Source organism: Pseudomonas sp. 910_21, from assembly GCF_052850735.1.
This window is the reverse complement of the sequence record NZ_VXCY01000007.1, coordinates 225,804-415,978: the sequence shown is the minus strand read 5'-3', so window position 1 is coordinate 415,978 and position 190,175 is coordinate 225,804. Positions and strand designations below refer to the sequence as shown.

Sequence of the window (190,175 nt, the reverse complement as noted above, 5' to 3'; positions counted from 1 at the left end):
GCCGGAGGGAGGGCACCCCGAGCCCCAGCGAGGGGCCCATGGAGGGGCAAGCGTTTTTGCTTACTTTTTTGGCGTTTGAAAAAAGTGAGTCGCCGTAAGGGCGAAACCCTAAGTGGCCGTTACCGCAGCAACGGATATGTACACCTTCAGCCTCGCCCTAAAAGCGAAACCGCCAGAGGCCATGACCGCAAAGGCCAGCGAAGGCGTCCGCCCAGGCGCTGCATGTCTCACGGGCCTCTTCGCCGGCAAGCCGGCTCCTACGGGGAGCTGCACGGTGTATCTGACTGCTGTAGGAGCTGGCTTGCCAGCGAAGGCGTCCGCCCAGGCGCTGCATGTCTTGCGGGCCCCTTCGCCGGCAAGCCGGCTCCTACACGGCAGCTGCAGGTTGCAGTTGGCGTTTGCGCTGCATCAGGTAGTAGGCGCCATAGCACAGGGCGATAAAGCCCGAGCCCCAGTACAGCGACGGCCGCTGGGTTTCGTCCAGGGCCAGGAACACAAACAACGAGCTGCACAGCACGATGCACAGCAGCGGTACCAGGGGGAACCAAGGGGCACGGTATTTGAGCTGGTGCAGCTGTCCACCCTCGCGCAGGAACTGGCGGCGGAAGCGGTACTGGGCCAGGGCAATCACGATCCAGGTCACGGTGCCGGCCATGCCGCTCACAGCCATCAGCACCATGAACAGGGTGTCGGCGGCAATGAAGCTGGTCATCAGCGAGATCAGGGCAAAGCACAGGGTGATGGCCAAAGCCCGCAGGGGCACGCCCTGTTTGCTCAGGGGCGACAGGGCCTTGGGCGCCATGCCGGATTTGGACATGGCCCAGAGGATGCGCGTGGAGGCATACAGCCCGGAGTTGCCCACCGAGAGGATCGCCGTGAGGATCACGAAGTTCATCAGGTCGGCGGCGTAGGGAATTCCCACCATGTCGAACACCTGGACGAAGGGGCTTTCCACCAGACCGGCTTGCTGCCAGGGAATGATCGCCGCCAGCACCATCACTGCCAGGACGTAGAAGATCAGCACGCGAAACACCACGTTGCGCACGGCACGCGGGATGCTTTTTTCCGGCTGGTCGGTTTCACCGGCGGCCACGCCCATGATCTCGCAGCCCTGGAAGGCATAGACCACAGTCATCATCACCGCGAACACCGCCGGCAGGCCGTTGGGGAACAGGGAGTCGCCCTTGAGGTTGTCGAACATCGGCGCCGGGGCGCCGCTGGGCAGGTCGATGACGCCGAAGATCACCAGCGCACCCACCACGATAAAGCTCAGGATCGCCAGCACCTTGATCCCGGCGAACCAGTACTCGGCCTCGCCAAAAGCCCGGGTGGCCAGGGCGTTGATGCCAAACAGCAAGGCCACGAACAGCGCCGACCAGTACCAGATCGGCACCCCGGGGAACCAGCGCTGCATGAGCATGCCGGCCGCGGTGAACTCCAGGCCCACGGTGGTGGCCCAGCTCATCCAGTAGACCCAGCCAATCATGAAGCCGGTGGCCGGGCCGATGTATTGGGTGGCGTGGGCCTGGAACGAACCGGACACCGGCATCTGCACCGACAGCTCGCCGAGGCAGACCATCACCAGGTACATCAGGAAGCCGGCCACCAGATAAGACAGGATCGCCCCCCAGGGGCCGCCCTGGTTGATGGTGACCCCGGAGCCCATGAACAGCCCGGTGCCGATCACCCCGCCCAGGGACAGCATGAAAATGTGCCGGCTCTTCAAGGAGCGGGTCAGGTGGATGCCTTTACGTTCAGTGGTGGTTGTCATGGCGCACCTCAGCAGTAGGTAAGGCGCGGGGCGCGGAGCGAAGGGGTGTGGCGGAAGGCGGAAGCAGCTTGCAGGCGTTTCATTATTATTATCTCCAATAAGCTTCGAAGACCGCGGCGGGCGCGGCTCAAGCGATTATTGGAAAGCCATGTAAGTTCGGATTGAACGCCAGGATCGAAGATGTAAAAAGTCGTAAGGATTTTGTACGTCAGGCCGCCAACAGGCGCTGCAGCAAGGCCCGGGACTGTTGCCAGGACCACGGCAGGCTCGCCGCCAGGGCGGCCAGCGCCGGGCGATCCGCCCGCTGCGCCGCCTCCTCCAACTCTCGCAGTTCCCGGGCCAGTGCGCAGAACCCCAGGGAATCGGCGCTGCCCGCCAGGCGATGGGCCAGGTGCAGGACTTCGGTGCAGTCTTCGGCGGCCAGGGCGTCGGCCAACAGTGGCTGTTGCTGATCCAGAGCGTCGGCCAGCACCTGGAGCAGGCCCTGCAACTTCTGCTCGCCCAGCAGGCTGCGGTGGGTGTCGAGCAAGCCCTGGTCGAGCAAGCCTTGCTGAGTGTCGGCCAGCGGCACCTGCGCTTCCCCGGCCAACACCTGACGCAGGCTCTCCAGTTGCAACGGCTTGCCGAGAATGCCCTGCATCCCGGCCTGCAGATAACCGCGCACCACAGACGGCTGGACGCTGGCGGTCAGGGCAAAGATCCGCACCTGCCGATTGGGCCCGGGGCGGTGGCGGATGTCCCGACACAGCTCGACCCCGCTGATGCCCGGCAAGTGCACATCCAGCAGCAACAGGTCGAAGGCTTGCTGCTGACACAGGGCCAAGGCCGTTTCGCCGTCTTCCGCCAGCCACACTTGATGGCCGTCACGCTGCAGCAGGCCGCTGGCCACTTCGCGGTTCAGGGCCACGTCTTCGACCACCAGGATCTTCAAAGCCTGCGCCGGCACCTGAAGCTGTGGCGACGGCAACGGCTCTTGACCCCCCCCAGCAGCAGCTCGAACCAGAAACAGCTGCCCTGCCCCAACTCGCTGTCGACGCCGATGCGCCCGTCCAATTGCTGCAGCAGGTGCTTGCAGATCGCCAATCCCAGGCCGGTGCCGCCATAGCGCCGGGTCACCTCGTCACTGGCCTGGACGAAACGCTCGAAGATCTTCTCGCGCATCGACGCAGCAATGCCGATGCCGTTGTCGCGCACGCAGCAGCGCAAGCGCTGGCCCTCGGCGGCGCTGTGCAGCACCTGCACTTCGACTCGCACCCAGCCGTCTTCGGTAAAACGAATGGCGTTGGCCAGCAGGTTGCTCAGTACCTGGCGCAGGTACTGCTCGGCGCCCTGCTGACGCGGCGCCAGTTGTTCGTCGATGTGCAATTCCAGGCGGGTGCGGTTGGCCTCGGCCCGGGGCTGCAACAAGGTGGTGACTTCTTCCAGCAACTGACGCAGGGAGAAGTCCCGCACTTCCGGGCGGCTTTCGCCCTCCTCCAACCGGGCAAAGGACAGCACTTCGTTGAGGATGCTCAGCAAGCCCTCCCCGGCTTGATGCAAGGCCTGCAAACGCTGACGATCCTGCTGGTCCAGGGGCGCCTGACGCAGCAGTTCGGCCATGCCGAGGATGCCGTTCAACGGGGTGCGCAGTTCATGGCTCATGGTCGCCAGAAAGCGCGACTTGGCGAGGTTGGCGGCTTCGGCCTCGTCCTTGGCGTGCATCAGGCTGGCGGTGCGCCGCTGGACCATTTTCTGCAGTTCGTCGCGCTTGTCCTGCAAGGCCAAACGGTCGGCTTCGCGGCGCTGCACATCATCGAGCACCGCCCGGCGCATGTCGTCCAGGGCCCGGGCCACGGTGTCGATTTCATCGCCGCCGGGGCGCTGGCGCTTGTCCAGGTGCAGGGGCTCGCGCAGCTCGCCGGCGGCCACGCGCCGGGCGAAATCGGCCATCACTTGCAGGTGCCGGGTCACCAGCCGGTAGAACAGCCCGGACAAGGCCACCGCCAGCCCGCAGAGAAACACGCTCATCCACAACAGGCTGGCCAGCCCGGTGGCGTACAGGCGCCGATACACCGCCCCCAGGTCGGTGCTGACCTGCAACTCGCCCAACTGGCGCAAGGGTCCGGATGGCGGTTGATAGCTCAAGGGAAAACGCTCGACCCGCAACGGCCCGATCAACTCGGCGCTGCCCTGCTGCAAGTCGAAATCGCTGCTGATCAAATGCACCCGGGCCACATCGGAAAAGTCCACCAACCCCTGCAACTGCACGGTCAGCTGTTCCTGGTTGAGGTCCCACAGGTTGCGTTCCAGGCTGCCCAGGTAACCGGCGCGGATCAGCTCCATGCGGCTGTCGATCTCGCGCATTTCCCGGCGGTATTCGAAGTACAGCTGCACGCTGCTGGCGAGCACGGTGAAGCACAGGCTGAACAGCAAAATAAACAGCAGCAGGCGGCGCAACAGGCCGCCGGAACGCAGCGGGATCATGGCGCTGTCTCCCGTTGCGCCTTGAGCATGGCGCGGTAGTCGTCCTGGCTTTGCCCAAGCCAGCGCTGCACCGCGCCGCTGTCCACCTGACGCTGCAACCGGGCGTCGATCTCGGCCATGCGCGGCGCCAGGGGCGAGTGGCGCGACACCGCCAGGCGCAGGTAGTCGACGCTCACCGCCTGGGGCAAGGCGACTATGTCTTCGGCCCCCGGCAGTTGCTCGATGAACAGCTGCCCGGTGCGACGTTCATGGGGGATGAAATCGATGCGCTGGCGGATCAGCTTGCCGAAGTTCTGCTGGCTGCTGGAGACCCATTCGATGTTGCCGTGCTGCACCACCTCGCGGTCGAAATCCTGGCCGTAGCTCTCGCCGAACAGCAGGCCGCCGCGATAGGCCCTCAGGTCCTGCAGGTGCGTGATGCGCGGCAAATGGCGGCGGTTGACGAACAGCGCGACTTCTTCGCGCAACACCGGCACCCGGGAAAACAGCAGGTCCTGCTGGCGCTGGCTGGTGCTGTAGGCCAGCACCACATCCACCCGGCCGACGGCGGCATCCAGCAGGCAGCGCTTCCAGTTGCCCAGCACCACCACCTGCACCTGATAACCCAGGTCCCCCAGCACCTGCCGCACCAGGGTCGGTGCCAGCCCGCGCACCTGCTGGCCGTCGCTCCAAGAAATCGGCGGGTACACCGGGTAGTCGCAATAGCGCAGCACGGGCTGGGGTTCAGCGAACGTCGGGCCGGCCAGCAGGATCAAGCACAGGCTCAGGCACAAACCCAGTGCGTGGCGCAGCAATTCAGGCGGCCACGCTGGCGGTGAACAGGTAACCGGCACCGTGGATGGTGATGATCAGCTCCGGCTCGGCCGGGTCGTCGTGCAGCTTGCGCCGCAAGCGGCCCACCAGCACGTCGATGGAACGGTCGCTGGGCACCCATTCGCGGTTGCGGATCTGGTCCATCAACTGGTCGCGGCTCAGGGTGTGGCCGCTGTTGCGCAGGAACACGCTGAGCAACTGGTACTCGCCGTGGGTCAGCAGGGTTTCAGCGCCCCCGGCATCGATCAGCCGACGGCGGTCGGTGTCCAGGGCCCAGTCGGCGAACTGCTTGACCGGGCTCGGGCTCGATACCTGGGGTTGCGGCTGGCGTGCATGGCGCACCCGACGCACCAGATTCTTGGCCCGGGACACCAGCTCCCGCGGATTGAGGGGTTTGATCACGTAGTCGTCGGCGCCGCACTCCAGGCCGACGATGCGGTCGATGTCGTCGTTGCGCCCAGTGATCAGGATGATCCCCACTTCCGAACGCACCCGCAGTTCCCGGGTCAGGGTCAGGCCATCCTTGCCCGGCAGGCGGATGTCCAGCATCAACAAGTCAACCGTGTGCTGGCCGAGAAAGCTCTCCGCCTGCTCCGCGGTGGCGGCGCAATGCACGTCGTAACCTTCCTGAGAGAGATAAGCCTGAAGCAGCTCGCGAATCAGCGGATCGTCGTCGACGATCAATACCCGAGGAGTCATCGCCTGTTTCCTGATTATTTTTATTGGAGATCAAGCCTTGCGCACGCTAACCATTACTGAACAACTGATCAATAGCCCTCTGTCCGAGCACTGAAACCACGCCCCTGGCTGGCCAGCAAGCCCTCGACCCAGGCTTCGCAGATCTGCACGCCCTGCTGCGGGCTGAAGGTCCCCGGGTTGAGCCCGGACTCCAGCCACAGGCCGTCGAGCAAGGCGCTGAGGCTGATGGCCGCCAGATCGGCGTCGAAGGGTTCCCAACCCTGCTCCCCGGCCAGTTGGCCCAGCAGGCTCGCCAGTTCGTTGCGGTACTCGGCGTAGGAATGTTCATGGGCCAGATTGATCGCCTCGGCGGTCTTCACCGCGCCCCAGAAAGCCAGCCAGGCATCCAGCAGCCGCGGGTCGAGCAATTCGGCGCAGAACGAAGCGCGAAAGAACGCCGACAAACGCTGCCGAGGCCCGGGAGCGGCCTGATCCATGGCTTCGCGCAGCAGGGTCATGACCCGCCCGGTGATGGAGCGATAGGCCTCGGCCACCAACTCGTCCTTGCCGGAATAGTGATGGCTGATCAGCCCCACCGAGACCCCGGCCTCGGCAGAAATCTTGCGGATCGACGCGCCCTGGAAGCCATGCAGCTTGAGGCAGGTCAGGGTTGCCTCGATCAGCTCGGCCTTGCGCAGGTCGGGTTCCAGACGGGAAAAGCGCGCTTCCTGGCTCATGGGGCGGGTTCCTTGGACGTTGGCCGGACGGCGAAAACTGAACGACTGTACAGCAAGCTTCCCGGCCTCATCCAGCCCCTGTTTCAGCGCCATGGGCGCTCAGTCGCGGTAGTCGGGGGCCACGCGTTGCAGCAAGCGCAACAGCGCCACCCAAGCCAGCTGCATGGCGTCCGGGTCGTTGAGTTCGCCTTCCTGCAGCGGCCGCCCCGGGTCGTTGAACTGGCGTTCGGTGTGGGCGCAGACCGCGTCCGGCGGCAGGACGATCTCTCCCGCGGCCTGGGCTGCCAGCTGGATCTCGCAGGCCTTCTCCAGGTAGTACATGCGCAGAAACGCCTGACTCACGGTCTCGCCCACGGTGAGCAAGCCATGGTTGCGCAGCATCAGCACGCTCTTGTCGCCGAGGTCGGCCACCAGCCGTTGCTGCTCGCCCAGGTCCAGGGCCACGCCTTCGTAGTCGTGGTAGGCCACACGGCCATAGAACTCCATGGAAATCTGGTTCACCGGCAGCAAGCCACACTTGAGCGCCGCCACCGCGCAACCGGCCTTGGTGTGGGTGTGCAGCACGCACTGAGCATCTTCCCGGGCGCCATGAATGGCGCTGTGAATCACGAAACCCGCCGGGTTCACCGGGTACGGCGACGGCTCCACGGCTTCGCCATTGAGGTCGATTTTCACCAGGTTGGAGGCGGTGATTTCATCGAACATCAAGCCGTAGGGGTTGATCAGAAAATGATGCTCGGGCCCGGGCAAGCGCACCGAGATATGGGTGAAGATCAGGTCGGTCATGCGAAAGTGCGCGATCAGGCGGTAGCAGGCCGCCAACTCTTCGCGCAGGCGCTGCTCGGTGCTGCTGCGCTCGGTCAGGGCGTGGGGGCTGGGAGCGATATTGTTCATTGTTGGAGTCCTCCAGGCAGGTGGGCGGGCAAACGGGGCCGCTAAAAAGAGCCCGCAAACAATAGGACCGGACGCCCGCAGGCGTCCAGCCCGTTGGAGCTACTTGCTGGCCCAGGCGTTGAAGCGCTCTTCCAGCTCTTCGCCATGGTCGACCCAGAACTCCACGTTCATCGCCAGGGCGTCCTTGAGGTTCTGTTCCGAGGTCGGCACCCACTGCGCCAGGGCCGGGTCGAGCTTGGCCGCGGCCAGGGTGTTGGTCGGGCCGTAGGGGATCTGCTTGACGTAGTTGACCTGGACCTCGGGAGTGTTGGCGAAGGCGATGAAACGCTTGGCCTGATCCACGTGTTTCGAGCCCTTGATGATCGCCCAATAGTCCATGCCGTACAGGCTACCGGGCCAGACCACCGCCAGCGGCGCGCCGGCCTGGGCGGCCACGGCGATGCGGCCGCTGTAGGTCGAGGTCATCACCACATCGCCGGCGGCCAGCCACTGCCCCGGTTGGGCGCCGGCTTCCCACCACTGGATGTACGGCTTGAGCTCGGTCAGCTTGGCGAAGGCCCGCTCCACCCCTTGCGGCGTGGCCAGTACCTTGTACACGTCCTCGACCTTGACCCCGTCCGCCATCAGGGCGAACTCCAGGTTGTACACCGCGCGCTTGCGCAGGCCGCGCTTGCCGGGGAACTGCTTGACGTCCCAGAAATCCGCCCAGGAGGTTGGAGCCTTGGCCAACTTGTTGCGGTCGTAGGCAATGGCCACGCTCCACACCAGCACCGCCGAGCCGCAGGGCTGGGCGGCATCTGGAATCAGTTGCTCGGCACGGCCCAGGGCCTTCCAGTCCAGGGGCTCGTACATGCCCTCCTCGCAGCCGCGCATCAGGTCCGGGCCTTCGATCTGCACCACGTCCCAATCGACGTTGCCAGTGTCGACCATGACCTTGATGCGGGCCATTTCGCCGTTGTATTCGCTCTGGATCAGCTTGCTGCCATCGGCCTTGCTGAAGGGTTGGAACAACGCCACGTCCTGGGCTTTTTGTCCGGCTCCGCCGTACGCCACGACCACCATGTCGGGGGCTGCCTGGGCCTTGTTCTGAATCAGCGGCTGGCCCAGGGTCAGACCCAGGGCGAGGCTCAGGGCCAGGAAAGAACAACCGTGCTTGCGGGTGAGCGCTTTCATCTGTGAATCCTCGTCGCGGTGCCACACCGGCAGGCGCCGGCACAGCCCTTTTTTATTGTTGTGAGGTTCGCGCCAAAAGCGGGCGCAGGCCAAAGCTACGGCAAGCCTTAGTAAAAAAACAAGTTGATTTTTTACTGGCGGTAAATTTTGATAGGCCCACAATAACAACGCCAAGGCTGCGCTCCCCTGCCCTTGGCCCGCCTGGAGTCACCGCAATGACCAGCGCCTTCCCGCACCTGTTCGCACCCTTGCAGATCCGTGGCAAACGCCTGAAGAACCGCATCATGTCCAGCGGCCACGACACCTCGATGCCCACCGACAACCTGGTCAACGAACAGCTGATTGCCTACCACCGCGCCCGGGCCGAAGGCGGCGTCGGTCTGATCGTGCTGCAGGTGGCCGGGGTCCACGACAGTGCGCGCTACACCAGCCACGTGCTGATGGCCACCGACGACGCCTGCATCGACGGCTACCGGCGCCTGGCCCAAACCTGCCACGCCCACGGCACGGTGGTGCTGTCGCAGATCTTCCACCCGGGGCGGGAAATCATGGAGTCCGCCGACGGCCTGCTGGCCGTGGCCTACGCCCCTTCGGCGGTGCCCAACGAACGCTTCCGGGTCATGCCCCGGGCCCTGGACCAGGACATGATCGACGAGATCATCCAGGGCTACGCCGACGCCGCCCGGCGCCTGCATCAGGCCGGGCTGGACGGCGTGGAACTGGTGGCCAGCCACGGCTACCTGCCGGCGCAGTTCATCAACCCGCGGGTCAACCGCCGCAGCGACGGCTACAACGGCGAACTGGAACAGCGCCTGCGCTTTATCCGGGAAATCCTCGGTGCCATGCGCGCCAGCACCGATGCCGAGTTCATCATCGGCCTGCGGATTTCCGCCGACGAACGCGACCCCGAAGGCCTCACCGAAGACGAATCCCTGGCCGCCGTGCAATTGCTGCAAGGGCAACTGGACTACGTGCACATCGTCGCCGGCACCTCCGCCTCCCTCGGCGGCGCGGTGCACATAGTCCCCCCCATGGCGGTGGAAGCGGCTTATCTGGCCCGGGAAGCCGGCACCTTCAAGGCCCAGCTGTCGATCCCGCTGTTCGTCACCGGACGCATCAACCAGCCCCAGGAAGCCGAAGCGATCATCGCCAAGGGCCAGGCCGATGTGTGCGGCATGACCCGCGCGCTGATCTGCGACCCGCAGATGCCCAACAAGAGCGACAGCGGCCGAGCCGAAGACGTGCGCGCTTGCATCGCCTGCAACCAGGCGTGCATCGGCCACTTCCACAAGGGCCTGCCGATCTCCTGCATCCAGCACCCGGAAACCGGCCGCGAACTGCTCTACGGCCAGCCCAAACCCAGCGCTCGCGGCAAACGCATCCTGGTGGTGGGCGGCGGCCCGGCCGGGATGAAAGCCGCCGCCGTCGCCGCGCAACGCGGCCACCAAGTCACCCTCTACGAAGCCAGCGCGCAACTGGGTGGCCAGATCCAACTGGCGCAACTGCTGCCCCGGCGCAGCGAATTCGGCGGCGCCAGCACCAACCTGCAACGGGAAATGCAACTGGCCGGGGTGGAAGTGGTGCGCAACACCCGAGTCGACCGCGCCCTGATCGAGCGGGAAAACCCCGACCACGTGATCATCGCCACTGGCGCCCAACCCTACTGGCCGAACTTCGAACGCGGCGGCGACCTGCAAGTGGTGGACGCCTGGCAAGTACTGCGGGACGAAGTGCAACTGGGCCGCAGCGTAGTGGTGGCCGACTGGCGCTGCGACTGGATCGGCCCCGGCATCGCCGAGCGCCTGGTACGTGCCGGGCACCAAGTGCAACTGGCGGTCAACGGCACCCACTGCGGCGAAAACCTGCCGCTGTACGTGCGCGACCAACTGGCCGGCGAACTGCACAAACTGGCGGTCCCGATCATCCCCTACGCCCGCCTCTATGGCTGCGACGACAGCACCGTCTACCTGCAACACACCGCCAGCGGCGAACCCATGCTCCTGGAAAACGTCGACAGCCTGGTCCTGTGCCAAGGCCACCAATCCGTGGACGACCTCGGCCAGCAGCTCAAAGGCCTGGTGCCCTTCCAACGCATCGGCGACTGCCTGGCACCGCGCACCGTGGAAGAAGCCATCCATGAAGGCTTGAAAGTCGCCTGGGCGCTTTGAGGCTGCTTTATACTCCAGGGCTTTTGCAGGACGGGTGCCCGGATGCGCCCGTTCACCTGGTCCGGAGCCCGCCATGAATCAAAGCAGCAAGACGCCGCCCGAGCCCGGCAGCGACAACCAAGCCCCTGGCGGCCCACAGTTTCTTGGCACTCGTATCCGCGGCCTGCGCAAACGCCGCGGCCTGACCCTGAGCGAACTGGCGCAACAGAGCGAACTCACCGCCGGCTACATCAGCCAACTGGAACGCAACCTCGCCTACCCCTCCATCCCCGCCCTGTTCAACATCGCCCGCAGCCTGGGCGTGACCATCCAATGGTTCTTCGCCAGCGAAACCCAGACCGCGCCCGAGGATCAAGGCTATGTAGTGCGCAAGAAACAGCGGCTACAGGTGAATTATGAGAACGGGATTATCGATCAACTGCTAACCCCGCAACCGACCCGGCAGCTGGAGTTTTTGCACTCGCGGTTTCCACCGGGGACCTACAGCAAGGAGAGTTATAGCCATGAGGGCGAGGAAGCCGGGTATGTGCTGTCGGGGAGTTTTGAGCTGTGGGTGGGGGAACGGTATTTCCAGTTGAGTGAGGGGGATAGCTTTAGCTTTTCCAGCCAGGAACCGCATAAGTATGGGAATCCTGGGGAGGAGGATGCGGTGGTGTTGTGGGTGATCACGCCGCCGACGTTTTGAGGGCCCCGTCTCGCGGTGCAACTGACTTTAATCAGAAACTATTTACTAGGCCAATAGGCCTCAGATACTGAATGGCTGAAATGGTAAGCGTCTGCCTTGATCAATCATAACCAATGTCGAACCAAGGCCGCGTCAGACGAAGGGCTGATGACCAGTAAAAGTACAAAAATAACTATTCAATCGTGATGAAATACATAGGCACCTTCGCCAACCCAAGAATTCGAGAATTCGTCCTCCAAACACTAGCAAGGCCCCTACGATATAAAGATCGACTACATCGGAAATCTCGTGAAACTGTATGCCTTCTCGTTTCAACATGCGTCTGTAGAATCGTTGAGAAAGTTGGCTTAATAATGGCCACCAATTATAGCGTGAGACATAATCCATGGAATACTTGTCTAGGATCTGCTTCAACTCTCAAGGATGGCGGCGTCCCACTGGCGAGGCGCGGATGCTTGAGCTTGCCAACCCACCCTCTTTCTCACGAAGGTTCGGTTATGGCCACGAAGAGTGGTTGTTCCGGTTTGATTGGCAAATTGATGGCTGGCAGTACGGCTTTTTGCAGGGTGTAAATGACAGTCGCTCAACTGTTGCCGGAATGGACGAAGCCGTCGACGTCACACTCTATACCTGTGAGCCGGAGTCTCAACGTCGATATGTCGCTAAAATTTTGGATCTTGAATGCCTCAGTTACTCACAATCAGAAGCCATCCAAGCTCAGTTTGTTGCTAACGGTTGGTTGGCCGAGATGCAGAACGATATTGTGAAGGTGGATGGAGATGTCTCTAAGTTAGGCGACCCGGATTGGGTCAATGGCATGATCAACGTACGTTTCCGTCAGGAGAATGTGCGTTGGTATCCAGCTGGCACCTATGCCGAAGAAGGCGAGTACGTCCGAAGCCTTCAACGCTACCAATTCAATCGGATTAAAAATGCTAGCCAAGCTCCGCTTGTTGATCGAGCTCACCTACTAGGCCGTAACGGTCGAGCGGATGCACCGAATCAAAATCCTTTTTTTCGAAGCGGCTCCGCTGGAAAAATGTGCTCACCGGAGCACTGTCTGATTCAAGCTAAATTGCTGGACGAACTGAAGTACGAATACCCGAATGCGGACATCAGTTGCGAAAAAGACTTTGTAGACATCACTGTCGAAACGCCCAATGAACGAATTCTTTTTGAGATTAAATCTGATCTTGTACCCCGCACCGTGCTTCGAATGGCGCTAGGGCAACTGCTGGAGTACGGTTTTTACTACATCTCGCGTGGATTACACTCCAATCGGACTACCCAATTGGTAGCTGTCGGACGCAAGCCTCTAACACCAGATGACCAAGCGTATCTGAAGTATTTGCAGCAGAAATTCAATCTACCGTTGGAGTACCGTGCCGTACCCATCTAATAATTGCCTTACTAAAAAATACCCACATAGCTTTTACTTATGTGGGCATTTCAGATCTAATCATTATTGTAGTAGCGCCTTAAACCAACCACCTCATGATACAACATCCAAAAATTCTCGAGACAACAGCCTCATTACTTTTACCTTACCACTTTCGGCCGAGACTGCAATAAAACTGCCATGAGTATGTTTGACAGTCAGAACCAGAAAGAAAACCGTATTCTACGCAGACATTACAACTCCAGACCAAGAAAACACCAACAGATTTCATATAGCAACACAAATTTGAAAGCGGCGTTTAGGTTATTACGTAGTTCGGGCCAGAAGAGACCAGCTAGACACTCTACAATACTGGGCGAATTCATTCAACATGAGGCTCAATGTATTACGTCGCTTTCTTTTCGCCCAATGTTTTTAAAATCAGCTCTACTGGGCTTGAAAATGGTATCTCGGCTACGGTTCCAGACTGGGTCGACCTAAATAAGCTCTCCAAAATCAACTTCCTATCTTCATCCGATTTCAACTTACCCTCATTTAGCAATGCCAAGTAGGTTTTTGTAAAAGTTATACGCTCTGCTGACTCCAAGGCTAGATGGGAGTGGTTATTGAACTGACGTAGGCAAATTCGGACAATAACGCTCAAAAGAGTGATTAGCAATATAGCTCCAGCTAAATCAGCGGCTGCTAATGACAACTCCGAGGTCGTACGCCCCACAAGTAAACTAGGCTGAGTTATTCCGCTGGGAAGAGATATAAGCATTTCTGGAGGGCGGAAAGCTTTCAAATAGTAAGAGAGGCCTACTGCCCCACCCATTCCGTAGTAGCCCAACATCGAAAAAAATGTAACAAGCATACTAACCAATATAGCCAAAAACCAAACAAACTTAAATTTTTCATGATTTTTCTTACGTGCAGTCCAATATTGAACTGAAGCATCTAAATCAACTTGATCATGATAAGCAGCCTTTGCAGATGCTAACGTATCAGTGGCCTCTTTAACTGCATTTTTAGCCGCAAGTCTCACACGCCCGGCATAACTAATATAATTTTTCTTACGTTTAAGATAAGACCTAGTTAGAGCCCTTGCAACATCCTCAACCATAACAGTAGAAGCTTGCATCTTTTCAGAAATTTCAGAGACATAACTATTTACAGCCTCAGTAGCCATATCAGCCTGAGAAATAAATCTTTCCAAAATATCTCTTACAGCCGTCGACCTTGCATCTGATATCAACGGAATGAAATTTTGAAAGGACAAGCCCACCTGTATTGCAATCGATTTTTCGAAAGACAAATTTGAATTAAGCACAAACGCTTTTATTTTTTCATCTCTAACTATAGCATTTCTTGTAGATTTATTGAGATAAATCAAGGATAGCGCAGCCGTTACATCCCCATACTCTTTTCGCACCTTTCCGATCAAATAACCTTCGTCACTATCGTATGTAACAAATGGCATTTTTTCACTACCCAACTCCAACCTACTTAAAACTCCATCTTCGAAATTAGAGCGAGCAAAGCCTATCTGGTCCAAAAAGAATATTTTAAAAATAGAATTCCCAACTTCTCGGTAAACCTGTGGAAGCTTTGTAAGCCACTTCCAGTTTTGCTCTTGAGAATAGAAAAATTCTTCTAGCGAAGCTCTGTTTTCAAAAACAATCTTTTCTTCATTCAGCCTTAACGTAATTACCTGATCTTCTTGCATTGCCACTCCCTGGTTTAATTGATTGAGATTAAGCAGCCATTTAAATAAAAAGTACCTTAAATAATCTAAAAACCACATCGATTAAAATAAAAAATCAAGACCCGCACGCCAATAATTTTTACCTATCGACTTTTCATGCGTTTGCAATCCTATTCGGAATAGCTATTACGTGAGAAACATTTCTATACGGAGAAAGTAACTCTTGCTCGTAATTTCTTTGAAAATGACTCATAGGATCAGTCCTTCACGCCCCAAAACAGTATTTTTCAGTGAAACTGATTCCATCGAAAGCTCGTGGAAATTTAGACGCCCGTGGCACCATCCTAGGATCTGTAAGATGGGACCTTTTACAGACATGAATCTTAGCAGTACCACTTTTTTGGCCGAACACCTACCTTTGATCGCGCTCCCACAAAACGGAATCTTTGCATTCAAGACATCTATGATGGCAATCTGAGTCTCCAAGGATTGCCGTCTCACCTGATGGAGAAATAGAACGTGGACGAACTGATCAAACCATGGATTCTAGAAAAAATTGCGCATGGTAAAGCAGTACTTTTTTTGGGTGCTGGTGCCTCTTTCGGCTCCAAAGGTGATAACGGAGAACTACCGATTTCAGGTTTTAGTTTAAGAGATGCTTTGGCAGACCAGTTTTTGGGAGGAGAAGAAAAGCACAAAACATTAGTGCAAGTAGCTGATTATGCGAAACATGAGGCCGGATTACTAGAAGTACAACAGTTCATAAAAAAGAAATTCTACCCATTAAGACCAGCTAGCTTTCACAAAATAATAGCCACATTCAGATGGCATTCCATCTTCACCACAAACTACGACTTAATCTTAGAGCGCGCATATTCAGACTGTAAAACGAGACAACAAGAACTAGCACCAATAATAAGAGACGGCGACAACTTCAGCAATGTAATGAGCGACGCAAACTTACTCCCCTACTTCAAGCTGCATGGATGCATCAATACTATAAATGACACCGAACTACCTCTAATTCTAGCAAGCGAGGAGTATGCGAAACATCGAAAAAACCGAATTAGATTATTTAGACACTTAGCAGATTTCGGCCTTGAACACCCTATAATATTTTGCGGCTACCAGCTAAGCGACCCTAACGTACAACAAATTTTATTTGATTTAAAAGATATGGGAGTCAATAGGCCAACATATATGCTAGTCGATCCCGGACTAGGAAGATATGATATAAAAATGTGGGCAAGCCAGCGCGTTGAGCCAATAAAAGCGACACTTGAAGAATTCCTAAATTTTCTTGATGAAAAGATAGACAAGCACAAGAGATTACTAGCAAAGCTTAGCTCACCAGTAAAAAGCCCTATATTCAAATTTCTAAAACTAGAAGCATCACTATCAAATCTTCTACAAACATATCTAGACACGGAAATGGAGCATATTTACCCGGGTTTTAATACTACAGGCGTTCAACCTATAGATTTTTATAGAGGACTAGATCTAGAGTGGGGCGGAATACAACAAGATCTAGACATAAAACGTAGAGTTAGCGACCAAATAATCATTGACGCAGTAATAGATAGCACACTTACGGGGGTAAATACATTCCTCGTAAAGGGCTATGCAGGAAGCGGAAAATCCACAGTTCTTAAAAGAGTAGCGTGGTATGCGGCACATGACCTTAACGCTACTGTTGTTCGCCTAAGAAATGGCGCGGTACTTAGACCAGCACTTATTAAAGAGCTTGCGATAAACTGTGAAACCAAGCTCATCTTGGTGTTGGATGATGCCATATCGGCTGCCGATGACTTATTAAAGCTTTACAGGGCCTTTGAATACGAACCAGCGAATATTTCAATTCTAACTTCCGCCAGAAACAATGAATGGAATCAGTACGGCGAAGACCTTGAACAATACGTCAGCGCAGAATATGAGCTTTCAACACTATCAGAAAAAGAAATAAATGAACTTATAGAAAAACTCCACAAACATAACTGCCTAGGGAATTTGAAAAGCAATAATGTTGACGAAATAAAAACACATTTCTCTTTAACCGCAGACAGGCAGTTATTAGTTGCTCTCCACGAGGCCACTTCTGGAAAACCATTCGAACAGATTGTCTTAGATGAGTACACTAGAGTGGTGCCAACTGAGGCTCAAGTTCTTTACATGGATGTATGCACTCTAAATCGACTGGATGTTCCCGTTCGAGTAGGGCTCATCTCGAGGGTCTCCGGCATAAGTATCGAAGACTTTAGAAATAGATTTTTTGCCCCACTTGAGCATCTAGTTAAAGTATATATGGATTACAGCTCGCGAGATTATGCGTTCACTGCAAGGCACTCTCTTATTGCAAAATTTGTATTTGAGCACGCTCTAAAAACACCAGAAGAAAAAGCATTCCAAATCATAAGAGTTCTGGAGCACCTCAACCTAGAATATACTGCAGACAGCGAGGCATTTTCCCACTTAATAAGAGGAAAACAGCTAGCAGAAATATTTGGCGATAAAGCCCTGGCAAATAAAATTTATGAAGCGGCTAATAAAACTGGCGCTAACGCTCATTACATACTCCATCAAAAATCAGTGTATGAATATAACCATGCAGGATGCGACACTAAAGCTGCTCTAAGTATTATTTTACAAGCCGAAAAATCACTATCTGATGGACGTGCTGACAAATCAATCTCCCATACAAAAGCGATGATTTATAAAAGACTTGCACGAGAATCAAAAACTTTTTTGGAAATTGAGAAATATAGAACAGAAGCACGAATTATTTTTGAAAAACTAGTTACTGGACAAAAAGATTCGCGAGCGGTCAATGGGCTTGCAGAACTGCAACTGGATGATTTAGATGCAAAAATCAAAGTCATTAGTGAAACAGAGTCTGATGATTTGACCAAAAGAGTTTTTCTCGAACAGGTTAAGAAAATTGAAGCAACCATCTACAGCGGCTTACAAAAATTCCCTGGCGATGAGTACTTACTCACAAGACAAGAGGATCTAGCAAAAAAACTTCTCGACAATGGAAGGGCCAAAAAAATTCTTGAAGAAGCATACAAAAGCAATAGCTCCAGTGAGTTCGTATCAATTCGAATTTCCAGGCAACGAATTTTATCAGAGCAACTTGAAGATGCCGAAAAAATTCTTCGTGACTGCCTTATACAAAACCCTAACAGCAAGCCCCTTCACCTTGAGCTGGCAAAATTATTAATATCCACAAACAATGAACAAAAAAACATAGAGATAGAGCATCACTTAAAACGTAGCTTTTCACCATTTGATACAAATTACGATGCACAGTTCTGGTATGCACGGCACCAATTTTTGCATGGTGACCGTGCGAAATCTAAAGAGATATTTTCCTTTTTAAAAAAAGCCAGAATGGCACCTCGCCAAAAAAACGCCTTAGAGGGAAACTCAGTTGATTCCGAGGGCGAAGAAATTCTGTATCGCGGACACATTACACAGGAACATGTAAGTTTTTGTTTTATTCGGTGCACTGAACTTAATGAAAGCATATTTGCTCACGCATATAGATTTGAAAACCTTCCAAGCGAAGGCATAAAACCGAATGTGGACGTCACATTTAAGCTCTCGTTCTCAATGAAAGGACCTACGGCATATGCTGTCAATATTGTTTTTTGATCTGGCAAGGCGGCTTACAAAGCTAACCAAACTAAAACTAGCAAATCGATCTTTCCTTAATCTGCTGAAACCATAGCCAATTTTGCAAAAAATCGGCTAAAAATAGCCCTCAAACTATAAAGACGCCGCTTATTATCAACCAATAAACGGCGTTTTTATCTACTCACTATGTTGTAACCCTAACTCAGAATCCCTTCCCTTCTTTCGCCCAGTCCCAACCCAACATCATCAATCACCGCCTTCCCCATCTCCGCCAAAAAATACGCAGCCCACGCATACCGCTCCCCCTGCTCTTCCATAGCCGCATCCAGCGCTAACTTCTTGGCGTAGTACAACAGCGTCGAAGCCTGCTCCAGCGCCTGCTGCAAAGGCACATCCGCATTGACGCGAAACAACGTTAGTTCAGGATCGGCACATTGGCCAAAGGTGACAAAGCCCTGGGTTTTGATGGAGTTTGAATGGCTCATCGTTCACCTCCCACCAGGGTCTGGCAGCAGAGGCTTTTGAGCGGAGGAAGGCGAAAGGAATGGCAGCAAATTACGGACAGATTACCGGCATACATAATTGAAACTCCCTGATCAAAAATGTGCCTGCATCTGATCGGGTTCTCAGGCCCGGTCGCTGATTTTGCAGCGACCGCAGCAGACTAGGCGGCTGTTCGCGTTGGGGCAATGGCTAAACCGTCGCCGGTTATGTCCAGGGCTTTTGCCCACAGGTATGCTCGGCACGTTATTGCAGATAAGGATATCCAGCTCCCCATGACCGCCCGCGAACAGCTCCATCGCAATGGCTATGCCGTGCTGCGCCAGGCCATCCCGCTCGACTGGCTGGCGGACCTGCGTGCCACCTTCGATGCCGGGGTAAAGCCGTCGGATCAATGGCCCGTGCCCCGTGGCCGGGACTGGCGCCATTCGCAGTTGGATACGGATGCGCAGGTGCAGGCCCTGTGCCGCTTGCCCCAGGTGCTGGCGGTGGTGGGCGAGTTGATCGGCGAGCGTTTCTTTCTGGCCCAGGTGGAGGGGCGTGAGCCCATGGCCGGGGGTGGTCATCAGGTGTTGCACCGTGACTTGTCGGTGCAACGGCCGGGGGATGTGGTCAATGCCATCGCCTATCTCGACGACTATGGGCCGCACAACGGGGCGACGCGTCTGGTTCCCGGCAGTCATCGCCCCGGTGCGCAGGAGCCGCCGTTCGACTTCGCCGATGAATCCCGCACGGTGCAGCTGTCCGGTGCTGCGGGGGACATTCTGCTGTTCGATGTCGATCTGGTGCACGGGGCCTGCCACAACCCCAGTGGCGCGCGCCGGCGTTCGCTGCTGATCAGTTATTTTGCCGAGTCGCTGTACGCCAGCCAGCAGCAAACCGCGAGCCTGCGCAATATTCAGATGGACACCCGCGAGCGCTTCGACCCCAAGGATTTTGCCCTCGTGGGCTGAGGGCCCGCCCCCTTTCTTATGAACTCTGGATGATCAGGGCCCCGGCCATCAGGTCTTCGTCATCAATGCCTCGCTTCAATAGCAAATAGCCGGTTCCGCCGACCAAAATGCCCTTGTGCCCTGGCGCTGCCCTATTCAACCGGGAGTTGTTGATCTGCAGCACATAGTTCAAGCCTGGGCGTGCCTCTTGACCCTGAATCCAGGCAGGTATTCCGGCGATCTTGGCCAGGCCGTTTTCGTCGCTGTCCTGCCCCGGATTTTCAACCACTTCGATTCGCCGCGCCGGGGTGATGGGCTGTCCGTAACCATCCACCTGTCGCGCCGCGGGTCTGTAGGCCAGCACCTTGCCGCCCTCTTGCATGGCCTGCTCGATGTAGGTATCGCTGACGATTGAGTAAGGCGTAAACAGCGAAACCACCAGTTCGTCATTCAATTGCATGCCTGCTAGGTATCGATTGATAAAGCTGGCCGGCAGACTGGCAAGGTGCAGCAAGGGGGCGCCCATCGAGTCGGAGGGCCAAGGGATGGACTCAGGCAGGTAGGGGTTGCCGCCGAGGTAGGCGGAGTCCTGGTCAGGGTCTTCGTGCAAAAACACTAGTTCGTTAAACAGGGTCTGTTCCTCTCAGGTGTGCCGTTGCCCAGGTGGTTGCGTGGGCGCACGGCGCCTTCGCTGCTCTCGACATAATCCGTTGTGCGCTCAGCCGGCATGTTCATTCACCTTGTGCGTAGGCGGTGGCCAGTTCCAGCAGGCGGGTGAAGTGGGCGATGGCGAAATACAGGTCATCGCGGGTGTCGCCGTCCCATTCTTCGACGGCTTCGCGGGCGGCTTTGAGTGAGGCGATGCGGGTTTTGATCTCGGCGATTTCCGCCGCGCCGCATTGTCTGGAGATGAGTTCCCAGCCGATCGGGGAGATGTTTTGCTGGATGCTAAGGCCTTCACGGGCTTGTTCAATCAGCGCTGTCAGTTTGCTCATGGGGGGTGTCCTTAAGAGGCTGGGGATTTGCTGGCTCCCTTGCCGGGCATGCGCATGCGTTGTGCCTTGGCGCCCAGGCGGCGGATGGTAACCCACTCGCGCCTCGCCCGGCGCGGGTTGTACACGATGGTTTTTTTATCCCGCCTGTTGCCTCGGGTGCTTGGCAGCGCCGCCCGGGTCGGCTTCAATATCCGCCCCTTTTTATGTTCAGGAGCTAGAAGGATGCAGCTTTATTACCGTTGGGCGGCGGCATGGGTCATGGCGTGGGTACTGGGAACCGGGCTGGCTCAGGCCGAGGAACGGCCACAGGTGGCGGACAAGATCCTGGCCTACACCGGGCCGCACGGGGTGAAGGTCTGGACCTTGCGCATCGGTGAGCGCAGCGCCCAGCAGGCGCTGGTGCAGGTGGAAGACGCCGACCACGACTGGAACATGCGCATTCAGAAAATGAGCGTGGAGCAAACAGACCGCGACACCCGTTACTTCACGCAGGTGGACGGGCAGAAGTTCGTGGTGCTGCTGCTTCAGGAAGGCTATGGCGAGCTGCATCTGCCGGGTGAGGCCAAGCCGCTGAAGGTGGGTTATGACAGCAACCTGTCCAGCTATGGCGATGCCCAGGCGTTTCTCAATGAGTACCTCAAGACCAAATAAAGTGTCGGGCGGGCGCTGCAGGTGCGACGCTCGTTGATCTGCAGCGCTCGTGCCGCGAGCGCTCTGCAACAACGCCTCCCTAGGGAGGCGTTGTGGTTTTACCCGGTTTGCAAACCTCTCAGCGCAAATCGAACCGATCCAGGTTCATCACCTTGTCCCAGGCCGCAACAAAGTCCTTCACGAACTGCTCGCCCGCATCCGCCGCTGCATACACCTCGGCCAGGGCCCGCAACTGGGAGTTGGAGCCCAACAGCAGATCAACCCGAGTACCGCTCCATTTGTATTGCCCGCTGGCGCGGTCGCTGCCTTCGAACTGTTCGCGAGCCTCGGACAGGGGTTTCCATTGGGTGCCCATGTCCAGCAGGTTGACGAAGAAGTCGTTGCTCAGGGTGCCCGGGCGCGAGGTGAACACGCCGTGGGGCGCTTGCCCGACGTTGGCCCCCAGCACTCGCAGGCCGCCCAGCAGCACGGTCAGTTGCGGGGCGGTCAGGGTCAGCAGTTGCGCTCTGTCCACCAGCAGGGCTTCGGCGGTGACGCCGCTGACCGGCTTGAGGTAGTTGCGAAAGCCATCGGCCACGGGTTCGAGCACGGCGAAGGATTCGACGTCGGTCTGTTCCTGGCTGGCGTCCATGCGCCCCGGGGCGAAGGGTACGCTGATGCTGTAGCCGGCATTTTTTGCCGCCAGTTCCACCGCCGCGCAACCTCCGAGGACGATCAGGTCCGCCAGGGATACGCGTTTGCCACCGGTCTGGGCGCTGTTGAAGGCGCTCTGGATGGCTTCCAGGCCTTGCAGCACCTGGGCCAGTTGCTGCGGTTGGTTGACCTCCCAGTCTTTTTGCGGGGCCAGGCGAATCCGTGCGCCGTTGGCGCCGCCGCGCTTGTCCGAGCCGCGGAAGGTCGAGGCCGAGGCCCAGGCGGTGGACACCAGTTGCGCCACGGACAGGCCCGAGTTGAGGATCTGGCCCTTGAGCTGCTGGATGTCCTGGGCGTCGATCAGTGGGTGGTTCACCGCCGGAATCGGGTCTTGCCAGATCAGTTCTTCGGCCGGCACTTCCGGGCCCAGGTAGCGGGCGCGCGGGCCCATGTCGCGGTGGGTGAGTTTGAACCAGGCCCGGGAGAAGGCGTCGGCCAGTTGCTCGGGGTGCTCATGGAAGCGCCGGGAGATCGCCTCGTAAGCCGGGTCGAAGCGCAGCGACAGGTCGGTGGTGAGCATCGACGGCGTGCGGCGTCGGCTCGGGTCGTGAGGGTCGGGCACGCTGTCGGCCCCGGCGCCACCCACGGGCCGCCATTGGTGGGCGCCGGCCGGGCTGGTGCTCAGCTCCCATTCGAAGCCGAACAGGTGGTCGAAGAAGTCGTTGCTCCAGCGAGTCGGGGTGGTGGTCCAGATCACTTCCAGGCCGCTGGTGATGGCATCACCACCGACGCCTGTGCCGAAGCTGCTGCGCCAGCCCAGGCCCTGTTCTTCCAGGCCGGCCGCTTCCGGTTCCAGCCCGACGTGGGTCGCGGGGCCGGCGCCGTGGGTCTTGCCGAAGGTGTGGCCACCGGCGATCAGGGCCACGGTTTCTTCGTCGTCCATGGCCATGCGGGCGAAGGTTTCACGGATGTCCCGGGCCGCCGCCAGCGGGTCGGGGTTGCCGTTGGGGCCTTCCGGGTTGACGTAAATCAGGCCCATCTGCACCGCCCCCAGGGGGTTTTCCAGCTCACGGTCGCCGCTGTAGCGCTGGTCGTCGAGCCAGGTGGTTTCGCTGCCCCAGTAGACGTTGTCTTCCGGCTCCCAGACGTCCTGGCGGCCACCGGCAAAGCCGAAGGTCTTCAAACCCATGGATTCCAGGGCGACGTTGCCGGTGAGCACGATCAGGTCGGCCCAGGAAATCTTGCGTCCGTATTTCTGCTTGATCGGCCAGATCAGCCGCCGCGCCTTGTCCAGGCTGACGTTGTCCGGCCAGCTGTTGAGCGGGGCGAAGCGCTGCTGCCCGCCCCCGGCGCCGCCACGGCCATCGGCGATGCGGTAGGTGCCGGCGCTGTGCCAGGCCATGCGCACGAACAGCGGGCCGTAGTGGCCGAAGTCCGCCGGCCACCAGGGTTGGGAGTCGGTCATCAACGCCAGCAGGTCGCGCTTCACCGCGGCCAGGTCCAGGCTGTTGAATTCGGCGGCGTAGTCGAAGTCCTCGGCCATCGGGTCGGACAGGTGCGAGTGCTGGTGGAGGATCTTCAGGTTCAGTTGGCCGGGCCACCAGTCGCGGTTGCGGGTGCCTTCGCCGGCGGTGTGTTTGAAAGGGCACTTGGATTCATTGGACATGGATCACTCCTTCGGTCATCGAAAACCTGCCGCTCGACGTTGGCCCCGGGTTGGACAACCGTGTGAAAAGCGTAGTGAAGGACAAGCGAAGGTAAAAATAGCTTCGCTTGATGACCCTGCCAGAAAAAAACCATGACCCGTGCCAGGCTCCCAGCGGGCACCCTGCCCCCTGCAGCCTGCTCATCCTCTGGCGAGCGACGCTCAGGCATGTTCAACGGCGCATAAGGCAAGCACGGCACATCGTGAACCACTGCTTAGCGCTGGGCGTCCAGGCAACGCTGGGTGTCGATGTCGATCTGCTGACGCAGGGCCTGGAACAACGGGCTGGCGTCGGTGTAGCGGCGACCGTAATCGAGGTTGAAGCGGTAGTCGAAGTCCGCCGGGTTCTGGCCCTGGGTGTGTTGCAGCAGGGTTTCCAGCTTGTCCAGGGCCTTGACCGTGCGCGCCTCGGCGCTGGCGGCGCCCTCGTATTCATCCCACAGGTCCAGCAGGCGTTGGCGGGCCGGGGCGTCCAGGGACCGGGCGAGAAATTGCAGATCGTCGCGTTCCTGCTGGCTCTTGTTCGGGTGCGCTGCCTGGGCCACCGCCGGGATGTCGCCGTGAATGGCTTCCCCCAGGTCATGGACGATGCACAGCTTCAGCACCCGCAGCAGGTCCAGTTCGCCCAGTTGGTCTTCGAACAGCAGCGCCATCAGGCACAGGCGCCAGCTGTGCTCGGCGGTGCTTTCCTGGCGGCCGCTGGAGGTGTGGGCGCTGCGCAGCACGTCCTTGAGTTTTTCCGCTTCACGGAGAAAGTCGAGACGGCCGCTGAGAAGTTCGGGGGTCATGGACAAGCCTGCTGCAAGTGAACGAGGCCCGCGCCGTGGGCAGCGGGCGATGGCTTGCCAGACTAGTCAGCAGGCAGATACCGGTCCACGGATAAAATATGCGTGGCGTGCCTCGACAAGCGCTTCAGAGGGTTTCCACTAGCCGCACGGCGTTGCCGTCGGACAGGTTGAGGCGAGTCCAGCGACACTGGCTGGGGGCGATGGGCACGATGGCCGAATCGTTGCGGCCGCTGAAGAACTCCAGGGACGGCGGCGCCAGTGCTGCGCGCCAGCCCAGGTCATCCAGGGCGGTCTCCTTGCGGATGATTTCCTCGGTGCAGAAGCCCCACAGGGATTGGCCCAGCAGCTCGCTCAAGGGCACGCCGAACTGCCCGGCGCGGGTCGGCGAACAGGCCAGCAGGCGGTGGGTCAGGTCGCACACCAGGTGCACGGCGCGCGGGCTGTCGTTCACCAGCCGCGCCAGGGCCTGATCGGCGGCGGCGCTGAGGTTGGCTGCCAGCAGTTGTTCCAGGCGCGCACGCTCTGCCGGTTCCATGGCCTGCTGGCCGTTTTCCCAGCGGGAAATGCTCGACTGCGCCACGCCGAACAGCTCGGCGGCGTGCTGCTGTTTGACCCGGTGCAACAGGCGCCAGCGCCTGAGGGCCAGGCCCAGATGGGGTGAGGTGAATAGGGCTGCGGACATGGCCTGGGCAATGCGAGTAAAGGGGCCGGCAGTTTCGCAGCCTCGGCGCTTGGCGGGCAACTTGCGCTGACCAACGCCATTCGCCCGCCCCGTCACAAGTAGCTGGACAGAGCGGCCAAAGCCCCGAAAAATCAGCACCTTTGCCCCGCCCTTTACGGGCCGGGCGTCTGTGCCAAGGAGTTCGGCCCAATGCTCAATGTCTTGTTTGTCTGCAGCCAGAACAAGCTGCGCAGCCCCACCGCCGAACAGGTGTTCGCCGACTGGCCGGGCATCCAGACCGCGTCGGCGGGGCTCAATCACGATGCCGAAGTGCCCCTGGGTCCGGAGCTGGTGCAATGGGCCGGGCTAATTCTGGTGATGGAAACCCGCCACCGGGAAAAACTGCGCAAGCGCTTCAAGGCGCAGTTGAACAACCAGCAGATTGTCTGCCTGAACATTCCCGATGATTACGACTTCATGGACCCGCAGCTGATCCAGTTGCTGCGGCAGAAGGTGCCGCAGTTTCTCCCTGCAAGCCAGGAGCTGCGCTGAACCGTCATTGCCCTTGGGGCAAGGCGGCGATCAGTTCCGCCGAGGCGTTGTACAGCGGCGTGCGGCCCTGCAACAGGATCTGCGCGCTGCGCCGGTAGGCAGCGCCGTCGATCAGTAGCTCCCCGGCCACCTGCCGGGCATTGATCAGGGTCTCCAGCACCCCGGCGGGGTTTTCAATCGCCAGCGGGTATTCGCCCGGCTCCTCGCCTATCACCGGTGCCCGCGCCAACAAGGCATGGGCCACGGTGCCCTCGGCCAGGCACGCCGCCGCCAGGCAGCAACCACCGGACACCGCCAGGGACGGGTGGGCGTTCTGTGGGGTGAAGTAGCGGGTGGCGATATCCCCTCCGTGGCGCGCCGGGCTGACGATGCAAATCTTCGGAATGGTTTCGCTGCGCCGCAGGTCGTCGGCGCTCATCAGGCTGCCATCGCGCTTACGCAGGCCCATGCGCAGGCCGCCTTGCACCATCAGTTCCAGCAGACGCGCCTTGAGCTGCGGGTCGGCGTCCAGTTCGGCCGGGGTTTCCTCGCCGGTCTGGCCCAGGTCCGCTGCGCGAAGGATGACCATGGGCACCGCCACATCGATGCAGGTGGCAGCAATGCCGTCCAGCAGGTCCACCCGTTTGCCGCTGGGGAACAGCGCGCCGGTCTTGGCCCCCACCGGCTTGTCGAGAAACAGGTCGACCCCGGGAAATACCCCGTTGACCCCGGGAATCCGCGTGTCGCTCAGCAGCCGGCCATTGGCGAACCCCAGGCGCGCATACATCGTGGTCTGGGTGTTGCTGTTGTAGATCTCGATCTGCCCGCCGCCCTCCCCGGGTTCCAGCCAGCCGCGCTGCAAGGCGTACAACGGCAGGGCCGCGGACATGTTGCCGCAGTTGACGCTCCAGTCGATGGCGCTCTTGCCCGCTGCCAGCTGCGCCAGGGTGCTGATCATCCGCGTCTCGCCGGGGCGGCGTTCGACGATGAACACCTTGTTGCTGGTGGGCCCGCCGCGCCCCAGGCCGGTGATCTGGGTATTGCCCGGCCACTCGCCATGCAGGGGCACGCCCATCAGGTGGCGCAGCAGTTCTTCCACCAGGGCTTCGTCCCGGGGCAGCGCTTCGCGGGCCAGGATCAGTCCGGTGGAGGTGCCGCCACGGGCGTGGCACACGGGGAATTCAGGGATGGCAGCAGGCTTGGGCAGATCGGACATGGCGGGCGCCTCCACGGTGGGCGAATAGAGCGGCCCCTTGTCGGGCAGGCAACGGGCAGCGGCGCAGCATGATAAACCGTCGCGGCCGATCCCGGGGCGCAGGCCTGACTGAAGACGCCGCAGCGAGCGCCTGACCCTGGCCCTGCACCGCTCGTCTTGCACTCGCTCTTTTTGAAGTGGGCCATTTGACTAACCGTCTTGAGGATCTAGATTCCACTCGCGACTTCATGGAAGTGCATCAAGCCCGATGCCCGATAGACCGGGACCCGAGTACCGATGCTCAGTGGCCGCGCCCGGAAACTCGATTGCCTGTTTGCCTGGGCACTCCAGGCATCTAACGCGACAGCAGGGAGCTGGACATGAACGACAACATCATCGACATCATGGTCACCATTGATGTGGACACCATTCTCAACAGCCAGGGCAAACAATTCGACAGCGGCCAAGTGTTCAACCTGCAAAAAAGCGACCCGACGCAGCCCAGCCACCTCTATAACTTCACCACCAGCGGGGTAAGGCTCTCCAGTCAGGCGATCTATATGGTGGCCAGACGCAACAACTCCCCAGCCGGCGAAGGTACGGATGAACTGTCGGTCAACCTCAAGGAGGGCGACCTGGTCCGCTGGCGCAGCACCAGCCTGTCCGAGGGGCTGTACTACTCGGTACTGCTGTATCAGTACACCCAGACGTCCCCGGTAGTGACGCAACAAAACCCCAATTATGTGCAAGACATCAATCCGGTGGTCTTGAACCACACGCCCATGCCGATCATCAATCAAGGCGATCCATCCGCGCAGCCCATCGCCCAGAGCGTCAAGAATTTCTATTGGGAAGGCAAAGCCGTGCGCCAAGGCAGCATCACCTACACCTGGGCGTTCATGATTGTCGACAGTGACAATCAAGTGGTGGGTTACTGCGACTGGGACCCCTACATCAATATCAACTGAGTGCCTTGTCCCTCTCCCTGTCGGTACGGGGAGAGGGACTTGCCGTGCCCCTGCCCGATCACTGTCGACGCCTCCTGCCCCTGCTCCCACCCCGTTCAACCTTGGCCAACCGCTGACCCACTGCGAACTGAACACTTGCCTCCTGCCCGACGCGGCCCGTATTTTATCGACCCCGCCTCAACAACGTCCGGGCCAGCTCCGCGGTCGCCGATGGCGTGGGTCCGTTCCCCTTGCGCTGTCCCGGAGACTGTATGGATCTCGCCACCCTGAGCCTGTTCATCCCCGCCTGTTTCGCCCTGAACATGGCCCCCGGCCCGAACAACCTGTTGTCCGTGAGCAACGCCACGCGTTACGGCTATCGCCAATCCTGCCTGGCGGGAAGCGGCCGGTTGCTGGCCTTCGCTGCCATGATCGCCCTGGCCGCCGCCGGCCTGGCAGTGGTCCTGCAGACCTCGGAACTGTTGTTCCATGCCATCAAGATTCTGGGCGCGGGGTATCTGCTGTACCTGGCCTGGCAACTGTGGCGTGCCAACCCCGGCAATGAACGGGACGCTGAACCGGTCCGCGTCGGTCTGTGGCCCCTGGCGCGCCAGGAATTCCTGGTGGCGGCGGGCAACCCCAAGGCAATCCTGATCTTCACCGCCTTCCTGCCGCAGTTCGTCGATCCGACGCAGCCGATGGGCCCGCAGTTCCTGATCCTGGGCGCGCTGTTCCTGGGGCTGGAGTGGATCGCCATCAGCGCCTACGCCTACATGGGCCTGCACATGCGTCGCTGGTTCGCCGAACCCCGGGGCAAGCGCCTGTTCAATCGCGGCTGCGCGGTGCTGCTGTCGGGGGCGGCGTCGGTGCTGCTGATGGCGCGGCGCGGCTAGTCCCTGCTGCCAGTTGGACGCGGTAGCCAAACACCTCCAGCCTCCTCCAGGCGCGCGATAAGGCGTTCGGCCACCTGATGCCGCTGGTAGCGCTATTGTCTTGGGGACCTTGCTGTAGGCAGCGACAAACCGCGAACAGAATCCAGGACCAAAGTAAACTAACATCCTTATATGAAGTTTTGCGATAACTTAACAAATCACCGCAACTAACAAAACAAACCAAGAAGAAAAATCATTAACAAGCACACCACTCAACCAACAAAACAAAAAACCAAAACACCTCAAACAAACAAAATAGCAAGCTAATAATCAATCAAGCCCCCACCCCTTTAAACAAAACAATTTCGCAAACACATCAACAACTTACACTCCAAAAAATCGCAATAACCCTCAGAACTTAATCGCCCCTCTCTCATTTGACAAACACCACTCCAGCGCTACTCTAAAAACCTATAAAGCGCGCTCAGCCACCTCATAAAAAACAAAGCCAACACCAAAACTGTTTAATACTTTTTAACTATCAGCATTAAAAACACAACAACCAGGCACTCACCAAAAAGTCTAAACACTAGACAGCAACACGGCAAACAACAGAAGCCTGTCACCAAGGAGCTCCATATCATGAACGATGAGACCATTCGCTCAGCAATAGCACTCGCCAACAAAATCGTCAGCAATCCGACTTTAATAGAGAGAGTCAAAGAAAACCCTCAAACCGAATTGCCAAAACTTGCTCAAGAAGTCGTTACGGAGATGTCCTCCCCACTCCAAACCGACCGCTGGATTTATCGCATTGTCGTCTTGTCGCTGGGCAGTACCGTGCTGATCGTAGTTGCCGGCGCTGTTCTCCTTTCCATTATCCATGGAGCACAAATAGATATACCGGAGATGATGACCGCCCTTGGCTCTGCAGCTGTCGGCGCACTGGCCGGCCTGCTTGCTCCCAGTCCGACGTCCCGCTGAGCTTCAACGTCTTCCGAGTTGAAGCCCCTGCAAATACGCTGAACAGCACTTGGGAATCAAGCCCTCCACAGGTCACGCAGGATAGCTCATCACTATGAGCAAGGAGCCACAATGAAACCTCGCCCTCTAGTTTGGATTCTTTTTATATGGTGTTTCCAACTCGGCGGATGCGCCTATCACTCACAGGCCATTACCGACTTTTCAGCAGCAACCCTGTCCTACAGCGACGCCGCAAAGAAACTTATTACAGATGCTTCGAACCAGTGTAGAACCTCTCACACTTTGGAATACCTAGGACAACTTGACCCCCAAAATGCTCCAGGCTACAACCCCAGCAGCTTGAAATCCGAAGTCGAAAGTATTTGTCAAGGGACAGATATAAGAGACTCAACGCTCAACGCGCTTGCCGACACTCTAACTGGCTATGCAGCGGCCTTAGGAAAAATGTCGAAGTTACAATCAGGCACCTTCGATGGCTCCCTGATCAAACTGACCGATGCTGCAGCAAAGCTTAATGAAAACAAACCAAGCGCCGAGGTCAAAGCCGGAGCACTGCTGGCGGAGTCCTCCATTGCTTTTATATTGCAGGCGAAAACAAAGCAGCAACTCAAAAACATGCTGTATGAGAATCATGCGCGAATAAGTCTTATCAGCAGCCGCTTGGAACAGTATGCAAACTATGTTTACCCCACTGACATGTACGCCTCCCATGGAATATACGACAACCTCGGCCAGTCGTTAAAAGTGGCCTCACAGGCTCATAGTTCCTCAGAAGCGGCAGCCAGAATGCCGGTTCGCAAACTGTATGCCGAAGTGTACGCCCTCAACGAAGCCAGCAGCCTAACTGCCACCTCTGAACGAGTAAAAAAATTCCAGGAAGCTACTGCGGCTTTTATCAAGGCGCACAGGGAACTCATGGTCAACATTGATCACCTGGACACACAGGAAGTCTTGGCTGAAATAAAGAATTTCTCTGATCGCGCCTCTTCGCTTCGCGAAGCATTTAATGCAACAAAAGAAGGAGAGCAATAATCATGGCCGAAGTTAACGAAAGTTTCATTGCAGAAAAAACAGCTTATGTTTTGAAGTTGATTGATACCAGAAACAAGATCAACGAACTGCTGAACAGCGACCCGCCTCCGGAAAACGCCGACGAACTCATCCACCAGAGAAAAGGGCTGGCCCGGGAAGCCCAGCGCATCACCAACAGCGTGGGAATTCTCATCGGTCAGAGCGCAGCTGAAGCGGTCGAGGGAATACAGGCCAGTATTCAGCAAGTCGATGATTTCATCAGCCGTGTACAAACAGCTGCTCAGCTACTCAAGGGCGCTACCGCAATACTTGGCTTGGCCAGTGCCATCGCGATTGGCAGTGCGGCCGGTATCGTCACTGCTGCCGTCGGCTGTGTCACGATACTCAAGGAAATGGACTGAGGCGGGCCTACGATTGATGAAGCAACATATCGCCACGAGTCAAAACCCTCGATGGAGATAGTGGGCAAGTATCGTGATCCGCAATGATATGGCCTTTACTCAATGGGCAAAGGCCATGTTGGCTGGCTATGATGGATCACCATGAACCCCAGCCCAGCTACCCGCCAACCCTGTCCGCCCGGCGCCTGCATCTGCGAGCGCGAGCAGTTGCTGGACACCCCCGGAGCCGACCTGCGCATCCTCAATCTGACGCGCCAGGAGGAAAAGCGTCTGCTCGAACGCCTGGAAAATCTCAAGGACCTGGCGGACCTGGAGCACATGCAGCGGCGGATCTACCAGCAACTGGGGGTCCGTGTGGAAATCACCCCCAGCGACAACGAAGTGCGCAGCATGCGCGGTATCACCATCGCCCTGGCCGAGCACCCCGGCCTGTGCCGCAAGACCCGGCAGTCGATTCCGGCCGCCATCCGCCGGGCCATGGAGAACCGCCCGGAAATCGCCTACCGCCTGCTCGATGCCCAGGACTTGCTGCGCGATACCTGAGCACCCTCCTCGAACCACGAGATGGGCCGGCCGAGCTTCGAGCTTGCGGCGTGCGGCGTGAAACAGGAAAATCGCCGCAGCTTTTTTCTCAGGATTCCGAACATGCCCAACTCGCCTCTCAACGCCGCCGACTTCGAAGTGATCGAAGACACTCTGCTCAAGTACGGCGACGACCACTCGGTGCTCAACCCTTGCGAGCTGGATGGCTACTTCACCGCGCTGGTCTCGGGCCCGGCCCAGGTCGACATCGCCGAATGGTTCCCGGGGATCTGGGGCGGCGAAAACCCAAGCTGGGAAACCCCGGAGGAATGCCGGCAGTTCATCGACCTCTGCGTACGCCACATCAACACCCTGGCCGCCCAGTTGAGCAGCGCCCCCGAAGGATTCAAGGCGCGCTTCGAACAGACCGAGCACCAGGGCCAGAACCTGCTGCTGGCCGAAGAATGGTGTTTCGGCTACCTGCGCGGGGTGGCCGTGGGCAACTGGCCGCAAATGCCGGCGCCACAGGTCCAGGCGCTGCAGTTGATCATCGACTGCGCCGAACAGGACAACTTCGAATTGCCCGCCGATCTGGACCTGGAGCAGCATCGCCAGCAGATCGCGGCCATCGAACCCGCCGCGCGGCAGTTGCATGCCTACTGGTCGGCGCAGCGCTGAGACAAACTGCGCCCCCATGAAAAACGCCGCTTGCCCTGAACAGAGCAAGCGGCGTTTTTATTTGCACCCGGCCAGCGGCGCGAGGCTTACAGCAGTTTGCGCTGCACCGCTTCATCCAGGGTGCTGCGAGCCAGCGCCTGGACCACGTCGCGGGTGTCCTGCTGGAAGGGGATGGCGACGATCAGCAGCAACTGCATCCAGGTGCGCACCGATTCGCTCTTGCGAATCCGCCCCAGCTCCTTGCCGTCCTTGTCCTTGAACACCGTCTCCAGGGTGAAGGTGTTCTTGGCCGTGGACGGAATCACGAAGAAGGTGGCGCCGGTGATGATGGCCGAAGCCATGCTGAACTGTTCGTTGTTGTACAGGGTGGCTTCGGCATACAGGTCCGACTCGACCTTGTCGGTGCTGACCCGGGCAAAGCGCCCGGACTGGCGGTAGGCATCGGCCACCACGGTCTCCCAGGCAGCCGCAGGAGTGCCGGCGGCGGCATTGGCCGGGCCGCCGTTGACCTGGTACATCGCCGTGGTGCGCACAAAGGCGCTGGGCTTTTGCTCAGCGACTTGCGCAGCGGGCGGCCAGGTGCTGACCGGCGTCAGTTCGTGTTGCGAGTAGGACACGCAACCGCCCAGCAATAAGGCTGCGAGCACCAGGGCGTGCTTGATGGAACCCAACATGTGACTCTCCTTGATCCTAGTGTTGCGCCAAGCGGGCGCTGGCGTTGTCGAGCAATTTGGCAACCAGTTCGTTGAGTTGCTTGGCGCCCTGGGTCGGGGCCCAGTACTCGCGCCCGTAGAGGCCGACGTTGCGCTCGAACTTGAGCTGCTCCTTGGCACTGGCCAGTTCCTTGCCGTCGCGGTCGACAATCGACAGATCGCCGGCCAGGTCGAAGGTATCGACGTAGATCGGACCGTTGACCCAGATCCACACGGTCAGGGTCAGCAAGGCGCCGGGCAGGTAGCCCGGATGGGGTGCACGATGGCCCTTGAGGGAGGTCATGTTGAACTTCAGCACTACGTCCCCCTCACCCAGGCGGGTGGGGTATTCGCTGAGCTGGCGAAAGTAGCCGGCGCTCTTGACGTAGGGGGTCAGCTGAGCCGTCAGCGAACGGCTGATGGCGGTGCGGGTGGCTTCGTCGATACCGGCAGCGGTGACCTGCACATCGGCGATTTGCGCGGTGCGCGGGCTGCTGACGGGAGCGGGATGCAACGGCGCGCCCAGCGGGCCGGTGACGTTGTAGGACACACAGCCGGTCAGCGCCAGGGTGGCGATGAGGGCGGCGGCCCCGAGGAGGGTTCTGAACACGAAATATCCTTATTGATGAACGGACAGCACCAACGTCTCGACCCCGGGGGCCAGAACTTTAGGAAAACCGCGTATTCAGTTGGGCGGCACAGGCCCGCTTCCGGGCGTTATTGATAGTCCTCTTCATAGGCCTGGAGCAGATTGAACAAGTGCTCCTGGGGCATCGCGCAGTCCTGCAACGGTTCGGGCGCAACCCCGTGCCATTGCTCATCGGGGTCGCTTTCGACAATCAACAGCGGCACTTGGGCATTGTTGAAGAAGGCGAGGATGTCGCGCAGTTCCTGCTCACGTTCCACATGGTCGTTGTGAAACAGCTTGGCGCTGTAGAAGAAACCCTCGGCGCCACGGCGCAGATGGCCCTGGGCAACGCTCAGGGCCAGGCCCAGGCGCTGATGGAGAAACTTCACCAGCGCCAGGCTGCTGGTGGGTGTCGCCACGGCGATGCTTATCCGGGACATGGCAGGCTCCTTGAAAAATCCCTGGGTATCAGCCGTGCGATTACTCGGGTTGCCACAGTTCGAGCCCCTCCATGTGGCGTTCGATGTCATCCATCTGATCGTCCCCCAGGGTGCAGTCGAACGGCTCGCTGAGAATCCTGCGCACCTGGGCCAGGCGCTGGGTAACCTGCTGGCCATCGATGAAATCGGTGGTGGCGCGCTGGTAGTCGGCCACGGGTTTGTCCATGTAATAGGCACCCATCTTGTGCAGCGAGATCAAGACGAACTCCAGTTCCGCCAGGGCTTGCAGTGCCTGCTCGCCTGAGAGGGTGATGGTGCGGTTGCTTTCCAGCATCGAATACTTCCTTGGCTCTCAACAATTGGACAGACCGTCGCTACCTGAGTAGCGTGCGGCGCACACTTCAATTCGACAGGCCCCCAAAACATGCTGATCAGGGACTATCAAAGCAGCGATCTGGAAGCGTTGCTGGCACTCTGGCTGGACGCTTCAATCCAGGCCCACCACTTTGTCGACCCCGACTTCTGGCGCTCCAAGGTCGAGGACATGCGCAGCCTCTACATTCCCAACGCCCAGACCCGAGTGATCGAACGCGACGGCCAACTCCTGGGTTTCTACTGCCTGCATGAGGATCAACTGGCAGCGATTTTCGTCAGCGTTCAGCACCAGGGCCTGGGCTTGGGTACGCAACTGCTGGCCGATGCCCGCCAGCGCCGCTCACGCCTGGAACTGGCGGTGTATGCCGCCAACCTGCCGAGCATCGGCTTTTACCGCCAGCAGGGTTTCCAGGTGATCGACAACGGCATCGACCCCGATACCGGACAGGCCGAGCTGATCATGGCCTGGCCGGGTTGAACAACGTCTCTGACTGCGCTCACCGACTCGGTGCCGGAGCCAGCTTGAGCCGGCTAGGATCGACCGCGCAGGCCATGTTGCGCAGCTCCCCGATCAACGACTGACGGGGGAATGCGGCCCATTGCGCAAGATCTTCCTTGCGCATGACCTCTACGCCCTGGGCGAACGGCTCGGAGAAGTACACCCGGCCGAACTGCGCCGACTCATCCTTCTCGCAGTTGATCACCCGGATCGCGCGGGAGCTGTAGATCGGCGGTTTGCCACCGCCCAGCTCGGCAGGCTTGGCGTAGTTGTTGACCAGATAGAACTGCCGCAGGTTCGGGTTGTTCTGGTAGAGGGCCAGCGAGTTGGCGGCAAAGTAAGTGCCTAGCTCCGGGGTCTCCAGCACCTTGAACATGCCCTCCGGACGCTGCGGCGCCGGGGCCTCCTTGGGGGTACCCGAATGCGCGCAACCGGCGAGCACCAGCGCCGCGCTCAAGCTCAACAGCTTGTTCATCGGCCCGCTCCCTGGGCCAGGTCCGGCCGCTCCTGCTCCAACAGCGGCTGATCGATGCTGCCCTGCAACGAGCAGAGCAGACGGGTCTTGCCGTCTTCATCGCTGAGCATGAGGATCTTTTCCGCAGAACCCGGCGCCGGGGCGATGCCCGAAGCGGCGCCCGGGTTGTCCTGCCAGGGCGCCGCAGCGTTGGCCTTGATCTGCGCTCGGGAGATGAAGTATTCGCCGGCCTCCTGCCAACCGGCCTGGGGCAGCGCGGCCATGACGGCCTCGCGGCTGGCATCGATTTCAAAGCCCCAGAAGTGGAAGGTGCCCTGCTCGCCCAGGTCGAACTGGCGGTCGTAGTAGGCGGTCAGGGGCAGGCCCTGATCCAGCAGCGGGCGGGAAAACGCCGTCAGCGCGGTGGCGCTGTCGCGGCGCTCCACCACCGGAATCCAGGCAATGCCCTGGCGCTGATTCTCCGCCAGCTTCACCACCTGCCCGAGCTCGGCGCGCTGCTGATACAGGGCCTTGAAGAACCCCGGCTGGCAGTCCAGCAGGCTTTGGCTGAGGCTGGCCGCCTGGGCGGTGCCGGCCCACAGGCCAAAGAGCAAGGCCAGCAGCGGTGTGCTGGAAAGGCAGGGCAAGGTGCGGGTCCGTTGCATGGTCTGGAGCATCCTGAGCAGGCGAAAAAACCGCGACTCTACTCCCGCCGGCACCGCCGAGACAAATCCGCCGGCAGGCGCCAGGTCTGCATGGCAAAGCGGCGCCGCAACCGCTTCAGAGGAAAATGCTGCCCTTGAGGTACAAGGCCCCGTAGCCGCTGATGATCACCCGCCCGTTGTCCAGCACCTGACACTCCAACTGGCCCTTGCGCGCCCCGCCCTGTTGCGCCCGCAACTGACGCTTGCCCAGGCGCGCGGCCCAGTAAGGCGCCAGGGAGGTATGGGCGGAACCGGTGACCGGGTCTTCATTGACCCCGACCCGCGGGCCGAACCAGCGCGAGACGAAATCGAATTCCTGGGACGGCGCCGTCACGGCAATGCCGCGTACATCAAAGGCCGCCAGTGCGGCGAAATCGGGCTTGAGCGCCTCCACCAGAGATTCGTCGTCCACCACCAGCAGATAATCGTCGGTGCGGTACAGGGCCTCGGCCGCCGGCAACCCCAGGGCTTGCAGCAGGGCCGGAGGAATCGCCACCGCCTCGGGCTGCTTGGCGGGAAAATCCATGGACAGCAGACCGCCCTCGCGGCTCACCCGCAACTCGCCGCTGCGGGTGGCAAAACGCAGCACGTCGCGGCGCTCGCCCAGCTGCTCGAACAGCACCCAGGCCGCCGCCAGGGTGGCGTGCCCGCACAGGTCGACTTCCACCGTGGGGGTGAACCAGCGCAGTTCGAACACTTCGCCCCGGGGCACGAAATAGGCGGTTTCCGACAGGTTGTTCTCCAGGGCGATGCGCTGCAGGACCGCGTCCGGCAACCAGGCATCCAGGGGGCAGATCGCCGCCGGGTTGCCACCGAAGACTTGGGAGGTAAAGGCATCCACTTGAAAGATATCGAGCTGCATCGCGGTCATTCCTCGGCGCCTTCGGCGCGGATCTGTTCCAGGTAGTTGTAGATGGTGTAGCGGGTCACCCCCAGGGCCGCGGCGGCCTTTTCGATCCCGCCCTTGACGATGAACACCCCGCGCTCCTGCATCTGGCGCACGGCGTCGAGCTTGTGCTGCTTGCTCATGCGCGCCCCGTTTCCCGGGCAGGCGCCCTGGATGATCTGGGCCAGCAACTGTTCCATGTCGCGGGTTTCGTCGCGGCGCGGCGCAGGCGCACTGCCCAGGCCCAGCAACTGCCCGAGGCAGGCATGAGCGGCGGCAATGCCGCTCAGGTCGCTGTTGCTGCACAGGCTGGCGAAAGGCTGCCCGCTGCGGTCGCGAAAGATCACCGTGGAACTGCGCAGCTCACGGCCGTCGGGGGCCAGGGTCGGGTAGTTCTCCAGCACCAGCGGGGTGGTCGCGGTGCGGTCTTGCAGGGCGCGTCGCACCGCGGCAAACCCCAGGTCCTGGCGCGGCCCGACCAGCACCGGATCGCCCACCTGGCGCCCGGTGACATGGCCGTTGGCGATGGCAACGATCGACGATTCCGGGCGGTCCAGGTCATGCAGGACGATTTCCACATGCTGGCCGACCACACTGGCAAGCATCTGCAAGGTGCTGCTGAGCACTTGCAAGACCAGCTGGCGCTCGGCAAGAAGAGCATCGGAAGGCAGGTTCATGGGCGGTTACCAAGGAAAGCGGCCAGGAAAAATATCAACACAATGTTGAATATTCAACTTTTAGTTGATTGCGACCTCAATCCCGTCAGCCCATCGTGGCAATTGCATAGCCAGGGGCATTGCTGCAATATTCGCAAATGTAAAACGTTCTCATTAAATATCCCCATTCAAGTGCTCTGCCCCATGACCCCCAACCTGCTCCTCGTGGAAGACGACGCCAGACTGCGCGACGATCTGGACCGGCATTTCCGCCAGCGCGGCTTTGCCGTCACCCCCTGCGCCGACGGTCGCCAGGGCTTGGCCGCGGTGCGCGCCGGTCACTTCGACCTGGTGCTGCTGGACATCATGCTGCCGGGCATGGACGGCCTGGCCTTGCTGGAAACCCTGCGCCACGAACAAGACACGCCAGTGATGCTGATGTCGGCCCTGGGGGCCGAGCAGGACCGGATCACTGGCTTCACCCGGGGCGCCGACGACTACCTGCCCAAACCCTTCAGCCTGGCCGAACTGGACGCCCGCGCCGACGCCCTGCTGCGGCGCATGGCCCGGGTGCAACAGCAGCAGGCCACACGCCAGGACCCGGACCTCGACTTCGACGACCAGGCTCAGGACGTGCTGCACCAGGGCCGCGCAGCGGGCCTGACCGGCTCGGAATACCGGTTGCTGGTGACCCTGCGCGAGCACCCCGGAGAAACCCTGAGCAAACCCTTTCTCTATCAGCAGGTACTGCACCGCATCTATACGCGCCTGGATCGTGGCCTGGATGTGCACGTGTGCAACCTGCGGCGCAAACTCACCGACCTGGGGGTGCAGCACCTGCAGATCCAGGCGGTGCGCGGCGCCGGCTACATCCTGGTGGAGGCGCAACGTCACTGATGCGCCGTCATCCCCTGCTGTGGAAACTGGCCGTGCTGCAGATCGGCTTCTGCCTGCTGCTGACCTGGATCATCTGGACCTGGGGCCTGTCGGCGGAACGCAGCACCTATTTTCTCGACCCCGCCGACCGCCAGTACCTGGCCAGCTACGCCCAGCAGGCCGAGAACGCCTGGCGCCAGGGCGGCGTGGCCGCGGTCGATGAGTTCCAGCGACAACTGGCGGCCCGGGAAGACACCTGGGTCGCGGTGATCGGCGATCGCCTGCAGAGCCTGGGCAGCACCCCGCTGACCGCCGAGGACGCCAGCCACCTGACCTTCATGCGCAAGCTCGACTGGCCCATGAGCCGGCGCCTGCAGGACGAGTTGCCCTACGTCAGCATCGAATTCCCCGAGCACCCGGAGCAAGGCCGTCTGGTGCTGCAACTGCCCGAGCGCCTGTTGCCCAGTGGCCTGACACCCTGGACCCACCTCCTCAGCCATGGCGTGGTGCCGACCCTGCTCGCCGCCCTGCTCGGCCTGTTGCTCTATCGTCATCTGGTGCTGCCGCTGAACCGCCTGCGCGACCGCGCCGATGCCTTGCGCGCCGACGACCTGGAAAGCCAGGGGCTGGGCACGCCCCTGGTGAACCGCCACGACGAGTTGGGGGAACTGGCCCTGGCCTTCGAGCACATGGCCGAGCGCCTGCGCCAGAGCCTGGCCCAGCAGCGCCTGCTGCTGCGGACCTTGTCCCATGAGCTGCGCACGCCCCTGGCGCGGTTGCGCATCGCCCATGACAGCCAGTTGCCGCCGGAGCAGTTGCGCCAGCGCCTGGACCGGGAAATCGCCGACATGCAGCGCCTGCTGGAAGACACCCTGGACCTGGCCTGGCTCGACACCGAACGTCCGCAACTGCCCACCGAAGCGGTGCAGGTGCTGTCGATCTGGGAGGCGCTGCGCGAGGATGCCTGCTTCGAAAGCGCCTGGGACGCCGAGCGCCTGCCCTGCCTGCTGGACGCCGACTGCCGGGTCCAGGTGCACCTGGACAGCATTGCCCAGGCCCTGGAAAACCTGCTGCGCAATGCCATTCGCTACTCCCCCGCCGACGGCCGGGTGAGCCTGCGCGGCTGGCGCGAAGGCGCCTGTTGGCACCTGTGCCTGGAAGACCAGGGACCGGGCGTCGCCGAGCAGGACCTGCAACGGATCTTCCAGCCCTACCAGCGCCTGGACTCGGCCCAGGGCGACGGTTTCGGCCTGGGCCTGGCCATCGCCCGGCGCGCCGTGGAGCTGCATCAGGGGCGGATCTGGGCCAGCAATGGCACCCCCGGGCTGTGCATGCACCTGCTACTGCCCGCCGCCTAGACCCATGACCTGGAAGTGTTTAGAAAGTTAATGCGCTTTACTCGCAAATAGCAGTCATTATCATTCGTGATCTTCTGTTTCTGCCTCTGTCCGGAGATCACCGATGTCCATGCGCTCGATGCGTCCTTTCGCCCCCTTCCTGCTGTCCGGCTGCTGCCTGCTCAGCCACGCGGTGCAGGCCGCCAATGCAGGCTCGACCCAGCCGGTCCTGGAGCTGGAACCCCAGAGCGTCATCGCCACCGCCAAGGAAGAAACCAAGCAGGCACCGGGGGTCTCGGTGATCACCGCCGAGGACATCCAGAAACGCCCGCCGGCCAACGACCTGTCGCAGATCATCCGCACCATGCCCGGGGTCAACCTCACCGGTAACTCCACCAGCGGCCAGCGCGGCAATAACCGGCAGATCGACATCCGCGGCATGGGCCCGGAAAACACCCTGATCCTGGTGGACGGCAAGCCGGTGGGCAGCCGCAACTCGGTGCGCTACGGCTGGCGCGGCGAGCGTGACAGCCGCGGCGACACCAACTGGGTGCCGGCCGATCAGGTCGAACGCATCGAAGTGATCCGCGGCCCGGCGGCGGCCCGCTACGGCAACGGCGCCGCTGGCGGGGTGATCAACATCATCACCAAGCAGGCCGGCAGCCAGACCCACGGCAACGCCACGCTCTACAGCTCGTTCCCGACCCACAAGGACGAAGGCGCCACCCAGCGTATGAGCTTCGGCCTTAATGGCCCGCTCACCGACACCTTGAGCTACCGGGTCTATGGCAACGTGGCCAAGACCGATTCCGACGACGCCGACATCAACGCCGGCCATGAATCCCTGCGCACCGGCAACCAGGTCGGCACCCTGCCCGCCGGCCGCGAAGGCGTGCGCAACAAGGACCTCAACGGCCTGTTGAGCTGGCGCATGACTCCAGACCAGAGCCTGGACTTCGAAGCCGGCTTCAGCCGCCAGGGCAACCTCTACACCGGCGATACCCAGAACACCAACAGCAACAAGAATGTGCAGAACCTGCTGGGCCACGAGACCAACCGCAGCTACCGCGAAACCTATGCCCTGACCCATCGCGGCGAATGGGACTTCGGCAGCTCCATGGCCTACCTGCAATACGAGAAGACCCGCAACACGCGGATCAACGAAGGCCTGGCCGGCGGCACCGAAGGCATCTTCAGCAACAGCGAGTTCTACACCGCGGTGCTGCGCGACCTGACCGCCCATGGCGAAGTCAACCTGCCACTGCACGCCGGTTTCGAGCAGACCCTGACCCTGGGCAGCGAATGGTCGCAGCAGAAGCTCGACGACCCCAGCGCCAACACCCAGAGCACCAGTGAAGGCGGCGCCGTGGGCGGCCTGAGCAGCAGCAACCGCAGCACCCAGTCCAGCGCGCAGATCTTCTCGCTGTTCGCTGAAGACAACATCGAACTGCAGCCGGGCACCATGCTCACCCCCGGCCTGCGTCTGGATCACCACAGCATCGTCGGCGACAACTGGAGCCCGTCCCTCAACCTGTCCCACGCCCTGAGCGACACCCTGACCCTCAAGGCCGGCATCGCCCGAGCCTACAAGGCGCCCAACCTGTACCAGCTCAACGCCGACTACCTGCTCTACAGCCGCGGCCAGGGCTGCTACGGCCAGAGCACCAGCTGCTACCTGCAGGGCAACGACAAGCTCAAGGCGGAAACCAGCGTCAACAAGGAACTGGGCCTGGAATACAAGGCCGACGGCTGGGTGGCCGGCCTGACCTACTTCCGCAACGACTACAAGAACAAGGTGGAATCCGGCGTGGCCCCGGTGAACCGGGCCAGCGGCGGCAGCGGCGCCTACCGCAACGCGGCGATCTACCAGTGGGAGAACGTGCCCAAGGCCCTGGTAGAAGGTCTGGAAGGCACCCTGACCATTCCTTTGGCCAGCCAGCTGACCTGGAACAACAACTTCACCTACATGCTGCAATCGAAGAACAAGCAAACCGGCGACTACCTCTCGGTGACCCCGCGCTACACCCTCAACTCGATGCTCGACTGGCAGGCCACCCAGGACCTGTCGCTGCAGGCGACCGTGGCCTGGTACGGCCAGCAGACGCCGAAGAAGTACGACTACCACGGCGACCGGGTCACTGGCAGCGCCACCCAGCAACTGGCGCCCTACGCCATTGCCGGGGTCAGCGGTACCTACGCCCTGACCCGCAATCTGAGCCTGACCGCCGGGGTCGACAACCTGTTCGACAAACGCCTGTTCCGTGAAGGCAACGCCCAGGGCGTGAACAACATCGCCGGGGCCGGCGCCGCCACCTACAACGAACCCGGGCGCACCCTGTACACCAGCCTGACCGCATCGTTCTGAGCCATCACCAAGAGCCATCACCAAGAGCCCGTCGAGAACGCCTGATGAGAACTTTTTTTCTGCCCCTGGTCCTGGCCTGGGGCCTTGCGGGAGCGGCCCTGGCCGCCCCCGCCCCGGACCAGCCCATGGACCGCAGCCTGCTGCAGCGCCAGGACCTGCCCTACCGTTTCAGCAGCCTGCAACTGGACTCCGCCGACGGCCAGCGGCACTACCAACTGTGGATCGGCCAGCCGCTGCAGGCGCCGCCGCCACAGGGTTATCCGGTGCTGTGGATGCTCGATGGCAATGCTGCCATCGGTGCTCTGGACCCCGAGCAGCTCAAGCGCCTGGACCGGGGCCCGGCGCCGCTGCTGGTGGCGCTGGGTTACCAGACCCCGCTGCGCATCGAACGCAACGCCCGCACCTATGACTACACCCCGCAGCAGCCGGGCCAGGCGCAGCAGCAAGACCCGCTGACCGGGCAACCCAGCGGTGGCGCCGAGGCCTTCCTGCAACTGCTGCGCGAACGCATGCGCCCGGCAGTGGCGGCGCAGGTGCCGATCGACGCCACGCAGCAAACCCTGTGGGGCCATTCCTACGGTGGCCTGCTGGTGCTGCAGGCGCTGTTCGCCCGGCCTCAGGAGTTTCGTCACTACGCCGCCGCGAGCCCTTCGCTGTGGTGGGGCGACGGCCTGATCCTGACTCAAGCCCAAGGCCTGGCCGGACGCCTGCAGGGCCATCGTGCGCAACTGTTGCTGATGCGCGGCGGCGCCGAACCGGGCAACCCCCGCCAGCCACCGGGGCCCGAGGCCGACCAGCGTGCCAGACAGTTGCAGGCGCAACTGGCCCAGGTGCCGGGATTGGCCCTGGACTACCACAGCTTCGAAAAGCTCAGCCATGGTCAAACCCTGGCCGCTTCCCTGCACTACGTGCTCGAGCGGCTCTACCTGCCGGCGACCAAGGACTGACGCCCCGGCGCCCGGGCGCAAGGCCCGGGCCGCGAGTTTCAGCGCAAGAGACAGAGTGCAAGCGTCGGGACCCCGGGCTAACCTGCCAGTCGCCCCGCCACTTGCCCTGGATACCCCATGTCTGCGTCCTCCACCGCTGCACTCTTTCTTGCCTCGCTGGACAGCGACTGGGCCCGGCTGATTGCCGCCATCGGACCCTGCCGGCACCAGCCGCGACCGGAACGCGAGCCCTACCAGGCCCTGGTACGAGCGGTGGCCTACCAGCAACTGCACGCCCGGGCCGGCGACGCGATCCTTGCCCGACTGCGCGGGCTGTTTCCCGGCCAGGACTTCCCCACGCCCGAGCAACTCAGCGTGACCTGTGTTGAGCGCCTGCGCGGCTGCGGTTTTTCCGCACGCAAGGTAGCGACCCTGCAGGGCATCGCCCAGGCCACCCTCGACGGTCGCGTACCCGATGCCGAAGGCGCCCGTGATCTGGATGACGAGCAACTGATCGAACGCCTGACCCAACTGCCCGGGATCGGCCGCTGGACCGTGGAGATGCTGCTGATCTACAGCCTTGAGCGGGAGGACGTATTGCCCGTGGACGACTTTGGCGTGCGCGAGGGCTATCGCCGCCTCAAGGGCCTGGAACAGCAGCCCAGTCCCCGACAGCTGCGCGAGCTCGGCAACGCCTGGCGCCCCTGGCGCACCACTGCCGCCTGGTACCTGTGGCGAGTACCGACAGCCTGAACACCGCGCACTTGACCCGGTGCGGGCTGGCCGCTGCGCGGTTCGCCGGCAAGCCGGCTCCTACAGATGCACGCGGCCTCGTCCGTAGGAGCTGGCTTGCCAGCGAAAGCGCCCACAAGATCGCCCCATTCCCCCGCCATCAACCGCGCCCTCGCTGGCAAGCCGGCGAACAGGCTCTCAAGCCTTACGCTGCCCTCGCCGATGACTTCGCTGGCAAGCCAGTTCCTACATTGGGGCTGTGCCTGCACAATCCCATCGCCGAGCTCCTGCATAGGGGCAATTGAACCGCGCGCGCGTAACCCCTAAAGTCACGCCTCCCGATATCAATCTGAGATCGCCGATGGCCGCTCTTCGCCTGACTACCCTGCACACCACTCAAGCGGTGCTGGACGCCTTTCGCGACAGCGATGTATCGCCCGAGGTGCTGCTCGAAGGCAGTGGCATCCAGCTGGCCGACCTGGATCTGCCCAACAGCCTGATCAACATCAGCCAGGAAATGCGCGTGTTCAGCAACGCCGTGGCCTTTCGCCAGGACCTGGGCCTGGTGCTGGGGCGCAACCTGCATATCAGTGCCTACGGCATGTTCGGCCTGACCCTGCTGACCAGCGCCACCCTGCGCGAAGGCTGGTCCCTGGCCCTGCGCTACCCCTTGCTCCTGGGCACCTTCTTTCGCCTCGACCTGGAGGTTCGCGACGGCCTGGCCTGGCTCACCGCCGACCAGTACAGCGAGACCGAGCTTGAGGTGTTCAACACCGACTTCTGCATGTCGTCCTACCGGGTCACCTGCCAGGACCTGCTGGGCTGCTCCCTGCCCCTGCGCCAGGTGCAACTGATGCACGGCCCGCAACCCTACCTGGACAGCTACGAGCAGGCCTTCAACTGCCCGGTGCAGTTCAACGCCGGGCGCAACGCCATCGGCTTCGACCTGGAATGGCTGGACCGGCGCCTGCCCCTGGCGGATCTGGTGACCCAGAACGACATGCTGCAACGCTGTATCCGCCTCAACGAGGAGCTCAGCGCCCGGCCGACCTGGATCGATCAGGTGCGGCGCATCCTCAATGAACAGCTGCACGCGGTGCCGGACTTCGACAGCCTGGCGCGCCAGGTGCACTGTTCCCCCAGCACCCTGCGCCGGCGTCTGCGGGCCCAGGACACCAGCTATCAGCAGTTGCTCGATGAGCTGCGCTATGCCCGGGCCCAGCAGTTGCTGGGCCAGCACAGCCTGCCCATCTACCGCATCGCCGAAGCCCTGGGTTTCAAGGAAACCGCGAGTTTCCGCCATGCCTTCCAACGCTGGAGCGGTGTCGCTCCCGGGCGCTTCCGGCAGTTGGCCGGCCAGCTCGGACCGCTCTCGGACTGCGCTGAAGATTGACGCTAAATATCCCCTATTGACCGTTCCCAACATTCTCTCAGGGACCTATCCGGCCAAGAATGACCGCATCGGAAGGTTCCGCTCATTTCAGACATGGAGTTGTCGCATGAAATCGCTGCATACCGCCCTCACCCGCCTGGCCCTGAGCTGCTCTCTGAGCGCCCTGGCCCTGACCGTCTCCTTCACTGCCCAGGCCGCCCCAGAGCGCACGGTGAACATCTTCAACTGGTCGGAGTACATCGCGCCCAACACCATCAAGGATTTCCAGGCCCAGAGCGCGATCAAGGTCAAGTACGACATCTTCGAAAGCAATGAAGTGCTGGAAGCCAAACTGCTGACCGGCAACAGCGGCTACGACGTGGTGGTGCCTTCCAGCGGTTTCGTCAGCAAGCAGATCAGCGCCGGCGCCTTCCAGCCCCTGGACCGTGGCCAACTGCCGAACTGGAAGAACCTCGACCCGGCGGTGATGAAGCTGCTGGAGCAGAGCGACCCGGGCAACCGCTACGTGATCCCCTACATGTGGGGCACCAACCTGATCGGCTACAACCGCGACAAGGTCCAGGAACTGCTGGGCACCGATGCCCCGGTCAATAGCTGGGACCTGGTGTTCAAGGAAGAGAACCTGAAGAAGCTCAGCCAGTGTGGCGTGACCTTCCTCGACTCGCCGACCGAGATGCTGCCCCTGGCCCTGCACTACCTGGGCCTGGACCCCAACAGCCAGAACCCCGAGGACTACCGCAAGGCCGAGGCCCTGCTGCTCAAGCTGCGTCCTTATGTGCGCTACTTCCACAGCGCCAAGTGGATGGGCGATATCGCCAACGGCAACATCTGTGTGGCCGTGGGTTACTCCGGCGGCTTCCTGCAGGCGGCCAACCGCGCCAACGAAGCCAAGAACGGCGTGCACATCGAAATGCGCATTCCCAAGGAAGGCACCCTGGTGTGGATCGACACCGTGGCCATCCCCGCCGGCGCCAAGCATGTGGACACCGCCCACACCTTTCTCAATTACCTGATGGAACCCAAAGTCATCGCCTCCATCAGCAACTACGTCGGCTACCCCAACGGCGTGACCGACTCCAAACCGTTCATCCAGCAGTCGCTGCTGGACAACCCGGACCTGTTCCCCAGCGCCGAGACCATGACCCGCCTGTACCCCCTGGCACCGCTGCCGGCCAAGGCCGAACGCACCCGGACCCGAACCTGGGTCAAGGTCACCAGTGGCCGCTGAGTTTCTCACCCCCAAGGGTTTGCGGACCGCCGTCAGCGGCGTATCCGCAACCCTTGCCCGCTGGCCCGCCCCCGGCGCCAAACGGCCTTGATAGAAGAGCTGCCCATGTCGTTATCCCCGTCCAGCCCACCGGCCCTGCACCTGCTGTCCATCGAGGCATTGCTGCACGGCTTTGCCGCCCGGCAGTTCACCCCGGTGGACCTGCTGCAGGCCGTATTGGCTCGGATCGAACGCCATGAGCCGCACCTCAACGCCCTCTGCGAGCGCCAGGACGCGGCCGCCCTCGCCGCCGCCCGGGCGGCCACCGCGCGCTGGGCCGCCGGGCAACCGCTGGGCCGGCTGGACGGCATCCCGATTCTGGTCAAGGACAACAGCGACATCCAGGGCTGGCACACCCGTAGCGGCTCCAGGGCGCTGGCCGACCGCCCGCCCATGACCCGCGACACCAGCCTGGTGGCGCGGTTGCGCGAGGCCGGGGCGATCTTCATTGGCAAGACCACCCTGCCGGAACTGGGCAGCACACCCCTGACCGACAGCCCGTTGACCGGCATCACCCGCAACCCCTGGAACCTGGCCCTGCATGCCGGTGGCAGCAGTGGCGGTAGCACCGCAGGGGTGGCCGCAGGTTATGCCCCGGCGGCCACCGGCAACGATGCCGCCGGATCGATCCGCACCCCGTCGAGCTTTTGCGGCGTGATCGGTTTCAAGCCCAGCCATGGCCTGGTGTCCGCCTGCCCGAGCATCGACCCGGGAGGCATGGCCGCCGAAGGCCCGATCGCCCGGCATGTACGGGATATCGCCCTGCTGATGGAGCTGATGAGCGCCCATGAGCCCGACGAACCTTTCGCCTGGCCCCATGCCCCCGGCCAGTTTCTATCCAGCATCGAGGACGGCATCAGCGGCCTGCGTATCGCCTTCAGCGCCGACCTGGGCCATGCCGCCCATGTCGATCCGCAGATTGCCGCCCGTTGCCTGGCCACTGCCCAGCTGCTGCAGCAGGCCGGGGCGAGCGTGGTCCAGGCGTCGCCGGACATCGGCCAGCCATCCGCGAATTACCTGCGAGCCTGGCCGGTGGAAGTGGCCAGCGCCGTGGCCGAAGAAATCCCGGTGGAGCGCCAGCACCTGGTCGGCGACTTCCTCCAGCAGGCCCAGGTTCGCGCACGCCAGCTCAATGCCCTGGATTACGCCTGCGCGGTGCAGGAGCGGCATCGGGTCGCGCAACAATTGCATGACTTTCTCGGCGACTACGACCTGCTGCTGACTCCCACCGCGGTGGTCGAGCCCTTCGCCGTGGAGCGTCAGATGCCGCCCGACTGGCCCGAGCAGATCAGCGCCATGTGGCAGCCCACCACCTTCCCGTTCAATTTCAGCCGCCAACCGGCGCTGAGCATGCCCTGCGGCCTGAGCGCCGCCGGCCTGCCCATAGGCCTGCAGATCGTCGCCCGCTTCGGCCGTGACGAACTGGTCCTGCGGGCCGCCCGGGCCTTGGAAAAACTGCTGCCTGCCGGGGTGTTCACGCACCCCGCAGGACTGCTGGACGCCCCCCGGGCGTGAACTGCACTGAACAACCCGCTGACGCAGCAAAACCGCGCCGCTTTACGGACAAGGAGGTGGACCATGGATTCTTCTAGCAGTTGGTATCAAGACACTCAATTCGACCACGACATCTACGTGATGATCATCCGTGAGCCGAGTTCGCCGAGCCTCTACGCACATCAATCCGGTGCCAGCTTCAGCTACGTCGGGCGCCTCACCGGCCATGGCCAGCACCCGTGCTTTTCCGTGCACTTTGCCTGCCCGCCCTATGGCAACGACTACGCCAGCACCGAAGCTGCCCTGCAAGCCGGCCTGGCCCATGGCCGCGCCCTGATCGAGCACTGGCGCACCCGGGGCAGCAAGCCGCCGGCGCGCAACGCCGAAGTCGCCCTTTCCAGCTACAGCAACTGAACGCCCCGGCGCCGCTGGCCCTGGGCTAGCGGCTCAAGGCAGACCCAGGCTGTCGAGGTACTCGATGGCCTGGCGGTACTTCTCCAGGCGCCGACGGTCATCGTCACTGGGCTCGGGAATGCGTGACAGGTCACTGTTCTCCGCCAGGTCCGCGCGCTTCACCCGACGCGCCAAAGGATTCTGTGCCGCGCGCCGGATAAACCCCGGATAGTCCTCGCCCTCGACCTTGGTCAACGCCGCCAGGGCCTGCAGCACCTCTTCACTGAAACCTTCGCCACGCAGTTGTTCCAGGGTCACCGGGCTGTCTTCAATGACGTCGTGGAGCACCGCGACCAGTTGTTCCCGGAGTTCGGACAGACGCAGCATGACCCGCAGGGGATGGAGGATGTAGGGCGCACCGCCCTTGTCGACTTGCCCGGCATGGGCCCGGGCAGCAATGGCGATGGCGCGTTCCAGGGTACTCATGGGCGGTGGCTCCGGATCTCGGCAAAAATGCTGCGGCCATACTAACCCGGCCGGTTCAGGCCTGGGCCAGCAGTAGCTGGGCTCGCTGCAGCACAGATGCATCGACCATCTGCCCGTCCACCTGATAGTCCCCGGATCGGGCCATGACCGGTGATCGCCAGCCAAGGCGCGACAGCAGCGGACATTGATGCCGGTCAAGCGCCCGGAGCACCGGCGGAGTAAAGCTTGTGGCAATCACTTGCCCTTTGCTTCCCCGGAGACTTGATCATGTCCAGCAGCGCTCTCGATATCCTCGCCCAACCGCCATTCCCGGCCCAGCAAGGCCAATACTGGATCGACGCCCTGAGCGACGGCAGCCACGTGCTGATCCGCCCGCTACGGCCCCAGGACCGGGAGCGGGAAAAGGCCTTTATCGAAAACCTTTCCCCCGTCACCCGGCACCAGCGCTTCCTCGGCGAGATCAGGGAAGTGGGCGACCAGTTGCTGGATCAGTTGATGGATGTCGGCACCCCGCAACGGGTGGCCTACGTGGCCCTGGTGCATGACAACGGCGAGTTGCGGGAAGTCGGCATCAGCCGCTACGCCCAGGTGGACGACCAGCCCTGGCGCTGCGAGTTTGCCGTGACCATCGCCGATGAATGGCAAGGCAAGGGCCTCGGTGCCCTGCTGATGCAGCACCTGATCGACGAAGCCCGTACCAATGGCTTCCAGCAGCTGTATTCGGTGGACAGCGCCGCCAACTACAGCATGCGCCGCCTGGCGAAGACCCTCGGCATGCGCAGCGCCATCGACCCCGACGACGCCACCCAGGTCATCCATAGCCTGGCGCTGTAACCCGCCCCAGCCGCGCCTCGGTCCGAGGCGCGGCCACCTTCGCTTAACACTCTTTGACAGTTTCCAGACAAAGCTGCCAAAGACTCCTCGAACGCCCTTCCCTAGCATCCGCTCATCGAATTTCCGGTCGGGTGCTGCATGTCCCCCAAACTTCTCGGCCTGCCATTGCTGGGCATCCTGCTGGGCAGCCTTGGCTGCAACGGCCAGCCGCCTGCGCCGCCGGTCATAGCGCCCGGCGACTACGCCAGCATCATCGGTTACTTGAAGCAGTACATCCCCCGGGAGATGGCCGAGCATCAGGTACCGGGGCTGTCCATCGCCCTGGTGGACGGCCAGGAGCTGATCTGGGCCCGGGGTTTTGGCTTTGCCGACAAGGCCCGGGGCCTGCAAGTGACCGAGAACACCGCGTTTCGCGCCGGCGCCCTGTCGCAGTTGCTGACCGCCACGGCGGTCATGCAACTGGTGGAACAGGGACGCTTGCAGTTGGATGCGCCCCTGCAGGACACCCTCAAGGAGTTCTACGTCCGCTCGCGCTTTCACCAGGATCAGAACGCTGCCGACCAAGCCGTGACCTTGCGCCGCCTGCTCAGCCATCAGGCCGGGATGCCCGCCGAATACTTGCGGGATTCGCGCACGCCCCACGCCCTCGACGAGCTGCCGAGAAAGGTCAGCGGGGTCTGGCTGAACAATGCCCCAGGCACCCAGACCGCCTACTCCAACCTGGGCTACGCCCTGCTGGGCGCTGCCGTGGAACGCAGCAGCGGCCTGGACTTCGAACAGCAATTGCAGAAAAGCCTGCTGCGCCCGCTGGGCATGAGCCAGTCGAGCTTCATCGGCGGCAGCCGTGCCCAGCCCTACCGCGCTCAAGGCTATGCAGACGGTGCCAGCAGCAACGATGCCCTGGTGCGCGACCTGTCCGCCGCAGGCCTGTGGAGCAGTCCACGGGACCTGAGCCACTACGTGCGGATGCTCTTCGCCCAAGGGAGCTACAAGCATCAAGCGTTACTTTCGCCGGCCTCGATCAAGGAGATGGTGCGCCCGCAGAACACCGGCAATCCGCTGGATTTCGATTGTCAGGTAGGCCTGGGCTGGTTTCTCTCGCCCTGTGGCGACGAGTGGGTCAGCCCGGGGATTCGCACCTGGCAGCACAGCGGCACCGGCGATGACTTCCACGCCCGGATCAGCGTGCTCCCGGAGCAGCAGCTGGCGGTGATCGTGATGAGCAATTCCGGCTCCGGCGAAGCCCTGGCCCAGCCGTTGGTGACTCAGGTTCTGCGCATGCTGCTGCAGGCCCATGGCGCCCCCGAAGGCCTGCGACCCGGGCCGGCGCAGCAGGACGTTCAGCAGGGCCTCGGCCAGGATGCCCTGGTCGAGAGTGGCACCGGCCAGAGTGCTCCTGACCGGAGAGACCCTGACCCGCCCACCCAGCGGCGCCGGGTGCCGGAAGCCGCCGACCGCCAGCATCTGGCGGGCTTCTATGCCACCGCCTGGGGCGTGCTGCGCATCAAGGACCAGGACCAGCGGCTGTTTGGCGAGCTGGCCGGCACGCGCTTCGAGTTGCTGCGCGATGAATACGGCTGGCTGCGGGCGCAGAAGAAAATCCTCGGCCTGTGGCAGCAAGACCTGGGCGACCTGGGACGGGTGCAACTGGACGTCATGAACGTTCAGGGCAACCGGGTGTTCACCGCCAAGAGCCACGGCCAGCTACTGGCCGTGGGAGAGCGGATCGACCCGGTGCCCCTGCCCGACAACTGGCTGGCCACGGTCGGCACCTATCACGCCCTCAACGATGACGAAGCCAATGCCCCCATGAGCGGCGTCAGCATCGCCCTGGAAGACGGTTTCCTGATGATCCGCAGCCTGCAACAGGGCCGCACCCTCACCGACTACATCCTTGCGCCGGTGGACAACGCCCACGCAGTGATTGCCGGCCATGGCCCCGGGCTGGGCGACACCGTGCGTCGCCAGGTCAATGGGGTCAACGTCCTCGGCTACTCGTTCAAACGTATCTACAACGCCAACTACCTGAGGTTCTAAAGCACTATGAAAAGCCTGAAACGCTGCACCACCGTCGCCCTTTGGGCGGGCACTCTCGGCCTGACCACGGGGTCTGCGGCGCTGCATGCCGAGGACTGGAAATATAGCGTGCGCGGCGGCGTGGCCAGCGTGCCGCGCTACAGCGGCAGTGACGAGCGCACCGTGGCCCCGATTTTCGGCGGCGAGATCATCAGCCCCTATGGCATTTTCCTCAACACCGACCAGGGCCTGGGCTGGGGCAATGAATGGGGCGACCTGTCGTTCAGCACCTGGGTCGGCCCCAGCGAAGAACGGCGCGACAAGAACCACCTGGGCCAAGGCTCCAAGCGGCTCAAGGGCATGGGCGAGATCAAGTCCCGCGCGCAGTTCGGCGCACACCTGGGTTACGACCTGGGCCCGTTCGAACTGGGAGCCACGGTGACCCACGCGGTGAAGAAGAATGACAATAAGGACACCGGTTCGGCTTACAGCCAGCTGGAGCTGAGTATTGGCACCAACCTGTACGAGGGGCGTTTGGGCAGCCTCGATGCCAGCCTCAACAGCCTGTTTGGCAATGCCGACTACATGCAGACCTGGTACGGCGTGAGCGGCACCCAGGCCGCCAACAGTCGTTTCAGCGCCTACCGCGCCAAGGGCGGGCTGGTGAGCAATGGCCTGGACCTGAACTGGACCCTGCCCCTCAACGAGCAGACCAAGCTTTCGACCCTGCTGTCCCTGCAGTACCTGGGCAAGGAAGCCGGCGACAGCCCGATCGTCGATCGGCGCATGCAGACGGTGCTCGGCACTCAGCTTGAATACAGCTTCTAAACCGGCCGCACAACCAACAAGCGGTCAAGCTCGAAGCTTGCCGCTTGCTTGCAGATTGAAACTTGAAGCTGCCGTCAGTCGATATGGGCCCAGGTCAGGCGAAACGAGGCACCGCCCCACTCCGAATCCACCACCTCGACCTTGCCGCCATGCCATTGGGAGACCCGCCGCACCAGGGCCAGGCCCAGGCCGAAACCACCGGTACGCCGGTCGCGGCTGGCGTCGAGGCGGGAAAAGGGTTCGAAGATTTTCTCCCGTCCGTCCACCGGCACGCCGGGGCCATCATCGTTGACCCGTACTTCGTAGCCATGTTCCAGGCGCACCAGGGACACCTCCACCCGCCGGTCGGCGTAGCGAATGGCGTTGCGCAGCAGATTGATCACCGCCCGGGCCATGAAGCGCGGTTCGATCCGCACGTACTCGACCTGGCAAGAGCGGATCAGCAACTGCACCCCCGCCGCTTCTGCCTCCAGGGCGACGCTGCCGACCACGCTGTCGAGCCAGCTCTGGGCCTGGATATCCTCGCGATTGATGGTGGCCGCGCCGTGCTCCAGGCTGGCGTAGGACAACAGCTCGGAGACCATCTCCTCCAGTTCGCCGAGGTCGGCGTACATGTCGGCGATCAGCTCCCGGTTTTCGTCCGGGTCCGGTTGCTGCTGCAACTGGTCCAGCTCGAATGACAGCCGCGCAATGGGCGTGCGCAACTCGTGGGACACCGCGTTGGTCAGCTCGCGCTGATTGGCAATCAGGCCCTCGATGCGCGCCGCCATGCGGTTGAAGTGCTGGGCCAGGTCGCGAATGTTGGAACGCTGGGACAGATGCAGACGGGTGCTGAGGTCATTGCCGCCAAAACGCTCGGCGGCCAGGCGCAAGCGCTCCAGATCGCGCCAGTGCGGGCGCACCCAGAAATACAGGACGATGGCCAGCAACGCGCCGAGCAAGGCATAGGCGGCGATGTTGTAGAGCAGCGTCAGGGGCGGATCTTCCGGCAACTTGATGCTCAGCAACTGGGCGCCGCCGTCGATGCTGGCAATGAACTCGGTAAACTCATCCCGGACCACCAGCTGGTTGGAATCCAGCAAGGCCTGCTCGCGCTGACTCAGGTCCAGGTCATCGGCCTTGACCAGCTTGAGCAGCAGCCCGTAATGAGGCTTGAGCATTTCCAACTGATGCTTGCGCCCGGCTTCATCGAAGGGGCGCAGTTGCTCGCTGAGGCTGTAGGCCGGCCCGCGCACCGCGTCGCGGTTGTAGGACTCGATCAGGTCCGCGGCCAGGTAATTGATGAAGATGTGTTGTACGGCGGTCATGGCCCCCGCAAAACCAAGGGCCAGGAACAGGTAGAGCCCCAGAAACAGCCGCAGCATTCAAATCTCCCAGGCGAACGGATTGAACAGGTAACCCTTGCCCCACACGGTCTTGATGCAGACCGGCTCGCGCGGGTTGTCCTTGAGCTTGCCCCGCAACTTGCTGATGTAGACGTCGACACTGCGATTGAGGCCGTCGAACTCGATGCCGCGCATGCGGTTCAGGATGTCATCCCGGGACAGGGTCTTGCCTGCCGCACTGGCCAGCAGCCAGAGCAACTCGAACTCCATGGTGGTGAGTTCGATCGGCTCGCCGGACAGACGCACCTCGCGACTGCTGCGGTCGATGCTCAGCACGCCGAACTCCAGGGCGCCGCGCGGGGTCACCGCTTCCGGCACCTGGCGCCGTTGCAGAGCCCGCAGACGCGCCAGCAGTACCGCTGGCTTGATGGGCTTGATCACATAGTCGTCGGCGCCGGACTCCAGGCCGAGGATATGGTCCAGGTCATCTTCCTTGGCGGTGAGGATAACGATGGGGGTATCGGCCACGGCGCGGATTTCCCGGCACACGTGCAGGCCGCTCTGACCCGGCAGCATCAGGTCGAGCACAACGAGTTTCGGTTTGAATTCGAGAAAGGCCGCCAGGGCCACATCGCCGCGGTGGACCGTCAGCACTTCAAAGCCATGCTGGGACAGGAAATTCGCGATCAGCCCGGCGAGCTTTTCGTCATCTTCCACCAACAGGACCTTGCCAAGACCCAGGTTTTCCATACTTACCCGTTCGCGAACGCACAATTTGAGTGCGCGCATTATAGAGGGCAAGAGGTTAAAGAAAGGCTAACGCACCCCACAAAAACCGGGCCCTGGCACGGTTTTTTGCGAAGTTTCATTCTTTTAAGAGTTTTTAACAATTTGCCCCTGCTTTTACACAAGGGCCGCGCCACAAGGGTTGTGCCTTACCAGGCCGGTACGCCGCTGTGGAAGCGGAATTCCTGGTCCGGGGACTCGATCAGTTCCTGCTCGGCGGCCCGCACCTTGTCGATCACCTGGGCAATGTCCTTGGCGTCGCCATACTGATAGGCCAGTTTCAGGTAGCCCTGGTAGTGCCGAGCCTCGCTTTTGAGCAAGCCGAAATAGAACTTGCCCAGTTCTTCGTCCAGGTGCGGCACCAGGGCTTCGAAACGTTCGCAACTGCGGGCTTCGATAAAGGCGCCGACCACCAGGGTGTCCACCAGCTTCACCGGCTCATGGCTGCGCACCACCTTGCGCAGGCCCGAGGCGTAGCGTCCGGCATGCAGCTGGCGCAGCTCGACCTTGCGCCTTTTCATCAGGCGCATGACCTGTTCGTGGTGCACCAGTTCTTCCCGGGCCAGGCGCGACATCATGTTGATCAGGTCGACATGGGAGTGGTACTTGGCGATCAGGCTCAGGGCGGTGCTGGCGGCCTTGAACTCGCAGTTCTTGTGGTCGATCAGCAGGGTTTCCTGGTCGGCCAGGGCCGCCTGGACCCAGGCGTCGGGCGTCCGACAGCCGAGGAAGTCATGAATTTCCGGGAAGTTCATCGGTGCATTTCCGAACAATCCGCCACAGCAAGGCGAGCAATGGCGGCACTATCAGTGATCGATAACATGAGGCTCACGAAACAAATAAGGCTTCACAGCGAAAGGCTGGCGATTATACCGGCCACGTCGCAGACCACCAGCGGCCGCGCTTGATATGCATCAACATCCGGCTCGGGCGCCAGCAACTATAGTTGTGCACGCTAGGGTCTGTTCCCGCTTGGTGACGAGCCGCGTTGCTGGGCCAAACGGGAACAGACCCTAGCCGTTCATCCCTCTCCTGGAGATCCCGATCATGCAAAGTATCCGCAGCATCCTGGTGGTCATCGATCCCACGCCTGGCGAAAGTCTCGCCCTCAAGCGCGCCAAGCTGATTGCCGGGGTCACCCAGGCCCACCTGCATCTGCTGGTCTGCGACAAGAAGCACGAACACTCGGCGCTGCTCAGCGTACTCAAAAGCAGCCTGACCGGCGAAGGCTACAGCGTCACCACCGAGCAGGCCTGGAACGAGAGCCTGCATGAAACCATCATCGACGTGCAGCAGGCCGAGGGCTGCGGCCTGGTGATCAAGCAGCATTCCCATGACAACCCACTGAAGAAAGTCCTGCTGACCCCGGCGGACTGGAAACTGCTGCGCTACTGCCCGACCCCGGTGCTGCTGGTCAAGACGGCTACCCCCTGGGGCGGTGGCGTGGTCATGGCGGCCATCGATGTCGGCAACATGGACGGCGAACACCGCACCCTGCATGCCAGCATCGTCGATCATGGTTTCGACATCGCCAGCCTGGCCAAGGCCCAACTGCACGTGATCAGTGCCCATCCGTCACCGATGCTCTCGGCATCCGACCCGGTGTTCCAGCTCAAGGAAACCATCGAGAAGCGCTATCGCGACGAGTGCAAGGCGTTCCAGGCCGAGTTCGATATCGACGATGGCCACCTGCATATCGAGGAAGGTCCGGCGGACGTGCTGATTCCCCATATGGCCCACAAGCTGGGGGCCGTGCTGACCATCATCGGCACCGTGGCCCGCACCGGGCTGTCGGGGGCCTTGATCGGCAACACCGCCGAAGTGGTGCTCGACTCTCTGGACAGCGACGTGCTGGTGCTCAAGCCGGCGGACATCATGGACCACCTGGAAGAACTCGCCGCCAAGGCTTGAACCTCTCCCCCCAACGCCATCGCGTCATCTGCGCCATCCATGACGACGCTTTCGCCGGCAAGCCAGCTCCTACAGAGCCCGATCAACCTCACCCCCGTAGGAGCCGGCTTGCCGGCGAAGAGGCCCTTGAGCCTTGCACCACCCTGACGGCCGTCTTCGCTGGCAAGCCAGCTCCTACAGTGGCATTTGCGTGGGAGTCATTCGCGTAGCGAAGCACTCAGCCCAGGGCATCCTTGAGGAAGCCCGGGGCGATGTAGCGCTGGTAGTGAGCTTCCGACAGCAGGAAGAATTCCCGATCAATGGCGTCACGCAACTCCGGCAGGCCCCAGTCGCGAAACTCCGGCAACAGCACCATGCCGTAGGCGTCGAGCTGGTTGATCACCCGCGCACCCCGGGCGATCAGCTGGTAGGCCCAGCAATACTCGGACTGGTGCGGCACGAAACGAATCTTGCGCTGCTCCAGTTGCTCGCGCAGGCGCGCCGGGTCGAAGACTTCCAGCTTGGCCGTCATCACTTGCACCAGCAGTTGTTCAAGACGCAGCCAGACCGCGCGCTTCTCTTCCTCGTTGTAACCGTTCCAGTTGATCACTTCGTGGTGGAAACGCTTGCAGCCGCGGCACACCAGGTCACCGTAGACAGTGGAACAGAGGCCGACGCAGGGGGTCTTGATGGTCTGATTGGGCATAGATAGACAGCACGCGGAAAAACAAAACAGGCCGGCATGTTAGCCCTTTGTCTAACATTGATCACCCCTCAAACTTTAATACGCCAACTTACGTTTAGATTTTTTTTGCCGTAGAATCAGCCAGCCTTTTTAGGCGCCAATGTCCGTTTGAAGCTGTTTTCAAAGCGTCACGAGCACAGTCGTTCCTTCAGAGCGGTGTTGGCGAGGGATTTTTCCAGCGGGGAAAAATCCAGCGCCAACCCTCATCAGCTCCCCGTTCTGCAGGCGTAAAACTTTGAAAGCAGCTTCTGTAAGGAATTGTCGGTAATTCTGGCTAAGTGGCCCACAACGCCACGCAGCGCATGAGTACGGCAATTTCGGGATGAGCGTCCCGGACACCCATTTGGGACCACTGATGAGGGTAATAACTGTGCTTGAAGCCTACCGCAAACATATCGAAGAGCGTGCAGCACTGGGTATCGTTCCCCAGCCGCTTAACGCCGAACAAACTGCAGGCCTGGTCGAGCTGCTGAAGAACCCCCCGGCTGGCGAAGAAGCTTTCCTCGTTGACCTGATCACCAACCGCGTTCCGCCAGGAGTCGACGAAGCCGCCTACGTCAAGGCCGGTTTCCTCTCCGCGCTGGCCAAAGGCGAAGCCTCCTCCCCTCTGATCGACAAGAAACGCGCCGTTGAACTGCTGGGCACCATGCAGGGCGGCTACAACATCGTGACCCTGGTGAACCTGCTGGACGACGCCGAGCTGGCACCTGTCGCCGCCGCTCAACTCAAGCACACCCTGTTGATGTTCGACGCCTTCCACGACGTCGCGGAAAAAGCCAAGAACGGCAACGTTCACGCCCAAGGCGTACTGCAATCCTGGGCCGACGGCGAGTGGTTCAAGAACCGCCCGGTACTGGCCGACAAGATCAGCCTGCGGGTGTTCAAGGTCACCGGCGAAACCAACACCGACGACCTCTCCCCTGCCCCTGACGCCTGGTCCCGTCCGGACATCCCGCTGCACGCCCTGGCCATGCTGAAAATGGCCCGTGACGGTATCGTTCCTGACGTACAAGGCTCCATCGGCCCGATGAAACAGATCGAGCAGATGCGCAACGACGGCTTCCCGATCGCCTACGTCGGCGACGTGGTCGGCACCGGTTCGTCCCGTAAGTCGGCCACCAACTCGGTGCTGTGGTTCTTCGGCGACGACGTGCCTTATGTTCCGAACAAGCGTGCCGGCGGCTTCTGCTTCGGCAGCAAGATCGCTCCAATCTTCTACAACACCATGGAAGACGCCGGTGCCCTGCCGATCGAATTCGATGTGTCGAAGATGAACATGGGCGACGTGATCGACCTGTACCCGCACGCTGGCAAAGTCTGCAAGCACGGTACCGACGAAGTCCTGGCCACCTTCGAAATGAAGACCCCGGTCCTGCTCGACGAAGTCCGTGCCGGCGGCCGTATCCCGCTGATCATCGGCCGTGGCCTGACCGAGAAGGCTCGCGCCGAACTGGGTCTGCCTGCGTTCGATCTGTTCAAGAAGCCCGAAGCCCCTGTTGAAAGCACCAAGGGTTTCACCCTGGCGCAGAAGATGGTCGGCAAGGCCTGCGGTCTGGCAGAAGGCAAAGGCGTTCGTCCTGGCACCTACTGCGAACCGAAGATGACCACCGTGGGTTCTCAGGACACCACCGGTCCAATGACCCGTGACGAACTCAAAGACCTGGCGTGCCTGGGCTTCTCGGCTGATCTGGTGATGCAGTCCTTCTGCCACACCGCGGCGTATCCAAAGCCGATCGACGTGACCACCCACCACACCCTGCCTGACTTCATCATGACCCGCGGCGGCGTTTCCCTGCGTCCGGGCGACGGCATCATCCACTCGTGGCTGAACCGCATGCTGCTGCCAGACACCGTCGGTACCGGTGGTGACTCCCACACCCGTTTCCCGATGGGCATCTCGTTCCCGGCCGGTTCCGGTCTGGTGGCGTTCGCCGCCGCCACTGGCGTCATGCCGCTGGACATGCCGGAATCGATCCTGGTGCGCTTCAAAGGCAAAATGAAACCTGGCATCACCCTGCGTGACCTGGTGCATGCCATTCCTTACTTCGCCATCCAGAAGGGTCTGCTGACCGTCGAGAAGAAAGGCAAGAAAAACGCCTTCTCCGGCCGCATCCTGGAAATCGAAGGCCTGGAAGGTCTGACCCTGGAACAGGCGTTCGAACTGTCCGACGCCTCGGCCGAACGTTCGGCTGCCGGTTGCACCATCAAGCTGTCGAAAGAGTCGATCACCGAGTACCTGCAGTCCAACATCACCCTGCTGCGCTGGATGATCGGCGAAGGCTACGGTGACGCACGTACCCTGGAACGTCGCGCTCAAGCGATGGAAGCCTGGATCGCCAACCCTGAGTTGATGGAAGCCGATGCCGACGCCGAATACGCCGAAGTCATCGAAATCGACCTGGCCGACATCAGCGAGCCTGTGCTCTGCGCGCCGAACGATCCGGACGACGCCCGTCTGCTGTCCAGCGTTGCTGGCGAGAAGATCGACGAAGTGTTCATCGGTTCGTGCATGACCAACATCGGTCACTTCCGCGCGGCCGGTAAGCTGCTGGATCAGGTCAAGGGTCAGCTGCCAACCCGTCTGTGGCTGTCGCCGCCGACCAAGATGGACGCTCACCAACTGACCGAAGAAGGCTACTACGGCATCTACGGCAAGGCTGGCGCGCGCATGGAAATGCCGGGCTGCTCGCTGTGCATGGGTAACCAGGCACGTGTTGAGCCGAACTCCACTGTGGTGTCGACGTCGACCCGTAACTTCCCGAACCGTCTGGGCGATGGCGCCAACGTCTACCTGGCTTCGGCCGAGCTGGCGTCGGTGGCTTCGATCCTGGGTCGCCTGCCGACCGTCGAGGAGTACATGGAATACGCTGGCAAGATCGACAGCATGGCGGCCGATATCTACCGCTACCTGTCCTTCGACCAGATCGCCGAGTTCCGTGAAGCGGCCGCCAACGCCAACATCCCGGTGGTGCAAGCCTAAGGCTGTAGCGTTGTAAAAAAGAACGCCGCGTATTCCACGATACGCGGCGTTTTTTTATGCCTGTCGCCCGGGCCGACTCCCCTGCCCGCTATTTCGCCGTGGGGCCCGGCGCCTGAGGCCAGGCGTGGTACACCCAAGTGCCAAGGCTCAATGCCAGAGCCCGGCCTGAGCCTGACCGCTCCAGCTCTGCAGGCTTTCCTGCAGCGTATCGTCGACGCTGGTACCGCTGAGCAACACTTGATAGCGGGTACTCGACGGCAAGGCCGCCAGGGCATCCTTGGCCCTGTGCTTGAGTCGGGCCAGGGCCAGGTGCTTGCCTTCCTGATTGACCTGGCGGAAGAACTCGTCCAGGGCCTCGATGCTGGTGCCGTCCAGGTTCGGCGACTCTTCCAGGCTGAGGATGACACTGTGAATCGGCGCCTGCACGTGCCGGATCAGGTGCAAGGCGCCGCCCAGGATGCGCTCGGCGTTGGCGAAGAACAGCGCCTCACCCGGACGCAGAATCAGCACCCCCGGCACCTGCCGCGCCTGGGGATGGCGGCTGAGGTCGACAAAATCATGACCGCTGCCCAGTTGACCGAGGATCTGGATATCCGCCGCCGACAGCTGGCGCAGCATCAACAGAATGCTCACCCCCACCGAGAGCAGCATGCCATCAAGTACCCCCAGTACCAGCACGGCGGTGACCGCACAGATCACCAGCAAACGATCCCTGCGCCAGATGAAATATCGCCCCAGCGGTTGCAGGCTCAGGCCATGGCCCAGGGCGTAGATGACGATCGCCGCCAGCACCGGCTCCGGGGTCAGGGCGATGTAGGGCAGCACCGTGAGGACGATGATCAGCATCACCGCAGCCGCGGTCAGCCCGGCAAGACGCGAGCGGGCCCCGGCCGCTTCGTTGGCGGACGTCGCCGAGTAACCGGCGCCGGCCGGCATGCCATGAAACAGACCGGAGAGCAGATTGGCAGCCCCCAGGGCCAGCAGGTCGCGGTTGGACGACACCCGGTCTCCATGCTTGAGCGCCAGGGAACTGATGGAGCCATAGGACTCGGCATACAGGATCATCACCAGGGCAAACGCCAGCTCCCCCAGACGCAGCCAGTCGGCAAAGGGCAGGTCCGGCAGGCTCGGCACCTGCAGCTTGAGTTCGATCACCCCGATCAGGGCCACGCCATGAGCCGGCAGGTCGAGCCATTGGCCGGCGCCAATGCCGATCACCACCGCCACCAGCCCACCGGGCACATAGGGAATCCGCGAGCAGATCGCCAGCACCAGCAAGGCCAATGCCGCCACCGCCGCACCGGCCCAGTTCCACTGCGGCCACTGCTCCAGCAACTGCGGCAGAAAGCGCACCAGGTTGCCGGTGCTCAAGTGCACCCCCACGACGGTGGCGAACTGCTTGAGGATGATGGTCACGGCCAGGCCGAAGGCGAAGCCCCGCAGCACCGGCTTGGCAATGAACGCGGTGACGCCGCCGAGGCGAAACAGCCCCGCCAGGAGGAAGAAGCCCCCGGTCAGCAGCACCAGGGCGAAAGCAAGGTTCAGGCGCAGTTGTACGTCGCCCTCAGCCAGGGACAGGGTGGCGGCGGCCAGCACCGCCGCCGACGAGGACGTGGCCGAGACAATGGCAAAGCGGCTGCTGCCCAGCAGGCCGTAGCACAGCAATCCGGCGAACAGGGCAATGACCCCGGCCTGGGGCGGCAAGGCGGCGATACCGGAATAGGCCACGGCCTCCGGCAGCAACAGGCCGGCGATGGACAATCCGGCCAGCAGATCGCGGGTGCGCTTCGGTGCAGCGGTGGGGATGGTCAGGGGTTCAGTGGCCAATCGGGTTCATCCGTGACAAGGCAAATCCAGATTCGAGGGGGTGTTGCCCAACGGCATCAACGCGTTTGGGCAGGCTTGCAGCCAGAGGGGCGGGAATGACCATGGGCAGGTTCCTGGCAGCAATAAGAGCACCAGCTTAGCCCTTTATTCAAGGCAGCAAACGATCCTGGTTAATGCCTTGAACGACAACGCCGCCGGTGCTGTGAGCACCGGCGGCGTTGTTTGTGTTGCCAGCGATTGCGTCAGGCTTGAAGGCCTGTTCGCCGGCAAGCAGGCTCCAGGCGGTGAGCGTCGCGTAGGAGCTGGCTTGCCAGCGAAGGCGCGCAAGCGCGCCGCATAACTCACGAGGCCAGGGAGTACACCAGCGCCGTAATGGCCACCAGCCCCACCAAAGTCACGAAGACGTTGGAGGCCTGACCGCGATAGCGGGCCATGGCCGGCACTTTGCGAATGGCGTACATCGGCATCAGGAACAGGATCGCCGCAATCACCGGGCCGCCCATGGTCTCGATCATCGTCAGGATGCTCGGGTTGAGGGTCGCCACGGCCCAGCAGATCACCAGCATGAAGGCGGCGGTGACCCGGTCCAGGGTTTTCGTCCCCGGACGCCGGCCACTCTTGCCGATCAGGCCCTTGAGGCCTTCGCTGGCACCGATGTAGTGACCCAGGAAGGACTTGGCGATGGCCACGAAGGCAATCAACGGCGCGGCGAAGGCGATGGTCGGATTCTGGAAGTGGTTGGCCAGGTAGGACAGGATCGACAGGTTCTGCGCCTTGGCTTCGGCCAGTTGCGCCGGGCTCAGGGTCAGTACGCAGCTGAAGACGAAGAACAGCACCATGCCCACCATCAGCAGATGGGCGCGCGAGAGGATCTGCGAGCTGCGCTCTTCGGCGTGCACGCCATAGCGGCGCTTCTGGTCCACGGCAAAGGCCGAGATGATCGGCGAATGGTTGAATGAGAAGACCATCACCGGAATCGCCAGCCACAGGGTATGCAGGAAGGCCGAAGGCGCCGGGACATCGCTGACGGTGGCGAGGATGCCGCCATTCCAGTGCGGGATCAGGAACACCGCGAGGAACAGCAGGGCCACGATGAACGGATAGACCATCAGGCTCATGGCCTTGACGATCACCTGCTCGCCGCAACGCACCACCACCAGCAGGCCGAAGATCAGCACCAGGGCCAGGATCGCCCGCGGTGGCGGCGCAATGTGCAGCTGGTTGGTCATGAAGCTGTCGACGGTGTTGGTCAGGGCCACGCTGTAGATCAGCAGGATCGGGAAGATCGCCAAAAAGTACAGCAAGGTAATCAGGGCACCGGCGGTGAGGCCGAAATGCTCCTCCACCACGTCAGTGATGTCCGCACCGTCACGACCGGAGAGCACGAAACGGGTCAGACCGCGGTGTGCATAGAAGGTCATGGGGAAGGCCAGCAGCGCCAGGATCAACAGCGGCCAGAAACCGCCGATACCGGCATTGATGGGCAGAAACAGGGTACCGGCACCGATGGCCGTGCCAAACAGGCCGAGCATCCAGGTGGTGTCTTGGCGGTTCCAGCTACTCAGGGTCGCTGGGGTCGCCGTTTCAAAGCGTTGATCAACGCTGTTGGCCTGATCATTCATCCGGTGGGATCTCCACATTCCGGTCGTTTGCCATTCGATCAGGGCGCGTCGGAATACCCGACAGACAGAGCCCCGACCGAAACAGAGGGGGCGCGATTGTCCGGGATTCCAAGGGCGCTGCATAGACTTAGCTGAGGAACGGTTTATACGGTGCAGATTTATTTTTCCGCCGTGGCGAGGCGTCTGGTCCGGCACTCTCCCGCTCAATCCGGGTTCCGTAGGAGCTGGCTTGCCAGCGAAGGCGCCCGCCTGAAGACGCCATTCGCCGGCAAGCCGGCGCCTACCGGGCTGCGTTGACAAGCTTCACGGGCAGACGGCATGATCGGACCCCATGAATATCTACGCGCTCAACCCTACCTCTACCACCACGACTGCCTACGGCGGGTCGTGTGGTGGCTGTGCGGGATGATGCAAGCACAGTAAAACCAAGGCCCCGCCAGCAATGGACGGGGCCTTTTGTTTCTCCGTCCACCTGGCACTACAAGGAGAGACAAGATGCCTTCATCCAATGCCAAGCGTGCCGCCCTGCTGGTTATCGACATGCAGGTCGGGTTGTTCAATGGACCGGACAAGCCCTACAAGCGCGAACAAGTCCTGGAAAACATCAACCAACTGATCCGCCGTGCTCGCCAGGCCGGGGCACCGATCTTCGCCGTGCGCCATACCGGCCCCGCCGAATCGCCGATTGCCGCCGGCAGCCCGTTCTGGCAACTGCTGCCGACCCTGGAAGTGGATGAAGAGCTGGACTGCGTGCTGGACAAGACCCGCCCCAGTTGTTTTGTCGGCACCGGGCTGGCGGAGCGCCTGCAGGCGGCCCAGGTCAATGAACTGGTGATCGTCGGCATGAAGACCCAGTACTGCGTCGATGCTACCTGCCGCGCCGCCGGCGACCTGGGCTTTGCCGCCGTGCTGGTGGAGGACGCCCATACCTGCATGGACACACCGCTGATCGGCGCAAGAACCATCATCGCCCACCATAACGCCACCCTGAACGGCCCCTTCGTGCGCTTGGCCACAACCGCCGATGTGACCTTCTGACCCCATCGCCCCCACACCGCCCCGGGCACGCCGAACATGGCGTGATTCCTCCCGGGAACGGTGCCGGCGAGCATTGCCAAAACCCCTCGCAACCCGCACCCTTGAGCCTTCGTCCCTGCCTGTATGGAATCCTCCATGAGCGCCACCACGATCGCCGGCTGCATCCTCTACAGTCTTGACCCGCCGTCACTCGCCCACTTCTATGCAGACCTGCTGGGCTGGCCCATCACCGAGCAACAAGCGGATTACCAGCAACTGGTCCATCAGGGCTTCGAGCTGACTCTGGTCCAGGTGCCTCCAGCGATTGCTGCGCGCATTGTCGTGCAAGAGCCGCCACTGCCTCGCAGCGATAGCGCATGCAAGCCGCTGTTCCAGGTCGACGATCTGGATCAGGCCAGGCAACGGGCCGCCAGCGCCGGGGGCCGGTTGTACGAAGCCGAGCGTGAATGGCAATTCAAGGGCGCGCGGGTCTGCGACGGCGTCGACCCGGAAGGCAACATCTTTCAATTGCGCCAGCCCCTGCCCCATTAACTGCTGAGGAACCGTCATGCGCGCCACCGTCCTGGTCCTGGTCGAGAACGTCAACGCCTACCTGCCCTTGCTCGAAGCGCTGGGCTTCAACCTGATCCTGGCCCCCACTCCCGCCGAACGGGCCCAGACCATCAAGACCCACGCCCCACAGATCGACGCCGTGCTGACCCGCGGCCCACTGGGGCTGACTGCGGCGGAAATCGACGCCCTGCCCCGACTGCAGATCATCTGCGTGATCGGTGCCGGTTATGAGCAGGTGGACCTGCAAGCAGCGAGCAACCGCGGGATTGCCGTGACCAATGGTGCTGGGGTCAACGCCTCGTCCGTGGCCGACCATGCCCTGGCCCTGCTGCTGTCGCTGGTCCGGGGCATCCCCCAGGCCGATGCCGCCGTGCGCCAGGGGCAATGGCCGAAAGTCCTGCGCCCTTCCGTGGCCGGCATGCGCCTGGGCATCCTCGGGCTGGGCGCCGTGGGCCAGGCCATCGCCCGGCGCTGTGCCCTGGGGTTCGATATGACCGTGAGTTACCACAGCCGCCAGCCCCGGCCGGACCAGCCCTACCGCTTTTGCCCGACCCTGGTGGAACTGGCCCGAGACTCGGACGCCCTGGTGATTGCCACCCCGGGCGGCGCCGACACCCGGCACCTGGTGGACCAGCCGGTGCTGGAGGCCCTTGGCGCCGAAGGCTTCCTGGTGAATATCGCCCGGGCCAGCGTGGTGGACACCCACGCCCTGCTGCAGGCCCTGAGACAGCGGCGGATTGCCGGCGCGGCCCTGGACGTGTTCGATGACGAACCGCAAGTGCCGGACGCTTTCAAGGCGCTGGACAATGTGGTGCTGACCCCTCATGTCGCCGGCCTTTCGCCCCAGGCCAGCCGCGACACCGTGGACATGGTCGGCAAGAACCTGCTGGCCCACTTCGAGGGCCGCCCCCTGCTGACCCCGCTAACGCTGCCGGCACCGAACTGACCCATCCCCGGGCAACGCCTATGCTCGTGGGGCGGACAACCTCTGTCGGCTTGTGTAGGAGCTGGCTTGCCAGCGAAAGCCGCCTCCCACCCTGCGCCTGTCATGACGCTCCCTTCGCCGGTAAGCCGGCGTCTACGGGGGCTTGATGCCACCGGGGCGTAGAAACACAGGGGCAAATTCAAACGCTTGTATCAAAAGCAATGATTGTCCAGCAACACGCGCACCTATAAAGGCCCGCCGCGATTGTGAGGGGCCGGTAGGCGCATTAGATTAGTCAATAATCTCTGGCCTCCAGAATAAGCAGAAGGGATAAGCATGGCGCTTACAGACCAATCCACCCGTACTCGCTCCGGCGAGGAGCTCGATGCCAACCTGATCGATCCGTACCTCAAGGCGCATATTCCCGGCCTCAGCGGCACGCCGCAGATCAGCCAGTTCCCGGGCGGAGCCTCGAACCTCACCTACTTGCTGGAATACCCCGACCAGGAATTCGTCCTGCGCCGCCCGCCATTTGGCCACAAGGCCAAGTCTGCCCATGACATGGGCCGCGAGTTCCGCATTCTCAACCAGCTCAAGGATGGTTTCCCCTACTGCCCCAAGGCCTATGTGCACTGCACCGACGAGTCGGTGATCGGCGCCGAGTTCTATGTCATGGAGCGGGTCAAGGGCATCATCCTGCGGTCCGACCTGCCGGCGGAACTGGGCCTAGATGCCGGCAAGACCCAAGCCCTGTGCAAGAGCTTCATCGACCGTTTCGTCGAACTGCATCGGGTCGACTACAACGCCTGCGGCCTGGGCGACCTGGGCAAGCCCGAAGGCTACGTGCAGCGTCAGATCAAGGGCTGGAGCGAGCGCTACGAGAAAGCCCTGACCCCTGACGCGCCGCACTGGGAAACCGTGAAGGCCTGGCTCAACGACAAGATGCCCGCCGACCACCCGACATCGAGCATCGTCCATAACGACTACCGGTTCGACAACGTGATCCTCGACCCCAACAACCCGATGCAGATCATCGGCGTGCTGGACTGGGAACTGACCACCCTGGGCGATCCGCTGATGGACCTGGGCAACACCCTGGCCTACTGGATCGAGGCCGCCGACCCGGCGCCGGTGCAACTGATGCGTCGCCAGCCAAGCAACGCGCCGGGCATGCTGACGCGCCAGGAGTTCGTCGATTACTACGCCGAACGCGCCGGCATCCAGATCGGCAATTTCGACTTCTACTACACCTACGGCCTGTTCCGCCTGGCCGGCATCGTGCAGCAGATCTACTACCGCTTCTACCACGGCCAGACCCAGGACAAACGCTTCGCGCAGTTCATTCACATGAACAAACTGCTGGAGCAGATGAGCCTGCAGGTCATCGACAAATCCAGCCTCTGACCGCGCCCCGGCGCTCGACAGCCCAGCAAGGAAAAACCATGTCCAAGACTCAGTTGTTCGACCTCGACGGCAAGATCGCCTTCGTCTCCGGCGCCAGCCGCGGCATCGGTGAGGCCATCGCCAAACTCCTGGCCCAGCAAGGGGCCCACGTGATCGTGTCGAGCCGCAAGCTCGAAGGCTGCCAGCACGTGGCCGACGCCATCATCGCCGCCGGTGGCAAGGCCACGGCGATTGCCTGCCACATCGGTGAAATGGAGCAGATCAGCCAGGTCTTCGCCGGGATTCGCGAGCAGTTCGGCCGCCTGGACATCCTGGTCAACAACGCCGCCACCAACCCGCAATTCTGCAACGTCCTGGACACTGACCTGGGGGCGTTCCAGAAGACCGTCGACGTCAATATCCGCGGCTATTTCTTCATGTCGGTGGAAGCCGGCAAGCTGATGCGCGACAACGGCGGCGGCAGCATCATCAACGTGGCCTCGATCAACGGCATCTCGCCGGGGATCTTCCAGGGTATCTACTCGGTGACCAAGGCCGCGGTGATCAACATGACCAAGGTCTTCGCCAAGGAATGCGCGCCGTTCGGCATCCGCTGCAACGCCTTGCTGCCGGGCCTGACCGACACCAAGTTCGCCTCGGCCCTGGTGAAGAACGACGCGATCCTCAAGACCGCCCTGGCGCAGATCCCCCTCAAGCGCGTGGCCGACCCGAGCGAAATGGCCGGCGCGGTGCTCTACCTGGCCAGCGACGCCTCCAGCTACACCACGGGCATTTCGCTGAACGTGGATGGGGGCTTCCTCTCCTGAGGTCCGCTTGCACCACCGAAAAGGCAGCCTCCGGGCTGCCTTTTTCATTTCTGTAGGAGCTGGCTTGCCAGCGAAGAGGGCCTTGAACCCTGCGCAACCCAAGCGCCCCCTTTCGCCGGCAAGCCGGCGCCTACAGCGTCCGTCAAAATTTTAATTCCACCAATTGCAATTAAAGAATATTTATTCCATAAATAACCTTCCTACAACAATAATTCTGCAGGTGCGGCTATGGATGAACTTGGCATTGGCTTGATCGGGACCGGCTTCATGGGCCGGGCCCACGCCCTGGCGTTTCGCAATGTCAGCGCGGTGTTCGAACTGCCGGTGCGCCTGCACCTGGCTGCGCTGGCCGATGCCGACGCTCAGCGTGCCGAACACTGCGCCGGGGCCTGGGGCTTTGCTCGCGCCCATAGTGACTGGCAGCATCTGATCGCCGATCCGCGAGTCAATCTGGTGGCCATCACCACCCCCAATCACCTGCACTTCCCCATGGCCATGGCGGCGCTGGCGGCAGGCAAGGCGGTGTACTGCGAAAAGCCCCTGGCCATCAGCGTCGAAGAAGCCCGGCAGATGCACCACGCCGCCCAGGCTGCCGGGGTGGTGACTCGGGTCGGCTACAACTATCAGCACAATCCAATGATCACCCTGGCCCGTGAGCTGATCGGCAAGGGCGAGCTGGGGCAACTGGTGAGTTTCCAGGGGGAGTTCAGCGAGGACTTCATGGCCGATCCGGACTCGCCCTGGTCCTGGCGTTGCGATCCGCAGCACGCCGGGGGCGCCCTGGCAGACCTGGGTAGCCACCTGCTGGCCATGGCGCGCTTTCTCATGGGGCCGCTGCAGGCGGTGTCCGCCGATGTGCAGACGGTGCATCAGCAACGACCGACCCACGCCGGCAGCCAGGAACGGCGCCACATTGGTGTGGATGATCAGGTCCACGCTTTGTTGCGTTTCGCCAATGGTGCCCGGGGTACGTTGAGCAGCAGCTGGATCAAGCATGGTTACAAAAATCACCTGAGCTTCGAGATCAGCGGCACCCTGGGCACCCTCGCCTTCGACCAGGAGCGTTTGAACGAGCTGCGCCTGTACCGGGTCGGCCAGAAGGGTTTCCAGCGCTTGCTGGCCGGGCCCGAGCTGCCGGGCTATGCGGCCTTCAGCCCGGCGCCGGGGCATCAGTTGGGCTACAACGAACTCAAGACCCTGGAGGTGCAGGAACTGATCATGGCCCTGAGTGGACAGGGGCGCGACGGCACGGACTTCCAGGAAGCCTGGGAAGTGGAGCGGCTGGCGGCGGCGATCCGCATTGCCGCCCAGGAACAGCGCTGGGTGACACTGTAGGAGCCGGCTTGCCGGCGAAGGCGATCTTGCGGGCCTCTTCGCTGGCAAGCCAGCGCCTACAGTTGGTGGCTGGCAAGGTGGGCGGCCAGGGCCTTGGCTTGCAGGGCGACGTCGGTGACCGCGGTGCTTTCCCACCACAGGCCACGCAACGGCGGTCCCATGGCGAACAGGCGCTCGGACGCTTGGCCACGGGCATTGTGCACGGCACCCTCTGCCGTGGCGCTGATGCCCAGGGCCAAGGGTCCGGGTGTAACCAGGCCACGGGCCAGCAGGTGCTGCGGCAAGGGCCGCGCGACCCGGCGCCAGTCATATTCAATGCCGCTGGAGTTGATCAGTGCGTCCCCCTCCAGGCGTTCGCTGTGCTCGGTGCCGCGATAACGCAGGCGGATCGTCAGGCGACCAGCAACCGAAGGTTCCAGTCCCTGGTAGGCCGCAGCATGAATCCGCAAGCGCCCCTCGGCGTGCAGACGCGCCACCAACTCGGCGCTCAAGGGCGGTGAGCGATGGTGATGGCTCTCCCACCACGGCCGCACGTGGCGCACGAACTGGCGTCGCTGGACATCCGTGGCCTGGCTCCACAATCGGCCGATATGCACCCGCACCGTGTCCAGCGGCGCTTGCCAGTCGATGCCCCGGGCCTGGGCCTCGCGGCACTGGCGCCGCACCTCCCGCAGCAGTTGTCGCGGGCTGCGCAGATTGAGGTCGGCGGCGAGGAAGTCCACCCAGGCCGGCGGCTGACGTCGCACATGAGGCAGCAGACCGTGCCGGGAAAACACTTCGATCGGCCCGCGATGCCCGGCCTGCTCCAGGGACACCACGGCGTCCACCATGGTCAGCCCGGAACCAATGATCAGCACCCGCGCGCCGGGGTCCAGGCGGGCCATGGCTGCCACGTCCCAAGGGTCCAGGGCCGCGGCGTTGAGGCCGCTGGATCGGGTCTGCGGTGTGCGCGCCGCCGGGAACATGCCCGTGGCCAATACCGCCACCCCTCCACGCAACTGACGGCCGTCCGCCAACGTCAGGCAGACACCGTGACTGTCGGTGTCCAGGTCCATCGCTTCGCCGCGCACGTGGCTCAGGCTGGAGCCCTGCTCCAGGCCCAACTGCAGCGCCTCGGCCAGGCGTTGCTGCACATAGACGCCAAACAGCCCCCGAGGTGGAAACAGTTCGCTGACCGGCACCGGCTGCAGGCGCGATTCCGGCCAGCCGCCGTCGGCAATGTACCGGGTCAGCCACTGGGTCAGGTCGTCGGCATTGTCCGGATCGACGCTCATCCGTGCCGCGTTACCGTTCAGGGTATGCCCCAGTTCGACAGCGCTGTAGGCCTCGCCCCGGCCCAGCTCGCTGCGGGGCTCGATCACCAGAATCCGCCGTCGCCCCGGCAGGCGCAGCAATTGCGCCGCCAGCAAGGCGCCACTGAGGCCGCCACCGACAATCAGAATTTCAGCATCAGGGGTGGCAGGGTTTGCCTGTCCGCTGTGGTTTTGGCTCATGGAATACTCACGCGCAGTGTTTGCCCAGTTAGAAGTTCTGCAGATCGCCCCGCGCCAGCAGTGGCTCGGCGGTGCCGGGCAGGGCCACCCGGCCGGTGTCCAGCAGGCAGGCATGGGAAACGTAGTTGAGCGCCAGATTACTGCTTTGCTCGGCGAGCAGAAAGCTCACTCCCGCCTCACGATCAAGCTGGGCAACGATCTGAAAAATCTCCTGGACGATGATAGGCGCCAAGCCCATGGAAGGTTCATCCAGCAGTACCAAAGTAGGATGGGCTCGGTTGGCGTCATGCGATGTTCCGTGTGAATTCGGCGACCCAGGCCGGGGTTGCAGGTTGAGCCGTGGCCTGGGGCGGCTGCCAGATGAACTGCAGGCGAGCAAAACCCAGCAGCCGGCGTATCCGTTGCTTGAGCAGCCGGGGCAGCGGCTGTTGCGGGTGGGCGATGGCCCATTCACACAGGCGCCGGCGCCAGCTGCCAGGCGGGGCCAGGCGACTCTCGATTTCATCCGCCAGGTGCTGCAGGCGCGAGGGCGAAAGCAGCAGGCCGCTGGGAGCCGCCTCGCGGCGGTCGCGAGCGCATGAGCCCCGTGTTTCGGGAAAGGCCAGGCTGTGGCCGCTGCTCAGCCACTGATCCAGCAACACTGTCAGGCCGTCCTGCCACTCCGTGCCCTCCTCGCTCCACAGTTGGGCAACCGTGGGTGGATGGCGCCAGTAAAACTGGCGCTGGGGTGTTTCGAGGGGCCCCAGCAGCTCACTGAACGACAGCACTGGCTGGTGCGAGCCTGGGGGCAATCGGGGCAGGGATTGCTGGGCGATCAGCCGTTGCGGAGCCAGGCTGCCTTGCCCCGCCGCGACCCAGCTCAGGACCTGCTGGCGCGACTGCACGAAAGCATGGCTCGGCTGCAGGCGCCACAGCGCCTGGCGCAAGGCTGGAGTGGGCAGATCAGCGGCGACACTCAGCACCTGGGCGCCGATGCTGTGGGCGGCCAGGGCCAGCAGGAGCAGGTCCGGCTCGAACAGCCCACTCAGGGCCAGCCTTGAGTGCCGGCTCAAGCCCTGCTGGCGCAGGCCGTCGGCCAGACGCTCGACATCGCGCAGGGCATCGATCCAGCGCCAGGCGTACCAGTGCCCATGGCGCTTGTGGCGCAGGGCGTTGTCCAGCGGACTGACCTGGGCCCAGTGGCGCAGTTGTTCCAGGGCGCCGGACAACTGCAGCCGGGCCGGGAACGGGGGGGCATCCGCAATCGGTGGGGGGTTGAGTTCATGCACGCTCATGGATGGACCTCTATGGCTTGGCAAAGCGTGCGGTGGACCGCTGGCTGGACATTGACGGGCTTTACGGGGCCCTTTCGCTGGCAAGCCAGCTCCTACATGCAGGTCGGCGGCATCTCTGTAGGAACCGGCTTGCCGGCGAAGGCGCTGGCAAATCGGGCGCGGGTCTTACGGGCCTCTTCGCTGGCCAGCCAGCTCCTACGGGAAGCGCCGGGGTCAGGCGCGGGCGCGCTGCGGCTGAAGCCGGGTACCGAGGTCGCGCCAGGCGCTGCCCGGGTGGTTCAGCGGCAGCCGAGGACCAGCGCCAAAGAGCTTCTCTCGCAGGGTGCCCGGGGCGTACTCGGTCTTGTAGACCCCGCGCTTCTGCAACTCGGGCACCAGCAGCTCCACGGCATCGATAAAGGTTTCGTGGGTCAGTGCGTAGGCCAGATTGAAGCCGTCGACATCGGTCTCCTCCACCCACTCCTGAAGCAGGTCGGCAACGGTTTCCGGACTGCCGACAAACAGCGGGCCAAAGCCGCCGATCCCCACCCAGTCGGCCAGTTCGTGAGGGGTCCAGACCTTGTTCGGGTCCGCGGTGGAGAAGGCCTCCACCGCCGATTGGATGGCGTTGGTGTGCACATGCTTGAGGGGTTCGTCCGGCTTGAAGCGGCTGAAGTCGATGCCGGTCCATCCGCAAATCAGCGCCATGGCGCCTTCATAGCTGACCCAGGATTTGTACTCTTCGAACTTGGCTTTGGCCTGGGCGTCGGTCTCGCCGAGGATCACCGTCTGCAGGTTGAAGATCAGAATCTTCGAGGGATCGCGCCCGGCCTCTGCCGCTCGGCGGCGGATGTCGGCCACGGTCTTCTTCAGCAGGACCTTGGACGGCGCGGCAACGAACACGCATTCGGCCTGTTCGGCGGCGAACTGCTTGCCCCGGCTCGACGCACCGGCCTGATACAGCACCGGGGTGCGTTGCGGCGAAGGCTCGCACAGGTGAATCCCCGGCACCTGGAAGTGTTTGCCCGCGTGGCGGATCTCGTGGATCTTGCTCGGGTCGCTGAAGATCCGCCGCTCCCTGTCCCGCAGGATCGCGCCGTCCTCCCAACTGCCTTCCCAGAGCTTGTAGCAGACCTCCAGGTATTCCTCGGCGTAGTCGTAGCGCGCATCGTGCTCGGTCTGGGTCTGCTGGCCGATGTTCTTCGCCCCGCTCTCCAGGTAGGAGGTGACGATGTTCCAGCCGGCGCGGCCACGGGTCAGGTGATCGAGGGTGGAAAGGCGCCGAGCGAAGGGATATGGATGCTCGAAGGACAGCGATGCGGTGAGGCCGAAGCCCAGGTGTTCGGTGACCAGGGCCATGGGCGGAATCAATTGCAGCGGATCGTTCACCGGCACCTGGGCCGCCTGGCGGATCGCCGCGTCGCCATTGCCGTTGTAGACGTCGTAGATGCCCAGTACGTCGGCGATGAACAGCCCGTCGAACTTGCCCTTTTCAAGGATCTTGGCCAGGTCGGTCCAGTACTCCAGGTCCTTGTACTGCCAGGAACGGTCCCGGGGATGGGCCCAGAGCCCCGGTGACTGGTGGCCGACACAGTTCATGTCGAAGGCATTGAGGCGAATTTCACGGGACATCACGCAGCACTCCTGAAACCTTGAGGTAGCACGCCATTGAGGCGGTAGTTGCCGATCAGTTGATACTTCCAGCGCAGCGGGTCCTGCAGGGCCTGTGGCTGCGGGGTGCGTTGGCCGGTGAGTTCAAATTCGGCGTTGCCGGCCGCCACCAGGGCCTCGGCGGCAGCGATCGCCGCCTCGGCCAGGGCGATGGCGATCTCCGCCGGGTCCTGATCCTCTTGCAGCCGGTGCTGGGCCCGCTCCTGCAGGGCAACCGCCACTTCGATGCGGATCTGCAGATCGCCAAAGCGGCTGATCACATACGGGTCGTCGCTGGCCCTGTCCAGGCCGCTGCCGGCCCAGGGCCGGGCCTGGTCGCGGACGAAGTCCAGGGTCGTCTGCAGCAGGCTGCGGGCCCGTTGCAGGTCATCGCTGCTGCGGGCCAGGTCGGCCTGGAAGCGGTGGGCGTGGGTCAATGCGTTCATATCCGATTCCTTTCAGTTCCAGGCGTGACGGGGCGGCTTGACGCCGTTGAGCAGGAAGTTGCCGATCAGGTGGTATTTCCAGCGGGCCGGGTCGTGCAGGGTGTGGGTCCGCGCGTTGCGCCAGTGGCGATCGAGGTTGTACTTGGCCGACACCGAGCGGGTGCCGGCCAGCTCGAACAGCTTGCTGGCGGCGAGCAAAGCGCTTTCTGCCGACAGCACCTTGGCCTGGGCCACTAGCAGCGAGGCGTGGGCGACGCTGTCTTCATCGGGCTTGAGCAAGGCCTGATCGATGGCCTGGGCGGCCTTGGTCAGGATGGCTTCGGTGCCATGGACCCGCCATTCCAGGTCGCCGATGGCGGCCTGGGTATAGGGGTCCTGCCAGCCGTGATCCAGGCCGCTGTCGATCCAGGGCCGAGACTGCCGGGCATGGTGCTTGGCGTCCTCCAGGGCGGCGACGGCGATGCCGGTGTCCACCGCGGCCTGGATAATCTGCGAGATCGGGCCGTCGGCGGTGGGCTGGTCGAAGGCCCGATGGGCCGGAATCACCGCGCTGCGCGGTACGTGCACGGCCTTGAGGCTGACCCCGCCGCTGGCGGTGGTGCGCTGGCCGAAGCCGTCCCAGCTGTCGATCACGCTCAGGCCGGGATTGTGGCGCTCGATAAAGGCAATGTGGGCCTGGTTGTGCTCATCCACCGCCACGGCCGGGACAATGTGGGCGAACAAGGCACCGGTGCAGTAGAACTTCTCGCCATCGATCCGCGCCTGGTCGCCGGTGAAGCGGATCTGGGTTTCAAAGGCGCCGACGTGCTTGCTGCCGGCCTCGGAAAACGCGTTACCAAAGCGGTAGCCCTGCAACACCTTGGCGAAGTAGTGCTGTTTCTGCTCTTGGCTGGCGGTTTGCAACAGGATGTCCACCACCCCGAGGTGGTTCTGTGGCAACTGGCCCAGGGATGGATCGGCGGCGGAGATGATCTTGATCACCTCGGCCAGGGTCACGTAGGACACCCCGGCGCCACCATAGGCCTGGGGAATGGTGATGCCCCACAGGCCGCTGGCAGAGAACTCGTCCAGCTCCGCCACCGGCAGGCGCCGTTCGCGGTCGCGCACCGCAGCCTCCACGGCAAAGCGCTGGGCCAGGGCCCGGGCAACGCTGATGGCCTCGGCATCGCTGCGGATGATGTGGGCACTGCAAGAGGGTTGGGCTGGGACTGTCATGGGCCGACTCCGTGTCCTGAAGATCAAGATGAACACCGTTCAGGTGCTCGCTATCAGGACAATTGCAGGAGTCGTGCCTAAATATAATTTCTTTAATTATCAATAAGTTAATGAGTTATTTAGAGAAAGCTCATCAACTGAAAAAAGGCAAAATGTTCAACCACTGTTGGTCAGCCAACAGTGGCCTGCACGCGAGGGCAATCAGAACACCACGTTGCGCACGAAGCGCGTGGCCTGGGCGCCGTCATTGCGATAGCCGTGGGGAACATGACTGGCGAACATAAAGAAATCGCCGCTTTCCAGGCGCCGTTCAGTGTCACCAAAGAACACCGTCAGGCAGCCCTCGAAGACGTAGATCTGCTCGCTCCAGCCTTTGGCATCGCATTCCGAGTGATAGACCTCGCCGGGCTCCAGCTGCCACTCCCACAGCTCCACCTCACGGCTGGCCTCGGCCTTGGCCAACAACACCGCCTTGCTGCCCGGGATGGCACCGGCCCAGGCCAGTTCATTGATGCGGCTCGGGTCCCGGGCATCCGGGGCCTGGATCAGGTCGCTGAAGGCCACGTTCAAGGCTTCTGCCACTCGGTCCAGGGTGCCGAGACTGACGTTCTTCTCCCCCGCCTCGATGGCCACCAGCATCCTCCGGCTGACATCGGACTTTTCCGCCAGAGCGCTCTGGCTCAAGCCTGCGGCATGACGCAGGCGTCGCACATTGAGGCTGACGTGTTGCAGGACCGAAGCCCGCTGAACATTATCTTTGTGCACTATATTGCTCACTCCCTGGTTCTGCGCAGTATACTGCCCAACATTCGGCGCATTGTGCGTCCCCCCCAGGTAGCACGCAAGGCCATGACCTCTACACCCTCCCGCGGATTGCAATTCAAACTGAGCAAGGCCGAAGTCGTCCTGGTGCTGATCACCATGATCTGGGGCGGCACCTTCCTGCTGGTACAGAAGGCCATGAGCGTCAGCGGGCCGATGTTCTTCGTCGGTCTGCGCTTTGCCGCGGCGGCCTGCATCGTCGCCTTGTTTTCACTGCGCCACCTGCGCGGGCTGACCCTGTTCGAACTGCGTGCCGGGACCTTTATCGGCACCGCTATCATGCTCGGCTACGGCTTGCAGACCGTGGGCCTGCAAAGCATTCCCAGCAGCCAGTCGGCGTTTATCACCGCCCTTTATGTCCCCTTCGTTCCCCTGCTGCAATGGCTGTTCATGGGCAAGCGCCCGGGGCTGCTGCCGAGCATCGGCATCATGCTGGCGTTTACCGGGCTGATGCTGCTGTCCGGGCCCAACGGCGCCTCGCTGGATTTCAGCCCCGGGGAGATCGCGACCCTGATCAGCACAGTGGCCATTGCTGCGGAAATCATCCTGATCAGCAGCTTTGCCGGGCGGGTGGATGTGCGCCGGGTCACGGTGGTGCAACTGGCGGTCACCTCGCTGCTGGCCTTTGCCATGGTGCTACCGACCGGGGAAGCCTTGCCGGGGTTTTCCTGGTTGTTGCTGGCCAGCGCCCTGGGCCTGGGGGCCGCCAGTGCGGCGATTCAGGTGGCAATGAACTGGGCACAGAAAAGCGTCTCGCCGACCCGCGCCACCCTGATTTATGCCGGTGAGCCGGTGTGGGCCGGGATTGTCGGGCGGATCGCCGGGGAACGCCTGCCCGCACTGGCGCTGCTGGGCGGGGCCTTGATCGTGCTGGCGGTGATCATCAGCGAATGGAAGCCCAAGGGCCGGGCCGCGGATGCCGATCAACCGGCATTGACCGACCAGGCAGCGGACAGCGTGTAGGAGCCGGCTTGCCGGCGAAGGCGGTCTTGCACCTAGAGCGCGGGGTCGCCGGGGGCGTAGAGCCAGGTGGGGACGGTCAACGAACCCTTGTGCTTGGGCTCCAACAGTACCCGGTCATTTTCGGGCTCGCCGTGGAAATAGAAATAGGCGTGGTAGAGCACGTGCCCCTCGGCAAAGGCACGATCGAAATAGAGCACCGTACCCGCTGGCAGCCGGTAGCTCCGATCATCCCCCATCGGGCCTTCGATGATCAGCGCCTGGCGGGTCTTGAGCATGTCGGGGCGGTCGAGATAATGCTCCACAGCTATCCCCAACCCGGCGCCGAAGGCAGTGAACAGCAAGGCGAAACCGCCCCGTCGAAACAGCCGGCCCATGGCCGATCCTTTTATCGTGTGCACCCTTGTCGATCCTTGTGGTGATTTGACCTGGGCAGGACATTGGCCCCACAGCGCCCGGTGAACGGGCGCATCAGGCATTTCTCTCCTACCTTTGAAAGCGTATGTAACATTTCTTAGGGGGGCCGGGCCGCGCATGGCGGTTGGTGATCGAGGGCCTGGCACGTATTATGCGTCATACTTTTCCGCAGATTAGAAGCCTATGTCCCTGATAGTTCTACTGCTTCTGCCATTCATAGGCAGCTGTCTGGCGGCCCTGTTGCCGCACAACGCACGTAACACCGAATCTCTGCTGGCTGGTCTGGTGGCACTCATTGGCACCATCCAGGTGTCTTTGCTGTACCCGCAGATCGCCGACGGCGGAATTATCCGCGAGGAATATACCTGGCTGCCGAGCCTGGGGCTGAACTTCGTGCTGCGCCTGGACGGCTTCGCCTGGTTGTTCTCGCTGCTGGTGCTGGGCATCGGCAGCCTGGTGGCGCTGTATGCGCGCTACTACATGTCGCCGCAAGATCCGGTGCCGCGCTTCTTCGCCTTCTTCCTGGCGTTCATGGGGGCCATGCTCGGCCTGGTGATCTCCGGCAACCTGATCCAGATGGTGTTCTTCTGGGAGCTCACCAGCCTCTTCTCCTTCCTGCTGATCGGCTATTGGCATCACCGCTCCGATGCCCGCCGCGGTGCCTACATGGCGCTGATGGTCACCGGCGCCGGGGGCTTGTGCCTGCTGGCGGGGGTCATGCTGCTGGGCCATGTGGTAGGCAGCTACGACCTGGATCAGGTGTTGGCTGCCGGAGACAAGATCCGGGCCCACGCCCTGTACCCGGTCCTGTTACCACTGATCCTGCTGGGCGCCCTGAGCAAGAGCGCCCAGTTCCCCTTCCACTTCTGGCTGCCCCACGCCATGGCCGCACCGACGCCGGTCTCGGCCTACCTGCACTCGGCGACCATGGTCAAGGCCGGGGTGTTTCTCCTGGCCCGCCTGTGGCCGTCGTTGTCCGGCACTGAAGAATGGTTCTACATCGTCAGCGGCGCCGGGGCCTGCACCCTGGTGCTGGGCGCCTACTGCGCGATGTTCCAGAACGACCTCAAGGGCCTGCTGGCCTACTCCACCATCAGTCACCTGGGCCTGATCACCCTGCTGCTGGGCCTCAACAGCCCCCTGGCGGCCGTGGCCGCGGTGTTCCATATCCTCAACCACGCCACCTTCAAGGCCTCGCTGTTCATGGCCGCCGGCATCATCGACCACGAGAGCGGCAGCCGCGATATCCGCAAGCTCAACGGTCTGATCAAGCTGATGCCCTTCACCGCGACCCTGGCCATGGTGGCCAGTGCCTCGATGGCCGGGGTGCCGCTGCTCAACGGTTTCCTGTCCAAGGAGATGTTCTTCGCCGAGACGGTGTTCATCAATTCCAGCGCCTGGGTGGAAATCGCCCTGCCGGTGATCGCCACCATCGCCGGGACCTTCAGCGTTGCCTACGCCCTGCGCTTTACCGTCGATGTGTTCTTCGGCGAACCGGCCACCGACCTGCCCCACACGCCCCACGAGCCGCCGCGCTGGATGCGCGCCCCGGTTGAACTGCTGGTGTTCACCTGCCTGCTGGTGGGGATCTTCCCGGCGCAGATCATCGGTCCGCTGCTGGCCGCTGCGGCGCTGCCGGTCGTGGGCGGGACCCTGCCCGAGTACAGCCTGGCCATCTGGCATGGCCTGAATGCGCCAATGATCATGAGCCTGATCGCCATGTCCTGCGGCATCGTCCTCTACCTGCTGCTGCACAAGCCGCTGGTGGCGGGCCGTTTCGCCTACCCGCCGGGCGTGGGTCGTCTCAACGGCAAGTTGTTGTTCGAACGCAGCCTGGTGGGCATGACCCGCCTGGCCCGGCGCCTGGAGCGGCGCCTGAGCACCAAGCGCCTGCAGACCCAGCTGTTCGTGCTGGTGCTGGCAGCGGTGATTGCCGGGTTGATCCCCATGCTCTACAGCCAGCTGACCTGGGGCGACCGGCCGAAGATCCCCGGCTCCATCGTCTTCGTGACCTTCTGGCTGCTGGCCATCGCCTGTGCCCTGGGCGCCGCCTGGCAGGCCAAGTACCACCGTCTGGCGGCCCTGACCATGGTTAGCGTCTGCGGATTGATGACCTGCGTGACCTTCGTCTGGTTCTCGGCGCCGGACCTGGCCCTGACCCAGTTGGTGGTGGAAGTGGTGACCACGGTGCTGATCCTCCTCGGCCTGCGCTGGCTGCCACGGCGGATCGAGGATGTCTCGCCCCTGCCCAGCAGCGTGCCCAAGGCACGCATCCGCCGCCTGCGCGACCTGAGCCTGTCGATCGCCGTGGGCCTGGGCATGGCAGTGCTGTCCTACGCCATGCTGACCCGCCCCACTCCCAACGACATTTCCTCGTTCTACCTCAGTCGGGCCTTGCCTGAAGGCGGCGGCACCAACGTGGTCAACGTCACCCTGGTGGACTTCCGCAGCTTCGACACCCTGGGCGAGATCACCGTACTGGCGGCCGTGGCCCTGACCGTGTTCGCCCTGCTGCGACGCTTCCGCCCGCCCAAGGAAAGCATGCAGTTGCCGGCGCAACAGCGTCTGCTGGCACCGGACGTGGTCACCGATCTGGTCAACCCACGCCAGGCCAGCGACACCGCCCTGGGCTTCATGATGGTGCCGGCGGTGCTGGTGCGCCTGCTGCTGCCGATTGCCCTGGTGGTGTCCTTCTACCTGTTCATGCGCGGGCACAACCTGCCGGGCGGCGGGTTTGTCGCCGGGCTGGTGATGTCGGTGGCCTTCATCCTCCAGTACATGGTGGCGGGCACCCAATGGGTCGAGGCCCAGATGAGCCTGCGGCCGTTGCGCTGGATGGGCACCGGTCTGCTGTTCGCCCTGGCCACCGGCCTGGGCGCCCTGGCCTGGGGCTATCCGTTCCTCACCACCCACACGGTGCATGTGGACCTGCCGCTGTTCGGCGATATCCACATCGCCAGCGCCCTGTTCTTCGACATTGGCGTTTACGCGGTGGTGTTGGGCGCGACCCTGCTGATCCTCACTGCCCTGGCGCACCAATCGGTGCGGGCCCACAAGCCGGCCAGCCAGTCCAAATCCCTGATCAAGAGCGGAGCCGCCTGATGGAAGAAGTCATCGCAATCGCCATTGGAGTCCTCGCCGCTTCCGGAGTCTGGCTGGTACTGCGCCCGCGGACCTTCCAGGTGGTGATGGGCCTGTGCCTGCTGTCCTACGCGGTCAACCTGTTCATCTTCAGCATGGGCAGCCTGTTCATCGGCAAGGAGCCCATCGTCAAGGACGGCGTGCCCCAGGACCTGCTGCACTACACCGATCCGCTGCCCCAGGCCCTGGTGCTCACCGCCATCGTCATCAGCTTCGCCATGACCGCGCTGTTTTTGGTGGTGCTCCTGGCTTCCCGGGGCCTGACCGGCACTGACCACGTCGACGGCCGGGAGCCCAAGGAATGAGTTCGTTGTCCCACCTGATCGTCGCCCCCATCCTCCTGCCGCTGCTGACGGCAGCCATCATGTTGCTGCTGGGGGAGAAACACCGCCCGCTCAAGGCGCGGATCAACCTGTTCTCCAGCCTGCTGGGCCTGGCCCTGGCGGCGTACCTGCTGTACTGGACCCAGGTCCAGGGCGCTACCGGCTCCTTCGGCGTGTACCTGCCGAGCAACTGGCAGGTACCCTTCGGCATCGTCCTGGTGGTGGATCGCCTGTCGGCACTGATGATGGTGCTCACCGGGATCATCGGGGTCAGCGCACTGCTGTTCGCCATGGCCCGCTGGGACAGCGCCGGTGCCAGCTTCCATGCGCTGTTCCAGATCCAGCTGATGGGCCTCTATGGGGCCTTCCTCACCGCTGACCTGTTCAACCTGTTCGTGTTCTTCGAGGTGCTGCTGGCGGCTTCCTACGGCCTGATGCTGCACGGTTCGGGACGGGCGCGGGTATCGTCGGGGCTGCACTACATCACCATCAACCTGCTGGCTTCGTCGCTGTTCCTGATCGGCACGGCAATGATCTACGGGGTCACCGGGACCCTGAACATGGCCGACCTGGCGATGAAGATCCCCCTGGTGCCGGAAGCCGATCGCGGCCTGCTGCATGCCGGCACGGCAATCCTGGCCATCGCCTTCCTGGCCAAGGCCGGGATGTGGCCGCTGAACTTCTGGCTGGTGCCGGCCTATTCCTCGGCCAGCGCTCCGGTGGCGGCACTGTTCGCCATCATGACCAAGGTCGGGATCTATACCGTACTGCGCCTGTGGACCCTGCTGTTCTCCGGGCAGGCCGGGGCCTCGGCCTACTTCGGCAACCAGTGGCTGATCTACGGCGGCATGGCGACGATCTTCTGCGCGGCCCTGGCGATTCTCCCGGCCCAGCGCCTGGAGCGCATGGCCAGCCTGAGCATCCTGGTATCGGCGGGCATCCTGATCTCGGTGATCGGCTTCGCCCAGCCGGCGCTCACCGGTGCGGCGCTATTCTACCTGTTCAGCTCGACCCTGGCGCTGTGCGCGCTGTTCCTCCTGGCCGAGCTGATCGAGCGTTCGCGCTCGGCCGTTGAAGTTCCCCTGGAAGACGAAGGCGAAGTCCTGCCGCGGCCCTTGGGGTCGCAACCGCCGCCCCGGGGCAGCAACCTCGACGACGAGCAACAAGTGGTGGTCGGCCAGGTGATCCCCTGGACCATGGCTTTCCTCGGCCTGAGCTTCATTGCCTGTGCCCTGCTGATCATCGGCATGCCGCCACTGTCGGGCTTTATCGGCAAGCTCAACCTGATCGCCGCCCTGCTCAATCCCCTGGGTCTGGGGGTCAGCGACGGTGCGCCGATCCCAGTGGCGGCCTGGTGCTTCCTGGCGCTGCTGATCCTCTCCGGCCTGGCCTCGCTGGTGGCCTTTGCGCGGCTGGGCATCCAGCGTTTCTGGAGTCCGGAGGAGCGGCCTTCGCCGGTCCTGCGGCGCCTGGAGTGCGTGCCGATCGTGGCCCTGCTCGGGCTCTGCGTGCTACTCAGTTTCAAGGCCGAGCCGCTGCTGCGCTTCACCCAGGCCACCGCCGACAGCCTCAACCACCCGGAGCACTATGTGATGGCCGTACTCGGCACCCGCACTGTGCTCAGCCCTGAAGCCAAGGCCACCCAGGCGGCGGAGGTGCAACCATGAAGCGTCTGTTTCCGGCGCCCTTCCTGTCCCTGGCGCTGTGGCTGCTGTGGCTGGTGCTGAACCTGTCCATCAGCCCCGGCAATCTGCTGCTGGGGGCGATTCTGGGCTTTCTCGCACCGCTGCTGATGCGCCCGTTGCGGCCGTTGCCGATCCGCATCCGCCGCCCCGGCACCATCCTGCGCCTGCTGCTGCGGGTGGGCTGCGATGTGGTGGTCTCCAACCTGATCGTGGCCTGGGGCGTGCTCAACAACGGGCGCCGACCGGTGCGCTCGGCCTTCGTCAAGATCCCCCTGGACCTGCGCGACGCCAACGGCCTGGCGGCGCTGTCCACCATCACCACGGTGGTGCCGGGCACGGTCTGGTCCGAGCTGTCCCTGGACCGCAGCATCCTCTTGCTGCACGTCTTCGATCTGCAGGACGAAGAGCAATTCATCCAGCACTTCAAGGCGACCTACGAGCGCCCGCTGATGGAGATTTTCGAATGAGCGTCCTCTTGAGCAATGCGATCCTGCTGAGCCTGTTCCTGTTTTCCCTGGCCATGGTCCTGACCCTGGTGCGCCTGTTCAAGGGTCCCTCGGCCCAGGACCGGGTCCTGGCCCTGGACTACCTGTACATCCTGGCGATGCTGATGATGCTGGTGCTGGGCATCCGCTACGCCAGTGACACCTACTTCGAGGCGGCGCTGCTGATCGCCCTGTTCGGCTTTGTCGGCTCCTTCGCCCTGGCCAAATTCCTTCTGCGCGGCGAGGTGATCGAATGAACAGCCTGGAGCAACTGCCACTCTGGGTGGAGATCCTGGTGGCTGTGCTGCTGGTGATCAGCAGCGTCTTCGCCCTGATCGGCGCCCTGGGCATCCTGCGCATGAAGAGCTACTTCCAGCGCATGCACCCGCCGGCCCTGGCCTCCACCATGGGCTCCTGGACAGTGGCCCTGGCCTCGATCCTGTATTTTTCAGCGCTCAAGTCCGGGCCGGTGCTGCACGCCTGGCTGATCCCGATCCTGCTGTCGATCACCGTGCCGGTCACCACCCTGCTGCTGGCCCGGGCGGCGCTGTTCCGCAAGCGCATGGCCGGTGACGATGTGCCGGCGGAAGTCAGCAGCAAACGCAGCGAAACCGGCAGCTGAGCACTGCCACCCTAGGTAGGAGCCGGCTTGCCGGCGAAGAGGCCGGTGAGCCTTGCAGCGACTTCGAAAACGCCTTCGCTGGCAAGCCAGCTCCTACACAAGCCAGCGCCTGCAGCGAGCTGGCGGCCCTTCAGGCCCAGGCCAGCACCAGCAGCCCGGCCCCCAGCACCACGCACAGCGGGGAATAGAACAGGGTGTCGAGACGGGCGAACTTCGAGTCGTGCACTTGCTTGAAGAAACCCACCAGCTCGGAGTCGCCAATGGCCCGGGCGAACATCAGCAAGGCAATGGCGCTGATCACCCATTGCAGGGACGGATGGGTCACGGTCGGCAGGTAGAGCCCGACCCGCAGGCACACCAGCATCGCCACCAGCAACAGCCCCACCGCCACCAGCAGCGTGGCCAGGGCCGGTGGCCGGAACGCCGGCTGGCTCTGCCCGGGAGCCGGCCCCGGGACTTCGGGGATCACCGCGTCGCTGCCGCGCTTGCCACCGGCGGCCCAGTACAGATGGATCAGGCTGATGAACAGAAAAGTGCCGGACATCCCCTGTGCAAGCAGAAGATTCATGTTCAGACATCCGTGTTGAAAATGTCGCTGAAGAATGGACCCGATTGCTCGTTTTTGTAAGTACGTTCGTCGCCTTCGATGATAAAGTGCCGCCCCATGAAATTGACCCGTTCCGATCGCTCACTCGTTGCCTGGATGCTCTATTGCTGCGTCCTGTTCAACGTGTTCGCCTGCAGCATCGGCCACGGACAGATGCTCGGCATGCAGCTCAACGGCATCGGCGGGCAGTTCTGCAGCATTGATCCCAACACCCAGGCACCGCTGCAACAACCTGCCGACCAGGACTCCCTGCCCACCCTGTCCAAGGCCTTCGGTTGCCCGTTGTGCTCCACCGGCGGCATGGGTCCGGCACTGAACTCCAGCGTCACCCTGGCGCTGTTGCCCCAACCCCAGGCACCGCCGCTGGCGCGCCAGTTCCTGCCCGAACTTCCCGCCCGTTTCACCTGGCCCGCCGCCCATCCTCGGGCCCCGCCCCACGCCTGATTCTTGCTCGTGCTCAACCCGCCCACTGCGCTGCTGCGCGGCGCGCTGTCGTGGGCCTTTTCCTAGTCAAGAATTCAGGATGCACCCATGAAACACCTTCCTTTACTGGCGAGCCTGCTGGCCTGCCTGTCCGTCAACGCCTGGGGCAAATCCGGCCTCGAGCTGGCCCCGGCCACCGTCAATGCCGAAGAGACGGACGCGGAGCCCGGCCTGTCCCTGGAGCAGTCGAGCGGCATGGCCTCGCGGCTGGGCCTGAGCCTGCGGGAGACCCCGGCCTCGGTGGCGATAGCCAGCCGCCAGGACATCGAGCGACGTGGCGCCCAGACCTTCCAGGACGCCGCCAATGCCCTGCCCGGGGTCAACGCCAGCGCACCGCCGGGATTCGGCGGTTTCATCTCCTACCGCGGCTTCACCAGCAGCCAGATCACCCAGATGTTCAACGGCATCAACGTCGCCACCGGCCTGGCGCGGCCGGTGGACGCCTGGATCTATGACCGGGTGGAACTGGTGGGCGGCCCCTCGTCGCTGATCAATGGCGCCGGCTCCGTCGGCGGCTCGCTGAACTACGTGACCAAACTGGCGGACCGCCGCGAACAGGCGGCCGAGGGCCTGCTCAGCTACGGCAGCTACGACACCACGCAAACCGCCTTCGGGGTCAATCACGCCCTGAGCCCGGCGGGGGCCGAGGTGCAGCATTACGCACGTTTGGATGTCAGCCACAACACCAGCAACGGCTACATCGACCGCCAGCAGCGCGATGCCTGGAGCCTGGCGTTCTCCCTGCTCAGCGACCTGACCCCGGACCTGTCCCACACCCTGGCCGTGGAGTATCAGGACGAGCACGAAGACAGCCCCTACTGGGGCACCCCGGTACTCAATCCCAAGGCCGGCGAGCTGAAGATCGACAAGCACAACCGCTTCAACAACTACAACGTCGCCGACGGCCTGTATGAGCAGCGCACGGTTTGGCTGCGCTCGATCATCGACTACCGGATCAACCCCAGCACCAGCCTGCGCAACACCCTCTATCACCTGGACAGCCAGCGCGACTACCGCAACCTGGAGACCTACCAGTACAACGCCGACAACAGCCGGGTGAACCGCTCCACCGCCTATCTGGTGCGGCACCAGGGCCAGCAGGACGGCAACCAGTTCGAGCTGCGTCATGACGATCAACTGTTCGGCCTCGACACCACCTGGTCCGGAGGGTTCGAATACAAGGTCAACAGCACTACCAGCTCACCGTGGAACGTGTCGGCCAACAACAGCGTGGACCCCGGCCATTTCCAGCCGGGGTACTTCTATGACCTGAAGGGCACCCGTCAGAGCTGGGTCAAGGACAAGACCAACCAGGTCACCACCCGTGCCTTGTTCATCGAAAATCGCCTGGCCCTGACCGACGAGCTGTCCCTGCTCAGCGGCTTGCGCTATGACGCTATTGACCTGGACGTGACCAACCACCGAGTGATCACCGTCAGCAACCCGCGGCATCTCAAGCGCAGCTGGGAGCCGGTCACCGGGCGCCTGGGGCTGACCTGGCAGTTCCTGCCCAGCGCCAACGTCTACGTGCAATACAGCACGGCCGCCGAACAGCCCAGCGGCACCCAGAACTTCGACGTGTCCACCGGCAAGCAATGGGAAGTGGGCAGCAAGTTCGACTACCTGGACGGGCGCGGCTCGGCGACCCTGGCGGCCTACCGCATCGAACGCAAGGACTTTGCCGTCACCGATCCCCAGGACCCGACCAACAGCATTCCCGTGGGCCAGCAGACCTCCAAGGGCATCGAACTGGCCAGTTCCCTGCGGGTCACCCCCAAGCTGCTGGCAGAGGCCAACTTCGCCTGGGTGGACGCCGAATATGACGAATTCAACGAAAAGATCGCCAGCGGCGCCGTGGTCTCGCGCAAGGGCAACACCCCGACCAACGTCCCCGAGCGGGTGGCCAACCTGTGGCTGACCTATGACCTGGCCCCAAGCTGGCAGACCGGCGTCGATGCCCGCTACGTGGCCTCGGTGTACGCCGACAACGCCAACACCCAGACCCTACCGGCCTACACCCTGTACGGCAGCTTTCTGCGCTACCAGGTCGACAGCCACACCACCCTCACCGGCCGGGTGCGCAACCTGACCAACGAGGTCTATGGCAGGTTCGCCCATGTCTCCCCGGCTTACTACCTGGGCACCCCACGCACCTTCGAACTGGCGGTGCAGACCCGTTTCTGACCGGCTTGCGGGCCTCTTCGCCGGCAAGCCGGCTCCTACGGGAATATCGTGCGGTGTCAGGGCGGCCGTAGGAGCTGGCTTGCCAGCGAAGGCGTCGCCATGGACGGTGCAAGGCTTGCGGGCCCTTTCGCCGGCAAGCCGGCTCCTACTACAGGGCGGCGGCGACTTTGGCGGCGATGTCCTGGGGCACCCAGTTGCGCCAGAGGTCAGGATGCTGCTTGAGGAAGGCCCGGGCCGCGTCACGGGGGGCGCTGTGGTTTTCGCTCATCTGCGCCAGGGCCTGGTTGAGGGGCTCGATGGGCAGGTCCACCTGGCTAAAGAAGTTCACCAACTGCGGGTACTGTTTGTGGAATGGCGCAGACACGCCGATGGACAGTTTCGAGGCCAGGGAACGGGTCGGACGCGGGTTGGGGTTGTCGGCGTCGGTCAGGGTCTTCCAGGCCTCGGCATCAAAGGGCGGCTCTTGCAACTGGACCAGTTTGAAGCGCCCCAGCAGCGGCGTCGGTGACCAGTAGTAGAACAGGATCGGCTTGCCCCGACGGATCGACGAACTGATCTCAGCATCCAGGGCTGCGCCGGAGCCACTGCGAAAGTTCACGTAGCTGTCCTTCAGGCCATAGGCCTTGAGCTTCTGCTGGTTGACGATCTCCGAGGTCCAGCCAATCGGACTGTTGAGAAAGCGCCCCTTGTTCGGACTCTCCGGGTCCTTGAACACATCTTTGTAGCGCACCAGGTCGGTGACGCTGCGCAACTCCGGCGCGAGGGCCACGATGCCCTTGGCGGGGTCGCCCTTGATCACATACTCCGGCACCCACCAACCTTCGGTGGCGCCCTTGACCGTGTCCCCCAGGGCCAGCACCTTGCCTTCGGCCTCGGCCTTGACCCACACCGGGCTGCGACCCGCCCATTCTTCGCCAATCACCTGGATATCGTTGTTGGCCAGGGCGGTTTCCAGGGTGATGGTGGTGCCGGGCAGCGTATCAGTGGGCAGGCCGTATCCCTTCTCGACCACGATCCGCAGGATCTCGGTAATCAGGCTGCCGCTTTCCCAATTCAGGTCGGCGAAGTGAATCGGCGCGGGGGCCGCTGCCAACGGTGGCGCGTTCAAGGCGGCAAGGGCCAACAGGCTGCTGGCCAGCAGCGCTCGAAATCCTTTCATGGGGTGCACCTCTCGGGTCGGAACCAGGGCAATAGGGACGCGCAGCGCAAAGACGCCAGGCCCCTGAAGCATTCAGTCAACTGACTGTAGTAGAGGTTCCGTTTTTTCAACCGAGGGCCAGGCCCGGATCGCCCCTCAAGGGTCCGCCGACTCCTGCAGCCGCTGCAACTCGCGGCGCACCATGCTGGCGTAAGCCGCCGGGCGCAGGTGATACAACTGGCCAGCGACCCAGTTCAGCCAGGCGCCCTGCAAGCGCGCCTTCTCGGCGAACAGGCGTTGAGCTTCGTCACACGCGGCCTGCTGGTGCTGCTGGTGAAACTCGGCGCGGCTCTGGCTCATCACTCGCTGGCCTTGAAGCTCACCAGTTCGCCCTTGCGGAATTTGGCAGCCTTGGCGCTGACCGCCTTGAGGGTCTTGCTCAAGCCTTCCTGCAATTGCTCGTTGGCGGCGAAGACCATCACCACCGAGTGACCTTCCCTGAACACTATCCCCTGCCCCTGGGGGCTGCTGACAAAGGCATAGTCGCCCAAGCCATAGACCGTCAGCTTGATCTCGCGAAAGCGGATCTCCAGCTTGCCGCCTTCACGGCTGGGCAGCACGGCGGCGCGAAAATGATCGCCCACCTTGAGTTCCAGCCGAGGCTTGTCGTCCACCACCAACGCGGACTCGGTATCGATCTCGGCGATGTAGATGCCTTCGGCGGACTGTTCGGTGATGTAGACAAAACGAGATTGGAACTGCTTGACCAGCTTTGCGCGCAAATCACCCAAAACGAACAACGCATGCATTTCAAGATTACTTACTGCCAAGGAACACTCCCCGATACTCAAAATGGTGCCGTCCGAGGAAAAACGGACAGCACAAAAAAATCGCCATGACGGCGTAGTCAACCCAATCAGTGACCCAAAAAACCCACAAGTGAACCCGGCACTCCTGGCCACGACGCTGACGCCGGCGCTGAGCAACGGGCATTTCGCCGATGCATCAGGCTCATGTCGAAGGCTGTAGGAGTTGGCTCTGACATCCCGCAAAGCGTGGCGGCGCGTTAACTGGAGTGGGTACTGAAACCGGCCTGCTGGCCGGATACACCCTGATCATGATTCCCCAGATCGGCAGCCACTTCGGGTCGCAGAGGTAATTCTAGAGCAACTTTGTGCATTTCGACTATTTAAAGCAACCGAGCACTAGTCGGGCGACTAGTCATACAAAGACCGCTGTTGGACATCAGCCGGTAATGTTGCCGGGAGTCTGTGCTCGACGGCCGGACATTCTAGCCAGTAATACTCTGATGCAGTGGGCTGAATTGCCGGAGTTCTGCATAAGGATTTGCGCATAGGAAGTTTCAGCTTAGAACCTCAGAATAATCTTTACCTAGAGCAAGGTGACATAACTCAGCCCGTCACCACCTAACAACTGCCATACTCCGCCACTGGTTGAATGACCGCAGCACGCGGTGTTCAAGCACTCACTCATCTCCAAGGGAAGGCTAGAAGTGACCGAACTAGATATTGGCGAGTTTTTCATTCGTGGCGAGTGCAGAGAAGTCGAAGGCGAATTCCAGGCCGTGATTGCCATGCGCGCCAAACCCCCACTGACCCAGATCACCTTCCACCAGGTAGAACGCGACCGCTGGTTCAAGACCTCAGAAGAAGCTGCAGCGGCGGCCAGGGAATCCGCCAAGGCCCTCAAGCTGGCCATCGACCAGGGCGCCCTGAACGCCTGATACCCGCCCCAGCGCGCCGCCCAGGGACCCAGCGGCGCCACCGTGACCCAGGCGAGATCCGTTTAAGAGCATCATGATGATTAACTTAAAACCACCGACTCGCCTTCGGGCCCTGCCTGCAACAACCTGAATCCCTACATCCGCCCCTGCCGTTCAAGACGCTACCCGCCACTCAGGCATCAAGCCGAATGCTGGAGCGCATGGCGCCCGGACCGGCACTGCGCCAATTGCGTCTGCCAGGCCTGCCGGCACTCCTCGGCCTCGACGCGGCTGGCAAAGGCAGTGCCACGTTGTTCGCCATTGACCAGCACCACCCAGCACGCCTTGCGTCCCAGATCCCGCAGCATGGGGGGAACACCGCTGCCGATCATCACTGCTACATCAACCTTGCTGTGCATGGAGAACCTCCAGAAATTAGTTAGCTCCCTAACAATGTAGGGAATACTAGTCAGTTCCCGGCGCCTGGAACAGTCAGATTCTGCACAGCAGTGTTACGCCCCTGGTAACAATGTTCTCTCAGCCCTTGCGCTGGGGCGGCGCCTGCTCGGGCTTGTAGCCCAGGCGCAGCCCACCCCAATGCCGCCCCTGGACCCAGATCGGCACCGACAAGTCATGCATCAGTTCGCCGGTATCCCGGGTATAGGTTTGCAGCAACAACGGTTGCTGGTGACTGCCACAACGAATGCCGGTGCGATCGGCGAACTTGCGCTTGCTGCGGTTATGCAGGTTGTCCACCACGGGATCGCCGGTCAGCGGTTGGGAGAAGGCCTGGTTGTGGGTCGGTACATAACCTTCCTGGGTACAGGCGATGGCGAACACCAGGCCGTCATGGCGCGGCAGCAGGGATTCCTGGATCGGCGGCAGTACCTGGTCGGTGTAGCGGTCGAAACGGGTCTGGTACCTGGCCGGATCGGTGTTGGCAATCAACTGGTAGTGGCGGTCGAACAGGTCGTCGAGGCTGATGCGGTTCTGCGCCAGATCGGTCTCGAACTGCTCGGCGATACGCCGGGCACCTTCACGGGCCAGGTCATAGATACGCTGGTGGTAGTCATCCAGTCCCACAGCCGCCAGACGTTCGCTGATGGTTTCCGCCTGCCCTTCCATCTGCACCGCGGCCTGGGCCAGGCTGCGGGTCTGCTGATCGCTGACCGCCAGATCGCTGCGCATCTGCTCCACGGCATGGAACAGGCTGTCCAACTGTTCGCGGTTGGTCTCGGCGCCCCGGGCAATCTCGCTGACCTGGCCTTCTACCCCCGCTGCCAGCCGGGCGATGTTGTCCAGGTGCCGGCCGGTGTGTTCCACCTGTTCCACCCCCAGGTTCAGGTCGTCGGACAGCTGGCGGATCTGCTCCACCACATCGCTGGTACGTTGCTGGATATCGGCCACCATCACCCCGACCTCATCGGTGGCCGTGGCCGTACGTCCGGCCAGCCCGCGCACTTCGTCGGCGACCACGGCAAACCCCCTTCCGTGCTCCCCGGCCCGGGCGGCCTCAATAGCCGCATTCAGGGCCAGCAGGTTGGTCTGGCTGGCGATGGACTGGATCACCAGGGTCACCCGCTGGATCTCTTCACTGCGCTGGCTCAAGGCCTCGATCAGCTCGCGGCTGCCACTGGCCCGTTCGCTCAGGGAGTGCATGCGACTGATGGACTCCCCCAGCACCGTGCGCCCTTCGGCGCTGCTGGCGTGGGCTTCACTGGCGGCCTCCAGGGCTTGCCGGCTGAGTTGCGAGGTGGCCTGTTCGGTCTTGATCATCACTTCGGCGTTGCCGACGATGCGCGCCGCGGCATCCAGCTGGGATTGCAGCTTGCCCGCCAGTTGCGTCACCGAATAGGCCACGCCAGCAGCGGACAGGGCGTTATGGGTGGTGCTGTAGGAGAGGTCGCGGGTCAGCGTCGACAGTTCACTGTCGGCCGTTGTTGCCGGCGCCAAGGGCACTTTGCGGCCTCTCAGCCGGGGCAGCCAGACCACCAGCACCGCCACGGGCAGGCACAGGTACAGCGGCCAGTCACCCAGTGCCTGGCCGCCCAGCAAGCCCATCAAGGCCGCGCTCTGCAAAGTCGGCGCCCACCAACGGGCAGCGGCGGGTGTTGTTGCCAGCGGTTGCGCGAGCGGCACCGCTAGAGATCCATCTCTTGACATGTTTAGCACCCCACATCGTTCTAATTATTTTCGGCATTAGACGCCACTAGAAGGCCATTATCCATGGTCCCTTAGTCGGGGGTTTGCAGTAGATCAAGGGAATGAGCGGGTATGGAGCCGTACCCGGAAAAACAAAGCCCCCGCTGTGGCGGGGGCTGGCGATCAGGCTTGACGCTGATGCTTGTCGATCTGCTCGTGGCGCTCTTGGGCTTCGATGCAGTACTTGGTGGTCGGGCTGATCAGCAGGCGCTTGAGGCCGATCGGCTCGCCGCTGTCGTCGCACCAGCCGAAGCTGTCGTCACTGATCCGGCCCAGGGCCTGCTCCAGTTGCGGCAGCATGCGCTGGTCGCGATCAATGGCGTTGACCAACCAGGTGCGCTCTTCTTCGACGGAAGCGGCGTCGGCCGGGTCAGCCGGGGTGTCCAGGCTTTCAATGGCGATCCGGTTCTGCTCGATGCGCTCGTGGGTTTCCACCTTCATGGCTTGCAACAGGTCGCTGAAAAAAGCGTGCTGCTCGGCATTCATGTAGTCATCCGCCGGCATGGCCAGCAACTTATCCTTGGTCATTGATTTCTCTATAAAAAATACGTGCATTAAGGCGAATTCAAACTGTTTCCGGTTGACCCGTCAGGTCATCAGAAAGGCGCCATACGTTCCAAGCGCCACCCGGCACTCAATTTACGAGGGGCGGCAGTCTAAGGCCGGTTTGAGGGCGCAGCAACTGAAATGACAGCGAATCTGTCCGACAAACCGCACAAAGCCCGCAATTGCGGGCTTTGGTGGCGCTTGTCAGAGTGCTTTTATAACAAAAAATTCCATACGAGCAGGTCTGTTAGAAGACAAACGGCAGTACCGGACGGCGGATTCGAGCCTTTTACCCCCATTTCTCACCCCCCGTAGAAGCCGGTTTGCCGGCGAATAACCATCTTGTGGACCCCTGCGCCGACAAGCCAGCGCCTGCAACAGCCAGGCGCATCAGCGTTTGAGCTTGCGCTTGTTGCGGTACTGGTCGATGACCACCGCCACCACAATGATCAGGCCCTTGATGATGTCCTGGATGTAGGCATCCACCCCGACAAAGGTGAAGCCGCTGGCCATGACACCAAGAATCAGCGCACCGATCACCGTGCCGGTGATGCGCCCCACGCCACCGGCCAGACTGGTGCCACCGATCACGGCTGCGGCAATCGCATCCAGTTCATAGGACATGCCCATCCCCGCCTGTCCGGTGGCGGCCCGCGCCGAGGCCACCACCCCGGCCAGCCCCGCCAGCAGTCCGGCGATGCTGTAGACGATCACCAGATGGCGCTTGACGTTGATCCCCGAGGTACGCGCCGCCTGCATGTTGCCGCCGATGGCGTAAGTGTATTTGCCGTACTTGGTGTAGCGCAGGGCGATGTGGAAGATCACCGCCACCACCAGGAAGATGATCACCGGCATCGCCCCGTGACCGATGGCGATGTAGGAATCCGAGAGCATGCTCACCGGCTGGCCTTCGGTGTAGTAGCGGGCCAGACCGCGGGCCGAAACCATCATGCCCAGGGTGGCGATAAAGGGCGGAATGCCAGTAATGGCGATGATGCTGCCGTTGATCGCCCCGGCCAGCAGGCCGACCCCCAGCCCGGCCACCACCGGTATCCACACCGGCAAATCGGTCAGGGACGGAAACACCGCCCGGGAAAAGTCCGAGGTCTGGGCCAGGCTGGCGGCAATCATCGCCGACAGTGCCAGCACCGAGCCCGAGGACAGGTCAATGCCCGTGGTGATGATCACCTGGGTCACGCCAATGGCCAGCAGGCCGATGATCGACACCTGCAGGATCATCAGCACCAGGCGTTGGGAGTTCATCAGGAAGCTCTGGTCACGCACGATCCAGCCGAACAGTTCGAAGACCAGACCGATGCCGATCAGGACCAGAAAAATACTCAGTTCAGTGGGAAAGCGCCGGCGCGTTCTAGCGGGCGCCGCGGCCGGTTTGTTTTCAGACATCACGTTCATAACCACTCACCTTAGTTAGTGCCTGGCCGCGGCGAATCAACGCGCCGCCGGCCGCCATCGATTGAAAAATCAGTGCACCAGCGACATCCCTGATGCCAATTGCATCACCCGTTCCTGGGTCGCCTCGCTGCGGTCGAGGGTGCCCATCAGCTCACCTTCGTGCATGACCATGACCCGGTCGCTCATGCCCAGCACCTCGGGCAGCTCCGAGGAAATCATGATCACCGCCATGCCTTCGCTGGCGAGGAAGGAGATCAAGCGGTAGATCTCGGCCTTGGCACCGACGTCGATGCCCCGGGTCGGCTCATCGAGAATCAGGATTCGCGGATTGGTCATCAGCCAGCGCGCCAACAGGGCCTTCTGCTGATTGCCCCCGGACAAGGTATCGATGCATTGCTCCAGGGACGGAGTCTTGACCCGCAGCTTCTTGCACATGTCCTCGCACAGGGCACGCAAAGCCTTCTGCTGGACAAAACCGCCGCCGGCGTAATGCGGCAGCACCGCCACTTCCATGTTTTCCAGGACCGACAGACACGGAAACAGCCCGCTGAGCTTGCGATCCTCGGTCAGCAGGGCAAAGCCCTTCTCGATCGCCTGATGCGGGTCGCTGATGCGCAGGGGCTGGCCGTCGAGGACCATCTCGCCACCGTCGCTGGGGGTGATGCCGAACAGGGCTTCGGCGACATTGGTCCGCCCCGAGCCCATCAGCCCGGCGATGCCGAGGATCTCCCCGGCATGCAGGTCGAACGACACTCTGTCGAAAACCCCGTCCAGGCGCAGGTCGCGGACCCTGAGCAGCAGGTCGCCGACCGGGTTCTCGCGCTGGGGAAACAGCTGGCTCAGCTCACGCCCCACCATCATCGAGATCAGGCTGTCGCCGTCCAGGCTGTCGGCCCGTTGCAGGCCGATGTAGGCACCGTCGCGGAACACCGCCACTTCATCGGCGATGGCGAACACTTCGTTCATTTTGTGGGTGATATAGATGATGCCCTTACCCTGGGCCTTGAGGTCGGCAATGATCGAGAACAGGTGCGCCACCTCCTTGTCGGTAATGGCCGAGGTCGGTTCGTCCATGATCAGTACGTCGGAGTCGTAGGACACCGCCTTGGCGATCTCCACCATCTGCCGCTCGGCGATGCTCAGGTTGCCCACCTGCTCCTCGGGATCGAGGTTGATGCGCAGGCGTTCCAGCAACTGCGCGGTGCAGCGGTGCATAGCGCGGTGATCGATCATGCGCAGGCCATTGAGTTGCTCACGGCCGATCCAGATGTTCTCGGCAATGCTCATGTGCGGCATCAGGTTGAGTTCCTGATGGATCATGGCGATGCCCGATTGCAGGGCCTGCAGGGGCGTTTCGAACACCACCGGCCGGCCCTTGAGGCGCAGCTCGCCGGCGTCCGGCTGGTAGATGCCGGCGATGATTTTCATCAGGGTCGACTTGCCGGCGCCGTTCTCGCCCATCAGCGCCAGCACCGTTCCCGGGCGTACCCGCAGTTGCACATCGGCCAAGGCGACCACACCGGGAAAGCCCTTGCTGACGTTGATGACTTCCAGCAGATAGGGCTCTTCAATCGATGGGGCGGCAGGCTGGATACCCGCCAGCGGGGTGCTCGAGGCAGTCGCGCGAGAGAACATGATCAGGTACTCCATTGGCAAGGCTGCCCGAGGCCACCTTGCCACTTATTATTGTTAGCGCCTGTTCACGATCTGCTGCGCTTAGCTCATGCGGCGTTAAACATGGCTTGCCTGAGCGGCGCTCGCTAGATCGAGAACAGGTTCTTCTGGAACTGCTCTGGAAGCTGAGCCGTTACTTGAACTGGTCGACGTTGTCCGGGGTGATCAGCCGATACGGAACCCACACCGCCGGCTCCACCGGCTCATGCTTGATCATCTTCACCGCGGTATCGATGGAACCGTCCGCCTGGCCCTTGGCATCCTGGAACACCGAGAGCGCCAACTCGCCCTTCTTCACCGCGCGCAAGCCATCCGGGGTGCCGTCGACACCGGCGATCAGCACACTGCCCTTCTCGACCCCGGCCTGCTTCAGCGCCATGGCGGCACCAATGGCCATTTCATCGTTGTTGGACACCACTGCGTCGAACTTGCGGCCCTGGGTCAGCCAGTCGTTGACCAGGGTCATGCCCTTGTCCCGCAGCCAGACCCCGGTCTGTTCCTGGTCGACCTTGATCCCCGGGTACTGGGCCAGCACCTCCTTGACCCCCTTGGTGCGGTTGGTGGTGGAGTTGTTCGCCAGGTCGCCCAGCAGGATCACGATGTCACCCTTGCCGCCCATCTTGTCGGCCAGGTACTGCATCTGCATTTTCCCGGCTTCCAGGTCATTGGAGGCCACGGTGACCACGCCCTTGGGCAGGTTCAGGTCATCCGGGCGGCGGTTGACGTACACCAGGGGAATACCGGCCTTCACCGCAGCCTCGGTAATTTTCTTGGTGGCGGCGGTGTCCACCGGATTGACCACGATCGCGTCGACTTTCTGGCTGATGAAGTTCTCGACCTGGCTCAATTGCTTGACCACATCGCTGCGGGCGTCTTCGAACTGCAGCTTGACGCCATCGGGCAGGGACTTGGCTTTCTGATCCATCGACTCGCGCAGATAGGTCAGCCAGGTGTCATCGAACTGCGACATGCTCACGCCGATCTTGATGTCGGCGAGCGCGGCGCCACTGGCCAGCAGCATCGACAGCGCAAGAGAGGCAAAACGGATCTTGGTGTTCATAACAGGTCTTTCTCCACATTCTTGTAGGTTTTATGGATAAAGCGCAGAAAAACTCAGAGCGGCAGATGCACGATCGGGGCACCGGGTACGCAGCACACCAGTGAACCGTTGCGCTCTTCGCACAGAAAGCCGAGGCAAGTCAGGAGGACGGCAGAACGGCTGGCCCGAGGCAGGACGGCGGCCGGCGCGTGAGGATGGCGAAACAATGAACGTACAGCCTGTACAACAGATTTGAAGGTTTTCATCGACGGTACCTGTTTGTTTTTGTTGGTCGGCCCGCACCGGTCTCAAGGCGTGCTTGAGGGGTTCGGAACCTAGCTAGTCGGCAACCTGGAAATGACTTTATTGGAAAATAATTTCTATATCAACTCATTTTAGAATTTTATTCTAAATCTGTTTTTCCCTCGGAAAACGTCGTCATCGATACCACCCGAGACTGCTGCGCACTCAAGCGCGCGGCGTCTAGCACCTGGGTGGTGGCCAGGGCGTCGGCGGCCGTGACAGGCAGTGCGCCCTGGCCTTCCAGGGCCTGTTGCAGCTGCTGATAGAACTGCTGCCAGGCACCTCGCTCCGAGGTTACGCGCTCGCGCTCATCCCCTTGTTCGAACCAGCCCCAGCGCCGATGCTCCTCCACGCCCCAGCGTTCGCCCTCGGTTTTCGGCGAGCGACCCGCCACCAACGCCTGCTCCTGGCCGTCGAGGCCGTCAACCGTGTAACAACCGGTGCTGCCACTGACCCGAAACCGCGGCCCCTGGCTGTTCTGCAGGCAACTGCCCCATAAATGTGCAACCACGCCGCTGACGTGGGTCAGGGAAACAAAAAAGCCGTGGTCGACCACGGCTTCTTCAGGGGTGTACTGCAGCTCGGCATAGACCCGGACCACCGGCCCGAATAACTGGAGGGCCTGGTCCACCAGATGGCTGCCCAGGTCCCGCAGGAACCCACCGCCACTGGCATTGCCCACGGCTTGCGGGGCATAACGCTCGACCCGCGACTCGTAGCGGGTGATCCGGCCCAGCGCGCCGCTGTCGAGGAGTTTGCGCAAGGTCAAAAAGTCCGAATCCCAACGCCGGTTCATATAGACGCTGAGCGGCACCTGGCGCGCGGCGGCGGCCTGGATCATCCCTTCGGCCTCGGCTGCATCGGCGGCGAAGGGTTTGTCGCTGACCACCGCGATGCCCCGTTCAATGGCCTCCAGCACCAAGGCCGGGCGCCCATCCAGGGGCGTGGAAATCACCAAGGCATCGACCCCGGCCTCCGCCAACTGGCCCATGCTGTCGAACGCCGCAACCCCCGGATGATCATCGGCCAGCAAGCGCCGGCGCTCTGCGGAGCGGGTCACCACCCCGACAAAACGCGCACCGGCCAGACTGGCAATCAGCGGCGCATGAAAATGACGACCGCCATGGCCGTAACCCACCAGACCTATACGCATACACCCTCCATCCATTCATTCCCCAGCATCGCCTCCCTCACGCCAGCCCTCGTAGGAGCTGGCTTGCCAGCGAAAGCGTCCTCAAGACATGCACAGCATCCACAGGCCCTTTCGCCGGCAAGCCGGCTCCTACAGGGTGGGGTTAGCCGTAGAAGCGCGGGCGCTCTGGCAGCTCGACCTTGACGATCTGCCCGCTGCCCTGCGCTTCGATGCAGGCATCGGCCGCCACGGCGGCGGCAAAGCCGTCCCGGGCTGACGGTCCGCCCACCTGGCCGGCGCGCACACCGTCGATAAAGGCCTGCAATTCCACGTCATAGGCGGCGATAAAGCGGTCCTTCCAATCCATCAGGATGGCGTTGGACAGCTTGGCTTCGCTGCGCAATTGCACCTGGGACGGCTCCGGCAGCTTGGCGATACCGCTCTCTCCCACCACTTCGCACTGGATGTCGTAGCCGTACTGGCAGTTGACGAACACCTCGACGTCAATGCGCGTGCCACGGGCGGTTTCCAGCAGCACGATCTGCGGGTCCCGCAAGTGAGCGTGGGCCTTGCTGGTCTTACGCGGGAACACCACTTGCACCGACACGTAGTCGTCAGCCAGCAACCAGCGCAGCAGGTCCAGTTCGTGGATCAGGGTGTCGGTGATGGCCATGTCGGTCTTGTAGTTCTCACCCACCCGCGGGTTGCGGTGGGCACAGTGCAGCATCAGCGGCTCGCCGATCTGCCCGCTGTCGATCACCGCCTTCAAGGCCTGGTAACCCGAATCGTAGGGGCGCATGAAACCCACCTGCACCAGGCGCTTGCCGTGGGCCACTTCGGCGTCGACGATGCGGCGGCAGCCGGCGGCGGTCACCGCCAGGGGTTTTTCACAGAACACCGGCTTGCCCGCAGCAATCGCCGCCAGCACGAACTCCTCGTGGCTCGGGCCCCAGGAGGTGACCAGCACCGCCTCGACGTCCGCCGCCTTGATCAGCGCGTGGCCGTCCGGGTAGACCTCGGCCGTGAGCTTGAGGTCGCTGACCACCTTGGCCGCCGACGCCAGGTTGATGTCGGTGACCGCCACCACCTGGCTGCCCAGCAGGGTCTGGCTGCAACGACGGATGTGATCCTGGCCGATGGCGCCGGTACCGATAACACCAAGTTTCAAAGACATGCAGATACTCCTGTTGTTGTGCGTTGCAGAGCAATCAGTACTGCCGGGCCTGGGCCAGGCGTTGATTAAGGATCTTGGCCGCCGCATCGGTGCGTTCGCTGGTGGACACCTGGGCCACGCCCACCCGCCACCAGGACAGGTAGCTGTGGATCATGGTCTTGGGCAGGACCTTGATGTCGATCAGGGTCGAGACCGTCTGGGTGCGGGCATCGGCCAGGGCCGCCAGCAGTTGTTCCTCAGTGCTGACCTTGTACGTCTTACAGCCGTAGGCCGCGGCGCTCATGGCGAAGTCCACCGGCACAAAGCCGCCGTCGAGCTTGCCGCTCGAAGGGTTGCGGTAGCGGAACTCGGTGCCGAAGCTGTCCATGCCGTGGCCCATCTGCAGGTTGTTGATGCAGCCGAAGGTCATGTTGTCCAGCAGCACCACGTTGATCTTGCGCCGCTCCTGGATCGAGGTGACCAGCTCCGAATGCAGCATCAGGTAGGAACCGTCGCCCACCAGGGCGTACACCTCGCGATCCGGCTCGGCGAGCTTGACCCCCAGGGCCGCGTTGACCTCGTAACCCATGCACGAATAGCCGTATTCCACGTGGTAGGTGTTGACCCCCTTGCTGCGCCAGCTGCGCTGCAGGTCGCCGGGCAGGCTGCCGGCGGCGGCGACGATAATGCCGTCCTCGGGCAAGGCCTGGTTGAGCACCCCGAGCACCCGGCTCTGGGTCAGGCAGGAGCCGGTCAGCTCGATGAATTCCCGCAGCACCGCCGGGTCCATGTGGTCGTTGATCTCCGGGACAAAACCCTGGTCCTGGTATTGCACTTGATAGACCCGGTCCACCTCGGCGTCCAACTGGGCCTTGGCGTCAGTGATCTGCCCGCCCCAAGCCGCCTGGTAGCCGCTGCGGCCGAGGGCTTCGTTCAGGGCCTGCAAGCCGACCTTGGCATCGGCCAGCAACTGCACGCCATCCAGCTTGAGGCCGTCGCAGGGGCTGATATTGAGGTTGAGGAACTCCACCTCGGGGTGCTGGAACAGCCATTTCGAGGACGTGGTGAAGTCGCTGTAGCGAGTGCCGATGCCAATGATCAGGTCGGCGTCCTTGGCCAGCAGGTTGGCCGCCAGGCAGCCGGTCTCGCCGATCCCGCCGACGTTCAACGGGTGCTCGGAGACCACCGCGCTCTTGCCCGCCTGGGTTTCGGCAAAGGGGATGCCGAAGCGTTCGGCAAAGGCCTGCAACGCCCGGTTGGCCCCGGAATACTTGACCCCGCCGCCACAGATAATCAGCGGTTTGCGCTTGCCCTTGAGCAGCGCCAGGGCATCGCCGAGCATGGCCTCGGTGGCCGGGCGGCGGTCGATGCGATGCACGCGCCTGGCGAGGAAGTAGTCCGGGTAATCGTAGGCTTCGCCCTGCACATCCTGGGGCAAGGCCAGGGTCACGGCGCCGGTTTCCGCCGGGTCGGTGAGCACGCGCATGGCGTGGATCGCCGCGCTCATCAGTTGCTCGGGGCGGTTGATGCGGTCCCAATATTTGCTCACCGCCTTGAAGGCATCGTTGGTGCTGATGCTCAGGTCATGGAACTGTTCGATCTGTTGCAGCACCGGGTCCGGCTGGCGGCTGGCGTAAACGTCCCCAGGCAGCAACAGCAAGGGAATCCGGTTGGCGGTGGCGGTGGCCGCCGCGGTCAGCATATTGGCCGCGCCGGGGCCCACCGAAGAGCTGCAGGCGTAGATCTTGCGCCGCAGGTGCTGCTTGGCGAAACCGATGGCGGCGTGGGCCATGCCCTGCTCGTTGCGGCCCTGGTGCACCACCAGGTCGCCACTGTCCTGTTCCAGGGCCTGGCCCAGGCCGAGCACGTTGCCGTGGCCGAAAATGGTGAAGACCCCGGCGATGAACTTGCTCTGGACCCCATCCACCTCGACGTATTGGTTATCGAGGAATTTCACCAGGGCCTGGGCCATGGTCAAGCGTGTCGTACTCATGGTTTGCACCTTAATTTTGATGTGTCGCCAACACTCCCGTAGGAGCTGGCTTGCCAGCGAAAGCACGCTCAATGTTTGCGCCCTCTGCAAGGGCCCCTTCGCCGGCAAGCCGGCTCCTGCACGCTGGCGGCGTCAAGTCAGGGATTGCTGCAGGTGGGCAATGCTCGCGCCAATCGCCTGCTGGATATCCGCCAGCCCGTGCACACTCTCGGCAAAGGGTTCGAACGACAGGTAGCCGCTGTAGCCACTGCTCAGCAACGTGTCGATCTGCGCTGCATTGCCGAGGATGTCCGCCTCGCCCACCAGCACCCGATGGCCGTCGCGAATGCTGTTGAGCGGCGCTTGGCGGTCCTCGACACCGGAGATGTGCACCAGCCCGGTCAGCTCGGGGAAGAACTCATGCTCGCTGGCCAAGTGGTGATGGAAGGTGTCGTGCACCAGACGGAACACGTCCAGGCCGCCGATGGCCCGGATCGCATCCACCGCCGTACGCTTGCGGCGCAGCGAGCATTCTTCGAAGCCCAGGGGCTCGATAAACCCCAGCAGGCCGTGATCCCGCAGGATCGGCGCCAGCTCGCTCAAAGCGCTGCGCAAACCGCTGATGCGCTGGGCCTCAGTGCGCGGGTCGGCCCGCTCATTGAGCGGGCACATCACCAGCCCCTCGGCCCCACAGGCACGGGCATAGGCGGCGAGTTTCAAGGTCTGCTGGCGACGCTCGTCGTTCCACACGTCGAAGGGGTACAGGGCGTTGATCGACAACACCTTGATACCCTGGGCCGCGCACAATTCACGGACCCGTTCCGGCGGCGTGCCGTCCTCGATTTCCACGCCCGCAAGGTCGTTGCGGATCTCAATGGCATCGGCCTTCAGCGTCACCGCCAGGTCAATAAACTCCGGCAGTGACAAACGCGGTGCAACCATACGATTCAGGGCGAAACGCAGGGGCTGGCTCATGCTGGCTGTTCTCCAAAATCCATCGCGTCGAGAAAGTTACTTGGCCGTCGGCATGCTGAATTCCGGGCCCTTGGCGATGCTGTCGGGCCAGCGCTGCATCACGCTCTTGTAGCGGCTGTAGAAGCGCACGCCTTCCTCGCCGTAGGCATGGTGGTCGCCGAACAGCGAACGCTTCCAGCCGCCGAAGGAGTGCCAGGCCATGGGCACCGGGATCGGTACGTTGATGCCGACCATGCCCACCTTGATGGTGCGGGCAAAGGCCCGGGCCACGCCGCCGTCGCGGGTGAAGCAGGACACGCCATTGCCGAATTCATGGGCGTTGATCAGCTCCACTGCGCTGGCAAAGTCGGGCACCCGCACAATGCCCAGCACCGGCCCGAAGATTTCCTGCTGGTAGATGCTCATCTGGGTGGTGACGTGATCGAACAGGGTGGCGCCGACAAAAAAACCCTGCTCCGCCCCCGGCACCTTGAAGCCGCGACCGTCCACCAGCAGCTGCGCACCCTGGGCCACGCCCTGGTCGATAAAACCTTCAACCCGGGCCTTGTGCTCGGCGGTCACCAGCGGCCCCATGTCGCTGTCGCCCTGCAAGCCGTTGCCAACCTTGAGTTGATCGATGCGCGGCAGCAGCTTGGCGATCAATTCGTCGGCCACGTCACCCACCGCCACGGCGATGGAGATCGCCATGCAGCGCTCGCCGGCCGAGCCGTAGGCCGCACCGATCAGTGCGTCGGCGGCCTGGTCCAGGTCGGCGTCGGGCATCACGATCATATGGTTCTTGGCCCCACCCAGGGCCTGCACACGCTTGCCTCGGGCGCTGGCCTGCTGGTGGATGTACTCGGCAATCGGCGTCGAACCGACAAAGGAAATCGCCTCGATGTCCGGGTGCTGGAGCAAGCCGTCCACGGCGCTCTTGTCGCCCTGGACCACGTTGAACACCCCTTCGGGCAACCCGGCTTCCGTCAGCAGGCGCGCCATCAGCAGGCTGGCGGACGGGTCGCGCTCGGACGGCTTGAGGATGAAGCAGTTGCCGGTAATCAGGGCAATGGGGATCATCCACAGCGGCACCATCACCGGGAAGTTGAACGGTGTGACCCCGGCACACACGCCCAGGGGCTGGCGCAGGTTCCAGTTATCGATGCCGCCACCGATGTTGTCGCTGAAATCGGTTTTCAAAAGGTTCGGCGCGCCACAGGCGTACTCGACGATCTCGATGCCACGGGTCACCTCGCCCATGGCGTCGGACAGCACCTTGCCGTGCTCACGGGTGATGATCTGCGCCAGTTCCTTGTGGTGCTGGTCCAGCAGTTCCTTGAACTTGAACATCACCCGCGCGCGGCGCAGGGAGGACTGTTCGGACCAGGCCGGGAAGGCCTTCAGCGCCGAGGCCACGGCCTCGTCCACGGTCTTCTGGCTGGCCAGGGCGACGCGGGCCTGGACCACACCCGTGGCCGGGTTGAACACCTGACTGAAACGCTCACCGGCATCCTGCACCTGGCCGCCGATGTAATGACCTATTACCGGGGTATCGCTCATTGTTCTTGTTCTCCGTAAAGGGTTGCCGTCTGAGTTCGGGGTTTCAGAGATCCAGCAGCCAGCTGTGCTGCGGGTCGTTATGGAACTGCCAGACCCGCTTCGGCCCGGCCATGACGTTCAGGTAATAAGACTCGTAGCCGTAAGGCACGCTGACCGGGTGATAGCCCTTGGGCACCACCACCAGGTCGCTGTTTTCCACGGCCATGGCCTGGTCGAGGCTGCGGTCGTCGGTGTAGACCCGCTGGAAGACAAAGCCCTGGGGCGGGTTGACCTGGTGGTAATAGGTCTCTTCCAGAAAGCTCTGGTGCGGCAAGTCATCGGTGTCGTGCTTGTGCGGCGGGTAGCTGGAGGAATGCCCGGACGGCGTGCGCACCTCCACCACCAGCAGGGAATGGGCCGGCTCGCTGTCGGGCAGGATGTCGCAGACATAGCGGGTATTGGCGCCCTTGCCGCGCACGCTGCGCTTGCACTGCTCCGGGCGGATCAGCCGTGGGCCGAGGCCAGCGGCGGCATCACCCGGGGCGGCACACACGGCGATCTGCACGTCGCTCAAGGCGGTGACCTGGGCCTGGCTGCCCGGCGGCAGGTAGGCGGCAAAGGGCGATTTGTCTTCGAACACCGATTGCCGGTCGCCCAGGTTGTCCCACTGGAAGGCGCCCTGGGGGGCTTCGCCCTGTACGTCGATGCGGCCGCTGAGCAGCACCAGGCACAACTCCTTGTCGCCGGCGCTGACCGGCAGGCTTTCCCCCAGGCTCAGGCGGTAGGCACTGAACCCCACATACTCCAGGGCGCCCTCTTGCAGCTGGACCATGGTCCGGCCCTTGGCGGCGCTTTTAACCAGCAGGCTCATTGGGCAGTCCTCCTGCGTTGCAGGCCGGCGTCCAGCAGGGCCCGCAGGGTGTCGTAACCTTTTTTTGCGTAGACGTAGCTCGGCGCCACGGCCGGGTCCTGCTCGGCTTCCACCACCAGCCAGCCGTGGTAGTCGGCGGCCAGCAGCACATCGAGCAAGGCGGCAAAGTCGATGTCGCCATCGCCGGGCACGGTGAAGGTGCCGTTGACGATGCAATCCGGGAAGCTCCACAGGTTGTTGCGCGCCAGTTGCACCACCGGCTTGCGCACATCCTTGAAGTGCACGTGGCAGACGCGCTGGATATGCTTGCGCAGCACCTCCAGGGGTTCGCCGCCGCCCATGTAGCAATGGCCCGAATCGAACAACAGGCCGACTTCCTCGCCGGTCAGGCTCATCAGCTTGTCGATGTCCGCCGGGGACTCGACGTAGGCGCCCATATGGTGGTGATACGCCAGGCGCACGCCCTGGGACAGGGTGAAGCGCGCCAACTCCGTGAGTTTGTCGGCGTAATCCTGCCAGGCCTGTTCACTGTGGAAGCGCGGGCGCTCGATCAAGCGCACCGGTGAGCCCTGGATCGAGTCGGCCACTTCGCCGTAAACCAGCACCGAGGCGCCGTTGCGTTTCAGCAGTTCGACGTGGCTGGCAATGGCGTCGATTTCCTCCGCCACCGAGCGCCGGGCCAGGCGGCTGGAGTACCAGCCCGAGACCAGTGCCAGGTCATAAGGGCGCAACACATCGCCCACGCCTTTGGCGTCCTTGGGGAACTTGCCGTTGAGTTCAAAGCCTTCGTAGCCGATGTCCTTACCTTCGCTCAGGGCGGTGCTCAGGGGCGTTTCACCGCCCAGGGCCGGCAGGTCGTCGTTGCTCCAGGAGATCGGGTTGATGCCAATTCGGATGGCGGGCATGGCTGCACCTTTTGTTGTTATTCATGAAAGCGTGGAGAACGGCCTTGTACTTGTAGGAGCTGGCTTGCCAGCGAGGGCGCCGGCGAGCCTGGCACCAGGCTCAAGACCCTCTTCGCCGGCCAGCCGGCTCCTACAGGGGGCGAGCGCTGCGCCAGGCGTTGATCAGTTGTTCGAAGGTGCCCTGGACTTGCCGGATCAGGGTTTCGTCGTCGATCTCCCCCGCCAGCCACCCACGGCTCGGCTCCTGGAAAATCGTCCGGCCCACGGCAAAACCACGGCAGGTCTGGCTATGGCTCGCTTGCCGGAAGCCCTCGGCCAGGCACTCGGCCGACGCATTCAGGCCCAACAGCACCACGCCACGGCAATACGGGTCGCGCTCCTGGATCAGCTCGTCGAGCTTTTTCCACTCCTCGGCCGACTGTGCCTCGATCTTCCACCACGCCGGATAAATGCCCAGGTTGTACAGGCGCTTGAGGCTGCGGTAGAGCACCTCGGGATGCGCGCCGGGCAGGTCCTTGGGCGGGATGATTTCCAGCAGCAGTTCATGGCCGCTGACCTGGGATGCCTGGTACAGGCCCATGATCTGCGCCTCCTGTTCCAGGCGCAGCAAGGGTTCGTCGTCCGGGTGATATTGCACCAGGCACTTGATGATCTGTTCCTGGGGCCAGGCAATCAGGTTGCTGCCCACCGAGCGCCCATGTTCGAAGGCCAGTGGCCGCGAGCCCTGGACCTCCACTGGCCGCGCCACCCACCAGCCGCGACCGGTGGCGGCATTCAGTGCGTCCTGGCCAAAGCGCTGGTCGGCCAGCAGACCGACATCGGCCTCCACGCCCTGCTCGCCCAGCTGGTGCTCGACCCGCTCCACCGCCTGGATAAACAGCTGCTTGAGGGCGCTGATACGCGCCGGGTCCTGCCCCCCCTGTTGCGCCAGTTCCACCAGTTGCCCGCGATGGTCGAAGGCAAAGACGAACAGTTGCTTCCAGGCTTTGCGCGGCACGCTGACCCGGTGCAGGCGTTGCAGGATCGGATCCTGGTCGGGACGGGTAATGGGCACCGGGCTGCTGAACAGATAATCCAGTTCGGCACGGGTCGGCATCGCCGGAGCACAGGCATGGCGCGACACCACCAGACCGCCGCAGGCGTTGGCCAACTGGCAGCAGCGCTCATCGCTGGCGTCTTCCAGCCAGCCACTGAGGAAGCCGGACATAAAGGCATCGCCGGCGCCCAGCACGTTGAGCACCTCCACCCGCACACCGGGGTAGATCGCCCCGTCTTCCAGGCGCTGCGGAATCTCGCCGTGGATCACCGTGCACCCTTGCGGGCCGAGCTTGACCACCAGGGTTGCGCGGCTCAGGGAACGCACGGTACGCAGAGCCGTCAGCAGGTCTTCGCTGCCGCCGGCAATCAGGAATTCTTCTTCGGTGCCGACGATCAGGTCGAAGCGCGCCAGGATGCTCTGCACATGCTGGCTGACCTGGTGATCGGCGACAAACCGGGTCTCACCGTCAGCCTTGCCCGCCAGGCCCCAGAGCACCGGCCGGTAGTCGATGTCCAGGACCCGCTTGACCCCGTGTTTTTGCGCATAGTCAAGGGCCTGGAGACTGGCCTGATAGACGCCATCGGTGGAGAAATGGGTGCCGGTGATCAACAAGGCCTTGCTGGAGGCAATAAAGGCTTCGTTGATGTCTTCGGCGCGCAGCGCCATGTCCGCGCAGTTCTCGCGGTAGAACACCAGGGGGAAGGTTTCGCGGTCCTTGAGGCCCAGCAGGACCATGGCGGTGAGGCGCTGCGGGTCGACCTTGATGGCGCTGACGTCACAGCCTTCACGCACCAGGGACTCCACCAGGAAGCGCCCCATGTGATCGTCGCCAACCCGGCTCAACATCGCCGACTTGAGGCCCAGGCGCGCGGTGCCGAAGGCAATGTTCGCCGACGAGCCGCCGAGGTACTTGGCAAAGCTGCTGACGTCCTCCAGCCGCGCACCAACCTGCTGTGCATAGAGATCGACGCCCAGGCGTCCGAGGCAAATCAGATCCAATTGACGCCCACTGGCAAAACGAGTCTGGCCCATGCTGGCTCCTGTTATTTTTATCAGCCTGTGCTCGCCGCCGCTGGAGGGCGCCGAGCACTCTTGGTGGATGCAGACTAAAACGTCTCTCGGCGCCAATCAATATTTTTTCTATAAGTTTTTTACGTGGAATATTTTTTCCATTAAACTTTTTCAAGCCTGAGCCAGAGGTCGTGCATCGTTTCAGCAAGGCGCCGCCCGGCATCAGCCCGAAGATTTTATGGGCCCCTAGCCTGTAGACTGCCGACTGCCCACCTATTGTCAGGGGACGGAGCCACAGGCCGTTCCCATAAGCACAAGCCAGAAGGATTTTCTATGTCCCGCACCGATCAGCCGGCCTTGTCCGAGAGCACGCCCGAGAGCGACCTCGTCAGCCCCCCGATCAATGCCGAACGCCTGCTGCAACTGATCACCGAGGAATACGAGAGCCTGCCACGCCAGCTCAAGCGCATTGCCAGCTACATGAGCCAGCAGAGCGACCGGATCATGGTCGACCGCATCAGCGACATCGCCCGGGAATGCGAAGTGCATCCCTCGGCCATCGTGCGCTTCTCCCAGCGTTTCGGCTTCAGCGGCTTCAGTGAAATGCAGGCGCTGTTTCGCGAGGCCTACACCCACAAGGCCACGCCGGTACAGAACTACCAGCAGCGCATCCGCAGCATGATTGCCAACAAGTCGCAGAAAGCCAGCGGTGGCGACCTGGCTCGCGAATGCGTGAACGCCACCCTCTCGGGCATCGAACGCCTGGGCCTGGAACTGGACGACGTGGCTTTCGACAAGGCCGTGGACCTGGTAGTCAATGCCGACAACATCTACGTGGTCGGGGTGCGCCGTTCCTTCGCCGTGGCCGACTACCTGGTGTACAACCTGCAGCACACCAACAAGCGCATTCATCTGGTGTCGGGCCTGGGCGGCAGCTACCGCGAGCAGATGCGCAGCATCCGCCCCAACGACTTGGTGATCGCCATCAGCTTCACCCCCTATGGCAAAGAGACCCAGCACTGCCTGCGCATTGCCCAGCACAACCAGGCCAAGACCCTGATCATCACCGACAGCACCCTGTCGCCCCTGGCCAAGCGCGCCAACAGCGTGCTGTTGGTCAATGAAGGCAGCTCCTTCGCCTTCCGCTCACTGAGCGCCACCCTGTGCCTGTGCCAGGCGCTGTTTATCGCCGTGGCGTACCGCCTGGAATTGAAAGTGGACGAGATTCATGAGCAAGGCGGCTTCGACGACTAGCCCGCTCGAGCGGTGCTACTCGTAGATCTTGCCGCAGTACAGGAACACCGCGAAACGCTGCCAGGGCGAGGCCTCCACCAGCCCCTGGGTGGCACCGACGCCGGTGGCCTCGGCCCAGGCGTGGGCGCCGTCGAGAAAGTCTTCGATGGAATGGTTGTGCCAACTGTCGGCCGCGCCGGCCTCGGTGCTGCGCTGCGCCTCGCGGCGGTCGGCAATCAGCGCCTGGACGAAGTCGAGGAAGCTCTGCTCGTCATGCACCTGCTGCAAGCGTTGTTCAAGGTCCATGGGGTTCTCCGGATTCAGGACGGGGCCTGGAGCGCCAGGCCCTTGCGCAGCAGTTCCTTGCGCAGGATCGGCCGGGCCAGGCAATGCACGCGGTCCAGGGCGCTGCACTCTAGCAGCCGCTCCAGCTTGTGGGCACTGCCCGGGCTGCCGGTCAGCAGGTAGCTTTTGCCCTCACTGAGGCTGATCAGGTTCAGCAGCCAGTCATCGCCCCACTGCCCCAGCACCTGCTCGATCAGGCTGCGCTGGCGCGCCAGCAGGCCCTGGCCCTGCCACAGGGTCAGTTGGGCAAAGCGCCGCGGCAGGTTGCTGGAAGGTTCGAGCAGCTTCAGGTCCTTGAGCAGGGCCTCGGGCAGTTGCGCTTCGATCTGCTGCTGGCACTGCTTGAAATACTCTTCAGGCCACTCGGGGCCCAGGTCGGCAAGCGCGGCCAGAGCCGCGTAGGCCTGGCGGTCCGCCGCAGTACAACCCTGGTCGCTGAAGTTCAGGGTATTGTCGAGAATCCCCGCCGCCAGCAGTTGCGCGCTGTCGCGGCTGATCTTCGGCAGCAGCCCGGAATCGCGCCAGCGCTCATAGACCTGGGTGCAGGCGGCGCCGATCGGGCGGATATCCGCGTATTTGCCCAGGCGCTCGTCCCAGAAGGCCTCGAACCCGGGGTGATGGTCGATGACCTCCACCACCCGGGCGAGGTCCACCAGCGGGTCCAGGTGCAGGTGATTGGAAATGTCCACCAGCACGAACTGATCGGCGCCCTCCGGGACGTGGCTGTCCAGGCCCTTGAGGCGCTGGCGGAAGTCGGCCGGGATGCTCTCGTTGAGCGGGGCGCTGCTCAGGGCCCGAGCCGGGCGGCCGCTGAGGTTGAGCCACTCGGCGTAGGCGATGCAACCGGCGTAGGCGTCGATATCCAGATAGGCCGCACCGGCGGTGACAATGATCATGACGTCCGTGTAATCCACAAAGGCCGAAGGCCGGGGCGCCGAGGGTGCCTGAGCGAGATGACAGCCAGATGACAGTCGGTGTTCATGTTTCTGGCTCTTGCCCCGCTTCGGCCACCAGCAGGGCCGCCAGCCGCGCGCCGCTGAAACGGATCTGCGCCAGGCTCAGGGCCGCGTAGCCGACGATCACCGCCGCCGGCCGGCGCACCTGCTGGCAGTGCTCGATCACCCCCTGCAGCAGCAGACCTTGCTGCGCGGCTCGCTGACGGAACCCCGCCTCATCGCTGCCCGGCGGCAATTCCAGCAGCAGGTGCAGCCCGGCTTGCTGGCCGCTGACCCGGTAGCAGCCCGCCGCCTCCCGGGCGAGGATCGCCAGCAGCAGGTCGCGGCGCTCCTGATAGGCCTGGCGCGCCGCCCGCAGGTTGCGCAGAAAGGCGCCACTGGCGATGTAGTCGGCCAGGGCCAGCTGTTCGATCACCCCCACCGAACGCCCGGTGTTCTGCAAGGTGGCCAGCAGCCGGGCACGCAGCGCCTCGGGCACCAGCATGAAACCCACGCGCAAACCGGCGAACAGGGTCTTGTTGAAACTGCCGCAGTAGATCACCCGGTCATCAGGGTCCAGGGACTTGAGGGCTGCCAGGGGCGCGCTCTGGTAGTTGAATTCGCTGTCGTAATCGTCTTCCACCACCCAGGTGTCGCTGTGCCGGGCCCACTCCAGCAGCGCCAGGCGCCGGGACACCGGCATGGTCATGCCCAGGGGCGCCTGATGGGCCGGGGTCACGTAGACCATGCGTGCATCGCCGTGGCCTTGCAGTTGCGTCACGTCGATACCCTCTTCCTGCACCGGGATCGGCACCAACCGGGCCCCGGCCAGGGCAAACAGGCTCTGGGCCGAGAGGTAGCCGGGGTCTTCGATACAGACTTTGTCCCCTGTATTGAGCAGGCTGCGGGCCAGCAGGTCGAGGCCGTGGCGGATGCCAGTGGTGATCATCACTTGCCCGGCATGGCAGGCGATGCCCCGGTGCTGCCCCAGGTACTCGGCGATCTGCTGGCGCAGCGCCGGCAGGCCGGCGGGGTCGGCATCGCATAGCGATTGCGCCGAGGCACTGCCCAGCGCCCGGGTCAGCGAGCGGGTCCAGCGTTGCAGGGGAAACAGCGCCGGATCGGCCAGCCGGGCAACGAAGGGCTGGCCGGCACGCACGCCGAGCGGCGGATACGAGGGCTGGTTGTCACTGGCGGCGCAGGGTGCCACCCGTGCCGGGGCGCTCAGATACAGGTCCGGCACCACCGCGCAGACCCGGGTCCCGGAACCGCTGGCCCGGCTCACATAGCCTTCGCTGCGCAAGCGGTCGAAGACCACTTCCAGGGTGCCCCGGGACATGCCCCAGCGCTGGGCCAGGGTGCGGGTCGAGGGCAAGCGGCAGCCGGCCGGCAGGCGTTTTTCCAGGATTGCCTGGCGCAACGCGCCGTAGGCGCTGTCCTGCTTGCCCAGGGCTTCATCCATGCGCTGTGGCAGGGGCAGGTCGAGGGGCACGGGGTGTTTTCCACGGCTCATAGTGGTCCAGTCAAAAGCACTCTAAACGGTGCTCGGCATTAAACCATAAACACCTTAATTTCAGCGCCGTGCCCCCTTGCCCCGAGCCTGCCATGCCACCCGTTAGCCCCTCCACGACCCGCTCCATTGCTGTTGAACCCACCCTCGCCCCCTGGCTCTGGACCTTGTTGCTGCTGGTGGTGGTCTGCCTGCCAAGGATCAGCATCGACCTGTACCTGCCGGCGCTGCCGGCCATGGCCGACGAGCTGATGGCCAGCGACGCCCAGCTGCAACTGACCCTGAGCCTGTACATGCTCGGCTATGCCCTGTCGATGCTGCTGGGCGGGCCGTTGTGCGACCGTTATGGACGGCGCCCGGTGCTGCTGGCGGGCACGGCGCTGTTCCTGCTGGCCAGCCTGGCCTGCATGCTCGCCGCCAGCGTCGAGGTGCTGATGGTCGCCCGTCTGCTGCAAGCGTTGGGCGGTTGCTGCGGCACCCTGATCGGCCGGGTCATGGTCCGCGACCGCTGCGCGCCCGAGGAGCAGCCGCGACTGCTCGGGCTGTTGTCCATGGGCATTGCCCTGTCGCCCATGCTGGCGCCGCCGCTGGGCAGCCTGATCGACCAGCTGCTGGGCTGGCGCGGCTTGTTTCTGTGCCTGAGCCTGGTGGCCGCAGCGGCCTGGCTGCTGATGTACAAGCGCCTTGCCGAAACCCGCCCGCCGCAGCTCTCCCCCGTGGCCGCCAAACGCTTGCCGCGCCTGTACCTGCGCCTGCTGGGCGAGGCCTACTTCATGCGTTACTCCCTGGTCATCGGCTGCCTGTACTGCACCTATTTCCCTTTTATCCTGCAATCGCCGGCACTGTTGCAGCGCCAACTGGGGCTGTCCTCCAGCACTTACGCCCTGGTGTTCGCCGCCACCGTGGCCGGCTACCTGCTCGGCTCCCGACTGTTCCAGCGCCTGGGGGTACGCCACCGCGCCGACCGCCTGATTGCCGGGGCCTGCCTGCTGAACCTGACTGGCGCCGGCCTGCTGCTGATCTCCCGCAGCCTGTGGCCCGACAGCCTGTGGGCAATCGTCTTGCCGATGCTGCCGCTGATGCTCTCGGTGGGCCTGGCGATTCCCGCCTGCCAGTTGGCGATCCTGCAACCCTATGCGGCGGTGGCGGGCATCGCCTCGGGGCTGTTCTTCTTTATCCAGATGGCCATGACCGCCGGCTGCGGGCTGCTTGCCAGCTTGTTGGCAGACAGCCCGGCCGGATCGCTGCAAGCCCTGACCGGCCTGTTCAGCGTCGCCCTGGGCCTGGTCTGGTGGTACCTGCGGCCTCGGAAGCGCTAGGCGCTGGAGCCGGCTGAGGCAGAATGGCGCCTGCACCGGTGACTGGTGCGCAAGTAGCAAAGTGGCCCTGTTCAACACGAAACCAATGCCGCTACATTAGCCGCGCCTTTCCCATCCGTTGTGCCGTTCAAGACAAGGAAATACGTGATGAAACTCATAGGAATGCTCGATTCGCCCTTCGTACGCCGCGTCGCCATCAGCCTCAAATGCCTGGACCTGCCCTTCGAACACCACTCGGTCTCGGTGTTCAGCACCTTCGAGCAGTTCAAGGCCATCAACCCGGTGGTCAAGGCGCCGACCCTGGTCTGCGACGGGGGTGAAGTGCTGATGGATTCGAGCCTGATCCTCGACTACCTGGAAACCCTGGCCGGCCCGCACAGGAGCCTGATGCCCTCGGCCCTGCCGGAACGTTTGCATGAGTTGCGGCTGATTGGCCTGGCCCTGGCGGCCTGTGAGAAGTCGGTGCAAATCGTCTACGAAAGAAACCTGCGCCCGGCCGAGAAACAGCATGGACCCTGGCTGGAACGGGTGGGCGGCCAGTTGCAGGCCGCTTATACCGAGCTGGAACAGGAACTGCAGAAACGCCCCTTGCCCCGGGACGGCTCCCTGAGCCAGGCCGGAATCAGCCTGGCGGTGGCCTGGAGTTTCAGCCAGATGATGGTGGCGGACCAGTTCGGTCCCGAGCAATTCCCGGCGGTACGCAGCTATACCGAATACGCCGAACACCTGCCGGTGTTCCTCGCCACCCCCGCCACCTGACCTCCACACCGCCCTCACCGTAGGAGCCGGCTTGCCGGCGAATAGGCCCGTGAGCCGTACAGCGTTCTTGAGACCGCATTCGCTGGCAAGCCAGCTCCTACGACAGCCCCCACAGATCTGCGTAGGAGCCGGCTTGCCGGCGAAGAGGCCCGTGAGCCGTGCAGCGCTCTTGAGACCGTATTCGCTGGCAAGCCAGCTCCTACGACAGTCCGGCAGTTCCCCGTGGGGATCTGTCAGGCCGGTTCGGGCAGTTTTTTCGCCGTGGCCGTGGCCGTGGCAAAGCGCCGGGCCAGGAACGGAGTGATGTCCAGCGGCAGGGCTTCGTCGTTCACCAGTTTGTCCAGCAGGACACCGGTGATCGCCGAGGTCAGGATGCCGGTACGGAAGTGTCCGCAAGCGTTGAGGTAACCCTCGACCCCGTCCATCGGCCCAAGAATCGGCAGCTCATCCGGCGAGCCCGGGCGCAGGCCCGCCCAGCAGCGCTTGAGGTTGACCTGGGCCAGCTCAGGGATGCAGCGCACCGCGCCCTGTACCAGGCCATTGATTTCCGGGTAGGTGGTGCTGACGTCGAAACCCTTGTCCTCGGTGGTACTGCCAATCAGGATCTCGCCGTTGTCCTTCTGCGCCATGTAGCAGTCGCTGGTGGTCAGGCAGCCATTGAGCAGCTTGGGCATGCGTTCGGTGAGGAGGATCTGGCCCTTCACCGGCTTCACCGGAATCTCCACCCCAGTGGCCTGCAGGCTCAGCTCGGCGGCCCAGGCACCGGCGGCATTGATCAGGGTCGAGCAATGGAACAGCCCGGCTTCGGCGGTCTGCACCCCACTGACCCGACTGCCCTGGTGCAAAACTCCGGTGACGTTGGTGTTGAAGTACACATCCACGCCGTTCTGCCGGGCGCCTTCGGTGTAGGCATCGGTCAGGCGGAAGGGGTTGACCTGGTGATCGCAGAGGAATTCCAGGGCGCCCTGGGCTTCGTGGCTGACCTTCGGCTCGGCGGCGCGCAGGGCCGCCTGGTCGAGCCAGCGCACCTGATCGGACAGGTGCGGGATGCAACCGACAATGTGCTCGGCGTACAGGCGGTCCTCGTCGTCATAGATGACGAACTTGAGCCCGGTCTGTTCGAACTTGAAGTCCATGCCGTGCAAGCCGATCAGTTCACGGTGCAGACGCGGGTACAGTTCGTTGGACTGCAGGGCGAAGTCAAAGAACGACTGCGGCAGGATATGCGGAGTGCTGGAGTCCACCACCACCGCCGAACCCTGGGCCTCGCGCTTGCGGTTGGCCGACATCATGCGAAAGAAGATCACCCCGCAACCCAGGCCCACCGACTCGCCAATGGCCCACAGGCCACCGGCCGAGGCCCGGCTGGCATTGCCTGGACGCTTGGCATCGATCAGCGCCACTTTGAGGTCTTTGCGCTTGGACAGCTGATAGGCGCAGGACGCCCCGATCACGCCGCCACCGGCGATCACCACGTCGTAATACTTACTCATGTCCGGGGACCTCCTGGTCAGGTGCGGCAAAGGCGGAAAACGGAATCGGGTCCAACGGGAAGCGCGGGCGAATCCAGCCCACATCCTTGCGTCCGGTGGCCTGGCGCAGGCGGTCGCTGCAATAGCCGACGCACATCCGTCCCTGGCAGTCGCCCATGCTCACCCGGGTGCGCATCTTCAGACTGGCCATGTCCTGCACGCCCTGGGACAGGGCGCGCTCGATATCGTTGCGGGTGGTGTGTTCACAACGGCAGATCACGGTGTCGCCCTTGGGCAGGTCTATCTGCCCGGTGCCACGTGCGGTATAGCGGTCCACCGCGCCGCGAAAGCGCAGGATCGAGGCCAGCTTGCGCTGGTAGCCCTGGCGCCGTTGCAAGGCCGCCTCGTTGGTCAGTACATCGCGCTGCATGAGGATCGACAGCGCCGCGATGCGGCCGGTAAGCATCGCTGCTTCACCGCCCCGAATCCCGCCCATGTCGCCGGCCAGGTGGATGTGCGGCTCGCTGCTCTGCTGCCAGGCGTTGGCGCTAGCCCGCAGATAGCCGTCGTCGCTGAAGCCGTGATCCAGGCCCATTTGCTGGCTCAGTTGGGTCCGGGGAATGAAGCCATAACCCACCGCCAGGGTCTGGGCAGCAATGCGCTGGGCCTGAGCCATGTCCGGCTGCCAGTCGGCGGAATAAGGGGCGACCGTGACCACGCTCAAGGCATCCTGGCCCTGGGCTTCCACCACGCCCCAGCCATAGCGCAGGGGGATGCCGTGGAGCTTGAGGTAGGCCAGCATGCTCAGACCGTCGAGAAACAGCTGGGGCTTGTTCAGCAGGGCCAGGCTCTGCTTGGCGATCTTGCTCAGGGCACTGGCCTCGTAGACCCCGGCCACCCGCACGCCCGAGGCGTGCAACTGGCACGCCACCAATGGCAACAAGGGCCCGGTGCCCGCGATCACCACCGGACCTTGCGGCTTGACCACGCCGCTCTTGATCTGCAGTTGCAGGCCACCGAGCAACTTGACCCCCGGCAGCGTCCAGCCGGGAAACGGCACGCTGCGCTCATGGCAGCCGGCCGCCAGCAACAATTGCCCATAGGTCACCTGCTGCACCTGCTCGTCGGCATCCAGCAGCATCAGGCTGTCGAAGCCCTCGGCGCCGATCACCCGACTGTTGAGGCGCACCTCGATCATCTGTTCGTGATCGCCGAAATCCCCGTGCAGCTTGGCCAGCATGTCGCAGTAGCGCGGTCCCAGGTAATCCAGTTGCACGCCATCGCGCAGCGGGCCGCGAAAGACCACGCCGCCCAGGCGCGAGGCTTCTTCGATCAGGGTGCTGCGCACGCCGTGCTCGGCCAGCTCGATGGCCGCCGCCATGCCCGCCGGCCCACCGCCGACAATTACCGGGTTCAGGCTCATACCGTGGGCTCCGTCTCGCTGATGCGGTTGCTCAGGGTCTGCACCTGCATCCCCGGCTTGACCAGGGTCTGGCAGGCGCGGCGCTTGTGGCGGCCGTCGATCTGCACCAGGCAGCAATGGCACACGCCCATGCCGCAGTAGGCACCCACCAGTTGCCCGTGGTCGTTGCGCGCCACCTGGCGCAGGCCGGTGGCCTGGATCACGCTGAGAACTGTTTCACCCAGGGCGGCAGTGACCGGCTGGCCGTTGAGACTGATGGTCATGTCCGCATGCTGCAGTGGCTGAATATCAAAATTGCGGTCTATCTGACGCATTGCGGTTCATCCGTGAGAAGTGAGTGGGGTACCGGCATCCTGCCGCCCGCAATCCTGGGGCGAGGACGTGGTAACACCGCGGTTCCGAAGACTCTGTCAGAACCGAGCGCGGGCCAATCTAGTACTTTTGTCCGACAGGAATATTGATCTGGGCCAAGCAAAAGGCCGGTGCGCCCCCAAGCACCGCCCCCCCTCTCTCAGACTTGCGACACAGGCCACAAAAAAGCCGCTACCGGCAGAAGCCGGCAGCGGCGCATGGACAACGGGCAGCCCGCGTCGAAGACGATGCTTAGTGCACGAAAATGGCGATCAGGATAATCACCGGGATCGGCACACCGAGGAACCACAACAGTAATGAGCGCATGGGAGTTCTCCTGGGTCAGTGAACGGGAGTCGGGGCCACGGTGCGCGGCTGGACGTCGGTTTCAAACCAGACCACGGCATCCCGGCGACGGCCGCCGAAGGTCGCCGCCAGACTGGCGAAGAAGGCCCCGCAGAGCAGTGCGATGAACATCCACAACGACGACCAGGCAGCCACCTTGGCGGCACTGTCGGCGGCCTCTCGGGCGGCTTGTTTGGCTTCATGCACCGCTTGCTGGGTCTTGGCGTACACCTCGTCCACCCGACGCTCGGCTTCGGCCTGGCTGAGGTTGGTGCGCTGGGCCACCAGTTGCGCCAGGTAGCTGCGGTCCTCAGGCGAGAGCTGACCGTCGTTGCTCAAGGTGCGCACGAAGATCCGCGACACCGTGCCCCGCGCCGCATCGTCGCTGACCGCCACCGGGCGATCATCGCGGAACAGGCTGTCGACGAAATAGCCGTAATCGTCCTGGGAGCCCTGGGCCGCCGCATGACCGGCCACTTGGGTCGCGGCGCTGGCGGCCCCGGAAGCAACCTGGGCACCGGCCTGCACGCCGCCGCTGATGACGCTCGTCACCGAGCCCACCACCAGAGTCGCGGTCACCAGGGTGGCCACGGCCCAGGCCAGGAAGCCGTGGGCCGTGTCACGGAAATACACTTCATCGCCGTGCAGATTGGCCCACTTCACCCGCAGGCGCCCGGCGAGGTAGCCGCCCAACCCGGCGGCCAGAATCTGCGTCAGGGCCAACCAGACAATGCTGGAGATACCCAGCCCCTTGGCACTGATGCCACTGCCGGCCCAGGGCGAAACCGCGGAAAAGCCCAGGCCGAAGCCCAGCAGTAAAAGGATCAGGGACAAGGCTGCAGCCGCCGCGGCGCCGGCGAAGATCGCCGCCCAGGACACCCCCGAGTAATGACTCGAGGCGTCCGCAGTGGCGAGCAGGTGTTCAGAGGGTCTGTTCATTGTTGTTCTGCTCCAGGCATGAAAGAGGGTGTTACACGTCTCGAAGGGATAAGTGCAGTCACCGTGCCAGTTGCACGAACTTTATAAACCGATGTATTTCAATGGCTTGCGATTAATTGCCACACCTGGATCGTGCATTTTACCGGCCAGGGGGTTTTGTGGCGGGCGTTCTGCACGGCGGCGCCCTCAGGCGCGCTTGCTCAGGTAAAGCTCCCGGCCCCGGGTATAGCACCAGTGCCCCAGCAGGCCCAGGACCCACAGCGCCAGCAGCAGGTTGCCCGCCAGCGTCAATTGCGCGATGCCCTGCCCCCACAAGGTAAAGAGCGGCAATGCCAGCCAGGCGGACCGGCGAAAATCCAGCAGCCGCATGATGCCCGGCACTATCGCCGCCATCAGGGCAATGACCAAGACGTCCAGGGCGCGATACCCCAGCATCCACCGCGCATAGCGGGGATCGGCGGCATAGGCCTGCAGATAGCCCGGCAGGCGCAGCGCCAGATCCACGGCGAGACTCAACAGCAGGCTAGCCACCACCAGCCACAACAGCCCCTTGAAACGTGATGCGTATTTCATTGCATGACACCTTGATACAGAGAAGCTCAATCGGGGCTTCAACGCCGCTTGTAGCTTTTATTGCCACTGGGGGTCAGGCAGTAGACCCCGCCCCGCGGTCCGGTACAGAAACTGCCGCTGCCACAGGTACAACCCTGAGCATCGCGCAGCAGCGGTTCGGCGCGGGGGGTGGAGGAGCGCTGGCCGAACATCAGCGCGCAGTTCTTCTTCGAGGCACTGATGGAGCCGTCGTTGCACAGGAACAGCTCGCCGTCACAACGGGCGATGCCGCCTTTGTTTCCGGAACAGGGTTGATTGGCCGCCTGGGCCGCCGCGCTGCACAGCAGCATCAGGCATACAACGACAAAGGGCTTCCAGCCGACCCGAGTCAGGGCACTCATGGTGACGCCTCCTGGCAAAAAAGTGGCCGGATGATATCAAGCTTCAACACCCCTGACTCGGGCTGCGCGGACCAGACGCCAAGCCAGATGAAAGTTTATTTAGAATCCCGGCCACAGTTTCTTGGCAAAATGCCCGCCTGTGTCACGAACCGCTAAGCAGGTAACGCCTATGACCCGCATTCTGACCATCGAAGACGACGCCGTAACGGCCCGGGAGATCGTCGCCGAACTGAGCAGCCACGGCCTTGACGTGGACTGGGTGGACAACGGCCGCGAAGGCCTGGTGCGCGCCGTGAGCGGCGACTACGACCTGATCACCCTGGACCGCATGCTGCCGGAGCTGGACGGCCTGGCCATTGTCACCACCCTGCGCACCATCGGTGTGTCGACGCCGATCCTGATGATCAGCGCCCTCTCCGATGTCGATGAGCGGGTGCGCGGCCTGCGGGCCGGCGGCGACGATTACCTGACCAAGCCCTTCGCCTCCGACGAAATGGCCGCCCGGGTCGAGGTGCTGCTGCGGCGCAAGAACACGGTCAAGGACTTCGACACCTGCCTGCGGGTGGCCGATCTGGAGCTGAACCTGATCAGCCGCGAAGCGACCCGCGCCGACCAGTTGCTGAGCCTGTTGCCCACCGAGTACAAACTGCTGGAATTTCTCATGCGCAACACCGGGCAGATCCTCTCGCGCATGATGATCTTCGAGGAGGTCTGGGGTTATCACTTCGACCCGGGGACCAACCTGATCGACGTGCACATCGGCCGCCTGCGCAAGAAGATCGACCCGCCCGGCATGACCCCGTTGATCCGCACCGTGCGAGGCTCGGGCTATGTCATTGCTGAACCCCTCTAAGGGCTGGCGCTCTTCCAGCAGCCGCCTGCTGGCGCTCTACAGCACGCTGTTCGTGGCCTGGAGCTGTATCCTCATGGGGGTGCTGTACTACGAAGTCTCCACCTACCTGGACAGCCTGGCCAAGCACTCGCTGATGCAGCGCCAGCACCTGTTCGCCCGCTTCGAAGGCGACCAGTTGGTGGAGGCCCTGACCACCAGCATGACCTTCGACATGCGCGCCATCGACGCCTACGGCCTGTTCGACGAACAGCGCCGGCCCTTGAGCGGACCGATCCGCCAGATCCCCGACGACCTGCCCCTGGACGGCAAGATCCATGAGCTGAAGAACTGCATCGACTCCGACGACCCGAGCCTGCCCCGGGACAGCTGCGACGCCGTGGCCACCCACACCCGGGACGGCCGCTGGCTGGTGCTGGTGCGCGACAACGGCTCGCTGTTCGCGGTGACCCGGATCATTCTCCACGCGCTGCTGTGGGGGATTTCCCTGACCATCATTCCCGGGGTCGCCGGCTGGCACCTGCTGCGCCGCCGGCCCTTGCGGCGCATCCGTCAGATCCAAGCCAGCGCCGAGGCCATCGTCGCCGGCGACCTGACCCGGCGCCTGCCACTGTCGGATCGGCGTGACGAACTGGACATGCTGGCGGCCATCGTCAACGCCATGCTCGAACGCATCGAGCGGCTGATGCACGAGGTCAAGGGCGTGTGCGACAACATCGCCCACGACCTGCGCACCCCGCTGACCCGCCTGCGGGCCCAGCTCTATCGCCTGCAGCAACAGGCCGAGGAAGGTTCGCCCCAGGCCCTGCAAATGGACCAGTTGCTGGCCGAGGCCGACACCCTGATGGCGCGCTTTCGCGGATTGCTGCGCATCTCCGAACTGGAAGACCAGCAACGGCGATCGGGCTTCCTCGAACTCGATCCCCTGCCCCTGCTCCAGGAACTGCACGACTTCTACCTGCCCCTGGCCGAAGAAGGTCGCCTGACCCTGGTGCTGGATGTACCGCCGAGCCTGCCCCGGCTCACCGGTGACCGCGCCTTGCTGTTCGAGGCCCTGGCCAACCTGCTGAGCAACTCGATCAAGTTCACCCCGCCGGGGGGTGAAGTGATACTGCGCGGCCTCGACGATGGCGGCAGCCCGCGCCTGGAAGTCCTGGACACAGGCCCGGGCATTCCCCCGGCGGAACGGGCGGCGGTGTTCCGACGCTTCTACCGGGTGGACGAAAGCAACGCCCAGGGCGGCTTCGGCCTGGGCCTGTCGATTGTTGCCGCCATCGTCAGCCTGCACGGCTTCAAGCTCGAAGTGGGCAGCAGCGAACGGGGCGGCGCGCGCCTGAGCCTGGATTGCCGGCCGAGCCTGATCAGCGAAGGCTGAAGGCCGGACCGGACTCAGGACGAAAGATCGAGTTGCTTGAGGGAGTTGCTGTCCAGCTCGTAGAGCAACTCGTCGATGATCCTCTCGATGTCGGCCTCGCTGTGCAGGGACTTGCTGCTCAGTCCGGTCACCACCAGGTCGACCCGGCCACTGTCGGGCTCGAACACCCGCAGGGTCAGAGTGCCGTCGCCGGCATCGCTGAAGCTGCAGGCCAAGGGCGCCAGCCGCTGTTCGATACAGGCACGTAACCGGGCCTGGGTGATCACGGCCGGCACCTCAGCGACACCCCAGCAGTAGACGCGCCAGCCCGCCGGGGCCGGCGACCGCGCCAACGCTGCCCTTGATTTGTCGATTGCCCATGCTGGCTGTCCTTTTGCTGTGGTTCGCAGTGCCAAGGCCCGTAGCGGGACTTGCTCAGAATCACAGCGTAGAAAAGCCGCGTCGCCCGCAGAAGGCGCATTTGCACTGGTCGCACTGGTGCATTTGCACCGGCTCAGCGCCCCCGGCCCGCAGCCGTGCCGACAAACAGTCCGCGCTCCCGGGCCCAGACCACGGCTTCGCCACGGCTGTGCACGCCCAGCTTGGAATACAGGGTGGCAACATGGTTGCGCACGGTGTTGGGCGCCAGCTTCAACTGGGCGGCAATCTCCTTGTCCGCCAGCCCCTGGTAGATCAGCCCCAGCACCTCCCGCTCGCGGGCCGTCAGGTCGGCAGAGGAAACCCCGGGGGTGTCCTGGGTCTTCGGGCTTCTGACGTTGGCCAGTTTTTCGATCAGGGTCTGGCTGAACCAGGAAGCGTCGCGCATCACCTCCTCGATGGCCCCCACCAACTCCAGTTCGGAACGCTTGCGCTCACTGATGTCCATCAGCACCAGCAGGTAACAGGGGCTGTCCTGGATGAGCACGGTGTCGGCGTAGGCCACACAATCGATCAGCTCGGCGCTCTTCTGGCGCACCTTGAGGTCCAGGCCATCGACATTGCCGGCCTTCTCCAGTTGATTGAACAGTTGCGTGGCCGCCGCGGCTTCAGCGATGAACCCGGTGGCGGCAATGGTCTTGCCCAGCAACTCCTCGCTGCTGTAGCCGCAGGTGTTGAGAAAGGCCTCGTTGACGTCGACGATCTGCTGCTCGGCGCTGCACACCAGGGTCGGCACCGGGGTCAGGCGGAACGACTTGGCAAAGCGCTCCTCGCTCTGGCGCAAGGCAATCTCGACCTTGCGCCGCGGCTCCAGGTCCATGAAGGAAAACAGCATGCAGTCTTCATCGTTGATGTCCAGGGGCTGGCCGGCGACGATCACCAGCTTGCTGCCGCCGTCCGGCAGGCGCAGCTCGGCCTGCATCTGCGGAATGGTCGCGCCCTGGCCCAGGCGCTCGATGGCCAGGTCCTTGTGCTCGGCGTCCTCCAGCACATCCAGCTCGTACACCGAACGGCCGATCACCTGATCCCGGGCATAGCCGGTCATTTCCACAAAGCCCTGGTTGACCTTGATGTAACGCAGGTCACTGAGGCGGCAGATCACCGCCGGCGCCGGGTTGGCGTTGAAGGTCTTTTCGAAGCGCTGTTCGGCGCTGGCCCAGTCGGTGGCATCGCTGAGGATCAGCACCAGGGACTCGGGCGCGCCACTGCGATCGGTGAGGATCATGCTGCGCACCCGGTGCACCCAGTGCCGCGGTTCGCCGTCGATCTCGGCCTGCACCTCCACCACCACGTCGCTGAAGGTTTCACCGGCGGCCACCCGGTTGATGGGATAGGCCTCCAGGGCCAGGGGGTGATTGTTGCGGTAGCGCAAGGCATAGCGCCGGGCGTATTCACGGACATTGGCCCCCAGCTCGCCGACCTCGCCGACCCCGTGCATGGCCAGCGCCGCTTCATTGGCCCAGAGCAGGCTGCGAGCCTTGTCGATCTCAATCAGGATCACCCCGTCGGACAGACCGGCGATGATCTGCTGCAACTGGCGGCGATTGGTTTCAGTGGCAAGTACGGCCTGGCTCATGGCATCTCCAATAGGACCCGGCGCCACAGCGGACAGGCCGCGCGCCGGAAAAAAGGGGCTGAACACTACGACCACGGCCGCTCGCCATCGTGCCCTGCACCGTAACCCTGCGCACTGGAGCCACCCAGCGCGAAGGGTTAAGCTGCTGCGCCCGGTCCGACCGCCCTCAAGGAGTGAAGCATGATCACCATCCGTGAAGCCGACAGCCGCGATATCGATGCACTGCAGGCCATAGGCTGCGCCACCTACCGCGAACACTTTGCGGCGATCTGGACGAGTGACGGCATGCAGCAGTTTCTCGACCAGGACTTCTCCCCCGCCAACCTCGAAGCATCCCTGGCGGCCCGGGACCAGCACCTGTGGCTGCTGGCCCTGGACGCGCAGCACCAGCCCATCGGCTTCGCCAAACTCAACTGGGCGCGCCCGACGCCGGGCAGCGGCCGGCCCGGGGCCGAACTGCAGAAGATCTACCTGCTCAAGTCCCAGGCCGGCCAGGGCCATGGCCGGCGCCTGCTCGAGCATGTGTTGCAACGGGCCAGCGCCGCCGGGGAATCCTGCCTGTGGCTGGACGTACTCAAGAGCAACAGCGGCGCCCGGCGCTTTTATGAAAGCGCCGGCCTGCGGCAGGTCGACGAGGTGCCGTTCAGCACCGACCTGGAGCAGATCGGCATGTGGGTGATGGCCTGCGACTTGCCCCGCAAGGAGCACTCCGCCCAGGGCTGAGGCGGCCTTCCCGCCCCTGCCCGCCACTACAAGCCCAGGGCCTTGAGCCGCCGGTACAGGGTCCGCTCGCTCAGCCCCAGGGCCTTGGCCAACTCGCTGCGCGAGCCGTCGAAGACTTCCAGGGCATGGGCCAGTTGTTCCAGGTCCTTGCCGGCGCGACGGCGAATCACAGGGGCCGGTGCCTGTGGGCTGCGCAGTTCTGCCGGTAGGTCCTGCAGGCGGATCACCCCGTCATCACTGAACAACCGCGCCCGTTCGAGGATGTTGCGCAGCTCGCGGATATTCCCCGGATAGGTGTACAGGCGCAATTGCTCCAGGGCCTGGGGGTCGACCCGTGGCACTACTCCGGGATCGAGGCGGCGCAACAGGCTGTCGATCAGCAACGGCAGGTCGTCGCTGCGTTCGCGCAGGGCCGGCAGGCGGATCGGGAAGGCGCTGATGCGGTAGTACAGGTCCTGGCGGAAGGTGCCGGCAGCGACCATTTCCTTGAGCGGCTTGTGGGTCGCCGCCACCAGGCGGAAATCCGAGTGCACGGTGCGCAGGCTGCCCACCGGCCGGAAGCTGCCGGACTCGATCAGGCGCAGCAGCTTGACCTGCATGGCCAGGGGCACCTCGCCGATCTCGTCGAGAAACAGGGTGCCGCCATGGGCCGCTTCCGCCAGGCCGATCTTGCGTTGCAGAGCCCCGGTGAAGGCGCCCTTTTCATAGCCGAACAACTCGCTTTCCAGCAGGCTTTCGGTAAGCCCGGTGCAGTCCACCACCACCAGCGGTCCACTGGCCCGGGGGCTGCCATCGTGCAGTGCACGGGCGAACAATTCCTTGCCGGTGCCGGACTCGCCCTGCAGCAGCACCGGAATCGGGGCCGGGGCCGCCCGCTGCAGGGCGCTCAAGGCCTCGTTGAAGGCCGGCGAGCGTCCCACCAGGCCCTTCTGCTGGGGCTGCACCGAAGCCACCGCCACTGAACTCAGGCGCTCGACGTAAGCCACCACGGTGCCGGCCTCGCCAATGATCGGCCGCAGTTCCACGTCCACGTGCTCCGGGCCGCGAGGTGTGTGATGGATGTGCAGCATGCGCTCCGGCACCCGACTGTCATGAGCCTTGCGCATCGGGCAATGCTCCCCGGCCTGGTCGCAGGGCACGGCGAACTGGTGGGACACGCGGTAGCACTTGGCGCCCACATGAGGCTTGCCGGCCACGCCGAACTGACGCTGGTAGGCGGTGTTGGCGGCGATGATGTTGTAGTCGGTGTCGAGGACGATGGTCGGTTGCGGATCGTGTTCGAGGTAGGACACCAGGGCAGCCATGGACGGCTGGGCAAGGTCGGTGGCGATCAGGGACATGGGCAACTCCGGGGCAATGGCGGCAGCTTAAAGCACGGCGCGGCTTTCTGCCATGCTCTGCCACCAACTGCCATATCACTGCCAAATACCGCTGGCAGTCGCGTCGAAAAACGCCTGATGGCAGCCTCTGCAGCCTTCTACTTCAATGAACAGGTAGCCAATCCGGGCGTCACGGGTTGGCACGTTTATTGACAGTCCAAGGGACGAGCGACAGCGCAGACTGCCCTCACCTTCATTGCCTGGAGTGCCCCATGATCATCAGCGACACGCTGCGTGTAGAAGCCTTTTTCGACCCTCACACCTGGACCATCAGCTACCTGGTGATGGACCAGGCCAGCCGCCGCTGTGCGCTGATCGACAGCGTGCTGGACTACGACCCGAAATCCGGCCGCACCCGCACCGAATCCGCCGACCGCCTGATCAACCGGGTACGCGAGCTGGACGCCCGGGTCGACTGGGTCCTGGAAACCCATGTGCACGCCGACCACCTGTCCGCCGCGGCTTACCTCAAGCAGCAACTGGGGGCTCAGGTGGCCATCGGCAATCAGATCACCCGGGTGCAGAAAGTCTTCGGTGCGCTGTTCAACGAAGCGCCGGCCTTTGCCCGGGACGGCAGCCAGTTCGACGTGCTGCTCGAAGACGGCGCCGAGTTCGCCATCGGCGGCCTCAGCGCCCGGGCACTGCACACCCCGGGACATACCCCGGCCTGCATGACCTACCTGGTGCAGGTGGGCGACGAGTGCGTGGCCTTTGTCGGCGACACCCTGTTCATGCCCGACTACGGCACGGCCCGCTGCGACTTCCCCGGGGCCGATGCTCGGACCCTGTACCGCTCCATCGGCAAGATCCTCGCCCTGCCCCCGCAAACCCGGCTGTTCATGTGCCACGACTACCTGCCCAACGGCCGCGAGCTGCAGTACATGACCACCGTCGCCGAGCAGCGCGCCAACAACATCCACATCCATCAGGGCGTCGACGAAGACAGCTTCGTGAAGATGCGCGAAGCCCGCGACGCCACCCTGGACATGCCGGTGCTGATCCTGCCCTCGGTGCAGGTCAACATGCGCAGCGGGCACTTTCCCGAGCCCGAAGACAACGGCATCAGCTACCTGAAGATCCCCCTCAATACCCTATAACGACTACTCCACACGGAAACCTTGCCATGCGTCCCATCAACCCAGCCCTGCGCGCCGTCGACGGCAGCCACCAGGTGCTGATCGTCGGCGGCGGTGCCGCCGGCATTGCCGTCGCCGCCAGCCTCATGTCCCGCGACCCACACCTGGACGTGGCGATCATCGACCCCGCCGGCAGCCACTACTACCAGCCCGGCTGGACCCTGGTGGGCGCCGGGGTGTTCAGCGCCCAGTCCACCGAACGCAGCATGGCCGCGCTGATGCCCAAGGGCGTCAAGTGGCTGCAGCACGCTGTCAGCCTGTTCGAACCGGACAACAATGCCCTGGTGCTGGATGACGGCCGCGTGCTGGCCTATGACCAACTGGTGGTCTGCCCCGGGCTCAAGCTCGACTGGGCGGCCATCGACGGCCTGCCCGAGGCCCTGGGCAACCACGGCGTGACCTCCAACTACCGCTACGACCTGGCGCCCTACACCTGGCAACTGGTGCAGCAGCTGCAACAGGGCGAGGCGCTGTTCAGCCAGCCACCGATGCCGATCAAATGCGCCGGGGCGCCCCAGAAGGCCATGTACCTGTCCTGCGACCACTGGCGGCGCAACGGCCGCCTGGGACAGATCAAGCCGCGCTTCCTGAATGCCGGCGGCGTACTGTTCGGCGTGGCGGACTACGTGCCGGCGCTGATGGAATACGTGAAGAAGTACGGCATCGAGCTGGATTTCGGCCACAACCTGGTGGCGGTGAACGGCCCGGCCAAGCGCGCGACCTTCGTCCGCACCCTGGCCGACGGCCGTCAGGAAACCCTGGAGCGCGCCTTCGACCTGCTGCACGTGGTGCCGCCGCAATGCGCCCCAGACTTTATCCGCGCAAGCCCCCTGGCCGACGCTGCCGGTTGGGTCGATGTCGATCCCCACAGCCTGCGCCACAAGCGTTTCGTCAATATCCACGGCCTGGGAGACGCCACCAACACCAGCAATGCCAAGACCGCCGCGGCGGCACGCAAGCAAGCGCCGGTGGTGGCCAACAACGTGCTGGTGGCCCTCAAGCGCCTGACCCGGCTGGCCCAGTACGACGGCTACGGCTCCTGCCCGCTGACCGTGGAACGGGGCAAGATCGTCCTCGCCGAATTCACCTACGGCGGCAAGCTGGCGCCGAGCTTCCCGCGCTGGCTGCTGGACGGCCGCCAGGCGACCCGTCGCGCTTGGTGGCTGAAGGAACGGATTCTGCCGCCGCTGTACTGGCGCGGCATGCTCAAGGGCCATGAATGGCTGGCACAACCGACCCTGGCCACGGACACCCCGAAGACATGAATGAACACAGTCTCTTGGGCGCTGGGCTGGGGGCGGTCATTGGCGCGATCCTGGCGCTGACTGGCGCCGGCGGCGGCATCCTCGCGGTGCCGCTGCTGGTGTTCGGCCTGGGCCTGAGCATGGTCGAGGCCGCTCCCATCGGCCTGCTGGCGGTGGGTCTGGCCGCCAGCGTCGGCGCAGTGCTGGGCTTGCGCCAGGGCATCGTGCGCTACCGCGCGGCGGGGTTTGTCGCCAGCATTGGCATCCTCATGGCGCCGCTGGGGCTGTGGCTGGCCCACCGCCTGCCCAACCTGCCCCTGGCCCTGCTGTTTTCCCTGGTGCTGCTTTATGCCTGCGGGCACATCCTGCGCAAGGCCAGCCTGGAGTTGAAACAGGGCCAGGTCGCGCCACGCCCGGCGTTCCTGCCTTGTGTGCTCAACCCGGTCCAGGGTCGTTTGCGCTGGACCCTGCCCTGCGCCCGGGCCCTGACCTTCACCGGCATGCTCTCGGGACTGCTTTCGGGGTTGCTCGGCGTCGGCGGCGGCTTCGTGATCATCCCGGCCCTGAGCCGCTACACCAACCTGGACAGCAAGAGCATCGTCGCCACCTCGCTGGCGGTGATTGCCCTGGTGTCCCTGGGCAGCGTGGTCACCGCCAGCCTCAGCGGCGTGATGCACTGGGCCGTGGGTGCGCCCTTTGCCCTGGGCGCGGTGGTGGGCCTGGTGCTGGGCCGCCAAGTGGCCAGCCACCTGGCGGGTCCGCGCCTGCAACAACTGTTCGCCCTCACCGGCATATTGGCCGGGCTGCTGCTGGCGGCTGGCGCCTTGGGCTGGCTATCCCGTTGACCCCCTTCGCCGGCAAGCCGGCTCCTGCACCAACATACGCACCGCCACCCGTAGGAGCTGGCTTGCCAGCGAAGGCGTCCTCACCGACGCTGGCGTTGCAAGGGAAAAATAGCGGCGCCACGAGCGGCCTCTTCGCCGGCAAGCCGGCTCCTACGTGGAGAACCACCGGGGAAATATTGGCCTCTGCCGTTCAGAGGCGTAGGTGACGACTATGGCCTGGACTTGCATCCCCCCAGGAGCGCGCCATGTCGACAGCCCAATCCCTTGAACAGTGCCTCTGGCGCAAGATCGGCCGCTACGCCTCGCGCATCGGCCGGACCCTGATCCAAAAAGCCCTGTGGCTCTACTATGCCGCGCAACGCCCGCAAACCCCGATCTGGGCCAAGGCCACCATCTACGCGGCACTGGGTTACTTCATACTGCCAGTGGACATCATCCCGGACCTGATCCCCGGGGCTGGGTACGTGGATGACCTTGGGCTGCTGGCCAGTTCAGTGCTGGCCGTGGCTGCCCACATCAACGCCGAGGTCAAGCAGCAAGCCAGCGCACGCCTGGCGGACTGGTTCGGCAGTGAACCAGACTGAGCAAGGGGCAGACGCAACGGCTGGGGGGCGGTCCTTGGTGTTCACCCGATTCACCAAAGCACTTAAACACGCCCGCACAAACTTGCCGCCAGCTTCATCGCGCCTCCGTGTCCAGGGCATAAAACTCCTGCAGCTTGGCCTGCAGCAGTTTCTTGTCCGGCAGCTGGGTCCGGTACTCGGCGATCAACGCCGGCGACAGTGAACGGTTGAGGGCATATTCCACCACCTCGTCATCCTTGCTGGCACAGAGCAGAACGCCCAGAGCCGGGTTTTCGTGGGGTTTGCGCACCTGGCGGTCCAGGGCCTCCAGGTAGAAGTCCAGCTTGCCCAGGTACTCCGGTTCGAAGCGCCCGACCTTGAGTTCAACGGCCACCAGGCAATTCAATCCACGATGGAACAGCAGCAGATCCAGGACGAAATCCCGCCCGCCAACCTGCAGGGGATAGCCAGACGCGACAAAGCAGAAATCTCGGCCCATCTCGATCAGAAAGTCCTTGAGCTGGCGCACCAGCCCCTGATGCAGATCGGCTTCGTCATGCCCCTGGGCCAGGCCGAGAAACTCCACCATGTAGGCATCCTTGAAGACCTTCAGGGCCTCGGGGCTGGCCTGTTTCAAGGTGGCCGAGGCATTGGCCGGGCGAGTCAGCGTGCGTTCGAACAGCGCGGATTTGATCTGCCGTTCCAGCTCTCGGGTCGACCACTGCTCCTGAATGGCCATGCGCAGATAAAACTCGCGCTCTTGCGCGCATTTACCTTGCGCAAGAATGATCAGATTCTGGGTCCAGGGTAATTGTGTCAGCACTGCTGACACTTTCTCCTCCCCTCGATAGGCCTCATAGAATTGACGCATGCGGAACAGGTTACGCCGGGTAAACCCCCGCAGCCCCGGCTGCTGCCGCGCCAGGTAATCCGCCAATTGCTGGACCACGCCATCGCCCCATTCCGCCGCCTCGATCTTGCGGCTGATATAGGCCCCGACCTGCCAATACAACTCCACCAGTTCAGTATTCACCGCCCGCACCGCCCGCTGCCGTGCGGCGGTGATCATTAGCGCCACTTCGTTGAATGCCACCTCGGTGGAGGTGACGGCCGCTTCAGCCTCTTGCTTCATGACGAACGCCCGGTTGCCTGGATAAAGGCCTCCATCATCACCCGGCTCACCGTGCCGCTATAGTCGGCCCCGTCTCTTTAGCTTGAGCGAAACGTCCTTGTTTCAGTGACGCAAAAAGCCCCGTCAGCCAGGCATGCACGCAAAGCCATGGGTGCTGGCGACCTGCTTGCCCTTGGCGTCATACAAGCGAACCGACACCTCGGTCCCCAGGCTCGACTCCACCAGTTTGTAATGCTCACCGGCCTTGAAGCCGCTGTAGCTGATATGGCCATTGCAGTCTTGCTGATTGGAGTCGCCGACGCTCTCTTCAAACAAGGTCACGTCCAGGCGATGAGCGCCGGGCTTGACCTCAAAATAACGCCCATCGTCGACCTTCTTCCCGTCCACCCGTTCGGCCATCAGGTCGTTGGGCGCCTCTTCCTCCAGGCCAATCCAGGCCTCACTGGGATCGGGCTGAGGCATCGGCCCGGCGCAGGCGCTGAGCAAGCAGGCAAGACCCAGGGCGGGAATCAGCAACAGCGGTTTGAGTCTCATGAAAACGTACCTCGCCAATAACAGAAATGAGTGCGACGCAAGCCCAGGACAATCGGCTGCGTCGATGCCCATCAAGCGTGTCGAGGCCCCGAAGCAAGAACAAATGAATCCACATGAAAGGAAATACAGGCCTTACCTAAAACTTCCTTCACCTGGCTGAAAGCCGCGTGTTAGGTGGGTCGCTGCAGGCTGCCGAGGTTTGCAACCCCACTCCCTCGGAGGTTTTCGGCATGCTCGGGCTGGTCAAGACCGCACTGCTCAAGCCCTACACGTTCATCGTGCTGGCGATATTCATCTGCATCATCGGGCCCCTGGCGGCCCTGCGTACCCCCACCGACGTGTTCCCCGATATCGGCATCCCGGTGGTGGCGGTGGTCTGGCAATACAACGGCCTGTCGCCGGACGCCATGGCCGGGCGGGTGATCTACACCTACGAGCGCTCCCTGAGCACCACGGTCAATGACATCCAGCACATCGAGTCGCAGTCATTGCCGGGCATGGGCATCGTCAAGATCTTCTTCCAGCCCGGGGTCGATATCCGCACCGCCAACGCCCAGGTTACGGCGGTGTCACAAACCGTGCTCAAGCAAATGCCGCCGGGCATCACCCCGCCGCTGATTCTCAACTACAGCGCCTCGACGGTGCCGATCCTGCAAATGGCCTTCTCCAGCCCGACCCTGTCGGAGGCGAAGATCCGCGACCTGGTGCAGAACAATATCCGCCTGCCTTTGAGCGCCCTGCCCGGTCTGGCCATGCCCACGCCCATGGGCGGCAAGCAGCGCCAGATCACCCTCGACCTGGACCCGCAAGCCCTGGCCGCCAAAGGCCTGTCGGCGCAAGACGTGGGCAATGCCCTGGCGGCGCAGAACCAGATCATCCCGGTGGGCACCGCCAAGCTCGGCAGCAATGAATACACGGTGCTGCTGAACAACAGCCCGAAGGCCATCGACGAACTCAACGACCTGCCGATCAAGACCGTGGACGGCGCGCTGATCAACATCGGCCAGGTGGCCCACGTGCGCGACGGTTCACCGCCGCAGACCAATATCGTGCGGGTCGACGGACGCCGGGCGGTGCTGATGCCGGCGCTGAAGAACGGCAATATCTCCACCCTGTCCATCGTCGACGGCATTCGCGCGATGCTGCCGCGGATCAATGAAACCCTGCCGCCGTCCTTGAAGACCTCGCTGCTGGGCGATGCCTCGGTGTTCGTCAAACAGTCGGTGGGCAGCGTGGCCCAGGAAGGCATCATCGCCGCCCTGCTGACCAGCGCGATGATCCTGCTGTTCCTCGGTAGCTGGCGCTCCACACTGATCATCGCCGCCTCGATTCCTCTGGCGGTGCTCTCGGCCATAGCCCTGCTGGCGCTCAGCGGCCAGACCCTGAATGTGATGACCCTGGGCGGCCTGGCCCTGGCGGTGGGGATCCTGGTGGACGACGCCACCGTGACCATCGAGAACATCAACTGGCACCTGGAACAGGGCAAGGCGGTGAAGGCGGCCATCCTTGACGGCGCCAAGCAGATCGTCGGCCCGGCCTTCGTCTCGCTGCTGTGCATCTGCATCGTCTTCGTGCCGATGTTCCTGTTGCAGGGCATCGCCGGCTACCTGTTCCGGCCCATGGCCCTGGCGGTGATCTTCGCCATGGCCAGCTCGTTCATCCTCTCCCGGACCCTGGTGCCGACCCTGGCGATGTACCTGCTCAAGCCCCATACGCCGGAGGCAGGCCCCGGGCATCACCCGGAAGATGCCTTCATCAACCATCACGAGGGCGAGCAGCACGCCAAGCCGCGCAATGCCCTAGTGCGCGGGCTATTGGCCTTTCAGCAGGGTTTTGAGGCGCGTTTCTCCACTGTGCGCGACACCTACCACGGCCTGCTGCACCTGGCCTTGGGCCGACGCAAGACCTTCATCCTCGGCTTCTTGGCCTGCGTGCTGGCCTCCTTCGCCCTGCTGCCGAGCCTGGGCCAGGACTTCTTCCCCGCCACCGACGCCGGCGCCCTGGCCCTGCATGTGCGCCTGCCCTTGGGCACGCGGATCGAGGAAAGCGCGGCGGCCTTCGACCGTATCGAAGGGCGGATTCGCGAGGTGATCCCGGCCGAGCAACTGGACAGCATCATCGACAACATCGGCATCCCCCTGAGCGGCATCGACATGGCCTACAGCAACAGCGGCACCATCGGGCCCCAGGACGGCGACATCCAGATCACCCTCAAGCCCGGCCACGCCCCCAGCGCCGACCTGGAGAAACAGCTGCGCGAAGCCCTGCCGGAAAGCTTCCCCGGCAGCCAGTTCGCCTTCCTGCCGGCGGACATCAGCAGCCAGATCCTCAACTTCGGCGCCCCGGCCCCGCTGGACGTGAAAATCTCCGGGCCCGATGACGCGGCCAACCGCGCCTTCGCCCTGGAACTGCAACGGCGCCTGCAACATGTGCCGGGCATTGCCGACCTGCGGATCCAGCAGTCCACCGGCTACCCGTCACTGCAGGTCAAGGTCGACCGCCTGCGGGCCAACGGCCTGGGGATCACCGAGCGTGACGTGACCAACAGCATGGTGGCGTCCTTGGCCGGCAGCTCCCAGGTGGCGCCGACCTTCTGGCTCAACCCGAAGAACGGCGTGTCCTATTCCATCGTCGCCGCCACCCCGCAATACCGCCTGGACAGCCTGCCGGCCCTGGAAGCGCTGCCGGTGACAGGCAGCAACGGCCAGTCGCAGATCCTCGGTGGCCTGGCGGACATCTCCCGGGTCGAGAGCCCGGCGGTGGTCAGCCACTACAACATCCAGCCCACCCTGGACCTGTACGCCAACGTGCAAGGCCGCGACCTCGGCGCCGTGGCCCACGACATGCAAAAGGTCTTGGACGACGCCGCAGCCCTGCGGCCCAAGGGCGCCACGGTCAGCCTGCACGGGCAGATCGACGCCCTGCACGAAGCCTTCAGCGGCCTGAGCCTGGGCCTGCTGGGGGCGGTGGTGCTGATCTACCTGCTGATCGTGGTCAACTTCCAATCCTGGGTCGATCCGTTCGTGATCATCACCGCGCTGCCAGCGGCCCTGGCCGGGATCGTCTGGATGCTGTTCTTGAGTGGCACCTCGCTGTCAGTGCCGGCGCTGACCGGGGCCATCCTGTGCATGGGGGTGGCCACCGCCAACTCGATCCTGGTGGTGAGTTTTTGCCGCGAGCGCCTGGCAGAACACGGCGATGCCCTCAAGGCCGCTCTGGAAGCCGGCTACACGCGCTTTCGCCCGGTGTGCATGACCGCCCTGGCGATGATCATCGGCATGCTGCCCCTGGCCCTATCCGAAGAACAGAACGCGCCCCTGGGCCGTGCGGTGATCGGTGGGCTGCTCCTCGCCACCGTGGCCACCCTGATCTTTGTTCCCGTGGTCTTCAGCCTGGTCCACGGTCGCCCTCCCCAATCCGCTGTTGCTGGAGAAAACACCCATGTCGCCTGATCACACCCCTTCGCGCAAACGCCTGATGCTGCTGGGCATCGGTGGCTTGAGCCTGGCTGCCCTACTGGTGGCCAGCGGCCTGGCGGCGCGTACCCGGCATGAACAGGCCGTCGCCGCCTGGACCGAAACCGCCGCCGTGCCCCAAGTGCTGGTGTTCCAGCCGCAGCCCAACGTACTGGGCGACACCCTGCGTCTGCCGGCGCACCTGGAAGCCTGGAGCAAGGCGCCGATCCATGCCCGGGTCAGCGGCTACCTCAAGGACTGGACCCAGGACATAGGCGCCAAGGTCGCCGCCGGGCAAGTGCTGGCCCATATCGACAGCCCCGACCTGGACCAGCAAGTGGCCCAGGCCCGGGCACGGGTGGTCCAGCAACAGGCCAATGCACGGCTGGCCCAGACCACCGCCGAACGCTGGCAGCACCTCTTGGCCAGCCATTCGGTATCGCGCCAGGAAGCCGATGAAAAAAGCTCCAACGCCGCTGCTGCCAAGGCCAATGCCGAGGCGGCCGCCGCCGACTATGCACGGCTCTCGGCGCTGGAAGACTACAAGACCATTCGCGCGCCGTTTGCCGGCACCCTCACCGCGCGCCACACCGATATCGGCCAGTTGATCAAGGCCGACAACGACAGCGACCCGGAGCTGTTCGACCTGGCGGACACCCACAAACTGCGGCTCTACGTGCCGATTCCGCAGAACTACGCCAGCGTGATCCGCCCCGGCCTGCAAGCGCGGCTGACCGTGCCCGAGCACCCTGGCCAGCACTTCAGCGCGCAACTGGTGGGCGACTCCACCGCCATCGACCCACGCTCCGGCACCCTGCTGGCACAGTTCGTCGCCGCCAACCCCGACGGCGCGCTGATGCCCGGCGACTATGCCGAAGCCACACTGGCGATTCCCGCCGACACCCACGGTGTGAGCATCCCCGCCAGCGCCCTGATCTTCCGTGCCCAGGGCACCCAGGTGGCGGTGATCGACCGTGCAAAACGCGTGCATCTGCGCAGCATCCATATTGGCCTGGACCTGGGCGAACGGCTGGTGATCGACCAGGGCCTGCAAGCCAGCGATCACGTCATCGACAACCCGCCGGACGCCCTGCGCGAAGGTGACCTGGTGCAACTGGCCGACGCCGGAGGTGAGCATGCGCCCAAGGCTTAAGCCCCTCGCCGCCCTGCTGGTGCTAGCCCTGCACGGCTGCTCCCTGGCGCCCCATTACCAGGTGCCGGCCATCGACCTGCCGGCGCAGTATCGCGAACAGAGCAGCGATGGCCCCTGGCACCCGGCCGCCACGCCCCAGATGATCGCCGAGCAATGGTGGCTGCTGTACCAGGACCCGCGTCTCAACGACCTGCAACAGCGCCTGCTCCAGGCCAACCCGGACCTCGCGGCGGCCCTGGCCCACTACGACGGCGCCCAGGCTTACGCCAGCCAGTTGCATGCCGGGCTGTTCCCGCAGATCAGTGCCAGCGCCCAGCCGTTGCGCCAGCGTCAGTCGGACAGCCGCCCCCTGCGGGGCAGCACGCAACCGTCGATCTACAACAGCAACACCGCCGGTTTTGCCCTGGGCTTGGACCTCGACCTCTGGGGGCGGATCCGCAATCAGGCGGCGGCCGGTGATGCCCAGGCCCAGGCTTCCGGCGACGACCTGGCGGCGGCGCGCCTGAGCCTGCAAAAGCAACTGGCGAGCCTGTATGTGCAACTCAATGGCCTGGACGCCCAGCGCCGAATCTTGAGCCGCTCCCTGGAGGATTACGGCCAAGCGCTGCAACTGACCCGCGACCGTTATCAAGGGCAGATCGCCTCGCAACTGGACCTGACCCGGGCCCAAAGCCAACTGGCCAGCGCCGAAGCGGAACTGGACGAAGTGCGCGCCCAACGCACCCTCACCGAACACGCCATTGGCGAACTGGTGGGGGCGCCGGCCAGCCAGTTCAGCCTGGCGCCCTCGACGCAACTGCTGAGCCTGCCGGGCATTCCCCAGCAACTGCCCAGCACCCTGCTGCAGCGCCGGCCGGACATTGCCGCCGCCGAACGCCGGGTGTACGCCGCCAATGCCGGCATCGGCATCGCCCGCGCGGCCTGGTATCCGGATTTCAGCCTGACCGGGATGCTCGGTGGGCAGACCCAGGGCGTGGGCAATCTGCTGGCGGCGGGTAATCGCTATTGGGCCTTGGGGCCGTTGGTGAACCTGCCGATTTTTGATGGCGGGCGGCTGAGCGCCAATGAGCGCCAGGCCCATGCCGAGTTCGAAGAAGCTGCCGCCCATTACCGTGGGCAGGTGCTGAGGGCGGTGCGGGAGGTGGAAGACAACCTGGGGCAACTGCGGGATTTGCGCCAGGAGGCGCTGGATCAGCAGGCGGCGGTGAATGCGGCGCTACATACCCAGACCTTGGCCATGAACAGCTATCAGGCGGGGGCGGTGAGTTATCTGGATGTGGTGACGGCGCAGACCGCGGCCTTGCAGGCGCAACGAGGGTTGCAGGCGGTGCAGACCAGGGAGTTGCAGGCGAGTGTGGGGTTGGTGGTGGCGTTGGGTGGAGGAGAGTCAGCGTCAAGTTTGTAGCGGCAAGCGGCAAGCTAAAAGCGTGAGGTTTGCCGCCTCGCCCTATGCGTCGCCAACCGTTGCTGATAGTGTTGAGCGCCAAAAAGTAGTTATCATACCCACCACCACGACAGGGAGTTGAAAGTGATGTGAACAGCCGGCAACTCATCGCCCAGATCGAAGCAGATGGTTGGTATCTGGTCAGGGTCAAGGGCAGTCACCACCACTTCAAACACCCAACCAAGCCAGGCCTGGTCACCATCCCCCATCCCAAAAAAGATCTACTGGCCAAAACGGTAAGCAGCATATTGAAACAAGCCCGGCTCTAACCACCCAGGCTCGACGCTCCCAGGTCCGAAGGAGGATCAGTCCATGCTCTATCCCATTGCCATTCTCCCCGGTGACGACCAACACGCCTGGGGTGTGGAAGTACCCGATATTCCTGGCTGCTTCTCCGCCGGTGACGACCTCGACGACGCCATGGCCATGGCCCGCGAAGCCATCGAAGGCCACCTGGAATTACTGGCCGAAGAAGGAGCAGCCATTCCCACCGCGCGCACAGTGACCCTCCACGCCGCCAATCCCCAGTATCAAGGCTGCACTTGGGCCGTGATTGATATCGACATCACTCGCTACATGGGCAAGGCGGAAAAACTCAACATCACGCTGCCGGGCTATTTGCTGAATCGAATTGATGAATATGTGAAACATCATCCGGAACAGAAAAGCCGATCGGGCTTTTTGGCTCAGGCTGCGTTGAGGGTCTTGCAGGGCGTTTGAGGGTTTTGATTGAAAGGGTGAGGGTTCAGGCTTTGGCTTTGCTCTCCCGTCAGGAGACCGGAGCGAGGCGCCGGATGCTGGGGCAGGAGCCTTTTGGTTATTCTGGGCTGGACCGGCATTCCGGCTTTGCCAAAGTGATTCGCTCTTACCGCGAGTTCTGGGTACATATCCTTTGCTGCGGTTACGGCCGCTTAGGGTTTCGCCCTTACGGCGACTCACTTTGGAAAAGCCCCAAAGTAAGCAAAGGGCTCCTGCCCCTCCACTCGGTGCCTCGCCTAGGCTCGGCATGCCCTCACTCCGGCATTGATCCGTGGGCCGCCGCACTGGGCCATCCCTGGCCCAGTGCGGCTAACCCGGCGTCCTGCCGGGTTACCCACGGATCAATGCCTGCGTTCGGCCATCGTGTCTAAAGGGGCAGGAAGATCAAAAGCAAGATCAAAAGCAAAGGCAAAATCTGACGGCGGCCTGCCGGCCGGCCTGGAGATTGATCGGTGTGCACCGCCCCCCTGTAGGAGCTGGCTTGCCAGCGAAGGCGTCCGCCAGGGCGACGCATGTCTTGCGGGCCTCTTCGCCGGCAAGCCGGCTCCTACGGAAGCGCGTACAACGCGCTTGGGCTTTTGATCTTGCTTTTGATCTTGCTTTTGCTTTTGCTTTTGATCTTCCTGCCCCTTCAGGAGGCCGAGCGTAGGCATTGCGCAGGGGGCAGCTCGGCATGGATGCCGAGCTAGCCGCCATCAGGCCATGGATGGCCTGTGGCGGCGTGCCCCCGGAGCAATGCCGGAGCGAGGGAACGCCGAGCCTAGGCGAGGCGCCGGATGCGGGGGCAGGAGCCCTTTGGTTACTTTGGGGCTTTTCCAAAGTGACTCGCCGTAAGGGCGAAACCGCCAGCCGCAACACCCGCAGCAATGGATATGTACTCCATCAAAACCAGCCACCAACAGTCGACACAACCACTCAAACATCACCTTCAATGCCCAATTGCACCGCTCTGGCATCCCCCCTATAGTTCGCCCACGCGGCAAAATCCGCGAGCGACCTTGGCCGGTCGAATATAGGAACGCATCCACTTTCAAACATCCTCGCAGTCGCTTTTGTCCCTGCGATCAAAGGTTATGACGGTGGTGCGCGGGACACCTCAAGGTGTGCTGTTGCCCTATCCCCGGCCAGCCTGCTCGCGCATCACTGCCCCAATCCTCACGGTCGGCAAAAAGACGATTGCTCTATAAGCAGGAGCCGTACCTATGACTGACCATCACCTCCCCCGCTTCACCCCCATCGACACCCACGACACCGAACACCCGGTGTTCTACCTCGATACCGACGCCCCCTTGAGCGACCTGGCCAGCAGCGCCGCCCACCGTTTCACCGTGGTTCGCGACCTGATGGACAGCCTGTCCACCCTGAAACTGAAAGACATCAGCGATTGCGACCTGACCCGCATCACCCGTGGCGTGCATCTGCTGACACGAGAAGGCTGCGCGGTGCTGGAAGTGATTCAGTGGAGGGTTGTGTAGGAGCCGGCTTGCCGGCGAAGGCGGTCTTGCGGGCCTCTTCGCTGGCAAGCCAGCTCCTACAGAAGTCTGCGTATCTGCAAACGATCAGATATGACAGCTGCTCAGGCCGTTCTTCTCCAGGTAACGCTGGTGTTCTTCATCCGCCAGGTCAAAGCGGCCCAGGGGCAGGATCACGGTGGCCACGGGTTTGTTGAGACGCGCGGACGCTTGCAGGGCAACCTTGGCCGCCCTCGCCTGTTCAGCCTGCACGGCGTTGGTGTGGAAAATCGCCGAGCGATATTTCACCCCACCATGTTCGCCCTGGCGGTCCACCGACGTCGGATCGTGCAGGCCCCAGAAGTGTTCGATCAGGGTCGAATACGCCAGCACCTGCGGGTCGAAATCCACCTGCACCACTTCAATCTGCAACGCCTCGTCACCCGCTTCCACGGCGTAGCCCACACGGGAATCCACTACCCCCGGCAGCGCCCGGAACGCGGCTTCCGCGCCCCAGAAGCAGCCAGCGCCGAAGGTCGCCTGTTCGAGGCTATTCACCAGCGCCCCGCTCATTGCGCCACTCCCACTTTCTCACCGCTGGCACCCAGCCAGCCATCAACGATCTGCGGATGCGCCGCGACCCATTCCTTGGCCGCCTGCGCCGCCGGTTGCTGTTCCTTTTCGATCTTGAGGATCAGGTCATTCAAGGCCTGGGGTTCGATGCTGAAGTTCTCCAGGAACGCGGCGATCCGTGGTGCGCGTTTTTGCAGGGCGCTGGAGGCCAGGACATAGACCCGTGCATCCGGGTAGGCGCAGGTGATCTTGCTCTTGCTCAGCCAGTCGGCATCCACCGTCGGACTGATGAATTTCCAGCAGCCGTCGGCCTTGTACAGCGGGTCGCCCTTCTTGTTGTCCTGGGCATAGCCGTCGAACGCCGGTTCATCCAGGCGGCGCAGGTCGAAGGCGGAGAAGATCCAGTCCGGGGTGTAGGCGTAGAACACCACGCCGCGCTGGGCCTTGTAGGCCGCGGCGAGTTTGGCGTAGGTCACCGAGGCTTCGGTGGAGACCGATTCGAATTTGTCGGCAAAGCCAAAATCCTTGGCCTTGATCTCGCCGATGTAGGTCGACTCCCAGCCCGCCGGACCCACCAGCAGTTGCGCCTTGCCGCCGCCCAGGGGTTCGAAGAGTTTCGCCACTTCAGGCTTTTGCAGGTCGTAGACCGATTTCACCCCGTATTTGTCTTGCAGGTAGCCGGGAATGTAGAAGCCCTGCACCCCCAGGTACGGCTGCTTGTTGGGCACCAGGGAACGGGTACCGCCGGTGACGTATTTGGCCCAGGCGGCGGACTGGTTGGGCAGCCAGATGTCGGTCAGTACGTCCACCGAACCGTCGCCCTTGGCAGCGGCGGCGAACAGCACCGGCACGTCACCGGCCAGGTAGGAAACGTCGCCGTCGAGGCGGCTTTTGATCACTTCGCCGAGGATGTTCTGGATGGCGATGGCGCCGGTCCAGTTCTGTTCGCCAATGACGATCTTGTCCTTGGCCAGCACCGGCAGGGACAGACCCAACAGCAGCGCGGCGGCGCCAAGGGTACGGGTAAACGACTTGTTCAAGGGACACCTCATGATTGATGCAAAGTACGATCCCGCTGGCGCAGGGTCGCTTGAATGATTCGATCGGGAATCAGCGCGCAGAACACGATCGCGGCGCCGGCCAACATGCCCTCGCCGCCCTTGATGTTGCGCAGCGCGGTCATCACGTCGTAGCCCAGGCCACCGGCGCCGATCAGCGCCGCCACCACCACCATCGACAGGCTCATCACCAGGGTCTGGTTGATCCCCAGCAGCAGTGAGCCGGCGGCCAGGGGCAGTTCGACCTTGGTCAGGATCTGCCACGGCGTGGCGCCGTGGGCCAGGGCTGCTTCAACAGCGGTCTTGGGCACTTCCTGAATCCCCAGGGCAGTGAGGCGGATCATCGGCGCCAGGGCGAAGATCACCGTGGCGATCACCGCCGGGGTCTTGCCCACCGAGAAGAACGCCACTGCCGGAATCAGGTACACGAAGGTCGGCAGGGTCTGCATCACGTCCAGCAGCGGGGTGATCAGGCGCCGGGCCAGGGCGCGCTTGGCCAGGAGGATGCCGGCGGGCACGCCGATCAGCAGCGAGATCAGCACCGAGGAGCCCACCAGAGCCAGGGTGGCGATGGTCCGCTCCCAGAAGCCGAACAGCCCGATGTAGAGCAAGGCGGCGGCGCTGGTCAGGGCCAGGGCGGCGCCGGCGCTGCGCCAGGCCAGCAGGACCAGGGCCAGGGCCGGCACTGGCCAGGGCAGCCAGCCCAGCAGGTTTTCGATGCTTTCGATCACCGTGCGCACGGCGACTATCACGCCGACGAAGGTGCTTTCAAAGGTGACCTGGGACCAGCCGATCAACTGGTCGATGGCCGCCGCGGTGCCCAGCAGCACTTGGCGGTCGGCGGGAAATTGCAGCCAGGGGCCAGAGGCATCGGCGGCCAGTACCCGCCACAACACCAGGGCCTGGGACAGCAGCAACACCAACCACGGCAAGCGCCAGTCGGAACGGCCCAGGCGGCTGGGACGGCGGGCCAGGGTCAGGCTCAACAGACGGCTGAACAGCAAGCCGATGATCGCCAAGGCGGCCCAGGCGAAACTGGCCGTGGCCAGCCCCTGACCCAAGGCTGCAGCAGCGCCCAGTTCCAGGGCAAAGCCCAGCCAGTACAGGCTACCGCGACCGCTGGCGGCCAGGGCCGCCGGCCCCAACAGCAGGGCCTGGGCAAAGGACAATCCGGGGCTGACCGGAGCCGGTGCAGCCACAGCTTTGCTCGGCGCAATCGCGGCCACCACGGGCGTGCCGCTGCGGGCGCCGTGCTCCTGGAAGAAATCCGCGACTTCGGCATCCGCTGGCTGTTCCAGCAGTTCCTCGGGCGTGCCCAGTTGAATCAGCTGGCCGTGGCGCAATACGGCAATGCGGTCCGCCAGGCGCAGGGCTTCGGCCGGGTCGTGGGTCACCAGCAAGGTGGTGATGCCGCGCTCGCGCACCACCCGCAGAAAGTGGCTTTGCAGGTCGCGGCGAATAGTCGGGTCCAGGGCGCTGAAGGGTTCGTCCATCAGCAGAATGTCCGGCTCGCTGACCAGGGCCCGGGCCAGCCCGACCCGCTGCTGCATGCCGCCGGACAGTTCATGGGGATAGTGATCGCCCCAGCCGTCCAGGCCCATGGCGTGTAACTGCAGATCCGCCGCGGCATGGCGCAGGGCCTCGGGTTCGCCGCGCAGTTCCAGGGGCAAGGCGACGTTGTCGCGCACGCTGCGATGGGGCAACAGACCGAAGTGCTGAAAGACCATGCCGATGCGCCGGGAACGCAGGGTGCGCAGCTCCTGAGCCGAGAGTCGGCTGATAGCTTGGCCGTCGATCAGCACCTCGCCGCTGCTGGGCTCGATCAACCGGTTGATATGCCGCAGCAAGGTGGACTTGCCGCTGCCGGAGGTACCCATCAGGCACAGCACCTCGCCACGGCGTACCTGGAGGCTGACCTGCTGTACCGCAGGCGGAGCGGACGGGCCACGGCGGCGGCCGTAAGTCTTGGTCAAGTGACGCAGCTCCAGCACCACGTCGGCGTGGTTCGCTGGAGTGGCGGCCGGGGCCGGGACGGCGAAGGCCTGTTGGGGGTGAACGGCAGACACGGGAACTCCTGACGCCGGACGCGGGATGGCGTAGCCGGCGGTGAACAAGAAAAAAGGGGGGGACCTGTTCGCCGGCAAGCCGGCTCCTACAGGCGAAAGCGATCTAACGGTCACTTACAACGATTTGGGGCTCCACAACTGCACGGCCCGGGCATCCACCGGTTTGGGCAACAGCTTTTCCTGGTAGAAGGCATCGGCGATTTTCTGCTGCTCGCCCAAGGCTTCCGGCTTCACCACTTCCACCTGGTAGGTGCGGCGGCTGTTGGCCAGTTCCACGGTCGGCACGTCCAGGTTGCCCCACAGCGGGCCCAGCAGTTTTGCCGCCTCGGCCGGGTGCGCCTTGACCCAGGCGCCGGTCTTCTGCAACTCGGCGAACACTTGCTGCAGCACCTCGGGATGGGCCTTGGCGTAATCGTTGGAAGCCAGGTAGTAACGGCGATAACTGGCCAGCCCCTGGCCGTCATGCAACACCCGCGCGCCCTGCTGGCGTTCGGCGCTGGCAACGAAGGGTTCCCAGGTGACCCAGGCATCGACCTTGGCGGTTTCCAGAGCCGCGCGACCGTCGGCCGGGGTCAGGTACACCGGCTGGATATCGGCAAAGCTCAGCCCGGCTTGGCGCAAGGCGGCGATCAGCAGGTAATGGCTGCCGGCGGCCTTGGTCACGGCAACGCGCTTGCCCTTGAGGTCAGCCAGGGATTTGAGCGGCGAATCCTTGGGGATGACGATGGACTGGGCCGCAGGCGATGGGGTTTCCGTGGCGAAATAGGTCAGCTTGGCCCCGGCCGCCTGGGCGAAGACCGGCACCGTGTCGGCGACATCGGCGCTGATGTCGACGTTGCCCACGTTCAGCGATTCCGCCAGCGGCAGGCCACTGGTGAATTCGTGCCAGGTGATGTTGACGCCCTGCCCCGCCAGTTGTTTTTCCAGGGTGCCCTGAGCCTTGAGCAGCGCCAGCAGGGTCGAGGATTTCTGGTAGCCGATACGCAGGTTCGTGTCGGCCTGGGCATTGAGGGCCATGCCCAGCGCCAGACCGGCCAGGGCGGTGATCGACAAGCTACGACGCAAAGCAAAGGGCAGGCGCATGGGGGCGGACCTTCTCGGAGACAGGAAAGTCGCTAAAAGCTAATCGATCTAACAAATCGAAAATAAATACTTTTTAGGAATTAGCTTAGGTTCGTGCATCTACGCGCTGCTAACGGCCGCAGGGCGCGGAACCGCCGAACTGGGTTTGCCGCAGGCAGAAGTAGCCGTTTTTCTTCAGGGTCAGCGGAGCCACCGTGCAAGGCAGCACAGCCTGATTGACCTCGATTGACACCCGTTCGCCCTGCAACTGGCGAGCGTCAAGCCTTATCTGGCAGGAGCCCACCTGGTTACGGGACAGGTACTCGACATTGTCGATCACCTGGTTATCCAGCTTCAGCACCAGGGGATTCTGAGCAGACGAAGAACACGCCGTCAGGCTTGGGTGGCTGGCCTTGATGTCCAGGTGGTTGTCATCGCCGGTGGCCGCGGGGACCAGAGGAATGAACAGCAGCGACATCAGGTGGTGGGACGGCGCGGAGGTCACCGTTACATAGAGCGGTTCGGGCCCGCAGGCCAGCTTGAACGAGGTGCCCTGGTCATACTGGCCGGTGCTGGCGTCCTGCCAACCGCCGAGGCGGTCAGCCTTCCAATCGTGACCCCATTTGTAATCGATACAGCCACCCAGGCTCAGAGCCAGGGCCAGACAAAGCGCCATCCTGTGCATATTCGGCATCCCGTGCGAAAAGTTCGCCAGTGTACGCCAGCCAAGCGCCTGACGATGCCCCATGCAGGAGCTGGCTTGCCAGCGAAGGCGTCGGCACTGGCGATGCATGTCTTGCGGGCCTCTTCGCCGGCAAGCCGGCTCCTACGGGAATGGCGGTGTGGGCGGATTCGTAAAACACCATAAGCCCCGTGTAGGAGCTGGCTTGCCAGCGAAAGCGTCGGCAGCATCGCTGCAAATCTTACGGGCTCTTTCGCCGGCAAGCCGGCTCCTACGGTTGGCGGTGGGCGATGGATTGGGAGGCGGCGAGCATGGCGCGCAGCAGCACGGCGCAGCCGGCGGCCAGGTCGTCGGGGTCGGCGTTTTCAATTTCGTTGTGGCTGATGCCACCTTCGCAGGGTACGAAGATCATCCCCGCCGGGCCCAGCTCGGCGACGAAGATCGCGTCGTGCCCCGCACCGCTGACGATGTCCATATGGGACAGGCCCAGCCCCTGGGCGGCACCGCGCACGGCGTCGACACAGACGGGGTCGAAATACAGCGGCGGGAAGTCCGCGGTGGGGGTCAGTTCGAAGCTCAGGCCGTGCTCTTGGCAGGTGTTGTCGATCACCTGGCGCACTTCGGCAATCATCGAATCCAGGCGCGCCGGCTCCAGGTGGCGGAAGTCCAGGGTCATGCGCACCTCTCCCGGAATCACGTTGCGCGAACCCGGGTAGGCTTGCAGGCAGCCGACGGTGCCGCAGGCGTGAGGCTGGTGACCGAGTGCGGCGCGGTTGACCGCCGCCACCACGGCCGCAGCGCCCACCAGGGCGTCCTTGCGCAGGTGCATGGGGGTCGGGCCGGCATGGGCTTCGACACCCCGCAGCTTGAGGTCGAACCATTTCTGCCCCAGAGCGCCGAGGACAATGCCGATGGTCTTGCGCTCGTCTTCAAGAATCGGCCCCTGCTCGATATGCGCCTCGAAGTAGGCACCCACGGGATGCCCGCTGACCGGGCGCGTGCCGGCGTAGCCGATGGCGTTCAGGGCCTCGCCGACGCTGATGCCATCGACGTCGGTCTTGGCCAGGGTGTCTTGCAGGGTGAACTTCTCGGCGAACACCCCGGAGCCCATCATGCACGGCGGGAAGCGCGAACCTTCTTCGTTGGTCCACACCACCACTTCCAGGGGCGCTTCGGTTTCCAGCTTGAGGTCGTTGAGGGTGCGCAGCACTTCCACCCCGGCCAGCACGCCAAAGCAGCCGTCGAACTTGCCGCCAGTGGGCTGGGTGTCGATATGGCTGCCGGTCATCACCGGTGGCAACTGCGGATTGCGCCCGGGGCGGCGGGCGAAGATGTTGCCGATGCCGTCCACGGTGACGGTGCAACCGGCCTCCTCGCACCACTTCACGAACAGATCCCGGGCCTGGCGGTCGAGGTCGGTCAGGGCCAGACGGCAGACCCCGCCCTTGACCGTGGCGCCGAGCTTGGCCAGTTCCATGAGCGACTGCCACAGGCGATCGCGGTTGATGTGCTGATGGCTGGATTGCAGAACCTCGACGGCAGCGTTCATGGTGATCTCCTCAGGCGTTTCTTTTGATTTTGTCGGGGGATGCATGACGCAATCTCCCGGGATAACGGCCTGGCAACAATAGGTAGGAGCAGGCCGGATGGTGTTCCGCTTGCCGGCGAAGGGGCCCGCAAGATGTGCGTCGCCCGTGCCGACGCCTTCGCTGGCAAGCCAGCTCCTACAAACAACCGCGCGTATGTGGTGAGCACGTGAGCGCTGGCTGGGTGTTCATGTTGGGGTCTTGGCGGTCGCCACCTGGGGGCTGCGCCAAGTGCACAGGCCGTAGTAGATCAGCCCGCCCAGGGCCGAACCGGTGAACCAGCCGTAGCTGTAGAACCAGTTGAAGGCGCTGCTGCCCAGGGACATCAGGGTCAGCGCCACCGGCACGCCGAAGGCGATGAAGCCGTGCCAGTTCCACGCCGGATAAACGTCGTCGCGGTACAGGCCGGCCAGGTCCAGGCGCTGTTGCCTGATGATGAAGTAGTCCACCACCATGATCCCGGCAATCGGCCCCAGCAGGCTGGAGTAGCCCAGCAGCCAGTTGGAATACACGGTCTCCAGGCTGACGTCGGAAATCAGCAGGCCGAGCTTTTTCAGCAACTCGTGGCCCATCAGCACCAGCCCCACCAGGCCGGTAAGGATCACCGCCGTGGTACGGCCGATCAGCTTAGGCGCCAGGTTCTGGAAGTCGTTGGTGGGCGAGACGATGTTGGCTGCGGTGTTGGTGGACAAGGTGGCGATGATGATCAGCGCCATGGCCAGGGCCACCCAGCCCGGGCTCTGGATATGGCCGATCAGGCTCACCGGGTCGGAGACGGTGACCCCCACCAGTTTCACCGAGGCGGCGGTCATCACCACTCCCAGGGCGGCGAACAGGAACATGGTCAGCGGCAAGCCGAAGATCTGCCCGAGGATCTGGTCCTTCTGGCTTTTCGCGTAGCGGCTGAAGTCGGGAATGTTCAGCGACAAGGTGGCCCAGAAGCCCACCATCGCCGTCAGCCCGGCCATGAAGTAACCGGTGACGCTGGCGCCCTCGGGACGCTTGGGCGGGATCGCCAGCAACTCGCTCAGGGACACGCTGGGCAAGGCCCACACCAGCAGCCCGATGCCCACCGCCACCAGCAGCGGCGCGGACAATGTTTCCAGCCACTTGATCGACTCGGCGCCGCGCAGCACTACCCACAGGTTGAGGGTCCAGAAGATCATGAAGCCGATCACCTCACCGGTGCCGCCCAGGGCCTTCCAGCCCTCGAAGATCGAGCCCAGGAACAGGTGGATCGCCAGCCCGCCGAACATCGTCTGGATGCCGAACCAGCCGCAGGCCACCAGGGCGCGGACCAGGCAGGGCACATTGGAGCCGATGATGCCGAACGACGAGCGCAACAGCACCGGGAACGGAATGCCGTACTTGGTACCGGCAAAGGCGTTGAGGGTCAGGGGAATCAGCACCACGATATTGGCCAGCAGGATCGCCAGCAGCGCCTCGCCGACGCTGAGGCCGAAGTAGGCGGTGAGCACCCCGCCCAGGGTGTAGGTGGGCACACAGATCGACATGCCGATCCACAGTGCGGTGATGTGCCATTTGTTCCAGGTGCGTTCCTGGACCTTGGTCGGTGCAATGTCGTGGTTGTAACGGGGGCTGTCGAGCACGTCGCTGCCGGCGTCCAGCTCGTACAAGCCTTCGCGCTCGGTCACCTGGGATCTGATCTGTTGCATGGCCGCTCCACTGTTGTTCTGATTATTTTGCTCATCAGGCCGGCGCACCCAGGAACAGCGCGCCGGACGATGGCCGGAGAACTTACGACTTCCGCCCTCCTGGCCAGCGATCTGCGGCGGCACTCAATAAAGATGCCAACAACTGCCGAACTCGCTACTGCACAGTGTGCGAAATCCATGTAAACAACTGATGCCACTCAGTTTTATTCAATTAACTTTGAAGTCCTCGGTTAGTTGCCAATTCACTCAGGCCGGGTGTTTGGCAAGTTGTCCATTCGGTCAGGACCCAAAGCAGTGCACGGTTATTTTCCTGGTTATCTATTGGTCTTCGCAGCGCCTCCTCAAGCAGCTGATTTGACATAGGAAATCTCGACTATTTTTCGATCCTGTCAAGTGCGTCAAAATGGTGAGGCGCTGCACCATATTGCGAATTTCTATTTTTAATCGTTATATTTCAATAAGTTATCTTTGGTATAAGCTTATAAAAAATATTCTTGCTGTTTCTTTGAAGTGCGACTAGCTTCTAATCCTGTCACCGCTGACAGGATTGTTTAAGTTGTCAGCGCGTTCAATAAAAAAGTTAGAACCGGCACAAGTCGGTCATGCCTGCGAGGAACTCGGAATGTCTCTGTTGATCCGTGGCGCCACCGTTATTACCCATGATGAAAGTTATAAGGCCGATGTACTCTGCGCAGCGGGTGTGATTCGCGCCATCGGCAACAATCTGGATATTCCCGCGGGCTGCGAAGTGCTCGATGGCAGCGGCCAATACTTGATGCCCGGCGGCATCGACCCCCATACCCACATGCAACTGCCCTTCATGGGCACCGTGGCCAGCGAAGACTTTTTCAGCGGCACGGCGGCGGGTCTGGCGGGGGGTACCACCTCAATCATCGACTTCGTCATTCCCAACCCCCAGCAGTCGTTGCTGGAAGCCTTCCACCAGTGGCGCGGCTGGGCGGAAAAATCCGCCAGCGACTACGGTTTCCACGTCGCCATCACCTGGTGGAGCGAGCAGGTACGCGAGGAAATGGCCGAGCTGGTGCAGCACCACGGCATCAACAGCTTCAAGCACTTCATGGCCTACAAGAACGCCATCATGGCCGCCGACGACACCCTGGTGGCGAGCTTTGAGCGCTGCCTGGAACTGGGGGCGGTGCCCACGGTGCATGCGGAAAACGGCGAGCTGGTGTATCACCTGCAACGCAAGCTGTTGGCCCAGGGCATCACCGGCCCCGAAGCCCACCCGCTGTCGCGGCCTTCGCAAGTGGAAGGCGAAGCCGCCAGCCGGGCGATCCGCATCGCCGAAACCCTGGGCACACCGCTGTACCTGGTGCACGTGTCGACCCAGGAAGCCCTGGACGAAATCAGCTACGCCCGGGGCAAGGGCCAACCGGTGTATGGCGAGGTCCTGGCCGGGCACCTGCTGCTGGACGACAGCGTGTACCGCGACCCGGACTGGCAGACCGCCGCCGGCTACGTGATGAGCCCGCCCTTCCGCCCTCGCGGCCATCAGGAAGCACTGTGGCGTGGCCTGCAATCGGGCAACCTGCACACCACCGCCACCGACCACTGCTGCTTCTGCGCCGAACAGAAAGCCGCCGGCCGCGACGACTTCAGCAAGATCCCCAACGGCACCGCCGGTATCGAAGACCGCATGGCGGTGCTCTGGGATGAAGGGGTCAATAGCGGACGCCTGTCGATGCAGGCGTTCGTCGCCCTGACCTCCACCAACACCGCGAAGATCTTCAACCTCTACCCGCGCAAGGGCGCGATCCGCGTCGGCGCCGATGCCGACCTGGTGCTCTGGGACCCACAAGGCAGCCGCACCATCTCCGCCAAGACCCACCACCAGCAGGTGGACTTCAACATCTTCGAAGGCAAGACCGTGCGCGGCGTGCCCAGCCACACCATCAGCCAGGGCAAGCTGGTATGGGCCGACGGCGACCTGCGGGCCGAACGCGGCGCCGGGCGCTACATCGAACGCCCGGCCTACCCGGCGGTGTTCGACCTCTTGAGCAAGCGCGCCGAGCGGAACAAGCCGAGCGCCGTCAAACGCTGACCCCACTCCTCCCCCATCGCAGGAGCTGGCTTGTGTAGGAGCTGGCTTGCCAGCGAAGGCGTCCTCAAGGGCACCACCAGGCCCAAGGCCCTCTTCGCCGGCAAGCCGGCTCCTACGTGGAGTTGGAAAACATGCCCGTCAGAGGCAGCCGCTAAAAAAACCGTGAGGCCAATACCGTGATCAAGACCTTGAACCACTTGCCCCACCCGACCCTGGACGGCGCCACCCTGGCCGGCCATTTCAGCGATCTGGCGCCACCGCTCAACGCCCGCCAGGCCCATCTTGAAGCTTCGCGCTGCCTGTACTGCTACGACGCGCCCTGCGTCAACGCCTGCCCCAGCGAGATCGACATTCCTTCGTTCATCCGCAATATCCACACCGACAACGTCCAGGGCGCGGCGCAGAAGATTCTCTCGGCCAACATCCTCGGCGGCAGTTGCGCCCGGGTCTGCCCCACCGAGATCCTCTGCCAGCAGGCCTGCGTGCGCAACAACGCCCAGGAGTGCGCGCCAGTGCTGATCGGCCTGCTGCAACGCTATGCCCTGGACAATGCCCATTTCACTGAACACCCGTTCCAGCGTGCCGCACCCACCGGCAAGCGCATTGCCGTGGTCGGCGCCGGCCCGGCCGGTTTGTCCTGCGCCCACCGCAGCGCCCTGCACGGCCATGAGGTGGTGATTTTCGAAGCCCGGGAAAAGGCCGGTGGCCTCAACGAATACGGAATCGCCAAGTACAAGCTGGTGGATGACTTCGCTCAGCGGGAGCTGGAGTTCCTGCTGGCCATTGGTGGCATCGAGATCCGCCACGGGCACAAGCTCGGCGACAACCTGAGCCTGACCCAACTGCATCAGGAGTTCGACGCGCTGTTCCTCGGCCTCGGGCTGGCCGCCAGCAAGCAGCTGGGGCTGGAGCATGAAGAGGCCCCCGGAATGCTGGCCGCCACCGACTACATCCGCGAACTGCGCCAGGCCGACGACCTCAGCCAATTGCCCCTGGCGGACCGCTGCATCGTTCTCGGGGCCGGCAACACCGCCATCGACATGGCGGTGCAAATGGCCCGCCTCGGCGCCCGCGACGTCAATCTGGTGTACCGCCGGGGCGTCGAGGACATGGGTGCCACCGGGCACGAGCAGGACATCGCCAAGGCCAATCAGGTGCGCCTGCTGACCTGGGCCGCACCGCAAGAAGTGCTGCTGGATGACCGGGGCCGGGTACGCGGTATGCGCTTCGCTCGCACCCGAATGCTGGAGGGACGTTTGCAGAACACCGGCGAAACCTTCGAGCTGGCCGCCGATGCCATCTTCAAGGCCATCGGCCAGTCGTTCGACGGCGGCGCCCTGGCCGATCCACTGGCTCGGGAACTGCAGCGCTGCGGGGAACGTATCCAGGTCGACGAACAACTGCGCACCAGCATCCCCGGGGTCTACGCCGGTGGCGACTGCGTCAGCCTCGGCCAGGACCTGACCGTGCAGGCGGTGCAACACGGCAAGCTGGCCGCAGAAGCCATACATGCCCAACTCATGCTCAATGTGGAGGCTGCATAAATGGCCGATCTGTCGATTGTCTTCGCCGGTATCAAAGCCCCCAACCCGTTCTGGCTGGCCTCCGCGCCGCCCACTGACAAGGCCTACAACGTGGTCCGGGCGTTCGAGGCCGGCTGGGGTGGCGTGGTCTGGAAAACCCTCGGCGAGGACCCGGCGGCGGTCAACGTCTCGTCGCGCTACTCGGCGCACTTCGGGCCCAACCGCGAGGTCATGGGCATCAACAACATCGAGCTGATCACCGATCGCTCCCTGGAGATCAACCTCAGGGAAATCACCCAGGTGAAGAAGGACTGGCCGGATCGGGCGCTGATCGTCTCGCTGATGGTGCCCTGCGTCGAGGAATCCTGGAAAGCCATCCTGCCCCTGGTGGAAGCCACCGGCTGCGACGGCATCGAACTGAACTTCGGCTGCCCCCACGGCATGCCGGAACGGGGCATGGGCGCGGCGGTGGGCCAGGTGCCGGAGTACGTGGAGCAGGTGACTCGCTGGTGCAAGACCTATTGCTCGCTGCCGGTGATCGTCAAGCTGACGCCGAACATCACCGACATCCGCATGGCCGCCCGCGCTGCCCATCGTGGCGGGGCGGACGCGGTGTCGCTGATCAACACCATCAACTCCATCACTAGCGTCGACCTGGAGCGCATGGTGGCTCACCCGATGGTGGGCAGCCAGAGCACCCACGGCGGTTACTGCGGCTCGGCGGTCAAGCCGATCGCCCTGAACATGGTGGCCGAGATTGCTCGTGACCCGCAGACCCGCGGCCTGCCGATCTGCGGCATTGGCGGCATCGGCAACTGGCGCGATGCCGCGGAGTTCGTCGCCCTGGGCTGCGGCGCGGTGCAAGTGTGTACGGCGGCGATGCTGCATGGCTTTCGCATCGTCGACGAGATGAAAGACGGCCTGTCGCGGTGGATGGACAGCCAGGGCTACCACAGCCTGCAAGACTTCTCCGGGCGCGCGGTGGGCAACACCACCGACTGGAAGTACCTGGACATCAACTATCAGGTGATCGCCAAGATCGACCAGGAGGCGTGCATCGGTTGTGGCCGCTGCCATATCGCCTGCGAAGACACCTCGCACCAGGCGATTGCCAGCCTCCGGCAAGCCGACGGCACCCATGTATATGAAGTGATCGACGACGAATGCGTGGGCTGCAACCTGTGCCAGATCACCTGCCCGGTGCAGGACTGCATCGAGATGGTGCCCCAGGAAACCGGCAAGCCGTTCCTCGACTGGCTGCACGACCCGCGCAATCCCTACCGCGAAGCTGTTTGAGAGAGGCCTGCTCTTGCCGGCGAAGGTGGTCTTGCGGGCCCCTTCGCTGGCAAGCCAGCTCCTACGGCTGGCAGAGAGATCGCGGGAGGTTCTGTAGGAGCCGGCTTGCCGGCGAAGGCGATCTTGCGGGCCTCTTCGCTGGCAAGCCAGCTCCTACGGGAAGCGGCGATGCAGGTTCAGGGTTCAAGGCCGATGCCCCGCAGGATGACGCGGGTGACGGTCTGGACTGCGCGTTCGAATTGCAAATCCGACAACGGTTGATGGTCGTTGAGGATCATCACCTGATGGTCGAAGTCGGCGTAATGCTGGGTCGAGGCCCAGATCATGTACAGCAGGCTCGACGGTTCCACCGGCAAGATCCGTCCAGCCTCGACCCATTGGCGGATCTTCGCTTCCTTCATCTTCGCCCAGTCGTACAGGCTGGCATCCAGGGTCTCGCCCAGGGTCGGCGCGCCATGGATGATCTCGTTGGCCCAGACCTTGGAGCCATAAGGCCGGCTGCGTGAATGCTGCATCTTGGCGCGGATGTAGCTGCTGAGCACCACGCGCGGGTCGTCGAACATCTCGAAGCACAGGGCGTCCTGTTTCCACACGTCCAGCAGGTCCAGGAGCACGGCGCTGTACAGCTCGTTCTTGGTGCTGAAGTAGTAATGCAGGTTGGAACGCGGCAGTTGCACTTCTTCGGCGATGTCGGCCATGGCGGTCCCGGCATAACCTTTTTCGGCGAAGACTTTCTCGGCAGCCAGGAGGATCTTTTCAACGTTGCTGCGACGAATCTCGATCTTGTGATTGCCCATGAGGGCTCCTACGAAAACAGTCTGCGCCAAGACTAGCATCCGCCCGCGCACCGCGGGGAGCTGTCAGGCCTGCGACATTGCCGGCCGGCATGGGTCTTTCGCCACCCGGCGGTATTGGGTAGGATCGGCCTCCCGCTCATTTGCAGCAGTCACTGCGGTGCTCCGTCCAGGCGTTAATTCGCGAAACGGGCATACAGGTCTCTGCCCGAATGCCGGCCCTGCCCCATCGCCGGCCATCTGTCCTGATACTGATGGAATACCCCCATGAAGATTCGCCCTCGCGTCGCTGCGGACGACGCCCTGCTGACCGCGCTCTGGGAGCGTTCGGTCCGCGCCACCCATGACTTTATCGCTGAAGACGATATCCAGCGCCTGTACCCGCTGGTACGCGACAGCTACCTGCCGGCCCTTGAGGCCTGGGTCTGGGAGAACCCCGACGCCAGCCCCGGCGGTTTTATCGCCACCAGCGACAACACGGTACAAATGCTGTTCATCGAACCGGCCCAACGGGGCCAGGGCATCGGTCGAAAGCTTCTGGATCACGTACGCCGTCCCGGCCTCAAGGTCGACGTCAACGAACAGAACCCTCAGGCCCACGGCTTCTATCGTCACTACGGCTTCGTCGACTGCGGTCGCTCGGAAACCGACGGCGAAGGACGACCGTTTCCGATCATCCACATGCAGCTGAAAAACACCTGACCGACCCTTGCCGGGGGAGTAGCCCTCCCCCGGCAACCGCACAAATAAGCCCCAGCATTCGCACAAATAACGACAAGTGTCCGGCGAGCGGAATTCTTAGAATCACGACTCCTCTTGTCGCGGATAACAACAATGAATACGCCAACCGCCAGGATCTGTGCGAGCTACGTGGTCCTGGGTGCCAAGGAGAAGATCGGCTACGGGCTGGGCGATCTGGCCAGCAACCTGTCCTTCGGTTTCGTCTCGCTGTTCCTGCTGTATTTCTATACCGATATCTATGGCTTGTCCGCCGCCGAGGCGAGCCTGGTGTTCGTCATCGCCCGAGTGATCGACGCGCTGTTCAACCTCCTCATCGGCTACGGGGTGGACCGCACCCGCAGCCGCCACGGCAAGCTGCGTCCCTACTTGCTGTACGGCGCCCTGCCCCTGGCAGGCCTGAGCATCCTGTGTTTCAGCGCTTGGGACATCGAGCTTAAATTCACCTACGCGCTGGTCAGCTACACCCTCTATTGCCTGGCCTATACCACGGTCAACACGCCCTACTCGGCGCTGACCAACCGCATGACCCAGCACGAAGGCTCGCGGGCCTCGCTGTCGGTGTATCGCTTTGTCCTGGCGGTGATCGGCTACCTGATCGTGGCCACCAGTGCCGAGCGTCTGGTGGCGCTGTTCACCGATCCCAGGGACGGCTACGTCTTCGCGGTGAGCCTGTTCGCCCTGCTGGCCACCTTCTGCTTCATCGCCTGCTTCGGCATGACCCGCGAACGCGTCGACCCGCGCCAGGACAGCCCGACGCCGTCGATCCGCGAGATGCTGCGGGCGGTATTCGACAACCCACCGCTGTTTCACTTGTCACTGTTCACCCTGTTTTTCTACATCGCCAACACCCTGTGGATGGCCATTGCCGTGTACTTCATCAAGTACGTGATCGGCGATGAGGGGTTCAGCCCGATGTTCTTCGCCCTGCAGACCGCCGCCTACATCCTCGGCACCGTGCTTTCGGAAAAACTCATCGCCGTGCTGGGGAAGAAGAAAATGACCCTCGGGGTATTGCTGCTGGGGATCGGCGGGCTGCTGACGCAATACGGCTTCGCCGCCGGCAATCTGCCGCTGACCCTGTTCTGCATCGCTCTGTACAGCATCACCCTGGGCGCCGGGTTCGTCGCCATGTGGTCAATGATCGCCGACACCGTGGAGTACGCCGAGTGGAAGAACGGCCGCCGGGCCGAGGGCGCCATTTATGGCTTCTTCAACTTCGTGACCAAGATCGCCATGGCCCTGGGCGGCGGCCTGGCCGGCCTGCTGCTGCAGCTTTCGGGCTACTCGGCGGCCCAGGTGGATGCCCAGGCGATCAACGCCATTACCCTGATGATGACCCTGGTGCCGGCACTGATGTTCGCCCTGGGTTTGGTCTTCGTGCTGTTCTACCCCCTGGACGAACAGACCTACCGCAACCTGCTGCAGCGTATTGAACAACGCAAGCAAACAGCCCTAGCCCGCTGACCTCAAGGAGCCTGTCCCATGCCCGATTCTCACTCCCAGTTGCTGGCCCGGATGAGCGCCGCCGACAAGGTCAGGCTGCTCAGCGGCCAGGGCCTGTGGCGTAGCGCGCGCCTGGAACACCTGGGCATCGATGACTTCATCATGACCGACGGTACCTACGGCGTGCGCTACAGCACCCGGCAGATCGAGGACGGCGCCAGCTGGAGTTTCGAGGACTTTATCCAGGTGGTGAACCAGAACTGCGGCGAAATGCCCGCGCAGCCGTCACCGGCCAGCGGTTCCGAAGCGCTGTTCAGCCCGTCGAAACCCGCCACCTGCTTTCCCAACGGCTCCAGCCTGGCCTGCTCCTGGGACCTGCACCTGCTGTATCGCATGGGCCAGGCCCTCGGGGTGGAGTGCCAGCACTTCGGCGTCGGCCTGCTGCTGGGGCCGGGAATCAATATCCGCCGCACGCCCCTGGCCGGGCGCGGCTATGAATACTATTCCGAGGACCCGATCCTCAGCGGCGAACTGGCCGGGGCCCTGATCAACGGCCTGCAGGATCAGGGCGTGGGCGCCAGCCTCAAGCATTTCGCCTGCAACAACTCGGAGTACCGGCGCACGGAAATGGACTCGGTGGTGGACGAACGCGCGCTGCGGGAGATCTACCTGGCCGGCTACAAGCGTGCCATCGACCGGGCCCAGCCCTGGACCCTGATGTCGTCCTATAACCGCCTCAACGGTGTGCAGACTTCTCAGCATCAATGGCTGCTGACCCAGGTGCTGCGCCATGAGTGGCAGTACCCGGGGCTGGTGATGTCCGACTGGTACGGCATCAAGGACCGTCCGGCAGCGCTGCTGGCCGGTAACGACCTGGCCATGCCCGAGAGCCGCCGCGACCAGCGCGAGCTGCTGCACGCCATCGAACAGGGGCAGATCCCCAGCGATGTCCTCGACCGTTCCTGTCGGCGCATGCTGGACCTGATCGACAAGGTTCACCGCGGCCGCAAGCCCGAGACCCGGGCCGACTTCAACGCCCATCACCAACTGGCCCAGACCCTGGCGGCCGAATCCCTGGTGCTGCTGAAGAACCAGGACCGGTTGCTGCCCCTGTGCCCGCGGAAAACCCCGCGTATCGCGGTGCTGGGCAAGCCGGCCCAGGAGCCGGTGATCCAGGGCTCGGGGTGTGCCACCACTCGCCCCTACCTGCTGGACCGGCCCCTGGACGAAATCTTCGAGCTGGGGGCCGAGGCCTTCGAGATCCGCTACGCGGTGGGTGCGGCGCACGACCAGCAACTGGACCCCGCCGCCCTGGCCCAGGCCCTGGATACCGCCCGCGCCGCCGATGTGGCGATCCTGTTCGTCAGTACCGCGGTGGGCGAAGACGGAGAAAACGGCGACCGCCAGCACCTGGGCATTCTCCCCAGTCACGAGCGGCTGATCGGCGAAGTGGCCAAGGTCCAGGCCAACATTGTCGTGGTCCTGGCCAACAGCGACGCCGTGGTCATGCCCTGGCTGGGTCAGGCCAAGGCCGTACTGGAAACCTTTTTTGCCGGCCAGGGCATGGGGCGCGCCGTGGCCCAGGCACTGTTCGGGGTGATCAACCCCAGCGGCAAGCTCACCGTCAGCGTGCCCAATAGCCTGGAAGAAACCCCGGCGTTTCTCACCTACCCTGGCGAGAACCTAAAGCAGCGCTACAGCGAAGGCCTGTTCGTCGGTTACCGCTACTACGACAAGCGCCGCCTGGAGCCGCTGTTCCCGTTCGGCTTCGGCCTCAGCTACACCTGTTTCGAGTACCGGGCAATCCGCCTTTCCAGCAGCAGCCTGACACCCGGGCAGCAGCTGACGGTCAGCGTGGAGATCGCCAACCAGGGCGAGCGCTTCGGCAAGGAAGTGGTGCAGCTGTACCTGGCCCCGCCGACCTGTCGCCTGCCCCGGGAAGTCCAGGCCCTCAAGGCATTTGCCAAGGTGGCCCTGGAGCCGGGTCAGAGCGCCTGGGTCGAACTGCATCTGGACTGGGACGATTTCGCCTACTACGACCCGGCCCTGGCCCGCTGGGTGGTGGACAGCGGCGAATACCAGCTGCGGGTTGGCGGGTCCTCGCGGCACATCGAGCTGTTGGCCGAGGTCCAGGTGCAGGCGCCAACCCTGTATCCGCCGCTCAACATTCACAGCTCCCTGGTGCAACTGCTGGACAACCCGGTGCTGTTCCAGCAGGTGGCGCGGCTGGTGGCGCACAAGAGCGGACTGGCGGAGCAACAGGTACAGGAAAAGCTGCGCAAGATCGCCCCGGAGCTGTTCTGCGGCTTGCTGATCACCCTGACGGAAATGCTCGAACTGGACATCTCCCGTGAAGAACTGGCGGCGGCCCTGGAAGTGCACGCCCCGGCATGACCCGGCGCCGGTTCGGATACAGTCCGCAAACCGACGCTGCTGATTCGAGGATGCCCGATGCTGCCATTTTCCATGACCCGTCCTGCCCCGAGTGCCGGCCCCGGGCATGAGCTGGTGGAGTTCGACCGGCAGCAGATCAACCTGTTTGCCGCCCAGGTGCAACGCTGCGAGGCCCACTGGCATGCCGCCGCCGAACTGATCTGCGTGCTCAAGGGCCGCTTTCTGATCAGCGTCGACCCGCACAGCCAGCACCTGGGCCCCGGCGGCATGCTCTACATCAACCCCGAACGCAGCCATGAACTGCAGGCCCTGGAAGCCGACAGCCAGTTGCTCACGGTGCAATTCTCACCGCACCTGTTCGAGCAACTGCAGCCCGGCCTGCACATCGACTATCAAGTGCCGGATGCCAGCCAGTACCGCCCGCGCGACCGCCAGATCAAGGCGGCCCTCAGGCAACTGGTGGCGCATGACCTGGACGGCGCCGAGGGTGATGCCTTGCGCCGTACCGCGTTGATCTACCTGCTGCTGTCCAGCCTGCACCAGGCCAATGCCGCGCCCCGGCAACCGGCACAGCTGAACCTGCGCAGCAAGGACCAGCAGTTGATCAGGCACTGCATCGACTACATCAACCGCCATTACCAACGGGAACTACCCCTGGCGGAAGTCGCCGCCCAGGCCAACCTCAGCTACCACCACTTCTCCAAGCTGTTCAAGAAGGTCAACGGCTGCAACTTCAAGGACTACCTGGCGCAGGTGCGGGTCAACCGCGCGCGCTTCCTGCTGAAAAACACCCAGTTGCCGATCACCGAAATCTGCTACAGCTGCGGCTTCAGCGAGCACAAGCAGTTGATCGCGGCATTTCGCAACCACTGCGCCCTGACGCCCAGCGAGTACCGCAAGCAGTACCTGTCGCAATTGCAACGGGATTACCGGGATGCCGGCCGGGACTTTCGCTGCCTGGAGTGGGACAGCCAGATCCTCGGCTTGCTCGACGCCGATCCGCCACGAGCTTCCTGATCCGCGGCGGCTTCGATGTACACTGGCGCCGCCCAAGGATTGGGCCGGGGCCGAAAGTCCGCCCCGGGCCTTTTTAGTCGCCGCCAGTCGTGGCTTATCGCCCTCCAATGTTCATCAGGTACCTGACCATGTCACTGAAAAATCTGCTCAATGCCACCGCCCTGCTCGCCTCGATGCTCGCCGCCTCCTCGGTATGGGCCCACGCCCACCTGAAAGGCTCGACCCCGGCGGCCGACAGCAGCGTGGTTGCGCCCAACGAACTGCGCCTGGTGTTCACCGAAGGCGTGGAAGCGGCCTTCACCCAAGTGAAGATCAGCAAGGACGGCGCCCCTCTCGAGGTGAAAGGCCTGGCCACCGAAGGTGCGGACAAGAAGACCCTGATCGTCACCCCGGCCGCCACGCCACTGCGCGCCGGCGAATACAAGGTGGAATGGCACGCGGTGTCGGTGGACACCCACAAGAGCGAAGGCAGCTACAGCTTCAAGGTGAGCCCGTAATCCATGGCGTCATGGCTGGTGCTGTGCCGCTTCGTGCACTTTGCGGTGGTGCTGATCCTGGTCGGGGCCTGGGTATTTCGCCCGCTGTTGCTGGGCCGTGATTCAGCACAGAACGGCCAGGGCGCCGTGCATCGACAGCTCGATCGGCTCAGCCGCTGGTTGACGCTGATCGGCCTGGGCAGCGGCCTGTGCTGGCTACTGCTGATCACCGCCAGCATGGCCGGCTCCTGGTCGGCGGCGCTGGACCCGGCGACCGTGCAATTGGTGCTGGGCAAGACCTTCTTCGGCCAGGTCTGGACCTGGCACCTGCTGCTCAATCTGCTGTTGCTGGGGCTGCTGACCCCGCTGGGCCGGCGCCTGCCGCTGCAACTGGGGTTGGGCGCCCTGCTCCTGGCAACCCTGGCTCCGGTGGGTCACGGCGCCATGCTCGATGGGGTGCAGGGGCAGATGCTGATCCTCAATCAGATCGTGCATTTAAGCTGTGTCGCCATCTGGTTGGGGGGCTTGCTGGTGTTGTTGCTGGTGTTGCGCCAACCCACGGGGCTGTCTGTCGAGCCCTTGTTAAAGCGCTTCAGCGGCGTGGGTTATGGCCTGGTAACCGGCTTGCTGCTAACCGGCCTGATCAACGTGCGGGTGCTCACCGGGCAATGGTGGCCGACTCCATTGTTCAGTGGTTTTGCCCTGATCCTGCTGATCAAGGTGCTGCTGGTGGCCGGCATGCTCGGGCTGGCGCTGTTCAACCGCCTGCGAATCCGCGGCTGCGACCAGCGCCTGTCGAGCCTGCGCAACAGCGTGCAAATGGAGTGGCTGCTGGGGGTGGCCGCAGTGGCTGCGGTCTCGCTGCTGGGCACCTTGCCACCGATGCAGGCGGCGTAAACCTCAGCCTGTAGGAGCTGGCTTGCCAGCGAAAGCGTCGGCAGCATCGCTGCAAATCTTACGGGCCTCTTCGCCGGCAAGCCGGCTCCTACGAAAAGCATCGGACGCGGGTAAAACACAGACCCGTTGTAGGAGCTGACTTGCCAGCGAAGGCGTTGCAGCATCGGTGCAAATCTTGCCGGCCTCTGCGCCGGCAAGCCGGCTCCTACGAAAAGCATCGGACGCGGATAAAACACAGACCCGTTGTAGGAGCTGGCTTGCCAGCGAAGGCGTTTGCAGCATCGGTGCAAATCTTGCCGGCCTCTGCGCCGGCAAGCCGGCTCCTACGTGAGGTGGTGTGTCGGCTATTGGCGGGTATCGATGCTGACCACCACCGACAATCCGGGACGCAGGCGTTCAAGCTCCGGCTGATCCGGGTCGACGGTGATCCGCACCGGTACCCGCTGGGCAATCTTGACGAAGTTGCCGGTGGCGTTGTCGGCCTGCAACAAGGCGAACTCGGAACCGGTGGCCGGGGAAATCCGTTGCACCTTGCCGCTGAATTTGCGGTGGCTCAGGGCATCCACGCTAAAGCTCACCGGCTGCCCGACCCGCACATTGTCCATCTGGGTTTCCTTCAGGTTGGCAATCACCCACAGCTGGTTCGGCACCAGCGCCATCAACTGTGCGCCAGAGTTGACGTAGGCCCCCAGGCGCACACCGATCTGCCCCAGCTGACCATCCCGGGGGGCGAGGATGCGGGTGTTGGACAGGTCGATCCGCGCCAGTTCCACCGCTGCTTGGGCATTGGCCACCGCAGCCTCCAGGGAGCCGCGATTGACGATCACGGTCTGCAGGTCCTGGCGGGCTATTTCCAGTTGCGCCTGGGCCTGGGCCACCGCGGCCACGGTCTGGGCATTGGCCGCACGGGTCACGTCCAGCTCGCGCTTGGACACCGAGCCATCGGCAATCAACGCTTCGTTGCGCTGCAAATCGGCCGCGCTCTTGCGGGCCTGGGCCTGGCTGTCGGCCAGGGCGGCCTGGCGCAGTTTGATCGTGGCTTCAGCGCTGTTGCGCTGTTGCAGGGCATTGGCCAAGGCGGCCTTCTGCACTGCCAACTGAGCCTGGGACTGGTCCAGACGCTGCTGGTAGATGCGGTCGTCGAGGCGCACCAGCAGGTCGCCGGCCTTGACCTGCTGGAAATCCTGCACCGGCACCTCGAACACATAGCCGCTGAGTTGCGGGCCGATGATGGTCACCTGCCCGCGTACCAGGGCGTTCTCGGTGCTTTCGATGGCGCTGGAAAACGGCGGCAGTTGCCAGGCGTAGAGCACGATCAGCACGCCGACAATGGCGATGGCGGCAAAGCCCAGGGACGAGATGATGCGCACCGCCAACGGCCGTGGCTCGGTAGCGGGAATACTCGGCGGGCCGTTGGGCTCGGGAGTCGAGGCAATGGCGTTGGTGGTGGGGTTGACGGTTTCGCTCATGAACTTGGGGCACCACTGGGTTGAACGGGAGCCGCGGGCGCGACTGCTTGGGTCGTGCTCATCAGCCACAGGCTGCGAATGAATATCCAGATCATGGTGAGTACGGCAATCACTGCAATCAGCATGAATACATCGTTATAGGCCAGCACGTTGGCCTCGCGGGTGGCCGCGCTGGCCAGGCTGCGAATGCCTTGCAGGGTGCGCAGATCGGGGTCGGCAATCACCTTGCCGTAGGCCGCCCCGCCACTCTGCACCCGGGCCAGGACCTGAGGATCGAGCAGGGTCAGTTGCTCGACGATATGGCTGGAGTGGTATTTCTCGCGCACGATCTGGAAGGTCCCGAGCAAGGCCGAGCCGATCAGCCCGCCGAGGTTCTGGCAGATGCCGAACAGCACCGAGAAGCTCACCAGATTGCGCGGATTGGTCAGCACATTGCGGGTGCCCAGGACCATGGTCGGGCCGAGGAAAAAGGTGCCGCCAAAGGCCAGGAGGAACTGGCTGAGGTACATGTTGGCCGGGCGCGTGAGGTTGCTGGAGAAACTGTCCATCACCGAGCCCACGGCCATCAGCGCCAGGGAAATGATCAGCGGCATCAACAGGTGCGCCGGGTTGATGGTCAGGGCGCTGGTGGCCAAGCCGGCGATGCTGCCCAGTAGCATCACCCCGTAGAGCAGGCGCATCTGCTGGCTGCTCATGTTCAGCGCCTGGAGAAAACCCACGGCGCCGGTGGACTGCTCGGACAGCACCATACGGATCAGGATCACCGCCAGGGCCAGGCGGATCATCGCCCCGCTGCCCAGCCAGCGGGTCATCAGCATCGGGTTGCGGCGGTTATGTTCGATGCACAGCCCGGCCAGGATCAGCACGATGGAGCCGGCGCTGGCGTAGCCGATCCACGGCGCCTCCAGCCACCAGTCAATGCGCCCCAGGGACAGCACCGCGCACAGCAGGGCAACGCCTGTGGCCAGCAGGGCGAAGGTCAGGAAGTCGAGTTTCTCGAAGGTGCGAAAACGGTCCCCCGGCGGCAGCTTGAGCATGAACACGCAGCCCAGGGAGGTCAGCGCCAGGCCCAGTTCGAACAGGTACAGGCCACGCCACTCGGCAATCTGCAGCAGGTCTTCGGAAAACAGCCGGGCCAGGGGCAAGGCCAACTGCGAGGTACCCAGCCCCAGCACCAGGGCCTTGAGCCGCCATTTCGCCGGGAAGGCCTGGACCATGTAGTACAGCCCCAGGGAACTGAGCGCCGCGCCGACCATGCCGTGGGCCGCCCGCACGGCAATGGCCGAGCTCAGGTCGTTGACGAACAGGTGGCCGAAGGTCACCAGGGCATAGAGCACCAGAAACACTTCGGTGAAGGCCCGCAGGCCGAACTGCTGGCGAAACTTCACCAGCAGCAGGTTCATCGACACGTTGGTCATCACGTAGGCGGCCGGCAGCCAGGCCATTTCCGCCGTGGTTGCCCCCAGTGCCCCTTGCAGGTACGGCAGATTGGCGATCACCAGCGAGTTGCCCAGGCCGCCGGTGATCGCCACCAGCAAGCCCACCAGCGCATAGGCCAGGCGCTTGTGAGTGGGGTGCAGCGGTGTCGAGGGGGAACCGGGCAAGCTGGGCTTTTCGTGGGGCTGCCAGTTGCGCGGGGCGTAATGATCCATGCCGTGACCTTGTGCTGTGCCGGCCGCTGTTGCAGCGGTTGGCGATGTTCCCGGTGGTCCGGCAGTGTGCCGGAAAATCCCGCCGTCCAGGCAATGCCCGGGCTGGCAGGATGAATTTTATTTTAAGGCGCTGGCGCCGGTGGCTTTTTTTCGCAATCCTGCGTTCGCTGGTGGTCGTTGCACCGGCTGCCTGCCCTCGCCTGTCGGAGCCCGAATGCCGCTGAACTTTGTGAAGATGCACGCCAATGGCGACGATTTCGTGCTGATCGATGCCCGTGGTCGCGCCAACCCGATCACCGCTGAGCGGGCCAGGGCCCTGGGAGATCGCCAGCGCGGCATCGGCTTCAATCAGTTGGTGGTGCTCGGCGATTGCCACGAGAGTGCGGCGCAACTGACCTTCTTCAACGCCGATGGTTCCAGCCTGGATACCTGCGGCAGCGCCACCCGCGGCGCCGCCGACCTGCTGATGCAGGAAAGCGGCGCCACCGAGGTGCAGGTGAAAACCGCTCGCGGCCTGCAGCAATGCCTGCGCCTTGAGGATCAGTCGCTGTCCGTGGAAATGGGCCTGCCGTCGTTCGACTGGCAGGCCATCCCCCTGGCTCAAGCGTTGGACAGCCTGCACCTGCCGCTGCCGGGAACACCGGCGGCGTGCAGCATGGGCAACCCCCATTGCAGCTTTTTCGTCGACGATCTGGAACAGCTGGACATTGCCGCGCTGGGCCCAAAGATCGAGAGCGACCCGCTGTTTCCGCACAAGACCAACGTGCACTTCATCCAGGTGCTGGACCGCCAGACCATCCGCCTGCGCATCTGGGAGCGCAATGGCGCGATCCCCCTGGGCTCCGGTTCCTGCTCCTGCGGGGCGGCGGTCAACGGCATCCGTCGTGGCTTGCTGGACAGCCCGGTGCGGGTGCTGTGCGACGGTGGCCCGGTGACGGTGAGCTGGGACGGCCAGGGCAAGGTGCGCCTGGCCGGCAGCGTGACCCGGGTGTTCAGCGGGTCAGTGTGAAGGGGTGGGTTTTCGCTACATCCAGCCCAGCCATTTCCACCAGGTCATGGCGAACACCAGCATCAGCAGGTAGCCGATCAACGTCACCAGCAGCCCGACCTTGGCGAACTGCCGGGCATTGAAGGTTTCGGTACCCAGGCAGACCATGTTCTGCGGCGCGTTGATCGGCAGGATAAAGCCGTAGCTGACGACAAAGCCCAGGAGCATGGTCATGCCCAGCCGGCTGAACTCCCCAGGCAAGGTCTGCAACACCGCGATCAGGATCGGCAGCAAGGCCGAAGTCAGGGCCGTGGCGCTGGCGAACCCGAGGTGGATGAGAATCAGGAACGCCGCAAGAATGGCGAACACCGCCAAAGGCCCGACCTGATCCAGGCCGGTATGGGCCACCACCTGCCCTCCCAGCCACTGCCCGGCCTGGGTGCTGAGCAGCGCCGAACCCAGGCTGATGCCGACCCCGAAGACAATCACCGTGCCCCAGGGAATGCGCGACTGCACATCCTTCCAGGTCATGATGCCGATCCGTGGCAGCAACAGGATCACCAGCCCGGCGTAGGTGGTGGTCGTGGTGTCGAAGGGGTGCAGTTTGCCTTCGGTGGACCAGGCCAGGAGCAGCAGCACCGACACCGCCAGCAGGCGCTTCTGCGGCCCGGTCATGGGGCCGATGTCCACCAGGGACTGGGCCACCGCTTCCTTGCCGCCGGGGATGCTGTCGGTTTCCGGGGGCAGCAGTTTCAGCACCAGCCACAGCAGCACCAGGGACATGATCACCGCCCAGGGCGCGCCGGCGATCAGCCAGTCGAGCCAGGCCACACGCTGGCCGAGCATCTTGTCCATGAAGCCCACGGTCAGCAGGTTCTGCGCCGCGGCGGTCTGGATGCCGACGTTCCAGATGCTGGTGCCCTGGGCGACCACGATCATCAGCCCAGCGGCGATATTGGAGCGCTTGTCGACGCCGAACGCGGCGATCACGCCCATCATGATCGGCACCACGCAGGCACTGCGGGCCGTGGCGCTGGGTACCAGCAGGCTGAGCAGGATGGTCACGGCAATGGCGCCGATGAGGATGCGCCGGGTACTGGTGCCGACCCGGGTCAGGGTCACCAGGGCGATGCGCCGGTCGAGGCCGGTGTGGGTCATGGCGGCGGCGATGAACAAGGCACCGGCCACCAGGGCCAGGGCCGAGTTGGAGAACCCGGTCAGGGCCAGGCTGATGGCTGCCGAGCTGCCATAGACCTGGGTCGGGTCCTGCAGGGTTGGCGCGGTGCCAATCAAGAACGCCATCAGCGCTGTGATCATGATCGCGCTGGCCTCGTAAGACACCGCTTCACTGATCCACACCACCACGGCAAACGCCAGGATCGCCAGCATCCGGTGGCCGGCCACCGGCAGGTCGGCGGGCAGTGGCAGAAGCAGCACCCCGACCATGGCCAGTACGGCGATCAGCAATCCAATCGGTAATACAGCCTTGGCCGCGGGCGCCGTTGTCAGAGGCGTAGTCATGGGCCTTTTCCTTTTCAATTGGAGAGCGCCCAGCTTGCTACAAAACCGCCAAAAGCGCGTTGATAAAGGTCAAGCCTGCGCAGTTGCCCGCCGTTGATCTGGCTCTGGGTTGAAGCCACACACACGCAAAGAAATATTTTTTTACATCTCTACAGATTTTTCATCTCTTTGGAGTCACAGTGCTATCAAGGCGACAAGGAGTCGAAAAGAAATTGGCGGTATCACTCCAACCTGCAAGGTGCCTTTATGGTGACAAGAAACTTGAAACTGACTTCCAGGGCGCTCCTGAGTTTTGGCGCTATCTGTGTACTACTGATTGGTCTGGGGGGACTGGCGCTGTGGAAAATGGGACAGATTCACGACGCTGCACTGGACCTGCAAACCAATTGGCTGCCCAGCGTCAGGCAAGCCACGAAAATCGAATCTTCCACCTTGCGTGTGCGCCTGGAGGCCCTGCACTACGCCACTGAAAGCGAAGCCCAGAAAGGCGCATCCCTGGACAAGCTGGCTAGCCTGAAAACCATCCTGGCCCAGGCCATCAAGGACTACGAGCCGCTGGTCTCCAGCGCCGAGGAAAAAACCACCTTTGAACAGGTCAAGCGCGGCGCCCAGGACTACCTGGACAAGCTGGCGGTGCTGATCGATGCGAGCAAGACCAACACCGCGCAACAGAGCAGCGACTACATCAATCAGGTCACCGTGCCCCTGGCCAATACCCTGCAAAGCGCCATCGAGGCCCTGATCAAGATCAACGAGAGCGGTGCCGCACACTCGGCGACCGTGGCCGGCGAGCAATTCGACAGCGGCCTGACCCTGACCTCGCTGATCATCGTCCTGGCGATTGTCCTGACCATGCTCATCGCCACCCTGTTCACCCGCAGCATCACCCGCCCGGTGCAATCGCTGCTGGCCACCACGCAGAAAATCGCCGAGGGCGACCTGCGCGCCCAAGTGGAAGTCAGCGGCCAGGACGAACTCACCGACCTGCAGAAATCCACCCAGTCCATGCTCGACAGCCTGAAGTCGACCATCCGCCACATTGCCGACTCCTCCACCCAACTGGCCTCCGCCGCCGAGGAAATGAGCGCCATCACCCGCGAATCCAACGCCGGCATCCAGCAACAGAGCATGGAGACCGACCAGGCCGCCACCGCGGTCAACGAAATGACCGCCGCGGTGGAGGAAGTGGCACGCAACGCGGTGTCCGCTTCGCAGTCGACCCAGGCCTCGGAGCGTTCCGCCGGGCTGGGCAAGGAGCGGGTCGAGCAGACCATCCACTCCATCGAAAAACTCACCGGGACCGTGGAGAACACCCGGGTGGAAATGGCCGGCCTGGCCCAACAGGCCCAGGACATCACCAAGGTCCTGGACGTGATCCGCGCCATTGCCGAGCAGACCAACCTGCTGGCGCTCAACGCCGCCATCGAGGCTGCCCGGGCCGGCGAGCAAGGCCGCGGGTTTGCCGTGGTAGCCGATGAAGTGCGGGCCCTGGCCCACCGTACCCAGCTCTCGACCCAGGAAATCGAGCAGATGATCCAGGGCATCCAGAACGGTTCGAGCAAGGCCATGCTGTCGATGCAGCAAAGCAGCGAGGATGCCAGCCAGACCCTGGCCATCGCCCACGAGGCCGGCGCCGCCATCGGCCATATCGCCCAGGCCATCAGCGAGATCAACGAACGCAACCTGATGATCGCCACCGCCTCGGAGGAACAGGCCCAGGTGGCGCGCTCGGTGGACCAGAACCTGATGAGCATCCGCGACCTGTCGCTGCAAAGCTCGTCCGCCGCCAGCCAGACTTCCATCGCCAGCAGTGAACTGTCGTCCCTGGCGGTGAGTCTGAACAAGCTGGTGGCACGCTTCTCCCTGTGAGACGGGCCGAGGCCCGGTAAGACGTCAGGTAGAAAAAGCGGTGGCGCTGTTCGCCGGCCAGCCGGCTCCTACACGGGTCTGTAGGAGCCGGCTGACCGGCGATGGCCGACTGCCCTGAAAGGGAGTGCTGTTGATGCTCAAACTGATTTCGATCCATCAGCTGCAGATGGGCATGTACATCCATCAATTCTGTGGTTCCTGGCTGGACCACTCCTTCTGGAAGGCAGGCTTTGTGCTCAAGAGCACAAGCGATTTGCAACGCTTGCGTCAATCCAATATCGATAGCCTGTGGATCGACTCGGACAAGGGCCGCGATCTGCCGGAGGAGCATCCGCCCGCTACGGCCGTTGCCGAGCCGCTGTTTCGCAGCGATGCACCGCTGCGGGTCGAACGAGCCGACGAAATCCAGCGCGCACTCAAGCTCTGCGCCCACTCGAAACAGGCCGTCATGAGCATGTTCCAGGAGGTGCGCATGGGCAGGGCCATCGAGCTGGTGCAGGTGGACGATCTGGTGCACGACATCTCCACCTCCCTGCTGCGCCATCCCGATGTATTGATCAGCCTGGCCCGGCTCAAGACTGCCGACGATTACACCTACATGCACTCGGTGGCGGTATGCGCGCTGATGGTGGCGGTGGCCCGGCAACTGGAGTTGCCGGTGACCCAGGTGCATCAGGCCGGGGTCGCCGGGCTGCTGCACGACATCGGCAAGCTGACGGTTCCCGACAGCATCCTCAACAAGCCGGGCAAACTCTCCGCCGAGGAATTCGAACGGGTCAAGCAGCACCCCACCGCCGGGGGCGCGATCCTGCGCCAGCACCCGCAGCTGGATGCGCTGGTGCTGGACGTGTGCCTGCATCATCACGAAAAGATCGACGGCAGCGGTTATCCCCACCGTCTGGCAGGCGAACAGATCAGCCTGTTCGCGCAGATGGGCGCGGTCTGCGATGTGTATGACGCGGTGACCTCGACTCGCCCCTACAACCGTGGCTGGGACCCGGCCGAAGCGCTGCAGCGCATGTCCGGCTGGACCGGGCATTTCGCGCCCCGGGTGTTCCAGGCCCTGGTGAAAAGCGTCGGCATCTATCCCGTGGGTTCCCTGGTGCGCCTGCACAGCGGGAAACTGGCAGTGGTCCTGGAGCAGCACCCGGACTCGCTGCTGGCGCCCAAGGTCAAGGTGTTCTTCTCCACCCGCTCGAAAATGCCCCTGCCACAACGGGTCCTGGATCTGTCTCGGCTCCAGGGTCAGGAGCGCATCGTCGGCCGTGAAGCCCCGGAAGACTGGGACTTCAAGCAGCTCGATCAATTGTGGAGCGAAATCCCCGCCTGAGCCTCAGGTCCCCAGGGTCAGGCCGTTGGCCGGCAGCGGCAGCGCGGTCTTGTAGCGCACCTGCTTGAGGGCGAAGCTGGAGCGGATATTGGCCACCCCCGGCACCTTGGTCAAAAAGTCCATCATGAAGCGCTCCAGGGCCTGGATAGTGGGCACCAGCACCCGGATCAGGTAGTCCGGATCACCGGCCATCAGGTAGCACTCCATGACCTCCGGGCGATCGGCAATGGCCTCCTCGAAGTGCTGCAAGGCCTCTTCCACCTGCTTCTCCAGGCTGACGTGAATGAACACGTTGACGTGCAGCCCCAGGAGGTCGGCGTCCAGCAGGGTCACCTGCTCGCGGATCAGCCCCAGCTCCTCCATGGCCTTGACCCGGTTGAAGCAGGGTGTGGGAGAAAGGTTCACCGAACGGGCGAGGTCGGCGTTGGTGATGCGGGCATTCTCCTGAAGACTGTTGAGAATGCCGATGTCGGTACGGTCCAGTTTGCGCATGAGACAAAACAACCTGTTTTTTATGTTTATGCAGATTTTTTATCTGCAAATAACTTCCAGCGCAATGAAACAGAGATAAATATTCTCCTACGCCCGGCCTATGATGTTTGTAGGACAAGATTTCTTTTATCCAAAGAATGACTGTCAGCTAGCGCGCCCAATTACAAGAAATCCACAAGATCGAGCGTAGAAAGCCATGACCACAGCGTATGCACCGCTACGCCTGCACGTTCCCGAACCCTCGGGCCGTCCCGGCTGCAAGACCGACTTCACCTACCTGCGTCTGAACGACGCCGGCCTGGCCCGCAAACCCCCTATCGATATCGAACCTGCCGACTGCGCCGACCTGGCCCGCGGCCTGATCCGTGTGCTCGACGATCAGGGCAACGCCCTGGGCGAATGGGCCGACGAGGTGCCGCTGGAGATCCTCCGCCAGGGCATGCGCGCCATGCTCAAGACGCGGATCTTCGACAACCGCATGGTGGTCGCCCAGCGCCAGAAGAAGATGTCCTTCTACATGCAGAGCCTGGGGGAAGAAGCCATCGGCAGCGCCCAGGCCCTGGCCCTGAACATCGACGACATGTGCTTCCCCACCTACCGCCAGCAAAGCATCCTGATGGCCCGGGAAGTGCCCCTGGTGGAAATGATCTGCCAGCTGCTGTCCAACGAGCGCGATCCGCTCAAGGGGCGCCAGTTGCCGATCATGTACTCGGTGAAGGAATCCGGGTTCTTCACCATCTCCGGCAACCTGGCGACCCAGTTCGTCCAGGGTGTGGGCTGGGGCATGGCCTCGGCCATCAAGGGCGATACCAAGATCGCCTCGGCCTGGATCGGCGACGGCGCCACCGCCGAATCGGACTTCCATACCGCCCTGACCTTCGCCCACGTGTACCGGGCGCCGGTGATCCTCAACGTGGTCAACAACCAGTGGGCAATCTCCACCTTCCAGGCCATTGCCGGGGGTGAAGCCACCACCTTCGCCGGACGCGGCGTGGGCTGCGGCATCGCTTCCCTGCGGGTCGACGGCAACGATTTCATCGCGGTCTACGCCGCCTCGCGCTGGGCCGCCGAACGCGCCCGTCGCAACCTCGGCCCGACCCTGATCGAGTGGGTCACCTACCGCGCCGGCCCCCACTCCACCTCCGACGACCCGTCGAAATACCGACCGGCCGACGACTGGAGCCACTTCCCCCTGGGCGATCCGATTGCCCGCCTCAAGCAGCACATGATCAAGATCGGCCAGTGGTCCGAAGAGGAACACGCCGCGGTCAGTGCCGAGCTCGAAGCCCAGGTCATCGCCGCACAGAAGGAAGCCGAGCAGTTCGGCACCCTCGCCGGCGGCCAGATCCCCAGCGCCGCGACCATGTTCGAGGATGTCTACAAGGACATGCCCGAGCACCTGAAACGCCAACGCCAGGAACTGGGGATCTGAGATGAACGATCACAACAACAATATCCAGCTGGAAACCGCCATGACCACCACCACCATGACCATGATCCAGGCCCTGCGCTCGGCCATGGATGTGATGCTCGAGCGTGACGACAACGTCGTGGTGTTCGGCCAGGACGTGGGCTACTTCGGCGGCGTGTTCCGCTGCACCGAAGGCCTGCAGGCCAAGTACGGCACCTCGCGGGTCTTCGATGCACCGATCTCGGAAAGCGGCATCGTCGGCGCGGCCATCGGCATGGGCGCCTACGGCCTGCGCCCGGTGGCGGAAATCCAGTTCGCCGACTACGTCTACCCCGCCTCGGACCAGATCATTTCCGAAGCCGCGCGCCTGCGCTATCGCTCCGCCGGCCAGTTCACCGCGCCCATGACCCTGCGCATGCCCTGCGGCGGCGGCATCTACGGCGGCCAGACCCACAGCCAGAGCATCGAGGCGATGTTCACCCAGGTCTGCGGCCTGCGCACCGTGATGCCGTCCAACCCCTACGACGCCAAGGGCCTGCTGATCGCCTCCATCGAAAACGACGACCCGGTGATTTTTCTCGAACCCAAGCGCCTGTACAACGGCCCGTTCGACGGCCACCACGACCGCCCGGTAACCCCCTGGTCGAAACACCCGGCGGCCCAGGTGCCGGACGGCTACTACAAGGTGCCGCTGGATGTGGCCGCCATCACCCGTCCGGGCAAGGACGTCACCGTCCTCACCTACGGCACCACCGTCTATGTGTCGCAAGTGGCGGCCGAAGAAACCGGCATCGACGCCGAGGTCATCGACCTGCGCAGCCTGTGGCCCCTGGACCTGGACACTATCGTCAAGTCGGTGAAGAAGACCGGCCGTTGCGTGGTGGTGCATGAAGCCACCCGTACCTGCGGGTTCGGCGCCGAGCTGGTATCGCTGGTGCAGGAACACTGCTTCCACCACCTGGAAGCCCCGATCGAGCGCGTCACGGGTTGGGATACGCCGTATCCCCACGCGCAGGAGTGGGCATATTTCCCAGGGCCGTCCCGAGTGGGCGCGGCGCTGCAACGGGTCATGGAGGTCTGAATGGGCACGCACGTTATCAAGATGCCGGACATCGGCGAAGGCATCGCGGAAGTAGAACTGGCGCAGTGGCACGTAAAAGTCGGCGACCAGGTAGTGGAAGATCAGGTCCTGGCGGACGTGATGACCGACAAGGCGATGGTGGACATCCCTTCCCCGGTGCACGGCACGGTCATTTCCCTGGGCGGTGAGCCCGGTGAAGTGATGGCGGTGGGCAGCATCCTCATCAGCATCGAAGTCGAAGGCGCGGGTAACCTCAAGGAATCCGCCCAGGCAGCCGCACCGGCGGCAAAAGAGCCGGCAGCTATTAATAAGCCAGCGGCTGCCGCGCCAGTGGTCGAAGCGCCGAAGGTGGAAAAAGCCGTCGTCAGCCAAAGCGCCTGTCGCGCAGCGCCCCAGGCACCGGTGGCCCGGGAAGCCGACGAGCGTCCGCTGGCCTCGCCGGCGGTGCGCAAGCACGCCCTGGACCTGGGCATCCAGCTGCGCCTGGTGCAAGGCAGCGGCCCGGCCGGGCGCATCCTGCACGAAGACCTGGACGCCTACCTGGCCCAGGACAGCCAGCCGCTCAAGGGTTACTCGGCGCCGGGCGCCGGTTATGCCGAACGCCACGACGAAGAGCAGATCCAGGTGATCGGCATGCGCCGCAAGATCGCCCAGCGCATGCAGGAATCCAAGCATCGCGCCGCGCACTTCAGCTACGTCGAGGAAGTGGACGTCACCGCCCTGGAAGAGCTGCGCATCCACCTCAATGAAAAACACGGCGCCACCCGCGGCAAGCTGACCCTGCTGCCGTTCCTGGTGCGAGCCATGGTCGTCGCCCTGCGCGACTTCCCGCAGATCAACGCCCGCTATGACGACGAGGCCCAGGTCATCACCCGCCTCGGCGCGGTGCACGTCGGGGTCGCCACCCAGAGCGACGTCGGCCTGATGGTGCCGGTGGTGCGTCACGCCGAAGCCCGCAGCCTGTGGGGCAATGCCGAGGAAATTTCGCGCCTGGCCAAGGCCGCCCGCAGCGGCAAGGCAGCCCGGGATGAACTGTCCGGTTCCACCATCACCCTCACCAGCCTCGGCGCTCTGGGCGGGATTGTCAGCACGCCGGTGCTGAACCTGCCGGAAGTGGCGATTGTCGGGGTCAACCGCATCGTCGAACGGCCGATGGTGATCAAGGGCCAGATCGTGATCCGCAAGATGATGAACCTTTCCAGCTCCTTCGATCACCGGGTGGTCGACGGCATGGACGCTGCGCAATTCATTCAGGCCATTCGCGGTCTGCTCGAACAACCCGCCACGCTGTTTGTGGACTGATCATCAGAGGAGCAGGCATGCAACAGACTCTCAATATCCAACTGCTGATCATCGGCGGCGGCCCTGGCGGTTACGTGGCGGCGATCCGCGCCGGCCAGCTGGGCATTTCCACCATTCTGGTGGAAGGCCAGTCCCTGGGCGGTACCTGCCTGAACATCGGCTGCATCCCGTCCAAGGCGCTGATCCACGTCGCCGAGCAGTTTCACCAGACTCGCCATCACAGCCAGGGCTCAGCCCTGGGCATCGAAGTGGCAGCGCCGACCCTGAACATCGGCAAGAGCGTGGAATGGAAAGACGGCATCGTCGACCGCCTGACCACCGGAGTCGCCGCACTGCTGAAGAAACACAAGGTCCAGGTGATCCATGGCTGGGCCAAGGTGATCGACGGCAAGACCGTGGAGATCGAAGGCTCGGACACGCGCATCCAGTGCGAGCACCTGCTGCTGGCCACCGGCTCGAAAAGCGTCAACCTGCCGATGCTGCCCCTCGGCGGGCCGATCATCTCCTCCACCGAAGCCCTGGCGCCCAAGACCCTGCCCAAGCGCCTGACCGTGGTCGGCGGCGGCTATATCGGCCTGGAGCTGGGCATCGCCTATCGCAAGCTCGGGGTCGAAGTCAGCGTGGTGGAAGCCCAGGAACGCATTCTCCCGGCCTACGACGCCGAGCTGACCCAGCCGGTGCTCGAATCGGTGAAGCAGTTGGGGATCAAGCTCTACCTCAAGCACAGCGTGCTGGGCTTCGATGCCGCCAGCAGCAGCCTGCAGGTGCGCGAGCCCAACGGTGACACCCTGAACCTGGCCACCGAGCAGGTGCTGGTGGCCGTGGGTCGCAAGCCCAACACCCAGGGCTGGAACCTGGAAAGCCTGAACCTGGACATGAACGGCGCGGCGATCAGGATCGACAACCGTTGCCAGACCAGCATGCGCAATGTCTGGGCCATCGGCGACCTGAGCGGCGAGCCGATGCTGGCCCACCGGGCCATGGCCCAGGGCGAGATGGTGGCCGAGTTGATCGCCGGCAAGCAGCGCGAATTCAACCCGGCGGCGATTCCCGCGGTGTGCTTCACCGACCCGGAACTGGTGGTGGTGGGCAAGACCCCGGACGAGGCCCGCGCTGCCGGCCTGGATTGCATCGTCAGCAGCTTCCCGTTCGCGGCCAATGGCCGGGCCATGACCCTGGAATCGAAAAGCGGTTTCGTGCGGGTGGTGGCCCGAAGTGACAATCACCTGATTGTCGGCTGGCAGGCCGTGGGGGTCGGGGTGTCCGAATTGTCCACGGCGTTCGGCCAATCCCTGGAAATGGGCGCGCGCCTGGAAGACATCGGCGGCACCATCCACGCCCACCCGACCCTGGGCGAGGCGGTCCAGGAAGCGGCGCTGCGGGCATTGGGCCACGCCTTGCATCTGTAACCATTCAAGGGGCACACAGGACAGTGCCCAGGTAGGAGCGCGGCTGGCCCGAAAGGGCCGGCAGGGATCGCCAAGCGTTCGCGCCGTGGCCTTCGCGAGCAAGCTCGCTCCTACCGGGGGTGTTACGGGTGGCTGTTGCAGGGAGGAACGCTTCATGAGCAGGCCAAGTTTTTTGCGCACCCTCCCATCGTCCGGGATGCGGTACGCCCCCGGAATGCAGTATTGTTGTGCCCATCCAAAAAAACGTCAGAAGCCTTGAGCCGTTGCGACGGTTGTTAAGCGATAGAGGGTGTCATGGGTAACGAAAGCATCAATTGGGACAAGCTGGGTTTTGACTACATCAAGACAGACAAGCGCTATCTGTCGCACTGGCGTAACGGCGAGTGGGACGCAGGCACCCTGACTGAAGACAACGTGCTGCACATCAGCGAGGGCTCCACTGCCCTGCACTATGGCCAGCAATGCTTCGAAGGCCTGAAGGCCTACCGCTGCAAGGACGGCTCGATCAACCTGTTCCGTCCCGACCAGAACGCCGCGCGCATGCAACGCAGCTGCGCCCGCCTGCTGATGCCACAGGTGTCCACCGAGCAGTTCATCGAGGCCTGCAAGGAAGTGGTCCGTGCCAACGAGCGCTTCATTCCGCCATACGGCACCGGCGGCGCGCTGTACTTGCGTCCGTTCGTGATCGGCGTGGGTGACAACATCGGCGTGCGCACCGCTCCCGAGTTCATCTTCTCGATCTTCTGCATCCCGGTCGGTGCCTACTTCAAGGGCGGCCTGACTCCGCACAATTTCCTGATCTCCAGCTACGACCGCGCCGCGCCACAAGGCACCGGCGCCGCCAAGGTCGGCGGCAACTACGCCGCCAGCCTGATGCCCGGCTCCCAGGCCAAGAAGGCCAGCTTCGCCGACTGCATCTACCTGGACCCGCTGACCCACAGCAAGATCGAAGAAGTGGGCTCGGCCAACTTCTTCGGCATCACTCACGACGACAAATTCGTCACCCCGAACTCGCCGTCGGTACTGCCGGGGATCACCCGCCTGTCGCTGATCGAGCTGGCCAAGACCCGTCTGGGCCTGGAAGTGGTGGAAGGCGACGTGTTCATCGACAAGCTGGCGGACTTCAAGGAAGCCGGCGCCTGCGGTACCGCGGCCGTGATCACCCCGATCGGCGGCATCCAGTACCAGGACAAGCTGCACGTGTTCTACAGTGAAAAGGACGTCGGCCCTGTCACCCAGAAGCTCTATAAAGAGCTGACCGGCGTGCAGACCGGCGACGTGGAAGCGCCAGCGGGCTGGATCGTCAAGGTCTGATTCGCCCCGGCTGCAACCCAGCCCGCCCCTGCTTGCCAGGGGCGGGTTTTTTCATGCCGGCGATTTGCTTCGTCGACTTATTCCCTCCTCCGTTGAGACTTTTCTTGCCGAGGCCGAGCAGCGATCTATATGATAAGCGTTATCATTTGCAACCTCTCTGCCACGGTAATGTCTCGCCATGTCTTTACCCGTTCAAGCCAGTGCCTGCGATCTGACCCAGCTGTATAGCCAGCAGCACCAGTGGCTGAAAAACTGGCTGCGCCTGCGCCTGAACTGCTCCCACAGCGCCGCCGACCTGGCCCAGGACACCTTCCTGCGCCTGCTGGCAAAACCCGAGCCGGTACAGATCCAGGCACCGCGCAGCTTCCTGGCCAAGGTGGCGCAGAGCGTATTGAGCAATCACTACCGGCGTCAGAAGCTGGAGCGGGCCTACCTGGAAGCCTTGCAGCACGTCCCCGCGCACGTGGTGCCGGATCTGGAAACCCAGGCCATCCTCCTGGAAACCCTGATGCAGCTGGACGCGGTGCTCGAACGCCTGGAGCGGCCGGTGCGCCAGGCGTTTCTCTGGTGGCAACTGGATGGCCTGGGCCATGAGCAGATCGCCGAACGGCTGCAAGTCTCGGTCACCACGGTCAAGCGCTACATCGTCAAGGCCGGTGCCCAGTGCATCCTCCTCGACGACCGCCAGGACCTTTCATGAACTCGTCTCAGAACAGCATCGGCGGCACCACTGGAAACAGCCATGCCCTGAGCATCGACCTGGAGATGGCCGAACAGGCCATGCAATGGCAGCTCGACCTGCAAGAGCCTGACGTCAGCCCCGCTACCCTGGCCGCCTGGCAACGCTGGCGCCAGGCCCATCCGCTGCATGAAAAGGCCTGGCAACGGGCCGAGGCCCTGACCCAGCGCCTGCAACAGGTACGCAGCCAGGGCCACAGCGAACTGGCCCGCGCCACCCTGGCACCGAACCTTGCACGCCGCCGCGCCCTCAAGCACCTGGGCCTGCTGCTGGTGGCCGGCGCCGGCGCCTGGGCCGCACGAGACACCGCTCTGGTGCAGGACTGGAGCGCCGACTACAGCACTCGGGTCGGGCAACAGCGTCGTTTCACCCTGGCGGACCAGACCCAGGTGCAACTCAATACCGACTCCGCGATTGCCGTGCGCTTCGACCAGCAGCAACGACGCCTGACCCTGCTGCGCGGTGAAATGCTCCTGACCCTGGCTCGGCAATCCTCGCTCCAGCCGTTGCAGGTGGAAACCGCCGAGGGCTGGATCGAGGCCACGGCAGCTCGCTTCAGCGTGCGCCAGCAGGCCGGCCGTACCGAGCTGGCGGTCTACCAAGGCAGCCTGACCCTGCGCCCCCGTGATGGCGGGCAGCAGACGCTGTCCCTGACGGCCGGCGAACAGGCGCGTTTCAACCGCCACGGCCTGCTGCTGCGCCAGGCGCAAAACGCCCTGCAACCGGCCTGGAGCCAAGGCATGCTGGTGGCCCAGGGCCAACCCCTGGGGGAATTTCTCGAAGAGCTGGGACGCTATCGCCACGGTCATCTGGCCTGCGATCCGCGTCTGGCGCACCTGCCGGTATCCGGCACCTTTCCCCTGGCCGATACCGACCGCGTGCTGGCCGCCGTGGCCGACACCCTGCACCTGGAAGTGCGCCAGTTCACCCGCTATTGGGTGACCCTCAAACCCCGCGCCACGCTGGGATAAAAAATATCTCATGCAGGTGGTCTGTTTTTCGCGCTCGCGAGACTTAACCCCCAGAACATTCATTTGTATGGGGAGCAACACATGTCATTCGCCGTAAAGCTGCGCCGCCACAAAGCCTTTTCACTCAAGCAGAACCTGGCGGGCGCCATCGCCCAGGGCCTGGTCTGCCTGACCGGCGGCACTGGCGCTGCACTGCTGCCGGCCTGGGCCCAGGCGGCGCAACAGACCCAGGTGGAGTTCGACATCGCCCCGGGCAACCTGGCCGGCGCCCTCGCCCGCTTCGGCCAGACCGCGCACATCCTCCTGTCCTACCCGGCGAGCCTGACCGAGGGCCGCAGCAGCCCCGGCCTCAAGGGCCGGCATGATGTCGACAGCGGCCTGACACTGCTGCTCGGCGGCACCGGCCTGCAAGCGGTGCGCGGCGCCAATGGCAACTATTCCCTGGAAGCCCGCAGCAGCGGCACCAGCCTGGAGTTGAGCCCGGTCTCGATCTCCGGCAAGGCCCCCGGTTCCACCACCGAGGGCACCGGCGAATACACCACCTACTCCTCCAGCAGCTCGACCCGGCTCAACCTGACGCCTCGGGAAACCCCGCAGTCCATCACGGTGATGACCCGCCAGCGCATCGACGACCAGAACCTCAGTACCTTGACTGACACCCTGGAAGCCACCCCGGGGATCATCGTCACCCGCGACGGCCTGGGGGCGGAAACCGACAGCTACTGGTCCCGGGGCTTCGCCATCCAGAACTACGAGATCGACGGCGTCCCCACCAACACCCGCCTGGACAACTACTCCCAGAGCATGGCCATGTACGACCGGGTGGAAGTGGTGCGTGGCGCCACGGGCCTGATCAGTGGCATGGGCAACCCGGCCGCCACCATCAACCTGATCCGCAAGCGCCCCACCAGCGAAGCCCAGGCCAGCATCACCGGCCAGGCCGGAACCTGGGACCGCTACGGCGGTGGAGTCGACGTTTCCGGCCCGCTCACCGACAGCGGCAATGTCCGCGGGCGCCTGGTGGCCGACTACAAGACCGAAAGCGCCTGGGTCGACCGCTTCAAGCAGCAGACCCAGCTGATGTACGGCATCACCGAGTTCGACCTCAGCGAAGACACCCTGCTGACCCTGGGTTTCAGTTACCAACGCACCGACGTCGATTCACCGCTGCGTACCGGCCTGCCCACACGCTTCAGCAGTGGCGAGCGCACTCACTTCAAGCGCTCCACCAACACCGCGCCGGACTGGTCCTACAACGATCACCAACAGACCAGCTACTTCGCCTCCATCGAGCAACAACTGGGCAACGGCTGGAGCGGCAAGATCGAGTACACCCACGCCGAAAACCAGTTCGACGAGGTGTTCAACTTCGCCATGGGCCAGGTGCACAAGGACGGCAGCGGCACCACTCAGTTGCCAGTACGCTTCTCCGGCACACCGCGCCAGGACAACCTCGACCTGTACCTCACCGGCCCCTTCAACCTGTTGGGCCGCGAGCACGAACTGATCGGCGGCATGACCCTGTCCCAGTACAAGGAACGCACCCCCGGCTGGGGCAGCTGGCGCTACGACTACGCCGCGTCCCCGGCCGGGGTCATCGACGACCTGGACGGCTGGGACGGCCATTCGCCGAAACCGGACTTCAACGTCAGCGGCAAATCGTCGATCGATGAAAACCAGTACGCGGCCTACCTGACCTCGCGCCTGAGCCTGACCGACGATCTGTCCCTGATCCTCGGCAGCCGGGTCATCAACTGGAAACGCGACACCCACGAGCGCCCCTACGGCGGTGCCGAAAGCGAGGTCAATCGCGCTGAAAACGGCGTGTTCATTCCCTACGCCGGGGTGGTCTACGACCTGGACGAGATCTGGTCGGTGTATGCCAGCTACACCAGCATCTTCAACCCCCAGGCCTCCTGGGTGCGCAGCGAAGACAACAAGCCCCTGGACCCGATGGAGGGCAAGGGCTACGAAGTCGGGATCAAGGGCAGCCACTTCGACGGCCGCCTGAATTCCAGCCTGGCCCTGTACAAGCTGCAGCAGGACAACCTGGCAATCTGGAAGCACGACAACGTCTACAGCGCCGAACAGGACACCACGTCCAAGGGCGTGGAACTGGAGTTCAACGGCGAACTGGCCGAAGGCTGGCAGGCGTCCGCCGGCTACACCTACTCGGTCACCACCAACGCCGACAACCAGCGGATCAACACCGGCCTGCCGCGCAACAGCTTCAAGACCTTCAGCAGCTACCGCCTGCACGGCCCGCTGGACAAGCTGACCGTCGGTGGCGGGATCAACTGGCAGAGCAAGGTCGGCAACGACCTGCACACCTTCACCCAGGGCAGTTACGCGGTGACCAACCTGATGGCCCGCTACGACATCAGCCGCAACCTCAGCGCCTCGCTCAATCTGAACAACCTGTTCGACCGCGAGTACTACAGCAACGCCGGCCTGTACGGTAACTACGGCGCACCGCGCAACCTGATGACCAGTTTCAAGTACAGCTTCTGAGGGGGGCCCGGCCCCAGGCACGTTGAGTGGTCATACTGCAGTCCCGCCTTCGCCCCGGCGAAGGCGGGACTGCCAGGCTAGAGCCGGCTATCCAGCAGCTCCAGCACCTGTTGCCAGCCATTGACGACCAGAAGCGCCGTCTGCGCAGCCATGAAGGTATAGAGACAACTGACCACCAGCACCGAGAGCTCGAACCAGACGAACATCGGCCAGTTGCTGGCACGCAAGGGCCGCCCGCACATCAGCTCTTGCACCTTGTTGCGTGGAAGGTGATAGACGATCTGGAAAATCTTCGTCTCGCGAAAGTTGCTGACCACGCTGTACACCAGGGCCACCACGGTCACCCCGGCCATCCACCAGAACATCATGAACTGCACGGTATTGTGCTGACCCTGGTTGAGGCTGAGGCTCTGCTGAAAAAAATGCAGACCAATCCCCGAAACCAGTGGCAGCACGATGCCGAAGTAGATCAGCAGCCCCAGGCAGGCCATGGCGATGCCACTGCTGAAGACACAGGCGCGGATCACCCGGGCGAGAAAGCCTGGAGAAAACTTCGAGTAAGCCCGCTGCGTTTCAATCACCAGCAAGGGTGATCAGCATAGTCAGTACCCCGACCGCAATATCCACCCCCTTGAAGCCCGTCCTGGGCAACAGTAACGCCGCCAGGAACGTCATCCCGCGACTCCCTAATCGCCATAGCATCTTGGCGTCGTCAGTCACCCCCTTCGACCAGAACTCCTCGGTAATCCCCTTGCCGTCATCCATGCCTTCATCCATTGAGCATCTGCCTCGTGGTGCAAAGCCGTGCATTGTCATCTAGCGCAACGGTCACTGCCCAGTGCCCGGGCTGCGAGCCTCGCCAATGCGCTTGCCACGCCGCGCCGCCACCGGGCTGGCCTGGCCATCGCGCTGCTTGCCATGGCGAGCCTCGCTGATCAGCGCCGGAATCAGCGGCCCTTCCGGCAGGTGTTTCCAGAAGCGGGCCGGCAGGTGCCCCTGCATGACCTTGGGATTGAGTCGCGCCGGGTTGAAGATGTGACTGTAGTAGGCCAGCCACAGGTCGCCTCCGGGGTCTTCGACAGGCTGTGCCAGTTGCTGCCAGGCAATGGGGCACTGACGTTGATAGAGCAGGTCCCGGCCATCGAAATACACCCCGTCCCGGGGCGTGGCGATCATCCAGCGGTGGCGCCCCATGCGCCCGATAAAGTGCTGGCTGGCGCTGGCCAGGATGTCGTGGGCCGGCTCGTGCCAGGCGACGAACTCCGGCTGTTGCGCCAGGCTCGAACGCCCTTCGGCCAGGCGCACGAATCGTACGAAGGCATGCAGGTGATGAGCCTCGCGGTCCACCTGCTTGATCCGCCGCTGCAACTCGCTGCCCAGTTGATCGCCGCTGAGCATGGCGGTGCGGTCGCCGTGGCTGACCCGCCACAGCACCTCGTACAACAGGTTCCAGCGCTGCTCGCCGCGATAGGCCGCCGCCCGCTCCAGCTGTTGCAGCAGCGCCAGGGGAATCCGCGCCTGGAACGGCCCGGCTTCCAGAGGCAGCTCCTCATCACTGGCAAACAGATCGGTTACCCGGGGGCCGGACCAGTTGACCCGGCTCGGATCGACGGAATGACTGAGCAGCCAGCGAGCCTGCTGGCGCCAGGTGTCGAACCAGTCGTCGCAGTCCAGGCTGATCATCCCCAGAGCCCCATCTGCTGCGGTTGGGGACGGTCCCGCAGTTGCTGGTAGAGCAAGGCGCTGCTGCTTTCGGCCTGCTGGGGGTGGTAGTCGCTGGTGATGAAGAACGGCTTGGCCTTGCTCAGCACACAGCGCATGCGCGCCAGGTCCTCATAGCGGATGCGGCGCTCGCGACGCAGCTCCACCAAGCGCTGGGTGGTACGCAGGCCGATCCCCGGAATGCGCGCGATCAAGGTGGGCTCGGCGCGGTTCAGGTCCAGGGGAAACACGCTGCGGTTAGCCAGGGCCCAGGCCAGCTTGGGGTCGATGTCCAGGGCCAGGTGCCCGGGGCCCTGAAACAGTTCATTGGCACTGAAGCCATAGCCCCGCAGCAGGAAGTCCGCCTGGTACAGACGGTGCTCGCGCATCAGCGGCGGCGCGGCCAGGGGTACGCTTTTCGGGCTGTTGGGAATGGGACTGAACGCCGAGTAATAGACCCGCCGCAGGCGAAAGTCGCCATACAGGGCCTCGGCACTATGGAGGATGGTGCTGTCATCGGTGTCGTCGGCGCCGATGATCATCTGCGTGCTCTGCCCCGCCGGGGCGAAGCGCGGGGCCCGAGGCTCGTTGCGCACCGTCTGCTCGCCGGTATAGATGGTGCCCATGGCCCGTTTGATCGAGCCCAGCTGTTTTTCCGGGGCCAGGGTCTTCAGACCCTCATCCGTAGGCAGTTCGACATTGACGCTGAGACGATCGGCATAACGCCCGGCGGCCTCGATCAGCAGCGGGTCGGCGTCGGGAATGGTCTTGAGGTGGATGTAGCCGCGGAACTCGTGCTCTTCACGCAATAGCCTCGCCACCTGCACCAACTGCTCCATGGTGTAGTCCGCCGAGCGGATGATCCCGGAGCTGAGGAACAGCCCGCTGACACAATTGCGCCGATAGAAATCCAGGGTCAGGCGCACCACTTCCTCGGGGCTGAAGCGCGCCCGGGGCACATCGCTGGAACGGCGATTGACGCAGTACTGGCAGTCGTAGAGGCAGAAGTTGGTCAACAGCACCTTGAGCAGCGAAACGCAGCGTCCGTCCGGGGTATAGCTGTGGCAGATGCCCATGCCGTTGCTCGAGCCCAATCCGCCCTTGCCTTCCGAGCTGCGCTTGGGCGCGCCGCTGCTGGCGCAGGAAGCGTCGTACTTGGCGGCGTCGGCGAGGATGCTCAGCTTGTCGATCAATTGCATGGCGAGGCTCGAATACTGTTTTTATATACAGTACAGAGTAAAAGCCCGGGACCACAAGAGAGTGGCCGGAGGCAAAATGAAAAAAACCTCTCGCCACCCCATCGGCAGCCTGGAGCTATTGGTGAAAATCCTTAAGATACGCACGCGCCCATGACCTCTGGAAAGGACTCTGCCCCATGCCTCGTCTCTACCGTTTCTGCCTGTTCGGCATGGCCCTGCTGTCGAGCCTTGCCGCCAATGCCGCGCCCACCGACCAGGAACTGATCGACGCCCTGTACGCCAAAGTCCAGGCCCGGCAGGACTGGCAAGCCCAGGCCAGGCAATGCCCCAGCGACAACATGCCGGCCAGGACCGCGACACGGGCCACGCAGGCCAACCGCTGCGAAACCCCGGAGCAGCTGGGGGCCTGCCTGCAGCGCTGCGAAACCGGCGACGGCAACGATTGCTACTGGCTGGCAACCACCCTGCAACAGGCCAAAGGGCCCGCCGCAGGCTATGAACCGCTGTACCAGCGCGCTTGCAGCCTGGGCCTGGTCTCCGGCTGCACCAACCGCGCCGCCGGTATGCTCACCGCCGACGCCGACAACCAGGCCTCCCGGCACTGTGCGGTGCAGACCTTCAACAAGGCCTGTGAACTGAATGATCCCTGGGCCTGCACCATGTACGGCTTCCACCTGAGCCGGGGCATAGGCGTAGCGCCCGACGCCGATCTGGCGCTGAAGGTGCTGGATAAATCCTGCAAGTACGGCCCCGCCGACCCGGCCTGCAGCGGGGCTCGACAGTTGCAGGAAGAGATCCGCGAGGCCATTCGGGCGGCGCGGCCCTGACCGCGATCGGGGGATGCTTGCGCCGGCCAGCCAGCTCCTGCGGGAGACGTGCCGGCGAACGATCCCTTAGAAATACTTCAGCCAGGCCAGGTCCCGGCGCCGAGCCTTGAGTCGGGCGAAGGCCCGCACCGGTGGGTACAGTGCCACGGCCAAGAGCAGCGTGATCAGCCACAGCCACCCCAGCGAATCGAAGCCAAAATAGGCCCCGTGGTTACGTCCCAGCAGCGCCACTGCCAGCAGATACAGGCCCTTGAGCACATACAAGTGCAACAGGTAGAAGAACATCGGCGCTGCGCCAAACACCCCGAGCACCCGGATCAAACGGCTGTCCTGAGGCCGCTCCAGGGCCCGCAGCACAAGCAGCCCGGCGCCCAGGGTCAGGGCAATGAACAGCAGCGACGGCGGGTATTTGGTGATGTTGAAAAAGCTCATCAGGGTTTGCACCCAGGTATCGCCACTGACCCAGGGCCGCTCGCCATAACCGTTGAACAGCCGCAGCCCGATGAACCCCACCAGCGCCGCCAGCCCCCACAGCAACAGACGCCGCTGCCGCTGAGCAGCCTCGGCTTCGCGGGCGAACCAGGGGCCCAGGGCATAACCCAGGCCGATCACGCCGATCCATGGCAGCAGTGGATAGGAGGTCCGCAGGCGCAGCCCCTCGCCCCATTCGATCCAGCCGCGATCATGGAGGATCGCCCAAGGCACGTGCAGCGCCTCGCCCGGGGCGAAGTGCAGCCCATCCAGCAGGTTGTGCCCGCCAATCAGCAGCAGGCTCAGGCCCAACAACAGCGCCCGGGGCAGCCACAACAATGCCGACAGCGCCAGCATGCTCAGGCCGATGACCCAGATCACCTGCAGGTAGATCAGCGTCGGCGGAATCTGCCCGGTCCAGGCGAAGTTCACCAGGGTCAGTTCCAGCACCACCAGGAACAACCCACGCTTGAACAGGAAGGCGCTGGCATCTGCCCGATGAGCGTGCTTCTGGGCAAACAGATAAGCCGAGAGCCCGGTGAGCAGGACAAACACCGGAGCGCACAGGTGTGCCAGGGTGCGGCTGACAAATAACCCGGGCTCGGTAGTGGCCACGTCCATGGGATCGCTCACCTGCCGGTGCAGGAAGAAGGTTTCCCGAACATGGTCCAGAAGCATGAACAGCATCACCAGGCCACGCAGGGCATCGATGCTCAGCAGCCGGGTGCCGAGGCTCGCGGGAGGGTTGGATAAAGAGCTCATAAGGAGGGATCGCAGTGTCAGGTTCGAAGGGTCGGTACCGGTCTCGCGACCGGCAAATTTACCGTTACTTTATAACATCTGCCTACCTATCCGAAACTCCTCAGCTGTGGCCGCGGCCCCAGGCAACCATCGGCCTGTAGCGCCGCGCCCCGGCCGGTGCATGGGCCGCGACGCTGCTCGGAACTACTGATGCTGGACCTGCACCATGGAGCTGACCTGGACCCGGGCCTGCATCTGTTCGGCCCCTCCCCCGCGACGCATGCCACGCACCGGGCAGGCATCCAGGTAGTCCAGGCCCACCGCCAGTTTCAGGTGGCGTTCGGGTCGCGCCAGGCGGTTGGTCACATCGAAGCTGTACCAGCCGTCGTCGAGCCAGGCTTCGGCCCAGGCATGGCTGGCCAGGTGACTTTGGTCTTCGGTGCACAGGTAGCCGGAGACGTAGCGTGCAGGAATCCCCAGGCTGCGGGCGCAAGCCAAGAAAGCATGGGTATGGTCCTGACAGACCCCGGCCGCGCCGGCAAAGGCCTCGGCTGCGGTACTGCCGACCCCGGTGGCGCCCGGGCTATAGGGCATGTGCTCGGCCAGGGCCTGCATCAGCTCGATCAGCGCGGCGCGATCACGGCGCTCGCCGCAATGGCGCCGGGCAAAGTCGCAGAGGGCCAAGTCCGCCTTGCTCAGGTGGCTGCAACGCAGGAACGGCAACGGCGACTGGCTGTCGCCCTCCACTTCCCGCGAGCCATCGATCTGCACTTCACCAAAGGCCGTGAGGACAATGGCGCCGTGGGGCTCGTCGAGGGTCATGACATGCAGGATGTTGCCATAGGGATCGCGCTGGGCGCGCACCTGCCGTGGCAGCTCCAGGTGCCATTGGAGGATCTGCTGGCGCTGGCTGTTCTGGGGCGTCAACCGCAGGAACTGGATGCTGGTGCAGACTTCATCGGCGTAGCTGTAGGTCGTGTCGTGACGAATGGACAGTTTCATACCACCTCCAGATAGGACTCATGCACGGTCTGCCCCAGGTGGCGGATCTGGCCGATGCAATCGGTCAGCCACTGGTGCAGGCCGGAATCGAGAATCTCGTTGATCCCGGTGTAGCGCAGGCGCGCGTTCAGTTCGGCGGCCAGGCGCTGGGCCGGGCGTCCGTTGTCCCCCGGCAAGGTGGCCAGGAGCTGGTCCAGCTCCTCGACACAGGCATGCAGGGAGCGCGGCACATCGGCGCGCAGCAGCAGCATCTCGGACACCTGCTCGGCCCCCGGGGCGTTGCGGTAGATCTCGTTGAACGCCTCGAAGGACGACAAGGCTCGGAGCAAGGCGCTCCACTGGTAATAGCCCCGGGCCGAGTTGTCGCTGACTTCCTCGGACTCCTCGCCGAACATTTCATAGCGCGCGTCCAGCAGGCGCAGGGTGTTGTCGGCGCGCTCGAGAAAGGTCCCCAGGCGGATAAAGCGATAGGCATCGTTGCGCATGATGGTGCCGGCGGTGGCGCCGCGGAACAGGTGCGAACGCTCCTTGACCCACTCGCAGAACTGGCTGATGCCGTAGCGCCCCAGGCCGTTGCGGGCGATGTTGCGCATCTCCAGCCAAGTGGCGTTGATGTTCTCCCACATGTCCGCGGTGATCCGCCCGCGCACCGCGTGGGCATTGCTGCGGGCCGCCCGCAGGCAGCAGTAGATGCTCCCCGGGTTGGTCTCGTCGAGGGCGAAGAAATGCAGCATGCGCTCGGTGTTGAGCTCACCGTAGCGCTGGTTGTAGTCATCCAGGGTGCCGGCCGCCAGCAACGACATGGCCAGTTCGGCATGGCCGTCACTGCGCCCGGCCTGGGGCATCAGCGACAGCGAATAACTGACCTCGAGCATGCGTGCCAGGTTCTCGGCGCGCTCCAGGTAGCGGGACATCCAGTACAGGTCCGCAGCGGTTCTTGAAAGCATGTGTCAGTCCTCCACTACCCAGGTGTCTTTGGTGCCGCCGCCCTGGGACGAGTTCACCACCAGCGAGCCTTCGCGCAGGGCCACGCGGGTCAGGCCGCCAGGCACCAGGCGGGTTTCACTGCCTGAGAGTACGAATGGGCGCAGGTCGATGTGCCGCGGGGCAATGCCGCTTTCGACAAAGGTCGGGCACGTGGACAGCGACAGGGTCGGCTGGGCGATGTAGGCCTCGGGGCGGGCCTTGAGCCGGGCGCGGAAATCCTCGATCTCCGCCGCCGTGGCCGCCGGGCCCACGAGCATGCCGTAGCCGCCGGAGCCCTGGGTTTCCTTGACCACCAGCTCTGGCAGGTTGGCCAGCACATGGGACAGTTCGGCAGGTTTGCGGCACTGCCAGGTGGGCACGTTCTTGAGGATCGGCTCTTCGCTGAGGTAGAAGCGGATCATTTCGTCCACATAGGGATAGATCGACTTGTCGTCCGCGACCCCGGTGCCCACGGCGTTGGCCAACACCACATTGCCCGAGCGATAGGCGGCGATCAGCCCGGGCACCCCGAGCATGGAGTCCGGATTGAACGACAGCGGGTCGAGGTAGGCATCGTCCAGCCGACGGTAGATCACGTCCACCGCCTGGGCGCCGGCCGTGGTGCGCATGAACACCCGATCGTCACGGACGAACAGGTCGGCGCCCTCCACCAGTTCCACGCCCATTTCCCGGGCGAGGAAGGCGTGCTCGAAATAGGCGCTGTTGAAGCGCCCCGGGGTCAGCACCACCACCGTCGGGTTGTCCAGGGGGCTGGAGCTCTTCAGGGTGTCCAGCAACAGGTTGGGATAATGGTCGATGGGGGCAATGCGCTGAGCGGCAAACAGCTCGGGAAACAGGCGCATCATCATCTTGCGGTCTTCGAGCATGTAGCTCACGCCACTGGGGGTGCGCAGGTTGTCTTCCAGTACGTAATAGCTGCCATCGCCGTCGCGCACCAGGTCCACCCCGGCGATATGGGCGTAGGTGCCCCGGTGCAGGTCCAGGCCCTGCATGGCCACCTGATAGCCTTCGTTGGCCAGCACCTGCTCGGCGGGAATGATGCCTTCCTTGATGATCCGCTGGCCGTGATAGATATCCGCCAGGAACAGGTTCAGCGCCTGAACCCGCTGCACGCAACCGCGCTCCACCGTGCGCCACTCGCTGGCCTTGATGCTGCGGGGAATGATGTCGAAGGGAATCAGGCGTTCAGTGCCCTGTTCGTCGCCGTACAGGGTGAAGGTGATCCCGGCGCGATGGAACAGCAGGTCGGCCTCGCGCCGCCGCTGGTCCAACAGCTCAATGGGGGTGTCCGCCAGCCAACGGGCGAACGCTTGGTAATGGGGTCGACAGGTGCCGCTGGCAGCGTACATTTCATCGAAAAAAGCGCGGGACATAGCCAACTCCTTGCCGTGATGCGAACGGCTTTTTATTTGAACCCTGTGTGTGCGTGACCCGGCTTTGACCTTGAAGGGATGATCGTTCCCCTGTGTGCGAGCACCTCCTGGGCTCATGATCGGACGGCCCCTGCCGCCCGTCTCACAGAGTGGTAGCAAACGCTATGCCGCAAATGCCCAAACAACCGTCACGGCGGCATACGGTCTGAAAAACCAGCAAAAAGCGACAAATACATTCAAAAAAGAGACGCACCTCCCCAACAGGAACCTGTCTTGGGGACGCCCATGGGGACTCAGCTTGAATCACGGCCAACCGACACGGGCTGAATCGGTGCATAAAGCCCCGGAGAGGATTTTTTTGCCCCGTTATCGGGAGTTTTCCGGGCAGTACGGCGTGCACTGGCCGGCAGCGGCCCCTGAGCACTGACCGCCCACGCACCATCGAGGTTCAAGGCATTGACTGGCCGCGACAGGGATTGGCCGGTTTGCCGTCAGTTGCGCACCGGCAACCGAGCCAGGATCAACGCCACCGCCTGCTCCGGCGACAGGCTCGCACTGTCCAGGCGCAAGGGCGCCGACGTCCAGACCTCGTAGTCGTGATCAAGCACCGACTGCCAACTGGGCGCTTGCAGGCCCGGCACATCCAATTGCCGGGTCTCGACCCGCCGTCGATGTTCGCGGGGGTCGCAACAGATCACCTCGACATCCAGCAGCGGCACATCCAGTCGCTGCGCCAGATCGCTCCAGGCCTGACGGCTTTCGGCCACGGGATTGACGCAATCGGCCAGCACCGGGTTGCCCAGGGCCAGA

The 190,175-nt window shown here is 63.3% G+C and carries 172 protein-coding genes and 2 pseudogenes (1 of these 174 only partly in view); 83 read left to right on the top strand and 91 right to left on the bottom strand.

What is annotated here, in order from left to right; all coding sequences use genetic code 11:
• Window positions 1-367 precede the first annotated feature (367 nt).
• The 7 genes and pseudogenes from FW796_RS23400 to FW796_RS23370 all read right to left on the bottom strand — a co-directional run bounded on the left by FW796_RS23400 (window position 368) and on the right by FW796_RS23370 (window position 8,529).
• The gene (locus FW796_RS23400; protein WP_346632714.1) at window positions 368-1,771 is read right to left on the bottom strand and encodes an amino acid permease; all 1,404 of its coding nucleotides are present in this window, start codon (window positions 1,769-1,771) and stop codon (window positions 368-370) included.
• A gap of 208 nt (window positions 1,772-1,979) precedes the next feature.
• Window positions 1,980-4,234 (bottom strand): annotated as a pseudogene (locus tag FW796_RS23395) (ATP-binding protein).
• Window positions 4,231-5,028: a substrate-binding periplasmic protein gene (locus FW796_RS23390; RefSeq protein ID WP_446440133.1), complete on the bottom strand. Its 798-nt coding sequence runs from the start codon at window positions 5,026-5,028 to the stop codon at window positions 4,231-4,233. Before FW796_RS23390 ends, FW796_RS23395 begins: the two are co-directional and overlap by 4 nt.
• A gap of 1 nt (window position 5,029) precedes the next feature.
• The gene (locus FW796_RS23385; RefSeq protein ID WP_346632711.1) at window positions 5,030-5,746 is read right to left on the bottom strand and encodes a response regulator; all 717 of its coding nucleotides are present in this window, start codon (window positions 5,744-5,746) and stop codon (window positions 5,030-5,032) included.
• A gap of 68 nt (window positions 5,747-5,814) precedes the next feature.
• Window positions 5,815-6,462 carry a TetR family transcriptional regulator C-terminal domain-containing protein gene (locus FW796_RS23380; RefSeq protein WP_346632710.1) on the bottom strand — a complete coding sequence of 216 codons (648 nt, stop codon included), beginning with the start codon at window positions 6,460-6,462 and terminating at the stop codon, window positions 5,815-5,817.
• 99 nt (window positions 6,463-6,561) lie between these two features.
• Entirely contained in the window at window positions 6,562-7,356 is a 795-nt protein-coding gene (locus tag FW796_RS23375; RefSeq protein ID WP_446440132.1) for a class II aldolase/adducin family protein, read from the bottom strand.
• A 99-nt stretch (window positions 7,357-7,455) separates the two neighbouring features.
• Complete coding sequence (locus FW796_RS23370; RefSeq protein WP_446440131.1) at window positions 7,456-8,529, bottom strand: ABC transporter substrate-binding protein; 1,074 nt, start codon at window positions 8,527-8,529, stop codon at window positions 7,456-7,458.
• Between the two features lie 215 nt (window positions 8,530-8,744).
• Here FW796_RS23370 and FW796_RS23365 point away from each other — a divergent pair, with 215 nt between their 5' ends.
• The 3 genes from FW796_RS23365 to FW796_RS23355 all read left to right on the top strand — a co-directional run bounded on the left by FW796_RS23365 (window position 8,745) and on the right by FW796_RS23355 (window position 12,781).
• On the top strand, window positions 8,745-10,697 hold the full coding sequence (locus FW796_RS23365; RefSeq protein ID WP_446440130.1) for an oxidoreductase: 1,953 nt from the start codon (window positions 8,745-8,747) through the stop codon (window positions 10,695-10,697).
• Window positions 10,698-10,770: 73 nt separating this feature from the next.
• A complete protein-coding gene (locus FW796_RS23360; protein WP_060838987.1) occupies window positions 10,771-11,382 on the top strand; it encodes a cupin domain-containing protein in 612 nt (203 codons plus the stop codon).
• Window positions 11,383-11,833: 451 nt separating this feature from the next.
• On the top strand, window positions 11,834-12,781 hold the full coding sequence (locus tag FW796_RS23355; protein ID WP_446440129.1) for a hypothetical protein: 948 nt from the start codon (window positions 11,834-11,836) through the stop codon (window positions 12,779-12,781).
• 385 nt (window positions 12,782-13,166) lie between these two features.
• On the opposite strand, the gene FW796_RS23350 is transcribed toward FW796_RS23355, so the two are convergent.
• On the bottom strand, window positions 13,167-14,486 hold the full coding sequence (locus FW796_RS23350) for a DUF6161 domain-containing protein (protein ID WP_446440128.1): 1,320 nt from the start codon (window positions 14,484-14,486) through the stop codon (window positions 13,167-13,169).
• Between the two features lie 498 nt (window positions 14,487-14,984).
• Between FW796_RS23350 and FW796_RS23345 the strand changes: the two genes are divergently transcribed.
• Window positions 14,985-18,116, top strand: a complete 3,132-nt coding sequence (locus FW796_RS23345; protein ID WP_446440127.1) for a P-loop NTPase — start codon at window positions 14,985-14,987, stop codon at window positions 18,114-18,116.
• Between the two features lie 179 nt (window positions 18,117-18,295).
• Here the strand turns inward: FW796_RS23345 and FW796_RS23340 are convergent, their stop codons facing one another.
• Window positions 18,296-18,583: a DUF3077 domain-containing protein gene (locus tag FW796_RS23340; RefSeq protein ID WP_446440126.1), complete on the bottom strand. Its 288-nt coding sequence runs from the start codon at window positions 18,581-18,583 to the stop codon at window positions 18,296-18,298.
• A gap of 291 nt (window positions 18,584-18,874) precedes the next feature.
• Here FW796_RS23340 and FW796_RS23335 point away from each other — a divergent pair, with 291 nt between their 5' ends.
• Window positions 18,875-19,552, top strand: a complete 678-nt coding sequence (locus FW796_RS23335; protein ID WP_446440125.1) for a phytanoyl-CoA dioxygenase family protein — start codon at window positions 18,875-18,877, stop codon at window positions 19,550-19,552.
• 16 nt (window positions 19,553-19,568) lie between these two features.
• Here the strand turns inward: FW796_RS23335 and FW796_RS23330 are convergent, their stop codons facing one another.
• Window positions 19,569-20,045 (bottom strand): hypothetical protein, encoded by a 477-nt coding sequence (locus FW796_RS23330; protein WP_446440124.1) that lies wholly within the window; start codon window positions 20,043-20,045, stop codon window positions 19,569-19,571.
• A 217-nt stretch (window positions 20,046-20,262) separates the two neighbouring features.
• Window positions 20,263-20,526, bottom strand: coding sequence for a hypothetical protein (locus FW796_RS23325; protein WP_446440123.1), 264 nt, complete (start codon window positions 20,524-20,526; stop codon window positions 20,263-20,265).
• A 222-nt stretch (window positions 20,527-20,748) separates the two neighbouring features.
• Between FW796_RS23325 and FW796_RS23320 the strand changes: the two genes are divergently transcribed.
• Window positions 20,749-21,177, top strand: coding sequence for a hypothetical protein (locus tag FW796_RS23320; protein ID WP_446440122.1), 429 nt, complete (start codon window positions 20,749-20,751; stop codon window positions 21,175-21,177).
• 118 nt (window positions 21,178-21,295) lie between these two features.
• Here the strand turns inward: FW796_RS23320 and katG are convergent, their stop codons facing one another.
• From katG to FW796_RS23305, 3 genes are all read right to left on the bottom strand, one after another.
• Entirely contained in the window at window positions 21,296-23,476 is a 2,181-nt protein-coding gene (katG, locus tag FW796_RS23315; protein ID WP_446440121.1) for a catalase/peroxidase HPI, read from the bottom strand.
• Window positions 23,477-23,730: 254 nt separating this feature from the next.
• On the bottom strand, window positions 23,731-24,303 hold the full coding sequence (locus tag FW796_RS23310; RefSeq protein WP_404939619.1) for an HD domain-containing protein: 573 nt from the start codon (window positions 24,301-24,303) through the stop codon (window positions 23,731-23,733).
• A 124-nt stretch (window positions 24,304-24,427) separates the two neighbouring features.
• Window positions 24,428-24,985, bottom strand: a complete 558-nt coding sequence (locus tag FW796_RS23305; protein ID WP_446440120.1) for a helix-turn-helix domain-containing protein — start codon at window positions 24,983-24,985, stop codon at window positions 24,428-24,430.
• A 189-nt stretch (window positions 24,986-25,174) separates the two neighbouring features.
• On the opposite strand from FW796_RS23305, the gene FW796_RS23300 reads away from it, so the two are divergent.
• A complete protein-coding gene (locus FW796_RS23300; RefSeq protein ID WP_236186584.1) occupies window positions 25,175-25,516 on the top strand; it encodes a low molecular weight protein tyrosine phosphatase family protein in 342 nt (113 codons plus the stop codon).
• A 4-nt stretch (window positions 25,517-25,520) separates the two neighbouring features.
• Here the strand turns inward: FW796_RS23300 and FW796_RS23295 are convergent, their stop codons facing one another.
• Window positions 25,521-26,711, bottom strand: a complete 1,191-nt coding sequence (locus FW796_RS23295) for a PrpF domain-containing protein (protein ID WP_446440119.1) — start codon at window positions 26,709-26,711, stop codon at window positions 25,521-25,523.
• A gap of 359 nt (window positions 26,712-27,070) precedes the next feature.
• Between FW796_RS23295 and FW796_RS23290 the strand changes: the two genes are divergently transcribed.
• From FW796_RS23290 to FW796_RS23260, 7 genes are all read left to right on the top strand, one after another.
• Window positions 27,071-27,658, top strand: coding sequence for an AidA/PixA family protein (locus FW796_RS23290; protein ID WP_346632697.1), 588 nt, complete (start codon window positions 27,071-27,073; stop codon window positions 27,656-27,658).
• Window positions 27,659-27,909: 251 nt separating this feature from the next.
• Window positions 27,910-28,530: a LysE family translocator gene (locus FW796_RS23285; RefSeq protein WP_446440118.1), complete on the top strand. Its 621-nt coding sequence runs from the start codon at window positions 27,910-27,912 to the stop codon at window positions 28,528-28,530.
• Window positions 28,531-29,151: 621 nt separating this feature from the next.
• Window positions 29,152-29,493: a hypothetical protein gene (locus tag FW796_RS23280; RefSeq protein ID WP_404939611.1), complete on the top strand. Its 342-nt coding sequence runs from the start codon at window positions 29,152-29,154 to the stop codon at window positions 29,491-29,493.
• Window positions 29,494-29,604: 111 nt separating this feature from the next.
• On the top strand, window positions 29,605-30,525 hold the full coding sequence (locus FW796_RS23275) for a hypothetical protein (RefSeq protein WP_404939609.1): 921 nt from the start codon (window positions 29,605-29,607) through the stop codon (window positions 30,523-30,525).
• Window positions 30,526-30,527: 2 nt separating this feature from the next.
• Window positions 30,528-30,926, top strand: coding sequence for a hypothetical protein (locus tag FW796_RS23270; RefSeq protein WP_404939607.1), 399 nt, complete (start codon window positions 30,528-30,530; stop codon window positions 30,924-30,926).
• Between the two features lie 141 nt (window positions 30,927-31,067).
• Window positions 31,068-31,469, top strand: coding sequence for a hypothetical protein (locus FW796_RS23265; protein ID WP_346632690.1), 402 nt, complete (start codon window positions 31,068-31,070; stop codon window positions 31,467-31,469).
• A 102-nt stretch (window positions 31,470-31,571) separates the two neighbouring features.
• The gene (locus FW796_RS23260; protein ID WP_446440117.1) at window positions 31,572-32,126 is read left to right on the top strand and encodes a UPF0149 family protein; all 555 of its coding nucleotides are present in this window, start codon (window positions 31,572-31,574) and stop codon (window positions 32,124-32,126) included.
• Window positions 32,127-32,212: 86 nt separating this feature from the next.
• Here FW796_RS23260 and FW796_RS23255 read toward each other — a convergent pair whose 3' ends face one another.
• The 4 genes from FW796_RS23255 to FW796_RS23240 all read right to left on the bottom strand — a co-directional run bounded on the left by FW796_RS23255 (window position 32,213) and on the right by FW796_RS23240 (window position 34,220).
• Window positions 32,213-32,800 (bottom strand): hypothetical protein, encoded by a 588-nt coding sequence (locus FW796_RS23255; protein WP_346632688.1) that lies wholly within the window; start codon window positions 32,798-32,800, stop codon window positions 32,213-32,215.
• 16 nt (window positions 32,801-32,816) lie between these two features.
• On the bottom strand, window positions 32,817-33,428 hold the full coding sequence (locus tag FW796_RS23250) for a hypothetical protein (protein WP_346632687.1): 612 nt from the start codon (window positions 33,426-33,428) through the stop codon (window positions 32,817-32,819).
• Window positions 33,429-33,535: 107 nt separating this feature from the next.
• Window positions 33,536-33,886 (bottom strand): hypothetical protein, encoded by a 351-nt coding sequence (locus tag FW796_RS23245; RefSeq protein ID WP_346632686.1) that lies wholly within the window; start codon window positions 33,884-33,886, stop codon window positions 33,536-33,538.
• A 40-nt stretch (window positions 33,887-33,926) separates the two neighbouring features.
• On the bottom strand, window positions 33,927-34,220 hold the full coding sequence (locus FW796_RS23240; protein WP_346632685.1) for a hypothetical protein: 294 nt from the start codon (window positions 34,218-34,220) through the stop codon (window positions 33,927-33,929).
• 90 nt (window positions 34,221-34,310) lie between these two features.
• Here FW796_RS23240 and FW796_RS23235 point away from each other — a divergent pair, with 90 nt between their 5' ends.
• Window positions 34,311-34,739, top strand: a complete 429-nt coding sequence (locus tag FW796_RS23235; RefSeq protein ID WP_446440116.1) for an N-acetyltransferase — start codon at window positions 34,311-34,313, stop codon at window positions 34,737-34,739.
• A gap of 19 nt (window positions 34,740-34,758) precedes the next feature.
• On the opposite strand, the gene FW796_RS23230 is transcribed toward FW796_RS23235, so the two are convergent.
• The 4 genes from FW796_RS23230 to FW796_RS23215 all read right to left on the bottom strand — a co-directional run bounded on the left by FW796_RS23230 (window position 34,759) and on the right by FW796_RS23215 (window position 37,481).
• Window positions 34,759-35,235 carry a surface-adhesin E family protein gene (locus FW796_RS23230; RefSeq protein WP_346632683.1) on the bottom strand — a complete coding sequence of 159 codons (477 nt, stop codon included), beginning with the start codon at window positions 35,233-35,235 and terminating at the stop codon, window positions 34,759-34,761.
• Complete coding sequence (locus tag FW796_RS23225) at window positions 35,232-35,879, bottom strand: hypothetical protein (protein ID WP_404939599.1); 648 nt, start codon at window positions 35,877-35,879, stop codon at window positions 35,232-35,234. Before FW796_RS23225 ends, FW796_RS23230 begins: the two co-directional genes overlap by 4 nt.
• A gap of 115 nt (window positions 35,880-35,994) precedes the next feature.
• The gene (locus FW796_RS23220; RefSeq protein WP_446440140.1) at window positions 35,995-36,780 is read right to left on the bottom strand and encodes a PhzF family phenazine biosynthesis protein; all 786 of its coding nucleotides are present in this window, start codon (window positions 36,778-36,780) and stop codon (window positions 35,995-35,997) included.
• A 5-nt stretch (window positions 36,781-36,785) separates the two neighbouring features.
• Window positions 36,786-37,481 (bottom strand): helix-turn-helix transcriptional regulator, encoded by a 696-nt coding sequence (locus FW796_RS23215; RefSeq protein ID WP_446440115.1) that lies wholly within the window; start codon window positions 37,479-37,481, stop codon window positions 36,786-36,788.
• Between the two features lie 183 nt (window positions 37,482-37,664).
• On the opposite strand from FW796_RS23215, the gene FW796_RS23210 reads away from it, so the two are divergent.
• From FW796_RS23210 to FW796_RS23170, 9 genes are all read left to right on the top strand, one after another.
• Complete coding sequence (locus FW796_RS23210; RefSeq protein ID WP_346632680.1) at window positions 37,665-38,357, top strand: response regulator transcription factor; 693 nt, start codon at window positions 37,665-37,667, stop codon at window positions 38,355-38,357.
• A complete protein-coding gene (locus FW796_RS23205; RefSeq protein ID WP_446440114.1) occupies window positions 38,357-39,694 on the top strand; it encodes a HAMP domain-containing sensor histidine kinase in 1,338 nt (445 codons plus the stop codon). Before FW796_RS23210 ends, FW796_RS23205 begins: the two co-directional genes overlap by 1 nt.
• Before the next feature lie 109 nt (window positions 39,695-39,803).
• Complete coding sequence (locus FW796_RS23200) at window positions 39,804-42,038, top strand: TonB-dependent siderophore receptor (RefSeq protein WP_446440139.1); 2,235 nt, start codon at window positions 39,804-39,806, stop codon at window positions 42,036-42,038.
• 44 nt (window positions 42,039-42,082) lie between these two features.
• Window positions 42,083-42,985 (top strand): alpha/beta hydrolase, encoded by a 903-nt coding sequence (locus FW796_RS23195; protein ID WP_346632677.1) that lies wholly within the window; start codon window positions 42,083-42,085, stop codon window positions 42,983-42,985.
• A 117-nt stretch (window positions 42,986-43,102) separates the two neighbouring features.
• Window positions 43,103-43,717 carry a DNA-3-methyladenine glycosylase family protein gene (locus tag FW796_RS23190; RefSeq protein WP_446440113.1) on the top strand — a complete coding sequence of 205 codons (615 nt, stop codon included), beginning with the start codon at window positions 43,103-43,105 and terminating at the stop codon, window positions 43,715-43,717.
• Window positions 43,718-44,057: 340 nt separating this feature from the next.
• Window positions 44,058-45,089 carry an AraC family transcriptional regulator gene (locus tag FW796_RS23185; protein WP_346632675.1) on the top strand — a complete coding sequence of 344 codons (1,032 nt, stop codon included), beginning with the start codon at window positions 44,058-44,060 and terminating at the stop codon, window positions 45,087-45,089.
• A gap of 106 nt (window positions 45,090-45,195) precedes the next feature.
• The gene (locus FW796_RS23180) at window positions 45,196-46,317 is read left to right on the top strand and encodes a polyamine ABC transporter substrate-binding protein (RefSeq protein ID WP_443693499.1); all 1,122 of its coding nucleotides are present in this window, start codon (window positions 45,196-45,198) and stop codon (window positions 46,315-46,317) included.
• A 105-nt stretch (window positions 46,318-46,422) separates the two neighbouring features.
• A complete protein-coding gene (locus FW796_RS23175; protein WP_446440112.1) occupies window positions 46,423-47,871 on the top strand; it encodes an amidase in 1,449 nt (482 codons plus the stop codon).
• A 63-nt stretch (window positions 47,872-47,934) separates the two neighbouring features.
• Window positions 47,935-48,264, top strand: coding sequence for a hypothetical protein (locus tag FW796_RS23170; RefSeq protein ID WP_402895538.1), 330 nt, complete (start codon window positions 47,935-47,937; stop codon window positions 48,262-48,264).
• Window positions 48,265-48,297: 33 nt separating this feature from the next.
• Here FW796_RS23170 and FW796_RS23165 read toward each other — a convergent pair whose 3' ends face one another.
• Window positions 48,298-48,729 carry an HD domain-containing protein gene (locus FW796_RS23165; RefSeq protein WP_446440111.1) on the bottom strand — a complete coding sequence of 144 codons (432 nt, stop codon included), beginning with the start codon at window positions 48,727-48,729 and terminating at the stop codon, window positions 48,298-48,300.
• Window positions 48,730-48,996: 267 nt separating this feature from the next.
• On the opposite strand from FW796_RS23165, the gene FW796_RS23160 reads away from it, so the two are divergent.
• The 3 genes from FW796_RS23160 (at window position 48,997) to FW796_RS23150 (ending at window position 52,407) form a co-directional block, all read left to right on the top strand.
• Entirely contained in the window at window positions 48,997-49,563 is a 567-nt protein-coding gene (locus tag FW796_RS23160) for a GNAT family N-acetyltransferase (RefSeq protein ID WP_346632671.1), read from the top strand.
• Window positions 49,564-49,701: 138 nt separating this feature from the next.
• Window positions 49,702-51,600 (top strand): serine hydrolase domain-containing protein, encoded by a 1,899-nt coding sequence (locus FW796_RS23155; protein WP_446440110.1) that lies wholly within the window; start codon window positions 49,702-49,704, stop codon window positions 51,598-51,600.
• Between the two features lie 6 nt (window positions 51,601-51,606).
• Window positions 51,607-52,407, top strand: coding sequence for a MipA/OmpV family protein (locus tag FW796_RS23150; RefSeq protein WP_446440109.1), 801 nt, complete (start codon window positions 51,607-51,609; stop codon window positions 52,405-52,407).
• Between the two features lie 74 nt (window positions 52,408-52,481).
• Here the strand turns inward: FW796_RS23150 and FW796_RS23145 are convergent, their stop codons facing one another.
• From FW796_RS23145 to miaE, 3 genes are all read right to left on the bottom strand, one after another.
• Window positions 52,482-53,771 (bottom strand): ATP-binding protein, encoded by a 1,290-nt coding sequence (locus tag FW796_RS23145; protein WP_346632668.1) that lies wholly within the window; start codon window positions 53,769-53,771, stop codon window positions 52,482-52,484.
• Window positions 53,772-54,482, bottom strand: coding sequence for a winged helix-turn-helix domain-containing protein (locus FW796_RS23140; RefSeq protein ID WP_346632667.1), 711 nt, complete (start codon window positions 54,480-54,482; stop codon window positions 53,772-53,774).
• Between the two features lie 185 nt (window positions 54,483-54,667).
• On the bottom strand, window positions 54,668-55,273 hold the full coding sequence (gene miaE, locus FW796_RS23135) for a tRNA-(ms[2]io[6]A)-hydroxylase (protein WP_317072973.1): 606 nt from the start codon (window positions 55,271-55,273) through the stop codon (window positions 54,668-54,670).
• Between the two features lie 292 nt (window positions 55,274-55,565).
• Between miaE and FW796_RS23130 the strand changes: the two genes are divergently transcribed.
• Window positions 55,566-56,429 carry a universal stress protein gene (locus tag FW796_RS23130; protein WP_346632666.1) on the top strand — a complete coding sequence of 288 codons (864 nt, stop codon included), beginning with the start codon at window positions 55,566-55,568 and terminating at the stop codon, window positions 56,427-56,429.
• Window positions 56,430-56,646: 217 nt separating this feature from the next.
• On the opposite strand, the gene FW796_RS23125 is transcribed toward FW796_RS23130, so the two are convergent.
• Window positions 56,647-57,114, bottom strand: a complete 468-nt coding sequence (locus FW796_RS23125) for a DUF1289 domain-containing protein (protein ID WP_346632665.1) — start codon at window positions 57,112-57,114, stop codon at window positions 56,647-56,649.
• 409 nt (window positions 57,115-57,523) lie between these two features.
• Between FW796_RS23125 and acnB the strand changes: the two genes are divergently transcribed.
• Window positions 57,524-60,133 (top strand): bifunctional aconitate hydratase 2/2-methylisocitrate dehydratase, encoded by a 2,610-nt coding sequence (gene acnB, locus FW796_RS23120; protein ID WP_404939984.1) that lies wholly within the window; start codon window positions 57,524-57,526, stop codon window positions 60,131-60,133.
• Window positions 60,134-60,280: 147 nt separating this feature from the next.
• Here the strand turns inward: acnB and FW796_RS23115 are convergent, their stop codons facing one another.
• Window positions 60,281-61,960, bottom strand: a complete 1,680-nt coding sequence (locus tag FW796_RS23115) for a SulP family inorganic anion transporter (protein ID WP_346632664.1) — start codon at window positions 61,958-61,960, stop codon at window positions 60,281-60,283.
• Between the two features lie 341 nt (window positions 61,961-62,301).
• Entirely contained in the window at window positions 62,302-63,582 is a 1,281-nt protein-coding gene (locus FW796_RS23110) for a serine/threonine transporter (RefSeq protein WP_123725153.1), read from the bottom strand.
• 495 nt (window positions 63,583-64,077) lie between these two features.
• On the opposite strand from FW796_RS23110, the gene FW796_RS23105 reads away from it, so the two are divergent.
• The 6 genes from FW796_RS23105 to FW796_RS23080 all read left to right on the top strand — a co-directional run bounded on the left by FW796_RS23105 (window position 64,078) and on the right by FW796_RS23080 (window position 69,642).
• Entirely contained in the window at window positions 64,078-64,620 is a 543-nt protein-coding gene (locus tag FW796_RS23105; protein ID WP_346632663.1) for a cysteine hydrolase family protein, read from the top strand.
• A gap of 135 nt (window positions 64,621-64,755) precedes the next feature.
• Entirely contained in the window at window positions 64,756-65,151 is a 396-nt protein-coding gene (locus FW796_RS23100; RefSeq protein ID WP_404939579.1) for a VOC family protein, read from the top strand.
• Between the two features lie 16 nt (window positions 65,152-65,167).
• The gene (locus FW796_RS23095) at window positions 65,168-66,118 is read left to right on the top strand and encodes a 2-hydroxyacid dehydrogenase (RefSeq protein ID WP_443693482.1); all 951 of its coding nucleotides are present in this window, start codon (window positions 65,168-65,170) and stop codon (window positions 66,116-66,118) included.
• A gap of 315 nt (window positions 66,119-66,433) precedes the next feature.
• A complete protein-coding gene (locus tag FW796_RS23090) occupies window positions 66,434-67,501 on the top strand; it encodes a phosphotransferase family protein (protein WP_346632660.1) in 1,068 nt (355 codons plus the stop codon).
• Window positions 67,502-67,539: 38 nt separating this feature from the next.
• Complete coding sequence (locus FW796_RS23085) at window positions 67,540-68,307, top strand: SDR family oxidoreductase (protein ID WP_102879735.1); 768 nt, start codon at window positions 67,540-67,542, stop codon at window positions 68,305-68,307.
• Between the two features lie 228 nt (window positions 68,308-68,535).
• Window positions 68,536-69,642, top strand: a complete 1,107-nt coding sequence (locus FW796_RS23080; RefSeq protein ID WP_446440108.1) for a Gfo/Idh/MocA family protein — start codon at window positions 68,536-68,538, stop codon at window positions 69,640-69,642.
• A gap of 56 nt (window positions 69,643-69,698) precedes the next feature.
• Here FW796_RS23080 and FW796_RS23075 read toward each other — a convergent pair whose 3' ends face one another.
• The 7 genes and pseudogenes from FW796_RS23075 to FW796_RS23045 all read right to left on the bottom strand — a co-directional run bounded on the left by FW796_RS23075 (window position 69,699) and on the right by FW796_RS23045 (window position 76,464).
• Window positions 69,699-71,135: an FAD/NAD(P)-binding protein gene (locus tag FW796_RS23075; RefSeq protein WP_446440107.1), complete on the bottom strand. Its 1,437-nt coding sequence runs from the start codon at window positions 71,133-71,135 to the stop codon at window positions 69,699-69,701.
• 28 nt (window positions 71,136-71,163) lie between these two features.
• Window positions 71,164-71,403, bottom strand: a pseudogene (locus FW796_RS23070) (ABC transporter ATP-binding protein); the annotation flags it as partial.
• A 16-nt stretch (window positions 71,404-71,419) separates the two neighbouring features.
• On the bottom strand, window positions 71,420-72,409 hold the full coding sequence (locus tag FW796_RS23065; RefSeq protein WP_346632657.1) for an AMP-binding protein: 990 nt from the start codon (window positions 72,407-72,409) through the stop codon (window positions 71,420-71,422).
• Between the two features lie 213 nt (window positions 72,410-72,622).
• Window positions 72,623-74,020 (bottom strand): LLM class flavin-dependent oxidoreductase, encoded by a 1,398-nt coding sequence (locus FW796_RS23060; protein ID WP_446440106.1) that lies wholly within the window; start codon window positions 74,018-74,020, stop codon window positions 72,623-72,625.
• Window positions 74,020-74,484, bottom strand: coding sequence for an acyl-CoA dehydrogenase (locus FW796_RS23055; protein WP_346632655.1), 465 nt, complete (start codon window positions 74,482-74,484; stop codon window positions 74,020-74,022). Before FW796_RS23055 ends, FW796_RS23060 begins: the two co-directional genes overlap by 1 nt.
• A gap of 12 nt (window positions 74,485-74,496) precedes the next feature.
• Window positions 74,497-75,699 carry an SfnB family sulfur acquisition oxidoreductase gene (locus tag FW796_RS23050; protein WP_446440105.1) on the bottom strand — a complete coding sequence of 401 codons (1,203 nt, stop codon included), beginning with the start codon at window positions 75,697-75,699 and terminating at the stop codon, window positions 74,497-74,499.
• Between the two features lie 201 nt (window positions 75,700-75,900).
• Window positions 75,901-76,464, bottom strand: a complete 564-nt coding sequence (locus FW796_RS23045) for a helix-turn-helix domain-containing protein (protein WP_317072960.1) — start codon at window positions 76,462-76,464, stop codon at window positions 75,901-75,903.
• Between FW796_RS23045 and FW796_RS23040 the strand changes: the two genes are divergently transcribed.
• Window positions 76,459-77,484, top strand: a complete 1,026-nt coding sequence (locus FW796_RS23040) for a DMT family transporter (RefSeq protein WP_346632653.1) — start codon at window positions 76,459-76,461, stop codon at window positions 77,482-77,484. The two genes, FW796_RS23045 and FW796_RS23040, sit on opposite strands and share 6 nt — an antisense overlap.
• 32 nt (window positions 77,485-77,516) lie before the next feature.
• Here the strand turns inward: FW796_RS23040 and FW796_RS23035 are convergent, their stop codons facing one another.
• Window positions 77,517-77,858 (bottom strand): hypothetical protein, encoded by a 342-nt coding sequence (locus FW796_RS23035; protein WP_346632652.1) that lies wholly within the window; start codon window positions 77,856-77,858, stop codon window positions 77,517-77,519.
• Between the two features lie 223 nt (window positions 77,859-78,081).
• Between FW796_RS23035 and FW796_RS23030 the strand changes: the two genes are divergently transcribed.
• The 6 genes from FW796_RS23030 to FW796_RS23005 are packed head-to-tail and all read left to right on the top strand — an operon-like array spanning window position 78,082 to window position 84,154.
• A complete protein-coding gene (locus FW796_RS23030) occupies window positions 78,082-81,000 on the top strand; it encodes a monovalent cation/H+ antiporter subunit A (RefSeq protein ID WP_446440104.1) in 2,919 nt (972 codons plus the stop codon).
• On the top strand, window positions 81,000-81,344 hold the full coding sequence (locus FW796_RS23025; RefSeq protein WP_011060906.1) for a Na+/H+ antiporter subunit C: 345 nt from the start codon (window positions 81,000-81,002) through the stop codon (window positions 81,342-81,344). Before FW796_RS23030 ends, FW796_RS23025 begins: the two co-directional genes overlap by 1 nt.
• Window positions 81,341-83,029, top strand: coding sequence for a monovalent cation/H+ antiporter subunit D (locus FW796_RS23020; protein ID WP_346632650.1), 1,689 nt, complete (start codon window positions 81,341-81,343; stop codon window positions 83,027-83,029). The genes FW796_RS23025 and FW796_RS23020 overlap by 4 nt, the downstream gene beginning before the upstream one ends.
• Window positions 83,026-83,514, top strand: a complete 489-nt coding sequence (locus FW796_RS23015) for a Na+/H+ antiporter subunit E (RefSeq protein ID WP_346632649.1) — start codon at window positions 83,026-83,028, stop codon at window positions 83,512-83,514. Before FW796_RS23020 ends, FW796_RS23015 begins: the two co-directional genes overlap by 4 nt.
• The gene (locus FW796_RS23010) at window positions 83,511-83,789 is read left to right on the top strand and encodes a K+/H+ antiporter subunit F (RefSeq protein WP_346632648.1); all 279 of its coding nucleotides are present in this window, start codon (window positions 83,511-83,513) and stop codon (window positions 83,787-83,789) included. Before FW796_RS23015 ends, FW796_RS23010 begins: the two co-directional genes overlap by 4 nt.
• Entirely contained in the window at window positions 83,786-84,154 is a 369-nt protein-coding gene (locus FW796_RS23005) for a Na+/H+ antiporter subunit G (RefSeq protein WP_446440103.1), read from the top strand. Before FW796_RS23010 ends, FW796_RS23005 begins: the two co-directional genes overlap by 4 nt.
• Before the next feature lie 130 nt (window positions 84,155-84,284).
• On the opposite strand, the gene FW796_RS23000 is transcribed toward FW796_RS23005, so the two are convergent.
• Entirely contained in the window at window positions 84,285-84,722 is a 438-nt protein-coding gene (locus FW796_RS23000; RefSeq protein ID WP_346632646.1) for a DUF3995 domain-containing protein, read from the bottom strand.
• A gap of 96 nt (window positions 84,723-84,818) precedes the next feature.
• On the opposite strand from FW796_RS23000, the gene FW796_RS22995 reads away from it, so the two are divergent.
• Both FW796_RS22995 and FW796_RS22990 read left to right on the top strand, forming a co-directional pair.
• Window positions 84,819-85,205 (top strand): DUF2946 domain-containing protein, encoded by a 387-nt coding sequence (locus FW796_RS22995; protein WP_346632645.1) that lies wholly within the window; start codon window positions 84,819-84,821, stop codon window positions 85,203-85,205.
• An 87-nt stretch (window positions 85,206-85,292) separates the two neighbouring features.
• The gene (locus FW796_RS22990; RefSeq protein WP_446440102.1) at window positions 85,293-87,428 is read left to right on the top strand and encodes a TonB-dependent receptor; all 2,136 of its coding nucleotides are present in this window, start codon (window positions 85,293-85,295) and stop codon (window positions 87,426-87,428) included.
• 148 nt (window positions 87,429-87,576) lie between these two features.
• On the opposite strand, the gene FW796_RS22985 is transcribed toward FW796_RS22990, so the two are convergent.
• The 3 genes from FW796_RS22985 to FW796_RS22975 form a co-directional block, all read right to left on the bottom strand.
• A complete protein-coding gene (locus FW796_RS22985; protein ID WP_446440101.1) occupies window positions 87,577-88,587 on the bottom strand; it encodes an ABC transporter substrate-binding protein in 1,011 nt (336 codons plus the stop codon).
• Between the two features lie 135 nt (window positions 88,588-88,722).
• On the bottom strand, window positions 88,723-88,926 hold the full coding sequence (locus tag FW796_RS22980; RefSeq protein WP_446440100.1) for a hypothetical protein: 204 nt from the start codon (window positions 88,924-88,926) through the stop codon (window positions 88,723-88,725).
• Window positions 88,926-89,396 (bottom strand): hypothetical protein, encoded by a 471-nt coding sequence (locus FW796_RS22975; protein WP_346632642.1) that lies wholly within the window; start codon window positions 89,394-89,396, stop codon window positions 88,926-88,928. The genes FW796_RS22980 and FW796_RS22975 overlap by 1 nt, the downstream gene beginning before the upstream one ends.
• A gap of 683 nt (window positions 89,397-90,079) precedes the next feature.
• On the opposite strand from FW796_RS22975, the gene FW796_RS22970 reads away from it, so the two are divergent.
• Window positions 90,080-90,310 (top strand): hypothetical protein, encoded by a 231-nt coding sequence (locus FW796_RS22970; protein WP_102864456.1) that lies wholly within the window; start codon window positions 90,080-90,082, stop codon window positions 90,308-90,310.
• 179 nt (window positions 90,311-90,489) lie between these two features.
• Here FW796_RS22970 and FW796_RS22965 read toward each other — a convergent pair whose 3' ends face one another.
• From FW796_RS22965 to FW796_RS22900, 14 genes are all read right to left on the bottom strand, one after another.
• The gene (locus tag FW796_RS22965) at window positions 90,490-90,708 is read right to left on the bottom strand and encodes a hypothetical protein (RefSeq protein WP_346632641.1); all 219 of its coding nucleotides are present in this window, start codon (window positions 90,706-90,708) and stop codon (window positions 90,490-90,492) included.
• A 118-nt stretch (window positions 90,709-90,826) separates the two neighbouring features.
• The gene (locus FW796_RS22960; protein WP_446440099.1) at window positions 90,827-92,452 is read right to left on the bottom strand and encodes a methyl-accepting chemotaxis protein; all 1,626 of its coding nucleotides are present in this window, start codon (window positions 92,450-92,452) and stop codon (window positions 90,827-90,829) included.
• A 162-nt stretch (window positions 92,453-92,614) separates the two neighbouring features.
• Window positions 92,615-93,019 carry a TraR/DksA family transcriptional regulator gene (locus FW796_RS22955; RefSeq protein ID WP_123723309.1) on the bottom strand — a complete coding sequence of 135 codons (405 nt, stop codon included), beginning with the start codon at window positions 93,017-93,019 and terminating at the stop codon, window positions 92,615-92,617.
• A 408-nt stretch (window positions 93,020-93,427) separates the two neighbouring features.
• The gene (locus FW796_RS22950; RefSeq protein WP_446440098.1) at window positions 93,428-94,450 is read right to left on the bottom strand and encodes an ABC transporter permease; all 1,023 of its coding nucleotides are present in this window, start codon (window positions 94,448-94,450) and stop codon (window positions 93,428-93,430) included.
• 69 nt (window positions 94,451-94,519) lie between these two features.
• Window positions 94,520-96,085 (bottom strand): sugar ABC transporter ATP-binding protein, encoded by a 1,566-nt coding sequence (locus FW796_RS22945; RefSeq protein ID WP_346632638.1) that lies wholly within the window; start codon window positions 96,083-96,085, stop codon window positions 94,520-94,522.
• 172 nt (window positions 96,086-96,257) lie between these two features.
• Window positions 96,258-97,184 carry a sugar ABC transporter substrate-binding protein gene (locus FW796_RS22940; protein WP_346632637.1) on the bottom strand — a complete coding sequence of 309 codons (927 nt, stop codon included), beginning with the start codon at window positions 97,182-97,184 and terminating at the stop codon, window positions 96,258-96,260.
• Window positions 97,185-97,566: 382 nt separating this feature from the next.
• Window positions 97,567-98,619, bottom strand: a complete 1,053-nt coding sequence (locus tag FW796_RS22935; protein WP_446440097.1) for a Gfo/Idh/MocA family protein — start codon at window positions 98,617-98,619, stop codon at window positions 97,567-97,569.
• 142 nt (window positions 98,620-98,761) lie between these two features.
• Window positions 98,762-99,772, bottom strand: a complete 1,011-nt coding sequence (locus FW796_RS22930; protein WP_446440096.1) for a Gfo/Idh/MocA family protein — start codon at window positions 99,770-99,772, stop codon at window positions 98,762-98,764.
• A gap of 34 nt (window positions 99,773-99,806) precedes the next feature.
• Window positions 99,807-101,744, bottom strand: coding sequence for a 3D-(3,5/4)-trihydroxycyclohexane-1,2-dione acylhydrolase (decyclizing) (gene iolD, locus FW796_RS22925; protein WP_446440095.1), 1,938 nt, complete (start codon window positions 101,742-101,744; stop codon window positions 99,807-99,809).
• A gap of 132 nt (window positions 101,745-101,876) precedes the next feature.
• Entirely contained in the window at window positions 101,877-102,698 is an 822-nt protein-coding gene (locus FW796_RS22920) for a TIM barrel protein (RefSeq protein ID WP_346632633.1), read from the bottom strand.
• 36 nt (window positions 102,699-102,734) lie between these two features.
• Window positions 102,735-104,234 carry a CoA-acylating methylmalonate-semialdehyde dehydrogenase gene (locus FW796_RS22915; protein ID WP_346632632.1) on the bottom strand — a complete coding sequence of 500 codons (1,500 nt, stop codon included), beginning with the start codon at window positions 104,232-104,234 and terminating at the stop codon, window positions 102,735-102,737.
• A gap of 43 nt (window positions 104,235-104,277) precedes the next feature.
• Entirely contained in the window at window positions 104,278-105,084 is an 807-nt protein-coding gene (gene iolB / locus FW796_RS22910) for a 5-deoxy-glucuronate isomerase (RefSeq protein ID WP_346632631.1), read from the bottom strand.
• On the bottom strand, window positions 105,081-105,989 hold the full coding sequence (iolE, locus tag FW796_RS22905; protein WP_346632630.1) for a myo-inosose-2 dehydratase: 909 nt from the start codon (window positions 105,987-105,989) through the stop codon (window positions 105,081-105,083). Before iolE ends, iolB begins: the two co-directional genes overlap by 4 nt.
• Before the next feature lie 130 nt (window positions 105,990-106,119).
• Window positions 106,120-108,060 carry a bifunctional 5-dehydro-2-deoxygluconokinase/5-dehydro-2-deoxyphosphogluconate aldolase gene (locus FW796_RS22900; RefSeq protein WP_446440094.1) on the bottom strand — a complete coding sequence of 647 codons (1,941 nt, stop codon included), beginning with the start codon at window positions 108,058-108,060 and terminating at the stop codon, window positions 106,120-106,122.
• Between FW796_RS22900 and FW796_RS22895 the strand changes: the two genes are divergently transcribed.
• Window positions 108,059-108,220 carry a hypothetical protein gene (locus FW796_RS22895; RefSeq protein WP_346632628.1) on the top strand — a complete coding sequence of 54 codons (162 nt, stop codon included), beginning with the start codon at window positions 108,059-108,061 and terminating at the stop codon, window positions 108,218-108,220. The two genes, FW796_RS22900 and FW796_RS22895, sit on opposite strands and share 2 nt — an antisense overlap.
• Window positions 108,221-108,372: 152 nt before the next feature.
• Window positions 108,373-109,293, top strand: coding sequence for a MurR/RpiR family transcriptional regulator (locus FW796_RS22890; RefSeq protein WP_346632627.1), 921 nt, complete (start codon window positions 108,373-108,375; stop codon window positions 109,291-109,293).
• Between the two features lie 15 nt (window positions 109,294-109,308).
• Here the strand turns inward: FW796_RS22890 and FW796_RS22885 are convergent, their stop codons facing one another.
• The 3 genes from FW796_RS22885 to pdxR form a co-directional block, all read right to left on the bottom strand.
• Window positions 109,309-109,578 carry a DUF7660 family protein gene (locus FW796_RS22885; RefSeq protein WP_346632626.1) on the bottom strand — a complete coding sequence of 90 codons (270 nt, stop codon included), beginning with the start codon at window positions 109,576-109,578 and terminating at the stop codon, window positions 109,309-109,311.
• Window positions 109,579-109,592: 14 nt separating this feature from the next.
• Complete coding sequence (locus tag FW796_RS22880; RefSeq protein ID WP_346632625.1) at window positions 109,593-110,513, bottom strand: DHH family phosphoesterase; 921 nt, start codon at window positions 110,511-110,513, stop codon at window positions 109,593-109,595.
• 82 nt (window positions 110,514-110,595) lie between these two features.
• Window positions 110,596-112,065, bottom strand: coding sequence for a MocR-like pyridoxine biosynthesis transcription factor PdxR (pdxR, locus tag FW796_RS22875; protein ID WP_446440093.1), 1,470 nt, complete (start codon window positions 112,063-112,065; stop codon window positions 110,596-110,598).
• Between the two features lie 92 nt (window positions 112,066-112,157).
• Between pdxR and FW796_RS22870 the strand changes: the two genes are divergently transcribed.
• Both FW796_RS22870 and FW796_RS22865 read left to right on the top strand, forming a co-directional pair.
• Entirely contained in the window at window positions 112,158-113,381 is a 1,224-nt protein-coding gene (locus FW796_RS22870) for a multidrug effflux MFS transporter (RefSeq protein WP_446440092.1), read from the top strand.
• A gap of 147 nt (window positions 113,382-113,528) precedes the next feature.
• Window positions 113,529-114,140: a glutathione S-transferase gene (locus FW796_RS22865; protein ID WP_346632622.1), complete on the top strand. Its 612-nt coding sequence runs from the start codon at window positions 113,529-113,531 to the stop codon at window positions 114,138-114,140.
• Window positions 114,141-114,373: 233 nt separating this feature from the next.
• On the opposite strand, the gene hcnC is transcribed toward FW796_RS22865, so the two are convergent.
• From hcnC to FW796_RS22835, 6 genes are all read right to left on the bottom strand, one after another.
• Window positions 114,374-115,633 (bottom strand): cyanide-forming glycine dehydrogenase subunit HcnC, encoded by a 1,260-nt coding sequence (gene hcnC, locus FW796_RS22860; RefSeq protein WP_346632621.1) that lies wholly within the window; start codon window positions 115,631-115,633, stop codon window positions 114,374-114,376.
• On the bottom strand, window positions 115,626-117,035 hold the full coding sequence (gene hcnB / locus FW796_RS22855; protein ID WP_346632620.1) for a cyanide-forming glycine dehydrogenase subunit HcnB: 1,410 nt from the start codon (window positions 117,033-117,035) through the stop codon (window positions 115,626-115,628). The genes hcnC and hcnB overlap by 8 nt, the downstream gene beginning before the upstream one ends.
• Complete coding sequence (gene hcnA, locus FW796_RS22850) at window positions 117,032-117,349, bottom strand: cyanide-forming glycine dehydrogenase subunit HcnA (protein WP_102864437.1); 318 nt, start codon at window positions 117,347-117,349, stop codon at window positions 117,032-117,034. The genes hcnB and hcnA overlap by 4 nt, the downstream gene beginning before the upstream one ends.
• Window positions 117,350-117,728: 379 nt before the next feature.
• The gene (locus FW796_RS22845) at window positions 117,729-118,670 is read right to left on the bottom strand and encodes a hypothetical protein (protein WP_346632619.1); all 942 of its coding nucleotides are present in this window, start codon (window positions 118,668-118,670) and stop codon (window positions 117,729-117,731) included.
• Window positions 118,671-118,856: 186 nt separating this feature from the next.
• A complete protein-coding gene (locus FW796_RS22840) occupies window positions 118,857-119,243 on the bottom strand; it encodes a hypothetical protein (protein WP_346632618.1) in 387 nt (128 codons plus the stop codon).
• Between the two features lie 38 nt (window positions 119,244-119,281).
• Window positions 119,282-119,623: a YdcA family protein gene (locus FW796_RS22835; protein ID WP_346632617.1), complete on the bottom strand. Its 342-nt coding sequence runs from the start codon at window positions 119,621-119,623 to the stop codon at window positions 119,282-119,284.
• A 169-nt stretch (window positions 119,624-119,792) separates the two neighbouring features.
• Between FW796_RS22835 and FW796_RS22830 the strand changes: the two genes are divergently transcribed.
• Both FW796_RS22830 and FW796_RS22825 read left to right on the top strand, forming a co-directional pair.
• A complete protein-coding gene (locus FW796_RS22830) occupies window positions 119,793-120,476 on the top strand; it encodes a response regulator transcription factor (RefSeq protein ID WP_346632616.1) in 684 nt (227 codons plus the stop codon).
• Complete coding sequence (locus FW796_RS22825; protein WP_404939543.1) at window positions 120,454-121,848, top strand: sensor histidine kinase; 1,395 nt, start codon at window positions 120,454-120,456, stop codon at window positions 121,846-121,848. Before FW796_RS22830 ends, FW796_RS22825 begins: the two co-directional genes overlap by 23 nt.
• A 14-nt stretch (window positions 121,849-121,862) precedes the next feature.
• Here the strand turns inward: FW796_RS22825 and FW796_RS22820 are convergent, their stop codons facing one another.
• Both FW796_RS22820 and FW796_RS22815 read right to left on the bottom strand, forming a co-directional pair.
• Window positions 121,863-122,123 (bottom strand): DUF1652 domain-containing protein, encoded by a 261-nt coding sequence (locus tag FW796_RS22820; RefSeq protein WP_446440091.1) that lies wholly within the window; start codon window positions 122,121-122,123, stop codon window positions 121,863-121,865.
• Between the two features lie 218 nt (window positions 122,124-122,341).
• Window positions 122,342-123,841, bottom strand: coding sequence for a helix-turn-helix transcriptional regulator (locus FW796_RS22815; RefSeq protein ID WP_346632613.1), 1,500 nt, complete (start codon window positions 123,839-123,841; stop codon window positions 122,342-122,344).
• A gap of 180 nt (window positions 123,842-124,021) precedes the next feature.
• Between FW796_RS22815 and FW796_RS22810 the strand changes: the two genes are divergently transcribed.
• Window positions 124,022-124,564 carry a GNAT family N-acetyltransferase gene (locus tag FW796_RS22810; protein WP_404939541.1) on the top strand — a complete coding sequence of 181 codons (543 nt, stop codon included), beginning with the start codon at window positions 124,022-124,024 and terminating at the stop codon, window positions 124,562-124,564.
• Between the two features lie 26 nt (window positions 124,565-124,590).
• Here the strand turns inward: FW796_RS22810 and FW796_RS22805 are convergent, their stop codons facing one another.
• Window positions 124,591-125,904, bottom strand: coding sequence for a sigma-54 interaction domain-containing protein (locus FW796_RS22805; protein WP_346632611.1), 1,314 nt, complete (start codon window positions 125,902-125,904; stop codon window positions 124,591-124,593).
• A 251-nt stretch (window positions 125,905-126,155) separates the two neighbouring features.
• Between FW796_RS22805 and FW796_RS22800 the strand changes: the two genes are divergently transcribed.
• The 4 genes from FW796_RS22800 to FW796_RS22785 all read left to right on the top strand — a co-directional run bounded on the left by FW796_RS22800 (window position 126,156) and on the right by FW796_RS22785 (window position 129,752).
• Complete coding sequence (locus tag FW796_RS22800) at window positions 126,156-127,040, top strand: MBL fold metallo-hydrolase (protein WP_346632610.1); 885 nt, start codon at window positions 126,156-126,158, stop codon at window positions 127,038-127,040.
• A 26-nt stretch (window positions 127,041-127,066) separates the two neighbouring features.
• Window positions 127,067-128,344: an NAD(P)/FAD-dependent oxidoreductase gene (locus FW796_RS22795; protein WP_346632609.1), complete on the top strand. Its 1,278-nt coding sequence runs from the start codon at window positions 127,067-127,069 to the stop codon at window positions 128,342-128,344.
• Window positions 128,341-129,168: a sulfite exporter TauE/SafE family protein gene (locus FW796_RS22790; protein WP_446440090.1), complete on the top strand. Its 828-nt coding sequence runs from the start codon at window positions 128,341-128,343 to the stop codon at window positions 129,166-129,168. Before FW796_RS22795 ends, FW796_RS22790 begins: the two co-directional genes overlap by 4 nt.
• A 245-nt stretch (window positions 129,169-129,413) precedes the next feature.
• Entirely contained in the window at window positions 129,414-129,752 is a 339-nt protein-coding gene (locus FW796_RS22785; protein ID WP_346632607.1) for a YkvA family protein, read from the top strand.
• 94 nt (window positions 129,753-129,846) lie between these two features.
• Here the strand turns inward: FW796_RS22785 and FW796_RS22780 are convergent, their stop codons facing one another.
• Complete coding sequence (locus FW796_RS22780; protein ID WP_446440089.1) at window positions 129,847-130,863, bottom strand: PDDEXK nuclease domain-containing protein; 1,017 nt, start codon at window positions 130,861-130,863, stop codon at window positions 129,847-129,849.
• A gap of 123 nt (window positions 130,864-130,986) precedes the next feature.
• The gene (locus tag FW796_RS22775) at window positions 130,987-131,397 is read right to left on the bottom strand and encodes a PA0061/PA0062 family lipoprotein (protein ID WP_346632605.1); all 411 of its coding nucleotides are present in this window, start codon (window positions 131,395-131,397) and stop codon (window positions 130,987-130,989) included.
• A gap of 230 nt (window positions 131,398-131,627) precedes the next feature.
• Between FW796_RS22775 and FW796_RS22770 the strand changes: the two genes are divergently transcribed.
• The 6 genes from FW796_RS22770 to FW796_RS22745 all read left to right on the top strand — a co-directional run bounded on the left by FW796_RS22770 (window position 131,628) and on the right by FW796_RS22745 (window position 139,683).
• Window positions 131,628-134,849 carry an efflux RND transporter permease subunit gene (locus FW796_RS22770; RefSeq protein ID WP_446440088.1) on the top strand — a complete coding sequence of 1,074 codons (3,222 nt, stop codon included), beginning with the start codon at window positions 131,628-131,630 and terminating at the stop codon, window positions 134,847-134,849.
• On the top strand, window positions 134,839-136,005 hold the full coding sequence (locus FW796_RS22765) for an efflux RND transporter periplasmic adaptor subunit (protein ID WP_446440087.1): 1,167 nt from the start codon (window positions 134,839-134,841) through the stop codon (window positions 136,003-136,005). Before FW796_RS22770 ends, FW796_RS22765 begins: the two co-directional genes overlap by 11 nt.
• Window positions 135,989-137,410, top strand: coding sequence for an efflux transporter outer membrane subunit (locus FW796_RS22760; RefSeq protein WP_446440086.1), 1,422 nt, complete (start codon window positions 135,989-135,991; stop codon window positions 137,408-137,410). The genes FW796_RS22765 and FW796_RS22760 overlap by 17 nt, the downstream gene beginning before the upstream one ends.
• Window positions 137,411-137,538: 128 nt before the next feature.
• Window positions 137,539-137,718, top strand: coding sequence for a type II toxin-antitoxin system HicA family toxin (locus FW796_RS22755; protein WP_092315415.1), 180 nt, complete (start codon window positions 137,539-137,541; stop codon window positions 137,716-137,718).
• A 43-nt stretch (window positions 137,719-137,761) separates the two neighbouring features.
• The gene (locus tag FW796_RS22750) at window positions 137,762-138,169 is read left to right on the top strand and encodes a type II toxin-antitoxin system HicB family antitoxin (RefSeq protein ID WP_102864418.1); all 408 of its coding nucleotides are present in this window, start codon (window positions 137,762-137,764) and stop codon (window positions 138,167-138,169) included.
• A gap of 1,241 nt (window positions 138,170-139,410) precedes the next feature.
• The gene (locus FW796_RS22745) at window positions 139,411-139,683 is read left to right on the top strand and encodes a hypothetical protein (protein WP_350024001.1); all 273 of its coding nucleotides are present in this window, start codon (window positions 139,411-139,413) and stop codon (window positions 139,681-139,683) included.
• 84 nt (window positions 139,684-139,767) lie between these two features.
• On the opposite strand, the gene msrA is transcribed toward FW796_RS22745, so the two are convergent.
• From msrA to FW796_RS22710, 7 genes are all read right to left on the bottom strand, one after another.
• Complete coding sequence (gene msrA, locus FW796_RS22740; RefSeq protein ID WP_446440085.1) at window positions 139,768-140,232, bottom strand: peptide-methionine (S)-S-oxide reductase MsrA; 465 nt, start codon at window positions 140,230-140,232, stop codon at window positions 139,768-139,770.
• A complete protein-coding gene (locus FW796_RS22735) occupies window positions 140,229-141,284 on the bottom strand; it encodes an ABC transporter substrate-binding protein (RefSeq protein ID WP_161758161.1) in 1,056 nt (351 codons plus the stop codon). The genes msrA and FW796_RS22735 overlap by 4 nt, the downstream gene beginning before the upstream one ends.
• Window positions 141,281-143,356: an ATP-binding cassette domain-containing protein gene (locus tag FW796_RS22730; protein ID WP_446440084.1), complete on the bottom strand. Its 2,076-nt coding sequence runs from the start codon at window positions 143,354-143,356 to the stop codon at window positions 141,281-141,283. Before FW796_RS22730 ends, FW796_RS22735 begins: the two co-directional genes overlap by 4 nt.
• Before the next feature lie 114 nt (window positions 143,357-143,470).
• Window positions 143,471-144,439: an aliphatic sulfonate ABC transporter substrate-binding protein gene (locus FW796_RS22725; protein ID WP_446440083.1), complete on the bottom strand. Its 969-nt coding sequence runs from the start codon at window positions 144,437-144,439 to the stop codon at window positions 143,471-143,473.
• Between the two features lie 109 nt (window positions 144,440-144,548).
• Complete coding sequence (locus FW796_RS22720; RefSeq protein ID WP_377707678.1) at window positions 144,549-145,103, bottom strand: hypothetical protein; 555 nt, start codon at window positions 145,101-145,103, stop codon at window positions 144,549-144,551.
• Between the two features lie 268 nt (window positions 145,104-145,371).
• Window positions 145,372-146,649 carry a Zn-dependent hydrolase gene (locus tag FW796_RS22715; protein ID WP_346632596.1) on the bottom strand — a complete coding sequence of 426 codons (1,278 nt, stop codon included), beginning with the start codon at window positions 146,647-146,649 and terminating at the stop codon, window positions 145,372-145,374.
• Between the two features lie 225 nt (window positions 146,650-146,874).
• Entirely contained in the window at window positions 146,875-148,362 is a 1,488-nt protein-coding gene (locus FW796_RS22710) for an NCS1 family nucleobase:cation symporter-1 (protein ID WP_346632595.1), read from the bottom strand.
• A gap of 622 nt (window positions 148,363-148,984) precedes the next feature.
• On the opposite strand from FW796_RS22710, the gene hydA reads away from it, so the two are divergent.
• From hydA to preA, 3 genes are all read left to right on the top strand, one after another.
• Complete coding sequence (gene hydA, locus FW796_RS22705) at window positions 148,985-150,424, top strand: dihydropyrimidinase (RefSeq protein ID WP_404939519.1); 1,440 nt, start codon at window positions 148,985-148,987, stop codon at window positions 150,422-150,424.
• A 176-nt stretch (window positions 150,425-150,600) separates the two neighbouring features.
• Window positions 150,601-151,968: an NAD(P)-dependent oxidoreductase gene (locus FW796_RS22700; protein ID WP_446440082.1), complete on the top strand. Its 1,368-nt coding sequence runs from the start codon at window positions 150,601-150,603 to the stop codon at window positions 151,966-151,968.
• Window positions 151,969-153,243 (top strand): NAD-dependent dihydropyrimidine dehydrogenase subunit PreA, encoded by a 1,275-nt coding sequence (gene preA, locus FW796_RS22695; protein WP_404939515.1) that lies wholly within the window; start codon window positions 151,969-151,971, stop codon window positions 153,241-153,243.
• Window positions 153,244-153,419: 176 nt separating this feature from the next.
• Here the strand turns inward: preA and FW796_RS22690 are convergent, their stop codons facing one another.
• Window positions 153,420-154,040, bottom strand: coding sequence for a TetR/AcrR family transcriptional regulator (locus FW796_RS22690; RefSeq protein ID WP_346632591.1), 621 nt, complete (start codon window positions 154,038-154,040; stop codon window positions 153,420-153,422).
• Window positions 154,041-154,304: 264 nt separating this feature from the next.
• Here FW796_RS22690 and FW796_RS22685 point away from each other — a divergent pair, with 264 nt between their 5' ends.
• From FW796_RS22685 to copD, 6 genes are all read left to right on the top strand, one after another.
• Window positions 154,305-154,739: a GNAT family N-acetyltransferase gene (locus FW796_RS22685; protein WP_446440081.1), complete on the top strand. Its 435-nt coding sequence runs from the start codon at window positions 154,305-154,307 to the stop codon at window positions 154,737-154,739.
• A gap of 132 nt (window positions 154,740-154,871) precedes the next feature.
• Window positions 154,872-156,242: an MFS transporter gene (locus tag FW796_RS22680; RefSeq protein ID WP_446440080.1), complete on the top strand. Its 1,371-nt coding sequence runs from the start codon at window positions 154,872-154,874 to the stop codon at window positions 156,240-156,242.
• A gap of 18 nt (window positions 156,243-156,260) precedes the next feature.
• On the top strand, window positions 156,261-158,615 hold the full coding sequence (locus tag FW796_RS22675; RefSeq protein ID WP_446440079.1) for a glycoside hydrolase family 3 C-terminal domain-containing protein: 2,355 nt from the start codon (window positions 156,261-156,263) through the stop codon (window positions 158,613-158,615).
• A 57-nt stretch (window positions 158,616-158,672) separates the two neighbouring features.
• Window positions 158,673-159,632: an AraC family transcriptional regulator gene (locus FW796_RS22670; RefSeq protein WP_446440078.1), complete on the top strand. Its 960-nt coding sequence runs from the start codon at window positions 158,673-158,675 to the stop codon at window positions 159,630-159,632.
• A gap of 128 nt (window positions 159,633-159,760) precedes the next feature.
• Window positions 159,761-160,129: a copper homeostasis periplasmic binding protein CopC gene (gene copC, locus FW796_RS22665; protein ID WP_346632587.1), complete on the top strand. Its 369-nt coding sequence runs from the start codon at window positions 159,761-159,763 to the stop codon at window positions 160,127-160,129.
• A gap of 3 nt (window positions 160,130-160,132) precedes the next feature.
• Entirely contained in the window at window positions 160,133-161,005 is an 873-nt protein-coding gene (copD, locus tag FW796_RS22660; protein WP_446440077.1) for a copper homeostasis membrane protein CopD, read from the top strand.
• Window positions 161,006-161,349: 344 nt separating this feature from the next.
• On the opposite strand, the gene FW796_RS22655 is transcribed toward copD, so the two are convergent.
• Both FW796_RS22655 and FW796_RS22650 read right to left on the bottom strand, forming a co-directional pair.
• Window positions 161,350-162,474 (bottom strand): HlyD family secretion protein, encoded by a 1,125-nt coding sequence (locus FW796_RS22655; protein WP_346632585.1) that lies wholly within the window; start codon window positions 162,472-162,474, stop codon window positions 161,350-161,352.
• A complete protein-coding gene (locus FW796_RS22650; protein WP_346632584.1) occupies window positions 162,471-164,126 on the bottom strand; it encodes an MFS transporter in 1,656 nt (551 codons plus the stop codon). Before FW796_RS22650 ends, FW796_RS22655 begins: the two co-directional genes overlap by 4 nt.
• Before the next feature lie 214 nt (window positions 164,127-164,340).
• Between FW796_RS22650 and dapF the strand changes: the two genes are divergently transcribed.
• Complete coding sequence (gene dapF / locus FW796_RS22645) at window positions 164,341-165,135, top strand: diaminopimelate epimerase (RefSeq protein WP_346632583.1); 795 nt, start codon at window positions 164,341-164,343, stop codon at window positions 165,133-165,135.
• Between the two features lie 15 nt (window positions 165,136-165,150).
• Here the strand turns inward: dapF and FW796_RS22640 are convergent, their stop codons facing one another.
• Window positions 165,151-166,635, bottom strand: a complete 1,485-nt coding sequence (locus tag FW796_RS22640; protein WP_325985927.1) for a DASS family sodium-coupled anion symporter — start codon at window positions 166,633-166,635, stop codon at window positions 165,151-165,153.
• Between the two features lie 246 nt (window positions 166,636-166,881).
• Between FW796_RS22640 and FW796_RS22635 the strand changes: the two genes are divergently transcribed.
• Together FW796_RS22635 and FW796_RS22630 are read left to right on the top strand one after the other, a co-directional pair.
• Window positions 166,882-168,504: a methyl-accepting chemotaxis protein gene (locus tag FW796_RS22635; RefSeq protein WP_041117679.1), complete on the top strand. Its 1,623-nt coding sequence runs from the start codon at window positions 166,882-166,884 to the stop codon at window positions 168,502-168,504.
• A gap of 133 nt (window positions 168,505-168,637) precedes the next feature.
• Window positions 168,638-169,834, top strand: a complete 1,197-nt coding sequence (locus FW796_RS22630) for an HD-GYP domain-containing protein (RefSeq protein WP_404939501.1) — start codon at window positions 168,638-168,640, stop codon at window positions 169,832-169,834.
• A 3-nt stretch (window positions 169,835-169,837) separates the two neighbouring features.
• On the opposite strand, the gene bkdR is transcribed toward FW796_RS22630, so the two are convergent.
• Window positions 169,838-170,326 (bottom strand): Bkd operon transcriptional regulator BkdR, encoded by a 489-nt coding sequence (gene bkdR, locus FW796_RS22625; RefSeq protein ID WP_016963011.1) that lies wholly within the window; start codon window positions 170,324-170,326, stop codon window positions 169,838-169,840.
• Between the two features lie 196 nt (window positions 170,327-170,522).
• Here bkdR and FW796_RS22620 point away from each other — a divergent pair, with 196 nt between their 5' ends.
• The 8 genes from FW796_RS22620 to FW796_RS22585 all read left to right on the top strand — a co-directional run bounded on the left by FW796_RS22620 (window position 170,523) and on the right by FW796_RS22585 (window position 181,064).
• A complete protein-coding gene (locus FW796_RS22620) occupies window positions 170,523-171,758 on the top strand; it encodes a 3-methyl-2-oxobutanoate dehydrogenase (2-methylpropanoyl-transferring) subunit alpha (protein WP_346632580.1) in 1,236 nt (411 codons plus the stop codon).
• A gap of 1 nt (window position 171,759) precedes the next feature.
• Window positions 171,760-172,818, top strand: a complete 1,059-nt coding sequence (locus FW796_RS22615) for an alpha-ketoacid dehydrogenase subunit beta (RefSeq protein WP_123725672.1) — start codon at window positions 171,760-171,762, stop codon at window positions 172,816-172,818.
• Window positions 172,819-174,120 carry a dihydrolipoamide acetyltransferase family protein gene (locus FW796_RS22610; protein WP_446440076.1) on the top strand — a complete coding sequence of 434 codons (1,302 nt, stop codon included), beginning with the start codon at window positions 172,819-172,821 and terminating at the stop codon, window positions 174,118-174,120.
• Between the two features lie 17 nt (window positions 174,121-174,137).
• Entirely contained in the window at window positions 174,138-175,529 is a 1,392-nt protein-coding gene (gene lpdA, locus FW796_RS22605; protein WP_446440075.1) for a dihydrolipoyl dehydrogenase, read from the top strand.
• A gap of 294 nt (window positions 175,530-175,823) precedes the next feature.
• Complete coding sequence (locus tag FW796_RS22600; protein ID WP_123725670.1) at window positions 175,824-176,843, top strand: branched-chain amino acid aminotransferase; 1,020 nt, start codon at window positions 175,824-175,826, stop codon at window positions 176,841-176,843.
• A 178-nt stretch (window positions 176,844-177,021) separates the two neighbouring features.
• Window positions 177,022-177,543, top strand: a complete 522-nt coding sequence (locus tag FW796_RS22595) for a sigma-70 family RNA polymerase sigma factor (RefSeq protein ID WP_346632577.1) — start codon at window positions 177,022-177,024, stop codon at window positions 177,541-177,543.
• A complete protein-coding gene (locus tag FW796_RS22590) occupies window positions 177,540-178,553 on the top strand; it encodes a FecR domain-containing protein (RefSeq protein ID WP_446440074.1) in 1,014 nt (337 codons plus the stop codon). Before FW796_RS22595 ends, FW796_RS22590 begins: the two co-directional genes overlap by 4 nt.
• Window positions 178,554-178,634: 81 nt before the next feature.
• Window positions 178,635-181,064 (top strand): TonB-dependent siderophore receptor, encoded by a 2,430-nt coding sequence (locus FW796_RS22585; protein ID WP_346632575.1) that lies wholly within the window; start codon window positions 178,635-178,637, stop codon window positions 181,062-181,064.
• 77 nt (window positions 181,065-181,141) lie between these two features.
• On the opposite strand, the gene FW796_RS22580 is transcribed toward FW796_RS22585, so the two are convergent.
• From FW796_RS22580 to FW796_RS22565, 4 genes are all read right to left on the bottom strand, one after another.
• Window positions 181,142-181,651 (bottom strand): hypothetical protein, encoded by a 510-nt coding sequence (locus tag FW796_RS22580; protein WP_446440073.1) that lies wholly within the window; start codon window positions 181,649-181,651, stop codon window positions 181,142-181,144.
• Window positions 181,638-181,829 carry a hypothetical protein gene (locus FW796_RS22575; RefSeq protein ID WP_446440072.1) on the bottom strand — a complete coding sequence of 64 codons (192 nt, stop codon included), beginning with the start codon at window positions 181,827-181,829 and terminating at the stop codon, window positions 181,638-181,640. The genes FW796_RS22580 and FW796_RS22575 overlap by 14 nt, the downstream gene beginning before the upstream one ends.
• Before the next feature lie 63 nt (window positions 181,830-181,892).
• Entirely contained in the window at window positions 181,893-182,747 is an 855-nt protein-coding gene (locus FW796_RS22570) for a TIGR03915 family putative DNA repair protein (protein WP_446440071.1), read from the bottom strand.
• Window positions 182,744-183,964, bottom strand: coding sequence for a putative DNA modification/repair radical SAM protein (locus tag FW796_RS22565; protein WP_402888377.1), 1,221 nt, complete (start codon window positions 183,962-183,964; stop codon window positions 182,744-182,746). Before FW796_RS22565 ends, FW796_RS22570 begins: the two co-directional genes overlap by 4 nt.
• A gap of 176 nt (window positions 183,965-184,140) precedes the next feature.
• Between FW796_RS22565 and FW796_RS22560 the strand changes: the two genes are divergently transcribed.
• The gene (locus FW796_RS22560; protein WP_446440070.1) at window positions 184,141-184,791 is read left to right on the top strand and encodes a sel1 repeat family protein; all 651 of its coding nucleotides are present in this window, start codon (window positions 184,141-184,143) and stop codon (window positions 184,789-184,791) included.
• A 66-nt stretch (window positions 184,792-184,857) separates the two neighbouring features.
• Here the strand turns inward: FW796_RS22560 and FW796_RS22555 are convergent, their stop codons facing one another.
• The 5 genes from FW796_RS22555 to FW796_RS22535 all read right to left on the bottom strand — a co-directional run.
• Window positions 184,858-186,024: a DUF1624 domain-containing protein gene (locus tag FW796_RS22555; protein WP_446440069.1), complete on the bottom strand. Its 1,167-nt coding sequence runs from the start codon at window positions 186,022-186,024 to the stop codon at window positions 184,858-184,860.
• Between the two features lie 183 nt (window positions 186,025-186,207).
• Window positions 186,208-187,005 (bottom strand): transglutaminase family protein, encoded by a 798-nt coding sequence (locus FW796_RS22550; RefSeq protein ID WP_446440068.1) that lies wholly within the window; start codon window positions 187,003-187,005, stop codon window positions 186,208-186,210.
• Window positions 187,002-187,952: an alpha-E domain-containing protein gene (locus tag FW796_RS22545; RefSeq protein ID WP_346635827.1), complete on the bottom strand. Its 951-nt coding sequence runs from the start codon at window positions 187,950-187,952 to the stop codon at window positions 187,002-187,004. The genes FW796_RS22550 and FW796_RS22545 overlap by 4 nt, the downstream gene beginning before the upstream one ends.
• A 3-nt stretch (window positions 187,953-187,955) precedes the next feature.
• On the bottom strand, window positions 187,956-189,365 hold the full coding sequence (locus FW796_RS22540; RefSeq protein ID WP_346635826.1) for a circularly permuted type 2 ATP-grasp protein: 1,410 nt from the start codon (window positions 189,363-189,365) through the stop codon (window positions 187,956-187,958).
• A gap of 491 nt (window positions 189,366-189,856) precedes the next feature.
• Window positions 189,857-190,175, bottom strand: the 3' portion of a protein-coding gene (locus FW796_RS22535; RefSeq protein ID WP_346635825.1) for an AAA family ATPase. Its footprint extends 182 nt past the window's final position; the window shows 319 of its 501 coding nt (coding positions 183-501); its start codon lies off the right edge, out of view — the gene reads right to left on this strand; the stop codon is at window positions 189,857-189,859.

Excerpts from the sequence above, each read along its gene's own strand:
- FW796_RS22895 (WP_346632628.1), top strand. The coding sequence starts at position 108,059 with ATGCTGGCTCCTGTTATTTTTATCAGCCTGTGCTCGCCGCCGCTGGAG.
- FW796_RS22710 (WP_346632595.1), bottom strand. The coding sequence starts at position 148,362 with ATGCAACAGATCAGATCCCAGGTGACCGAGCGCGAAGGCTTGTACGAG.
- FW796_RS23175 (WP_446440112.1), top strand. The coding sequence starts at position 46,423 with ATGTCGTTATCCCCGTCCAGCCCACCGGCCCTGCACCTGCTGTCCATC.
- FW796_RS22845 (WP_346632619.1), bottom strand. The coding sequence starts at position 118,670 with ATGAACAGACCCTCTGAACACCTGCTCGCCACTGCGGACGCCTCGAGT.
- FW796_RS23350 (WP_446440128.1), bottom strand. The coding sequence starts at position 14,486 with ATGCAAGAAGATCAGGTAATTACGTTAAGGCTGAATGAAGAAAAGATT.
- FW796_RS23140 (WP_346632667.1), bottom strand. The coding sequence starts at position 54,482 with ATGGAAAACCTGGGTCTTGGCAAGGTCCTGTTGGTGGAAGATGACGAA.
- FW796_RS23015 (WP_346632649.1), top strand. The coding sequence starts at position 83,026 with ATGAAGCGTCTGTTTCCGGCGCCCTTCCTGTCCCTGGCGCTGTGGCTG.
- FW796_RS22550 (WP_446440068.1), bottom strand. The coding sequence starts at position 187,005 with ATGAAACTGTCCATTCGTCACGACACGACCTACAGCTACGCCGATGAA.
- FW796_RS23285 (WP_446440118.1), top strand. The coding sequence starts at position 27,910 with ATGGATCTCGCCACCCTGAGCCTGTTCATCCCCGCCTGTTTCGCCCTG.
- FW796_RS22995 (WP_346632645.1), top strand. The coding sequence starts at position 84,819 with ATGAAATTGACCCGTTCCGATCGCTCACTCGTTGCCTGGATGCTCTAT.
- hcnA (WP_102864437.1), bottom strand. The coding sequence starts at position 117,349 with ATGCGTCAGATAGACCGCAATTTTGATATTCAGCCACTGCAGCATGCG.
- miaE (WP_317072973.1), bottom strand. The coding sequence starts at position 55,273 with ATGAACTTCCCGGAAATTCATGACTTCCTCGGCTGTCGGACGCCCGAC.
- FW796_RS22775 (WP_346632605.1), bottom strand. The coding sequence starts at position 131,397 with ATGAGACTCAAACCGCTGTTGCTGATTCCCGCCCTGGGTCTTGCCTGC.
- FW796_RS23210 (WP_346632680.1), top strand. The coding sequence starts at position 37,665 with ATGACCCCCAACCTGCTCCTCGTGGAAGACGACGCCAGACTGCGCGAC.
- FW796_RS23355 (WP_446440129.1), top strand. The coding sequence starts at position 11,834 with ATGCTTGAGCTTGCCAACCCACCCTCTTTCTCACGAAGGTTCGGTTAT.
- FW796_RS23365 (WP_446440130.1), top strand. The coding sequence starts at position 8,745 with ATGACCAGCGCCTTCCCGCACCTGTTCGCACCCTTGCAGATCCGTGGC.
- iolE (WP_346632630.1), bottom strand. The coding sequence starts at position 105,989 with ATGCCCGCCATCCGAATTGGCATCAACCCGATCTCCTGGAGCAACGAC.
- FW796_RS23300 (WP_236186584.1), top strand. The coding sequence starts at position 25,175 with ATGCTCAATGTCTTGTTTGTCTGCAGCCAGAACAAGCTGCGCAGCCCC.
- FW796_RS23155 (WP_446440110.1), top strand. The coding sequence starts at position 49,702 with ATGTCCCCCAAACTTCTCGGCCTGCCATTGCTGGGCATCCTGCTGGGC.
- FW796_RS23010 (WP_346632648.1), top strand. The coding sequence starts at position 83,511 with ATGAGCGTCCTCTTGAGCAATGCGATCCTGCTGAGCCTGTTCCTGTTT.
- FW796_RS23205 (WP_446440114.1), top strand. The coding sequence starts at position 38,357 with ATGCGCCGTCATCCCCTGCTGTGGAAACTGGCCGTGCTGCAGATCGGC.
- FW796_RS22685 (WP_446440081.1), top strand. The coding sequence starts at position 154,305 with ATGAAGATTCGCCCTCGCGTCGCTGCGGACGACGCCCTGCTGACCGCG.
- FW796_RS22555 (WP_446440069.1), bottom strand. The coding sequence starts at position 186,024 with ATGAGCTCTTTATCCAACCCTCCCGCGAGCCTCGGCACCCGGCTGCTG.
- FW796_RS22965 (WP_346632641.1), bottom strand. The coding sequence starts at position 90,708 with ATGCACAGCAAGGTTGATGTAGCAGTGATGATCGGCAGCGGTGTTCCC.
- FW796_RS23090 (WP_346632660.1), top strand. The coding sequence starts at position 66,434 with ATGGCGCTTACAGACCAATCCACCCGTACTCGCTCCGGCGAGGAGCTC.
- katG (WP_446440121.1), bottom strand. The coding sequence starts at position 23,476 with ATGTCCAATGAATCCAAGTGCCCTTTCAAACACACCGCCGGCGAAGGC.
- FW796_RS23335 (WP_446440125.1), top strand. The coding sequence starts at position 18,875 with ATGACCGCCCGCGAACAGCTCCATCGCAATGGCTATGCCGTGCTGCGC.
- FW796_RS23020 (WP_346632650.1), top strand. The coding sequence starts at position 81,341 with ATGAGTTCGTTGTCCCACCTGATCGTCGCCCCCATCCTCCTGCCGCTG.
- FW796_RS22960 (WP_446440099.1), bottom strand. The coding sequence starts at position 92,452 with ATGTCAAGAGATGGATCTCTAGCGGTGCCGCTCGCGCAACCGCTGGCA.
- FW796_RS23255 (WP_346632688.1), bottom strand. The coding sequence starts at position 32,800 with ATGTTGGGTTCCATCAAGCACGCCCTGGTGCTCGCAGCCTTATTGCTG.
- FW796_RS22540 (WP_346635826.1), bottom strand. The coding sequence starts at position 189,365 with ATGTCCCGCGCTTTTTTCGATGAAATGTACGCTGCCAGCGGCACCTGT.
- FW796_RS22620 (WP_346632580.1), top strand. The coding sequence starts at position 170,523 with ATGACCACAGCGTATGCACCGCTACGCCTGCACGTTCCCGAACCCTCG.
- FW796_RS22840 (WP_346632618.1), bottom strand. The coding sequence starts at position 119,243 with ATGAAATACGCATCACGTTTCAAGGGGCTGTTGTGGCTGGTGGTGGCT.
- FW796_RS22545 (WP_346635827.1), bottom strand. The coding sequence starts at position 187,952 with ATGCTTTCAAGAACCGCTGCGGACCTGTACTGGATGTCCCGCTACCTG.
- FW796_RS22720 (WP_377707678.1), bottom strand. The coding sequence starts at position 145,103 with ATGCACAGGATGGCGCTTTGTCTGGCCCTGGCTCTGAGCCTGGGTGGC.
- FW796_RS23310 (WP_404939619.1), bottom strand. The coding sequence starts at position 24,303 with ATGACCCCCGAACTTCTCAGCGGCCGTCTCGACTTTCTCCGTGAAGCG.
- FW796_RS23150 (WP_446440109.1), top strand. The coding sequence starts at position 51,607 with ATGAAAAGCCTGAAACGCTGCACCACCGTCGCCCTTTGGGCGGGCACT.
- copD (WP_446440077.1), top strand. The coding sequence starts at position 160,133 with ATGGCGTCATGGCTGGTGCTGTGCCGCTTCGTGCACTTTGCGGTGGTG.
- FW796_RS23125 (WP_346632665.1), bottom strand. The coding sequence starts at position 57,114 with ATGCCCAATCAGACCATCAAGACCCCCTGCGTCGGCCTCTGTTCCACT.
- FW796_RS22670 (WP_446440078.1), top strand. The coding sequence starts at position 158,673 with ATGCTGCCATTTTCCATGACCCGTCCTGCCCCGAGTGCCGGCCCCGGG.
- FW796_RS22715 (WP_346632596.1), bottom strand. The coding sequence starts at position 146,649 with ATGAACGCTGCCGTCGAGGTTCTGCAATCCAGCCATCAGCACATCAAC.
- FW796_RS23035 (WP_346632652.1), bottom strand. The coding sequence starts at position 77,858 with ATGGGCCGGCTGTTTCGACGGGGCGGTTTCGCCTTGCTGTTCACTGCC.
- preA (WP_404939515.1), top strand. The coding sequence starts at position 151,969 with ATGGCCGATCTGTCGATTGTCTTCGCCGGTATCAAAGCCCCCAACCCG.
- FW796_RS22690 (WP_346632591.1), bottom strand. The coding sequence starts at position 154,040 with ATGGGCAATCACAAGATCGAGATTCGTCGCAGCAACGTTGAAAAGATC.
- FW796_RS22745 (WP_350024001.1), top strand. The coding sequence starts at position 139,411 with ATGACTGACCATCACCTCCCCCGCTTCACCCCCATCGACACCCACGAC.
- FW796_RS23000 (WP_346632646.1), bottom strand. The coding sequence starts at position 84,722 with ATGAATCTTCTGCTTGCACAGGGGATGTCCGGCACTTTTCTGTTCATC.
- FW796_RS23295 (WP_446440119.1), bottom strand. The coding sequence starts at position 26,711 with ATGTCCGATCTGCCCAAGCCTGCTGCCATCCCTGAATTCCCCGTGTGC.
- FW796_RS22865 (WP_346632622.1), top strand. The coding sequence starts at position 113,529 with ATGAAACTCATAGGAATGCTCGATTCGCCCTTCGTACGCCGCGTCGCC.
- FW796_RS22680 (WP_446440080.1), top strand. The coding sequence starts at position 154,872 with ATGAATACGCCAACCGCCAGGATCTGTGCGAGCTACGTGGTCCTGGGT.
- FW796_RS23100 (WP_404939579.1), top strand. The coding sequence starts at position 64,756 with ATGAGCGCCACCACGATCGCCGGCTGCATCCTCTACAGTCTTGACCCG.
- FW796_RS23110 (WP_123725153.1), bottom strand. The coding sequence starts at position 63,582 with ATGAATGATCAGGCCAACAGCGTTGATCAACGCTTTGAAACGGCGACC.
- FW796_RS23400 (WP_346632714.1), bottom strand. The coding sequence starts at position 1,771 with ATGACAACCACCACTGAACGTAAAGGCATCCACCTGACCCGCTCCTTG.
- FW796_RS22640 (WP_325985927.1), bottom strand. The coding sequence starts at position 166,635 with ATGACTACGCCTCTGACAACGGCGCCCGCGGCCAAGGCTGTATTACCG.
- FW796_RS22780 (WP_446440089.1), bottom strand. The coding sequence starts at position 130,863 with ATGAAGCAAGAGGCTGAAGCGGCCGTCACCTCCACCGAGGTGGCATTC.
- FW796_RS23030 (WP_446440104.1), top strand. The coding sequence starts at position 78,082 with ATGTCCCTGATAGTTCTACTGCTTCTGCCATTCATAGGCAGCTGTCTG.
- hcnB (WP_346632620.1), bottom strand. The coding sequence starts at position 117,035 with ATGAGCCTGAACCCGGTAATTGTCGGCGGTGGGCCGGCGGGCATGGCG.
- FW796_RS23385 (WP_346632711.1), bottom strand. The coding sequence starts at position 5,746 with ATGACTCCTCGGGTATTGATCGTCGACGACGATCCGCTGATTCGCGAG.
- FW796_RS22870 (WP_446440092.1), top strand. The coding sequence starts at position 112,158 with ATGCCACCCGTTAGCCCCTCCACGACCCGCTCCATTGCTGTTGAACCC.
- FW796_RS22835 (WP_346632617.1), bottom strand. The coding sequence starts at position 119,623 with ATGAGTGCCCTGACTCGGGTCGGCTGGAAGCCCTTTGTCGTTGTATGC.
- FW796_RS23080 (WP_446440108.1), top strand. The coding sequence starts at position 68,536 with ATGGATGAACTTGGCATTGGCTTGATCGGGACCGGCTTCATGGGCCGG.
- FW796_RS23380 (WP_346632710.1), bottom strand. The coding sequence starts at position 6,462 with ATGAGCCAGGAAGCGCGCTTTTCCCGTCTGGAACCCGACCTGCGCAAG.
- FW796_RS23275 (WP_404939609.1), top strand. The coding sequence starts at position 29,605 with ATGAAACCTCGCCCTCTAGTTTGGATTCTTTTTATATGGTGTTTCCAA.
- FW796_RS23270 (WP_404939607.1), top strand. The coding sequence starts at position 30,528 with ATGGCCGAAGTTAACGAAAGTTTCATTGCAGAAAAAACAGCTTATGTT.
- FW796_RS23105 (WP_346632663.1), top strand. The coding sequence starts at position 64,078 with ATGCCTTCATCCAATGCCAAGCGTGCCGCCCTGCTGGTTATCGACATG.
- FW796_RS22930 (WP_446440096.1), bottom strand. The coding sequence starts at position 99,772 with ATGTCTTTGAAACTTGGTGTTATCGGTACCGGCGCCATCGGCCAGGAT.
- FW796_RS22795 (WP_346632609.1), top strand. The coding sequence starts at position 127,067 with ATGCGTCCCATCAACCCAGCCCTGCGCGCCGTCGACGGCAGCCACCAG.
- FW796_RS23280 (WP_404939611.1), top strand. The coding sequence starts at position 29,152 with ATGAACGATGAGACCATTCGCTCAGCAATAGCACTCGCCAACAAAATC.
- FW796_RS23195 (WP_346632677.1), top strand. The coding sequence starts at position 42,083 with ATGAGAACTTTTTTTCTGCCCCTGGTCCTGGCCTGGGGCCTTGCGGGA.
- FW796_RS22980 (WP_446440100.1), bottom strand. The coding sequence starts at position 88,926 with ATGAGCCAGAGCCGCGCCGAGTTTCACCAGCAGCACCAGCAGGCCGCG.
- FW796_RS22785 (WP_346632607.1), top strand. The coding sequence starts at position 129,414 with ATGTCGACAGCCCAATCCCTTGAACAGTGCCTCTGGCGCAAGATCGGC.
- FW796_RS22790 (WP_446440090.1), top strand. The coding sequence starts at position 128,341 with ATGAATGAACACAGTCTCTTGGGCGCTGGGCTGGGGGCGGTCATTGGC.
- FW796_RS22590 (WP_446440074.1), top strand. The coding sequence starts at position 177,540 with ATGAACTCGTCTCAGAACAGCATCGGCGGCACCACTGGAAACAGCCAT.
- FW796_RS22940 (WP_346632637.1), bottom strand. The coding sequence starts at position 97,184 with ATGAACACCAAGATCCGTTTTGCCTCTCTTGCGCTGTCGATGCTGCTG.
- FW796_RS22825 (WP_404939543.1), top strand. The coding sequence starts at position 120,454 with ATGTCATTGCTGAACCCCTCTAAGGGCTGGCGCTCTTCCAGCAGCCGC.
- FW796_RS23170 (WP_402895538.1), top strand. The coding sequence starts at position 47,935 with ATGGATTCTTCTAGCAGTTGGTATCAAGACACTCAATTCGACCACGAC.
- FW796_RS22570 (WP_446440071.1), bottom strand. The coding sequence starts at position 182,747 with ATGATCAGCCTGGACTGCGACGACTGGTTCGACACCTGGCGCCAGCAG.
- FW796_RS23290 (WP_346632697.1), top strand. The coding sequence starts at position 27,071 with ATGAACGACAACATCATCGACATCATGGTCACCATTGATGTGGACACC.
- FW796_RS23025 (WP_011060906.1), top strand. The coding sequence starts at position 81,000 with ATGGAAGAAGTCATCGCAATCGCCATTGGAGTCCTCGCCGCTTCCGGA.
- FW796_RS22830 (WP_346632616.1), top strand. The coding sequence starts at position 119,793 with ATGACCCGCATTCTGACCATCGAAGACGACGCCGTAACGGCCCGGGAG.
- FW796_RS22955 (WP_123723309.1), bottom strand. The coding sequence starts at position 93,019 with ATGACCAAGGATAAGTTGCTGGCCATGCCGGCGGATGACTACATGAAT.
- FW796_RS23185 (WP_346632675.1), top strand. The coding sequence starts at position 44,058 with ATGGCCGCTCTTCGCCTGACTACCCTGCACACCACTCAAGCGGTGCTG.
- FW796_RS22950 (WP_446440098.1), bottom strand. The coding sequence starts at position 94,450 with ATGAACGTGATGTCTGAAAACAAACCGGCCGCGGCGCCCGCTAGAACG.
- FW796_RS22635 (WP_041117679.1), top strand. The coding sequence starts at position 166,882 with ATGGTGACAAGAAACTTGAAACTGACTTCCAGGGCGCTCCTGAGTTTT.
- FW796_RS22595 (WP_346632577.1), top strand. The coding sequence starts at position 177,022 with ATGTCTTTACCCGTTCAAGCCAGTGCCTGCGATCTGACCCAGCTGTAT.
- FW796_RS22815 (WP_346632613.1), bottom strand. The coding sequence starts at position 123,841 with ATGAGCCAGGCCGTACTTGCCACTGAAACCAATCGCCGCCAGTTGCAG.
- FW796_RS23055 (WP_346632655.1), bottom strand. The coding sequence starts at position 74,484 with ATGAACGCATTGACCCACGCCCACCGCTTCCAGGCCGACCTGGCCCGC.
- FW796_RS23065 (WP_346632657.1), bottom strand. The coding sequence starts at position 72,409 with ATGAGCGTGCATGAACTCAACCCCCCACCGATTGCGGATGCCCCCCCG.
- FW796_RS22725 (WP_446440083.1), bottom strand. The coding sequence starts at position 144,439 with ATGCGCCTGCCCTTTGCTTTGCGTCGTAGCTTGTCGATCACCGCCCTG.
- FW796_RS22615 (WP_123725672.1), top strand. The coding sequence starts at position 171,760 with ATGAACGATCACAACAACAATATCCAGCTGGAAACCGCCATGACCACC.
- FW796_RS22610 (WP_446440076.1), top strand. The coding sequence starts at position 172,819 with ATGGGCACGCACGTTATCAAGATGCCGGACATCGGCGAAGGCATCGCG.
- FW796_RS22650 (WP_346632584.1), bottom strand. The coding sequence starts at position 164,126 with ATGGATCATTACGCCCCGCGCAACTGGCAGCCCCACGAAAAGCCCAGC.
- dapF (WP_346632583.1), top strand. The coding sequence starts at position 164,341 with ATGCCGCTGAACTTTGTGAAGATGCACGCCAATGGCGACGATTTCGTG.
- FW796_RS23075 (WP_446440107.1), bottom strand. The coding sequence starts at position 71,135 with ATGAGCCAAAACCACAGCGGACAGGCAAACCCTGCCACCCCTGATGCT.
- FW796_RS23085 (WP_102879735.1), top strand. The coding sequence starts at position 67,540 with ATGTCCAAGACTCAGTTGTTCGACCTCGACGGCAAGATCGCCTTCGTC.
- FW796_RS23375 (WP_446440132.1), bottom strand. The coding sequence starts at position 7,356 with ATGAACAATATCGCTCCCAGCCCCCACGCCCTGACCGAGCGCAGCAGC.
- FW796_RS22885 (WP_346632626.1), bottom strand. The coding sequence starts at position 109,578 with ATGGACCTTGAACAACGCTTGCAGCAGGTGCATGACGAGCAGAGCTTC.
- FW796_RS23180 (WP_443693499.1), top strand. The coding sequence starts at position 45,196 with ATGAAATCGCTGCATACCGCCCTCACCCGCCTGGCCCTGAGCTGCTCT.
- FW796_RS23200 (WP_446440139.1), top strand. The coding sequence starts at position 39,804 with ATGCGCTCGATGCGTCCTTTCGCCCCCTTCCTGCTGTCCGGCTGCTGC.
- FW796_RS22990 (WP_446440102.1), top strand. The coding sequence starts at position 85,293 with ATGAAACACCTTCCTTTACTGGCGAGCCTGCTGGCCTGCCTGTCCGTC.
- FW796_RS23145 (WP_346632668.1), bottom strand. The coding sequence starts at position 53,771 with ATGCTGCGGCTGTTTCTGGGGCTCTACCTGTTCCTGGCCCTTGGTTTT.
- FW796_RS23320 (WP_446440122.1), top strand. The coding sequence starts at position 20,749 with ATGCAGCTTTATTACCGTTGGGCGGCGGCATGGGTCATGGCGTGGGTA.
- FW796_RS22900 (WP_446440094.1), bottom strand. The coding sequence starts at position 108,060 with ATGGGCCAGACTCGTTTTGCCAGTGGGCGTCAATTGGATCTGATTTGC.
- FW796_RS23215 (WP_446440115.1), bottom strand. The coding sequence starts at position 37,481 with ATGAACCTGCCTTCCGATGCTCTTCTTGCCGAGCGCCAGCTGGTCTTG.
- FW796_RS22630 (WP_404939501.1), top strand. The coding sequence starts at position 168,638 with ATGCTCAAACTGATTTCGATCCATCAGCTGCAGATGGGCATGTACATC.
- FW796_RS22800 (WP_346632610.1), top strand. The coding sequence starts at position 126,156 with ATGATCATCAGCGACACGCTGCGTGTAGAAGCCTTTTTCGACCCTCAC.
- pdxR (WP_446440093.1), bottom strand. The coding sequence starts at position 112,065 with ATGAGCCGTGGAAAACACCCCGTGCCCCTCGACCTGCCCCTGCCACAG.
- FW796_RS22765 (WP_446440087.1), top strand. The coding sequence starts at position 134,839 with ATGTCGCCTGATCACACCCCTTCGCGCAAACGCCTGATGCTGCTGGGC.
- iolB (WP_346632631.1), bottom strand. The coding sequence starts at position 105,084 with ATGAGCCTGCTGGTTAAAAGCGCCGCCAAGGGCCGGACCATGGTCCAG.
- FW796_RS22750 (WP_102864418.1), top strand. The coding sequence starts at position 137,762 with ATGCTCTATCCCATTGCCATTCTCCCCGGTGACGACCAACACGCCTGG.
- FW796_RS22805 (WP_346632611.1), bottom strand. The coding sequence starts at position 125,904 with ATGTCCCTGATCGCCACCGACCTTGCCCAGCCGTCCATGGCTGCCCTG.
- FW796_RS23190 (WP_446440113.1), top strand. The coding sequence starts at position 43,103 with ATGTCTGCGTCCTCCACCGCTGCACTCTTTCTTGCCTCGCTGGACAGC.
- FW796_RS23260 (WP_446440117.1), top strand. The coding sequence starts at position 31,572 with ATGCCCAACTCGCCTCTCAACGCCGCCGACTTCGAAGTGATCGAAGAC.
- FW796_RS22585 (WP_346632575.1), top strand. The coding sequence starts at position 178,635 with ATGTCATTCGCCGTAAAGCTGCGCCGCCACAAAGCCTTTTCACTCAAG.
- FW796_RS23050 (WP_446440105.1), bottom strand. The coding sequence starts at position 75,699 with ATGACAGTCCCAGCCCAACCCTCTTGCAGTGCCCACATCATCCGCAGC.
- hydA (WP_404939519.1), top strand. The coding sequence starts at position 148,985 with ATGTCTCTGTTGATCCGTGGCGCCACCGTTATTACCCATGATGAAAGT.
- FW796_RS22985 (WP_446440101.1), bottom strand. The coding sequence starts at position 88,587 with ATGAAAGGATTTCGAGCGCTGCTGGCCAGCAGCCTGTTGGCCCTTGCC.
- FW796_RS22920 (WP_346632633.1), bottom strand. The coding sequence starts at position 102,698 with ATGAGCCAGCCCCTGCGTTTCGCCCTGAATCGTATGGTTGCACCGCGT.
- FW796_RS23360 (WP_060838987.1), top strand. The coding sequence starts at position 10,771 with ATGAATCAAAGCAGCAAGACGCCGCCCGAGCCCGGCAGCGACAACCAA.
- FW796_RS22560 (WP_446440070.1), top strand. The coding sequence starts at position 184,141 with ATGCCTCGTCTCTACCGTTTCTGCCTGTTCGGCATGGCCCTGCTGTCG.
- FW796_RS22915 (WP_346632632.1), bottom strand. The coding sequence starts at position 104,234 with ATGAGCGATACCCCGGTAATAGGTCATTACATCGGCGGCCAGGTGCAG.
- FW796_RS23235 (WP_446440116.1), top strand. The coding sequence starts at position 34,311 with ATGCTGATCAGGGACTATCAAAGCAGCGATCTGGAAGCGTTGCTGGCA.
- FW796_RS22600 (WP_123725670.1), top strand. The coding sequence starts at position 175,824 with ATGGGTAACGAAAGCATCAATTGGGACAAGCTGGGTTTTGACTACATC.
- iolD (WP_446440095.1), bottom strand. The coding sequence starts at position 101,744 with ATGAGTACGACACGCTTGACCATGGCCCAGGCCCTGGTGAAATTCCTC.
- hcnC (WP_346632621.1), bottom strand. The coding sequence starts at position 115,633 with ATGAGTAAGTATTACGACGTGGTGATCGCCGGTGGCGGCGTGATCGGG.
- FW796_RS22675 (WP_446440079.1), top strand. The coding sequence starts at position 156,261 with ATGCCCGATTCTCACTCCCAGTTGCTGGCCCGGATGAGCGCCGCCGAC.
- FW796_RS23325 (WP_446440123.1), bottom strand. The coding sequence starts at position 20,526 with ATGAGCAAACTGACAGCGCTGATTGAACAAGCCCGTGAAGGCCTTAGC.
- FW796_RS23305 (WP_446440120.1), bottom strand. The coding sequence starts at position 24,985 with ATGTCCGCAGCCCTATTCACCTCACCCCATCTGGGCCTGGCCCTCAGG.
- msrA (WP_446440085.1), bottom strand. The coding sequence starts at position 140,232 with ATGAGCGGGGCGCTGGTGAATAGCCTCGAACAGGCGACCTTCGGCGCT.
- FW796_RS22935 (WP_446440097.1), bottom strand. The coding sequence starts at position 98,619 with ATGCGTATAGGTCTGGTGGGTTACGGCCATGGCGGTCGTCATTTTCAT.
- FW796_RS22655 (WP_346632585.1), bottom strand. The coding sequence starts at position 162,474 with ATGAGCGAAACCGTCAACCCCACCACCAACGCCATTGCCTCGACTCCC.
- FW796_RS23160 (WP_346632671.1), top strand. The coding sequence starts at position 48,997 with ATGTCCAGCAGCGCTCTCGATATCCTCGCCCAACCGCCATTCCCGGCC.
- copC (WP_346632587.1), top strand. The coding sequence starts at position 159,761 with ATGTCACTGAAAAATCTGCTCAATGCCACCGCCCTGCTCGCCTCGATG.
- FW796_RS22890 (WP_346632627.1), top strand. The coding sequence starts at position 108,373 with ATGTCCCGCACCGATCAGCCGGCCTTGTCCGAGAGCACGCCCGAGAGC.
- lpdA (WP_446440075.1), top strand. The coding sequence starts at position 174,138 with ATGCAACAGACTCTCAATATCCAACTGCTGATCATCGGCGGCGGCCCT.
- FW796_RS23230 (WP_346632683.1), bottom strand. The coding sequence starts at position 35,235 with ATGAACAAGCTGTTGAGCTTGAGCGCGGCGCTGGTGCTCGCCGGTTGC.
- FW796_RS23240 (WP_346632685.1), bottom strand. The coding sequence starts at position 34,220 with ATGCTGGAAAGCAACCGCACCATCACCCTCTCAGGCGAGCAGGCACTG.
- FW796_RS23225 (WP_404939599.1), bottom strand. The coding sequence starts at position 35,879 with ATGCAACGGACCCGCACCTTGCCCTGCCTTTCCAGCACACCGCTGCTG.
- bkdR (WP_016963011.1), bottom strand. The coding sequence starts at position 170,326 with ATGCGCAAACTGGACCGTACCGACATCGGCATTCTCAACAGTCTTCAG.
- FW796_RS22735 (WP_161758161.1), bottom strand. The coding sequence starts at position 141,284 with ATGAGGTGTCCCTTGAACAAGTCGTTTACCCGTACCCTTGGCGCCGCC.
- FW796_RS22880 (WP_346632625.1), bottom strand. The coding sequence starts at position 110,513 with ATGATCATTGTCACCGCCGGTGCGGCCTATCTGGATATCGACGCCTAC.
- FW796_RS23370 (WP_446440131.1), bottom strand. The coding sequence starts at position 8,529 with ATGAAAGCGCTCACCCGCAAGCACGGTTGTTCTTTCCTGGCCCTGAGC.
- FW796_RS23265 (WP_346632690.1), top strand. The coding sequence starts at position 31,068 with ATGAACCCCAGCCCAGCTACCCGCCAACCCTGTCCGCCCGGCGCCTGC.
- FW796_RS22945 (WP_346632638.1), bottom strand. The coding sequence starts at position 96,085 with ATGTTCTCTCGCGCGACTGCCTCGAGCACCCCGCTGGCGGGTATCCAG.
- FW796_RS22770 (WP_446440088.1), top strand. The coding sequence starts at position 131,628 with ATGCTCGGGCTGGTCAAGACCGCACTGCTCAAGCCCTACACGTTCATC.
- FW796_RS22760 (WP_446440086.1), top strand. The coding sequence starts at position 135,989 with ATGCGCCCAAGGCTTAAGCCCCTCGCCGCCCTGCTGGTGCTAGCCCTG.
- FW796_RS23060 (WP_446440106.1), bottom strand. The coding sequence starts at position 74,020 with ATGTCCCGTGAAATTCGCCTCAATGCCTTCGACATGAACTGTGTCGGC.
- FW796_RS23095 (WP_443693482.1), top strand. The coding sequence starts at position 65,168 with ATGCGCGCCACCGTCCTGGTCCTGGTCGAGAACGTCAACGCCTACCTG.
- FW796_RS23130 (WP_346632666.1), top strand. The coding sequence starts at position 55,566 with ATGCAAAGTATCCGCAGCATCCTGGTGGTCATCGATCCCACGCCTGGC.
- FW796_RS23165 (WP_446440111.1), bottom strand. The coding sequence starts at position 48,729 with ATGAGTACCCTGGAACGCGCCATCGCCATTGCTGCCCGGGCCCATGCC.
- FW796_RS22565 (WP_402888377.1), bottom strand. The coding sequence starts at position 183,964 with ATGCAATTGATCGACAAGCTGAGCATCCTCGCCGACGCCGCCAAGTAC.
- FW796_RS22575 (WP_446440072.1), bottom strand. The coding sequence starts at position 181,829 with ATGGATGACGGCAAGGGGATTACCGAGGAGTTCTGGTCGAAGGGGGTG.
- FW796_RS23005 (WP_446440103.1), top strand. The coding sequence starts at position 83,786 with ATGAACAGCCTGGAGCAACTGCCACTCTGGGTGGAGATCCTGGTGGCT.
- FW796_RS23245 (WP_346632686.1), bottom strand. The coding sequence starts at position 33,886 with ATGTCCCGGATAAGCATCGCCGTGGCGACACCCACCAGCAGCCTGGCG.
- FW796_RS23340 (WP_446440126.1), bottom strand. The coding sequence starts at position 18,583 with ATGAGCCATTCAAACTCCATCAAAACCCAGGGCTTTGTCACCTTTGGC.
- FW796_RS23220 (WP_446440140.1), bottom strand. The coding sequence starts at position 36,780 with ATGCAGCTCGATATCTTTCAAGTGGATGCCTTTACCTCCCAAGTCTTC.
- FW796_RS22810 (WP_404939541.1), top strand. The coding sequence starts at position 124,022 with ATGATCACCATCCGTGAAGCCGACAGCCGCGATATCGATGCACTGCAG.